The 230,686-nt window shown below is 41.7% G+C and carries 233 protein-coding genes, 1 other RNA gene, 1 pseudogene and 4 riboswitches (1 of these 239 cut by a window edge); of the genes and pseudogenes, 40 read left to right on the top strand and 195 right to left on the bottom strand.

Features of this window, described 5'->3' with window-relative positions; genetic code table 11:
* Positions 1-129 precede the first annotated feature (129 nt).
* The 10 genes from JOD17_RS11965 to JOD17_RS12010 form a co-directional block, all read right to left on the bottom strand.
* Positions 130-543, bottom strand: coding sequence for a CoA-binding protein (locus tag JOD17_RS11965; protein WP_042414088.1), 414 nt, complete (start codon positions 541-543; stop codon positions 130-132).
* A gap of 385 nt (positions 544-928) precedes the next feature.
* Positions 929-2,053, bottom strand: a complete 1,125-nt coding sequence (locus JOD17_RS11970; RefSeq protein WP_204698004.1) for a THUMP domain-containing class I SAM-dependent RNA methyltransferase — start codon at positions 2,051-2,053, stop codon at positions 929-931.
* 102 nt (positions 2,054-2,155) lie between these two features.
* An RNA gene (rnpB, locus tag JOD17_RS11975) (RNase P RNA component class B) lies at positions 2,156-2,525 on the bottom strand.
* Positions 2,526-2,585: 60 nt separating this feature from the next.
* The gene (locus JOD17_RS11980; protein WP_204698006.1) at positions 2,586-2,990 is read right to left on the bottom strand and encodes a reverse transcriptase-like protein; all 405 of its coding nucleotides are present in this window, start codon (positions 2,988-2,990) and stop codon (positions 2,586-2,588) included.
* Positions 2,983-3,336 (bottom strand): cell division regulator GpsB, encoded by a 354-nt coding sequence (gene gpsB, locus JOD17_RS11985; RefSeq protein WP_042360022.1) that lies wholly within the window; start codon positions 3,334-3,336, stop codon positions 2,983-2,985. Before gpsB ends, JOD17_RS11980 begins: the two co-directional genes overlap by 8 nt.
* A 170-nt stretch (positions 3,337-3,506) precedes the next feature.
* On the bottom strand, positions 3,507-3,896 hold the full coding sequence (locus JOD17_RS11990; protein ID WP_239575491.1) for a CotD family spore coat protein: 390 nt from the start codon (positions 3,894-3,896) through the stop codon (positions 3,507-3,509).
* A 162-nt stretch (positions 3,897-4,058) separates the two neighbouring features.
* On the bottom strand, positions 4,059-5,327 hold the full coding sequence (locus JOD17_RS11995) for a ribonuclease H-like domain-containing protein (protein WP_204698008.1): 1,269 nt from the start codon (positions 5,325-5,327) through the stop codon (positions 4,059-4,061).
* The gene (locus JOD17_RS12000) at positions 5,300-7,558 is read right to left on the bottom strand and encodes a DEAD/DEAH box helicase (RefSeq protein ID WP_204698009.1); all 2,259 of its coding nucleotides are present in this window, start codon (positions 7,556-7,558) and stop codon (positions 5,300-5,302) included. Before JOD17_RS12000 ends, JOD17_RS11995 begins: the two co-directional genes overlap by 28 nt.
* 54 nt (positions 7,559-7,612) lie before the next feature.
* Positions 7,613-9,358 (bottom strand): aminodeoxychorismate synthase component I, encoded by a 1,746-nt coding sequence (gene pabB / locus JOD17_RS12005; RefSeq protein WP_204698010.1) that lies wholly within the window; start codon positions 9,356-9,358, stop codon positions 7,613-7,615.
* Between the two features lie 91 nt (positions 9,359-9,449).
* On the bottom strand, positions 9,450-9,620 hold the full coding sequence (locus JOD17_RS12010; protein ID WP_193745426.1) for a hypothetical protein: 171 nt from the start codon (positions 9,618-9,620) through the stop codon (positions 9,450-9,452).
* Positions 9,621-9,945: 325 nt separating this feature from the next.
* On the opposite strand from JOD17_RS12010, the gene kynU reads away from it, so the two are divergent.
* The 4 genes from kynU to JOD17_RS12030 all read left to right on the top strand — a co-directional run bounded on the left by kynU (position 9,946) and on the right by JOD17_RS12030 (position 13,744).
* Entirely contained in the window at positions 9,946-11,220 is a 1,275-nt protein-coding gene (kynU, locus tag JOD17_RS12015; RefSeq protein WP_204698011.1) for a kynureninase, read from the top strand.
* Entirely contained in the window at positions 11,217-11,861 is a 645-nt protein-coding gene (gene kynB, locus JOD17_RS12020) for an arylformamidase (protein WP_204698012.1), read from the top strand. The genes kynU and kynB overlap by 4 nt, the downstream gene beginning before the upstream one ends.
* Positions 11,851-12,699, top strand: a complete 849-nt coding sequence (kynA, locus tag JOD17_RS12025; protein WP_204698013.1) for a tryptophan 2,3-dioxygenase — start codon at positions 11,851-11,853, stop codon at positions 12,697-12,699. Before kynB ends, kynA begins: the two co-directional genes overlap by 11 nt.
* An 82-nt stretch (positions 12,700-12,781) precedes the next feature.
* Positions 12,782-13,744, top strand: a complete 963-nt coding sequence (locus tag JOD17_RS12030; RefSeq protein ID WP_204698014.1) for an MBL fold metallo-hydrolase — start codon at positions 12,782-12,784, stop codon at positions 13,742-13,744.
* Here the strand turns inward: JOD17_RS12030 and recQ are convergent.
* Positions 13,707-15,506: a DNA helicase RecQ gene (gene recQ, locus JOD17_RS12035; protein ID WP_204698016.1), complete on the bottom strand. Its 1,800-nt coding sequence runs from the start codon at positions 15,504-15,506 to the stop codon at positions 13,707-13,709. The two genes, JOD17_RS12030 and recQ, sit on opposite strands and share 38 nt — an antisense overlap.
* Positions 15,507-15,634: 128 nt before the next feature.
* On the opposite strand from recQ, the gene JOD17_RS12040 reads away from it, so the two are divergent.
* Positions 15,635-16,477 (top strand): SDR family oxidoreductase, encoded by an 843-nt coding sequence (locus tag JOD17_RS12040; protein WP_204698018.1) that lies wholly within the window; start codon positions 15,635-15,637, stop codon positions 16,475-16,477.
* A gap of 11 nt (positions 16,478-16,488) precedes the next feature.
* On the opposite strand, the gene JOD17_RS21555 is transcribed toward JOD17_RS12040, so the two are convergent.
* The 7 genes from JOD17_RS21555 to JOD17_RS12070 all read right to left on the bottom strand — a co-directional run bounded on the left by JOD17_RS21555 (position 16,489) and on the right by JOD17_RS12070 (position 18,559).
* The gene (locus JOD17_RS21555; RefSeq protein ID WP_275581801.1) at positions 16,489-16,623 is read right to left on the bottom strand and encodes a hypothetical protein; all 135 of its coding nucleotides are present in this window, start codon (positions 16,621-16,623) and stop codon (positions 16,489-16,491) included.
* 32 nt (positions 16,624-16,655) lie between these two features.
* Positions 16,656-16,937: a hypothetical protein gene (locus JOD17_RS12045; protein ID WP_204698019.1), complete on the bottom strand. Its 282-nt coding sequence runs from the start codon at positions 16,935-16,937 to the stop codon at positions 16,656-16,658.
* Between the two features lie 35 nt (positions 16,938-16,972).
* Positions 16,973-17,362 (bottom strand): hypothetical protein, encoded by a 390-nt coding sequence (locus tag JOD17_RS12050; RefSeq protein WP_204698020.1) that lies wholly within the window; start codon positions 17,360-17,362, stop codon positions 16,973-16,975.
* Between the two features lie 98 nt (positions 17,363-17,460).
* Entirely contained in the window at positions 17,461-17,658 is a 198-nt protein-coding gene (locus JOD17_RS12055; protein WP_204698021.1) for a hypothetical protein, read from the bottom strand.
* A 27-nt stretch (positions 17,659-17,685) separates the two neighbouring features.
* Complete coding sequence (locus tag JOD17_RS12060) at positions 17,686-17,952, bottom strand: DNA-binding protein (RefSeq protein ID WP_204698022.1); 267 nt, start codon at positions 17,950-17,952, stop codon at positions 17,686-17,688.
* 116 nt (positions 17,953-18,068) lie between these two features.
* Complete coding sequence (locus JOD17_RS12065; RefSeq protein ID WP_204698023.1) at positions 18,069-18,224, bottom strand: hypothetical protein; 156 nt, start codon at positions 18,222-18,224, stop codon at positions 18,069-18,071.
* Positions 18,221-18,559: a hypothetical protein gene (locus JOD17_RS12070; protein ID WP_204698024.1), complete on the bottom strand. Its 339-nt coding sequence runs from the start codon at positions 18,557-18,559 to the stop codon at positions 18,221-18,223. The genes JOD17_RS12065 and JOD17_RS12070 overlap by 4 nt, the downstream gene beginning before the upstream one ends.
* 154 nt (positions 18,560-18,713) lie before the next feature.
* Between JOD17_RS12070 and JOD17_RS12075 the strand changes: the two genes are divergently transcribed.
* Together JOD17_RS12075 and JOD17_RS12080 are read left to right on the top strand one after the other, a co-directional pair.
* Positions 18,714-19,235, top strand: coding sequence for a TetR/AcrR family transcriptional regulator (locus JOD17_RS12075; protein WP_204698026.1), 522 nt, complete (start codon positions 18,714-18,716; stop codon positions 19,233-19,235).
* Positions 19,236-19,314: 79 nt separating this feature from the next.
* A complete protein-coding gene (locus JOD17_RS12080; protein ID WP_239575493.1) occupies positions 19,315-20,433 on the top strand; it encodes an MFS transporter in 1,119 nt (372 codons plus the stop codon).
* A 52-nt stretch (positions 20,434-20,485) separates the two neighbouring features.
* On the opposite strand, the gene JOD17_RS12085 is transcribed toward JOD17_RS12080, so the two are convergent.
* Genes JOD17_RS12085 through JOD17_RS12115 form a run of 7 tightly spaced genes read right to left on the bottom strand, consistent with a single transcriptional unit; the run spans position 20,486 to position 27,042 of the window.
* Complete coding sequence (locus JOD17_RS12085) at positions 20,486-21,652, bottom strand: UxaA family hydrolase (protein WP_204698028.1); 1,167 nt, start codon at positions 21,650-21,652, stop codon at positions 20,486-20,488.
* On the bottom strand, positions 21,618-21,935 hold the full coding sequence (locus JOD17_RS12090) for a UxaA family hydrolase (protein ID WP_204698030.1): 318 nt from the start codon (positions 21,933-21,935) through the stop codon (positions 21,618-21,620). Before JOD17_RS12090 ends, JOD17_RS12085 begins: the two co-directional genes overlap by 35 nt.
* Positions 21,936-21,940: 5 nt before the next feature.
* Positions 21,941-23,347: an alpha-ketoglutaric semialdehyde dehydrogenase GucD gene (gucD, locus tag JOD17_RS12095; protein ID WP_239575495.1), complete on the bottom strand. Its 1,407-nt coding sequence runs from the start codon at positions 23,345-23,347 to the stop codon at positions 21,941-21,943.
* Between the two features lies 1 nt (position 23,348).
* Complete coding sequence (locus tag JOD17_RS12100) at positions 23,349-24,233, bottom strand: fumarylacetoacetate hydrolase family protein (protein WP_204698035.1); 885 nt, start codon at positions 24,231-24,233, stop codon at positions 23,349-23,351.
* Positions 24,234-24,255: 22 nt separating this feature from the next.
* A complete protein-coding gene (locus JOD17_RS12105) occupies positions 24,256-25,539 on the bottom strand; it encodes a TRAP transporter large permease (RefSeq protein WP_204698037.1) in 1,284 nt (427 codons plus the stop codon).
* Positions 25,517-26,029: a TRAP transporter small permease gene (locus JOD17_RS12110; protein WP_204698039.1), complete on the bottom strand. Its 513-nt coding sequence runs from the start codon at positions 26,027-26,029 to the stop codon at positions 25,517-25,519. Before JOD17_RS12110 ends, JOD17_RS12105 begins: the two co-directional genes overlap by 23 nt.
* Before the next feature lie 2 nt (positions 26,030-26,031).
* Positions 26,032-27,042: a C4-dicarboxylate TRAP transporter substrate-binding protein gene (locus JOD17_RS12115; RefSeq protein ID WP_204698041.1), complete on the bottom strand. Its 1,011-nt coding sequence runs from the start codon at positions 27,040-27,042 to the stop codon at positions 26,032-26,034.
* Between the two features lie 133 nt (positions 27,043-27,175).
* Here JOD17_RS12115 and JOD17_RS12120 point away from each other — a divergent pair, with 133 nt between their 5' ends.
* The 3 genes from JOD17_RS12120 to JOD17_RS12130 all read left to right on the top strand — a co-directional run bounded on the left by JOD17_RS12120 (position 27,176) and on the right by JOD17_RS12130 (position 29,776).
* On the top strand, positions 27,176-28,018 hold the full coding sequence (locus JOD17_RS12120) for an AraC family transcriptional regulator (RefSeq protein ID WP_169962618.1): 843 nt from the start codon (positions 27,176-27,178) through the stop codon (positions 28,016-28,018).
* 86 nt (positions 28,019-28,104) lie between these two features.
* Positions 28,105-28,866, top strand: coding sequence for an SDR family NAD(P)-dependent oxidoreductase (locus tag JOD17_RS12125; RefSeq protein ID WP_204698043.1), 762 nt, complete (start codon positions 28,105-28,107; stop codon positions 28,864-28,866).
* A 28-nt stretch (positions 28,867-28,894) separates the two neighbouring features.
* Positions 28,895-29,776: a fumarylacetoacetate hydrolase family protein gene (locus JOD17_RS12130; RefSeq protein WP_204698044.1), complete on the top strand. Its 882-nt coding sequence runs from the start codon at positions 28,895-28,897 to the stop codon at positions 29,774-29,776.
* A 90-nt stretch (positions 29,777-29,866) separates the two neighbouring features.
* On the opposite strand, the gene JOD17_RS12135 is transcribed toward JOD17_RS12130, so the two are convergent.
* The 6 genes from JOD17_RS12135 to JOD17_RS21725 form a co-directional block, all read right to left on the bottom strand.
* Positions 29,867-30,718, bottom strand: a complete 852-nt coding sequence (locus tag JOD17_RS12135) for an MFS transporter (protein WP_204698046.1) — start codon at positions 30,716-30,718, stop codon at positions 29,867-29,869.
* Positions 30,708-31,328, bottom strand: a complete 621-nt coding sequence (locus tag JOD17_RS12140; protein WP_204698047.1) for an ArsR/SmtB family transcription factor — start codon at positions 31,326-31,328, stop codon at positions 30,708-30,710. Before JOD17_RS12140 ends, JOD17_RS12135 begins: the two co-directional genes overlap by 11 nt.
* Before the next feature lie 264 nt (positions 31,329-31,592).
* Positions 31,593-31,910 (bottom strand): DMT family transporter, encoded by a 318-nt coding sequence (locus JOD17_RS12145; RefSeq protein WP_204698048.1) that lies wholly within the window; start codon positions 31,908-31,910, stop codon positions 31,593-31,595.
* Positions 31,907-32,233 carry a DMT family transporter gene (locus JOD17_RS12150; RefSeq protein ID WP_169962624.1) on the bottom strand — a complete coding sequence of 109 codons (327 nt, stop codon included), beginning with the start codon at positions 32,231-32,233 and terminating at the stop codon, positions 31,907-31,909. Before JOD17_RS12150 ends, JOD17_RS12145 begins: the two co-directional genes overlap by 4 nt.
* A 79-nt stretch (positions 32,234-32,312) precedes the next feature.
* Positions 32,313-32,412: riboswitch (guanidine-I (ykkC/yxkD leader) on the bottom strand.
* A 67-nt stretch (positions 32,413-32,479) separates the two neighbouring features.
* Positions 32,480-33,028, bottom strand: a complete 549-nt coding sequence (locus JOD17_RS12155; RefSeq protein WP_204698049.1) for a GNAT family N-acetyltransferase — start codon at positions 33,026-33,028, stop codon at positions 32,480-32,482.
* Between the two features lie 51 nt (positions 33,029-33,079).
* The gene (locus tag JOD17_RS21725; RefSeq protein WP_338028790.1) at positions 33,080-33,304 is read right to left on the bottom strand and encodes a GNAT family N-acetyltransferase; all 225 of its coding nucleotides are present in this window, start codon (positions 33,302-33,304) and stop codon (positions 33,080-33,082) included.
* Positions 33,305-33,669: 365 nt separating this feature from the next.
* Here JOD17_RS21725 and JOD17_RS12165 point away from each other — a divergent pair, with 365 nt between their 5' ends.
* Both JOD17_RS12165 and JOD17_RS12170 read left to right on the top strand, forming a co-directional pair.
* On the top strand, positions 33,670-34,416 hold the full coding sequence (locus JOD17_RS12165; protein WP_204698345.1) for a glucose 1-dehydrogenase: 747 nt from the start codon (positions 33,670-33,672) through the stop codon (positions 34,414-34,416).
* An 88-nt stretch (positions 34,417-34,504) separates the two neighbouring features.
* The gene (locus JOD17_RS12170) at positions 34,505-35,092 is read left to right on the top strand and encodes a TetR/AcrR family transcriptional regulator (protein WP_204698050.1); all 588 of its coding nucleotides are present in this window, start codon (positions 34,505-34,507) and stop codon (positions 35,090-35,092) included.
* 129 nt (positions 35,093-35,221) lie between these two features.
* Here the strand turns inward: JOD17_RS12170 and JOD17_RS21560 are convergent, their stop codons facing one another.
* Together JOD17_RS21560 and JOD17_RS12175 are read right to left on the bottom strand one after the other, a co-directional pair.
* On the bottom strand, positions 35,222-35,350 hold the full coding sequence (locus JOD17_RS21560; RefSeq protein ID WP_275581804.1) for a hypothetical protein: 129 nt from the start codon (positions 35,348-35,350) through the stop codon (positions 35,222-35,224).
* Entirely contained in the window at positions 35,350-36,444 is a 1,095-nt protein-coding gene (locus JOD17_RS12175) for a response regulator aspartate phosphatase (protein ID WP_204698051.1), read from the bottom strand. Before JOD17_RS12175 ends, JOD17_RS21560 begins: the two co-directional genes overlap by 1 nt.
* A gap of 401 nt (positions 36,445-36,845) precedes the next feature.
* Between JOD17_RS12175 and JOD17_RS12180 the strand changes: the two genes are divergently transcribed.
* The gene (locus tag JOD17_RS12180) at positions 36,846-38,198 is read left to right on the top strand and encodes an MFS transporter (RefSeq protein ID WP_204698052.1); all 1,353 of its coding nucleotides are present in this window, start codon (positions 36,846-36,848) and stop codon (positions 38,196-38,198) included.
* 150 nt (positions 38,199-38,348) lie between these two features.
* Here JOD17_RS12180 and JOD17_RS12185 read toward each other — a convergent pair whose 3' ends face one another.
* The 13 genes from JOD17_RS12185 to JOD17_RS12245 form a co-directional block, all read right to left on the bottom strand.
* On the bottom strand, positions 38,349-39,089 hold the full coding sequence (locus JOD17_RS12185; protein WP_204698054.1) for an SDR family NAD(P)-dependent oxidoreductase: 741 nt from the start codon (positions 39,087-39,089) through the stop codon (positions 38,349-38,351).
* Between the two features lie 14 nt (positions 39,090-39,103).
* Positions 39,104-40,726: an AMP-binding protein gene (locus JOD17_RS12190; RefSeq protein WP_204698056.1), complete on the bottom strand. Its 1,623-nt coding sequence runs from the start codon at positions 40,724-40,726 to the stop codon at positions 39,104-39,106.
* Between the two features lie 12 nt (positions 40,727-40,738).
* Entirely contained in the window at positions 40,739-41,539 is an 801-nt protein-coding gene (gene menB / locus JOD17_RS12195; RefSeq protein ID WP_204698058.1) for a 1,4-dihydroxy-2-naphthoyl-CoA synthase, read from the bottom strand.
* A gap of 5 nt (positions 41,540-41,544) precedes the next feature.
* Positions 41,545-42,732 carry an acyl-CoA dehydrogenase family protein gene (locus tag JOD17_RS12200; protein WP_204698059.1) on the bottom strand — a complete coding sequence of 396 codons (1,188 nt, stop codon included), beginning with the start codon at positions 42,730-42,732 and terminating at the stop codon, positions 41,545-41,547.
* 192 nt (positions 42,733-42,924) lie between these two features.
* Positions 42,925-43,152, bottom strand: a complete 228-nt coding sequence (locus JOD17_RS12205) for a hypothetical protein (protein WP_204698060.1) — start codon at positions 43,150-43,152, stop codon at positions 42,925-42,927.
* 174 nt (positions 43,153-43,326) lie between these two features.
* Positions 43,327-44,697 (bottom strand): PQQ-dependent sugar dehydrogenase, encoded by a 1,371-nt coding sequence (locus JOD17_RS12210; protein ID WP_204698061.1) that lies wholly within the window; start codon positions 44,695-44,697, stop codon positions 43,327-43,329.
* A gap of 293 nt (positions 44,698-44,990) precedes the next feature.
* Positions 44,991-45,920, bottom strand: a complete 930-nt coding sequence (locus tag JOD17_RS12215) for a class F sortase (RefSeq protein ID WP_204698062.1) — start codon at positions 45,918-45,920, stop codon at positions 44,991-44,993.
* Between the two features lie 63 nt (positions 45,921-45,983).
* Complete coding sequence (locus tag JOD17_RS12220; protein WP_239575501.1) at positions 45,984-47,333, bottom strand: copper amine oxidase; 1,350 nt, start codon at positions 47,331-47,333, stop codon at positions 45,984-45,986.
* Positions 47,334-47,501: 168 nt separating this feature from the next.
* On the bottom strand, positions 47,502-48,290 hold the full coding sequence (locus JOD17_RS12225; RefSeq protein ID WP_204698063.1) for an anti-sigma factor: 789 nt from the start codon (positions 48,288-48,290) through the stop codon (positions 47,502-47,504).
* Positions 48,283-48,849, bottom strand: a complete 567-nt coding sequence (locus tag JOD17_RS12230) for an RNA polymerase sigma factor (protein ID WP_204698065.1) — start codon at positions 48,847-48,849, stop codon at positions 48,283-48,285. Before JOD17_RS12230 ends, JOD17_RS12225 begins: the two co-directional genes overlap by 8 nt.
* Before the next feature lie 224 nt (positions 48,850-49,073).
* Entirely contained in the window at positions 49,074-50,312 is a 1,239-nt protein-coding gene (locus JOD17_RS12235) for a sigma-54 interaction domain-containing protein (protein ID WP_204698067.1), read from the bottom strand.
* A 15-nt stretch (positions 50,313-50,327) separates the two neighbouring features.
* Positions 50,328-50,735, bottom strand: coding sequence for a hotdog family protein (locus JOD17_RS12240; RefSeq protein ID WP_042360046.1), 408 nt, complete (start codon positions 50,733-50,735; stop codon positions 50,328-50,330).
* A 29-nt stretch (positions 50,736-50,764) separates the two neighbouring features.
* Positions 50,765-51,031 carry a hypothetical protein gene (locus JOD17_RS12245; protein WP_204698068.1) on the bottom strand — a complete coding sequence of 89 codons (267 nt, stop codon included), beginning with the start codon at positions 51,029-51,031 and terminating at the stop codon, positions 50,765-50,767.
* Between the two features lie 293 nt (positions 51,032-51,324).
* Between JOD17_RS12245 and JOD17_RS12250 the strand changes: the two genes are divergently transcribed.
* Positions 51,325-52,773: a DEAD/DEAH box helicase gene (locus JOD17_RS12250; RefSeq protein WP_204698072.1), complete on the top strand. Its 1,449-nt coding sequence runs from the start codon at positions 51,325-51,327 to the stop codon at positions 52,771-52,773.
* 304 nt (positions 52,774-53,077) lie between these two features.
* Here the strand turns inward: JOD17_RS12250 and JOD17_RS12255 are convergent, their stop codons facing one another.
* The 13 genes from JOD17_RS12255 to JOD17_RS12315 all read right to left on the bottom strand — a co-directional run bounded on the left by JOD17_RS12255 (position 53,078) and on the right by JOD17_RS12315 (position 75,490).
* Positions 53,078-54,214 carry a M20 family metallopeptidase gene (locus tag JOD17_RS12255; RefSeq protein ID WP_204698073.1) on the bottom strand — a complete coding sequence of 379 codons (1,137 nt, stop codon included), beginning with the start codon at positions 54,212-54,214 and terminating at the stop codon, positions 53,078-53,080.
* A gap of 35 nt (positions 54,215-54,249) precedes the next feature.
* A complete protein-coding gene (locus JOD17_RS12260; protein WP_204698074.1) occupies positions 54,250-55,812 on the bottom strand; it encodes an ABC transporter substrate-binding protein in 1,563 nt (520 codons plus the stop codon).
* Between the two features lie 637 nt (positions 55,813-56,449).
* Positions 56,450-56,767 carry a hypothetical protein gene (locus JOD17_RS12265; RefSeq protein WP_204698075.1) on the bottom strand — a complete coding sequence of 106 codons (318 nt, stop codon included), beginning with the start codon at positions 56,765-56,767 and terminating at the stop codon, positions 56,450-56,452.
* 60 nt (positions 56,768-56,827) lie between these two features.
* Positions 56,828-57,352: a hypothetical protein gene (locus JOD17_RS12270; protein ID WP_204698076.1), complete on the bottom strand. Its 525-nt coding sequence runs from the start codon at positions 57,350-57,352 to the stop codon at positions 56,828-56,830.
* 1,681 nt (positions 57,353-59,033) lie between these two features.
* Positions 59,034-60,230 carry a hypothetical protein gene (locus JOD17_RS12275; protein ID WP_204698077.1) on the bottom strand — a complete coding sequence of 399 codons (1,197 nt, stop codon included), beginning with the start codon at positions 60,228-60,230 and terminating at the stop codon, positions 59,034-59,036.
* Between the two features lie 12 nt (positions 60,231-60,242).
* Complete coding sequence (locus JOD17_RS12280) at positions 60,243-60,701, bottom strand: RNA polymerase sigma factor (protein WP_204698079.1); 459 nt, start codon at positions 60,699-60,701, stop codon at positions 60,243-60,245.
* 137 nt (positions 60,702-60,838) lie between these two features.
* Complete coding sequence (locus JOD17_RS12285) at positions 60,839-64,195, bottom strand: AAA family ATPase (protein WP_204698081.1); 3,357 nt, start codon at positions 64,193-64,195, stop codon at positions 60,839-60,841.
* The gene (locus tag JOD17_RS12290) at positions 64,192-65,388 is read right to left on the bottom strand and encodes a metallophosphoesterase family protein (protein WP_204698083.1); all 1,197 of its coding nucleotides are present in this window, start codon (positions 65,386-65,388) and stop codon (positions 64,192-64,194) included. The genes JOD17_RS12285 and JOD17_RS12290 overlap by 4 nt, the downstream gene beginning before the upstream one ends.
* Before the next feature lie 20 nt (positions 65,389-65,408).
* On the bottom strand, positions 65,409-69,116 hold the full coding sequence (gene addA, locus JOD17_RS12295; RefSeq protein ID WP_204698084.1) for a helicase-exonuclease AddAB subunit AddA: 3,708 nt from the start codon (positions 69,114-69,116) through the stop codon (positions 65,409-65,411).
* Positions 69,113-72,598 (bottom strand): helicase-exonuclease AddAB subunit AddB, encoded by a 3,486-nt coding sequence (gene addB, locus JOD17_RS12300; protein ID WP_204698087.1) that lies wholly within the window; start codon positions 72,596-72,598, stop codon positions 69,113-69,115. The genes addA and addB overlap by 4 nt, the downstream gene beginning before the upstream one ends.
* Before the next feature lie 15 nt (positions 72,599-72,613).
* Complete coding sequence (locus tag JOD17_RS12305; RefSeq protein WP_204698090.1) at positions 72,614-73,537, bottom strand: S1 family peptidase; 924 nt, start codon at positions 73,535-73,537, stop codon at positions 72,614-72,616.
* Positions 73,538-73,883: 346 nt separating this feature from the next.
* The gene (locus JOD17_RS12310; RefSeq protein ID WP_239575503.1) at positions 73,884-74,777 is read right to left on the bottom strand and encodes a sulfurtransferase; all 894 of its coding nucleotides are present in this window, start codon (positions 74,775-74,777) and stop codon (positions 73,884-73,886) included.
* A 158-nt stretch (positions 74,778-74,935) separates the two neighbouring features.
* Positions 74,936-75,490, bottom strand: a complete 555-nt coding sequence (locus tag JOD17_RS12315; protein ID WP_204698092.1) for a DUF6944 family repetitive protein — start codon at positions 75,488-75,490, stop codon at positions 74,936-74,938.
* A 135-nt stretch (positions 75,491-75,625) separates the two neighbouring features.
* Between JOD17_RS12315 and JOD17_RS12320 the strand changes: the two genes are divergently transcribed.
* Positions 75,626-76,486: a R2-like ligand-binding oxidase gene (locus JOD17_RS12320; protein ID WP_204698094.1), complete on the top strand. Its 861-nt coding sequence runs from the start codon at positions 75,626-75,628 to the stop codon at positions 76,484-76,486.
* 151 nt (positions 76,487-76,637) lie between these two features.
* On the opposite strand, the pseudogene JOD17_RS12325 reads toward JOD17_RS12320, so the two are convergent.
* The 7 genes and pseudogenes from JOD17_RS12325 to JOD17_RS12355 all read right to left on the bottom strand — a co-directional run.
* Positions 76,638-76,837, bottom strand: a pseudogene (locus tag JOD17_RS12325) (transposase); the annotation flags it as partial.
* Between the two features lie 412 nt (positions 76,838-77,249).
* The gene (locus JOD17_RS12330; protein ID WP_204698096.1) at positions 77,250-78,422 is read right to left on the bottom strand and encodes an iron-containing alcohol dehydrogenase; all 1,173 of its coding nucleotides are present in this window, start codon (positions 78,420-78,422) and stop codon (positions 77,250-77,252) included.
* Between the two features lie 101 nt (positions 78,423-78,523).
* A complete protein-coding gene (locus JOD17_RS12335) occupies positions 78,524-78,727 on the bottom strand; it encodes a DUF6501 family protein (RefSeq protein ID WP_042360062.1) in 204 nt (67 codons plus the stop codon).
* Positions 78,728-78,745: 18 nt separating this feature from the next.
* Positions 78,746-79,234, bottom strand: a complete 489-nt coding sequence (locus tag JOD17_RS12340; RefSeq protein ID WP_042360063.1) for a hypothetical protein — start codon at positions 79,232-79,234, stop codon at positions 78,746-78,748.
* A 134-nt stretch (positions 79,235-79,368) separates the two neighbouring features.
* The gene (locus tag JOD17_RS12345) at positions 79,369-79,782 is read right to left on the bottom strand and encodes a hypothetical protein (RefSeq protein WP_204698097.1); all 414 of its coding nucleotides are present in this window, start codon (positions 79,780-79,782) and stop codon (positions 79,369-79,371) included.
* 266 nt (positions 79,783-80,048) lie between these two features.
* Positions 80,049-81,302, bottom strand: coding sequence for a 2-oxoglutarate dehydrogenase complex dihydrolipoyllysine-residue succinyltransferase (gene odhB, locus JOD17_RS12350; protein WP_204698098.1), 1,254 nt, complete (start codon positions 81,300-81,302; stop codon positions 80,049-80,051).
* Complete coding sequence (locus JOD17_RS12355; RefSeq protein WP_204698099.1) at positions 81,302-84,127, bottom strand: 2-oxoglutarate dehydrogenase E1 component; 2,826 nt, start codon at positions 84,125-84,127, stop codon at positions 81,302-81,304. The genes odhB and JOD17_RS12355 overlap by 1 nt, the downstream gene beginning before the upstream one ends.
* Before the next feature lie 876 nt (positions 84,128-85,003).
* Between JOD17_RS12355 and JOD17_RS12360 the strand changes: the two genes are divergently transcribed.
* Positions 85,004-85,798: an HAD-IA family hydrolase gene (locus JOD17_RS12360; protein ID WP_204698101.1), complete on the top strand. Its 795-nt coding sequence runs from the start codon at positions 85,004-85,006 to the stop codon at positions 85,796-85,798.
* A 29-nt stretch (positions 85,799-85,827) separates the two neighbouring features.
* On the top strand, positions 85,828-87,180 hold the full coding sequence (locus JOD17_RS12365) for a YjiH family protein (RefSeq protein ID WP_204698103.1): 1,353 nt from the start codon (positions 85,828-85,830) through the stop codon (positions 87,178-87,180).
* A 136-nt stretch (positions 87,181-87,316) separates the two neighbouring features.
* Here JOD17_RS12365 and mqo read toward each other — a convergent pair whose 3' ends face one another.
* From mqo to JOD17_RS12390, 5 genes are all read right to left on the bottom strand, one after another.
* The gene (gene mqo / locus JOD17_RS12370; RefSeq protein ID WP_204698105.1) at positions 87,317-88,828 is read right to left on the bottom strand and encodes a malate dehydrogenase (quinone); all 1,512 of its coding nucleotides are present in this window, start codon (positions 88,826-88,828) and stop codon (positions 87,317-87,319) included.
* 340 nt (positions 88,829-89,168) lie between these two features.
* The gene (locus tag JOD17_RS12375; protein WP_204698107.1) at positions 89,169-89,771 is read right to left on the bottom strand and encodes a hypothetical protein; all 603 of its coding nucleotides are present in this window, start codon (positions 89,769-89,771) and stop codon (positions 89,169-89,171) included.
* 330 nt (positions 89,772-90,101) lie between these two features.
* Positions 90,102-91,343, bottom strand: coding sequence for an alpha/beta hydrolase (locus JOD17_RS12380; protein WP_338028791.1), 1,242 nt, complete (start codon positions 91,341-91,343; stop codon positions 90,102-90,104).
* A gap of 197 nt (positions 91,344-91,540) precedes the next feature.
* Positions 91,541-91,930: a type II toxin-antitoxin system PemK/MazF family toxin gene (locus tag JOD17_RS12385; RefSeq protein ID WP_238554244.1), complete on the bottom strand. Its 390-nt coding sequence runs from the start codon at positions 91,928-91,930 to the stop codon at positions 91,541-91,543.
* 21 nt (positions 91,931-91,951) lie between these two features.
* Positions 91,952-92,218, bottom strand: coding sequence for a hypothetical protein (locus JOD17_RS12390; protein ID WP_042360067.1), 267 nt, complete (start codon positions 92,216-92,218; stop codon positions 91,952-91,954).
* Between the two features lie 193 nt (positions 92,219-92,411).
* On the opposite strand from JOD17_RS12390, the gene JOD17_RS12395 reads away from it, so the two are divergent.
* Positions 92,412-92,945: a hypothetical protein gene (locus tag JOD17_RS12395; RefSeq protein ID WP_204698109.1), complete on the top strand. Its 534-nt coding sequence runs from the start codon at positions 92,412-92,414 to the stop codon at positions 92,943-92,945.
* Positions 92,946-92,964: 19 nt separating this feature from the next.
* Here the strand turns inward: JOD17_RS12395 and JOD17_RS12400 are convergent, their stop codons facing one another.
* Positions 92,965-93,570: a YhcN/YlaJ family sporulation lipoprotein gene (locus JOD17_RS12400; protein WP_204698112.1), complete on the bottom strand. Its 606-nt coding sequence runs from the start codon at positions 93,568-93,570 to the stop codon at positions 92,965-92,967.
* A 155-nt stretch (positions 93,571-93,725) separates the two neighbouring features.
* Positions 93,726-93,905: riboswitch (Lysine riboswitch) on the top strand.
* A 204-nt stretch (positions 93,906-94,109) separates the two neighbouring features.
* Between JOD17_RS12400 and dapA the strand changes: the two genes are divergently transcribed.
* Complete coding sequence (dapA, locus tag JOD17_RS12405) at positions 94,110-94,997, top strand: 4-hydroxy-tetrahydrodipicolinate synthase (RefSeq protein ID WP_204698115.1); 888 nt, start codon at positions 94,110-94,112, stop codon at positions 94,995-94,997.
* Positions 94,998-95,045: 48 nt separating this feature from the next.
* Positions 95,046-95,282 carry a membrane protein insertion efficiency factor YidD gene (yidD, locus tag JOD17_RS12410; RefSeq protein WP_204698118.1) on the top strand — a complete coding sequence of 79 codons (237 nt, stop codon included), beginning with the start codon at positions 95,046-95,048 and terminating at the stop codon, positions 95,280-95,282.
* Between the two features lie 49 nt (positions 95,283-95,331).
* On the opposite strand, the gene JOD17_RS12415 is transcribed toward yidD, so the two are convergent.
* From JOD17_RS12415 to kapB, 5 genes are all read right to left on the bottom strand, one after another.
* Positions 95,332-96,501 carry a M24 family metallopeptidase gene (locus tag JOD17_RS12415; protein ID WP_204698121.1) on the bottom strand — a complete coding sequence of 390 codons (1,170 nt, stop codon included), beginning with the start codon at positions 96,499-96,501 and terminating at the stop codon, positions 95,332-95,334.
* A 36-nt stretch (positions 96,502-96,537) separates the two neighbouring features.
* A complete protein-coding gene (locus tag JOD17_RS12420) occupies positions 96,538-97,983 on the bottom strand; it encodes an aldehyde dehydrogenase family protein (protein ID WP_204698124.1) in 1,446 nt (481 codons plus the stop codon).
* Positions 97,984-97,998: 15 nt separating this feature from the next.
* Positions 97,999-99,039 (bottom strand): homoserine dehydrogenase, encoded by a 1,041-nt coding sequence (locus tag JOD17_RS12425; RefSeq protein WP_204698127.1) that lies wholly within the window; start codon positions 99,037-99,039, stop codon positions 97,999-98,001.
* A gap of 16 nt (positions 99,040-99,055) precedes the next feature.
* On the bottom strand, positions 99,056-100,249 hold the full coding sequence (locus tag JOD17_RS12430) for a cystathionine gamma-synthase family protein (protein ID WP_204698130.1): 1,194 nt from the start codon (positions 100,247-100,249) through the stop codon (positions 99,056-99,058).
* Positions 100,250-100,373: 124 nt separating this feature from the next.
* On the bottom strand, positions 100,374-100,733 hold the full coding sequence (gene kapB / locus JOD17_RS12435; protein WP_204698133.1) for a kinase-associated lipoprotein KapB: 360 nt from the start codon (positions 100,731-100,733) through the stop codon (positions 100,374-100,376).
* A 157-nt stretch (positions 100,734-100,890) separates the two neighbouring features.
* Here kapB and JOD17_RS12440 point away from each other — a divergent pair, with 157 nt between their 5' ends.
* The gene (locus tag JOD17_RS12440) at positions 100,891-101,829 is read left to right on the top strand and encodes an FUSC family protein (RefSeq protein ID WP_204698135.1); all 939 of its coding nucleotides are present in this window, start codon (positions 100,891-100,893) and stop codon (positions 101,827-101,829) included.
* A gap of 28 nt (positions 101,830-101,857) precedes the next feature.
* On the opposite strand, the gene JOD17_RS12445 is transcribed toward JOD17_RS12440, so the two are convergent.
* The gene (locus JOD17_RS12445; protein WP_204698137.1) at positions 101,858-103,345 is read right to left on the bottom strand and encodes a glutamate synthase subunit beta; all 1,488 of its coding nucleotides are present in this window, start codon (positions 103,343-103,345) and stop codon (positions 101,858-101,860) included.
* A 27-nt stretch (positions 103,346-103,372) separates the two neighbouring features.
* Positions 103,373-107,953, bottom strand: coding sequence for a glutamate synthase large subunit (gene gltB, locus JOD17_RS12450; protein ID WP_204698139.1), 4,581 nt, complete (start codon positions 107,951-107,953; stop codon positions 103,373-103,375).
* 424 nt (positions 107,954-108,377) lie between these two features.
* Here gltB and JOD17_RS12455 point away from each other — a divergent pair, with 424 nt between their 5' ends.
* The 4 genes from JOD17_RS12455 to JOD17_RS12470 all read left to right on the top strand — a co-directional run bounded on the left by JOD17_RS12455 (position 108,378) and on the right by JOD17_RS12470 (position 112,335).
* Positions 108,378-109,367, top strand: coding sequence for a toxic anion resistance protein (locus JOD17_RS12455; RefSeq protein ID WP_239575524.1), 990 nt, complete (start codon positions 108,378-108,380; stop codon positions 109,365-109,367).
* Positions 109,368-109,397: 30 nt separating this feature from the next.
* The gene (locus JOD17_RS12460) at positions 109,398-110,315 is read left to right on the top strand and encodes a hypothetical protein (RefSeq protein WP_204698143.1); all 918 of its coding nucleotides are present in this window, start codon (positions 109,398-109,400) and stop codon (positions 110,313-110,315) included.
* 60 nt (positions 110,316-110,375) lie between these two features.
* On the top strand, positions 110,376-111,308 hold the full coding sequence (locus tag JOD17_RS12465; protein ID WP_204698146.1) for an MBL fold metallo-hydrolase: 933 nt from the start codon (positions 110,376-110,378) through the stop codon (positions 111,306-111,308).
* Between the two features lie 61 nt (positions 111,309-111,369).
* Complete coding sequence (locus JOD17_RS12470; RefSeq protein WP_204698148.1) at positions 111,370-112,335, top strand: DUF2777 family protein; 966 nt, start codon at positions 111,370-111,372, stop codon at positions 112,333-112,335.
* A 17-nt stretch (positions 112,336-112,352) separates the two neighbouring features.
* Here the strand turns inward: JOD17_RS12470 and JOD17_RS12475 are convergent, their stop codons facing one another.
* The 8 genes from JOD17_RS12475 to ilvA form a co-directional block, all read right to left on the bottom strand.
* Positions 112,353-113,933 carry a PH domain-containing protein gene (locus tag JOD17_RS12475; protein WP_204698150.1) on the bottom strand — a complete coding sequence of 527 codons (1,581 nt, stop codon included), beginning with the start codon at positions 113,931-113,933 and terminating at the stop codon, positions 112,353-112,355.
* A complete protein-coding gene (locus tag JOD17_RS12480) occupies positions 113,926-114,405 on the bottom strand; it encodes a PH domain-containing protein (RefSeq protein WP_042360083.1) in 480 nt (159 codons plus the stop codon). Before JOD17_RS12480 ends, JOD17_RS12475 begins: the two co-directional genes overlap by 8 nt.
* A 16-nt stretch (positions 114,406-114,421) precedes the next feature.
* A complete protein-coding gene (locus JOD17_RS12485; protein ID WP_204698152.1) occupies positions 114,422-114,631 on the bottom strand; it encodes a hypothetical protein in 210 nt (69 codons plus the stop codon).
* A 13-nt stretch (positions 114,632-114,644) separates the two neighbouring features.
* Complete coding sequence (locus tag JOD17_RS12490; protein ID WP_204698154.1) at positions 114,645-115,769, bottom strand: virulence factor; 1,125 nt, start codon at positions 115,767-115,769, stop codon at positions 114,645-114,647.
* 70 nt (positions 115,770-115,839) lie between these two features.
* Positions 115,840-116,262, bottom strand: a complete 423-nt coding sequence (locus JOD17_RS12495; RefSeq protein ID WP_204698156.1) for a TlpA family protein disulfide reductase — start codon at positions 116,260-116,262, stop codon at positions 115,840-115,842.
* Position 116,263: 1 nt separating this feature from the next.
* The gene (locus tag JOD17_RS12500; protein WP_204698157.1) at positions 116,264-116,572 is read right to left on the bottom strand and encodes a thioredoxin family protein; all 309 of its coding nucleotides are present in this window, start codon (positions 116,570-116,572) and stop codon (positions 116,264-116,266) included.
* 66 nt (positions 116,573-116,638) lie between these two features.
* The gene (locus tag JOD17_RS12505) at positions 116,639-117,340 is read right to left on the bottom strand and encodes a DUF3891 family protein (RefSeq protein ID WP_239575506.1); all 702 of its coding nucleotides are present in this window, start codon (positions 117,338-117,340) and stop codon (positions 116,639-116,641) included.
* Between the two features lie 53 nt (positions 117,341-117,393).
* Positions 117,394-118,662, bottom strand: a complete 1,269-nt coding sequence (gene ilvA / locus JOD17_RS12510; protein ID WP_042360090.1) for a threonine ammonia-lyase IlvA — start codon at positions 118,660-118,662, stop codon at positions 117,394-117,396.
* A gap of 239 nt (positions 118,663-118,901) precedes the next feature.
* On the opposite strand from ilvA, the gene JOD17_RS12515 reads away from it, so the two are divergent.
* The 3 genes from JOD17_RS12515 to JOD17_RS12525 all read left to right on the top strand — a co-directional run bounded on the left by JOD17_RS12515 (position 118,902) and on the right by JOD17_RS12525 (position 121,187).
* Positions 118,902-119,093, top strand: a complete 192-nt coding sequence (locus JOD17_RS12515) for a hypothetical protein (RefSeq protein WP_042360091.1) — start codon at positions 118,902-118,904, stop codon at positions 119,091-119,093.
* A gap of 78 nt (positions 119,094-119,171) precedes the next feature.
* Positions 119,172-119,501, top strand: coding sequence for a phasin family protein (locus JOD17_RS12520; RefSeq protein ID WP_042360092.1), 330 nt, complete (start codon positions 119,172-119,174; stop codon positions 119,499-119,501).
* A 15-nt stretch (positions 119,502-119,516) separates the two neighbouring features.
* Positions 119,517-121,187, top strand: a complete 1,671-nt coding sequence (locus JOD17_RS12525; protein ID WP_204698160.1) for an ABC1 kinase family protein — start codon at positions 119,517-119,519, stop codon at positions 121,185-121,187.
* Positions 121,188-121,470: 283 nt separating this feature from the next.
* Here the strand turns inward: JOD17_RS12525 and JOD17_RS12530 are convergent, their stop codons facing one another.
* From JOD17_RS12530 to JOD17_RS12540, 3 genes are all read right to left on the bottom strand, one after another.
* Positions 121,471-121,836, bottom strand: a complete 366-nt coding sequence (locus JOD17_RS12530; protein WP_204698162.1) for a DUF1798 family protein — start codon at positions 121,834-121,836, stop codon at positions 121,471-121,473.
* A gap of 35 nt (positions 121,837-121,871) precedes the next feature.
* Complete coding sequence (locus JOD17_RS12535; protein ID WP_204698164.1) at positions 121,872-122,390, bottom strand: MerR family transcriptional regulator; 519 nt, start codon at positions 122,388-122,390, stop codon at positions 121,872-121,874.
* A gap of 169 nt (positions 122,391-122,559) precedes the next feature.
* A complete protein-coding gene (locus JOD17_RS12540) occupies positions 122,560-122,802 on the bottom strand; it encodes a DUF370 domain-containing protein (RefSeq protein ID WP_042359220.1) in 243 nt (80 codons plus the stop codon).
* Between the two features lie 132 nt (positions 122,803-122,934).
* Between JOD17_RS12540 and recU the strand changes: the two genes are divergently transcribed.
* Both recU and JOD17_RS12550 read left to right on the top strand, forming a co-directional pair.
* The gene (gene recU / locus JOD17_RS12545; protein WP_204698166.1) at positions 122,935-123,528 is read left to right on the top strand and encodes a Holliday junction resolvase RecU; all 594 of its coding nucleotides are present in this window, start codon (positions 122,935-122,937) and stop codon (positions 123,526-123,528) included.
* 58 nt (positions 123,529-123,586) lie between these two features.
* A complete protein-coding gene (locus JOD17_RS12550) occupies positions 123,587-126,151 on the top strand; it encodes a transglycosylase domain-containing protein (RefSeq protein ID WP_204698168.1) in 2,565 nt (854 codons plus the stop codon).
* A 108-nt stretch (positions 126,152-126,259) separates the two neighbouring features.
* Here JOD17_RS12550 and JOD17_RS12555 read toward each other — a convergent pair whose 3' ends face one another.
* The 15 genes from JOD17_RS12555 to JOD17_RS12625 form a co-directional block, all read right to left on the bottom strand.
* Positions 126,260-129,769, bottom strand: coding sequence for a dynamin family protein (locus JOD17_RS12555; protein WP_204698171.1), 3,510 nt, complete (start codon positions 129,767-129,769; stop codon positions 126,260-126,262).
* Entirely contained in the window at positions 129,766-130,419 is a 654-nt protein-coding gene (nth, locus tag JOD17_RS12560; protein WP_204698174.1) for an endonuclease III, read from the bottom strand. The genes JOD17_RS12555 and nth overlap by 4 nt, the downstream gene beginning before the upstream one ends.
* 23 nt (positions 130,420-130,442) lie before the next feature.
* Positions 130,443-131,141, bottom strand: a complete 699-nt coding sequence (locus JOD17_RS12565) for a DnaD domain-containing protein (protein WP_204698177.1) — start codon at positions 131,139-131,141, stop codon at positions 130,443-130,445.
* Positions 131,142-131,214: 73 nt separating this feature from the next.
* On the bottom strand, positions 131,215-132,504 hold the full coding sequence (gene asnS, locus JOD17_RS12570; RefSeq protein ID WP_042413886.1) for an asparagine--tRNA ligase: 1,290 nt from the start codon (positions 132,502-132,504) through the stop codon (positions 131,215-131,217).
* 91 nt (positions 132,505-132,595) lie between these two features.
* Positions 132,596-133,072 carry a hypothetical protein gene (locus JOD17_RS12575; protein ID WP_204698180.1) on the bottom strand — a complete coding sequence of 159 codons (477 nt, stop codon included), beginning with the start codon at positions 133,070-133,072 and terminating at the stop codon, positions 132,596-132,598.
* Between the two features lie 15 nt (positions 133,073-133,087).
* Entirely contained in the window at positions 133,088-134,404 is a 1,317-nt protein-coding gene (locus JOD17_RS12580) for an amidohydrolase (protein WP_204698182.1), read from the bottom strand.
* A 13-nt stretch (positions 134,405-134,417) separates the two neighbouring features.
* Entirely contained in the window at positions 134,418-137,195 is a 2,778-nt protein-coding gene (dinG, locus tag JOD17_RS12585; RefSeq protein ID WP_204698185.1) for an ATP-dependent DNA helicase DinG, read from the bottom strand.
* A 15-nt stretch (positions 137,196-137,210) separates the two neighbouring features.
* Positions 137,211-138,059 carry a pantoate--beta-alanine ligase gene (gene panC / locus JOD17_RS12590; RefSeq protein ID WP_204698187.1) on the bottom strand — a complete coding sequence of 283 codons (849 nt, stop codon included), beginning with the start codon at positions 138,057-138,059 and terminating at the stop codon, positions 137,211-137,213.
* Complete coding sequence (panB, locus tag JOD17_RS12595; RefSeq protein ID WP_204698189.1) at positions 138,056-138,880, bottom strand: 3-methyl-2-oxobutanoate hydroxymethyltransferase; 825 nt, start codon at positions 138,878-138,880, stop codon at positions 138,056-138,058. The genes panC and panB overlap by 4 nt, the downstream gene beginning before the upstream one ends.
* A gap of 201 nt (positions 138,881-139,081) precedes the next feature.
* Positions 139,082-140,044, bottom strand: a complete 963-nt coding sequence (locus tag JOD17_RS12600; protein ID WP_204698190.1) for a biotin--[acetyl-CoA-carboxylase] ligase — start codon at positions 140,042-140,044, stop codon at positions 139,082-139,084.
* Entirely contained in the window at positions 140,025-141,152 is a 1,128-nt protein-coding gene (locus JOD17_RS12605) for a hypothetical protein (RefSeq protein ID WP_204698192.1), read from the bottom strand. The genes JOD17_RS12600 and JOD17_RS12605 overlap by 20 nt, the downstream gene beginning before the upstream one ends.
* The gene (bshA, locus tag JOD17_RS12610) at positions 141,149-142,282 is read right to left on the bottom strand and encodes an N-acetyl-alpha-D-glucosaminyl L-malate synthase BshA (protein ID WP_204698194.1); all 1,134 of its coding nucleotides are present in this window, start codon (positions 142,280-142,282) and stop codon (positions 141,149-141,151) included. Before bshA ends, JOD17_RS12605 begins: the two co-directional genes overlap by 4 nt.
* Positions 142,282-142,689 (bottom strand): methylglyoxal synthase, encoded by a 408-nt coding sequence (mgsA, locus tag JOD17_RS12615; protein WP_169962782.1) that lies wholly within the window; start codon positions 142,687-142,689, stop codon positions 142,282-142,284. Before mgsA ends, bshA begins: the two co-directional genes overlap by 1 nt.
* A 12-nt stretch (positions 142,690-142,701) precedes the next feature.
* Complete coding sequence (gene dapB, locus JOD17_RS12620; RefSeq protein WP_204698197.1) at positions 142,702-143,484, bottom strand: 4-hydroxy-tetrahydrodipicolinate reductase; 783 nt, start codon at positions 143,482-143,484, stop codon at positions 142,702-142,704.
* Positions 143,484-143,828: a nucleotide pyrophosphohydrolase gene (locus JOD17_RS12625; RefSeq protein ID WP_042413864.1), complete on the bottom strand. Its 345-nt coding sequence runs from the start codon at positions 143,826-143,828 to the stop codon at positions 143,484-143,486. The genes dapB and JOD17_RS12625 overlap by 1 nt, the downstream gene beginning before the upstream one ends.
* 119 nt (positions 143,829-143,947) lie before the next feature.
* Here JOD17_RS12625 and JOD17_RS12630 point away from each other — a divergent pair, with 119 nt between their 5' ends.
* Positions 143,948-144,805: a YitT family protein gene (locus JOD17_RS12630; RefSeq protein ID WP_204698348.1), complete on the top strand. Its 858-nt coding sequence runs from the start codon at positions 143,948-143,950 to the stop codon at positions 144,803-144,805.
* Positions 144,806-144,843: 38 nt separating this feature from the next.
* Here the strand turns inward: JOD17_RS12630 and JOD17_RS12635 are convergent, their stop codons facing one another.
* The 54 genes from JOD17_RS12635 to JOD17_RS12900 all read right to left on the bottom strand — a co-directional run bounded on the left by JOD17_RS12635 (position 144,844) and on the right by JOD17_RS12900 (position 194,550).
* Complete coding sequence (locus JOD17_RS12635; protein WP_204698349.1) at positions 144,844-145,518, bottom strand: zinc metallopeptidase; 675 nt, start codon at positions 145,516-145,518, stop codon at positions 144,844-144,846.
* A 75-nt stretch (positions 145,519-145,593) separates the two neighbouring features.
* The gene (locus tag JOD17_RS12640; RefSeq protein WP_204698199.1) at positions 145,594-146,382 is read right to left on the bottom strand and encodes a sporulation protein YpjB; all 789 of its coding nucleotides are present in this window, start codon (positions 146,380-146,382) and stop codon (positions 145,594-145,596) included.
* A gap of 66 nt (positions 146,383-146,448) precedes the next feature.
* Positions 146,449-147,051, bottom strand: coding sequence for a DUF1405 domain-containing protein (locus JOD17_RS12645; RefSeq protein ID WP_476702225.1), 603 nt, complete (start codon positions 147,049-147,051; stop codon positions 146,449-146,451).
* 77 nt (positions 147,052-147,128) lie between these two features.
* Positions 147,129-147,995: a menaquinol-cytochrome c reductase cytochrome b/c subunit gene (locus JOD17_RS12650; RefSeq protein ID WP_204698203.1), complete on the bottom strand. Its 867-nt coding sequence runs from the start codon at positions 147,993-147,995 to the stop codon at positions 147,129-147,131.
* 46 nt (positions 147,996-148,041) lie between these two features.
* Entirely contained in the window at positions 148,042-148,713 is a 672-nt protein-coding gene (gene qcrB / locus JOD17_RS12655) for a menaquinol-cytochrome c reductase cytochrome b subunit (RefSeq protein WP_042413858.1), read from the bottom strand.
* 14 nt (positions 148,714-148,727) lie between these two features.
* Positions 148,728-149,174, bottom strand: a complete 447-nt coding sequence (locus tag JOD17_RS12660) for a QcrA and Rieske domain-containing protein (protein WP_042414309.1) — start codon at positions 149,172-149,174, stop codon at positions 148,728-148,730.
* A gap of 249 nt (positions 149,175-149,423) precedes the next feature.
* Complete coding sequence (locus tag JOD17_RS12665; RefSeq protein WP_204698206.1) at positions 149,424-149,894, bottom strand: YpiF family protein; 471 nt, start codon at positions 149,892-149,894, stop codon at positions 149,424-149,426.
* A 1-nt stretch (position 149,895) separates the two neighbouring features.
* Positions 149,896-151,164, bottom strand: a complete 1,269-nt coding sequence (locus JOD17_RS12670; protein ID WP_204698209.1) for a tetratricopeptide repeat protein — start codon at positions 151,162-151,164, stop codon at positions 149,896-149,898.
* A 382-nt stretch (positions 151,165-151,546) separates the two neighbouring features.
* Positions 151,547-152,839: a 3-phosphoshikimate 1-carboxyvinyltransferase gene (gene aroA / locus JOD17_RS12675; protein ID WP_204698210.1), complete on the bottom strand. Its 1,293-nt coding sequence runs from the start codon at positions 152,837-152,839 to the stop codon at positions 151,547-151,549.
* Between the two features lie 12 nt (positions 152,840-152,851).
* Positions 152,852-153,961, bottom strand: a complete 1,110-nt coding sequence (locus JOD17_RS12680; protein WP_204698212.1) for a prephenate dehydrogenase — start codon at positions 153,959-153,961, stop codon at positions 152,852-152,854.
* Between the two features lie 51 nt (positions 153,962-154,012).
* On the bottom strand, positions 154,013-155,095 hold the full coding sequence (gene hisC, locus JOD17_RS12685) for a histidinol-phosphate transaminase (RefSeq protein ID WP_204698351.1): 1,083 nt from the start codon (positions 155,093-155,095) through the stop codon (positions 154,013-154,015).
* An 81-nt stretch (positions 155,096-155,176) separates the two neighbouring features.
* Entirely contained in the window at positions 155,177-155,977 is an 801-nt protein-coding gene (gene trpA / locus JOD17_RS12690; RefSeq protein WP_338028792.1) for a tryptophan synthase subunit alpha, read from the bottom strand.
* Positions 155,974-157,170 carry a tryptophan synthase subunit beta gene (gene trpB, locus JOD17_RS12695; protein WP_204698214.1) on the bottom strand — a complete coding sequence of 399 codons (1,197 nt, stop codon included), beginning with the start codon at positions 157,168-157,170 and terminating at the stop codon, positions 155,974-155,976. Before trpB ends, trpA begins: the two co-directional genes overlap by 4 nt.
* Positions 157,145-157,804 carry a phosphoribosylanthranilate isomerase gene (locus JOD17_RS12700; RefSeq protein ID WP_204698215.1) on the bottom strand — a complete coding sequence of 220 codons (660 nt, stop codon included), beginning with the start codon at positions 157,802-157,804 and terminating at the stop codon, positions 157,145-157,147. Before JOD17_RS12700 ends, trpB begins: the two co-directional genes overlap by 26 nt.
* The gene (gene trpC / locus JOD17_RS12705; RefSeq protein ID WP_204698217.1) at positions 157,788-158,570 is read right to left on the bottom strand and encodes an indole-3-glycerol phosphate synthase TrpC; all 783 of its coding nucleotides are present in this window, start codon (positions 158,568-158,570) and stop codon (positions 157,788-157,790) included. Before trpC ends, JOD17_RS12700 begins: the two co-directional genes overlap by 17 nt.
* Positions 158,563-159,582 carry an anthranilate phosphoribosyltransferase gene (gene trpD / locus JOD17_RS12710; protein ID WP_204698219.1) on the bottom strand — a complete coding sequence of 340 codons (1,020 nt, stop codon included), beginning with the start codon at positions 159,580-159,582 and terminating at the stop codon, positions 158,563-158,565. The genes trpC and trpD overlap by 8 nt, the downstream gene beginning before the upstream one ends.
* Positions 159,575-161,071: an anthranilate synthase component I gene (trpE, locus tag JOD17_RS12715; protein ID WP_204698221.1), complete on the bottom strand. Its 1,497-nt coding sequence runs from the start codon at positions 161,069-161,071 to the stop codon at positions 159,575-159,577. Before trpE ends, trpD begins: the two co-directional genes overlap by 8 nt.
* Before the next feature lie 245 nt (positions 161,072-161,316).
* Entirely contained in the window at positions 161,317-161,688 is a 372-nt protein-coding gene (gene aroH / locus JOD17_RS12720; RefSeq protein ID WP_204698354.1) for a chorismate mutase, read from the bottom strand.
* Positions 161,688-162,767: a 3-dehydroquinate synthase gene (aroB, locus tag JOD17_RS12725; protein WP_204698224.1), complete on the bottom strand. Its 1,080-nt coding sequence runs from the start codon at positions 162,765-162,767 to the stop codon at positions 161,688-161,690. The genes aroH and aroB overlap by 1 nt, the downstream gene beginning before the upstream one ends.
* Positions 162,767-163,939, bottom strand: a complete 1,173-nt coding sequence (aroC, locus tag JOD17_RS12730; protein WP_042359181.1) for a chorismate synthase — start codon at positions 163,937-163,939, stop codon at positions 162,767-162,769. Before aroC ends, aroB begins: the two co-directional genes overlap by 1 nt.
* A 71-nt stretch (positions 163,940-164,010) precedes the next feature.
* Positions 164,011-164,799, bottom strand: a complete 789-nt coding sequence (locus JOD17_RS12735) for a CheR family methyltransferase (RefSeq protein WP_204698227.1) — start codon at positions 164,797-164,799, stop codon at positions 164,011-164,013.
* A 53-nt stretch (positions 164,800-164,852) separates the two neighbouring features.
* Positions 164,853-165,254, bottom strand: a complete 402-nt coding sequence (gene ndk, locus JOD17_RS12740; RefSeq protein ID WP_042413831.1) for a nucleoside-diphosphate kinase — start codon at positions 165,252-165,254, stop codon at positions 164,853-164,855.
* A 92-nt stretch (positions 165,255-165,346) separates the two neighbouring features.
* A complete protein-coding gene (gene hepT / locus JOD17_RS12745) occupies positions 165,347-166,318 on the bottom strand; it encodes a heptaprenyl diphosphate synthase component II (RefSeq protein ID WP_204698230.1) in 972 nt (323 codons plus the stop codon).
* Positions 166,319-166,334: 16 nt separating this feature from the next.
* The gene (locus JOD17_RS12750; RefSeq protein WP_204698234.1) at positions 166,335-167,192 is read right to left on the bottom strand and encodes a menaquinone biosynthesis protein; all 858 of its coding nucleotides are present in this window, start codon (positions 167,190-167,192) and stop codon (positions 166,335-166,337) included.
* The gene (locus tag JOD17_RS12755; protein ID WP_204698237.1) at positions 167,189-167,791 is read right to left on the bottom strand and encodes a UbiX family flavin prenyltransferase; all 603 of its coding nucleotides are present in this window, start codon (positions 167,789-167,791) and stop codon (positions 167,189-167,191) included. The genes JOD17_RS12750 and JOD17_RS12755 overlap by 4 nt, the downstream gene beginning before the upstream one ends.
* A complete protein-coding gene (locus tag JOD17_RS12760) occupies positions 167,788-168,651 on the bottom strand; it encodes a UbiA-like polyprenyltransferase (protein WP_204698240.1) in 864 nt (287 codons plus the stop codon). The genes JOD17_RS12755 and JOD17_RS12760 overlap by 4 nt, the downstream gene beginning before the upstream one ends.
* The gene (locus JOD17_RS12765; protein ID WP_204698242.1) at positions 168,648-169,373 is read right to left on the bottom strand and encodes a demethylmenaquinone methyltransferase; all 726 of its coding nucleotides are present in this window, start codon (positions 169,371-169,373) and stop codon (positions 168,648-168,650) included. Before JOD17_RS12765 ends, JOD17_RS12760 begins: the two co-directional genes overlap by 4 nt.
* Positions 169,374-169,402: 29 nt before the next feature.
* Positions 169,403-170,182: a heptaprenyl diphosphate synthase component 1 gene (locus JOD17_RS12770; RefSeq protein WP_204698244.1), complete on the bottom strand. Its 780-nt coding sequence runs from the start codon at positions 170,180-170,182 to the stop codon at positions 169,403-169,405.
* A gap of 109 nt (positions 170,183-170,291) precedes the next feature.
* Positions 170,292-170,513 (bottom strand): trp RNA-binding attenuation protein MtrB, encoded by a 222-nt coding sequence (gene mtrB / locus JOD17_RS12775; RefSeq protein ID WP_042359171.1) that lies wholly within the window; start codon positions 170,511-170,513, stop codon positions 170,292-170,294.
* Between the two features lie 13 nt (positions 170,514-170,526).
* A complete protein-coding gene (folE, locus tag JOD17_RS12780; protein ID WP_204698246.1) occupies positions 170,527-171,093 on the bottom strand; it encodes a GTP cyclohydrolase I FolE in 567 nt (188 codons plus the stop codon).
* Between the two features lie 309 nt (positions 171,094-171,402).
* On the bottom strand, positions 171,403-172,884 hold the full coding sequence (gene spoIVA / locus JOD17_RS12785; RefSeq protein WP_204698247.1) for a stage IV sporulation protein A: 1,482 nt from the start codon (positions 172,882-172,884) through the stop codon (positions 171,403-171,405).
* Positions 172,885-173,067: 183 nt separating this feature from the next.
* A complete protein-coding gene (locus JOD17_RS12790) occupies positions 173,068-173,796 on the bottom strand; it encodes a hypothetical protein (protein ID WP_204698248.1) in 729 nt (242 codons plus the stop codon).
* Between the two features lie 22 nt (positions 173,797-173,818).
* Positions 173,819-174,019, bottom strand: a complete 201-nt coding sequence (locus JOD17_RS12795; RefSeq protein WP_042359168.1) for a DUF2768 domain-containing protein — start codon at positions 174,017-174,019, stop codon at positions 173,819-173,821.
* A gap of 233 nt (positions 174,020-174,252) precedes the next feature.
* The gene (locus JOD17_RS12800; protein ID WP_042359167.1) at positions 174,253-174,510 is read right to left on the bottom strand and encodes a stage VI sporulation protein F; all 258 of its coding nucleotides are present in this window, start codon (positions 174,508-174,510) and stop codon (positions 174,253-174,255) included.
* Positions 174,511-174,574: 64 nt separating this feature from the next.
* On the bottom strand, positions 174,575-175,606 hold the full coding sequence (locus tag JOD17_RS12805; protein ID WP_204698249.1) for an NAD(P)H-dependent glycerol-3-phosphate dehydrogenase: 1,032 nt from the start codon (positions 175,604-175,606) through the stop codon (positions 174,575-174,577).
* A gap of 11 nt (positions 175,607-175,617) precedes the next feature.
* On the bottom strand, positions 175,618-176,262 hold the full coding sequence (plsY, locus tag JOD17_RS12810) for a glycerol-3-phosphate 1-O-acyltransferase PlsY (protein WP_042413811.1): 645 nt from the start codon (positions 176,260-176,262) through the stop codon (positions 175,618-175,620).
* 40 nt (positions 176,263-176,302) lie between these two features.
* Entirely contained in the window at positions 176,303-177,619 is a 1,317-nt protein-coding gene (gene der / locus JOD17_RS12815; RefSeq protein WP_042359164.1) for a ribosome biogenesis GTPase Der, read from the bottom strand.
* A gap of 37 nt (positions 177,620-177,656) precedes the next feature.
* A complete protein-coding gene (locus JOD17_RS12820) occupies positions 177,657-178,325 on the bottom strand; it encodes a YphA family membrane protein (RefSeq protein WP_420827940.1) in 669 nt (222 codons plus the stop codon).
* A 51-nt stretch (positions 178,326-178,376) separates the two neighbouring features.
* The gene (gene rpsA, locus JOD17_RS12825; RefSeq protein ID WP_204698251.1) at positions 178,377-179,531 is read right to left on the bottom strand and encodes a 30S ribosomal protein S1; all 1,155 of its coding nucleotides are present in this window, start codon (positions 179,529-179,531) and stop codon (positions 178,377-178,379) included.
* A gap of 115 nt (positions 179,532-179,646) precedes the next feature.
* Positions 179,647-180,225, bottom strand: coding sequence for a lysophospholipid acyltransferase family protein (locus JOD17_RS12830; RefSeq protein ID WP_204698252.1), 579 nt, complete (start codon positions 180,223-180,225; stop codon positions 179,647-179,649).
* Positions 180,215-180,892, bottom strand: coding sequence for a (d)CMP kinase (gene cmk, locus JOD17_RS12835; protein WP_338028793.1), 678 nt, complete (start codon positions 180,890-180,892; stop codon positions 180,215-180,217). The genes JOD17_RS12830 and cmk overlap by 11 nt, the downstream gene beginning before the upstream one ends.
* A gap of 161 nt (positions 180,893-181,053) precedes the next feature.
* Complete coding sequence (locus tag JOD17_RS12840) at positions 181,054-182,301, bottom strand: YeeE/YedE family protein (RefSeq protein ID WP_204698253.1); 1,248 nt, start codon at positions 182,299-182,301, stop codon at positions 181,054-181,056.
* 130 nt (positions 182,302-182,431) lie between these two features.
* The gene (ypeB, locus tag JOD17_RS12845; RefSeq protein WP_204698255.1) at positions 182,432-183,790 is read right to left on the bottom strand and encodes a germination protein YpeB; all 1,359 of its coding nucleotides are present in this window, start codon (positions 183,788-183,790) and stop codon (positions 182,432-182,434) included.
* Between the two features lie 18 nt (positions 183,791-183,808).
* Complete coding sequence (gene sleB / locus JOD17_RS12850; RefSeq protein WP_204698257.1) at positions 183,809-184,813, bottom strand: spore cortex-lytic enzyme; 1,005 nt, start codon at positions 184,811-184,813, stop codon at positions 183,809-183,811.
* Positions 184,814-184,965: 152 nt separating this feature from the next.
* Positions 184,966-186,798, bottom strand: a complete 1,833-nt coding sequence (locus JOD17_RS12855; protein WP_204698258.1) for a bifunctional homocysteine S-methyltransferase/methylenetetrahydrofolate reductase — start codon at positions 186,796-186,798, stop codon at positions 184,966-184,968.
* A 14-nt stretch (positions 186,799-186,812) separates the two neighbouring features.
* The gene (locus tag JOD17_RS12860) at positions 186,813-187,922 is read right to left on the bottom strand and encodes a methionine biosynthesis PLP-dependent protein (protein WP_204698259.1); all 1,110 of its coding nucleotides are present in this window, start codon (positions 187,920-187,922) and stop codon (positions 186,813-186,815) included.
* A 79-nt stretch (positions 187,923-188,001) separates the two neighbouring features.
* Positions 188,002-188,109: riboswitch (SAM riboswitch) on the bottom strand.
* Positions 188,110-188,170: 61 nt separating this feature from the next.
* Positions 188,171-188,335 carry a hypothetical protein gene (locus JOD17_RS12865; protein ID WP_193745013.1) on the bottom strand — a complete coding sequence of 55 codons (165 nt, stop codon included), beginning with the start codon at positions 188,333-188,335 and terminating at the stop codon, positions 188,171-188,173.
* Between the two features lie 11 nt (positions 188,336-188,346).
* Positions 188,347-189,009 (bottom strand): glutamic-type intramembrane protease PrsW, encoded by a 663-nt coding sequence (prsW, locus tag JOD17_RS12870; protein WP_204698260.1) that lies wholly within the window; start codon positions 189,007-189,009, stop codon positions 188,347-188,349.
* Positions 189,006-189,980, bottom strand: a complete 975-nt coding sequence (locus JOD17_RS12875; RefSeq protein ID WP_204698261.1) for an asparaginase domain-containing protein — start codon at positions 189,978-189,980, stop codon at positions 189,006-189,008. Before JOD17_RS12875 ends, prsW begins: the two co-directional genes overlap by 4 nt.
* Before the next feature lie 2 nt (positions 189,981-189,982).
* Positions 189,983-190,975 (bottom strand): YpdA family putative bacillithiol disulfide reductase, encoded by a 993-nt coding sequence (locus JOD17_RS12880; protein ID WP_204698262.1) that lies wholly within the window; start codon positions 190,973-190,975, stop codon positions 189,983-189,985.
* Positions 190,976-190,987: 12 nt separating this feature from the next.
* The gene (locus tag JOD17_RS12885; RefSeq protein WP_204698263.1) at positions 190,988-192,283 is read right to left on the bottom strand and encodes a Glu/Leu/Phe/Val family dehydrogenase; all 1,296 of its coding nucleotides are present in this window, start codon (positions 192,281-192,283) and stop codon (positions 190,988-190,990) included.
* A 121-nt stretch (positions 192,284-192,404) separates the two neighbouring features.
* Positions 192,405-193,028 carry a genetic competence negative regulator gene (locus JOD17_RS12890; RefSeq protein ID WP_042413784.1) on the bottom strand — a complete coding sequence of 208 codons (624 nt, stop codon included), beginning with the start codon at positions 193,026-193,028 and terminating at the stop codon, positions 192,405-192,407.
* Positions 193,029-193,093: 65 nt separating this feature from the next.
* Positions 193,094-193,855 carry a metallophosphoesterase gene (locus tag JOD17_RS12895; protein ID WP_204698265.1) on the bottom strand — a complete coding sequence of 254 codons (762 nt, stop codon included), beginning with the start codon at positions 193,853-193,855 and terminating at the stop codon, positions 193,094-193,096.
* A 5-nt stretch (positions 193,856-193,860) separates the two neighbouring features.
* The gene (locus JOD17_RS12900; RefSeq protein WP_239575512.1) at positions 193,861-194,550 is read right to left on the bottom strand and encodes an SIR2 family NAD-dependent protein deacylase; all 690 of its coding nucleotides are present in this window, start codon (positions 194,548-194,550) and stop codon (positions 193,861-193,863) included.
* A 108-nt stretch (positions 194,551-194,658) separates the two neighbouring features.
* Between JOD17_RS12900 and JOD17_RS12905 the strand changes: the two genes are divergently transcribed.
* Together JOD17_RS12905 and JOD17_RS12910 are read left to right on the top strand one after the other, a co-directional pair.
* Positions 194,659-194,835, top strand: coding sequence for a hypothetical protein (locus JOD17_RS12905; protein ID WP_193745012.1), 177 nt, complete (start codon positions 194,659-194,661; stop codon positions 194,833-194,835).
* Between the two features lie 119 nt (positions 194,836-194,954).
* Positions 194,955-195,194, top strand: a complete 240-nt coding sequence (locus JOD17_RS12910) for a hypothetical protein (protein WP_042413776.1) — start codon at positions 194,955-194,957, stop codon at positions 195,192-195,194.
* Here JOD17_RS12910 and JOD17_RS12915 read toward each other — a convergent pair.
* Both JOD17_RS12915 and JOD17_RS12920 read right to left on the bottom strand, forming a co-directional pair.
* Positions 195,180-195,605: a DUF2663 family protein gene (locus JOD17_RS12915; protein ID WP_204698267.1), complete on the bottom strand. Its 426-nt coding sequence runs from the start codon at positions 195,603-195,605 to the stop codon at positions 195,180-195,182. The two genes, JOD17_RS12910 and JOD17_RS12915, sit on opposite strands and share 15 nt — an antisense overlap.
* 51 nt (positions 195,606-195,656) lie before the next feature.
* A complete protein-coding gene (locus tag JOD17_RS12920) occupies positions 195,657-195,917 on the bottom strand; it encodes a hypothetical protein (protein ID WP_204698269.1) in 261 nt (86 codons plus the stop codon).
* 184 nt (positions 195,918-196,101) lie between these two features.
* Here JOD17_RS12920 and JOD17_RS12925 point away from each other — a divergent pair, with 184 nt between their 5' ends.
* Both JOD17_RS12925 and serA read left to right on the top strand, forming a co-directional pair.
* Entirely contained in the window at positions 196,102-196,365 is a 264-nt protein-coding gene (locus JOD17_RS12925) for a ferredoxin (protein ID WP_042359150.1), read from the top strand.
* Between the two features lie 89 nt (positions 196,366-196,454).
* On the top strand, positions 196,455-198,038 hold the full coding sequence (gene serA, locus JOD17_RS12930; RefSeq protein ID WP_338028794.1) for a phosphoglycerate dehydrogenase: 1,584 nt from the start codon (positions 196,455-196,457) through the stop codon (positions 198,036-198,038).
* Between the two features lie 49 nt (positions 198,039-198,087).
* Here the strand turns inward: serA and JOD17_RS12935 are convergent, their stop codons facing one another.
* From JOD17_RS12935 to JOD17_RS12980, 10 genes are all read right to left on the bottom strand, one after another.
* Positions 198,088-198,474 (bottom strand): hypothetical protein, encoded by a 387-nt coding sequence (locus JOD17_RS12935; RefSeq protein ID WP_204698271.1) that lies wholly within the window; start codon positions 198,472-198,474, stop codon positions 198,088-198,090.
* A 173-nt stretch (positions 198,475-198,647) separates the two neighbouring features.
* Positions 198,648-199,208, bottom strand: coding sequence for a cob(I)yrinic acid a,c-diamide adenosyltransferase (locus tag JOD17_RS12940; protein ID WP_204698273.1), 561 nt, complete (start codon positions 199,206-199,208; stop codon positions 198,648-198,650).
* A gap of 82 nt (positions 199,209-199,290) precedes the next feature.
* Positions 199,291-201,066 (bottom strand): ATP-binding protein, encoded by a 1,776-nt coding sequence (locus JOD17_RS12945; RefSeq protein WP_204698275.1) that lies wholly within the window; start codon positions 201,064-201,066, stop codon positions 199,291-199,293.
* Positions 201,063-201,803: a response regulator gene (locus JOD17_RS12950; protein ID WP_042359146.1), complete on the bottom strand. Its 741-nt coding sequence runs from the start codon at positions 201,801-201,803 to the stop codon at positions 201,063-201,065. The genes JOD17_RS12945 and JOD17_RS12950 overlap by 4 nt, the downstream gene beginning before the upstream one ends.
* A gap of 110 nt (positions 201,804-201,913) precedes the next feature.
* Entirely contained in the window at positions 201,914-203,119 is a 1,206-nt protein-coding gene (gene ccsB, locus JOD17_RS12955; RefSeq protein WP_204698277.1) for a c-type cytochrome biogenesis protein CcsB, read from the bottom strand.
* Positions 203,120-203,162: 43 nt separating this feature from the next.
* Positions 203,163-204,827 carry a cytochrome c biogenesis protein ResB gene (gene resB / locus JOD17_RS12960; protein WP_204698278.1) on the bottom strand — a complete coding sequence of 555 codons (1,665 nt, stop codon included), beginning with the start codon at positions 204,825-204,827 and terminating at the stop codon, positions 203,163-203,165.
* Between the two features lie 90 nt (positions 204,828-204,917).
* On the bottom strand, positions 204,918-205,637 hold the full coding sequence (locus tag JOD17_RS12965) for a pseudouridine synthase (protein WP_169962912.1): 720 nt from the start codon (positions 205,635-205,637) through the stop codon (positions 204,918-204,920).
* A 125-nt stretch (positions 205,638-205,762) separates the two neighbouring features.
* Positions 205,763-206,299 carry a spore maturation protein gene (locus tag JOD17_RS12970; RefSeq protein WP_042413752.1) on the bottom strand — a complete coding sequence of 179 codons (537 nt, stop codon included), beginning with the start codon at positions 206,297-206,299 and terminating at the stop codon, positions 205,763-205,765.
* On the bottom strand, positions 206,300-206,896 hold the full coding sequence (locus JOD17_RS12975; protein WP_204698279.1) for a nucleoside recognition domain-containing protein: 597 nt from the start codon (positions 206,894-206,896) through the stop codon (positions 206,300-206,302).
* A 4-nt stretch (positions 206,897-206,900) separates the two neighbouring features.
* A complete protein-coding gene (locus tag JOD17_RS12980; RefSeq protein WP_204698280.1) occupies positions 206,901-208,022 on the bottom strand; it encodes a D-alanyl-D-alanine carboxypeptidase family protein in 1,122 nt (373 codons plus the stop codon).
* A 122-nt stretch (positions 208,023-208,144) separates the two neighbouring features.
* Between JOD17_RS12980 and JOD17_RS12985 the strand changes: the two genes are divergently transcribed.
* A complete protein-coding gene (locus JOD17_RS12985) occupies positions 208,145-208,831 on the top strand; it encodes a YetF domain-containing protein (protein WP_204698281.1) in 687 nt (228 codons plus the stop codon).
* Here JOD17_RS12985 and spoVAE read toward each other — a convergent pair.
* The 23 genes from spoVAE to JOD17_RS13100 all read right to left on the bottom strand — a co-directional run bounded on the left by spoVAE (position 208,828) and on the right by JOD17_RS13100 (position 226,994).
* Positions 208,828-209,178 carry a stage V sporulation protein AE gene (spoVAE, locus tag JOD17_RS12990; protein ID WP_042359139.1) on the bottom strand — a complete coding sequence of 117 codons (351 nt, stop codon included), beginning with the start codon at positions 209,176-209,178 and terminating at the stop codon, positions 208,828-208,830. The two genes, JOD17_RS12985 and spoVAE, sit on opposite strands and share 4 nt — an antisense overlap.
* A 3-nt stretch (positions 209,179-209,181) precedes the next feature.
* The gene (spoVAD, locus tag JOD17_RS12995) at positions 209,182-210,189 is read right to left on the bottom strand and encodes a stage V sporulation protein AD (RefSeq protein WP_204698282.1); all 1,008 of its coding nucleotides are present in this window, start codon (positions 210,187-210,189) and stop codon (positions 209,182-209,184) included.
* Complete coding sequence (gene spoVAC, locus JOD17_RS13000) at positions 210,189-210,665, bottom strand: stage V sporulation protein AC (RefSeq protein ID WP_204698283.1); 477 nt, start codon at positions 210,663-210,665, stop codon at positions 210,189-210,191. Before spoVAC ends, spoVAD begins: the two co-directional genes overlap by 1 nt.
* A 10-nt stretch (positions 210,666-210,675) precedes the next feature.
* Positions 210,676-211,176 carry a YhcN/YlaJ family sporulation lipoprotein gene (locus JOD17_RS13005; RefSeq protein ID WP_204698284.1) on the bottom strand — a complete coding sequence of 167 codons (501 nt, stop codon included), beginning with the start codon at positions 211,174-211,176 and terminating at the stop codon, positions 210,676-210,678.
* Positions 211,177-211,432: 256 nt separating this feature from the next.
* Positions 211,433-212,011, bottom strand: a complete 579-nt coding sequence (gene scpB, locus JOD17_RS13010; RefSeq protein WP_204698286.1) for an SMC-Scp complex subunit ScpB — start codon at positions 212,009-212,011, stop codon at positions 211,433-211,435.
* Positions 212,004-212,771 carry a segregation/condensation protein A gene (locus tag JOD17_RS13015; protein WP_204698287.1) on the bottom strand — a complete coding sequence of 256 codons (768 nt, stop codon included), beginning with the start codon at positions 212,769-212,771 and terminating at the stop codon, positions 212,004-212,006. The genes scpB and JOD17_RS13015 overlap by 8 nt, the downstream gene beginning before the upstream one ends.
* A 74-nt stretch (positions 212,772-212,845) precedes the next feature.
* A complete protein-coding gene (locus JOD17_RS13020) occupies positions 212,846-213,211 on the bottom strand; it encodes a GNAT family N-acetyltransferase (RefSeq protein WP_042413731.1) in 366 nt (121 codons plus the stop codon).
* 193 nt (positions 213,212-213,404) lie between these two features.
* Entirely contained in the window at positions 213,405-214,706 is a 1,302-nt protein-coding gene (gene lysA / locus JOD17_RS13025) for a diaminopimelate decarboxylase (RefSeq protein WP_204698288.1), read from the bottom strand.
* Positions 214,707-214,753: 47 nt separating this feature from the next.
* Positions 214,754-216,235 (bottom strand): spore germination protein, encoded by a 1,482-nt coding sequence (locus JOD17_RS13030; protein ID WP_204698289.1) that lies wholly within the window; start codon positions 216,233-216,235, stop codon positions 214,754-214,756.
* Between the two features lies 1 nt (position 216,236).
* Complete coding sequence (gene spoVAEA / locus JOD17_RS13035) at positions 216,237-216,791, bottom strand: stage V sporulation protein SpoVABEA (protein WP_204698290.1); 555 nt, start codon at positions 216,789-216,791, stop codon at positions 216,237-216,239.
* Positions 216,792-216,913: 122 nt separating this feature from the next.
* Positions 216,914-217,300 carry an Hsp20 family protein gene (locus tag JOD17_RS13040; protein ID WP_204698291.1) on the bottom strand — a complete coding sequence of 129 codons (387 nt, stop codon included), beginning with the start codon at positions 217,298-217,300 and terminating at the stop codon, positions 216,914-216,916.
* A 230-nt stretch (positions 217,301-217,530) separates the two neighbouring features.
* A complete protein-coding gene (sigF, locus tag JOD17_RS13045) occupies positions 217,531-218,280 on the bottom strand; it encodes an RNA polymerase sporulation sigma factor SigF (protein ID WP_204698292.1) in 750 nt (249 codons plus the stop codon).
* Between the two features lie 11 nt (positions 218,281-218,291).
* The gene (gene spoIIAB / locus JOD17_RS13050) at positions 218,292-218,732 is read right to left on the bottom strand and encodes an anti-sigma F factor (protein WP_042359124.1); all 441 of its coding nucleotides are present in this window, start codon (positions 218,730-218,732) and stop codon (positions 218,292-218,294) included.
* Complete coding sequence (gene spoIIAA / locus JOD17_RS13055) at positions 218,733-219,086, bottom strand: anti-sigma F factor antagonist (RefSeq protein ID WP_042413718.1); 354 nt, start codon at positions 219,084-219,086, stop codon at positions 218,733-218,735.
* A gap of 98 nt (positions 219,087-219,184) precedes the next feature.
* A complete protein-coding gene (locus JOD17_RS13060) occupies positions 219,185-220,390 on the bottom strand; it encodes a D-alanyl-D-alanine carboxypeptidase family protein (RefSeq protein WP_239575514.1) in 1,206 nt (401 codons plus the stop codon).
* A 134-nt stretch (positions 220,391-220,524) separates the two neighbouring features.
* Complete coding sequence (locus tag JOD17_RS13065; protein ID WP_204698294.1) at positions 220,525-221,829, bottom strand: pyrimidine-nucleoside phosphorylase; 1,305 nt, start codon at positions 221,827-221,829, stop codon at positions 220,525-220,527.
* A gap of 32 nt (positions 221,830-221,861) precedes the next feature.
* Positions 221,862-222,671, bottom strand: coding sequence for a purine-nucleoside phosphorylase (locus tag JOD17_RS13070; protein ID WP_042359120.1), 810 nt, complete (start codon positions 222,669-222,671; stop codon positions 221,862-221,864).
* A gap of 4 nt (positions 222,672-222,675) precedes the next feature.
* Entirely contained in the window at positions 222,676-223,869 is a 1,194-nt protein-coding gene (gene deoB / locus JOD17_RS13075; protein ID WP_204698296.1) for a phosphopentomutase, read from the bottom strand.
* Positions 223,866-224,780: a site-specific tyrosine recombinase XerD gene (gene xerD, locus JOD17_RS13080; protein WP_204698359.1), complete on the bottom strand. Its 915-nt coding sequence runs from the start codon at positions 224,778-224,780 to the stop codon at positions 223,866-223,868. Before xerD ends, deoB begins: the two co-directional genes overlap by 4 nt.
* A gap of 18 nt (positions 224,781-224,798) precedes the next feature.
* Positions 224,799-225,026 (bottom strand): DUF4227 family protein, encoded by a 228-nt coding sequence (locus JOD17_RS13085; protein ID WP_042359116.1) that lies wholly within the window; start codon positions 225,024-225,026, stop codon positions 224,799-224,801.
* Between the two features lie 108 nt (positions 225,027-225,134).
* Positions 225,135-225,629 carry a ferric iron uptake transcriptional regulator gene (gene fur / locus JOD17_RS13090; RefSeq protein WP_239575516.1) on the bottom strand — a complete coding sequence of 165 codons (495 nt, stop codon included), beginning with the start codon at positions 225,627-225,629 and terminating at the stop codon, positions 225,135-225,137.
* 117 nt (positions 225,630-225,746) lie between these two features.
* Positions 225,747-226,394 (bottom strand): stage II sporulation protein M, encoded by a 648-nt coding sequence (gene spoIIM / locus JOD17_RS13095; protein WP_169962962.1) that lies wholly within the window; start codon positions 226,392-226,394, stop codon positions 225,747-225,749.
* A gap of 51 nt (positions 226,395-226,445) precedes the next feature.
* Positions 226,446-226,994 (bottom strand): NUDIX domain-containing protein, encoded by a 549-nt coding sequence (locus tag JOD17_RS13100; RefSeq protein WP_204698298.1) that lies wholly within the window; start codon positions 226,992-226,994, stop codon positions 226,446-226,448.
* A gap of 78 nt (positions 226,995-227,072) precedes the next feature.
* On the opposite strand from JOD17_RS13100, the gene mciZ reads away from it, so the two are divergent.
* The gene (gene mciZ / locus JOD17_RS13105) at positions 227,073-227,210 is read left to right on the top strand and encodes a Z-ring formation inhibitor MciZ (protein ID WP_204698299.1); all 138 of its coding nucleotides are present in this window, start codon (positions 227,073-227,075) and stop codon (positions 227,208-227,210) included.
* On the opposite strand, the gene JOD17_RS13110 is transcribed toward mciZ, so the two are convergent.
* Positions 227,207-227,752: a redoxin domain-containing protein gene (locus tag JOD17_RS13110; RefSeq protein WP_204698300.1), complete on the bottom strand. Its 546-nt coding sequence runs from the start codon at positions 227,750-227,752 to the stop codon at positions 227,207-227,209. The genes mciZ and JOD17_RS13110 overlap by 4 nt on opposite strands.
* Positions 227,753-227,808: 56 nt before the next feature.
* Between JOD17_RS13110 and uppP the strand changes: the two genes are divergently transcribed.
* The 3 genes from uppP to JOD17_RS13125 all read left to right on the top strand — a co-directional run.
* Positions 227,809-228,630 (top strand): undecaprenyl-diphosphatase UppP, encoded by an 822-nt coding sequence (gene uppP / locus JOD17_RS13115; protein WP_204698301.1) that lies wholly within the window; start codon positions 227,809-227,811, stop codon positions 228,628-228,630.
* Between the two features lie 193 nt (positions 228,631-228,823).
* Positions 228,824-228,923: riboswitch (purine riboswitch) on the top strand.
* A 71-nt stretch (positions 228,924-228,994) separates the two neighbouring features.
* On the top strand, positions 228,995-229,570 hold the full coding sequence (locus JOD17_RS13120) for a xanthine phosphoribosyltransferase (RefSeq protein ID WP_204698302.1): 576 nt from the start codon (positions 228,995-228,997) through the stop codon (positions 229,568-229,570).
* Between the two features lie 18 nt (positions 229,571-229,588).
* Positions 229,589-230,686: the 5' portion of an NCS2 family permease gene (locus JOD17_RS13125; protein ID WP_204698303.1), read on the top strand. It continues 399 nt past the right edge of the window; the window shows 1,098 of its 1,497 coding nt (coding positions 1-1,098); the start codon lies at positions 229,589-229,591; the stop codon falls past the right edge of the window.

Raw genomic sequence — 230,686 nt, forward strand, 5'->3', positions numbered from 1 at the left:
TATACTTTTCACCAAAAAAATCGTCATTGGAACCAATTCAAAGACCATAAGAGAAAGCCTTGGTTCACAGAACCAAGGCTTTCTCGACAATCTGACCCCCTTCTTTGAAAGAAGGGGGTTTTTCTATTTCTATGTGGTGATGCTATGCTCTACTTTAATACATCGATCCATAATAACGGTCATACCAGCATCTTCCGCAATTGTTGCACCTTCATCGCTCACAACGTTCAGTTGAGTCCAAAATACTTTAGCATTCGTTTTTGCTGCCTCTTTCGCTAAATCAACAACAAACTCACTGCGTCGGAACACATTGACAATATCAATAGGACCTTCGACTTCAGACAATGAAGAAACAGCTTTAACGCCTAACGCCTCATCAATCATTGGATTTACAGGAATAATTTCGTATCCTGCATCTTGCATCGCTTGAGACACACTATTAGACGTACGGTAAGGATCATCAGACAAGCCGACGACCGCAATGCGTTTTGCTTTCGTTAGAATCTTACCAATCTCTTCTCTTGAAGGGTTTTGGAAACTCACGATTTTACTTCCTCCTTACTTCGTTACGTAATCAATTCATTCCATGTTTAGTAGTTCTCTAAAATCTTATCATACTAAACGTTGACGTGCGGCTCTCTTGCATTCAAAAAAGCCATAAGAAAAACTGCTGAACGTTCAGCAGTTTATACGTCGATAGAAAACGTAGTCATGAGCTCGTTGATATGCGACATGGGCCGCACTCATTGCATTATTTACGTTTGCCTGTTGTTCAGTCGTTAAATTTACATAAGTGAGTGAATCCTTTGTAGAAGTAATTGCCGATTGTATTTGTTTGAGCTCAAGATAATTGTATTCAGTTTTGAACACGTCCATGCCTCCTTAAAAAAACATATCGTTAGTATACGCACTTTTAAGGAGAAATATGCTATTTGCGCTTTGCCCAGAACTGATAATAATCCGTCTTGATGTTCCCGTTATACAATTTACGCTTCTTTGTAGCCTTTTCGCCATAAGCTTCTTCAAATTGTTCATTCGCAGTAATGACATAAACCGACCAGAATGGGAAGTGATCTTGCACGACATCACCGAGTTGCGTATAAATACGCTTGACTGTCTTCTCGTCTTCTAATCTCGTACCATATGGTGGATTTGCAACGAGAATGCCTCGTTCAGCTGGAGCTTTAAGGTCTTGTACAGCATTTCGCTCAAACTGTATCTCTGGTACATGAGCAAGTTTCGCATTCTCTCTTGAAAGCTCAATTAGCTCACGGTCATGATCTGAACCGTAAATTTGAATCTCTCGGTCAACTATTTTTGCTTTTGCTCGTTCACGAGCTTCTGCCCAAAGGTTTTCATCAATCCAAGGCCATTGCTCAGATTCGAAGTTACGATACAAGCCAGGGGCGATATTCTTAGCCATTAAGGCCGCTTCAATTGGAATCGTGCCAGAACCACAGAAGGGATCTAAAAATGGCTCATCGTAGCGCCAGTTCGTTAGTGAAATTAGTGCAGCAGCAAGCGTTTCCTTTAGTGGAGCACGATTGTGTAATCGACGATAGCCACGCTTATGAAGACCGTCGCCTGACGTATCGATTGTAAGCGTTGCTTTGTCCTTTAAAAGGGCAACTTCTAATTGGAATTTCGGCCCATCTTCTTTGAACCATTCTTGATTGTATGTTTCTTTCAATCGTTCAACGACGGCCTTTTTCACGATCCGTTGACAATCTGAAATACTAAATAACGTCGATTTCACCGAACGACCGTCGACTGGGAACTCCCCGTATACAGGAATGAAATCTTCCCATGGAAGAGCTTTCGTTTTCTCAAACAGTTCATCAAAGGTAAATGCATCGAATTCACCAACGACAAGCTTGATGCGGTCAGAAGTACGTACCCATAGGTTTGCCTCGATCATTGATTCAATTGGCCCGTCCCACATAACCTTGCCGTTTTCAACTGTTGTTTTATATCCTAATGCTTTAATTTCTTTTGCGACAATGCTTTCAAGTCCCATCGTTGCGGTTGCAATGAATGTGTACGTCTCACTCATTCATACCCCTACTTTCTTTTATCAGTTCGTCTACGATTATACTGAGTTTCATGCATAAAGTAAAAAAACCCCGAAAACGGGGTCCTCTAGAGGCTGGAAACCTTCTATAAGCCATGTTCTGTATCGACGTGCTAAGGCTATTGACCTCACACGACGACGGCAATCATCTATCTGCGATACATTCGCCTCTTTCGTATGTTTCCACCGAAAAAGTGCCCCTACCATATTTTGGGTTACTCACTCGTGGGGTTTACCTCGTTCCACTCTTCTCGTTTCCGAGAAGCTACGTCACTGTGGCACGTTACGATGGTTCACCATATCCATTGACTTAGGTGTTCCAAGCGCCGTCAACTTACAAGTAAGCTGCCTTGACTTATTGTTTCGTCAAGCACGAACACTACATCCAGTTAAGGTTGTGTGAGCATGGACTTTCCTCACCGATTCTAAAGAAACGGCGCGATTGCCCGAAGAGTTCCAGCATATGCGCAAGCTGTATTATAACGTGGAATAGTCTTTTCTGCAACGTTAAGTGTTAAATTTGTTTATGAATGCCTTGTTTTGCAAGATGGTCTGCTTCTTTATTCTTACTAGAGCTTACCCAACTAACAAAAAACAAATCAAACTCTGCGCTTTCAAGTAAAACGTCATGTAATAACGGGCGATAGGTTGCATTTTGAACCTTGCCTTTATTAACAGATTGGTCTACAAGTTGGGAATCTGTAAAAAAACGCCCCTCGCGATATCCTTTCGCGTGGGCAAATGCGATTCCTTCTTTTAGCGCAATAAATTCGGCTGCGTGAATATGGGTCGAAGTAATTCGTTTTGAAATTCGCTCTACTTCTCCAGATGGATGTTTCAAAAAAACCCCAATGCCACAAGCACCAGGATCCCCAGCACAAGCAGCATCAACATACACGTGTACGACTCTGTTACTCACTTAACTTCTTCCCAAACACTTCTTTTTCAAGGTTTGATAGTCTTTTGAGGATATCGTAATTGGTCGTACCCACTTGAGTAGCTGAATGCGTCTCTACAGATGCTTGTGCACGTTCAGGTTGCTGCGGAGCAGCGCTTCGTTGACGTTGAACTTGCGGCGTTGATTGCATCTTCTTAAGCTGCTCAATCTCCTTCTCAAGCTTCGTCACGTGCTCTTGAAACAATTCATAATCCTGAATAACAAAATCGAGAAACTGGTCAACCTCTTCTTTATTGTAGCCTTTCATGCTCGTCTTAAATTCTTTGTCAAGAATCTTCTTTGCATCTAATTGTGCATTTACTGACATCGGCTTCACCTCACACTCATAATCTCTTCCATCGTATAGCAATATTTTTTCAGATCGTTGTGGAAAAGTCAATTTCAAGCGTGAGAATCACCTCCAACTACCTAAAAAAGTACCGACACTAATGTGTCGGTACTTTCGCCTAAATGGTTGTCCTTACAGACAGCTAGCCATTACCAAGGGCGATGACCGCAGCCTTTTCCGTGCTTCCCATGATGACCACCGTGACCACCGTATCCGCCGAAACCGTTGTTGTTCATCATCTGTCCGCCAAATGCACCGTTTCCAGGTCCACAGTCGAATTGCTCTGTTTCACACTTATAAACGTTATCTGTTGTATGAGGGTGGCTATGAACATGCTTGTATACGTCTTTGTGCACGTGCGTGTGGTGCGATGGGTGTACCTCTGGAATAATATACTCTTGGTCACTAAATGACGTGCTGTTTTTTGATGGGTGAACAACCGCAGGTAACACGATTGGTTGGTTTCCATTTCCATTTCCGTTACAGCCATGATTTTGCATATGGTGGTGATGGCCACACCCTTTGTGATGATGTCTCATGTTAACTCCTCCTTGATTGTAAGTTCACTACTACAATATGTAAAAGAGGAGGCGAGCGATATCGTGCAAGTACCTATTTTATTAGGATTGGGCAAATCCATGTCGAATTTACGTAGCAGACACGTAAGAAAATGGCGGATTTTGCGCTTCCCCGGGAAATAATTAGTCGCCTGCATTTCCTATTTTCCGAATTAAGCGCTCTGATCGATGCAACCACTTTTCTCGCTCACGATCGTTCAGCGCGTTCTTTTGCATCACACGTTCACAAAGAGCAAGCGCTTTGTGATAATTACGTAACTCGTGCTCATAGTAAATCACAACGGCTTCTGCGGCCTCTGTATGCATGTTGCCCTCATTACTTTCGAGCAACTGAAGAAATAAAGAGTGACTCTCTGTAGCGTTTCCAGTTTTCTTTAGAAGTGATGCGAGTTCAAACAGCGATAAACGGTAAAACTCATTCGCCTCATTTGTCATTTCACGAAATCCATGAATGGCATCATCCACATAACCTAAATGCTTCCACCAACGAGCAACTTCATATCGCTCACCGTTTGAAAACCCACCTGACAGCACCCGATCAGATAATTCCACGTAAAGTTGAAATAACGAAACAATGTCTTGCTCGTTGTGTTCGAATACTCCTTTTACATAATCGGGATCATTTTCCGTCATATAATCTTGATAAAGCATTGGAGCGAGGTAACCGGGTGTATCTTCTGTACGTTTTAAATTCAAGATGTCTTGTTCGACTTGCGATAAACGGCAAGACTCTAAATCGTGTTTGAATAACCTTCTTGCGGCATGCAACAAATCAAAGTGACCAAAGTCAGGAAGTTTTGGCAGCTGTTCACGTAATAACGTATGCCTCGTCTTCACTTGTGGCCAATCAAATGCTTTTCCATTGTATGTGACGAGCGCATCAAGGTTGTGAACTTGTTGTAAAAAGTACGTGTAAAACGCAAGCTCATGTTCAGGGCCCGGCAAGAAATATTGATCAACAATCACTTCTTGATCGACAATTCTTCCAGTCCCAATCATGAAAATCATATTCCCAGCCCCGTGGCTAAGCCCCGTCGTTTCCGTATCGAAAAACAATAAATCCGTCGGACGAGTCGTTTCATTAGGAGCGAGCGGATGAGCATCGGCTCCTTTTAAACGCCATTGATCAAATGTTTGTTGTAACGCACCGTGTTCTTTGAATACATCGTTCAATTTGTATCGTCTCGTTCGATGGACAATGATGCCTTCGTCTAAATGAACGACTTTGCTGTCGAAAGCTTCCCATGCTTTTGTTTGCGTAAACTCAGGGCTTGGTTCTTCCGTTTTTACCGGAACATCCATCACCTCACGCGTCTCAAGGTGAGGCTGCATTCGTTTTAGTTTTTTCTTAAAGTCCATCTCGATCACCGACCCAAAAGCGATTGAACCCATCGCATCACGTCTTGTTTTAAACCTTCTTCTGAACCTTCACCAATACAAGATGGGCATCCATCTTCGCATGGACACTGCGCCATCATTTGCTGTGAACGCTCAAGCAGTTCGGCTTTACGACCATACAGCTTTTCGGCAAGCCCAATTCCACCAGGGTAATGATCATATAAGAAGATGGCAGATTTCTCCGAGTGATCGGCTTTTATTTGCACAGCTGTGTGCAAGTCATTGCGATCACTCATCGTCATAACAGCACCGATATGGTGCATTAAATGACTAAGTGAAACGAGCATTTTCTCAAAACGATTACGCCCGTAAAATAACAGGTCCGCCTCTTCAAAATCAAGCCACATTCCAGCCGTATGAAGCTCTTCTTGCGGCAAATGAATTGGACCTGATCCGATGTTTTCATATGTTGACAACTTCATTTTTTTGAAGATTGACGGCATAATTGTGACTGCCACATCCCCAAACGAAGCACTATACTTCTTCTCATCCGCTGTATGATCTGCTTCAATGACGAACAACTTCACGTTTAAGTTCGCGTCGGTAAAATATTCCACGTCGACAGCTTTAACGTAAGCTTTCTTCTCTTCCCAATCCAATTGTTCGACTTGGAACTGTTGCCCTTGATGTAAGTAAATCGCCTCTTCATGAAGTAACGTCATCGCACTAAACCGGTCCATTTCTCCAATTACTCTTGTCTTTGCAGTCTCAGATTGGTCAATAATGACGACGTTTTCTTGCGATGCTGAACGCAGGCTAATGTTGTGAGCAGGAAATGCTTGACTCATCCAATACCATTTGTCTTTTCGTAAATGCACGATCTGCTGATCTGAGAGATACCCCATTATGTCATTAATATCGATGCCACCAAACGTATCCGTCACTTTAAATGGTAATTCATAAGCTGCACATTTCGCGTGATCCATTAGGATCATCACGTTGTTCGGTTCAATTCGAGCTTCTTCTGCTTCACTGCTGAGTACATAATCGGGTTCATTCATCACATATTGATCCATCGGTGCCGAACCAGCGACTAAAATAACGAGCGATTCATCTTGTCTACGCCCTGCTCGTCCAGCTTGTTGCCATAAACTTGAGATGGAACCTGGATAGCCTGTTAATACACACACTTGTAATTGACCAATATCCATTCCTAGCTCAAGCGCATTTGTACTAATGACCCCACGCACCTCTCCGCTTCGCAAGCCTTTTTCGATGGCGCGTCGTTCACTTGGTAAATAGCCGCCTCGATATGCTCGAATTGAAGCTGGACCATACTCCTTGTTCATCATCGACTGCAAATCACTGTAAATGACTTCAACACGCACTCGACTTTTCGCAAAAACGATTAATTGCGCATTCGCTTCAAGCACTTGCCTTGCAATCGTTCGCACTTCTTTGGAAGCACTTTGACGGATGTTTAATGATGGATTTACAACAGGAGGATTATAAAAAGCAAGGTGCTTCTTCCCGCTAGGCGCACCATTGTTATTGATAAGTGAAAAGGACTGTTCAGTTAACTGTTCTGCCAGTTCTTTAGGGTTACGAATTGTTGCTGATGTGCAAATGAACTGTGGTTCACTTCCGTAATACCGAGCCAAGCGGACTAATCGCCGAATCACATTTGCAACATGGCTACCAAACACACCGCGGTACATGTGCAATTCGTCGATCACGATGTATCGTAGCTTTTCAAACAGGGATACCCACTTCGTATGATGAGGCAAAATTGAAGAATGCAACATATCCGGATTTGTCATGACAACGTGTCCTGCTTGTCGAATTTTTTGTCGAATAGCAGGGGCGGTATCCCCATCATACGTGTAGCTATTTACATTTAATCCTGATGATTCAATCCACTCTGCCAGTTCACTTTTTTGGTCTTGGGCCAAAGCCTTTGTTGGAAATAAATAAAGCGCTCTTGCGTCCGGCTCTTGTGCGATCGTTTGTAAGACCGGCAAGTTATAACAGAGCGTTTTACCAGATGCTGTTGGTGTTACCGTAACAATGTTCTCTCCATGAAACACATTGTCGTAAGCGGAACGTTGGTGCGTATAAAGCTGATCAATTCCACGCTTAACAAACACATCACGTAAGCGTCGATCAAGAGATGTGGGCATTGCAGCATAATGCGCTTTTCGTTCCGGGATTGTATGCCAATGAGCAATGTGCTCGTTTTGTCTTAAATCATGAATAAATTGTTGGAGGTTCGGTTTATCAAACATCTGACGACGCCCCCTTTCATGCAAAGTATATCATATAAGAACGTATGTTTGATTTCAATTTATAAATTGAACATGAACCCATTCTCGTACGCTGTTAATTAACCAAACGCGATCTGCACATTGCACATCTTCTTTCGTTAAGATTTTCTCTGTAATTATGCCTTCGCGTAGAAGCTGCTCTCGAAAAACTCCTGGTAAAAGACCTGATTCAACTGGGGGTGTCAGCCAATTCCCATCACGTTCAATGACCAGATTACCGATGGTAAATTCAGTAACCTCATCTCTTTCATTAAACAGAAGTACATCAAACACATTTGGATGTTCGTTTTTATGCTGCTCGTAAAGCCCTCTCGCTGTCGTCTTTATTGTTAAAAATGGGTTGGTAGATTCAACTGGATATGTGGCCATTTGTACCGGTTGTGGTCGTTCCATCGGTTCAATCCGTTGAGACGTAACCGTGATTTTTGAGCCTAACACAACTCGGAGCTTATACAGCGACTCACTTGGCAGCTTTTCGATTTCTTTAGTGACTTGGTAGCGGATGTTGTTTTCATCGAAGGCTATGCCGAGTTTCATTGCTGAATCATGTAGCCTTCGTAAGTGCAGGTCCATATGCTTCGTCCGCCCATTTCGTACACCGATGCTTTCTAAAAGCTCCACATTCGAACGGTGATCAGTAACAATTTTTGCTTTTAGCAACGCTTCTTCATATTCACCAGCTGTCGTTGAGTCCCACGTCACCCCGCCACCAATTCCGTACGTAATGTGGTCATCGTTAACAGTCGCAGTTCGAATCGCTACGTTAAAACATGCATCACCTGTTGGAGAAAAGTAACCGATTGATCCACAATAGATCCCGCGAGTAGATGATTCTAACTGAGAAATAATTTTCATCGTTTCTTTCTTAGGAGCACCAGTAATCGATCCACAAGGAAACAGAGATCGTAACACTTTTGCTGCCGTTGTTTGATCATCGGTTTGTGCGGTAATTGTAGATGTCATTTGCCATACGGTTGGATACGGTTCAACTGTAAAAAGTTCATCAACAGAAACAGAGCCAATCTCTGCGAATTCTCCTAGATCATTTCGCAGCAGATCTACGATCATGACATTTTCTGCTTGATCTTTTTCAGATGTGTGTAGCTGTTGTTTTAATTGCTCATCTTCGTCTTTCGTCACTCCCCGACGAATTGTTCCTTTCATCGGCTTGGTCGTTAGTTTTGTACCTTCTTTTTTGAAGAATAGCTCTGGAGATAACGAGAGGATTTGTCGTTTACCATCATGAACGTACGCACTGTAAGGTGCTCGTTGTTTCGTTTTTAGTACCTCATAATAAGAATATGCTGAACCAAGAAAGGGACTACGTAATCGCATCGTGTAGTTCACTTGATACGTGTTACCTAGAGCAATATGATCTTTCACCTTCGCGATGGCTTGTGTATACACCGCGCGCGAGCTTTCTTGTTCCCACCCCGTGACGTGATACGGTTCGTTTGTTGTTTCAGCCTGTTGGTATAACTTCGGTTTATCATAAATACCAAACCAAATTAATGGATCTGATTCGTCACGCACAAGATCGTTAATAGGCAGTTCCTTACCTAAGTAAGCGCCGGCTTCATAGGTTATATATCCAGCGGCATAATAGCCGTTATTCGTCCAGTTTTCGATTTCTTGTAGGCATGTCAAAACTTCAGTACCTTCTGTTGTTGACACGATCGCTACAGGATTAGTAAATCGCATCGTTTGCTCGTGTTCTTCGGTGAACTCTATTTTCACCATATGGTGCTGATCATTTGTCACAGTACTTCATCCTTACTCCATGAATTCCTTGCTCCATTTTAAGCGATTTATCGTTTTACGTATAGAAAAAGACGCTTCGTGGTTCGAAGCGTCAGGAAGATTGCTTATGTTTTTCAACGATGGTGTAAGGTCGCTGGACATTTAGACGTTCATGAAACAACTTGTGAACCCCTTCGTCATCCATAGTTTCTAGAAATTTCTTTGGAACGCCGCACAAATCAGCCAACAGACAAATCATCTCTGACTTAGAAAACTTTGCCATGGTCTCGTCCCCCTAAAAATATACACCGCCTAATCTAATCATACGCATAAGACAAAAAAACATTCTACAAAGTGTTGAATATTTTCTGAAATCAATTCCGCAATTTAACATGTATTCATTTCGGCACATCACCGAGATAATGCGTTAATGTTATGAACAGAAATCTTTTGCTCGTAATTGTAGTTTGTCTTCACGTTAACTTACAAGGCTTTAGCTTAGGTAAGATACTCTTTACTCCTCAAGTTCTGGTGTTTTTTGCAATGTTCTCTAGCATTCCGTTTAAAATCATACTACGATAATAATATCAAGAAAGGATGAAGTAGCTATGACAGCATTCACGTTACAGGATGCGAAAAATCGCGATCGCCAAGATTCTGTCGGATCAAAACGCGATTTGTTCTATATTGATGATTCTAAAGTATATATGGACGGAAATTCTCTAGGTCTGCTTTCTCGTCCTGCTGAACAAAAAGTATTAGAACTGTTAGAAAGTTGGAAAACCTATGCGATTGATGGGTGGACATCTGGAGATCATCCTTGGTTTTATTTAAGCGAGAAACTCGGTCGCGATACCGCCCCATTAGTTGGCGCAAAACCTGAGGAAGTCATTGTTACCGGTTCAACAACGGTAAATTTACATCAACTTGTTGCGAGTTTCTTTCAACCTAAAAACAATCGTACTAAAATTCTGGCGGATCAGTTAAATTTCCCAAGTGACATTTACGCACTGCAAAGTCAGCTAAAAATAAAAGGACTTGATCCTTCAGGACACCTCGTTCAAGTAAACTCTAAAGACGGTCTGACACTCGCGACAGAAGACTTAATTCAAGCGATGACCGATGAGATTGCGCTAATCGTATTACCTTCTGTTCTCTACCGAAGTGGTCAAGTGCTTGATATGGAAGCATTAACGAAAGCTGCGCATGCACGTGGAATCTTTATTGGATTTGATTTGTGTCATTCGATCGGTGCCACTGTGCATCAGCTTCACGATTGGGGCGTAGATTTTGCTTTTTGGTGTAACTACAAATACGTAAATGCCGGTCCAGGAAGTACTGGTGGATTGTTCGTTCATGAAAAGCATTTTGGAACGAAACCTGGACTTGCGGGCTGGTTTGCATCGGATAAATCGAAGCAGTTTGATATGAATCATGAACCTGTCTTTTCCGAATATGCAGGCGCTTTTCAAATCGGAACACCACACATTTTAAGTACAGCTCCATTGATCGCTAGCCTTGAAATGTTTAATGAAGTAGGCATAGCATCTCTTCGAGAACGATCTTTACGTATGACCGATTACTTTATGGACTTGATTGATCATGAATTGGCGAACGATCACTTCTCGATAAGTAATCCAAGGGATGCAAAGTCCCGAGGCGGCCACCTTTATCTTGAGCACGAAGAAGCCGTACGAATTGCAAAAGCATTAAAAGCTGAAGGAATCATTCCAGATTTACGTCCTCCAAATGGGATCCGTCTTGCTCCGGTGCCGCTTTATAATACGTACGAAGATATTTTTATTACTGTGCAGCGGTTAAAAGAAATTATGAGCGAGTGTAAATATGAGCGATTCAGTTCAACGAGGGAGGTCGTTTCTTGAAAATTATCGACATTAGTCAACCGTTTTCAAATTCCATCGCCCACTGGCCAGGTGACACTGCGTTTCGTTATGAAACGGTCTACACGAAAGCAGAAACCGGCTCCGTTAATATCGGAAAAATCGAAACGAGCCTCCATAGCGGAACGCACGTAGATGCCCCATTTCATGTCGATAATGATGGGAGGACAATCGATCAACTTCCTCTTGAACCTTTCATTGGCAATGCGGTGGTGATTGACGTTTCAAACGAGAAAACGATTCACCCTTCTGCTTTTGAGAACATCGATGCACGTCGAGTGTTACTAAAAACAAATACACCGAACAATCATGAACACTTCCCCACTGCCGTTGCAACGCTAACAATAGAAGCCGTTCAGACGCTCTCAAAGCAAGGAGTCAAGCTAATCGGCGTTGATGTCCCTTCCGTTGATGCATTGGATAGCAAAGATATGGCAATTCATCATGAGATCCATAAGTACAGAATGTTTATTTTAGAAAACATTATGTTGGATCATGTTCAGGCTGGGAACTATTTCCTTTCTGCATTACCATTACACTTGCATGGTGCCGATGGGTCACCTGTGCGAGCAGTTTTAATGCAAGACAATCACGAAATCAAGGAGGAAACGCATGAATTCTAAAAAACATCCAAAGGCATTTGAAAACGAATCGTCCATTCATACAGACTTCAAAGAGAACATGACGTATAGTGATTATTTATCCCTCGATTCAATTTTATCGAGTCAACAACGTCTGTCTAATCACCATGACGAAATGCTGTTTATCGTTATTCATCAAGTCAGTGAATTATGGATGAAGTTGATTATTCATGAACTAAAAGCCGCAACGACAGCTATCTCGAATGGTGAGTTATCTTCCGCATTTAAAATGCTCGCACGAGTTTCAAAGATTCAATCACAAATTATTCAAGGCTGGGACGTGTTAGCGACACTTACACCTTCTGAATACATTGAGTTTCGCGATTCGCTTGGAAAGGCGTCAGGGTTTCAATCGTATCAATACCGTTTAATTGAATTTGCACTCGGGTACAAAACGAAGCACAGTTTAGAGATTTATAAGCAGGACGAAGCGATTTATGAGCAACTGCAAGAGGCATTATTAGCTCCGAGCATTTATGATGCGTCGATTGCAGCGCTTCATAAGGCAGGCTTTTCAATTGACCAAGACGTTCTTGAACGAGATCTCACTAAACCATATGAAACTAATGAAAGTGTGAAACTTGCTTGGAAAAATGTCTATGAGAATGTTGATGAACATTGGGAGTTGTATGAGCTAGCAGAAAAACTCGTGGATATTGAAGACTGGTTTCAACAATGGCGCTTTCGTCATATGAAGACTGTCGAACGCATTATTGGTTTTAAGCAAGGAACGGGTGGATCGTCTGGAGTTAGTTACTTAAAACGAGTAATTGACCATTATTTTTTCCCAGAACTTTGGGCAATCCGCACATTATTGTGAGCAAAAGGGGATTCTTCATTGGATCCCCTTTCCATTCGTCAGTATAATATAGATATAGAGATTAGATAGGGGGACATCGGAGATGGAAACAATCAATACGTTGAAAATTGGATCAATTGAAGTCATACCAGGTGAAAACGGCAGCCGAGTGCCCTTTTCAACGACGGTTGCAGTGATCGATGATCAAAAACGAGCAACGCTCATCGATGCTGGAGCTGGAAAACGAGCATTCCAATACATAAACGAACAGTATGAAGTGGAAGACATTCTACTTACGCACTTTCATATCGACCACACATGGGGTATTCCATACTTTAAAGATGCGAATGTAAAAGTGAACTGGTTGGATCATAAGAAAATGGTATCAATTGAAGAATTAATGAAAACGGGCGGTAATTATGCGATCTACGGGGCTTCCGGAATTGAAGCGATGATTGAAACGCCTGATGTAAAACGGTTTGAAAAGATCATCGACCGGCAAAAGTACGTGTACCCTTACGATGAAACGTTCAACGTATCTGGTACACGAGTAGAAATGATCCACACACCAGGTCACTGTGAGAGCTTTTGCTGTCCTTACTTTCCTGATGAAGGGGTTATTGTTGTTGGGGACTATGACCTTACATCATTTGGTCCTTGGTACAACAATGCCGACTCAAACATCGATGAGATGCTTGAGTCGGCGGAAAAAACGCTTGCAGTCAATGCTGAACACTTTGTTACGCTTCATCATAAAGGGGTCTTTACGAGAAAAGATTACGAAGAGCAGCTCGAAGATTACATGAACATTATTTTCAAACGCGAAAAAAAGCTAAAACAACTCATTGATGACGGCGTACCGACAACAAACATTCATTATCAAGAGCTGTTTTACCGTCGCAAGAATTTGGACCAAGCGCCTTCACTCATTGGATTTGAAAAAATCGGCATTGCAAAGCACCTAGAACGACTGCAAAACCTTTATCCGATCTATAAAGAGTACTATGAACAATTTGTTCAAGAAGAGTTTAAAGCACCGGAGTTTGTTCATTACTCCCACCGTTAGCTTCAGCTCGTAGTACATGCAGGAACGCTTCTCCGTATACGTCGTACTTGTGTTCACCGACACCTTTGACTTGAAGCATTTGTTGCTTCGTTTCAGGCTTTTGAGAACTCATTTCTCGTAACGTTTGGTCTGAGAAAACCATGTATGGTGCAACTTCATGTTCTTTCGCTAATTGCGTGCGGATCTGCCGCAGTTGCTGGAATAACGGATCATCATTTGAAACGGCTCTTTCTGTGAGGACCGTTTCTTTTTTGAGGATCTTTTCTTCACCTCGTAGAACTGCACCCGATAAATCAGTTAATGCAACGACAGGAAACTGTCCATCTCCGCTCGATAAATAACGATGGGCAATTAAAAAATCGATAAATGCGACTACATCTTTTTGCTTCTTGCCTTTCATAATTCCGTAAGTCGTAATTCGATCCAACTTAAAGTCTCGGATTTTCTGATTGGCAGAACCTGTTAACACTTGGGCGACGATCGTTTTCCCGTAGCGTTCTCTCATTCGTCTCACACATGAGAGTACCATTTGTCCGTCGCGTGTCACATCAACGACTTGTCGATCGTCTTTGCAATGTAAGCAGCGACCACAATCTGAGGCCTGTTCATCACCAAAGTAATCAAGAATATAACGCTCGAGACATTGCTCGGTGTGACAGTAATTGACCATCGATCTCAATTTCTGAAACTCTGCTTTTTTACGTTCTTCGCTATATTGCGTTTGTTCAAGAAGGAACTGTTGTACTTGAATGTCTTGAGAGGAGAACAATAAAATGCACTCACTCATCTCGCCATCTCGCCCTGCTCGTCCAGCTTCTTGGTAGTAAGCTTCCATCGTCCTTGGCATTTGTGCATGGATAATGTAACGGACGTTACTTTTGTTAATCCCCATACCAAAGGCATTTGTTGCAACAATCACACTTACTTCATCGTAAACGAAGTCTTCTTGATGACGCGCACGCTCTTCGCTCGACATCCCACCATGATAAATGCCAGCAGAAATGAATTTCTTTTTAAGCATGTTCTGAATGCGTTCAGCTTCCTTACGGGTACTAGTATAAATAATCCCTGACTCTTCTTTGTTCTGTTTTATATAATCAACGATAAATCGATCTGTGTCTTGTCCTTTATGAACAGAAAAAATAAGATTCTCACGAGCAAAGCCCGTTTTTATTAAGCGCTCTGATGGAATGGACAGTAACTCACAAACGTCTTCAGCCACTTCAGGAGTCGCCGTCGCCGTCAAAGCAAGCACAACCGGCCGCTCTTCAAACCGATGAATAAATGTCGGAATGTCTAAGTAACTTGGTCTAAAGTCATGTCCCCATTGAGAAAGACAATGGGCCTCGTCCACTGCAATCACATCTACTTTTGTATATTGAATCACCTGTTGGAATGTTGAACTAAGGAGACGTTCAGGTGCCACATAGAGTAATCGATATTCTCCTGCGTACAATCGTTGTATTCTTGCATTTGTCTCTTCATGAGAAAGTGTACTGTTAATATATGTTGCACGAATTCCATTTTCTTGGAGTTCATCGACTTGGTCTTTCATAAGAGAAATTAATGGAGAAATGACAATTGTAATTCCGTCATTCATCAATGACGGAAGTTGATAGCAAATGGATTTCCCGCCACCTGTAGGCATGATTCCCATAACATCTTGACCTTGTAACACATGAGTAAGAATCTTCTCTTGTCCTGGTCGGAACGTTTCGTACCCGAAGTAACTATGTAATAGTTGTCTTGCTTTTTCTAACATGAAGTTCATGCCTCCCAAAATGCTACTTCTTTCATCATAAGGTAGCCATCACGTAAATCGCAACCGTTGTTTCAAGAATGGACGAATAAGGGAATAGTTCGTTATTGATTACTAAAAGGAGGAGTATAATGCGCAGCCCAACGGTCATTGTTACTGGTGCCAATTCAGGCATCGGCAAAGCTACAGCAAAAGCGTTAGCGTCAAAAGGAGCGAATGTCGTACTTGCGTGTCGAAACGAACGAAAAGGACAAATTGCAAAACAAGAACTACTAGCACAAGTTCCTTATGGTAACTTTACAGTTTTGAAATGCGATCTTAACGATTTAAAACAACTTCATGAATTTGTTGAAGAGTTTAAGAAAAGATTTGATTCACTTGATATTCTTATCAATAATGCTGGTGTTGTTACATTAAAGAATGAAGTAACTGCTCAAGGATTCGAGAAAATGCTTGGCGTCAATCATCTTGGCCACTTTTATTTAACCGAGCAGTTATTGCCACTAATACAACGTAGTAACCGAGGACGGATTATAATCTTATCGTCTGGGGCGTACAAATGGGGAGATTTCGATGAGAGTAATGCGAACTTAACGGAAGAATTCTCGATTGCTAAAGCCTATGGCAGGTCTAAATTAGCTAACCTTTGGTACGTCCACGCACTAAGTGAGCGTCTAAAACATTCCCACATAAACGTCATGGCGGTACACCCTGGTGCAGTTAGTACCTCTCTCGGTGTGGATCGTAGCAACGGATTTGGTGAAGGGATTCACCGGATGTTACGTCCATTTTTCCTGAGCGCAGAAAAGGGTGCAAGGACGAGTGTTTCCCTCGCATTGCGAGATGATGTCGTAAACGGTGGTTATTATTATAAAGGTAAGATCAAAGCGGTTGATGGCATTGCAAAAGACCTTGAGCGAGCAAAGCATTTGGAACGTTGGAGTTACGAGGCGATTGAGCAAGCGTTAAGCTAAACCGGAATGGTTTAGCTTTTCTTCAGCGCTTTTATAAGTAAAACAATGAGCACAATAATTCCTAGAATGAGAGCAATTACGATCAAAAATGCAAACAATGAATATAGTATGGATCCCATTTCCATTCCTTCTGATAAAATCTCCATTCGAACACCCTTTAATACAAGTTATTATACGATCACGCATCTGCTTGATACTTTTGAAAGATGAGTGTGGCAAACAATGAGAGTAAACCGATTGTAAATAGAACAACGCCAACGTTCGCTATGGAACGCACAAAGTTCTCCGTCACAAAGGCATAGTCTGCGCTTGGGGCAGAACCACCCGCTTGAAATCGTAACCAATAATCACCTAAAAACGTGCCAAACCGTCCACTTTGAAAGATGATCACACTTCCGAAAACTACGAGTAAGCTTCCTCTAATAAAAACATACTGACAGAAATCCTTTTTCTTTTTCAAGAGATCACCACGATGTTTGTTTCAAGATAAAATCGTTAAAAACCAATGGCTTGCCGCTTAGAATGAGCAGGAAAATAAATATGCACATCTTGTTCGTTTTGATTTCGTACGACTTCCGAACTGAAATACTTTACCTTTCGGCATTCTTGACTATTCGTCAATTCATTACGCAAAACATAATAACTATCAAAATGTCCGTCTTCAACTTGGGTGATAATATCATCAACGATCTGTTCGAAATAGGTTACTTGATTGACGTGACGATAAACAAAAGCAAATAAATGCTCAAGATCGTGGAAATGGAAGCGGTCTTTACGAAACGTACTCGCTGTACGAAGTGCAAAGCGGATACCGCCCGCCAACTCACGATCTTTAGATAATTCACAATTAACAGTCCCCAATAAATGTAAAGCATTTACGTTCATAGACCCATCCCCTTTTTCGGTCCTCCTAGCACTATAGTTATTTTATCATGTATTTTTGGTTAATTGTAATTTTTTAAATAATTAATTTAATAAGAAGCTTATGCGTCACTAAGCGGTCTTTTTCTATTGCTACGTCGCTCTTTAATCTCCGTGTCTATGAGATGAATAAAGGAAGCCATTACAAATAAGAATCCAAGGTTTACGACTCTATGTAGCCAATAAGCGCCATTAAAAGAATCCATGACGACGTGGATAACAAATGCCATACATACAAAGTACACTAGAATAGACTTCAACGAATCACCTCCATTTTTCATAATCGTTTACTTAGTATTCGTTGCGTACCATTTTTGAAACTTCGTTAATGGATAATACGTTTTACCATTAATGATGACTTTTGGAGCAGTTGGATTATCATTTAATAACTCATTCATGGCAGCTTCATTCAAATGAAAGTACCGATGCAAATGAGCCCGTTCAATTAATTCTTGTTGGTCACTAAAAGATTTCTTACTTTTGAAACTTTTCCACCCGCTCGCTATGAAAAAAGCTAGCAATAATAAACCCACAATAATACCGATAGCATTCATTTTAACGTGCCCCTTCACTTTCTAACCCGAATGATCTAGTTTCACTTTATCACGAAACCCCATGTGGGGACAGTCCCCCATCGCTTTACTGTATGAACGTACAATTCAGTTTTGACTTAGTCATACCCTCCAGTTGCTTCGGGTAAGATTTGGTATTCGCTTCTTGGTTCAATCATTTCCTGGTGAATGGTCTCAACAAGTTCTGCCAGTCGTTCTTCTGATGCCCCACACATTGCATGGATCCATTCTCTTTCAATTACCTCTCCATTCACCGCATCGTTAAATGATTTTCATCGTACGGGTGTACACATGTCGTTGTACTAACGTAGCGCGGTGTGTTCAAGATATCAACGCTTCTCATTTGTTCATAAATCACATTCATTTCCTCGTTCGTTAATGCCAACTCCGTCGTCACGTCACCGCCTTCGGCAAGATCTTTTGTATACGTCCCTTCATACGTATTGATTTCATTCGCACCCGTAATTCCATACCACAACGAAAAATCGAAATCCTCAGGTATTTCTTCTGGTAACGTAGTGATCGTCTCTGAAGTGACTTCAGGTATTTCTTCTTCATTGTTCGCACCACATGCAGTTAATAACAACACTACGATAAAGCCGCACATTAAATGTCGAATCGCTTCTCACCGTCCTTTTATAAAACAAGTCGCTCTAACGCATTAAGGGTTACACATTGTTTGTGTTTAGTGAATAAGTATGTTAAAAATATAATGATCGTTCTATTTATCAGGAGGCGATACGATGAGTAAGAAAAAACAAGATTTAGTCGATCACGCAGAGTCGCTGTTTTACAACCACGGTATTCATGCGATTGGGCTAAAGCGAATCGTTACAGAAGCAAATGTCGCGTTAATGACGATGTACAATCACTTTGAATCAAAAGAAGATCTTGTTCTAGAAGTGTTAAAACAACGGGAAGACCGTTACTTCGATTTATTACGTTCCCACGTAAACACTTCAGACAATCAAGCACTCGCCATTGCACGAGCGCACAGTGAATGGTTACGATCGTCACGTCAGAATGGTTGCATGTTTTTGCGAGCAAAAGAAGAGTATTCCGACCCAACCCATCCAATTAACACGTATGTGGTCGCTCATAAAGAAGCGTTACTTGCTTTTGTCAAAAAAGAGAATTTCAATCATGAAGACGCCATGCGCCTCGTACTATTACTCGAAGGTGCGACTTCTTTAGCAGAAGTCGTAGATGTCGATGAAGTCGCAACCCAACTCCAATCAATGGTCACAACTACAATCGGAGAGTAAGTTAACGACTCTTTACGTTAGCTTACTTTTTTTACAACCCTATAATATAATGATCGTTCTATATAAAGGAGTTCCCATAATGAAAATTATTCTACCTGGTATCGCGATGATTGCCGTCGTTTATGCCTTTGCTCGTTTTAGTTTTGGCTTGTTTTTACCAAACATCACGTCTTCAATCGGAATCACTGAAAGTCAGGCAGGCATTGCAAGTTCAGCAGCTTACTTTTCTTACACTCTTGCACTCCTATTCTCCTCACTTTCACTTAAGGAGTTCGGGCAACTGCACGTCATTCAATTCGCAGGGCTAAGCGCAGTGATCGGCTTAGTAGGTATTGCATTTTCTTATAACTTCTACGTATTACTCATGAGTACATTTATCGCAGGTATAGGCAGTGGTCTTGCTTCACCAGCATTTAGTCAGGTGGCGACCACTGCGTTTACAGGACCAATAAAGGATCGCACGAATACGTGGATTAATAGCGGTACAAGTTTCGGACTCGTTTTGTCTGGTCCAATTGCGCTCTTATTTACAGAACAGTGGCGTTTTGCATTTATCTTGTTTGCTATCCTTGCGTTCGCTGTGCTGCTTTGGAACACATTCAGCATTCCAAAAACAGCGACCACAAGTAAAACTTCAACGCAGTCGTTATTTAAGTGGTCAACACTGACTAAAGCTAAACACTTAATCATCGCATCGATTATTATTGGTTTAGGCACAGCAATTTATTGGACCTTTTCTCGTAGTTTCTTAATTGCCGAGCATCAGATGACGACTAACGAGAGCATACTGTTTTGGATTACAATGGGCGCATTTGGAGTGGTTGGTGGGATTGGAGGCATGTTTATTGATAAACTTGGCCTTGCATTCATCTACCGACTAACGCTTTTAGCATTGTCACTTGCGATCGCTATCTTAGCACTACCCTCAACGATCGCGATCTATAGTTCAGCCATTGGTTTTGGAATTACGTATATTCTAATTACCGGTATTTTAATTGTCTGGTCTACACGGCTTTTTTCAGTAGCTGCTGTTGGTGTGAGCCTTGCGTTTCTATCGCTTGGAATCGGGCAATCCATCGGTTCAGCAGTTGCAGGTGAATTGATTGTTCAATCGTCTTATACTATGAGCTTTCTACTCTTTGCTTTAATCACTTTCACTGGATTACTCGTACCGATTAGACGATCGCTTGCTAGTTAAAATCAATAAAGAAATGAGCATTCCTTTTTAAAGGAGATGCTCATTTTTACGATCAAAAAGTTGGACCAATACGCCAAATTCCAAAATCATGTTGCTTAAAAATTTCCGCTTTCGTACGTTTTCCTGATGCAACGGTTGCAATTTCTTGCATCAGCCTTTCACCCGCTTCTTCTATCGTTTCTTTCCCTTCAATAATGGTTCCTGTATTCACATCCATGTTATCATTCATTGTTTCAAACATTAATGAATTTGTAGAAATTTTAATCACTGGTGCGATTGGCGAGCCAGTTGGTGTTCCTCTACCACTTGTAAATAAAACAAGTTGCGCTCCTCCTGCTGTCATGCCTGTAAGCTGCTCAATATCATGACCTGGAGTATCCATCCAAACTAAGCCTTTTTCAGATGGGCGTTCTGCATAACTTACGAGCTCATTAAGACGAGAGGATCCAGCTTTTGCTGCTGCTCCAAGTGACTTTTCTTCAAGGGTTGTGAGTCCTCCTTTTCGATTTCCAGGACTCGGGTTACCTGTACGAATATCGACACCCATACTGAATGCACGATTTTCCATTGCTTCAATCACTTCATATACTCTTTTTGCAACATGATCATCTTTTGCACGTTCAGCAAGTAAATGCTCGGCACCAATTAACTCCGTTGTTTCTGCTAAGATCGACGTTCCTCCACTTTGTGCAATTCGATCACTCACATATCCAACTGCTGGATTAGCAGAAAGCCCAGAACATGCATCAGAGCCTCCACACTCTGTTCCGACAATTAAATCAGAAAAACGAATAGGCTCTCGCTCAATCATGGATGCATCTTGAACCATTCGGGTGGCGATCTTGGCCGCTTCAGCGGTTGCTTGTAACGTTCCACTATGATCTTGAATCGACACGAGTTCAACCGGTTTGTCTGTTCGTTTTGCAATCTCCTCGGCTACACTTTGCCCTTGATGTGTTTCACAGCCAAGCCCCATCACAACAACACCATACACGTTCGGGTTCAGTCCCATACCTACATACGTTCGAAACGTTTGTTCATAGTCTACCCCTACTTGCGCACACCCATGTTGGTGGACAACAGATACTGTTCCATCTACGAGTTTTGTCACATTCATTGCCGCTTGAGTGGCGCATACAATCGTAGGCAAAATCAATACGTGATTGCGTATTCCAACTGTCCCATCAGTTCTTTTGTATCCGCTTAGTTTGTAATCCATCGTTTACATCTCCCCTTCCACGTTTTCCATCAACGTTATGAACATGCACATGCTCACCTGCTTGGATGTCACATGAAGCGACTCCGATAATTTCTCCGTACTTTATAATATCTGTACCTTGTTTAATTTCGACGATCGCAAACTTATGTCCAAATTCAATACCATCTACAGAAAGAATCGTGACATCATCGAAACCATCAACTAAAACAGTGTCAGAAGCATTTAACGTAGTAATCGCTGTAGCGACGTTATCAATTGGTCTCATTATGACGTGTGTCCGCATCGTCTTCACCCTTTCACGAAAACCGTTTTCACTGATGTAAAAAATTCAATCGCTGCACGACCTTGTTCCCTTGAATGTGAACTAGAGCTTTTCATACCTCCAAACGGAGCTTGTAACTCAACGCCTGCGCTTTCTGCGTTGACACGAATTAACCCCGCTTGCATCTCGGTTGTGAACGTTAACATTTCTTGTATGTTGGTCGTAAAAATGGAAGCACTTAACCCATATTCTGAGTTATTTGCAAGTGCTATCGCTTCTTGTATACTCGATATACGAAAGAGTGCTAAAACAGGTCCGAAAATCTCTTCTTGAGCCAGTGACTTCGAGTGATCAACATTTTCAAAAACGGTCGGCTCAATAAAATAACCATCTAATGAAGAAACACGGTTTCCACCTGCAAGTAGTGTCGCACCTTCTTTTTTTCCTTTATCGATTGCTTCTAACACTTTCTCAAATTGCGCTTTCGTCGCAAGCGGACCCATCCACGTGCTTGCTTCCAATCCATCTCCAATGGTTATCGCTTCTACCGCACGAAGAAGCTTTTCTTTGAATGCATCATACACATCTTCTTCCACAATGACCCGACTTGTCGCTGTACATTTTTGACCGGTTGATTTGAGGCCGCCGCTAATTGTTGCTTCAACGGCAACATCCAAATCTGCATCCTTCGTTACGATTACAGGGTTTTTACCACCCATTTCTAGCTGGTACTTTGCACCACGCTCAAGTGCCGTTCGCCCGATCTGTTTTCCTACTGCATTTGAACCTGTAAATGTAATGGCAGAAACATAAGGGTGTTCGACAAGAGCTTTCCCGATTGCTGTCCCTTGTCCAGTCGCAATATTTACGACACCTTCAGGAAACTGTGCGGAGTGGAAGCAAGCGATCACTTTTCGTGCAGTGACAGAAGCTTCTTCTGCTGGTTTTAAAATCACTGTATTTCCATAAGCAAGTGCCGGAGCGATCTTCCAAATCGGTATAGCAACTGGAAAGTTCCAAGGTGTAATAGCTCCGACCACACCCAATGGACAACGGGTCGTATACATTAATGCATCGCTATCCGCTGATGGGATGACTTGACCGATTTCCCGCATTCCTTCACCGGCAAAGTAGCGTAAAATTGCAACACCACGTGCAGTTTCACCTTTTGCTTCTGCTAACGTTTTACCCATCTCTTTTGTCATCGTTATGGCGATGTCTTCTAATTGAAGTTGAAGTTCATCAGCCGCTCGATGTAAATACATCCCCCGCTCTGGCGCAGGCAACATTGCCCATCCAGAATGTGCACGTTGTGCACGGTTGACAATTTTCTCAAGCATCTCAATGGATAGATCTTCTACATGCCCAACGACCTCAGTCGGTCTAGCAGGATTTACACTTTTGAACGTTGCTGCCGTTTTCATCTGTGTCATCTCAAACCAGCTCCTTTTTCGTTGCATGATTACTATTTACCTTGTTCGATAACGTTCCAATTTTCGTAATTTCAATGTCAATTTGATCATTCTCCTGAAGTGTAAAATCATTATCAGGAACAACACATGTCCCCGTTAAAAGCACTGTGAAATCTTCAATTTCGTTGTCTTGTAATAGATAAGAAATCAGTTCTTCAGGTGATCGTTTTAATTGCTTAAGACTTGCAGAATCATTAAATAGCACATCGCCATTGCGTGTTATTTTGCAATAGATCGTAAAGTCGCTAATATCAGTAACGCTATCTACTAGAAGTAAGGCTGGTCCAATTGCACAAGAACGCTTCCACACTTTCGCTTGAGGAAGATACAGAGGGTTTTCTCCTTCAATATCTCGACAACTCATATCGTTTCCAATCGTATAGCCAATCAGTGAGCCCTCACGATTCATGACCAGACCGAGCTCAGGTTCTGGAATCTGCCACGTACTATCTGTACGTAATGCTACAGCTTCGCCAGGCCCAACGGTTCTTAGTGGTGTCGCTTTAAAAAAGATCTCTGGGCGCTTCGCGTCGTACACCTTATCGTAAAACGTTGTCTGATTCCTCACTTCACCTGTCGCTTCATAGTTACGTGCCTCACGACTACGCTGATACGTAACACCCGCTGCCCAAACTTCTGAAAGCTCAAACGGAACGAGTAAATTTAATTGATCAAGTTCAACATGAACCTCTTCCCAGCTTGGCATTTTATTACGAATCCAAGCAGATGAACCGCCACTAATGTCTAACAACTGACGCACCGTATCATAGGGTGCGATTTTAATCGCTTCACCATCTACAACTGCTACATAGACAATCTGTTTCTCCAAAAAGCGTATGATTCTCATTTTCTTCACTCCTTTTTTTAGTTTAAGAAAGTAATTCTGGCAACCATAGTGAAATGGCTGGAATAAAAATAATGACAAGTGTTAGTACAATAAGCAGTAACCAAAACGGGATGACTTCCTTAATAAACACTTCAATTTTCACTTTCGTGATTGCTGCTGTTGTAAACATAATCGTTCCAATTGGAGGTGTGATCGTACCAATACTCAAACAAAGGATAAAGAATATTCCGAAATGAACAGGATCAATTCCATACGTCTCAAGCATCGGTATAAAAATTGGCGTTAAGATGATGAGCATTACGTTTCCTTCAATGAACATTCCTACTATAAGTAAAAAGACAAAGATAATAAGTAAAAACAAAATCGGGTGATTAATTAAGCTTGTAATACTTGATGTTAGCGCTTGAGGCACTTGTTCTAACGTCAAAATCCAGCCGAATGCAGTCCCTGCAGCGATAATAATCATGACTGTAGCAATGATTAGTATCGATTCTTTTAATGCGAGCCATAAATCTTTGAAGGTCATTTCACGGTAAATAAAAAAGCCTATAATTAATGCGTACACAACAGCTATTGCTCCTGCCTCAGTTGGGCTGAAAGCGCCTAAACGAATACCGCCAATAATTATAATTGGCAAAAGCAAAGCGAGCAGTGCATCTTTTGAAGCAACCAGAACATCTGTAATTTTTGGTCGCTCTTCCTTTACTTGCTCAAACCCACGCTTTTTCGCAGCAAAGTGTACATAAATTAATAGAAAGACTGCAAGTAATAATCCTGGAATAATCCCCGCAATAAACAAATCACCAATTGAGACATTACCAACATATCCATACAGGATTAAAGCAATCCCAGGTGGTAAAATCGGTGTAATTAATGAACTTGTCGCTGTTAATGCTGCAGAAAATCCTGGTGCATAACCCTTTTTCACCATTCCAGGCACGAGAATTTTGGATTGCATAGCAGCGTCAGCAACATTGGATCCAGATAAGCCACCAGTTAATACACTCATAGTGACGTTGACTTTTGCGAGTCCACCAGTAAGATGGCCCGTCACAAGTTTTGCAAAGGTTAACATACGGCGTGTGATGCCTGTATAATTCATAAGTACGCCAGCGGTAATAAAGAACACAATACCTAGCAATGGAAAAGACTCGACGCCACTAATCATCCGTTGGGTTAACGTTTCATTCATAAAACTGTCGTTCGTTAAAAAGTAAAGTAGTGAACCTCCAAGCATCGCATACGCTACCGGTACATTTAGCAAGATCAACAAAAGGATGAGACTAACGATGAGAAGAATCGTCATCTTGTACAGCTCCTTCCTCTTGCATAAACCAAGATTTATCACGTCTAATAGCAACCGTAAGTAAGTGGTACAGTGCAAGTACGCCACCTAATGGAATGGCTACATAAATCAATTTAAAATCAATGCCTAGAACAGGTGTTACCTTCCAGTGAGTATCTATCATTAATAGAAATCCCCAATAAATAAAAACAACGGACGTGACCAGTATAAGAACAAACCATCGGAGCCATTGAATAAAGTGAAACCATTTCTTTGGCAACTTCCGAATAAAATAATCAATGCCTACATGTTCATTACGCTTCATCACTGAACTTATACCAATGAACGTAAGCCACACGAACAACGCAAGTGAAATCTCTTCGCTCCATGTTAACGGTTGAGATAATACAAAACGAAAGAAGACATTGGAAGCAATAATAACGATGATTAAACTTAGAGCAACGGTTGCGATGACATCATCTACCTTTTCAATCATGCTTCGTATCTTCATTTTTAATCCTCCTTAGGTCGCTCTTCCATAAGTTCCAACACATGTTCATATAAACCAGGCGACCAGGCGGGCATTGAATCATAAAAAGGTTCAACTGCTTCTCGGAACAGTTCTTGGTCAACCTCATGGATGGTCATGCCTTCATTTTTAAATGTTTCTAGAGCTTCTTTCTCTTCTCGTTCTGTAATTTCATGCGTGTACCTTGCCGCTTCTTCACTAGTTTCAGTAAGAATCCGTTCTAAATCTTCAGGCAAATCATCCATCATTCCAGTTCCCGTTACCCAAATACTCATCACTTTCATATGACCGGTTAATGTCAGATGATTTGTCACTTCATTGGTTCGAGTTCCTTGCAACACAGGCAAAGGATTCTCTGCTCCATCAATAACACCTTGTTGAAGTGATGCATACAAATCACCAAGTGGTAAAGGAGTTGGTGAGGCTCCAAGCGCATGGAATGCCCGTATATATAGATTATTGTTAGGCACTCGTATTTTCATGCCTTGCAAATCTTCTGGTGTCGTGACCGGTGTTTTCGTCATCAGATGTCGCTCACCATAAATGGTTTCTTTTCCTAGAAGTGCTAGTCCCATGTCATTCATGTCATTTTCTAGGTCTGCATACCAATCTGTTGTAGTTAAATAGAGGAGGTCATCAAACTCTTCCGCCAAATACGGGGCTGCTAAAATTCCTAGGTCCGGAACATAATCCATCAAAAAATCGTAAGCCGTAAACACAATAACATTGTTGCCTCTCATAGCAAGTTCAATCATGTCACTCTCGCCTCCAAGTTGAGAACTTGGATAGACATTTAGTTGCAAACGACCATCACTCTCCTCTTCAGCAAGTTCTGCCCACTTGTGCGCTTGCTGGTCTAGCGGTTCGCCGGGTTGATTTCCGTAAGCGATGTTAATCGTGTGCACATCTTGCTCGACTGCAGCGGATGTGCTTAAGGAACAACCTGATCCGATAAGGAGCATAGCACCTAAGACACTGACAAGCCCTCTTCTCATTTCAATTAATCTCCCTTCAAAAGAAAACGCTTTCAACATGTTTTATTTATGCTATCATGAAATCATTACGCAATGATATTGCGATTTCTAGTGAAAAACTTGCGTATTTTAATCTATTAAGGGAGAAGATTCTATGGATGCGATCGTGAAAGAGTTTGATGAATCCAATGTTGTTCCATTTCACATGACTTTCCACCATACAAAAACAAAGTATGAAGAACTTCCACATCACTTACATGAATGGCACGAAATCTTTTTAGTTCATAAAGGGAAAAGCCGTTTTTTTATTGATGATTTGTTTTATGACCTAGAACCTGGAGATATTGTTATTATTCCAAGCAATGTGATTCATTGTACTCAACCTGCTGATGGCGCTCTTTTCACGAGTTCCGCATTGTTTTTTTGTCCATCAATCCTTACCGGAAACAGTGATGTACTCACTGATTTATTCTCTTCTTCAAAGCTACAAAGAAAACATCGCTATCATCTAAGCGAAGAAAAGCAAAGTGAATTTCTAGAACTCTTAAATAAGCTTAATCGTGAAACCTCCACATCGGATCGCTATACAGGCGAAATGTCGGTCATACTCATCCAATCCATTGTGATCTTCTTAAGTCGACATTGTCATACGACACCAAATGAGACGGCAGGTATGCCAGACTGGATTCATCATAGCCTTCACTATATTAATGATCATTTAGATGAAGAGATTGAACTCACACAACTCGCATCCGCCGCTTGTGTGCATCCAGCGTATTTTAGTAAGCGATTTAAAACGACGATCGGATTAACGTTTAGCGATTTTATTAAATCAAAGCGAATGATTAAAGCGAAAGAATTACTCCGGAACACCTCTTGCAGTGTACAAGACATTGCAGAACAGTGTGGTTATAAGAGCATGCCCCATTTCTTCAGAACGTTTCGCGCAACGACAGGCAAAACGCCTTCGGTATATCGTAAAATGAGCTTAAATTAAGGTATCTTTTCGCTAAAATAAGCAATTCTATTCTCTATTTTGATGTGCTACAGTAAGCACATGATCAATAATGAGGAGGAAATCGTATGCGCTTACGTCAGAAAATTGCCATTATTACAGGCGGTGGTTCAGGTATTGGTCAACGTACAGCTATACGCTTTGCAAATGAAGGAGCAACTGTCGTTATCGCAGACATTGACCCTGAGAATGGCCAACAAACTGCCGATGCTCTTAAAGGAGATCAACGGTTTATTAGGACCGATACGACAGACGCGAGCTCTGTACATGAAATGGTCGAAAAGGTCATAGAGGAATACGGGCGAATCGATGTCTTGTTTAACAACGCTGGAGTTAGTGGTGTTGGTCGATTGCATGAAGTCGATGAACATGACTGGGACCGTGTGATGAATATCAATGTGAAAGGCGTATTCTTGCCGTCGAAATCAGTGATTCCACATATGATAAAAGCAGAGTCTGGAGTTATTGTTAATATGTCTTCTTGTATCGCAGAAATTGGTCTTGGAGAACGTGCATCCTACGCGACATCTAAAGGCGCAGTGCTATCATTAACGAAACAAATGCAAGTAGATTATGCCAAATACAACATTCGTGTTAACGCTCTGCTCCCTGGCACGATCATGACACCCTTTGTAGAAGATTACTTATCTCGAGCAGAAGATCCCGACAAAGCAATTGCAAAGATCAAGACGCGCCAATTGTCAGGTGACCTTGGAAAGCCCGAAGATGTTGCCGATGCTGCACTTTTTCTTGCATCAGATGATTCTCGATTTATGATGGGCTCGCCACTATACGTTGACGGTGGCGTCGTTTTTGGAAAGGACGCTTAAACATAACTAGGACAGGAGATGAAGATTCATGAAACTAGCCAATCTAGAAGTAAACGGCAATTCGCACCTTGGAGTCTGTATCAATGACTCGATCATCGACGTAACGAAAGCATTAGCAAACGAACAACGCACAGATTTGCCAACGTCAATGATGGATTATATTAACGCAGACGACCATACACAACATGCCTTTCAAGATTATGTAACGACACTTTCTAAGACCAACCCAGCTAAAGTAGCCGAATCAGAAGTTACATTTGGTCCAGTAGTACCCCATCCTGAGAAGATTATCTGCGTCGGATTAAATTACCGCAAACATGCAGACGAGACAAATTCTCCTTATCCTGAGGTACCAATTTTATTTAATAAATTTAACAATACCCTCACGGGTCATAACCATAATGTAGTGGTACCGAATGTTACGAAAGAGTTGGATTACGAAGTGGAACTTGCGATTGTAATCGGTCAAACGGCAAGCCAAGTGTCTGAGGACGAGGCACTTAATTATGTGCTCGGTTATGCAACCGCAAATGATCTCTCAGCAAGGGATTTACAACTGCGCACACCACAATGGTTACTTGGAAAGACACTTGATGATTTTAATCCAATTGGACCTTACTTAGTAACAAAAGATGAAGTACCCGACCCACAACAGTTAGCACTAACAACTACAGTGAACGGTAAGACTCGGCAAGATTCCAACACATCAGATATGATTTTTACATGTAAAGAAATCATTCGTTACATCTCACAGCATTTCACCCTAAAACCAGGGGACATCATCTTAACTGGAACGCCCGAAGGAGTCGCCATGGGGATGCCTGAAACAGAACGAGAATACTTAAAGTCAGGTGATACCGTTACAGTAAGCATCGAGAAGCTCGGTTCTTGCACAACGCGATTTATCTAGTAGGGACAGTCCCCCACCACTTTATAGCATTAAAGTGCATTGTAAAAGGAAGACTGCAACACGTTAACATGTTGCAGTCTTCCTTTTTGTTCAATCAGCCAATACAAAGCCTCGCAACTTCCAAAAGCTTATGCATGCCGTACAAATCAATACAATTCCACTCACAAGCAAGATCGTTCCAATTGATATCGAGATCGATAATAACCAAGCGGTAATCATGTATGAGATTGGTGCTAAGCCCCTTGAAGCCGTTCCGAGCATACCTGTTACTCTTCCTAGCATTTGTGGGTCTGTTTTTTCTTGAATTAACGTACGAATCGGTATATCGCCAATACTAATTGCAATTCCAATCAATGCTAAGACGACAATCGCTTGCCACAATGTCGTAGACTGACTTAACAATAACAACGTCATACCGAGCAAGATGAGGCGCGTAACAGATATTATTCCCCGCCTCTTTTTAGGGTTCCACGTTGCAACGTTTAACGCACCGAGAACCATCCCAATCGCAAACGATGCTTCTAGTAAGCTAAGATCAAATGCACTTCCTTCCAGAATATCACTAACAATAATCGGCGATGCCATCGTTCCTGGACCTGTGATAATTAAATTCGTAATAATACTAATCGTCATAGCCCCTATAAGAAACTGCGACTTCAAGGCGTATTGAAAACTATCACGTAGTTCTCTAAAGATCGTCGTTTTTGTACGTTTCTTTTCTGTTTCAAAGCCAAGTAAAGGCAGTATACAAATCGCTCCAACAAGTAACAGTACAACGACAGTTCCAAAGACAAACTCAAAAGAACCTAATGTTTCTGCAAGTAAAAAAATTGAGAATGCAAATCCTGTAAATGTACTTGATAACAAAATTAAAATAAAATTCCGATTCTTTAAAAGTGATGTAAGCGTCACTTCCCCGTTGATCGTTTCCTTATTGTTCATTCGAATCTCGTTTCTTTTGCGTATCAATCTCTTCAAAGAATGGCTCATCTAATTGGAAACCAATCGTAGTCAAATAATAAGGTTTACCTCCTTCTCCATCCATCTCATAAAATTCATCAACCAGTTTTCGGTATTTAGCAATCCATTCAATGAACTGCTCTTCACGAAGTCGCGTCTCGACTTGCATCGCAATCGCAGGTCGTTTCGTAGGGTCTGAGCTTTTTAATTTAAATGCTTGATCCGGTGCTGCTAAAGCGCGAAGTCTTGCCCGTTGTAATACGTTTAAGACCGTACCTCGAAAATAATCCCCGACCTCAGCCGCATGGGGCATCAATTGTTCGCTAGGAAAGTAACTTTTTGCAACGGCTTTATAAAACTTTTGAACAACACTCTTTTTTTCTTCTTTATGTACGACTTTTATAAATTTGTTCCTTTCAAGCTCAAGTAGTGCGTAATGTACTTTAGAACGGGGAACCTCTAGCGTTTTTGCTAGTTGTTGTCCAGTATATGCTTGTTCAACAAGCATCGTTAAAATGTGAGAACGAAACGGATCACTAACTGCTTTTAATTGTTCATGGTTTTCAATCATCATGTACGAGTTTTGTTCCATCGTTGTTCCTCCTTATTAATTTGACCCGAGTTATTTTTTTAACTCGCATTTATATAATCACTTATATCTGCACAATTGTCAAATTATTTTAAATTAACGAACGGTTGGCTTTCCTTTCTCATTAGCAATGAGTTATTATTTATTACTTTTACATTTTATCAAATTAATTACGGTACGTGAAATTATAAAGATTTTCTCTTAAAACAAAGACGTCGCCCTCTTCTATATATAAATCACCACCCCTCAACTCGAGGAGTGGTGTCGTTAACCTGAAACAACTCGTAAACCGATAACAGCCAAGATAATGACTGCCAAACAAGCGATGCGTTTTACATCTTTTGAGTCGTTGTAAAAAATCATCCCGATCACTGCACTTCCTACCGTCCCCATTCCTGTCCAAACTGCATAAGCAACACCTAATGGGATCGTCTCCATCGCAATCGATAGCAACGTAAGACTAATGGCAAATCCAAAAACGATAAACAATATACCGCTTACTTTCTGCCCTTGAATATAACGCTGTATCCCGTTCACCCCGGCGACTTCAAGTAAACCCGCAATGATGAGTATCATCCAACTCATGAGTGCTCTTCCTCCTTTTTACCTGTTACCATTTTTAGACCTAACACTCCACTCAGAAGCATAGCGACGAAGAAAACGACCCCAATATTTAGAGACGTTCCAAAAAAGATGATATCGACCGCCACAGTCCCTACGGTTCCAAGCCCGACAAAAACCGCATAAACCGTACTTGTCGGTAAAGACGATGCAGCACGTATTAACAAGCCAAAACTAATAATGATTGCAATGATTGTTAACGTCCACGTCATTACATCATTTGCATACTTTAATCCCGTTGCCCAGCCAATTTCAAATAACGCGGCAATCACGACTGTAATCCACATACGCTCACCTCTTTTTTATTATTCCCGAGACTTTTTAAAACATGAAAAAGCCCGGGACATACTGCGTAAATTACGCAATATCTCCCGGGCTTTTTTCCCTCCGTGAACAGCACGAATCTTGTGCTGCACTTCCCCTCGGACCAGACCTCTCTTCGAGCGGAACCCTAGAAAGTGTTTATTTATTCTTTTACTAACTACCGTTAGTTACTATTATAGCAAATCTTCGTCATTTAGGCAACGTCATACTTAATCATTAGGATTTAATAAAGAAAATCGTACATGATCTTCCCGCCGGTCATTAACTTTAAGCATTTGCTTTGTCAGTCCTTCTCGTTCAAATCCTAGTTTCTCAACGACCCGAATAGAAGCTTTATTCTTCGGCATAATCGGCGCTTCAATGCGATGGATGTGGTACTCTTCAAACATAACATTAATCGCTAACCGTAATGCTTCAGTAAGATACCCTTTCCCATTTTCGTCCATGTCCATCTTATAGCCAACATAGCACGACTGCATAATACTGCGAATAATGTTCGAGAAATTAATACAACCGATAAGTTTTGTCTCCTCTTCTTTTTTACAGATCCAAAACTTCACAGCTTGTCCGTTCGTGTAATGCACTTGATCTTGTTTTAGTAGCTCAACTTGTGTAGCAACTGTGAAAAACGCTTCACTCTTTTTTGCCTCCCATTTTTCTAAAAACTGCTTGTTCTGTATGTAAAATTGCAAAACTTGCTCCGCATGCGAAGGACCGAGTTGCTTTAATTGAAGTCGGTCTGTTTCAAATTGCTTCATTTTCCTCACCTCTTTTGATCACTGATATCGTAGGCTTACGTACTTTTCGTTCTATGTCGTTGCATAGCCTCTTTGCTTCGTTTGATAAATAAACCCTTTTGCTTTATAAAACGGAATGCCCTTTTCATTATGTTGTTGTACAGAAACCCATTGCTCTGTTGCACCGAGTGTTAGTTGCTGCTTTGTAATTTCAGCAAGTAACTTTGAACCAATCCCCTCATTCCGACGATCGGGGGTCGAGATACAAAACGAACAGCTCTGCGCTTTGTTCAGCAATCATTCCGCCACCACCTGCACCAACTACGCTTCCATTGTCTAGTGCTACAAAATAACCACCCCAATGTCGACTCGTTTCTGTCACTTCTCTACTAACACGGTCCTCATAATAAAACTCATCACAGATCCTTTGCAGATGCTAGCTCTTTATACGTCGACCAGTACCCTCTCGTGCATACTGAAATACCTACTACGTGTTGCTTTTTTAACTTGGATCATCTTCTCACCTCTTCTAACTATTATGACATAAGCAGTCGAGGTACATTGATTAGCTTTTCGTTGGCTTTTTTAGAGTAATATGATATAACAAAGATGTGAACTAATTTACATATTGTAAATTATATAACCGTTGACGGAGGAGATTCATCATGAGATTACAAGATAAAGTTGCTATTATTACCGGTGCTGCAAATGGGATGGGCGCGAAAGAAGCGGAATTGTTTGCTGCTGAAGGAGCGAAAGTCGTCGCAACAGACGTGAATACTGAGCAGTTAGAAAAACTCGTCTCTCGTGTAAAAGCTACAGGTGGAGACATTTTAGGTATCACCCATGACGTGAGTTCTGAAGACCAATGGAAAAGTGTGATTGCAGAGACTCTTGATACGTATGGAAAAGTGGATGTACTCGTCAACAATGCTGGTATTTCAATTAATAAAAGTTTTGCAGAGCTAACGATGGGGCAATGGAACAGCGTCATGGACGTTAACTTAAATGGCTGCCTTCTCGGGATGAAATATGCAATTCCTGAAATGAAAAAAACAGGTGCAGGATCTGTAATTAACATTTCTTCTATTGGTGGCATTGTCGGTATGGCAGGTTCAAGCCCTTACACCGCTGCCAAAGGAGCACTACGGTCCCTCTCCAAATCAGCCGCCGTTGAATACGGAAAAGATAACATTCGCGTAAACTCTGTACACCCTGGCATCATTGTGACACCAATGACTGCTGAATCAATGGAACAAGCGATGCCGTATTATCAAATGCACACGCAATTACCGAACCTCGGGGATCCAGAAGATGTGGCCTATGGTGTACTCTTCTTAGCGAGTGATGAATCAAAATTTATGACAGGATCAGAACTCGTCATTGATGGTGGTTGGACCGCCTTATAATATTGAGCAAAAGAAATCAGGAAACCACCCTGATTTCTTTTGCTTTTCTATGGTAAACTTTGTACGACCAATATAGTAGGTGATCGATATGAAAAGAATTGATCCAAGGCAACATCGTTCTATCGAGAAATTACACAAAGCGTATTTAACGCTAGCGAGAGAAGAGTCCTCACCATTAACCATTCAACTATTGTGCAAAGAAGCAAACGTCACGCGCCCAACATTTTACAAACAATTTAAAGACATTGCGGACCTCAAGTATCATCTTCATGACACGTTGTTGCGTAAATTAAAAAAATCGTTAACGATTGTTAACCCTAAGCCGTTATCAGAACTACAACAAGAAGAACGGTCTCGTTATTTAACCGCTTTATTTGAACATATATACGAGAATCATTCTACATATGAAACACTTCTCGTTGAGCAAGCGGATTCAAGGTTTATAAATCATATGAAGTCTGTTCTACATGACTATATCGACGAAGGGATTACGTACACCGGATATCATCATCAACTTCGTGTTGAACGCCCATTGGTAATTTCTTTTATTTCCGGCGCCTATATAGAAAGCATTACGTGGTGGATTCAACATCATTATCCATACACACCAACTCAAATGGCTGCCCAACTTATCGACTTATCAATTTATGGTCCGTATAACTTACATGATGAGTAGCTGCCTGTTTTCTTAGTGATCAACTCCCAAATTTTTTAAAAAGCACCTTTAAGAAAGCTAAATAAAAAAAGTAATCATCTTTGATTCGTGATGATTACTTAAGTCTGAAACTTTGTTAACTAAACCATATCAAGTTACATCGTTTTTGTCTTTTGGTTCAACAATGGAGCTTTCTGCCATTTGATTGTCTAAAAGCGTTGCGTTAAAGCCGAACGCCATAACAACAATTAAACCGGCTGTTGCTAATTTCTTAAGCATTAATAATCACCTCCTAATATGGGTGCTACATAATTTGTGTAGTCCAAATAATAATAGGCCATTTTATATTCTTCATTGTGCAAATGAAAATTTGATAGCTCCTTCGTAACATCTTTAAGTTCGTATAGTAACTTTTTCTCTTTTAACATAGATAGTCCGATATTAATTTTGTTTGTGTCAGGGCAATCATGTAAGTACAACTCGCGACAAATAATACCTCGCGCTGCAAATTCACTCAAACTTTGATCGTTATTATTTATTTCGTTTTCTACTTGGTTTAACAATTCTTTCCCTTGATCCAGCGCGCCCATCTTTAGCCAAGAATGCGCTAACTTAAATCTATTTTTAATGCCAACGTTTTTTTGATCTTGATTCCCTGTTTTTAGAGCCACCAAATAGAGCTCTGCAGCTTTATGATACCTCCCAAACCGAAATTCATTGTTAGCCTTACTTCGAATGGCCATAGACTTTGTCAAAGGTTCATGTATAGAGAGCAAGACAGCTTTTTCCGAACATTCAATTGATTCTTTATCATACCCCGCTTCAGAAAGTATGCCTGCTTTAATAATAGAAAGATTTGCTTTGAGCCGATCGTGATGTTTTGAGTTCCTAACCAAGTAATAAGAACGATTAAGATAGTTAAGTGCGGTTATATTCTGATCTAACCGATAATAAACATATCCTGTTCTAAAATAGAATTCCGCTTGTTCAAATTTACTCACATAATCCAAACTTTTCTCAGCTACTCTAAGTGATTCAATAGAATTGATGTAATCTTCATTGTTCATCATTATTGTTGCTTGCATGAACTTGTGTAAGTATTTCAATGTTCGATCCGTTGTTTCAATTACATCCTTATCTAATAAATTTGATTGATAAAAATTAGAATGAAGAGAGATTTCATTCGTAATTAATTGATGTTTCAAATTGACTAAATCATAATAGCTTTCTATCTGTTTCGGTAGATGAATCGGAGAAAGCAAGTGGTCTATTTCTTTTTTTAATTTTCTAGCATCTTCTAACTTATATGTGGATAATTGAGTAAACCATTGACCAATTAACTGTAATAATTGATTTTCATACGTCTTTGTCACCTTACAGCACCATCCAAATCTCTTCAAACATCTAAAATATGACTAGAGCGAAGAATAGTTAAAAATCACTTCCCTAATTAACATCAGTTCCTCTTCTTTCAATTCTCGATTTAGTTCATCTTCTATCTCCTGAGTAACTAAAGCGATAATTTTTTCTATGTTTTCCATTATAATCCATTATATAATACAAGCCTTAAATATTCAATTAATTTTTACAATTCTTACTAAATAATTTAAATTAAAACTATGATATGTACTATAATTTCATATTTGTTTACAAAACACGCTAGTTTAATGTAGATCTAAACATCAACATTCCGAAATAAACTATAGATAAAAAATAAGTTGTAGATATTTTTTAACACAAAAAGCACGTATCATTCGCTACTGGAGGAACGTTTATGACGAGTGTACCTACCACCAAGACGACAGAAGTGTTCGCGTTTAATGAACGACTAGTGCTAAGTTTTTGGGCGATTGGCATGTGGCTGATGACGATGAATACAACGATGTTTAATGTTGCTCTTCCGTTTGTCATCCTTGATTTTCAGTTAACCTCATCTGTGGCTACTTGGATCGTATCCGGTTACTCCATTGTCTTTGCCATCTCTGCTTTAACATTTAGTCGCTTGTCAGATTATGTACCGATAAAAAGGCTCATTAGTGTTGGTTTAATCATCTTAGGCTTCTCGTCTTTGCTAGGATTTTTTGCAACGAATTTTACCACACTGCTCATTGCTAGACTTCTTCAAGCCATTGGTGCAAGTACGCTACCATGCCTTGCCATCGTTTTATCGTCAAAATACATTCCGATTACTAGGCGAGGAAATGCAATGGCGATCATTGCAGCAGCGGCAGCACTTGGATTTGGGATGGGACCTCTCGTTGGTGGTTTTTTTACAGAATTTTGGGGATGGAATTATTTATTTTTAGCGCCGTTTGTTATCCTGTTTATTCTACCTGTTTTGCGACGAAATTTACCTGAAGAATCCATTCAACGCGTTCAATTTGATGGACTAGGAGCCATTCTCGTTGGGGTTGCGGTTATTTCTACCCTTTTAGTCATTACGAGCGGTATTTTTGTCGCGATCATCATTGCAATTCCTGCATTTATTTTACTTTGGAAACACGTACACAAGACAGCCATTCCATTTATACAGCCTGAGCTTCTGCATAACCGCCGGTTTTTAACGTTAACCGTCTTTCCATTTACTTCATTCTTTATGAACTTCGCAACGATGTTTTCTATTCCAATTTTGTTATTCGAACTGTTTGATCAAGATCCACTTCAAATTGGATTAATTATGTTTCCAGGTGCGTTACTTGCAGCCATTTTAACGCAATCATCTGGGAAGTTCATTGACCGTAAAGGTCCGCTCGTCGTCATGTTACTCGGTCTTCTATTACTTAGTTTTGCGACGATTTTCTTTGCATTGTTTGCCAGTTTCTCGGCGTATGTATCACTCAGTCTACTTGTCTTTATGATTGCCGGCTCCAACATCTTAATGGCGAGTGCGAACAATGAAATCTCACGCGTACTCCCACAAACACTAATCGGTGCCGGAATGGGTTTCTCACAACTCGTCCAATTTATAGGTGGTGCATTTGGTGTTGGTGTGACTGGATTAATTCTTTCGCTACAGCAACACGGCGAAGCTGCACAAACGTTTCGAAACTTGTATTTACTTCTGTTAATCTGGTTACTAGTTGCGATGTTTGTGTTTTTCGTTTACCGGAAAGCTAGGAAAGAGTGAAAAGTCTCCAGTTGGGTAAAAGAATCACTTCATGCCTCTAGTGATGAAAGGTGCTGGCTTTATATGCTTTACTAGTTGTTTAAATCACACAAAAAGCCATTCCTTAAGATCACGATTGTCTTCTTAAGGAATGACTTTTACATTTTACCCTTATGCCATCGTCAATCCACCGTTCACAGACAACGTTTGCCCGGTAATGTAATCTGCTTCTTTAGAAGCGAGAAATGCAACAGCGTTGGCAATGTCTTCTGCTTCGGCTAGTCTCCGGAATGGAATTGCTTTTTCTAACGCTTTAACGATGCCCTCATTGTACGTACTAATCTCTTGGAGTAATGGCGTGTTGCTCGGTCCAGGGGCAATGCAATTGACGTTGATTTTATGACGAGCCATTTCCCGAGCGAGCGTCTTTGTGAACGAGACGACGCCACCTTTTGCGGCAGAATAAACGGCTTCTCCCGATGAACCGACTCGTGCGGAGTCAGATGCTAAGTTAATGACTTTGCCTCCATGACCTTGTTCAATCATTTGTGGCAAGACGGTTTTACACGTATGAATTTGACCGAGTAGATTAATGGCAATGACTTTTTCCCACGTATGTGGCTCGCTTTCTAAAAACGGTTCAATCTTATCCCAGCCGGCATTATTAATAAGAATATCGATCTGTCCGAACGCTTTCATCGCTTCGTTCGTTGCTCGTGAAACATCATTAAGGCTCGTTACATCACAACGAACGGCAATCGCCTCTGTTTCTAATAGACTGACCGTTTCTTCAGCGGCACTTTGATCAATGTCTGTTACGACGACTTTCACTGCTTTTTTCGCTAATGTTTTCGCAATTTCACGACCGATGCCTCGACCTGCTCCTGTTATAAACGCAATCGTTTCTCCCATACTCGCTCCTCCTACTATGCTTTTGTTTTTAGCATGTCTCGTAATTTGTATTTTTGCACTTTGCCACTCGGAGTACGCGGAAATTCATCAATGACTTCGAGATACTCAGGCCAGTACTGTTTTGCGACCCCTTTATCTTTCAAATAAGATTGCAATTCACTTAACGTTAAATGACTCGCCTGTGACACGATTTCAACGATGGCACATGCCTTCTCTTGGAGACGTTCGTCAGGAACTGCGACGACTTGAGCGCCTTTGATATCGGGATGTTCATATAAAACATTCTCGATATAAGCGACAGGAATGTTCTCGCCACCTCGAATAATAATGTCTTTATCTCTCCCAGTAATTCTCACGTACCCGTCACGATCAATCGTTGCTCGATCACCCGTGATGAACCAATCATCCGTAAATTCAGATGCCGTCAATTCTGGCTGATAAAGATACCCAATGAAAAGTGCAGGACCTTTCACGAGTAAGGAGCCCTCTTCATTTGCTTCACATTCGTTTCCATTTTCGTCCACCGTCTTAATCATCATCTCTGGAAACGGGCAACCGTCTGTTTCTGTTAATTTTTCCGTTGAGTCATCCAACTTTGTAAGTGTGACGAGGCCATTTTCGGTTTGACCCCATCCTGATAAAATCGTAAATGGTACGTTTTCTTTCGCTTCTTTCACGAGCGCCCGCGGAATAGGTGCACCGAGCGAGACAAATGCTCGTAACGTTTTGAGGTTAAATGATTTCACATTTTCAAATTGCACCACATCTTGCAAGAAAGGCGTTGCACTCGCTGTGAATGAAATACGTTCTTTTTCTACCGATTGTAAAAACTGCTCAGGGTTCCATACATCTTGGTACACAGCCGTACCACCAATCGTAGTCGGCAACCGCACCCCATAACCAAAACCCGTCTGATGACCAAATGTTGAAGGCATAAACATGACGTCTTCATCGGTTAATCGTAGTCGCTCAATCCAATAGTTTGTCGACATACAAAGCGTATTGTGTGTATGCATGACACCCTTCGGTAACCCCGTCGTCCCTAATGTAAAAATAATTTCAGTGACGTCATTTGGTTCAAGTGTCGTCTCGAGCGCTTGATGATCTAAAGTATCTTCCCAATTGACTTCTGCCAACTCAGTAAACGCTTTCATTTCATCAGGTACTTCATCACCGATCACAAACACGTGATCTAGTTCTGGCCACTCATCTCTCAGCCGCTCGATCATGTCGGTGTAACAAAACCCTCTAAAATGATCAGGAATGACGATCATTTTAGAGCTTGCAGTCTTCACCATATAACCGATCTCTCGGTCTCGATAAATTGGAATGAGTGGATTTGTAATCGCACCAATCATCGTCGCCGCATAATGCACGATCACAAATTCATTCCAATTCGGTAATTGAACGCTAATCACATCGCCTTTTCGAAGACCGTAGTGATACAGTCCAAGTGCTACGCGCTCCACCTTTTTATAGAGTTCACTGTACGTAAACCGACTGCGACCGTCAATGATCGCCTCTTTGTTCGGTGAATTTTCCACACATTGTTTCAAATAGTCTAAGATCGTCTTGTTTGGCCAAACCTTTTCATACTTCTGTAACGTCTTTGGAGGTACATGATTCGTTTCAGTCACTATGATGCCCCCTTAACTACGGAATTTTTGAAAATCGACCGGACGTTTTTCTAAGAAAGCATTTTTTCCTTCTTCAGATTCCTCACTATTGTAAAACATGGCAAGGCTTCCCATCGCAAGTTGAGAAATTCCTGTAATACTTGCAGAATCAGCATTAAACGAGTATTTAAGCATCTTAATTGCGGTTGGACTCTTTTCAAGAATTTTCCCTGCCCAATTTCTTGCTGCGTCTTGAAGCTCGTCTTGTGGTACGACTTTATTAACAAGCCCCATCTCTTTACATTCCTCTGCACTATATTGCTCACATAAATACCAAATTTCTCGCGCTTTTTTCTCGCCAACAATCCTCGCTAGATACGCTGAACCAAACCCAGCATCGTAACTTCCGACCTTCGGTCCGCTTTGTCCAAATTTTGCTGTATCGGCTGCGATTGTTAAATCACAAATTACATGCAATACGTGACCTCCACCGATTGCAAAGCCATTAACAGCAGCGATCACAGGTTTCGGGATGTTTCGAATCGTTTGGTGAAGATTCTCGACTTCTAAACCGATGCCCATGCCAAGACCGCCTTGATCGTCATAGCCACCTTCACCAGCTTTTTGTTTTTGATCACCACCGACGCAAAATGCTTTTTCTCCTTCACCGGTTAAAATGACCGCTCCAACCGCGTTATCATCCCAAGCATCGCGAAACGCAGCAATCAATTCACGGATCGTTAACCCTCGAAATGCGTTATAAACGTGGGGGCGGTTGATTGTAATTGTTGCAATACCTTCATGTTTCTCATAGTTAATGTCTTCAAAATACATGTTTATCACCCTTTTACTTGTTCAGTTTGATTAGAATGTTGGTACGAGCGATACGCTTTGCCAATTAGTTGCTTAGCAATGACCATTTGATTTGCTTGTGCGGTTCCATCGCCAATTTCTAGGCCAATCACATCACGTAGACGCTGCTCAAGTGGCATCTCTTTCGTGTATGCGTAATGTCCATTTAGCAGCAAACATTCATGGATCGCTTCTTGACTGTATTTAGGACCGAGCCATTTGACGGTTGCTGCTTCCTTTGTATGACTACGCCCTTGATCACGAAGCCATAAACCTCGGTAGGCTTGCCATTTAAGCATCTCGAGTTGTTGATAGTGCGTCACAATTGGAAACGATACTCCTTGATACGTAGCGAGTGGTTGACCAAATGATTGTCTTGTTTTCACGTGTTGAATCGTCTCATCAAGGCTTTGAACTGCTGCACCCACACATTGAAGACCAATTAATAACCGACTAAGATCAAAACCGTTCATCACTTGTTTAAATCCTGCATGTAACTCACCAATCAAATAGTTTTTTGGTACACGAACATCATTAAAATAAACAGAACCTCTACTAATGGCGACGTTGCCCATATCGTCATAACTCGAGCTCTCAACCCCGTCCAATCTTGATGACACAAGAAACGCACTAATTCCGCGATTTCCAAGTGATGGATCGGTTTTTGCAAAAACGACGAATGCGTCCGCCTCTGTAGCAACGCTAATGCCTGACTTTTCACCATTAAGTACATACACATCACCGTCATCCACCGCAGACGTTTTAATTCCTGCAGCATCGGTGCCTGCATCCGGTTCAGTAATCGCAATTCCAAAGATTTGTTCACCGGAAGCAAGCGCTGGCAAGAACTCCTCTTTTAACTCTTCACTCGCATGCGTTGCAATTATTTCTCCAATGAGTGCATTAAGCATGACCGCATACGTTAAGTTAAAGTCCCCTCGACCAATTTCTTCAGCTGCAATTCCTGTCGTGACACAGTCGGCAGCGCTACCTCCAAATTGTTCAGGGACCCGAAGACCTGTAATCCCTACATCACCTAGACGCTTCCATAAGTGTCTTGGCAATTTCTTTTCTTTATCCCATTTTGTATAACTGGGTAACAATTCTTCTGTTGCTAACTTTTTAAGTGTTCGCTTAAAGTCCTCTTGCTCTTCTGTAAATGAAAAATCTAACATGTTCGTTGCCTCCTTTCGCTTACTACTACTCATTGCAAATGCTATGCCAACGTAATATTGCGCATTAGAAGGATAATCGAACCTCGCTTTTCGCAATTGCGAGAATCATTATTATCATTGCGAATACAAAATAAGAATTTCTTTCATAGATCAACAAAAAAACGCCCTCCTCTGAGAACTTTTTTAGTCGATCTACGTTATGTGAGGGTTGTCAGCCCTGTTCTTCTTTTTCATGCTTTTCCTTTCCTTTCCTTTTGCTGATAGAAAAAAACCAATGACAAATCCACCAATAGCAAAGCCAATTACGCCAATCCAGTACGGTTCACCACCAAGTAGCATACCGACGACAAACATGATGAACGCATGCAATAACGAAAATATAATGCCTCTCTTCAACCGTCTAATTATATTAGGTTCCATACAACGGTATACCCGTGTTTTACTTAAATCGAACGTAATCGTAAGAAAACAGGAATAAACATATAAAAAAAGAAGCAGGCATTCATGGGTTTCCATGAACGCCTGCTTCTTTCATATTGTCAAGCGCCTTAAGTTAATGACATTGACATAAGTTTAGGTGCTTTTAGAGATTAATTATTCAGCGTCGTCGTCTTCATCAGTCTCAACATCGTCTTCTTCTGTGTCTTCAACTGTTTCACCTTCACCTGCTGCAGTAACCTTATAAATCATACCGCCATCAGTGATTGCAATAAGCGCGCCATCCTCAGTTACAAGAATATCACGGAAACGTTCGCCTTCTTCAGTTAATAGACGTTCTTCTCCAACGACGAGGTCATCTTCAATAACGACACGTACAATATAGCTCGGCGCTAAACCACCGATGAACAAGTTGTTCTCCCATTCAGGAATTGCATCGTTATCATAGAATGACATACCACTTGGTGCACTTGTTGGATCCCAATAATATACTGGTTCAACAAAGCCTTGCGCATCGTGTTCTGAAATACCGTCGTTGATTAATTCACCACTGTACTCGATACCATAAGAAACAATTGGCCATCCATAGTTATTACCTGGCTCAATAATATTCAGTTCATCCCCAGCTTGTGGACCGAATTCAACAATCCATAAGTCTCCTGTTTCAGGGTGGAAGTCCACACCTTGAATATTACGGTGACCGTAGCTGTAAATACCATCTAGTGCGTCTTCATCTTCGATAAATGGATTCGTATCTACTGCTTCTCCATCTTGTGTAATGTGAATTACTTTACCTAAGTACGCATCTAAGTCTTGTGCACGTTCGCGAATTGGATCATCTGAACGTTCACCAGTTGTTAAGAATAGGTTGTCTTCATCATCAAAGATAATACGTCCACCATAGTGTAAGTCACCATCATAAGCTGGTTCTGCTTGGAAGATTACTTCAAAATCTTCAAGTGAGGCTTCATCTTCTGATAAAACACCTTTACCGACAGCAGTTACAGTACCATCTTCAAGATCTTGAGCAAACGTCATAAATACTAATCTTGATTCGTCAAAATCAGGTGCAATGGTTACATCAAGTAAACCACCTTGACCTTCGTTATTTACTTCTGGTGTACCTTCGATTGGATCTGAAACAGAGCCATCTTCAAGGTTTATAATAAGAAGCTCTGCTGAATCTCTTTGCGTAACAAGTAAGCGGTTTGTATCAAACTCTTCCATACCCCAAGACACGTCAAGACCCTCAGCAACAACTTCCACATCAAGTTCTGCTTCAGTCTCTACTTCAGGTGCTCTTGTTTGTTCTGGAAATGCTGGTTCAAACTCAGTAACTTTTGGTTCAGATTCTGCACTTGTATCTGAACTTTCATCAGCGCCCTCGTCAGCACTTTCTTCTGTTTCAACATCCGAGTCATCCGTTGATTCTTCGTCTGAAGTATCACCATTGCCACATGCTGCCAAAGTCAATACAGAGATCAGCATTGTAAAAGACATTAATCTTGACCACGAAACTTTCGTCATTCTTTTTCCTCCCAATTTCTAAACTATTAAACTGAATATGACACGAAAGTCTTAACCAATTTTTGATACTGAGTTTCAGGTGACTGAACTTTAGTAACAAAATAAAACTCCTTTGAAATAATATCAAAATTATCTTCGGATTGCAAAGGAATGATAGCGTGGCTAGTATTGTAAAAAAAGGAAAATCATACCAAGCAAAAGTTTCTTTGTACAAGTATGGAGTACATAAAAAGCTAACTAAAACATTTCCAACTAAAAGGAATCAAAAACCTTTGGGCTTTAGGAAACGATGGCTATTCTGCCACCGTTACATTCTCAGCATCTGATTCATTTCCGAAGTAATCGATCGTTTTTATGATGTAATTCTCTTGTTCATCTGTCATTTGTATCGCTTTTCTTTCTTTTTGGGAAACGCTTTTTACATACGTTTCTGTTCCTTCAGCATCAACTGAGTAAATGCGATAACCAGCGACATGATCTTCACGAACAGCATGCCAAGTGAGCAATGTTCCTTGTACCGTTAACTCAGTTGGCGATGACGGTTGTAACTCTTCATCTTCCTCATCGTCGATTAGTGACGTGTACACGACAAGGCGCTCATCATGGGTACCGACGTCACGATCAAAGATTCCTGCACATGTAATCAAATTTAATTGCTTCGTATCACTTGAACCGAAGATTTCATCAACCGGAGAATCATCAAAAGGATAGCTTTCTAACCGTTCAACAACATACTCCAGTTCCTCTCCGTCTTCACCCGCAACCAAGATCGAATCGCCCTCTTCTAGCTCGTCTAAATCAAAAAATACCGCAGGTCCAGTACGATCATCAACGTGGCCTGCTAATACTGCATTCCCAATTCCACCTGGCTTCGTACCAGGTTCGTACCAGCCTACATCTGTTCCGTTGTCAGGCACACCCATTTGGCCATTATCTAGCTGACCGACTTCCACAATTGGCGCGTTGATGTCTAAAGTAGGAATTGAAATGCTCGTTGGATTGATTTCACTGCTTTTGCTTCTTTCACGTTCGGCTTGATCAATCATTTCTTGATCAAGGTTAAATTCTTCAGCGATCGTCTGTTCTGTATAAGGCTCTATCGTTTGATCTTTTTCTTGTAATCGAACACCTTCATCGACTAGTGATCCGTCACGATCTTGAGCATCCGTCGTACTACAACCGATAACTAGTAACGACAAGGCAATAGCTACGAATCCTTTCATAAAATCATCACTCCTTATCCAAAACGTAAAAGAAGAGGACTATTCCTCTCCTTTTACTTCGACTTATCCATTCGTGCGGAAGCGACGAACACCAAAGTAGCCAACAAATCCAGCTGTAGCACCAGCTAAAATCCAAGCCAACCATTGTAGCGTCATACCTGAATCACTCGTACCACCCATACCTGTTTGAGGCATTTCTGGAACTGCCGCTTCTTCTTCAAACAATTCAGGGTTTTGTGTTACGATCGCATCGGCTAAACCTGCCCCAATATCAAAGGTAAACGCGTATCCTTCTCTATACTGTTCTAATGAACCATCATAGTCACCTTCGATATAACGATCAAAGGTCGTAAATACTTGTTCTTCATGCATATTCACGAGTTCAGTCGCATCAGCTGCTGGTAAAATCCCGTCAGTTGCCGTTTCTAAAAACATACCAAACTCATCAGCAAATGTTTCTAAGCGGTTTTGTGCTTCTTCTTTTGCCGCTTCATCGTCGTTTTTGACCGCATTCACATAATCACTTTGTGCAAGAATGTGATTTCCTTGCCAAATTTGTTCAAATTGCTCTCCGCCTTCTTCACCGTAAACAGAAGAGATTGTTGCTTTTAAATCCGCTGTATTTTCATCTTCAACCCAACTTACAAAGTCGAAGTCTTCACTTTCTTTAAATTCTTTTGACATCGATAATGTTGCGAGTGCAAAATGTTCAGCGACTAAATTACTTAAGTCCGAGCGAAGATCACCAGCTGCCGTCAATGGTACACTTCCTTCGAACTGATCAGGGTTTTGCTGCACAATCGCATCGGATAATGCTGCACTAATATCAAACATGTGCGATAATCCTTCACGATAAGTCATATAAGCCGTCTCATAGTCACCGTCAACGTATGCATTAAACGCATCTTCAACTTGTTGCTCATGTACGTCTAACACTTCAATGGCCGCATCGCTTGGTAACGTGCCTTCCGTTGCTGTTTCTAAAAACTCCCCGAACTCGACGTAAAACATATCAAGCATAGCAGACGCTTCTTCTTGGGCTTCAGTGTCTCCATCTTTTACAGCTTGCACGTAATCGGCAGTGTAATCGTTATGTGCTGAGAAAATCCGATCGAATTCTTCTGCCCCCTCATCACCATAGAGTGAACCGATGGCTGGTTTCATGTCTGCAGCGTTTTGCTCAAGTGCTTCTTGAGCCGCTTGTGCTCCTTCGTCACCGTCATATTGCTTTTGCATCGACAACACAGCGAGCGCAAAATGTTCAGATAACAAATGATCCAGAGTTCCTCTAAGCTCAATAGCAGGTGTGTTCACTTGCGACATACTTTCTTCGGCATGAATCGTTTGTGCGAACGTCGGAGTTAATAGGGCAACACTCAATACTGGAATAAATGCTTTTTTTATTTTTTTCATGGTGGCACTCCTTTATGTTTTGATTTCACTAGAGCTAACGAAACGAAGAATAATATGGATCACTTTTCTTTAAACTTTTTTAAAAAAGCTTTCTCTAGCAATAAAAATACTCGTCAAGAACACAAAAAAACTCGCCAACACATTGTGTTGACGAGCCTCTTTACCATTTTACAATTCCTCTAATAAAACGATCTCGCCTTCTGGAACTTCGCTCGTTTCATCTGGTTCAATCGTAATCGCAATCGTATCGAATCCCATTTCTGGGTCAATATCAAAGGTGGACATCCCACTGCCATCTTCAGCAGGTGTAAACGTACCCGCTCGGTACGGATCTCCCTCTTTTAACAGCCATACTTGATAGACTTGTGTATCTTCTGTCTGGGTGAGCTGATTAGCTTCAACGATGAGTTGTTGGTATTGGTCTTTATTCACAATTGAAGCTCTCGCTTCAAACGGAATATTTTCTTCTGACGGTTGTAGACTTAGTTGTTGTGCCAGAGAATCAATCGAGATACTTTCTATTGGCGCTGTTTCTTCTGGTTCTACTTCTTCTTGCGTCGATAACTGACTAAAAGCATAGCCGTTTCCAACGAGCGACAACAATAATGCTGCAGCTAAAGACGGTATTACCCATCCTAGTTTTTTTCTATTCTTTGGCACCACTACTGAGTTTTGACTCTCTTGATCGGTCGTAAAGTTGTGAACGTTATCATCTTCTTCATTCACATCATTCGGTGTTCGTTTATTAAATGCCGCTTCTAGCACTTGCTGTTTTAACGCCGATGGAGGTTCAATTGGTTCAGCACTGAATCCTAAATCATCCGTAAGTTCCTGTAGTTCACGCAACTCTTCACGACAATCCCCACATGTCGTTAGATGTTTTTCAAATGAACGCTTTTCTTCATCTGATAACTGGCCATTAAAATAATCAATTAAATGATCACAATGGTTACTCATGAATGATCCCCCCATTCTGCTCAATGTCCTCTATTGTATCTTTTAGATGCCTTAAAGCGAGACGGATCCTTCCTTTAACAGTCCCTAAAGGAATCTCACAAGCGTCCGCAATTTTTTGTTGTGATAACCCCTGATAATAAAACAGCACAATCACTTTTTCTTGTTCTGGTTTTAGACGCTTGAGTGCCTGATTGATTGTTGTTCGCTTTTCTTTCCATTCAATCTGATCTTCAATACTCGGATCAGGATCTTCAGTCATCTCTTTTGTGAACAGTTCAGAAGTTGTTTCTTTTCGTTTACGAAGATGGTCAATGACCGTGTTTCGAGTAATCGTCAACAACCAACTTGAAAACTTTCCCTTCGTTTCATCGTATGAACTTTTCTGTGTCCAAATCTTTATAAAAACCTCTTGCACAATTTCTTCGGCGACTTGTTGATCGTTAATCATCTTAAAGCTAAACGAGTAAAGAAGTTTGCTGTATTGATCATACAGCTGTGCTAATGCTTCTTTGTCGCCAAGCTTTAGTCTGACATAGGTTTTTGCATCTCGTTCAGACATGCGATTCTCCTTTTTAATTCGATCTCGATTTAGAGGTATAAAAAATCGGAATAATTGCTGTGCCTGATTTTACACACATCTCCCTAGAAAAGCTAACCTTAACTTCGCATATTTACACAACAAGTAAACGAACAAATTCATCAAATGGATCATTAAAATTATGAAAATAACTAAATACCATTAGAAAAATTCATGATAAATAGGCGTTCTCTCGTGAGAACACCTCAGATCTGGTGTTTTGATAATTTACGATAAAGACTGGAAAGATGAATGTCTAACAACGCTGCTGCCTTTGTTCGATCACCTTCAACTTCCAAGATCGCTTTTTCAATAATCGCTTTTTCATAGTGATTCATTGCTTGTTCTAACGTGCCGTGGAACGGTTCCTTCTGTGCCGTATGGTCTAAATGAACATTGTCATAACGACCTAAATCTTCTTGAGCCAAATGCGAGCCTTCAACGATATTCATCCCTCGTTCGATACTAGACTTTAACTCGCGCACGTTCCCTGGCCACGTGTAAGACAGCGCCCACGCTTTTAGATCCTCTGACACTTCAGTCACTTGCTTACCGAGACTCTGATTAAATTCATGGATATAATGCTCAATTAAAATTAACACATCACGCTCACGTTCTCGTAGTGGCGGCACATTCAAGTCAAATACGTACAACCGGTAATACAAATCTTCACGAAACTTTCCTTCTGTGACGAGTTGCTTTAAATTCTTGTTCGTAGCTGCAACGACGCGGATGTTCACAGTTTTACTTCTCACACCGCCAAGTCTATCTACTTCGCGTTCTTGCAACACTCGTAGCAACTTCCCTTGTGAAGCGTAACTTAACTCTGAGATTTCATCGAGAAAAAGCGTTCCATTTTGCGCAAGTTCAACTTTTCCAGGTTTGCCGTCTCGTCTTGCTCCACTAAATGCCCCAGCTTCATAGCCGAACATTTCGGACTCAAATAACTCATCTGGTATGGCAACACAATTAACAGCCACAAACGGATGCTTATTTCTCGCACTGTTGTTATGAATGCCCCTTGCAAAGAGTTCTTTTCCAGTCCCACTTTCCCCAGTTAACAACACCGTCGAATCGCTCGTCGCCACTTTCGTTGCCAAATCTTTTATTCGATTCATTGCTCGACTCGTACCAATAATATGATTTAATTCGTCAGATGAATGCTTCTTGTGATTTGTATTAGACGTTAATTTTGCGACACGACTCATCACAGCAAGTATGTAAAATAACTCTTGCCCGTTTGTATCCTTACGTTTAACGAGGTAACGCTCTCCAGAAATGTTAACGAGACAAAGCTCGTCTTCTTCATGATCAACTTCAACACTTTCATTTAAAAAATGATTATATCTATGATCTGAAAACGGTTGGTACATAAAGTCATTCACATCGGTAATTTTACGATTGCGATCTACTATAACGATCGCAAATGTTTCAAGACGTTTCAAACGAATCACGCCCTTTTACGAATTTTCCAGAACGTAGACAACCACTTGTCCTTTAATCACTTCGTTACCGTCTGAATCATAACACGTCACTTTTTCTGTAATCCAATTCCGCTTCTCATGAATATCAATGACGACAAGTTCCGCAGTCACTGCGTCTCCAACATACACGGGTGAATAATAGACAAGGTCTTTTTGCACGAGAATGCACGGCGTTCCAGGAAGCCGTTCACTAATTAATTGTGTAATCAAGCTCTCTGTTAATAAAGCCGGTACGATTGGCTTTGGATACTGGGATGTCCAACGGTTGCCTTCCATCGTGTACACCGGCGAATAATCGTTTGTAAGCTCACTACTTCTCTTTACATCTTCTTTCGTAAATGTTCGGGTCAATGTTGCTTTCTGACCATGAAACGCTGTAATCATCCTTTTCACCACCTAAAACTAAAATACTGTTAAATAAAAATTGCACACATCATTACAACACAAATAAATGTACCATAACTGCTTAAGCGTAGCGGGTGCATTAATTTCAACTCCAACACCGGCTTCAATCTACTCATAATGTAAAAGAAAAGAAGACTGCCTACTATAAAAGCAAGGATACCTAGTATAATTGGAAATGATGAGGCGTTTACTAAGTCAACCGTTGACGTTGCAAACAAGAACCACAAATAACCTAAAAACACGAACGTGACGACAGGAATGAAAAATCTTTTCATCACTAACACCTCTTTAAGGAAGTATTTACGTCCTAAAAAGCTTACTTTAAGTTTACTAAACGGTTAACCTATATTAAAGATAAAATATTAAGAAAAAATTAATTATACGGCATCTTTATGAATGATCGCGTTCACGATGGAAAAATGATTTTGCCTTGAACCTTTGGGACTTGATTTACAATTCTCCGTGGCATAAGTGCCAACAGGTCTTCCTTTCACGTATTGATAAGGTATAATAAAGGTTTCGTGAGAAGAATAATACTACCAATAACTTAAATAAATGAGGCATGTACATGACGAAGCATCGGTTTACAGATTATCAATTAAGTGATGAAATCATTCAAGCGCTCGATCAGTTGAATTATGATACCCCTACAGATGTTCAAAGCAAAGTGATCCCACTCATTCAACAAAAAAAAGACCTGATCGTACGTTCTCAAACAGGGAGTGGCAAGACAGCTGCTTACGGTATTCCAATTAGTGAGTTTGTGGATTGGCAAGAAAATAAACCTCAAGCCATTGTACTAACCCCAACGAGAGAATTAGCCGTACAAGTGAAAGAAGACTTTATTAACATTGGTCGTTATAAACGAATTAAAGCTGCAGCAATTGTAGGAAAACAGCCGTTTTATAAACAGAAAAATGAACTAAAGCAAAAAACACACGTTGTCGTCGGCACACCAGGACGGATGCTTGACCATATTGAAAAAGGCACGATCTCTCTTGAAGAAGTAAAGTACGTCGTCATTGATGAAGCAGATGAAATGCTAAATATGGGCTTTATAGAGCAAGTCGAAGCCATCATTGAGGAGATGCCCACATCAAGAGTAACGATGCTATTCTCCGCGACGCTACCAGAGCGTGTGAAAGATCTTTCGGTTCAGTATATGAACACACCGACTGATGTTGAGATCAAAACGAGCGGTGTAACTACATCATCAATCGACCACACGCTCTATCAAGTCTCTGAAGACGATAAGTATTCATTATTAGAAGATGTGACGATCATTGAGAATCCAGATAGCGCAATTATCTTCTGCCACACACAAGAACGCGTAAACGAACTTTGTGATCAATTAGCAGATCAAGGCTATGACAGCGATAAAATTCACGGTGGAATGGAACAATACGATCGCTTAGATGTGATGGAAGATTTCAGGCGAGGTGAATTCCGCTACCTTATTGCTACCGATGTCTCCGCAAGGGGCATTGATATTGATCAAATTAGCCACGTCATTAATTACGACCTGCCATCAGAAAAAGAAAGCTATGTTCACCGTACAGGAAGAACTGGACGAGCAGGACATACAGGCAAAGCAATTTCATTTGTCACACCGTTTGAAGGCAAATACCTCAAAGAAATCGAAACGTACATCGGCTTTAAAATCTCAAAGTCCATTGTTCCTTCAAAAGAAGCTGTCGTAAAAGCAAAGCCACAATTTCTTGATAAGCTTAACAGCGAGCCGAGCATAAAAGAGGCTAAAAACGATAAGCTGAATGAAAATATAGTAAAACTATACTTTAATGGCGGTAAGAGAAAGAAATTAAGAGCAGTAGACTTTGTCGGAACCATTGCCAAAATCGAAGGTGTAACCGCTGAGGATATTGGCATTATTACGATTGAAGATACGGCAACCTTTGTAGAAATCTTAAATGATAAAGGTCACATTGTACTCGATGAAATGAAACATACAACGGTTAAAGGAAAACAATTAAAAGTCCACATCGCTCGAAATAGGTAAGGTGCTGGACTACTTTAAAAGCTGTCATTGTCCGTCATTCGTGTAGCAACAAGCGTTACTCAAATAGACACTTATTTGTGAGCAGAAACGGTTAATCGTCGCTAAGCTCCTGCCCTTTAAAGTATTCAACGATACAAAGGCTCAAGGAAAACCGAACTACATTCACCAATCTAATAATAGGCTGGTGGTTTAGTTCGGTTTTTTCTATTCGAGTACTTTAAAAGCTGTGATCATCCACCTTTAGTGATGATCATTTCAGTTTCATCCCCGCCTCTTTGTCGTTTTAAGCCTACAGAGTTCATCACTACTTCTTAGCTGCATCAGTTAAACGCAGAAGCAGAGCTTTAAGAAATTCTTTTCTTTCCTCAAGCGATGAAATGTCCACGTATTCATCTTCTTGATGGGCATTGCCACCGACTGGACCAAGTCCATCAATTGTAGGGATGCCAATATAACTCGTTAAGTTCCCGTCGGAACCTCCGCCTGTTTTTTCGGCTTCGATGTCCCACCCCATGTTTTTGCCTACTTCTTGCACGTAACGAAGCAATTGTTCTGAGCCTTCGTCAGGAACGAAAGGTGGGCGAGAAATTCCACTTCTGGACTCGAGCTCATAAGTAATCTCTGAATTGGCTCTTTTTGCAATTTGCGCTCGAATGAGTTTGTCGAACTGCTCCGCTTGTTCAATTGTTTCCATCCGCAAATCGATGCCAGCATAAGCATACGGAGCAATCGTATTGACCGATGTTCCTCCTTCTATTAATCCTACATTGACAGTTACACCTTCATCATAATCGGTAAGTGCATGTAGCTTCGGGATTAATAAAGCCAACTCTTCTACAGCACTTTCACCATGCCGATGGGCCATGCCTGCGTGTGATGCTTTTCCATATAAATGTAAATAGTATTTGCCCCCACCCTTGCGTGCATTGCAGACACGTTGTTTATCACGTGTTGGCTCCAAAATGAGTGCAAATGATTTCTCTTTTGCGTGCTCTTCAATCCAAGCGCGGGAATGAATAGAACCGACTTCTTCGTCACTGTTGAATAAGATTGCCACGTTTTCTAGCAATTCTTCTTGATGTTCATTTTTCAGCTCTACTAATGCTTGATAAAGAACAACGATGCTCGCTTTCATATCAAAAACTCCAGGACCATATGCGTATTGTTCATCTTTAGAAAATGGACGAACATTCACAGTTCCTTCTTTAAAAACGGTGTCCATATGCGCAAGTACAATGATTTTAGCGTCTTTAGCACCTTTATAATAACCAACTAAATTGTTCCCTCGGTCTTGTTGTACATCTTCAGTAATGTCAAAACCTAAATCGGAAAACCATTGCATCAACGTCTTACCGACGCGATCAATACCTTGCTTATTGTACGTACCACTTTCTTGGTTCACGAGAGTTTCTAACCGATGTAGCATCCCATTTGTTGGCATGTTTCTCCCCCACTTTCTCACCGTGTTCAATTGTCTTAATCCTCATCAATACTTACATTCCAAAGAATTGGACCGATTAGATCCGAATAGCCCGATACATCATCAGAAATCGCGAGTAACGCTTGAATGTTACCAATCTTTGCGACAGGCAGGTCGTCCCACACTTCTTGTTGCAAATCATCAATGTAAGGTGTAGCCGATTGCAATGAATCTGCTTCTGTAATGAAGGCTAAGTTCTCATCAATTGTTTCATTGTTCGTCCAACCTGGATAATCAGAAGTCGATGCTAAAAACGGATATTGATGAAACGTGGGCCGAACGGCAAAGCTTACAGCAAATACGTCAAAGTTATTTTCATCTGTTCGTAACTCTTGTACGGTCGGCCAATCATACACGTCCAATGATACGTTAAAGCCTATATCTTGAAGGGCTTGTTGAGCAACGACGGCCATATTGTATTGTTCTGGATAGTCTCTCGTCGTTAAAATTACGACTTCCTCACCGTCATAGCTCGATTGTTCAACGAGCGCTTTAGCTGCTTCAACATCAAATGTGTCATAAATATCTGAGCCTTCCTCAGAATACCAATCACTTTGACTTGGTAATGCTAGCGCCGAATCTAACTCATAGAAACGATTGTCTCCATAGGATGCAATTAATAAATCTTCATAGTCGATCGCCATATTAAACGCTTGTCGTAAATCAAGGTCTGTGAAAATACCTGCTTTATTGTTAAACACAAATGAATAAATGCCCCCATCACTAAAAAACGACTGAACTCCATCTGCTGCATCAATTTGATCAATACTATCTGCGGGAATGCTAAAACCGATGTCATATTCTCCAGTTATCATTCCAGAAACTCTCGTTGATTCATCGGTTATGTAATGAAAATAGACGTCATCAACGAGTGCTTCTTTCCGCCCTGCTAAACCACTCGGTTCTTCGTCACGAGATTGATAGTCATCAAACTTCGTTAAATGTGTGTGTTGGTCCATTCGCCATTCTTCCAATTGAAAAGGTCCGGTACCAATATGCTCATCTACCCCATCAGCACCTGCAGCATCTGCTACTTCTTTCGGCATAATTCCAGGGAACGGAGCAGTATCTGCTAAAATATTCGGCACTAAAATCGAAGGCTCATCGATGGTTAGCGTAACCGTATACGGATCAACTTCTTCAAAACTTGCGTTTTGCAAATTTGCTTGTCCTTGTGTTGAATGGTCTAACCACTTTTGCATGGAAGCGACTACATCACTCGCTACCATCTCTTCACCATTGTGAAACAACACACCTTCTCGTAATTGGAACGTGTATGTAAGTCCATCATCACTCACTTCATAGTCTTCAGCTAGTGAAGGAACAACTTCATAGTCTTCATTCAAAACGAGTAATTGCTCGTAAATTTGTCTGGAAACGTCTCGGGTCGCTTGATTCGTTGTTAAGTGAGGATCAAGTGTTTGTGGATTTGCGCCGTACGCAATATTAATCGTACCCCCTTCTTGCTCACTTTCTGTCGTCGTTGCTTCATCGTTATTGCCGCAAGCAGCAAGCATTAAGGTTGCAAGTAATCCTAAATAGATGTGTCGTTTTCCCATAACGATCCCAGCTTTCGTTTGAATTGTTTAAATATAAATAGTATATAAACAATAAAACAGACAGTCAATATAATTCTTATAAGTTTACTTTGTTTTATAGTTTAGTAAAGGTCTTTAGGCTAAACTATAAAAGAGTTGCTTTATGAACAAGCGATCATCATCGTTTCAATCAAAGAACTAAAGTCGAATAGTCACCTTTTAATGCATCTCTACATTCGAGCTTACGAAATGATATTTCATGCTATTCCTCCATTGATTTATTAAAAGAAAGTCAAAAAAAAGACGTCACCTGTAGCGTACAAACTAACGACTCCTTTTTGTCTTTTTAATTGTCCAATCATAATACCTGCACTCTTTTGTAATGCCTATACTCTGAATCCTCAAAAATGCATGTTCACTATTGATTGGTGCTCATGCTCGATATATTTTACCTTGTTCATTCTCGGACTCTTTCCCTTTCGCGGGCATGGAAAATTCTGTTTAATCATCACTGTATCCAATAGATTAGCAAAGCCGCTCTCACAAGTACAGGAAAATGCTCCTGCGATGAACCTGATCTTGAACCCACTACATCAAAAGAGTCATTTAAACCGTTAAAAGACGTAAAAAAACAGTCTTTCTAGACTCATTTATCTTATTACCTTGATTTTCTTTTGATAGCAAATATGCCACCGATAAGACCACCTACAACCAATAAAACACCAAGCCCCCATGCAAATCCATTAGTACTACTCATTGTAGTATCGTTCGTAGGTGCTGCTTGCACGGATTCTTCAGTCGTCGCAACCGCAGCGTCATCAGAATCTGCATTGCCTGTGGTTGTCGCTGCATCTTCATCAGCGTCATTACCATCATTTACCTCGCTCTTATCCTCACCGCTTTCGGTGTCGTCGCTCGGTACCTCATCTTCGATCAGTGCTGTAACACCTGAGGCAACGATATAAACCTCAATCACATCGCCAGCAGAGGAGTTCGGGAAGTATTGCCTAAAGGTATTGCCAGAGATATGTTCTAGTCAATTACTTTCATTATCGATGATGTCTCCTTCTTGGAACGCAAATACTTGGTCTACATCACCCACAGTTTCAACACCTAATGTAACAATGTCTTCGCCATCTGAAGTCGCATTTTTTCTATAGTCTAACGATGTTTCGTCCTTAATGGCCTTCTTGATGGTTTCGTCGCCGATGTCTGATCCAACAACATCCTTTTCAGGATCTGATGGTTGAACTTCTACAGTTACAGGTGTCTCACGAGGCAAACCACTTCCAGCAAATAAAAACTCTAACGTATCGCCAGCTTCCAATTCAGCATAACTAGGTATAACCATTGAAAACTCACCGTTATCATTCACGTAAGGATCAACTTCCGTGCCGTCAAAAAAAAGTATGAGTGTTAAGTCAGGATTCATCGTTCCATTGTAAATGACTGTATTCTCATGAAGGTCAGGTAAATCCAAGTTCTCATTTACGATGCCGTCAAAATCCGTGGCTTCGTCGTCGTTTGCCAAGGCTAGGGAAGGGGTTGTTAAGATAAGCACTAATGTAGACACCGGAATAAATATTATAGGAGACTTTTAAGAATTCTTTTGTAAGCGATTTGAACCACCTCCTACAAAAAAATACCCTACTTTCAGACTGTATTAAACCTTCACTTCTTGAGATTAGCTTCTAAGCCTGTGTATTTGAGTTTGTCTACGTCGCCTTCCTTTTTCTAGATGCTCTGTACAACTCTGTCTCCAAGGAAGTCTCATCTTCGTCTGCCCTAAAGAACACCCTGACATTAGCACAAACAATAGCCTGCCCCTATAACGCACTCACACAATACACTTATCTTCTTTGTAAGTGAATGAAAAGCATTTCATTATAGCGACAGCATTGGTTTTTTGTATGACTGCAAACAGTTTTTGGCTCCATATAAGAGAGAATTCGTCCGGTTCATTGAGGCGAGGATGTGCTGCTCAACTGCGAATGTGAAACCATACCCGTTGACAATTCTTTAATGGTTTCTACTCTAACTATAAACGACTATACTAGTCATATTAATGGATAAATCTGGAGTGATCATTATTGAAAGTTTAGTATCGACCATCATTACAACGACCTGAGCACTCGTTGCTATTTTAGGTGGATTCCTCGTAAGTACAATTTTGCAGATGACGAGCCACCATGTAGCACTTCGATTTAAGCTAGAAAATATTCAACGCCAAAATGCAAACGATCAGGAAACCAAAACGAAATGCTTTAAGCTTATTCTACCTTCAGCTAACATTATTGATTCTCTGTCTTTATTGCTACATCATTAAGACCAGCATCGTTTCGTAAATCCGCAGATTGATCTTGCAGTGAACGGGTACCAACACATAGAAAAAGGTACGGAATTTCAAATGAGGGGTTGCTACTCAAATGACCGTAAAACAATTATTAAGAACATTATTCATCCTGGCTTCCACATACCTTGTCATAAGATCTATTCTCCTCTTAGGAGCATTCAGAGCCGTACAATCTACGGCATTTGAGATCCTTGTTTTTATTGGGGCAATCGCCCTAGCAATTGTTGTGTATGGGGGTTACTTAGCCATTAAAATTCAAAGACGTAGCAACGACTAGACTAATTGATGAATACACTTTTTCTTTTTTTGTCCTTATGCTTGGAATACCTAGATGTGATTTCTTCCAAGCGCTTTTAAAAATCTATGTTGGAGTAGCTACGCTACTCATCCTGATAAAAAGAAAAACGACTATTAAAAAAGGAGTCCAAATGGACTCCTTAGATTGTCGAAAAAGTGCTGTTCTTATATAAATGAAGTAGAGAGTTAATGAGCTTGTAGATTTTAAAGTATTGAAGTTATACATTTTACTTTTGCTTTTACAAACTCAATATGCTGTATAAAAGCGGCTGTCGTGGCGAAGACGCCTGCGGGAGTAGCGTTAGCCGAAGATCATCGTGCGAAGCACGATAGCTGAGGCAACGCCCGCGGCAAGCGTAGCCACAGAAGCCGCTTACTCATCTACGAGTACACTTTTAGTCCGTTTAAGTTTCTCAACAGCCTGAGAAGCCCAAATGGACTCCTTTTTTATGCTAGACCTGTAACTCAAATGAATGAACTTACGATCGCTTACGCTTCTGTTCACGGTGCCACTGTGCTAAATGGTAATGGCGCTTTTGCTCTTCTTTTGATTGTTTGCGAAAATGGTTGCGTAGTTCTTCATGAAAGTCTTTCATAACTTTAACACCCCCACGTTCCCTGTTCCTTCCTCTTTCTCGGATTGCAGTTTGCCTTCGTTTATTTCAAGTTTTTGCTTAATCGTTAGCTGTATCTCTTTTGGAGCAATGAGTGTCCCAAAATGATAGATCGTATCAATTCGTTCACGTATCATGTCGGCAGTGACATTTTCAGCGAATGTTAACTCTCCTCCATTCACAACAATAACAGCGACTGCTTCTTGCAAATTCAAAAATGCTGTTTCATCCCACAACTCATTTTTCTCAACGACAAGGTAAGGTTCATCTATAGCTAGAATCTCAGTATCGAGCGTATCGACAATTTCATACAGTAAATCTTCACTTTCAGATGAAGTCACGATAAAAGAAGATGAATGGATATTGCTAATGGAACGCTCAATCGTGTCACGTTTTAGTGCATTCATGTAAAGCGGATGTTCTGTATATAACTTCTTTTGTTTCCAGCTTTGCAGTTGTTTTTCTTTCATGCGTAGTGCACGGTCGATGACCGTGTAATCATCTGGAATAACTGTCATTTGGGCTGAAGAAGATTGACTAATCAATGGCGATAGATGCGCAACCATATGCTCTCGTAATTCAATAACCCCTTTCACTTGTAGCTCTTTTACATGAACGAGTTGATCTTCTGTAACACGTTCATCAACTTGTAAGATCCCTTTTACATTAAGTGTTGTTGGTTTTTTTAAGCTTTCAAGAAATGATGGAGTTAGTTTAAAGACACCCTTTTTGTGGATTGGCTTTTCAGCGTCTTGATCATACGTTTTCATTTTACCGCCGCCACTCGTCATGACGCTTTGAACGGCTCCATATAAATGGTGCGGAACGCTCACATCGCCACAATACTCAATATCTTCAATCTTCTCTTTAAGCAGCTCAGCTTCTACATCATAAGCAATGACCACTTCATCAGCGGTTAACGCACGTAATGATGGATCGAGTGTTTCTAAAAATGCTTGATTAATTTCTAACGTTTCTGTATAAAGCTGATAACCTTCTTTTATTTCTATAACCATGCCTAAATTCCCTAAAGGCAATTGATGTAAAAGTGGCAACGTCGACGTTGAAACGATGGCAATACCGACATTTCCTATGCTCTTAATTTGTTGAATTGACTTCTCTGTGCTATTTCGCAAATCCAAAATCCCTACATTTCCAATAATTGATGTTTTCATAATTCCCTCTCCTTACATCGTTTTTTGTAATAACACGAGTGCTTTCTTGATCTTCGATCGAATTGTTGAAGCTGGTATTTCTTGTAATCGTGCAATTTCTAGACTAGACATGCCGAGCCAGTATGTCTTATACACAAGGTCATACAAGTCTTCAGGAAGTGAGGTCATCATCAGTGACACTTCCACTTTGCTATAATCCGAGAACAACTCTTCAGCAGAACTTCCATCGTCTACAGCCCATCCGTTTTGTTCTCGACTATGTTTTCTTCGTTCATCAATAAGCATTCGTTTCATCGTTTTGAAAAACCAGGCGCGTTGTTTCGGTAATTCTAATTCAAAAATGTAAGAGTGCTTCATTGAGCGTAGCCACGCTTCTTGAATTAAATCATTGGCCTCGTGACTGTCTCGTGCGATTTTGTTCGCAAATGGCAACAAGTGAGGATGCAATTGTTCATAATGTTTAGAATCCATGCGCATTTGAAGTCCCTTCAATTTGTTGTCTACACTTATGTAACGGTTGAGCGAATAAAACTGACGAAAAAACTTTTAAAAAAATGAAAAAAGATTTAACTCCCCTAAGAATCCTGTTCTTAAGGGAGCATATCGTACTAATATTCAATGGATGCGGTAGAGCCTTTACCTTCAGCTGTCGCAGGGGTGACAATTAACCTCGTTTGTAACCGTTCTTGTAGTTCAGGTACGTGACTAATGACACCGACTGCTAAGTGATCCGTTTGGAGTTGTTCCAATGCATGAATGACCGTATCAAGAAGTTCTGAATCAAGGGTTCCGAAGCCTTCGTCTAAGAAGAAGAATTCTAATGCTTTTTCTCCAGTTAATTGAATTGAAGCCGATAATGATAAGGCGAGAGCAAGCGACGTCAAGAAGGTTTCTCCTCCAGATAACGACGATGCAGGGCGCTTTTCTCCACCATTAAAGTAGTCAGCAATCATAAATCCACCCGAAGAATCTAATACGAGTGCATACCGACCACGTGTTAACGTGTGCAATCGCTCAGAAGCATGCTTTGTGACTTGCACAAGTTGTTCTTCTGCTAAAAAGTCTACGAATTCCTTACCTCGAAATACCCGTTCAAGCTCTTCAAAATGAGATAATTTCTGTTCATATTCGTTACAAAGCGTTTCAAGCTCTGTATAGCGTTCATGTTTTTCTATTAATTGTTCTAACGCAGTTTGCGCATTCGTTCGCTTCTCTTTTAACTGCTCGAGTCGTTCATTACTTTGTTGTAACTCAGAAACAATCCACTCGTACTGCTCGGTTGAAATCGTATCCTTACCGATTTGCTCGTTTAATCGTTCAAGATGAAGTTCTACCTTCGAAAGTTGTTGATGAAGACGCTCAACGGCTAAATCAATCTGTTCTACTTCTGCTTCTGTCAATCGATATGACTGTAAATTGTCCGCTCGTTCAAATGAGATGAGTGAATCGAGTTTTTGATATGCATTTCCTTTTTTCTGTTCTTCCCAATCTTGTTCTGCTTTTTGTTTTCTTGAAACGGCGTCTTCTCGTTTCGTTTGATTCGTTAACTGTTCATTCTTGACGTTTTCATAGTCTGAAGCTAACTTTTCAACCTCTTTTGCCGTCATTGTTTCATTGTGTTCGAGATTATTTCGTTGTTTCACAACTTCAGCCTGAACGTTCTCTAACGTTTCGTCTCCTACGAGGTCGCGTACTTTTTTCGTAAAGCTCTCGGTTTCTTTCTTTAAAGACTCACGTTGATGGTCGAGCTTTATTTGCTCTGTTTGTAACTCTGACGCTCGTTGTTCAAGCGTTCGCTCATCACGTTGAAGTTGCTCTCGTTCTTTGTGCCACTCCGCTTGTGCTTCCCTTAACGAACGTATTTGCTTTTCTTCGTCCCTGACATTCGTTTTCTCTCGTTCAAGTGAATCCAATGTCAAAGGCGCAAATTGTACGTACCATTGATCACGAAGTTGAATATACTCGTTGCGCTTCGTTTCAATGCGTTGTTGTGCTTCCTCATATTGCTTTTTATAATCATTTACCGTTTGTGTTTGGTTTTTAACGCTTTGATTCAGGTGATTAAACTCTTGAAGTAACGTTTCCGTTTTTGCTTCAATTCGAGCGACCGTTTGTACTTTTTTCTCAAACATTGTGATCCATTGTTGTAACGATTCTAGCATCGTTTCTCGTTGCAATGATACGTGTTCAACATTGTCGCTTTTCACTTGGACATCTTGAACTGTGATCACAGCTCTCACTCGTTCAGATAACGATTCTAGCGTCCGTTGATACGAGGTTGCTTCGTATAATGATTGTAGTTTCTCATATGCAGGTTCTAGATCTTCATGGTTTTCTTTATGTTGATGATGATGTTTGTTAGGGTGGTCAACCGATCCACAAACAGGACATGCAGCACCGTCTTCTAGGTGAGCCGCTAAGCTCGCAATAAGTTGATCTTGCTCAGATGACATAGCTTGTTTGACCGTTTTGATATGCTCTTTTCGGTTACGCTCTAATTCATGTAGCGCGTTGTACCAGTTCACAATATACTCATAGGCCGTTTGCAACCGTTCGGCACGATTGTCCCGCTCTTTGACGACTTCATCATAACGTTGTTGCTCTTCGTCTCGCTTTTTTTCTTTCGCTTTAACATCTTGTTCATATTCTGTAAGCGCGGATCGTTGCTGAATAAGAGGCATAGCAGCTTCACTCGCGTCACGCACGTGTTGATGATGAGATTCTCGCTCAAGTAGTGTCATCAGTTGATCTTCGACCGTTGTCATTTGCGATGAACGGTCGCGTATCGTCCGTTGTATTGCTTCTTTTTGGTTGGTTGTTTCGATCACTTGTTGCGCTTGCTTTTTGATTTCAAGGTCGTATTCGTTTAATTTACGATGAATCTCTTGAAAGGTCTGTTGTTCTTGCAACAGCTGTTCCACTTGTTGTTGTTTCATCATTAATGAAGGTTCATGTTCACTTCGTTCAGTCTTTGCAGTTTCATAGCGCATCGCCGCTTGCCTATGCTGCTCTGAACGTTTCGTAACACGTTCGTCGATGTCTTTTTGTTGCTGTTGAAGTTCATTGAGTGTGTTTGTCGTTTCCTCAAGCGTTTCTAAAAAAGGTTGAACGAGAACGACGAGTTCATGAATTTGCTTCTTTTCAACAGACTCTTGAAGTGATTGTTTCTCCTCAACGAACTTCGTACGCTCTTTTTCCATCTCTTCTTTTTCTCGTTGCAAACTTATTAGTGACTCAGCCTTTTTAAACTGTCGGTCGAGTTCTTCATTGTGTTGACTTTCTTTCTTTACGTCATGACCTGCTTTTTCAGCTTGTTGCCTGACTTCTTCTAGCGCTTGTTTAGATGCATCGCCCATTCCTTGCTGTTCGCGCTCGATCATAAGAATTTCTTGTTTGTGTGTTTGAATGCCTTCTCGAACTTTGTCATTCAATTCATCGCCGTATTTATGCAAGTTGAACAAACGTTGCAACATAACTCTTCGGTCAGTTCCTTTTAACTGTAGAAACTCTGAGAATTTATTTTGGGGCAGCACTACAGCACGGGTAAAATCTGATAACTGAAGGCCAATTAACTCTTGAACATAGTCATTCATATCGCCAACTTTATCAGCGAGTACGACTGGCTCTTCGGTTAAGTCTACAAATCGTGATCGTGATGTTTGCAACTTGTCGTCATTTGAACGTTTTACTTTACGCTCAGCAAGGTACGTTCTTCCACCAATTTGGAACGTATAAGAAACAGACGCTTCCTTTTCAGCTTGGTTAATCATACTTACACCAACCGCACTATTTCGCCCCATTTTCCCGTAAAGCGCAAAGGTCATTGCATCTAAGATCGTCGATTTCCCACTACCTGTAGGTCCAAAAATCCCAAATACCCCTCCTTCACAGAGGGCATTAAAATCAATCGTTACCTTTTCTCTAAAGCTATGAAGCCCTGAAATACTTAAGGAGACTGGTCTCATGATGGTTCCGCCTTTCGATGTTCAGTCGATTCATCATCGAGTAGCGACAGAAATAGTTGCATGACTTCTTGTTCTGGTTCTGCACCGCCGGTTCGCTTAACGTAAAACTGCCGAAACAACTCATCAATCGGTACGTCTTTACGTTCTTCATAATGGTGCATGCTTTCTTCTGGTAATACCGCACGAATTGTAACAATTCCAGGATGAGCACGGCGAATCTTACCGATGTCATCAGGCTTTAATGTATGGTCGCTATGAATGGACAAATCTACCCATTCATCAAGTTTGTTCGCTTCCTCTAACCATTTGTACACTTCTTCTAGACCGTTCTTTGCACGTACTTTTACGAGTGGCTTACCACTAGAGAGCGGCACCTCTTTAATCGTTGCTTCAGTGCTAGGCTTCGCATCAACAATTGTGACCGATTTGGAGACGGCCGTATCATTAAAAGAAAACGCGAGTGGCGAACCCGAATAACGCGTAGGTGTAGGAGCGTGATGCACCCACTGGGGACGGTGTAAGTGACCTAGTGCTGTATACGAAACATTACTCGGCAACGATTGAGGCTTAACGGTGTACGCACCACCAACTTCAATCGGTCGTTCACTGTCCGTTGATGCTCCGCCACTTACGTAAATGTGACTCATCGCAACATTGACGTCGTTTGTTGAAAATGACTTGCTTAGCTTGTTAAACAATTCCCTAATTCGTTGATCGTACGTTTGTTGATAAGCAACATCCTCAGTTACCGATTCCCCAGTTTCTGTGAAACTGATCTTTAACCTTGATTCGGAAGGGTAAGGAAGTGCAGCGATGTTAAGCGTTTCGGAATGCGCAGGAATCCAAATACTCATCGGCGCTTCATCCGGTAAGCCGAGCATATGAATGCGTTCATTTCGAATGAGAGGTCTTGCAGCTGCTAATCGCTCAGGTTGATCGTGATTTCCAGCAATAACAGCAACCGCCCGCTTCCCTCCATCAGAAAGACGACTTAAGCTCTCGTAATATAGTTCTTCAGCGACAGCAGGTGGGTTGGAACTGTCGTATACGTCACCAGCTATGAGCACTGCGTCTACCGCTTCTTCGTCAGCAATGTTAACGAGTTCATCAATGAATGCTACATGCTCACTCGTCCGATCTCTACCTTCTAGCGTGCGACCAAAATGCCAATCTGCCGTATGCAATAAGCGCATCGGTTTTCATCCTTTCTTGATCACAACTTAAGAGCATGTCCTCCATCAAAGAAATAGAGCCAACTCTCGGTAATCTCTTCGTTCCATATTTGTTCTAATGCTTCTTTATACAGTCGCAATTGTTGTTCATAGCGCTTTCGCATGACTGACTCTGCTTCGTCAAAACCATTAGTAAAACGGTTTGTAATCTGGTCAGTCTTATAGTCAATTAAAATATTTTTTCCTGCGTGATCGACAAATACAAGATCGGCCATTCCTTGCACGAGCACAGCATTCTCCGCTTCGGTTTTGCGAATATAAGAGAACGCAATTTCGCGATGAATTTCCGTTGCTTGTTGAATACGAGTACCAAGATCACTTTGAATAAATTTGAGAACCGCTGTTGTATCAACGACTTCTGCTTCTTGTACTGTTAGTAATTCTTTCTCTTTTAAGGTGTTCGTTAATGAACTGATCTCATCTTCGTGAGTCTCTGCAAATGACACGTGCTGCATAACCGTATGCGTCGCCGTGCCAATTTCCGCTCCACTCAATTTTTGTTGCTGCATGAATTTCGGACGCCTTGCATTAGACGTTGTAAAACTATTGTTCTTCATCGTGTGCTGACTATAAGGATCCTCTTCTTGTAGCGTTTGCTTTAACTCTGAAACACTCTGTTTCGCAAATGAATCCGTTGCTTGTTTGTACGGATAGTCAAAACGTAATCGTTCAGATATAAAGTCGTAGTACTCACTTTTCTCACCGATCGGTTTTAATTGTTTCATCTGTTGCAATGTTTCTTCGATCGCTTCTGCTTCTAGTTGTTCATGCTCCCGCTTTTGCTCTTCAATGACGTTAAGTGTAAACGTTGCATCGTGAGGATACCGGGAATAAGCAACATAATCAGGGTGCTCATTCTCCATTTGTGGATGACGCAACAATGCAGGGATAATAAAGTCATAAAAGTGCTTCGCATTCGATCTCACATGAACAGGTAAAAGCACTTGATCACTTTCGGCATAAAGCTTGTACCCTGCCAAACTATTCTCAACACCTTTTGATGATCCGATGAGAAATAACTTTTCTTTCGCTCTCGTTAATGCCACGTACAAGATTCGAAGTTCCTCTGACATTTGTTCACGTTTTTGCGCCTCTTTAATCGCAAGTTCGGGCAACGTCTTCCGTTTAATTCGACGTTTCGTATCAAAGTACGACGAACCAAACCCAAGTGATTGATGAATTTGTATGGACCGTCTGCTGTCAGACAGATTGAAGTTCTTCATCATATCAACGACAAAGACGACCGGAAACTCTAGCCCTTTACTTTTATGGATTGAAAGAATGGTTACGACATCTTCTTTTTCACTTAATGTCCGTGCACTTTCAAGGTCATCCCCTTGTTCTTCCATACGATCTACGAATCGTAAAAAACGGAAGATGCCCCGAAAGGATGTTTTCTCAAATGTTTTCGCTTTATCGTACAACGCTTGAACGTTTGCTTGGCGTTGCTTACCACCACTCAACCCGCCAACATATGCATCATAACCGGTTTCTTCAAACAGCTCCCAAATGAATGTCGCAAGTGACGTATGCCTTGCCCGAACACGCCAGCTTTGTAAATGCACATAAAAAAGATGCAATCGTCGTTTCCAATCTTCATGATGTGCTTTTTCAATGAGAAAACTGCTTTCAGTGCTTGCATCTAATGCTGGTAACGTAGCGATCATTGCCTTAACTGCTTCAAAAAACGGTTGTCCAACTGCTTGCAGTCGAATTTCAGCTAGTTCATGTTCACGTAACCCAACGATTGGTGAGCGCAACACCGAGGCTAATGGAATGTCTTGGTATGGGTTATCAATTACACGGAGTAGCGATAACATGACTTGTACTTCTACACGTCTAAAATAGCCTTCATCTCGATCTGAGTACACTGGAATGCCCGCTCGCTTAAACACGTCGAGATAGGTCGGTGCCGAAGGTAGTGAACGCATTAAAATGGCAAAATCACGATATTCCACAGGCCTCGTTGCTTTCGTTTGTTTATCGAACACTGGATACGCTTCGTGAATCAGTCGCTGAATTTTATTTGCTACAAGTTGAGCTTCTTGTTCAACTTTCGTTAACGTTTCTTCATCATGCGCATCATTAGGTGCCTCAACGACGTATACTTCTGGATCATAATCACTTGCTTGATTATCGTAATGGATATTGCCATATTGCAGCGATTGGCTTTCATCATACGTTACATCGCCTACTTCTTTATCCATCGTCTGCTCAAATAAGTAATTGACCCCATTCAACACCGTATGTCGACTTCTGAAGTTACTCGAAAGGTCAACTTTAACGCCTTCGGTAGATGCGTTCTCTACATCCAAATTATCAATTTTTGCATACGTTTCGTGTTTATGAATAAATAATGCTGGTTCAGCCAGACGAAATCGATAGATACTCTGTTTTACATCACCGACCATAAAGCGGTTACGACCGTTTGATAACAGTTCTAAGATCGCTTCTTGAACCTGGTTTGTATCTTGATATTCATCCGTTAATACTTCCTCGAAGTAACCTTGATAGAAAAGTGCTGCTTCAGATGGCTTTCGAATCGATTCGCTACTTAATATTTCTAAAGCAAAATGTTCAAGGTCATCAAAATCAATGAGTGTTTTCTCCCGCTTCATCGCTCGGTAATGCTCAGAAAACGCTTTAACGATCTCAACAAGCTGAACGATCCTCGGTTTCATCGCCTCAATAACTTCAAGATACGACGTTGGGTCTGGCTTTAACAGTTCAGCGACATCTTCGAGCAACTTTTTACTTTGATCGCGATATGCTTTTGCTCGTTCCAAAGTATCTTCATCAATGTCTTGATTTCTCGGTTTTGCAGGCATTCGTCCCCACGTGAATTGCTCAACTGCATCACGAATGCTATCCCAACGTTCATAATCATCCATCGTTTGTACGGCTTGAAGTTTAGATTGGAAGTAATCGTAGTTATGCTCCAGTGCAAGTTCAAGCGCTTTTGTTAGCGCGTTTTTAGCAGCATGCACTTTCTCTTTAATTGCACGTAACAAATGCGCTCCCCATATCGTTTCTTCTGGGTGAGTATACGCATCGTTATACATCGTCACTAATGACTCAAGCCACACGTTCGGCTCAGGATGCGCTCTTGAACGAGTATACATTTCAAATACGAGAGAGCGAAAACCATCATCACTCCGGTCATTGCTATACGCTTCAACGAGTTCAAAAAAGGATTCTGCGTTTTCTACAGGTTGACTATAATACCGTTCTAATACGTCTTCTAACACTTCTTCTTTTAATAGTTCTCGTTCTGTATCGTTTGCAATTCGAACTTTCGGATCTACGTCAATATCGTAATAATAATTGCGAATTAACTCCTGACAAAATGAATGGAGGGTAGAGATATTCGCACGGTTTAATAACTGCCTTTGACGTTGCAAATAAAGCGACGGGTTCGTCTGCAACTCTTCTTCAATTCGCTCGCCAATTCGTTCTTTCATTTCTGCCGCTGCCGCTTTCGTAAACGTAACGATCAGTAGGCGATCAATTTCTGCAGGGTCGAGTGGGTCCATAATACGCCTTACAATTCGTTCAACGAGCACAGCTGTTTTACCACTTCCAGCTGCTGCAGCGACGAGAATGTTGCCACCCTTTAATGAGATTGCTTGCCACTGCGCGTCTGTCCAATGGACATGTGCAGGTTTAGCGTCTAATGACCATGTGCTCAATTGGTTTCACCTCGATTCTTCTTCACTCTTTCGACCATTAATGAGAGGGCGTCTTTGTCTGAAAGACTCATAACAGGTTTGTATTCATTGTCTGGTAATGTTGGGTCAAACTGACATACAGAATTAAACGGACAATACGTGCAAGCGATCTGTTCTTGGTTTTTATTATACGGATCAATTGCAGTCTTTCCGCTCGTCATCTCATTGCCAATCTCTGTAATCTTATCGTTTAGAAATTCATGCATCGCTTGAAGTTGCTCTTTTTCAATGACTTTTGAATTTGAGTGAAACCCACCGTCTTTTTTTAGTGTTGCAGGTACGACATGTGATTTTCCGTATTCAGGTAATGTTTCATCCATTAAGCTTGCAATCGTTGGGTCTTTTTGAAGCCAACCAGATAATTTATGTTGTTTGAACCGCTCAAGGTGTAACGTTTCATCATCAATACTCTCAGCAATATCAATGACTGGATTGTGAATATGAAAATAAAACATTCCACCCACATCTGCTTCAATACCGAGCCAGCTTTTCGAACCATTTACGACAATATCAAGATATACCGGCATTTGCAGAGAGATCCCGTGTAAGACGTCGGAAAATGATAACGTTTTTTTACTCGATTTGTAGTCAATCACTTGCAAAAATGAGCCCGATTCCGTTTCTGAACGATCGACACGGTCAATTCGTCCACGAAGTAGCATATTCGTACCGTTGCTTAGCGGATAAACCGGTGAAGGCAGGGAGGTTCCTTTACCGAATTGCACTTCTAAATCAATCGTCTCAAAATTGGATAGTTGAGCTTGTTGTCGAAGCGTTTGCGTAACGGTTTGAACAATCGCAAGTAATTTTTGACTAACATAACGAAAATGATTGGTACTTTCTAAAATGTTGCGCTGAATTTTTGGCAATAAGCGCTCTACGCTTTTTTGTGTAATATCCCGACATTCGTCTGCTCGGATTGTTTTCCACGACTGGTTGGTCGCTTTTAGGTAATCAGAGATTTCTTTTAAGGCTGCATGAAACAGTTCACCAATATCAAATGCTTCTAGGCGAAACACTTCTCGGTCTCTTAGTTGCAATCCATATTGGCTAAAATGGCGAAACGCACATTGCTCAAACAGTTCCATGCGGCTCACACTGGCTTCAATTTGTTCCCCGTACAGTTGGTTCGTGAGCGTTTCTGAAATCGGAACGGCTTCATTCTTATACGTCAAACTATCTAATGCGGTACGTAGTTGAGCCTCATAGGCTTTCGCATCGAGTAACCAATGGTACACGTCATACCATGCGATTGAAATCTCTTCACCGTGCTTGTACTTTTGAAATTGCCTCGCTAAGTCTTCAATGACTTGGGTTGGGTGGGCGATATGTTGCAGCTGCGTTTCAAATTCAACACCATTTGCTTCGTGTTCTACCAATTCATGCTTCACATCTGGAAAACGCTCTTTCACTTGGCGAATGAGCGAGGAAGGTAACAAACTAGATCCTTCCTCGTCAGCCAATGCATACGTGAACAACAGCTGCGATTTTGGACTCGCTTCAGCCATGTAAATGTAAAACGGTTCATGCCAAAGTCGGTTTGTTGCAGACGGTCCAAGTGTGACACCCATAGATTCAAATTGTGTACGCTCTGCTTCAGTTAAAAGACCATCATCTTGCGGACGCTTCGGGATCACCCCTTCGTTACACCCGACAATATACGTCACTTCAATATCCGGTAGACGAGAACGTTCCATATCGGCAATCGTGACTTGGTCAAGTGCAGGAGGAACGAGACGAAAGCTCATACTCTCAAGACCTGCATCCATCATGCTTGCAAATTCTTTAACACTCATCTTTTCTGTCCCTGATACATCAACAAACTGTTCGAGCACTTCTATGACGTTCGACCACACTTGGTCATGTTCACTGCTTTGTTCTAAATCCCCACGTTCACTAGCAGATGCACTTAATCGTTCAAGCTTCTGGTCGACGTCTACATCCAAGAGAAATTGGTACAATGCTTTACACATGTCTTCGACGTTTTCACTCTTTTTAAGACGTTTTTCAAGCGTTAATAACGGAGTTGCTACTGTGATTTTCGTATCATTCAGTCGTTCTTCAATTTCACGTTCCTGATCTGTTTGCACTCGACTCTCCAACGCATGTCGTGAGCGAGAATAAGACCAATGTTCATCCACACGCCATTTCTTTCCATATATACCTGTAGCTAAAACGTAGTTTTCTAGCTCATCAATACGTTCACGATATACTTGTGTATGCACGTCTAGCGGATTGAATAAGTCTGTTTTAAACGCTCGAAATATCGGCTCATAGCGGTAGTTTTGAATGATTGATTCGAGTGATGAGCGGATTAGTTCAACGACCGGATGGTGCATCATCGTCCGTGTATCATCGAGGAAGAAGGCGATTTCGTAGCGTTTGAAAATTTGTTTGATCAAGTCTTCGTACGGAGAAATATCACGCAGTAATAGTGCAAAGTCTTTATAACGTAAATCGTTAACGCGAACCTTCTCACGAATTGATCGGGCAACAGCTTCAATCTCAACACGTCGATTGACTGCTTCAACAATTTCAATACTTCCGTCGCTGCTTTCTTTACTGGACTTCTTGCTATAGTCTTGATTTTGTTCGATCAAGGCAACGCCACTTGCTCGATATCGCTTTCCAGGAAGAAATTCAACAGATTCATATGGTACATGTTGTTGCTTTAGTCGCTCAGCGAACTGTATAAATGTTTTAGTTGGCAAATAAAAGCGGTCCAATTCATTCGCTTCCATCGTTGCCGGTTCCTTCGGTAACGTAAGGGCCATCGTCATTTCATCAACTTGATTTAAAAGCTCAAATAAGACATTTTGTTCTTGTTGACTCACATCATGGAACCCATCAATAAAAACGGTTGCCCCTTTAAACAACTCAGATTGTGGGAGATAAACGAGCGCTAACTTCAGCATTTCTTCTTGATTTAAGTACACACCGTCGAATTGGTTTTCAAATTCTTGGAAGATCAAATGCAAATCGTGTTGTTTATCGATAAATGCCGTCCGATTTGCGTCTTCAGTTGGCTTTATTACATCCGCGGTTAACGCTTGGCGCCGCATCTCGGTTAACAGTCGTTCCATTTCTTCAATGAATCCATTCGTACTCGCTGCTTTTTGGAATACACGCAGTTCTGGCTTTGTTTTTTCGATGACTTTTTTTAGTAGCATGTGCATGCCAGGTTTATGTAGCCGATCTCTCGTAAACCCGCCAACTTCTTGTAGCACTCGGTAAGCTAATCTCGAGAAACTAAGCACGTGCGCTCGCGTCATCCCACCTACTTTACGAGCTAACTGATCTTCAATTTGAAACGTCATCTGCTCTGGTACGATAAAAATTAACGGCTTGCCCGATTTCGGACTCGCATCTAGCATTTCGACTGCTTTCTCAACGAGTGCAGTTGATTTTCCACTACCACTTCTTCCTACATAAAAAGTAAACAACGTCGCTTCCCTCCTTTACTTTTGTTCGTTAACATCTTCAATCCACTCATACGATGGAATCATTAAGCCAACTCTGCCGTCATCATGACTTCGTGTCGCATAAATAATACCAATCACTTCACCATCATCATTAATCGCTGGACTCCCAGAATTCCCGCTATACGTTGGTGCGGATATTAACGTTGGTGTGCCCGTCTCAATAATTTCTCCTTCATTCGCAATACCAGTAAATGTCAAAGGGTTGCCGATAATCGTTAGATTCGTTCCTGTATCAAATGATTCATCTGTGGCTATAGGCAACGACTCAACTGGCACATCAGTTTCTAGTTGAACGAGTGCAAAGTCGTGATCCTCAGATTCCATTACGACCTCGCCTCGATACGCAGAGCCATCATGTAAGGTCGCAATCACTTGAAAGGCATTTTCAATAACGTGCCGATTTGTCGCAAGTAACCCGTCTTCATTTACGAAAAAGCCTGTCCCTCTCGAAGATTGCCCTTCACCTTCTACTTGCATCGTTACGACCGACTCTCGCCACTCTTGAACTTCCTCATTTTGAGACAGTTCATAAGACGTAGCTAGGAAATCAATCACTTCCGGCCGTAAATATTGAAATAATGCAGTCGCCCCTTGAATGACGAGTAAGAAAGAGACGAAAATGATTCCAATCTTTTGCCACCGCTTCATTTTTTTCTTCTTTTTCGTAGTTTTCTCGTCGTCAGGTTCATCATTTAGAAAATATTCGAGGGGAGGTTCTTCTGGTGGGATATTTTCGTCTATGTACGATTCTTCCTCATTCGTTCCTTCTTCATTTAGTTCTATATCGTGATCCGTTAGCGTTTCATCAATTGGATGCTCTTTATGTTCGCTAGGGTCATTTCTATTTTTCTCTTCATTGTCTAGATTGATGTTCTTTTTATCATCATCATGCGGTCTCATACGTAAATAAGCCCCTTTTACAATAACTATGTCCATCATATCATTTATGAAATGGTTCGGTCATTTGAAAAGAACATCTGTTCACAAAAAATAAAACGCACCTGTAAAGGTGCGCAATGATCCATTTTCAAAAAACTGGTTTTCTTCACTAGTTTACTATGATCGCTTTCCGAGCAATTAATGGCAAAACTCCATTATAATCGCTCGTGTACGAAAGAATATAAGCGATCGTGCAAAAACAGTTCTAAACATAGCCACAATAAGACATTCATTCATTTAGATGATTGTATTCCAAACGTTATGTTTCTTAGGCAATCTCTTGACCAAGAAACATAACGTCATTTTATTATTTCGTATGCAATGGAAGCGATGAATCGCCTGCCCACTCCGTCATTGAACCATCATACACAGCAACGTCTTTTTTACCGAGAAGATAAAGTACAAAGGCATTCCAAGTGGCTGCGATTCCACCACCACAGTAAGCGATGACTTTCTTACTTGAATCAAGCGCTCCAGTTGGTTCAAAGATGTCACGTAATTGCTGTTCTTCTCTTACTTTAAACGTCTCGTCATCGTTAAGAGATGCAAAAAAGACATTGTGGCTAGTAGGAATGTGTCCTGGGCGGCCGTACGTGTTCTTTTCCCCAGAGAAATCAGCTGGTGACAAGCAGTTTAAGAGGACGGTATTTGAATCAGTCGTTGCTCGTTTAACGTCTTCTTTTGTAGCAAGTAACTCCGTGTTTCGAGCGATCGTCACATTTCCTTTCGGGTATTCGTTTGTACCCGTTTCAACATTTCGTCCTTCATGTTTCCATTTTCTAAATCCACCTTCTAAGATTGAAACGTTCTCGAACCCTTCAAAACGAAGATGCCACCAAAGTCTAGAAGCCCAATCTGATGCACTAATGTTCGTACCAACGACAGCAATTTGATCATATACAACAACATGTGTGTCATCACTTACACCGAGTCGTTCAATTGCTTCTTTAAATTGCTCTTCACTAGGTACTGTAAATGCGCTAGCACTGTTCGAATCTGCAAGCTCTCCTGCAATGTCTCCATAAACAGCACCAGGTATATGTCCTTCTTCGTATGCTTCTTTTCCAGACTTCACGTCATACGGACGCCCTTCTTCCGTTGAAGGCATTAAAAACGTTGTTGCGTCTATAATTCGAACTTTAGGGTCTTCTAGGTGCTCTTGTAACCATTCTGTCGTTACTAACGGTGATTGATTTGTCAATGTCAACACTCCCTTTGTTATTTCACTATTAAGTTACCATTATTCCGATCTATCTACAAGGATTTCGCTTATCATCTCGTATAGACTGTTTCATTACGTTTTTATTTATGCACATTATTACGGTACGTGAAATTTTTTACCGTTTGATCAGTCATTTGTCACCCATTCTCATCCTTTGGGTCGGCTATCTTCACCTTCTGCTCATTTGGATTTAAATAATCATGCGTCTCTTGAAGAGCGGCAATGATCGCACCCGTTGCTTGAATCCATCCGCCTGCAATCGCTAAATCCTCGGAATCGATGTCTTGTTTCTCTTGAATTCCAGCAAGTGCTTGTGCTCCGTTTCCGACCACTTGTAGACCATTTGCATAAACATTGACGAGTTCTTCGTCTTCAATGGCTGTATATATCGACAATGAACCACCTGTTGCTTGAAACAGATCACCCGTAATCGCTAAATCTAAATCATCAAGAAAGACACCGCGAAGAACGATTACATTGCCAATGGCAGGAATGATGTTGCCGTATTGATCAAGCGTATTGTCTGCTTCATCAGCGAGTACGGCCGCCCCTACTGCTTGTAAAGAATTCCCGATGATTGCGTACGGTTGATTCCCATCACCAATAACGAGAATAGGTGTACCACCGATAGCAGAAATTACAGTTCCGATCGCTTGAGCCCATGAACCGAATAGCGCCTGGATACTCCCCATCACCACTCCCCTCCTACACCCACTACTGTATTCAAAGAAATACACCGAGTGAAATGTAAGCGTTAACAAAAAGTGACAAAAATAGACAAAGTTGCTTTGCTACACTTAAGACATACCATTTTAAGGGAGGCTCATATGACGAAAAAAACGCTCATTACTAGCAGTCGTCGCCTAGACGAACAATCTTTACCCTACAAGCTTTACAAAAAAGCCAATCGTTTTGGGACTTGGAACCCTGAAGACATTAATTATTCTCACGACAAAGCTCATTGGCCGCATTTACCTGATGAACAAAAACAAGCGATCCTTCGAGTTATTGCTAAATTCCAAGGCGGAGAAGAAGCCGTCACTCGTGATTTATTACCATTAATCATGGTCATTTCTAATGAAGGAAGAATTGAAGAAGAAATGTTTTTAACGACGTTTCTCCACGAAGAAGCCAAACATACAGAGTTTTTCCAACTCGTCCTCTCGACAATCGATGAAACAGAACCATTATCTAAGCATTACGATCCTGCTTATGAACAATTATTTAATGAAACATTGCCAAATGCAATGGACAGACTGTTAACGGATCAATCTCCAGAAGCCATTGCTGACGCTGCGACGATTTATAACATGTTTGTCGAAGGTGTTCTTGCAGAATCTGGTTATCATACGTTTTACGAACAACTTCAACATACAGGAATGATGCCTGGGCTTCTTGAAGGAGTCGGTTATTTAAAGCGTGATGAATCGAGACATATTGCGTACGGTACCTATTTGTTGCACCGCATTATAAAAGAACACCCGCACATTTATGATCAAGTCATCGAGCGCCTTGATGAATTAAAACCAGTTGCTGTGAACTTCAGTAAAGATGAAAATGGCACGATTAATGAAGATTCATTAGCGTACATGATGAAACAATTAGATACAAGGTTAAACATATTAAAACGAGCGAAGCGTCAAAGTAACGATGATGCTGATCGTGATATTGAAAGCACGGTTCTTTAACTTACAAAAACTCCGCAATGATTTGCAGAGGGCGCTGAAAAACAGCGGTTTGCTTCAAAAAAAACCCAAGTAACTAAAAAACGGATGCCTAATTTCCATAAAAAGGGAATTAGGCATCCGTTTTTTACGATTTCAGTGTCTATGGGGGAGTCTATTTCCCCATTAACTTGAGAATTCGTTTGATGTTCACCGTGAATAATGCCACCGCACCCTGCAACTCCATACTTAAGAGACCCGAGATGAGGCGGTTTCATACCCGTGTCGGTGCTTGAGTTCGCTGTTCTTAGCTTCAATTTTGTAACGCTCACGAGCTCGTGTTTTGAACGATTCCGTTTCTTGAAACGCCATCTGCGCGGTACTGAAAAAGTCTCTACTAAAGAACGGACGCTCGAATTTAATCGAGCGTCCGTTCTTTTTTGATAAACTTAGACTAGAGCCATGATTTCCACTGCAGGCGGATGCTTGCCGCGGAGGAGCGGTCGAGCCTCCTCAGGCAAGCCTTTCGGGGTCTCAACTCGCCCCTTTTTCCGCAGGCGTCACCGCCTTTCGTTCCAATCAAAGGAGTCCGTTAAAAGAAGAATTCGGTGAGGCACAGAGGTCCTAAAAGCCATGACCTATGATTTTGATATCGAGAAATACCAAAGATGCCCGTTCCAAGAAGGTTGCTATAAAGCAGGGGAGAAAAGCAAACCTATTCGGAAACCATTAAATCCGCTGAGCACGCCCTCTGATTTGCATCGCGGAGTTTTTGTTTACATAATTATTATACAGTTAACTTTGATGCTTTTAAATAGAGCTCAAAAAACGTTTCTTCAGTCGTTTCTTTCGGATTCGTAAACGAACTAACATCTGTCGTTGCGTCTTTTGCCATTTGTTTGTAATCACTTTCGGTCATTTCATATTCTGAAAGACTAGGAATACCAATGCGTTCAATGAGTTGTTCAACGAAAACCACTGCATCGCTCGCCTTTTTGCGACCACCTGGTTCAAAGATGTTGGCGATCGTTTCAAACCGATCCGGACAGGCGTCTACATTGTAGGCCATAACGACCGGAAGAAGATTCGCATTTGCAATTCCGTGTGGTACGTTAAATTTTCCACCTAATGGATGAGCCAATGCGTGAGTATTGCCGAGCCCTGCATTTTGGAATGCGATGCCCGCAAGAAGACTTCCTGCCATCATCTCTTCTCTCGCTTCAAGATCTTCACCATTTGTAACTGCGCGCTCTAGGCTTCTAGAAATCATCGCAATCGCTTCTAGCGCAATATGATCAATTAGCGGAGAATTGTTGTTCATCGTATTCTTAGACGTGTACGCTTCGATTGCGTGTGTTAAAGCGTCACTACCTGTAGCTGCTGTTAATACTTTCGGTAACTTTAACGTTAGCACAGGATCTACGAGGGCAATGACAGGGGACATAAATGGATGACCAATCGCTTGCTTACGACCAGTTTCTTCATTTGTAATTACTGCCCATTGAGTCACTTCACTTCCCGTACCTGAAGTGGTTGGAATCGTAATAAGTGGAGGGCCTTGCTTTTCAAATGTACGATTACCAATGATTGCATCGTAATCGTTAATGCTTCCATCGTTTGCTGACATGATGCTGATTGCTTTTGCTGCATCCATTACACTTCCGCCACCAACTGCGACGATGCTATCAAACTGCTGATTTTGAATCAACGTAGCACCTTTCATGACGACTTTACTAGGAGGGTTCGCAGGAATATCATGCATCACTTCATAGTCATACGTGTGCTCATCAAGTTTGTTTGTTACTACGTTTGCAATCCCTGCATCCATAATTCCTTGATCTGTAAGTACGAGCGGACGTTTCTTCCCTAACTTTTGTAACTGATCATGAAGTGTAAGACTTGCATCTCGTTGAAAGACAACTGAAGTTCCTACAAAAAATTGAAATTGGATTGTAGACATCGTATCCTCCTTTAATGTAAGCGTTATCACACAACGTTATTTTACTCTTATTTTTCAAAAGATTCAATCATTAAATCAAAAATAAACTGTCCAAGGACAGTTTATTTCTCTTCAAAGTAATCTTTTAAGAAGCCGCCGACTTTACCGGTATCATCAATGACAAAATAGAATTCATCTGTTTCGTTCTTCACGTCATAATCTTTTCCGGGTGTAAGAACAGAATCTACTTTGTATTTTTTTGCATCGGCGTGAACGCAACGAATGCTTTTGATCGTTTCACTGTTTTGCCATTTGAAGTGTAACATTGCCTATAACTGCCCCTTTTAATCATCATGTAGTACGAGTTCTGGTAGATGATCTAATATAAATTGTGCTTTTGTCGCATCTGCCAATAAATTAAACCGCTTATAATACGTGAGCACTTTATCAAACTGTTGGTCCGTGTTCTTGTTCTCATCAAAAATTCGCTCAAATGCTTCGTCTGCTAACATAAATGCTGCGACAAAATCAGTAAATGGAATGACGTAGTTTTTTGCTTCTGTTTGAATTGAAGAGCAATAAATCATTTCATTAGATTGGTCCCTAAAAAACGAAGCTACTTCTTCCATGTACACTTGATAACTTTCTTGAACGAGCTGAGATTTGTCAGTGTAATACTGTTCAAGATCACGAAAAAACGAGATGAAAAACGGTAAATCTTCTCGCTTTATATTTAAATCAAAACCTATTTCTTTGATCCTCGGCCAATTCATCGGTTCTAACGAGTGGTGTAGTGAGCGACAGTAAAAATAACGCTTGCGACTCAATGTCATGTCGTCCCCTTTCAAATCAGGCTCTAGTTAGTTGAGATTGATTATCAATAGTATATCATGGGACGACGTTTATTGACAATTACAGGAACGAAAAAAGGCAGTCGTCTAATTGTCGACCGCCTCATGTCTATCAATTACAAGCAATTCCACCGTCTTGCTTCACTCAAAAAGTTAATCAATTTCGATTCTGTTGAAAACACCGTATCATTTAAATCATGATTTGTAATATGGATGTGTAGTGTGTCACGATCTGCTTTCTTCTCAAGCCAAATGCCACTTAGTCCAACTTCTTCGTTTGAAATGAGCTCCATCTCAAGTTGCTCACAAATTTCATTAATATTCGCTCGATTCCGCGGCAAGTCAATCGTTATATTCAACTGCTCAGGAGACTCTGCTGAAATAAATCCCCATTTCGTACCTTTCCAGGAGCGACAACCCGTTCGGCTATTCAAAATGATGTCTTCTTGATCGGTTGATAATAACGTCGTGTTTGACCAGCCTCTCATTTGGATCGCCGCACGCAATTCTTGAGCTTTCGTCTGTACCATGAAAATCCCTCCTCAAAAATGTTTGCATGGTCACGTCTTACGTCTCCACACATCTTACGGCCATCAGGCAGAGGCTCGTTACTAATAAAACGTCATCAACCCTCAAACTTATAGGATGAGGGCTGACGATGTATTAATATAGTATCACGAATCACTTAGAAGTAAACCTCTTTTTTCATAATTTTTGATATTTCCATACTATAGACTATTTTTCAACGCTATACGTTTAAAAAAAGACTCCGTAATGAACGGAGTCTTTCTAAGTGTTATCCTTCTAAAAGAAGTTGCTCTGGCTCTTCAAGTAATTTCTTAACTGTAACGAGGAAGCTAACTGCTTCTTTGCCGTCTACAATGCGGTGATCATAAGAAAGTGCAAGGTACATCATTGGGCGGTTTTCCATACGATCTTGATCAATCGCAACCGGACGCCATTGAATCGTATGCATTCCAAGGATACCAACTTGAGGTGCATTTAAGATCGGTGTTGAAAGAAGTGAACCGAATACACCACCGTTTGTAATTGTGAACGTACCACCTTGTAAATCAGAAAGTGCAAGCTTGTTATCGCGAGCTTTTTTACCGAGGTCTGAGATTTCTTTCTCAATGCCCGCAAAGCTTAAGCGTTCTGCATCACGAACCACTGGAACGACTAGACCGTCGTTTGTTGAAACTGCCATACCGATATCATAGAAATCTTTCTTAACAATTTCGTTGCCTTGGATTTCTGCGTTAAGAAGTGGATATTTCTTAAGTGCTCCAACAACTGCTTTCGTAAAGAATGACATAAAGCCAAGACGTGTACCGTCATGCTCTTCTTGGAACGCATCTTTACGACGCTTACGAATGTCCATAACAGCGCTCATATCAACTTCGTTAAACGTTGTAAGCATCGCACTCTCTTGTTGAACATCAACGAGGCGCTTTGCAATCGTCTGACGACGACGGCTCATTTTAATGCGCTCGTGCGGCTTGCCACCGAATTCATCTTTCTTTGGCTCAGCTTGTTTGTTTTCTTTTGCAGGTGCAGCTGGCTTTTGACCGTGTGCTTCAACATCTTCTTTACGAACGCGACCGAGTGGGTCTCTCGCTTGGATCTCGTTTAAGTTGATGCCTTTCTCACGTGCAAGCTTACGTGCTGCCGGTGATGCAATCACGTGTTCTGAGTCATTGCTGTCACTTTCTTCTGCTTTGTTGCTTGCTTCTTCTTTAGGAGCTTCAGCTTTTGGTGCTTCCTCTTTAGCAGGAGCACTGTCTTCAGAAGCTGCAGGTGCAGAACCTTCTTTGGCGTTTTCATCAATCGTTGCAATTGCTTCGCCAATTTCAACTGTGTCGCCAGCTTCACGCAAGTGCTTTTGCAATACACCTGCTTGTTCAGAGTTAATCTCAACGTTTACTTTATCTGTTTCGAGTTCAGCGATCGTTTCGCCTTTCTCGATGTAATCACCAGGTTGTTTTAACCATTCTGCAATTGTTCCTTCAGTAATCGACTCTGCGAGTTCTGGAACTTTAATTTCTGCCATTATTGGTTGCTCCCTTCACGTCCCAATGCCGTGTTGATAATTCGTTGTTGTTCATGTTTGTGTGCGTTCGGGTTCCCTTCAGAAGGGCTCGAACGACGACGACGTCCTACATACTCTAACGGTACATCGTCTGGTAAGCTTTCTCGCAAGTACGGGTCGATGTAGTTCCAAGCACCCATGTTCTTCGGCTCTTCTTGAACCCATACTGCAGACTTAAGGTTTTTATATTTCGCAAGAACGGTCTCGACCGTCTTGTGTGGATACGGATAAAGTTCCTCAAAGCGAACGATGTGAAGCTTCTTCGTATCAACAGTCTCGTCAATGCTTTCATGAAGGTCAATTGCGATTTTACCAGAACAGAACACAATTCGCTCCACTTCATCCTCATTACCGAGAGTTAATGGATCGCCAAGTACACGGTGGAAACGCCCTTCCGTAAAGGCTTCGTACGGATCAGCAAGTGACTTGTTACGAAGTAAACTCTTCGGTGTCATAAGAACGAGCGGACGTACTTCATCCATTTCAAGACTTTTCGCTTGTCTTCTTAAAATGTGGAAGTATTGTGATGTACTTGATAAATACGCAACATTCCAGTTGTTCTCAGCAGCAAGCTGTAAGAAGCGTTCAAGACGAGCGCTTGAATGTTCTGGACCAGAACCTTCATAACCGTGAGGTAGTAAAAGCACCATCCCAGAACGCTGGCCCCACTTGGCACGACCTGCAGATAAGAACTGATCAAATTGAACTTGTGCGGCATTCGAGAAGTCTCCATATTGCGCTTCCCAAAGTACAAGCGTTTCAGGTGCTTGTACGTTATACCCATACTCAAACCCAACGACTGATGCTTCTGAAAGCGGACTGTTATGAAGTGCAAACGACGCGTTCGCTGTTGAGAGCGTATGCATTGGCGAGTGAATCTCACCATTCTCATAATCGTGAAGCACTAAATGACGATGGTTAAACGTTCCACGTTCAGAATCTTGCCCCGTCATTCGAATTGGTGTTCCATCAGAGATAATAGAAGCGAACGCAAGTGCTTCTGCATGTCCCCAATCAATAACACCTTCATTGAATGCTTCTTCACGACGTTGTAAAATTTTCTTCAATTTAGGGAACACCGTAAAGTCTTCAGGGTATTGAAGTAGTTCTTCATTCATTTGTTTGAGCTCATCATAAGCAACTGCAGTATCCATCTTAGGAAGTCCTTTTTCAATGACTTCTGGTGGATTCATGTCAGCAACTTCGTGACTCGCTTCACCGACTTTTTCATACTCACGCATGAGTTTGTCTTGAAGCTCACTACGCATTGTTTCGACTTCTTCTTCTGTTACGACACCGTCTTGAATGAGGGTATTCGCATAAATTGCTCGTGCAGTTTCATGCTTTTTAATCTTCTCATACAATTTCGGTTGAGTAGACATCGGCTCATCAGTCTCGTTATGCCCGTAACGACGATAACCGACTAAATCAATGAGGAAGTCTTTATGGAAGCGACGGCGATACTCAGATGCTAAGTGCGCTGCGGCAATACAAGAATCTGGGTCATCAGCGTTCACGTGGATAATTGGAATTTCGTAACCTTTTGCGAGGTCACTTGCATATGTTGTTGATCTCGAATCATGACTATCCGTCGTAAATCCGAGTAAGTTGTTTGCAATAATATGCATTGTGCCTCCCGTTTGATATCCTTTCAAACGGCTCAAGTTCAATGTCTCAGCAATAATTCCTTGACCTGGGAATGCTGCGTCTCCGTGAATTAAAATCGCACCTGCATTCTTCATTTCTTGATCAGGGAAACCGACTTGAGTACGGTCTTCTTGAGCAGCACGAGCATACCCAACAACGATTGGGTCTACGTATTCTAAGTGACTTGGGTTATTAGCAAGGGAAACTGTCGTATACGTTGACTCTTCACCAATTTGTTTATTCGCACCTAAGTGGTACTTCACATCCCCAGTCCAACCTTCGTTCAAAGACCCTTCTGTTGGTGCTTCATCTTCAAGTGGAGCATGCTTAAATTCGGAGAAAATGAGGTTGTATGGTTTCCCTAGAACGTGAGCAAGCGTGCTCAAACGTCCACGGTGAGCCATTCCAATCATGATATCTTTCGCACCGTCTTGCATGTAGCTTTGTGTCATTTCCTCTAAAATTGGGACCATACTATCTAATCCTTCAATAGAGAAACGTTTTTGTCCGACAAAGTAACGGTGCAAAAACTGTTCAAAGCCTTCGGTAGCTGTTAATTTCTCCAAGACTGATTTGCGTTTATTCGGAGATAAATCTTCATAGATATCACCGGACTCAACCATTTGGTTTAGCCAGTTCTTCTCTTCGAGGTCGTGAACATGATGAAATTCAAAAGCGATTGATTTTGTATACATCTTCTTAAGATGATTAATCGCATCTAGACCGTTTTCAACTGAAGACGGTGCATCTTTACAAAGCATCTCTGCTGGCATTGCCATTAAGTCCTCGTCACTTAGTCCGTGTTCACTCGGCTTTAAAAACGATGACTCTTCTCCAGGTGCTTCCAATGGGTTAATATCTGCAAGTAAGTGTCCGAAAGTGCGAATGTTCTCCGAAAGCTTAATCGCTGCAGCAATCTTGTGCATCGACGATGAATTCACCGTTTCGTCACTTGATTCTGAAACGTTATTCGTTGAACCTACTGATGGTGCACCGTACTCATCGAACCACGCTTTTAAATCTTCTTCAACATCGCTCGGGTTTTCTTTGTATAGTTCATACTGGTCCATCACATACCCTAAGTTCGGGCCGTGAAATGTTTCCCAAGACTTCTCAAGCTTGGAAACCTTTCTGTCCATCTGCTACTACCTCCAACTAACTTGTTTGCAATCTGTAACGTCATGATCGACAAAATTCGTCTTAAAACGGTTCGAATTGAGGCCTAGCAATTGCCGATTTACGATTCGGAATTGATGACCAAGAACTTTTCTCATAAAAAACTAACATCGCCAATTCTCAAGCAATGATGTAACCTCATCATTTAAATGTATCTTATCAATCTGAACGATATTATATCTCCAAAATAAGAAAACGCATTCTAAAAACAATAGATTCCGTGTTTTGGGGATAATAACTACACATAAAGCTCGGCTATAAAGTTTGCCTGAATAATTCAGCGCAGAAAAAATAAACGATTTCAATTCGTAACGCTTTCACATTTTTATTTTAACACGTCAAGTAACAGGATACAAAAGATAGTCGTGATTTTGTTTGTTAAAATGACAAACTTTTTTACTGTTTTCCCTTGTGCCTTTTCTTGTAAACCGTTCGATTTTGACATGATTCGTCAAAAAATCTCTTTACTTACCGAGTTCCATGTTTCAATTATAGGCATTTAAGACTATCTCTTTCCTCTTTGATAACAGTCAATTACTGCTGTACCGCTTTACTTAATAGGAGTCTCAGTAATGTTACTTGCCGTAACGTCTTGCAATTGTTCTTTTTAGTAAATCCGTCTTTGTTTTTACACGATTTTCCACAATCTAACGTTGCATTTTCTGTCTTTATTACTCTATTCCACGCAACCGCTCTCTTTAATCCTATATCTATTATTCATGCAATGGATGAACATCTTTTGTTTAGAATAAATGAAATTTTAGCTTATACTACACGCGCTTTGCCTTTTTATGCTACAATGCGAGTAATTATACAACGAGACGAAAGGTGGGTGTACCGTGATTAATACGTTAATTTTCGACCTAGATGATACGCTCTTATGGGACAAAAAGAGTATTAAAGAAGCTTTGCTCGCAACGTGTAATGACGCATACAGAATAGCTGGAATTGACGCCGATCTTCTATTTAATGCGGTAAAAGAAGTTGCACCTATTGAATACAAGAAACAAGACTTCTATCCTGTCACTGTTGCTTTAGGTATTAATCCGTTTGAAGGATTATGGGGGAATTTCAATGACGTGAATGATTCCAGATTACGGCAAATGGGCGACAGTATCTCCGTATATCAATTCGACGTATGGATGGAGTCGCTTCGTTCAGTTGGCAATGAAGATTTATCACTAGCAAGAAAGCTCGCGAAACGATTTATTACGTATCGTGAAACACTGCCATACGTATACGATGAGACGTTTGATGTTCTATCATCTCTTCAAAAAACGTTTCAACTCGTACTATTAACGAATGGCGCACCAAGTTTACAACAAAAAAAATTACAAATGACACCTGCATTAGTGCCTTTCTTTAATCGTATTTTTATTTCTGGCTCATTTGGTGTCGGAAAGCCTGATACTTCACTATTTAACCACTGTTTATCTCAGCTAAACATCAAGCCAGAAGAAGCGGTCATGATCGGTGACAACCTTCATACGGATATTATCGGTGGAAATGGGGTTAACCTAACGACAGTGTGGATTAATCGAGAAGGTATATCCAATGATACGGACATCATTCCAACGATTGAAATTAAAAACTTACGAGAACTAAACGAAGTTCTTGAACGGATCTCTATTTAGCATTTTATACATCTTAAGGTGGGCACATCATGACGACTAAATCGACTAAGCCAATTCTTTGGTTTATTCTTCCTTCATTACTCGGACTATTTATTTTTATTTTCCCGGTATTTTATACGGTAGATGGAGAACGAGAAATGACGATTCCGATCGCATTTCTTTCGAATCTAGCAGGCGATATTCTTGCACCCGTCATCGCCGAATTAACGATTACGTTGGCTGCAATTTCTGTGATTGGCAGTTTGTTATATATGTTTACGAATGCTGCATGGTTACAAAAGCCAATCTTTCAATCAATCTTTGCCGTTACTCCATTTTGGTTAATCGTTCGAATCATCGGGTTTACACTCGGTCTGTTAATCATCTTTCAAATCGGACCGGAGTGGGTATGGGGACCAGATACTGGCGACTTAATCTTTGAACTTGCCTCGTTACTCATTACTGTGTTTTTATTTGCTGGGATTTTCCTTCCGCTTCTGTTGAACTTCGGTCTACTAGAATTTGCCGGTACATTAATGAACGTAATTATGCGTCCATTGTTCCGTCTTCCAGGCCGTTCATCCATCGACAGCCTTGCTTCTTGGTTTGGAGACGCAACGATTGGGGTTATGATGACGAACCAACAGTATATGGAAGGTCATTATACGAGAAGAGAAGCTGCAGTTCTTGGGACAACCTTTAACATCGTTTCTATTACGTTTACGATCGTTATTTTAGGTTATTTGAGCTTAGAGCATCTGTTTTTCCCTTATTACATGACGATCGTCATAGCTGGTTTTGTGGCAGCCATTATTATGCCACGAATTCCTCCGCTTTCACGATTTAGCGAAGATTATTATGAACACGCAACACCACAAAAAGAAGAACCTAAAGACGGTCGACCACTATTGAAACGCGCTTGGCAAGGTGCTTTAACGAGAGCGAGTCAAGTTCATATCGTAAGCACTGGTAAACAAGGCTTTAAAAATGTCCTTGAATTGTGGATTGGTGTTATACCGATCGTACTTGCCTTCGGTACAGTAACGATCATCATCGCAGAACAGACGCCACTTTTCACTTGGTTAGGTACACCGTTCATACCAATTCTAGAGTTAATGCAAGTTCCTGAAGCGCAAGCAGCATCTGAGACGATACTGATCGGGTTTGCTGATATGCTTTTACCAGCATTAATTGGTGCAGAAATTCAAAGTGAAATGACACGTTTTATTATTGGTTGTTTGTCTGTCACACAGTTGATCTTTATGAGTGAAGTTGGTGGATTGTTACTTGCTTCAAAAATCCCTGTTAACTTCATGCACCTTGTAATGATCTTCTTATTGCGTACGATCATTACGTTACCGATTATCGTTTTATGTGCTCATATCGTATTTATGTTTGTGTAAAGAAAGTGTACGTGGGATTTGTTCAATCCACGTACACTTTTTCTTTTTACGGAATTCAAGCTATTCTCAAGGCACGAATTGTTATACAACTAAAAAGGCATTGAACGAGTTTCCCCTCTCAATGCCTTGATATTGATTAATTCATCGCTAAGTCTGTTTGTTCTGCAGACAACTTAAGCGTTTTTGCTGTAGACGCTTCTAATTGTTTGAACAACTCACGGTTCTCAGCGAGTGACTGTCCATATGATGGAACCATTTCTTTAATCTTTGGCATCCACTCATCCATTTGATCTGGATAACAACGCTTTAACACTTCAAGCATTACGTGAACAGCCGTAGATGCACCTGGAGATGCACCGAGCAATGCAGCTACAGAACCGTCTTCACTCGTAACCACTTCCGTACCGAATTGAAGGGTTCCTTTGCCACCGTCTTCCGTATCTTTAATTACCTGAACACGCTGGCCTGCAACGACCATATCCCAATCTTCGCTTTTGGCATTTGGGACGAATTCACGCAGTTCTTCCATACGCTTCTCTTTTGACAACAACACTTGTTGAATAAGATAACGAGTTAGCGATAACTCTTTTACCCCTGCAGAAAGCATCGTCATCACATTTGACGGGCGAACGGAATTGATTAAATCCATATTCGACCCTTCCTTTAAGAATTTCGGAGAAAAGCCTGCAAACGGTCCGAATAATAATGACTTTTTATTATCAATATAGCGCGTATCTAAGTGAGGAACTGACATTGGCGGTGCACCGACTTTAGCTTTTCCGTACACCTTCGCATGGTGCTTTTCAACGATTTCAGGGTTATGACAAGCCATAAACAATCCACTTACCGGGAATCCACCGACGTTTCGTGACTCAGGAATACCAGTTTTTTGGAGTAATGATAAACTTCCTCCACCTGCACCGATAAATACGAACTTTGTTGTATAGATGTACACTTCACCTATACGCATATCTTCAACTTTTACTTCCCATTTGTTGTCTCGAATCGTCCGCTTTAAGTTCATCACTTTATGTTTGTAGTGGATATGAAAGTTCTCACCTTCAAGTTGATTAAATAAAATACGCGTCAACTCACCAAAATTCACATCAGTACCTGTGTCAATCTTAGTTGCCGCAATTGGATCATTATCAGAGCGATTCTCCATAACGAGTGGTAGCCACTGCTTTAATTGCTCAGGATCCTCTGAGTATTCCATGCCTTCAAATAAAGGAATATCTACAAGTGCATCATAACGCTTTTTAAGAAATTCAACGTTCTTTTTGCCGTGCACAAGACTCATATGAGGAATCGACATAATAAAGCTTTCTGGATTCTTCAATAAACCATGATCAACTAAATACGACCAAAATTGTCTTGAAATTTGAAACTGCTCATTTACGTTAACCGCTTTTTTCGTATCAATTGAACCGTCAGGTTTTTCGGAAGTATAGTTGAGTTCACAAAGTGCCGCATGCCCTGTTCCAGCATTGTTCCACTCATTGGAGCTTTCTTCCCCTGCGCCTCCTAGTTTTTCTAAGACTGTGATTTCCATGTTCGGTGCCAATTCTCTAAGTAACGCTCCAAGTGTGGCACTCATCATACCCGCACCGATTAAAACCACATCGGTTTCTATTTGTCTGCTCGTCATAAAAAACCTTCCCTTTTACTCATTAAATGTTTAGTTACTTTAATAAACCTCATTAAAGTAACAGCAAAAGATGTTTCTCGTCCTTGTCCTATCATACCACAGACTATCCTGTAAGTGGCTAGTGTTTCCGATATAAATGAATAGACATTCACTACAAACAACCTCAATACCTTTCAGGTTGTAAGCGCATACTTCTATTGTTCGACAATTCCTTCTTTTCTCTTTTTATAACGTTGCAAAAGATCGCTTCGTTTATTCGTTCCATTTTACTCAATTACTTGTGCGTACGTTCATTCAGATCATTCATTCGCGACTTTTGTACACAAAGAAAAAGCCCAGTTTATACTGGGCTTACTGAAATCATCTGTTGGCGCTTTTTATAAAGCATTAATTGGTGCTTTAATTTCGCTGATTTGATTGTCACACTCACTAACTTGTGACAGATCATTTGCTTTCGTAAGCTTTCAATCGTTGATGGACTAAACTGTTCATCCCCTTCAACTACTTCAATGTAACGATTAAATACGGTAGCAATTGTATCTCCATTCGTAACGAAGTTACCGTACTTACGATACGTTTCCGACATGTTCCATAGCTGAACCGTCGTTATGAGAAGTTGAACGAACAAAGCTTCATTTCCTTTAAGTTGGAAATCATCTTCTCTTTCTAAATCCTGCACAAACTTTCGCAAATCTTTATTATAAAAGAGAGCTTTCTGACGTGTTGTTTTTGAACGCACACGCCAACTTCGTTGTTTTTCTGGTGATTGCAATGAACGATTTAGCGATTGCAGTTCACTCTCATTTAGTAAAAATACCGGTTTCGTTTTCTTCACGAATTCATCGACCTTCTGTTCAAGAAACTCCACCACATCATTATTGTCTGAATGGTACGTAAGTTGACGACGTTTATCACGTTGTCGCTGCGTAAAATTGGTAAGCATCAGAGAGCCCCCTTTCGACATATTCCTCTATCCAAAAAGTAGTCTACCATACCCCATACTAAAATAAAATAGAGAAAACGAAAGAATTAACGAAATTATTGACTTCTATTCACAACTCATCCAATTAAACAGACGTATTTGCCTAAATATCGCTATATATATCGATAAATCGGATCTATTCACTTATAAACTGTCACGGTTCATTTTTTTACGTACACTCGTGGTCATTATCCATTGATTCAAAATAAAGAAGGTGTTCAAGAACAAGAAAAGAGTAAGGATTGCTAACCCTTACTCTCCTCTCTTCTATTTTTAAAGGTCTATCTAAGCTTATTCAGCTTCATGACTTATCTCTGATTGGAAGAAACCGTCCGCTTGTTCAACAAACGTGTGAAACAGTTGCGTAAATTGAATCGACAACAAATACGCCGCCGCTACATGTGCTTCAACCTCTTCACGCACCCGGGAAAAACCAGAAGGTGCTTCACGATCAATCACTTGAAAGCCGACCATCACCTGCTCTTCTTCTTCCCATTGTGACGATAAAAATGCCAAACTATCATCAATTGCAAGATTCCCTGTCGTCATCACTTCATAAAATGATAAGAACCCGTGCATAACACCTTCGTATCTCAAATTCTCAACGTAAACACCATCTGAGAATAACTTCTCCGCGTACAATTCTCCTTCATCTCTTAACGGATCAAATTCTGCAGTAGCGATGAATGCTGGTGGCAGTCCTGCCGTCGTTTTTGCATCAAGTGGCGAAACGTATGGATTCTCCCACATGTCTTCCCCTGGCGTATACGTCGCTCTAGCCTTTTCCATGACAGAACGAGATAACAAATACTGTCCGCTGCTATATTGCTCTCTCGTTTCTAACGGATAGTCATGAAAAGTCGTAAGCGGATAATACAGCAATTGTGCAGTTATTTCTGGACCATTAAAATCTCTAGCCTTCATCGCTGTGACGGTTGCAATATTTCCTCCTGCACTATCACCTGCAACGGTAATGTTGCCAGGATCCCCTCCCCAAACAGGAGCTTGTTGTTCAATATATAAAAGCGCGTCATACGCATCCTCAACCGCTTTAGGGAAAATGTGCTTTGGCGCAAGTCGGTAACCAACACTAATGACTATTGCCCCTGAACGGCTCGCCAGTGCTCGTACGATGTTGTCATGCGTTTGAATGCTTCCATAACCTTCCATAAACGCGCCACCGTGATAATAAACGATAATCGGCGCATCTTCACTCTGAATTGGCGCGTACATTCTCGCATCCAAAAACTCGCCGTCACTAACTGGAATGGTCAAGTCTTCACGATAAAACGACGGTCTAACATTTGAAGTACCCGTTAGTCTTGTCAGAAATTCCGGTGCCTTTAAATTCTCACTCGGAACAATCAGCTGGTTATTAATGGCGTGCAACACAACACCCGTTTTTGCTGGCAACGTACCTTCTGATGTATTCGACCATACACTTACAAAACTCGAAAGGATCATTCCTAAGCCAATTGTAACTTTTACCATCATCACAATGAAATTCCACGTCTTTGTTGATAGCTTGCTCACGTGTGATCGCTCCCCTTCGAGTCGTATTATGCTTATTTATGTCACTTTACCTTTATTTTCATGTATGTTTTTCATAGTATATCATAGGATCACGAAATTGTTGCGTTATTTTTTTATTTTATCACATCTTTTTACATAATTAGGCGATAAAAAAACCGACTTGGGGGGACAAGTCGGTTTTTACAACTATGTAGCTACTACAAATCGCGTAAGCCGATGCTAATTTCAAGTGCCTCGTTGACTTTTTTCATCATATTGTCATCTAGATGTGTAATTTTATCCGTTAAGCGTTGTTTATCAATCGTACGAATTTGTTCTAAGAGTACGACGCTATCACGGTCAAATTTGTGCTTGTTCGCATCGATTTCTACGTGTGTGGGCAACTTAGCTTTCTTAATCTGTGCAGTGATCGCAGCAACGATAACGGTCGGACTAAACCGATTCCCGATGTCATTTTGGATGACGAGGACCGGCCTTACCCCCCCTTGCTCTGACCCTACAACTGGAGATAAATCTGCAAAGAAAACATCACCTCTTTTGACGCTTTTCTTTGCAGCTGGATGTTGAGATTCTTTTTGGTTGCTCACCTCATCCATTCACCTCCTTGTTTAGTAATGCGAGACCTTTCGAATCGCCTTGATCCGCTCTTGGGCCTCCCATTCACAGTATGCAAAGGTTTCGGATAGACCACGATTAATCACAGCCATTTCCTCATAACCTTGCTTTAATTCCTGAATGAGTTGTTCTTTCTTTTTGCGTTCAACGTATTGTTGAACCATTTTGAAGAACAGTTGATCCTGTTCTTTCTCAGTCAAATGCTTAATCTCACTAAAAAGTTCTTCAGAAAGCGGTATCGCTATTTTCTCTGAATGCATGATCCTTTTAGCCCCCCAGCCATGTATTCCCTAACTATTATAAGTGAAATTAGCAATGGAATAAATGCTTTTACACAAGATTTATAGCTATATAGTGTAAGGGTGACCGAAATCCATTTCCTTCATGCATATTCAAAACAATCGAAAAGCATACTACCTTTCATAAACTTACTTACAAAAAGGACGTGAACTTATGAAAAAGCTGACCAGTTCTTTAATCCTTCTCGTGCTACTTACTGGTTGCAATCAATATGGACAAGATTTACAGCAAGATTTAGAAGCTCAAGATCGTGAGCCTTACAATGAAGACCAGGAACCGAATACGTTGTATGTAAATCATAAAAACAAGAAGCCTAGTGATGACATCTTAATGTATAGCGATGAACACGGCCATTATTTAACACAATTCCACGATCACCTTGAGGCGCTATACAGTGCAATGGACCGCTCCGATTTTCAAGATGCCAAAACCCATACGAGAGCTTTGTATGACCTCACAGAGAAACATGAAGCTGATGCGACTCCTGAAGCATTCGAATTAACGAAAGAACTTATCGCTGGAACGAAAACGGATCTTCGTGGTGTCATGAAAAACATTAAGCGTTGTGAAACGTCCCGAAAAGGATGTGATCGTGCGCAAATTCATACCGAAAATTTAACGACTTGGCTTGAAGTAATGGAAGACACATATGAGGAAAGCTTATATGATTTAGGGATTACAAATTAAGGAGAAGGGCAGTAGATGGTTATTGCAACCATCCATTGCCTCCTTTTTGTATTTCATATTCCATGTCATTTAAGAAATCCATAAAGTCTTCTCGGTATTCCGGATGCTCTGCTTTTTCAGCTGCACGTATTCGATTTACGCTTGCTCGGTCAGTAAACAGTTTATACTTATGATTGCTACTACTGTTTGCGACAATGTCTTTAATGGCTTTATTTAGGTCTCTTTCATTCACCGTGTCACTTACTAATCCGATATACAAAATCCCGCCTAAGTTCACGACGTAAGCTTCATTTACTGGCCGTAGTTGCTCGATCTTTCGCTTTACACTTTCTGTTAACTCCACATGATCAAAAGCTTGACTGTCATTGATTTTTTTTGCTTCGTGTTGAAGGGCATATGGGCTGTCGCCGTGTCCTCTATCTTTGAACTTCCCCGTACTCGATGTACTTAAACGGTTTTTATGCCAACCGTAGTCTCTTTGACTATCTTTTTCCATAGAATTTAACGTCAAATACTCTGGTCGGTCGAGTTCAGGATGATTGTTCATCGCAGCTTCATCGGTGACATCCGTACATCCCGTCAAAAGAATCGTTAACGTAAGCGCACTATAGATAATTCTTCGCATGGACCCTTTGCACCTCCTTACTTGTTATACTTTCTCTTTTTGTATAGGATTATTTCCGGGAAAAAGAGATAAGCAATCCATATACAGGATGTTTATTTTTGGTTGCATACGAGCCAATCCTTTGTTAGTATGTAGGTAGTTCAATACAAACTTCTTCTGGGAGTAGAGGAGCAATAACCATTAGTACGATTACGGAGGTACGTGAGTACCTATGAAGTATTCTGAAAGGGGAAATTGCCGAAGCTAAAGAGAGCTCACGCTTTTGAGGCTGGTTATACACTGAATAAGTGTATGGCTGTCATATAGCACTTGCTATATGGAGGGCTATCTCACGCATGGAGTGCTTTTCTTGATGAGAAAGGTTACCATGCAACAATGAGTCCTCTCATTGTTGTTTTTTTGTTCGTACAAAATGCTTAGGTAACCGCCCGTTATGTGGGTTAATACAGCACGAAACAGTGAAAAGCACATAGTATAGTTGTGTTAAGCCCCTCGTTAAACACGAAATTCTTATAACAAACATTGAGGGTGATGAGAAGATGGATTTTGGAAGAATTGCAACAGCTATGGTAACACCATTTAATGAGAACGGTCAGATTGATTTTCAAGCTGTAACGAAACTAGTGAACCATTTAATTACAAATGGTAGTGAATCTCTTGTCGTCGCCGGTACTACAGGCGAATCACCAACGTTATCAAGCGATGAGAAGTTAGCACTTTTTAGACATGTCATTAAAGTCACAGATGGCCGAGTTCCTATTATTGCTGGAACAGGTAGCAACAATACAAATGCGTCAATTGAATTGACTCAAGCCGCTGAAGAAGCTGGTGTAGACGGCATTATGCTTGTAACACCGTACTATAACAAACCTTCTCAAGAAGGAATATACCAGCATTTCAAAGCAATTACTGAATCAACAGCTCTACCAATCATGCTTTACAACGTACCTGGTCGTACGGTTGTAAGCCTTGCTCCTGAGACAACAATTCGACTGTCTCACTTACCAAATGTCGTTGCTATTAAAGAAGCAAGTGGTGATTTAGATGCTGCTTCTATGATTATTGAGAACTCTCCAGATGGCTTCGAGCTATACGGTGGCGATGATAGCATGACCTTACCGCTTATGAGCATTGGTGCAAAAGGTGTCGTATCTGTTGCTTCACATGTGATCGGCAAGAACATGTTGCAAATGGTACAACAATTCGAGAACGGCAATACGAAAGTTGCCGCTAAGCAACACCGTGAACTTTTACCCGTTATGAACGCTATGTTTATGGCACCAAACCCAGTACCCGTTAAAGCAGCGCTTGAAATGCAAGGAATTATTTCTGGCGATGTTCGTTTACCGATGATTCGATTAACGAATGAAGAAAGCCAAGTGCTCTACTCAATTTTACAACCGAACGCTACATTTCACGTAAGCTAACACAAAAAGGCAACGAGACGTTGCCTTTTTGCGTTGATGGAGGCAACCATGTTAAAAAAAATCGTCATCGCTCCCATTCGTTTTTACCAAAAATACATCTCCCCTGCGACGCCTCCAACGTGTCGATTTCAACCGACATGTTCTCAATACATGTTGGATGCCGTCTTGATTCACGGTGTTTTTAAGGGTGTCTCACTCGGAGTTATTCGAATTCTAAAGTGTCACCCCTTTCATAAGGGCGGATTTGATCCTGTCCCTCCTGAAAAGAAAAAAACGTCTGAGTAACGCTTTTGACCCTGCACTCGTTAAATTTTCGAGTGCAGGGTCAATTTGTTTACATCGTCTTTTCATAAACGTCACGAGGAAAATTCGTTAACGTTTCTACCCCATTATCAGTAATAAGCACAGATTCTGTAATCTCAACTCCAAATTCATCAAACCAAATGCCCGGCATCAAGTGAAACGTCATTCCAGGTTCTAATAATGAGCGGTCACCTTTTCTAAAACTAATCGTATGCTCACCCCAGTCTGGCGGATAACTCAAGCCAATTGAATAACCGAGACGTGACGCTTTAATAAACCCATGTTTTCCAATCGATTCGCGCCAAACTTCCTCAACTTGTTCAGCGGTTACACCTGGTTTCATAAAGTTAAGCGTTTCTTCAATACCTTCTGTGACCACTTTTCCGACATCAATGATTTCTTTAGGAGCTTTTTTGATTGCCATCGTTCTTGCAAGCGGTGCATGATAACGTTGATAACAGCCGGCAATTTCAATCGTCAAAAAGTCGCCTTCTTTGTATCGTTTATCTGTCCACGTCAAATGGGGACTCGCAGTATTTTTCCCTGTTGGTAGCATCGGTACAATCGATGTGTAATCACCGCCAAATTCAGCTGTCCCGCTCACCTGTGCGTGATAAATGGCAGCTGCCACATCATTTTCACGCACCCCAACGTCGACTTTGTCATATGCCGCTTGCATGGCTTTTTCAACAATTTTGGCAGCGCGACGCATAAACGTAATTTCAGCTGGACTTTTTTGCAGACGCACCCAGTTGACGATCGTACTTGTGTTTTTAAATTCTGCTTCTGGTAATCCGTACGTTAAACGTTCATGACACATCGCCGTATAGTAAAACGCGTCCATCTCAACGCCTACTTTTCGCTGACCTTGACCGAGGTCTGTCAAAATATTGGCGACAAAATCCATCGGGTGTTTTATTGTTGATTGGACGAACTCATCTGGATACGGAATAATTCTCGTATGGTCGATCCACGTCGTTGTTTTTGCACTATGGGCATCCATTTCACGTCCGACCCAAATCGGTTCTTCTTCATCAATGAGCACGAGAACGACTTGATGAACGTAGAAACTCCATGCATTATAACCTGTTAAATAGCACAGGTTCGAAGGGTTCGAAAGAATGAGCACTTCAACACCGTACTCTAACATTTTTTGCTTCGTCTTATTCATGCGCAGTTGATATTCTTCCCTTGAAAACATCTACCCACAACCCTTCTTTACGACGTTTAGTCTTTGTTATTGGTCTTGGTCGTTAAAGCAAACCACACGTTGTTCAGTCATTTCTAACATTGCATCGTACACGCCTTCTCTTCCGACACCCGACCCTTTCGTACCGCCAAACGGCATCGCATCAATGCGAAAATCACTACTATCATTAATCATGACACCACCAACATGTAAGTCACGTATTGTGTTGTGCGCCGTTTGCAATGACGTTGTAAAGACGCCCGCTTGCAACCCGTAATTGACTTCATTTGCCAGTGTCATCGCTTCATCGTACGTTGTAAACGATTGAATCATCGCTACAGGACCAAAAATTTCTTCTTGATACAATAACGAATCTCTCGGAACATCTTGCATAATGGTTGGCTCAACATAATTTCCGTATTTCTTTCCACCTATTAAAACTGTAGCGCCAGCATCAACCGCGGCATCAACCCACCCAATCACTCGGTTTGCTTCGCGCTCGTTAATTAATGGACCCACATCATCTTGTTCGTTCTTTTTATTTCCAAATTGAAGAGCAGCTGTTTCTTCCAAACAATACTTCGTAAAATCTTCAACCACTTGCTCGCTCACGAGCATTCGTTGGACGCTAAGACAATTTTGTCCTCCTGCTGCAAACGCCCCAGAAACCGCGGCTTTCGCTGCTTTTTTTACATCTGCATCTGCAAAAACGAGAAACGGCGAGTTCGCACCGAGTTCCATGCTAATCTTTTTAAGACCAGCATCTTTTGCAAGTTTCTCTCCAGTTCGAAGCCCTCCTGTAAAGCTAATTAGCCTCACTTCTGGATGTTCAACGAGTGGAGGGATGACGTCTTGTCCTCGGCCTGTTACAACATTTAAGATGTGCTTTGGCAATCCTGCTTCAATAAACTTTCTCGTTAACCATAACGCGGATAACGGTGTTTCTGTAGCAGGTTTTAATATGACCGCATTGCCTGAAGCGATTGCAGGACCAATCTTATGAGCAACGAGATTTAGCGGGTCGTTGAATGGCGTAATTGCCCCGACAATTCCAATCGGAAAGCGCACCGTATAGCCGTGTCGATGTTCACTTCCTTCCATTTGATCGAAGTTCAACGTCGTTCCACCAATTCTTCTTGCTTCTTCTGCACAAAGGCGTAACGTTTCTGCGGCTCTTCTCGCTTCACGCCTCGCTTCTGAAATTGTCTTCACACCTTCAGAAGAAATGATTTGCGCGATTTCTTCACGTTCATTCAGAATACGCTCAACCACATTTAACAAAATGTCCATGCGTTGTCTCGTTGACATTTTGCTCGCAATTTTCAATCCTTTTTTTGCAGACCGTAACGCTTCTTCCATATCTGCTTTTGTTCCTTTTGGAACCGTGGCAATCAACTCATCAGTTGCTGGGTCGTATACGTTAATCATTTCTTCTTTTTGCTTCCAAATTCCCGCAATAAACATCGCTTGTTCATGCTTTTTCATTTCAATCATTTCAAACACTCCAATCTAACGAGTAGTCTTTGGCAATGACAGAATATCGATCAATACGGCAAAACCTGTTTCAGAAATTCCAGCTCCAGCCCCAATGAGGGTAATCTCCCCGGACAGGTCACACGAATAGGTCACAGCGTTTGTTGCGCCTTCAATTTGTGCAAGTGGGTTGGTTTTATTTAAAAGAACAGGCTTTACTTCCCCTTTTACGATGCCTTGTTCATTTGTAATCGTTCCGAGGAGCTTCCACACTTGTTGCTGTTCAGTTGCTTTTCGAATGTCTTCTTGTTGTATGTTCGTAATCCCAGTCGTTGGTACGTCTTCTCGTGTAAGATTTGCACCGAGCAAAACATTCGCTAATATAACGACCTTTCCTTGAACGTCATACCCTTCGACGTCATTTGTCGGATCTGCCTCAGCATACCCTTTCTCCTTCGCTTCTTCTAAACTTTCTGAATAGCTTCTTCCAGAGGCCATTGCTGTGAGCATATAATTGGTCGTACCGTTAAAAATTCCCGAAATCTTCGTAATATCATTGCCTTTTAGCGTCTCTAATGGCATACGAAGTGCCGGTGTTCCACTCATTACCGTTCCTTCAAAGAGAAGCGAAACACCGTTCTCATCTGCAAGTTGCTTTAACTCGTTGTAAGCTTTTACGATCGGACCTTTATTCGTCATCACAACGTGTTTCTTCGCTTGTAATGCCGCTTTTGTATGTGTAATCGCAGGCTCTCCAGTAACGACATCTGTGAATGTTAATTCAACAATCACGTCTGCATTCGTCTTTTGAATCGTTTCAACTGCACTTAAGCCTACAATTGTTCCTGCTCGTTTTGGATAATGGTGCAACGTACCGTCAATATCTAAGCTCGCTTTAACATCTTGTAGGGAAAGTCCATCATCATGATGGACCGACCCTTTATACAAATCAGCAATTGAAACGATTGTGATTTTGCGGTTGTATTGTTCTTCTAATTGCTTTTTCTTCTGTTCGACGATCGTAAGAAAACCTTGACCGACGCCACCAAAACCGATAATGGCTACTTTTTGTTCCATGTGTTTACACTCCAATTCACTGTTTAACTGTTAATGCTTTTAACGCCATTTCGAGATCTTCTTTCAAATCTTCGAAATCTTCAATACCAGCTGAATAGCGAATGAGTCCATCTGGAATCCCGAGCGCTTTACGTTCTTCTGGTGTTGATTCTACATGACTTGTCGTTCTTGCTGGACCGACGGTTGTTTCTACAGCACCGAGGTTTGCCGCACGATTGGCATATTTTAATTTCGGTAACATCACTTTCACTGCATCCATCCCTCCGACGAGTGAAAAACTAAACATGCCACCAAACCCTCTCATTTGTTGCTTTGCGATGTCATGATTTGGATGATCCTTTAAGCCTGGGTAAAAAACGTTTTCAACCATCGGGTGTTTCTTTAAATATTCCGCTAATTTTGTCGCGTTTTCGGTTTGTTTGTAAACACGTAAATGCAACGTTTTCATACCACGAATGAGTAAATATGCAGCCATCGGGTCTAGTGTAGCACCGTTGATTTCCCGGTAATGATACACTTCTTCTACGAGCGCTTTACTGCCTACAAGCACGCCTCCAAGTGCATCAGCGTGACCACCGAGAAACTTCGTCGCTGAATGAAGGACCAAATCAGCACCAAGTTGCAACGGGTTTTGTAAAATTGGTGTTGCAAACGTGTTGTCTACGATCACGAGTGCATTGTGATTTTTGGCAACGTCAGCAATTCGCTCAATATCTGTAATTTTCACAGTAGGATTCGTCGGTGTTTCTAAATAAACGATGCTACAGCCTTTTTCAATTTCTTCGATCATATGCTCATGATCGCCGGTTTCACAAAGCGTAATATCAATGTTTAACCGTGGCAAAAACTCACTAAAGATTTTATTCGTTCCACCGTACGTATCTTTAATACTTACGACTCGATCCCCTGGTCGTAAAAACGTTAATAACGTGTTGCTAATTGCCGCCATACCCGTTGAAAAGCTCGTTGCTGCTTCAGCGCCTTCCAACTCTTTCACTTTATCCTCGAAACTTGAAACCGTAGGATTTGTATTTCGCCCATAAATGTGACCTTCCGCTTGACCGACTGCCACTTCATACCAATAATCTAAATCGTCATACGTGTAAGCAACGCTATGAACGACTGGCACTTGGCTTGCGCCGTGCACTCTGTACTTCTCTTCGCCTGCCCAAACCGTCTCTGTCGCTAACTTTGGCTGTCTTTCTTTCATAATCCCTCTCCCCTTCGTATGGATGTTACAAAAAATTTAAGTTTTCTGTAAAAAAGAGCGTAAGAAAAGAGGACGACGGAAAACGTCACCTCTTTTTTGGATGCTCATGTATAAAATTATCGCGTTACTTTTCGTATCTTGTTTGCAATTCTTTTAAACTCGAAAGCGCTTTTTCACCAAATTCATCTTCCCGTTTTTCCATTTTGGAAATTTCGGCTTCTACCGCTTCATGCAAACTTTCTTCATAAGAAGGAAGATCATCTGAATAGGCTTTGACGGTAACCGTTGGCACCCATGCCTTTTCTAAATATGCAAGTGCGTTTCTTTGATGAAATAGTGGTACATTTGTTTCAAATCCTTGATGAAGGTCTCCTTGCATCGGATGCTTTTTGACTGCTTTTACTTGAAGAAGTGTTCGTTCGCCACGTTCTTCAACAACTTCTCCGATATAGATCCCTGTTTTGTACTTACCGGTTACGTACACCCCATCACTCCCTTCAAACCAACTATAGGAAAATTCAATTCTATCATACGTGATCTTTTCTATATTGTTCAAGAGCTTCTTTTAAATTCGTGCATAATTATTTTTTTCCGTTGCATACTAACTGTAAAAATTTGAAAAAGATTGAAGGATGAACGGCATGTCACTATTCTTTTTGCGTAGCTCAAAGCGACTGATTAAACTCTTGACGTCCATGACTTTTAGCCTTTTGCTTTGTCATCTTCTCTCAATTCCGCCGTTATTTGCGATCGTAACGACTTGCTTTGCCCTTGAGAATACGAGCTTTGACGCCGTTCGTAACGGAGCTGTTCGCCTCGGGTCTGCTCTTGTTGGTGCCGGCTTTGCCCTCGTCTTCTATTTTATTCTCGGAGCTCATCCGCTCATGTATGCCAGTGTTGTGATCGTCATCATTCTCATCATGAACGTGTTCGTCTATAAACGATTTACGATGATCGCATCCATCACAGCCTTTGCCATTATGCCTTCCATGTTTGATCATCATTTAGAATTTTATAGTGAACGAGTGATGAGTTCTATGATTGGAATTATGGTTTCAACCGTTGTGAACATGTATGTGTTACCGAATAATTTCATGCCTGAACTACGAAATAAATATGAACGATTAATCGAGCAAGCATCAATCATTTCACCGCTCAACTCATCCACGAAGAAATTGATTCAAAAGCGCTTGAATGAGTTCGAACGCATGGCTGCAAAACAAAAAAAACAATGGCGGTTGCGTCCTGGTAACGCAGATGAGACGAGACAATTACGATACTTTGAGCATCAAAAACGTTTCCTAGCTGAACTTTTTCAACAGCAATTTTCATTTAGTGAGCAGACGACTACACCATACATTGTACAATTTATTATGCGTCTTCCTGCTCATTACAGGAAATTAGGACGAGCTGAACGGCGGAAGCTATTGCACTGGCTTGATACGATTGCCCCGAAAATTCCTGCCGATTTCAAAGTGAATTACGAGTATGTTATGCAGCTTTTGTTTGTCTTGGACCGTCCTTCTTATTTACATACGTTCCAACATGACAACCAACAGAAAAAGCACGTAAAAGCGTGAATTCGCTTTTACGTGCATGATTAACTTTTTATACTAGAATCGTAGACCCCATTAAATATCGATCCACTTCACGTGCTGCTTCTCTTCCTTCATGAATCGCCCAAACGACAAGGCTTTGACCGCGACGATTATCACCTGCAGCATAGACACTCGGTACGCTCGTACTGTATTGACCATATTCTGCCTCAACCGTACCTCGATTTGTCGTCTTCACACCCATTTGTTCAAGAAGCTCTCGTTCAGGCCCGGTAAACCCAATCGCTAATAGCACGAGATCCGCATCCCAAACTTTTTCAGATCCAGGTATTGGTTTACGTAGTTTTTGTCCGTTTTCAAACACTGTTTCTGCTTGTACGGCTTCAAGACCGACTAAAACACCATCATCATCAGTCACAAAACGAGTCGTTAACCATTGGTACGCTCTAGGATCTTCTCCGTAAACGGCTTCTGCTTCTTTATGTCCGTCTTCTTTCGCAAACGTTAACGGAAATAATGGCCACGGGTTTCCATCATTACGCGTTTCACCTTTGATTTTGTTAATATCAAATTGTGCAATTGACTTCGCACCGTGACGTACAGATGTTGTAATACAATCCACACCTGTGTCACCGCCTCCGATCACGATGACATTTTTGCCAGCAGCAGAAATGTATTGACCGTCTTCATGCTTTGAATCGAGCAATGACTTCGTGTTTTGCGTTAAGAAGTCCATCGCAAAATGAACACCCTTAGCATCATGCCCCGGCACATCACTAACTCCACGTGGTACCTGTGCTCCAGTACACAAAATCACCGCAGAATAGTCATTGTTCAATTGTTCCCAAGAAATCGCTTCACCGATGTTAACGTTTGTCTTAAACGTAATGCCTTCTTCCTCTAAAATACGAACGCGTCTCATGACAGTTTCGTAAGGAAGTTTGACGTCAGGAATTCCGTACGTTAATAGACCACCAACACGATCTTCTTTTTCATAAACAACGACAGTGTGACCGACTTTATTAAGTTGGGCTGCTGCTGCAAGTCCAGCAGGTCCTGAACCAATAACGGCGACACGCTTTCCTGTTCTCTTGCGAGGTGGCTTCGCTTTAATCCACCCTTCTTTAAACCCATTTTCAACGATTTGCCATTCAATTGATTTAATCGTAACCGCATCGTCATCAATGGCAACTGTACAAGAACCTTCACAAGGTGCTGGACATACTTTACCCGTGAATTCTGGGAAATTATTCGTTTTGTGCAAACGTTCTAACGCATCTTTCCAGCGGCCGTGATAGACGAGATCGTTCCATTCAGGAATTAAGTTGTACACTGGACAACCAATTTCATCTGAACCAGGAACGTTCGTTCCTGCTTGGCAAAAAGGAATCCCGCAATCCATACATCGTGAAGCTTGCTGCTCAATGTCGGACTTTGGTGGTGTTACATGGATGTCTTGCCAATCTTGAACACGATCACGAGGATCACGTTTTTTAGGTACCTGTCGTTCAATTTCCATAAATCCAGTCGCTTTACCCATCGTTTCCCCTCCTGTTCAAAACCGTGATTACTTAACCACTGCTTTCGCTCGCTTGCTTTCATCAAAAGCGGCCATAACCGCTTCCTCTTCAGAAATACCTTCTTTAATCGACGTATCAATCGCTTTTAACATGTTGCGATAATCTGTCGGAATTACTTTAACAAAGTGCGTTTTTTCTTCATCCCAATTCGCTAAAATGCGATTACCGATCGGGCTTTTCGTGTGTTCTACATGTGCTATGATAAGCGTTTTTAGCTCATCTTCGTCATGTTGTTCTAATTGATCAAGCTCGACGAGTTCACGGTTGCAGTGAGCTTCAAACGAGACTTTTGGATTGTACACATAACTCACACCACCAGACATACCAGCAGCATAGTTTTTACCTGTGTCACCTAATACAACGACCGTTCCACCTGTCATGTACTCTAAAGCGTGATCACCGACACCTTCGACGACAACTTTTGCACCACTATTTCGAACACAAAAACGTTCTCCGGCGATTCCAGAAATATACGCTTCACCACTCGTAGCACCGTAAAGCGATGTGTTACCAACGATGATATTTTTTTCAGGTTCAAGTGGCGCATCTTCGTGAGGATGGACGTAAATCTTACCTCCAGATAAACCTTTGCCAATATAGTCGTTGCTATCGCCTACTAGGCGTAGCGTCATTCCTTTAGGAACAAACGCTCCAAAACTTTGTCCAGCAGAACCTGTAAACGTTAAGTCGAGCGTATCTTCTGGCAAACCTTCTGCTCCGTAGCGCTTCGTAATCATACTTCCAATGACCGTTCCAACCGCCCGGTTAATACTCCAAACTGGGAAGGAGCGTTTTAACGGCGTTTTATTTTCAATTGCTGGTAAGCAGCTGTCCATGAGCATTGTCGTATCGAGTGATTCACCGACAAGGTGCTCTTGCTCACTCGTTCCAAAATGTGCCGATTGATTTTCAGGATTCGGACGATATAAAAGCGATCGTAAATCAAGTTGCTTCGCTTTTTTGCCAATAACATCGTCACGTTGCTCGAGTAGATCTGCGCGTCCAATCATGTCATCAATTTTCGTAAAACCGAGCTCTGCCATTAATTCGCGCATTTCTTCAGCGATGAACGTCATAAAGTTTACGACATGTTCAGGATCACCTGCGAACTTCTTACGCAGTTCAGGGTTTTGCGTTGCAATTCCGACAGGACACGTATCAATATGACAAACACGCATCATGACACATCCGAGCACAACGAGCGGTGCTGTCGAAAGTGCATACTCTTCTGCACCGAGAAGTGTTGCGACCACTAAGTCGCGACCTGTCATCATTTTCCCGTCCGTTTCTAACTTAATACGGTTGCGAAGTCCATTCATTACTAACGTTTGATGAGCATCTGCCAAGCCAATCTCCCAAGGTAGACCGGTATGTTTAATGGACGTCTTTGCAGCCGCGCCTGTACCGCCGTCATAACCACTGATGACGATTCCATCCGCACGGCCTTTCGCAACACCTGCAGCAATCGTACCGACTCCCGTACCTGAAACGAGCTTTACGCTTATCCGTGCATCAGGATTCGAATGTTTTAAATCATGGATTAATTGCGCCAAATCTTCAATTGAATAAATATCATGATGTGGTGGTGGTGAAATTAAGCCAACTCCTGCTGTCGTTCCACGCACTTTTGCTACCCAAGGGTACACTTTATTGCCTGGTAATTGTCCACCTTCACCCGGCTTTGCACCTTGCGCTACTTTAATTTGTATTTCATCAGCATTGACTAAATAATGACTCGTCACACCAAATCGTCCAGAAGCTACTTGCTTGATTGCACTTCGCCTTAAATCACCATTGTCATCCACTGTAAAACGATCCGGATCTTCGCCACCTTCACCAGTGTTCGATCTTCCTCCGATTCGGTTCATGGCAATTGCAAGCGCCTCATGTGCTTCTTTAGAGATCGAGCCAAATGACATCGCTCCTGTTTTAAAGCGTTTAAAAATCTCTTCAACAGGTTCAACTTCATGAAGCTGTACACTTGGACGATCTTTCTTTAATTTAAGCAATCCACGTAACGTCGTTTGCTTTTTCTCTTGTTCATTAATTGACTTGCTATATGATTGATAAAGTTTGTGGTCATTCGTTCGACAAGCATGTTGCAACATATGAATCGTGTGCGGATTGTATTGATGTTCTTCTCCATCTCGTCGCCACTGATGATCGTCACCTTCTTCAAGCGTCAATTGATCATGCTCAAGTTTACGGTAAGCGGTCGTGTGACGCGTAATGGCATCATTTGCAATCGTTTGTAAATCAATGCCACCAATTCTTGTAGGCGTCCATGTAAAGTGTTGATCAATCACTTCTTTTGAAATTCCAATCGCTTCAAAAATCTGTGCACCACGATAACTTTGGATCGTACTAATACCCATTTTTGAGAGAACTTTCATCATGCCTTTTGTAGCTGATTTAATGTATTTCGACACGGCTTCAACATAGGAATGCGTTTTAAGATCATCACTTCGAATTAACCCTTCTAACGAATCGAAAATCAAATACGGGTTAATTACTTCTGCACCGTAACCGAGCAACACACAATAATGGTGTACTTCACTTGCTTCGCCTGTTTCAACGAGAATGCTTACTTTCGTGCGATTCCCCGTGCGAATGAGGTAATGGTGCAAACTTGAAACGGCTAGCAACATCGGAATTGGCACAGCAGAACTACTCACGAGTTTATCGCTTAATACTAGCAACGTTATGTCATCATGTAACGCTTGATCAGCTTCTTTATGAATTTGTGAAAGTGCTTGTTCAATACCGCTACCATCACGAGACGGCTCAAACGTCGTTGAAATCGTCACCGCATGTAGACCCGGTTCGTCACAATGAATGAGCTTTGCCATCTCTTCATTTGTGACGAGTGGGGTATCCAAATAGATATGCCTTGCGTTTTCTTTTGTCGGATGTAACAAATTGCCTTCACGACCAATCGTCGTTCCAACTGCTGTTACAACTTCCTCACGAATTACATCAATCGGAGGATTTGTCACTTGCGCAAACTGCTGCTTAAAGTAGTTGTAGAGCAGTTGAGGATTATCGGACAAGACCGCTAACGGATTGTCATACCCCATTGAACCGACTGGATCTGCACCGTCGGTAACGAGCGGCTTAATCATTTTATGGATTTGCTCAAACGTATAACCGTGAACGGCTTGCTTTAAACGTAACTTCGTCTCATCAAACTCCGTTACTTCAACAGCACTCTCACGAATATCGTCTAGCGTCTTTAACTCTTCATTCACCCACTCTTTGTATGGGTTTTCATTAATAATGGACTGTTTAACGTCTTCATCAGGGATAATACGCCCTTCTTCTGGGTCAACAATCAACATTTGCCCTGGCTTTAAGCGGTTTTTTTCAACCACTTTACCTGGCGCTGTCGGTAATACTCCGACTTCTGAACTCATTACAACGATATCGTCTTCAGTCACGATATAGCGCGATGGCCTTAACCCGTTACGATCAAGCGTCGCTCCAACCCGTTTTCCATCTGTAAATACGATTGCAGTTGGACCGTCCCACGGTTCCATTAACGTACTATGATATTGATAAAATGCGCGTTTATCATCACTCATATGTTCAGCATTTTGCCAAGGTTCTGGAATCATTAACATTGCTGAATGGGCAAGCGAGCGACCTGATAACGTGAAAAACTCAAATGCGTTATCAAACATCGATGAATCGCTACCACTTTCATCAATGACTGGACGAACCTTCTCGAGATCTTCTCCAAATAATTTAGATTGGAATACCGCTTCTCTAGCATGCATCCAATTCACATTACCTTTAATCGTATTAATTTCACCGTTATGCATCAGATAACGGTTTGGGTGAGCGCGCTCCCAACTAGGAAATGTATTCGTACTAAATCGTGAATGAACGAGAGCGATTGTACTTTTAAACGTTTTCTTCTTTAGGTCGATAAAGAACGTACCGAGTTGTTCTGTCGTTAACATGCCTTTGTATACGATTGTTCTTGTTGAAAGACTAGCGAAATAAAAAGAATCCCCTTCTTCAAGTAACGATTGAACGGCCTTTTCTGTCCGCTTTCTCACGACGTACAACTTTCTCTCTAACTCATCGTCGATAAGTCCATCAGCAGCAATAAATACTTGCTGAATATAAGGCTTTGCCGCAAGAGCGGAATCACCAATGCCATTTGTATTCACCGGTACATCACGAACACCAATTACGTTTGCACCTTCTTGTTCAGCCATTTGCGCTAATATTTCTAGTGCACGCTTACGTCGCGTGTCATCGGTAGGTAGAAATAGCATCCCGACACCATATTCACCTTTTTCAGGCAATTCGAAGCCTGACTCGACTGCCGCTTCTTTGAAAAAGCCGTGTGGAATTTGAAGTAAAATCCCAGCACCGTCTCCTGAATTAGGTTCTGCCCCTTGTCCACCGCGATGCTCAAGGTTGGCTAGTAGATCAAGCGCACTTCGTACGATCGTATACGAAGGCTGTCCTTTCATATTCGCCAAAAAGCCGATCCCACAATTGTCATGTTCAAATTCGGATCGATAAAGACCCTTTGGATTAGTATTGTCATGAAACAATTTATTCCACCTCTTTCTTAACAAAAAAGATCTCTTCACGAAACTAGTAAAAATGATCTTACCACTTATCTGAACCTTCGGCAAATTGCAAGCGCCGTTTATTTCAGCATGTAAGCGCTTAATATAATGTCACTAAAGGAAAAAAATCTAACAATGATTTTTATGATTTTTACGTTTCTTTTTGAAATTTATACAACTTCTATTCAGTTTTGAAACCTAATACTTTTACGCTCGTATATAGATCAAGACAATCCGAAAGTGAAAATGGTATAATGTAAGCATACATTTGCACGCATACGGTGAACGGAAAGGTGGAAACGACATGCAAGAAGATAAACCAAACGAAACATTAGATGAAACGAACTTTGAAACTGACCTTCCCGCCGAGGAAAAAAGTGAAGCAGCCAAAAATGCTGAGAACTATATGAACAAGTTTAAACAAAACTCGAACACTCAAGAGCTCATTCAACAACTCAGTTTACTCGGTGAAGATGAACAAAAACTAGCAGGCGATTCGTTAGAATCCTTAAAGCGACCTGTTCAAGATATGTTGCACAATAAAAATAGCGAACTGCCTGAGCAACTATTTGAATTACGTCAACATGTCTCTACGTTAGAACCTGAACATCTTAATGAAGGTTTCTTACAAAAAACATGGAACAAAATCACAAGACGAAACCCAATTGAACAGTATGCTAAGAAGTATCAAACGGTCGAAGCACAAGTTGAGAACATCATTGAAGCCCTTCTAAAAGGTAAAGATAAACTTCAAGAGGACAACTTGATGCTCGAGCAATTACGCGATACAGCAACGTCTCGGATTGCTAACCTTGAAAAGCAAATTGAGACAGGTAAACAGCTCAATACGATGCTCGAAGAAGAAATGACAGCCGAAAATTGGAGAGACAATCCTCAAGAATTGCAAAAAGGGCAACAAAAAGTCATCACGAGAATTAAAAACATGACGCAAGCGGTTATGGTTTTGCAACAATCACTTGCATCCGTTGATCTCATTAAAGAAAACAACGATAAGTTAGAAGAAGCGATTTTTAACGCGATTACGATGACAAAAAACGTCATTACGGTTACTGCTTCAATCCAACTTGCACTTGGTAATCAGAAGAAAGTAATTGATGCGGTTCAAAGTGTGAATCAAGCGACTGAAGATATGATATTAAGCAACGCGAAGACGCTTCGTTCCAACACTGAAGAAACGTTAAAGACGTTGGAAGAACCAGCAATTGCAATTGAGTCTTTTAGAAAAGCATACGACGATGTTCAAACAGCCATTGAGCTGACTGAACAATCGAATGAGCGGATTGTTCAATCAGGAAAAGCATTTATTGCTGAACTTGATGAACTGAATAAAAACGTCCAAGCACGTTTACCAGAACGTAGTGACGATCGCTCTTAATGATTAACTTTAGTGAAGGTGCTGATGACAGTGAAAGATTGGTTGACGACTTCTTGGCGAGAACGCTTTATACCGGAAAGAATGCGTACGGTCGATGACCAAATCTTTTCCGACCCTAACGGGCTTTCACTGATTAAAGAAAGTGAAGCAATTCTCGACAAGATCATTGCACACATGTTAAAGAACGGTCCGATACGCGGATCGCAAGTGTACAAGAAAAATGCACGTACATTTAAACTCAGGCTTAAAGTTAGTCAAAAGCACGTGAAGTTATTAACGTTCGATACGCACGTCTCCCCTTCTGCCATAAAAAAGCGATTCGTACTCAGTTATACGCGTAGCGAGCATTCACGCGGGAGCCAAAAGATGCTTAAAGAAGGTTCTGTGTATTATATGAAAAACGGCAAATCTCACGTTAGAAGCATTATGAAGTCGCCTTATTTTCACGGCATTATCCAAAAAATGCAGCACATTGACGGTGCGATGGATGGGCATGCTCCTACTTCATTTATCGAACCTCCGATGCCAGAAGAATCACCCAAAGCATCCAAAGAAGTTCAAACCGAACAAGATCATTACACAACATCGTTAAACTACTTAACGATGCAAAAACATGATTTACCAGAGCCAATTCAAAATCGACTACATCAATTGCTTGAGCGGCTGAACCCGTTTCAACATCAACTCCGCCAGCTTTCAGTTGAAGATCGTTACCAAGTAAAACGCATGGCACAAGAGGACATTCCAAACCTCATTTCAGCCTATAAAGAGCTCGATAACGAAGAACAAGAAGAACAGATGCCTCGTATTTATGAAGCACTCACAAAAATGGAACTGGTCATTTCAAAGCTTGAAGAAAATGATGAACAACTGAAAAATGAGCGCTTTGATTATTTAATTCGACTAAATGAACGTCGTTATACAGGTGGGGATGACGCTGACCAATAATCAGCGTCTCCTATTTGACGTTTTTCGAATAATTAAACTTTTAATTAGAGGTGATTAACAATGATCAAAATTGCTGACAAGACGTATTTAATTGACGGTTTAGATTTAGGACTCGAACAACGTACTGGCATTTACGTTTTAGAGGGAGATGAATTAACGATTATTGAAACGGGACCTAGTTGCTCCTATGAACCGATTGTTAAAGGCTTAAATGAGTTAGGTTACACGCTCGATGACTTGCTACATATTATCGTCACCCACGTCCATCTCGATCACGCAGGCGGTGCGGGTCAACTCATGCAAAAAGCCAAAAACGCGACACTACACGTTCACCCAAAAGGCGCAAAGCATTTAAATGATCCGACAAAATTAATTCAAGGCGCCAAAGTTGTATACAAAGACAAATTCGACGACTTGTTTGCTCCTGTTCTTCCTTGTCCAGTTGAGCACACAGTCAGTCATGAAGATGAAAGTGTATTGCAGATTGCCGCGGACCGTAAGCTCACTTTTTTTCATACACCAGGACATGCCCTGCACCACTTTTCAATTCAAGATGAATTAACCGGAGCAATTTTCACAGGGGACACGCTCGGAATTTATTACGGAAGGCTTTCGCAAAAAATGGGAACTTGCATCGCAATTCCTAGCACATCACCGTCACAATTTGATGAACAAAGCATGCTTAATTCTTGGGAACGTATAAAGTCGCTTAAACCTGCAATCATCGGTTTTGGTCACTTTGGAGTTTCAACCGATCAACAAGAAGTATTTCAATCGCTTCACAGCAGCTATGACGTGTTTAAAACCGTTCTTTCACAAGAGCACGTCGATCCTACACGTCTGTCGCACATATTATTTGAAGCTCTACTTGAACACTTTTCCATTGAAGATCGTGACGATGACGATGTTCAAATGATGAAGATGGATTGCGAGGTTTCTGCTTTAGGACTAATTGATGCCTACCATAAGGGTCGTATCGGACTTGTCAGTTGAAGAAGTAGCAAAAGGTAGATATAATGGATTACGTGATTAGTCCGAAAAAGAGAGGGTTCCTATGAATCGTAAAGAGGCACATTTAACGCAAGGTAAAACCGTCGTGTTCACTGAGCAAAATCCGAAATGTAGCTATTATGGCGTTTTACAACATATTGAAACACCAAAAAATAAAATTTGGACTGGAAAAATTGTCGTACAAGGCGTATATGAAATTCACAATGCCGATGACATTTTCTCTCTTCATTACAGCGGTGGAGAAGAAGTTGACGTGACAGGCGATAAGATTTCCACTTTTTCTGGAAAAGTAGCGCGTTCGTTTCGCTCATCAACACTTATGGCAATTGCCAAGCTTGAGAAGTCAACAAATGCGAACATTCACCAACTTGAGGAAAAGAAACGACAACTTCAAGAAAACCGTCTTCGTTTAAAGAACGGTCATCGAACGTCAGAAGATCCGTATTTGTACTTTAAATTGCAATCGATCGAAGATGAAGTTGTACTCGTTGAGCAATCACAGAGTGAACAAATGATGTTAGACGGCTGCCCTTTCGACTTAGAATGGCTTGATAGTAAAAAGGATGAATGGCAACCCGTCAATTATGATCAAGACTTCAAATTCCGCTTAAAAAGCGGTAAAAAGGTTCGGTTAAAAGAAGGTTCAATTATACGGATTCACAAAGAACAATTTGAACCGTTCCAAATCTTACTCAATGAATTGGAACTACCAGCCAAAGAATCTCTTGCGGTCTTGTTACGTGATTTCGGTTTTAAACGCAAACACCTCGTGAAATGTCACAACACGTTGTTACGACAACTATTACACGCTCAAGAAGAACACCAATTTTCAGGTGTTAACTTTCTTTTCTTCCAAAAAGATGGCAATAGCATCGTCATTCAACACCGTTATGAACGTATCCTTCATCAAGTTGGGGAAGATTACGTATACGACCGGTTTGAATGCACCTCTGACACAAATCAACGTCAAGTCGTCACGTATACGAACATGCAACAACCATCGAAATAAACAAAACGAAGAGGAGTCTAATCGACGATTGACTCCTCTTCGTTTTTGTTTTGCTGTTGTTGTTGTTTTGAAAACCAATCTTTTAAGTCAAAACCATCACTCTCTGAGAGATCTAACACCTCAAAGCTTTTGCCAGAGATGCTTGAGAGAATGGATACAGAAAACGTCGATAGCTTTCGAAACCGTTGAATCGGTGACTGAACGACGTCAGCTGCTTGAATTCTTCGTTTAGGGACAATTACACGGTTTAAGTTAAACAAGCGCCATTGCATGACTAAACGATCATCTGTCACATAGTGGCCTGCATGCCTGTATCGTAAATGTCCGATCCAAAGTGCAGGAATGACGATGAGAAAACTAAGCGCCCCGAACGGTGGAAAGAAATACGTTAACGGCAGAGTTACGAAAAACGTCGGCAAGACTGCACGAATCCAGTAACGAATTCGAGCTCGCTTCGGAAGCTTCGTAAGCGTAATCCCCTCTTCGAATACAAATTCAGGTAAGAAACGACGTAACACTTCGTCAACTTCTTTTCGCTTTACGAGTGGAATGAGCATCGTCGATTGTTGCTCTTCTGCGCTCCCCCCACCTTTACTTTCTACATAGATCGTAGTATAGCCAAAAGGTTGTCGCAAAATCGTACTCACATAGCGAACCGCTGTAATACGATGTACTTTTAACGTGAGTTGCTTCTTCTCTAACAACCCTCGTGAAACGATTAAATCGTTCCCCCTCTTATCAACGGAAAACTGACCGTACTTAACGATCGTAATCCCAATTGATATAAGGTATGCGATGAGCGCAATTAACACGACAAATAGTGCAATCAGCGTCGTCGTTAAGGATAATGCATAACCGACCGTAGACTCATAAAACGTCTCAGGCAACAACACATCAAATTGTGAGACAATCGCAATAACAGCAGACAGTACAAGGCCGACACCGCCTGACGTCATCCCTGCGATAAATAGACGTTTATTCCCGAGGATCCAGCGATCATCTGGCTCTGCTTCTGTCCACTCTTCTTCTACGTCAACAACTTCTGTAGATTCTTCTACGAGTGCGTCTTGATGAACGTCTTCAACTTCTACGTGCTCTTCAATTTCTGAGTGCACGTTAAGCTCCGCTTGTGATTGTTCTGTTTCTTCTGGAACGTCCATCTTTTTCATTAGCTCTCGCTTCAGGCGATTCGCTTCTTGAACAGTTAAAGCATCAATGTCAACGTCTGGTTCACTTCCACCACCCGCTGTCTCAATCTTCACTCGAACTAATCCAAATGGACGTTGTAAAATCCCTGCAGATTTATCAAAGCTTTGCACACGTCGACGTTGAATATAACGATTTTTCTTAATGATAATGCCTTGACGTATATAAAGCTCGTTGTCTTTTACGTAGTACCGATACGTCCACCAGTATAAAAAGCTATACCCGAGTGAAAACAAGATGATGACTGGAATAATAATCAATGTGAAGATCCCGATTCCACCACCGGTACTTCCGATGAAGAAGGCAATAATAAGCGGGATAATAAACCCTTTAATGCCTTGCACGATCATAATTGGCACTGCTGCCCAGTGCATGCGTTTGCCGTCAGTCATCTTCATCAGCCGTTTGGGCCAAAACGGCAATTTGATCCCGAAGATCAGAGGCCACTTCTTCTGTTAAAGCAGGAATTTGATGGATGGTCGCAGCTGTCGAAATGCTTACAGCAGACAACTTATAATGACGATAAATTGGACCTTGCTCCGTGTCTACGTGTTGAACACGGTTCATCGGAACGAGCGTCCTGCGGATAATAAACACACCATACTGAAAATCGATTTCTTCATCATGTACTTCATAGCGCCATCTTCGCCAACGAATGGCTGGTACGACGAGACTTTTCATAATGACGATTAAAATCCAAGCGATTACCATGACGTATAAAATCCAGAATGGCCAATCAAATACGAAAGAAAGCACTCCATACACAATCGGGATAATTAAGTAAAATAAACTTTCAAATAGTCCAGTAATCCGCCAAACCGGAAGCGCCTTTTTTGATAGGCGCTTCGCTGGTGCTTGTCGCATGTGAACGGCTCCTTCCTTACTCTTCGTCACGCACGTAAATGATCTCTACATCCAACGACTTTAAATAATCAATGACCGCATCATTTAATTGTTGGTCTTGCAACAATCCGAGAGACTCGACGAGTTCAAGCTCATCAAACTCGCCATTCTCAGCTTCTTCAATTAAAGTGAGGACCTCCGTTAACTTACGCTCTTCAAGTGTTTCAATTAATTGTTCTCGTTTCATGTTTCACCTCTAATTAGTCTTTCGCTCTTACTGACTCTGTCATCTGTTTCCAAACGGAACCTTTAGCTTCTTCTCCGCCTTCGATTCGTTTTAGTGCCATTTTCATTTGCATATCCACTTCAAATTCAGGATCTGGAATGGCTGCTTTTAATGGTTCAATTGCACGTTCATCACCAACTTCAAACAAGAACATTGCCGCTCTCCAACGTACGAGCTTACTCTTATCATTCAAGCTTTTGATCACTTCATCCATCGCACTTGGATCTCCTAAGTCAGAAAACGTGTCTGCAGCTGTTCGACGAATGGTCGCGGATTTATCTTTCATCGCTTCATATAAATAAGGAAGAATAGCTTTGGTTTCAATCATTCCAATTAACGTTACAGCGAGGCGGCGCACAGAAAGCTTCTCATCTTTCATAGCGATGCTTAAGATTTCTAGATCATCTTCTGTTGGATCCATCTGATCGAGTGCTGCAAAACGCTTCTTCCAATCTGGATCTTCTAGCATTTCTTTCGTCACTGCATATGGCTTTGGACGTTCTACTGAACTGCTATCCGTTGCATAGTGAACGAGGCGATCTAATCGTTCTTGATCGTATGCTGCCTTCACTTCTTCTAACACTTCTTGACCGATTTCTTCAAGGTCGTTCCCGTAACGAACGGCACGTTCTTCCCAAGAACGATCTAATACAATGTTATCGTCCGCATTCGCTGCTTTAAATGCAGCTTGTTCAAACCGCTCAGGCAAACCGACACGCTTTTCCTCATCAGACGTTAAAAGTTTCACCTGCATTGGAATGTTTTTAAACATTTGAAGTTGTACTTGTACTTCACCGTAATGATCAGCAACGACTTGTTCTTCATTCGTGTCTTCTTTTGTATCTTCTCCAAACACTTGTCTTGCCTTCTGCAAAACGGGCTCCCATTTCGCCTTTGGTTCGCGTTCAAGCGCAATAAAATCAGCTACGTGATACACACCTTTGATGCCTTCAATTTTGAAGAGTTCTTGAATTTCTTTTGGTGCATCACTATGATTGTCTTTCGTATAGTTGTTGCTTTTGCCAGATCCTAACGCTTGATCAAGCGTTAGCTTCATCGTATTCGGACTTGGTGTTGGTTCAATGGATCGGATTTGCATCGTTATTCCTCCTAAAACTGCTACGTCTGTCTCGGTTTCTATCATACCAAATCAACCGTTGCTTTTCTATTTAACGAATGTAAGGCACGAGATGTTTCATAATTACTGTAAAATCTTCAGTATCACCGAACGTTTCGACAATCTTACTTTCACCATCGATGATAAATGTCGAGGGAACCCCTTCACATCGATAGGCTCGATACGTATCAAGTTGGTTATCTAATACGTAAGGTACAGGGTTTCCTAATGTATTCATAAGCTTCTCCCCTGCTCCTTCTTCACGTTCACGACCAACAACATTCACAAAAAGCATGTGTAATCCGGTCGTTGTTAATTGTTCATAGAGCCGCGTTTTTTTATCAAGATCAATCTGTGAATCTGGACACCATGATGCCCAAAATGTTAGCAATAACGGGCTCCCTGCATAATCTTCTAACGAATGATACGTGTTTGTTACAGGGTTATACAACGAAAACGAAGGCGCGAGCTTCATATTAATGCTCCTCCTTTCTTGCACCCATCCAATGTACAACATTTAGAACACTTTTCATCGTCACAAGTCTTTCTCGATGTTCACCGTCTTTATACAATAATGTTGGTACAGTCATTATTTGTTCTTTTTCAGCGACGTGCTTCGTTAATTGCAAATTGATTTTGTACACAGAATCCTCGATTCCACACACTTTACTTGCCTCATAAACAAATCGCTCTGCAATCTGACACGTATAACAAAACGGCGAGACGACTAAGACGTACCCTCGTTCGTACTCATTGAATTGTTGTTCAGATAGTTCAGCTATCATAAAATCCTCCTTACACAGGAAGAACCTCAATCCGAAAGATCGAGGTTCTTGAAACGTCATTTCCCATTAAGTGACCGGTTTAAACGTCACCCATAACGTTTGTAGGGAACTAGTTTGAAACGCTTTTAAGAAATCATCTGGACTGTCATTCGTTTTCTTTACCGTTCGATAATTATGAGGAACGGTCACAGTAGTGCGAAAAGGAAAAGGATGGAGCGTTACCGACTGATGATCCTTCCAATTCGCTTCAATCGTCTGATCGTCTAAAAACGAAAACGTTTGTGAAAACCCTCGTTTAAACCACGGCCATTCATCTTCTTTGTTCACACCTGGCTCATTTAGTGCAACATAAAGAGAAATCTCATCTAATAGACGAAGTACGGATAAATCGTATCGAAGATCGTCTTGATTGTCTAGCGATAGCCATAATTCACGCCTTCTTTTTTCTTCTTGTTGTTTGAACTTGGTTGCTAAATCGTCTGTTGGCGCTTCATAAAAGCTAGATAAATGTTGACTGATCAAATATCCTGCACGTTTATTCATTAGAGCCGCTTCTGTAATTCCCTTTTCATACAGAGGAATCTTCAGTGAATCTGGAAAGGATGTAAAATCATACGGCATCGCTTCACTCTCGTTAAAACGAGGAACATGATCTTCCACTTGCCAACCTCGGTCATGTTCAAAACAAGCCGTTACAACAGCCGTAAAGCAGGAGCGTTTTAAGCGAATGTCGTCTCCCCAACACCGAGCCAATTGTCCCGTGAACATCCCGTGCTCATGTTGATTAAAGAGTACCCATTCATCACTTCGACTACGGATAATCATAGTACAAAGTTAAACAGTTTATCTGACGTAGAAATTTCATCAACATCAAATCCTTCGGCTTTCATTCGTTGAATAAGCACAGGGTAATCAGCTGCTGACTTTAATTCGATGCCAACGAGAGCTGGTGCGATGGAGCGATTGTTCTTCTTTACGTAATCGAACCGTGTAATATCATCGTCTGGCCCTAACACGTCATTTAGAAATTCTCGCAATGCACCAGCGCGTTGAGGGAAATTCACGATAAAGTAATGTTGCAATCCTTCATAAATTAACGAGCGCTCACGCATCTCAGCCATACGACCAATATCATTGTTCCCTCCACTAACGACACATACGACAGTTTTGCCTTTTATTTCATCTTTATAGAAATCCAATGCTGAAATTGACATGGCTCCAGCTGGCTCAGCAACGATTGCTTGCTGATTGTAAAGCTCAAGAATAGTTGAACAGACTTTTCCTTCAGGCACGAGAACGATGTCATCAATTAACTGCTCACACATCTTAAACGTTTGCTCACCAACGCGTTGTACCGCAGCACCGTCTACGAACTTATCGATCTCTTCAAGTTCGATGACTTCTTTTCTTAAGAGTGCCTGTTGCATAGACGGGGCACCTTCAGGCTCTACGCCAATTAACTTTGCCTGCGGTTGGATGGACTTTACGTACGTACCGAGCCCAGCCATTAACCCGCCGCCACCAATAGAGGCAAATACGTAATCAATTTGCCCACCGATGTCATTTAAAATTTCCATACCGACCGTTCCTTGGCCAGCAATAATCTTCTCATTATCAAAAGGATGCACAAATGTCATGCCGTGCTTCTCTTCATAACGCTTTGCTTCTTTAAACGCATCGTCAAACGTATCGCCAGTAATGATAACATCGACGAACTCTTTGCCAAATTGCTTCACTTGATCTTGCTTTTGACGAGGCGTCGTAGTTGGCATGAAGATGGCGCCTTTTACTTTCATAATGCGACAAGAGTAGGCAACCCCTTGGGCGTGGTTCCCTGCACTTGCACAGACGACCCCATTTTCCAATTCCTCATCAGATAAGCTCTTCATTAAGTTATACGCGCCGCGAATCTTAAATGATCGAACGACTTGCATATCTTCTCGCTTTAAGTAAATATTCGCACCATAACGCTCAGAGAGCACTTCATCTCGTTGCAATGGCGTATGGGTCACGACATCTTTTAACGTCTGATGGGCAATAATAATGTCTTCTAGCTGTACTTTGTTCATCATTTGTTGATTCTCTGCCATAACTAAACCGCCTTTTTATTTAACAATTAACGCTTTTCTAGATAATGTATCAATTATAGCATGTGTGTTTCAACAATGCGCCACTCTTTCCTAAACCTTTAAGCTTTTCTGCAAAAATTTCACGATCACTTGCATATCAGAAGGATTTCTAGCAAATCTTCGGCGGTCTGCGTTGAAAAACGGACGTTTTACTTCTATAATGAATGAGGTAATACCGTGAATGAAGGAGGTAATTAAACATGAAAGCAAAATTATCAACGGCGTTCTTCTCTTTTCTAGTTCTTTTCTTAATCCCAGTGCAGTCGTTTGCTGCATATGGCGAAGATGATGCAGGAAGTGAAGCAAGTACGTTTCTAATCGTCTCATTAACTGTGTTTTCATTTGCAACGATTATTTACTTGCTCATTTCTACGTTTAAAGACAACAATTAATTTGTAGAAAGAAGAGTAAAACGGTCACAAAACGGGAAAATAAATAGTTAGAACGCTATGATGAGGGAGGCTTTTACGATGAACGAGTGGTTAAAGAATGGTTTTTTTCTAGGTCTAGGTGCTGCTGTTGCAGGCACTGAGAAAGTACAAACGTATTTAGATGACCTCGTATCACGTGGTAGAATTACCCCGAAAGAAGCAGAGCAATTTGCAGATGAATTAATTAAACGGGGTGAAACGAAAGAACAAGAATGGACGGAGTCATCGAAAACGAAGATGAAATCCATGTTCAATGATATGGGTCTTGCTACACGTGATGACTTAGAACGTGTTGAAGAGAAACTTACTCATTTGGAAAGCTTGCTCAAAGAGCGTCAAATGAAGGATCGTAACGACGACAACGAGTAAAAAGGAAGATGACTATTGCTTTCCAACGGTTTAAAACACGCAAACCGCTACCGTAAAATCGTAACCGTTTTAGCAAGACACGGTTTCGGTTATGTCCTTAAAGAAGTTGGTCTATTTCACGTCCTTTCTTTACCGAAACGACTCGCTACCAATCCTAGCGACCCTAACTATCGGCTCATCGGAGAGCGGATTCGAAACGCTCTCGAAGAGCTTGGTCCCACGTTTATTAAGCTTGGTCAGATGATTAGTACGAGAGAAGACCTCTTTCCGAACTATATCGTCGATGAACTAGTTGAGCTTCAAGACAATGTACCGCCGTTTAAATTCAGCGAACTAAAGAACATTGTTGAAGAAGAACTAAACATGCCATTACATAAAGCCTATCAATCGTTTGATGAGACCCCTATTGCAGCCGCATCAATCGGTCAAGTACATCGTGCGACATTATTCGATGGCTCGGTCGTTGCTGTAAAAGTTGCAAGGCCTAACATTAAAGAAACGATTGAGAAGGATTTAGACATTTTACATGACTTAGCAAAGCTTTTTACACAACGTTTTCGCTGGGCAGAGTATTATCGCCTCGAGGAAATCGCTGATGAATTTGCGGAAGCCATTCGAAATGAAGCGGACTATACGATCGAAGTGCGAAATACGGAGAAAATGCGTGCGAACATGGCTGATTTCTCCTTGATCACCATTCCAAGCATTTATGAAAAGTATAGCACTCGCAAAATGATTACGATGGAATTTATTGACGGGGTTAGCTTGCATGATTGGCATCCTGAAAATGAAGAACAAGGGAATCGTTATGCCCGTGAACTTGCTGATGCGTTTTTACATCAAGTGTTGATTGACGGATTGTTCCACAGTGATCCTCATCCAGGTAACTTTAGCATTACGAAAGATGATCAGATTTGTATGTTTGACTTCGGTCAAGTTGGTCGCTTGAATAAGACGATGAGAAATCAGTTCATCAGTTATGTGATCGCGATGACTCGTCGTGACATTCGTGAAGTTACAGACACGATTTATGCGATGGCAGACGTCCCTGATACGGTTGACCATGAGGAGTTTGGCGAAGAAGTCGAATTTCTTCTCGACAAGTACTACGAGCAATCGTTTGAAGACATTAAGATTGGCGAGGCAATTCGAGACATCTTTGCCGCGTCTCATCGTTATAACATTCGCATTTATAAAGAATACACACTGCTTGCCAAAGCAGTCATAACGATTGAAAGCATTTTAATGCGACTTGATCCGAATCTTAGCATCGTAGAAATTGCCGAACCTTACGGTAGGCAGCTTGCCCGCGAACGATTAAATCCGAAAAGCTGGACGAAAGAGCTTTATCGTGATGCTAAAAAACAATCGAAGACGATTCTCGCCCTCCCCGACTCTGTGAAAAGAGCCGTTGATCGGATTGGTGACGATGACTTGTCATTAGAAGTACGCATGCCAAAGATCAATTTGTTCTTTAGAAAGCTTGATCGCATCAGTAACCGGATTTCGTTTAGTATTACACTTTTGGCGTTTAGCATTATTATGGTTGGGCTCATTATTGGCTCTTCATTTGGCGATCAAAACTCATTTTTAGTCCAATTACCTGTGATAGAAATTAGCTTTGTCGTTTCATTTTTTATGTTTTTGCTCATTTTATATTCGATCCTCAAATCAGGAAGATTTTAAAGAGCAACCGGTTGCGGACACATCCGCAACCGGTTTTTTATATGACAAATTTATACGCTCAAATGTAAAAAGTGTAAGGTGAATTTCCAACCAAAGTAATCTACCATTACCAGTGGAAAAAAATAACTGACTACGAAAAAGTTACACGTTGGTTTTTTCTAACCTCATACACTTAGACTGAAAAACCGCCATACAAAAAAACGTTAAGCAGATCTACTTAACGTTCAGTGTGTTTACTTATCTCAGATACAACGTACATATTAAAAACGTCACTCAAACTCGACTAACGTTCGCTTGCTGTTTGAATTTCTTCTTCGACGAGGTCTAGCACGTAAAAGACGGCTTGTATTCGTTCAATAAACCGTTGCTCTCGCATCGTTTTTTGGAATGATTCCGTTGGAATGACATACATATTCTCATAGGTGTGCTCAACTTGTGTAGCGTTTAACGTTTGCATCGGTTCAGCTTGAACGAATTGATGGACAAGCTCTTTCCACTCTTCTGTGCGCTGTTGGACTTCGTTTACGAACGGAACGATCGTTTCCTTAAAATCAAATGATTCTCCGTTCGCTTGACGTTGCTGAAAGTCTTTCGCCTTTTGCATGTCACTTCGTAACGTCGTTTGCAGCTCCTGTATTTCTTTACTCATTAACAACCACCGTGCCTTTTTTAATTGGTGATCATTTAGCTAAATGAAAAGATGTTCTGACGTTTTCTTGGAGTGAGTGATTTAGGTTGTACAGTTTTCTCCTTCTCCGCTTTTTCAATTTGTTGATGTTCAATCACTGTTAATTGGTCTTCGATGCTTTTCACTGATTGTTGAACATCGTCTAATTCCGTGCGGTGCTTTAACAGTTGAAAACTCACAACTTCATCCGCTTTCTGCTCTATCATTCGCTCTAAATGATCTAAACGCTTAATAATATCTTCCATACGCTTTTCTGCTTCTTGAGTTGACGCTTTAAGTAAAGCCTTCTCATCTTCTGATGGTTTGATCGTAGCAAGTTCTTGCAACACAGGCTCTCGGTCCGGTAATTGCCGCTCCTTCACTTGTCTTAGCTTCTCAATTGCCAACACGTCATATAAATAATGACCTCGGTCATTTGTAATTACAGGTACCTCGTGCTTACGAACCCAATTTTGGATCGTCTTTGGTGCCACGTTTAGTTGATCAGCAACGTATTGTGTTTTTGCGAGTTTCATAAGAGAATCAACCCCCTTGAATGTTAGACAAACATCGTCTCGTCTATATGCTTACTCCAAACATTCAAGGTTAAAAACTCATTTCCTTTAAGGCTGACAAAACTGCTTTCTGTTCTACAAAAGTTCTCTTAAAACGCAAAAATGAACGCGCAGTTGTAGAATTGTGCGATTAATCTTCAGTTAACCGCTGCGAAATCGTCTCAGGTTGAACGGCAGACAAGACAATATGTTGACTATCTAATAAGATCATACTTCGAGTCTTTCGTCCGTTCGTTGCGTCAATGACTAACTTTCGCTCTCTAAATTGTTGAATTAAACGCTTTGTTGGTGCCGAATCGGGTTGTATAATAGAGATGATGCGATCACTCGGAACAACATTTCCAAACCCGATGTTCATTAACTTTTCACTCATGTTTTCACCTCAGTCATTCATAGAAATTTTAACATGAAATTGAATGTCTTAAAAACTTTTTCCTTGTAACAGCTTCTATTTATGCTATTATTAATGATTGAATTTTTATTAGACGGAAAGGATTGTTCTCAATTGGCTTTTCGTTACCCAAACGGTAAGTTGTATGAAAAGAAAGTGACCACATCAAAAAAAACCGATGATGGAAATGCAAACCGGGGCATGACACTTGAAGATGACCTTAACGCCTCCATCCATCATTACTTACAAATCGGAAAAGCGGTGATCCATAAAAAACCTACTCCTGTACAAATTGTTTCTGTTGACTACCCGAAACGAACTCGAGCTAAAATTACTGAAGCTTATTTTCGCCAGGCGTCTACGACAGACTACAATGGGATCTATAAAGGCTATCATTTGGATTTTGAAGCAAAAGAAACCCACCAAAAACAATCGTTTCCACTGAAGAATATTCATGACCATCAGATGGAACATTTAAATGCAGTCACTGCACACGGTGGCCTTGCTTTCTTAATTCTACGATTTGCTCATTCTAAAGAAACGTATGTGTTAAAAGCCGAAGATTTTATGAAGCTTAAAACAGAAACCGATCGTAAATCAATAAAAAAAGATGACATTGCAACTCTTGGAATCTTTGTGAACCCAAGCATTTTACCTACTATTGACTTTTTGCCTGCTGTGGAACAATTATTTCGACTGAACGTGTAACATTTTTCGGCGAACAGCGACAAATTCATTGAGGTTTTTGAGAAATGAGGGAAGTACGATGAGTGAATACACGTCGAGAACAGAAAAACGTCGTGCACAACAATCAGGAAACAAAAAGCAACAAAAGAACAAAAAACCGAAGCAAAAAAAATCCATATGGAAAAAAATACTGATTAGCTTATTCGTAATCATGGGCGTTGGTCTAATTGCCGGAGGTGCAACTGCGGCTGCCATTATTAGTGGCGCACCAGAGTTAGATCCTGAAGAGCTGATGCTTGCTGAAGGGGCCACCGTATACGACGTTAACGACAACGAACTCGGCCGATTACACGGTGCCGAAAAACGAAGTTATCGTTCCATTGAAGAAATTCCAGAACATGTGAGCAACGCCTTTGTTGCGGTTGAGGACATGCGCTTTTATGATCACATGGGAATCGATGTACGTCGTCTTGGAGGAGCTGTTGTCGCCAACATTACTGGTGGATTTGGTTCTGAAGGTGCAAGTACAATCACACAACAAGTTGTTCGGAACGCATTTTTAAGCGCGGACAAGACAATCTCTAGAAAGCTTCAAGAACAATGGTTAGCATTTCAATTAGAGCGTCAGTACAGTAAAGATGAGATTCTTGAAATGTATTTAAACATTATTTATTTTAGCTCTGACGCTTACGGAATTGGTGAAGCTTCCATTCGTTGGTTCGGTAAAGAAGATTTAAGTGAGCTAACGGTTGCTGATGCAGCAGTACTTGCTGCAGTACCGAGACGTCCTTCTTTTTATAATCCAATTGACAATCCAGAAAATGTCGAAAGTCGTAGAGATTTAATTGTAGGCATGATGGAAGACCAAGAACTAATTTCAAGTGAAGAAGCGGATGAGGCGCGTAACACGTCCATTCACGATCAAATTAATCATACGCCAGCAGATGATACGATCGGGCATACATCGTTTATGAATCACGTGCGTGATGAAATTGAACAAATTGATGGCCTTTCTATCGGTGATCTTTATGCTGCTGGGTTTGACATTTACACAACGATTGACCCAGAAGCACAAGAATTTGCAGAGCGTGTCGTTCAGACCGATGAGTTTATTAGTTCCTATCCAGACAACGAGTCATTCCAAGTTGGTTTCACATTGTTAGATAATGAAACCGGCGGCATTCGTGCTATGGTTGGCGATCGTCACGGTGAAGAAATTGAAGCAGGATTCAACTATGCGAGTCGTGGTAACGGTCATCCAGGTTCTACGGTGAAGCCGTTTATGGACTTCGGACCTGCGATTGAAGAACATGGTTGGGGTACCGGTCATACACTTGTCGATGAACCCCATGAATATTCTAGTGGTCAATCGATTACGAACGCATCAGGAAACTATAGCGGTGAAGTAACGATGCGTGAAGCTCTCGTGCGATCGTTAAACATCCCAGCGCTCAAAGCACATCAAGAAGCAGGCGTTGACAACTCACACCAGTTTGCAGAAAGTCTAGGCTTTAACTTTGAAAATTATTACGAAGCACATGCACTTGGTGCTTTTGAAACTTCAAGTGAGAAAATCGCAGGTGCATATGCTGCGTTCGGTAATGATGGTGTCTATAACGAACCACACAGTATTCGAAAAATCGTATTTCGTGATGAGCGGGAACTCAACTTAACACCAGAACCGAATCGCGCGATGCACGATTATACAGCGTATATGATGACTGATATGCTTAAAGGTGTACTCACAGATCCACGAGGTACAGGTAATCAAGCAAACGTACAAGGATTACCACTCGCTGGTAAAACGGGTACTTCAAACTTTGATGCTGACACTCGTAACCGTCTCAACATCCCACAAGGCGGTGTGCCAGACATTTGGTTTGCGGGGTACAGCCCTGAATATACCGCGTCGATCTGGACTGGGTACGCCAACAATAACGACGGTTATCTATCAGGAGCTGAGCATGAAATTGCACGACACATCTTCCGGATTGTCATGCAAGAAGTACACCAAGGGATGGATGTTTCTGACTTCTCACGACCTGATTCAGTATGTGAGCAAGGTGGCGAGCTCTACATTTGTGGTAACACACCAGATACACCACCTGAGCCTGAAGTAGAAGCAGCAATCTCAGACTTAACAGCAGGATTTGATGAAGACAACAATCAAATCATCGTAAGCTGGAGCTTCCCTGAAGAAGAAATGGAGGGTGTAACCTTCACAGTACGTCATGGGGTTAACGGTGAAGAAATGAGCGAAGTTCAATCGAGCAGTGACCAACAATTCATTCTCGCAGATCCCGCTCGTGAAAGCACCCATAGCTTCGAAGTCGTCGCGACTCGCAACGGTCAACCGCTCGACACCGCACAAACGAGCGTCGAAATAGCCGAAGCCGTTGAAGAAGAAGAGCCTGAGGAAGAGGAAGAAGAGGAAGAGGAAATCGATGAAGACCTTGTCGATGAAGAAGATTCTACCTCCCCTGAAGATGGCGATTCTGACTCATCAGACGAACCGTCACCACCAACAGACGGCGATGAGTCCGGTGATGGTGATGGTGATGGGAACGATAGTGATGATGACGAAACAGACGATACACCTGAACCACCAGAAGATGATGATTCAGACGATGATAATGACGAATAAAAGTTAAGATCATAAAGCCACTCTCCACAGCAATTCTTTTGGAGAGTGGCTTTTTTATTTCCATGGATGTAAAAAAGCAGCATAGACATCGTCTACGCTGCTTTTCACTTATTTATTTACATGCGTTAGAATGGCACTTCGTTCTTGCTCGATACTTTCTGTTGGTGGTGTATCGAGCAGCCATTTGTGAAGTTGTTGTTCGTTTTCTTGCTTCTTTCTCTTAATTTCGTTCTCTGATGTTTTTACATAACTCGTAACGAGGTCGTTCCATTCGCCACGCACTCGTTCGCTATACGCTTCTAGTGTAGCTTTTAATTGCTTAGAAAGCGCTTCGGTCAGTTGACTTAACCATTGGCTTGATTTCTCGTCCGTTAAGAAGTTCTTTTTCACTTTGACTTCTTTTAAGCGATTGGTTAACTTTAACGTTTTTGCTGCTTGTAACTCGACAGTCGTATTAACAGTTACGCCTTGTAGCTGTGTCACATGCTCATGGAAGAGGGATTGTAGACGTTTGTTCTCTTGTACGATGTTTTCTTGCCAAGACTTTGACACGTCTTCTAGCCACTTCTCAAGCTCCTCACGCAAGTTCTCTTCACGTTCTTGAGCTTGATCGCTTTGAAAGACTGCTGGTGTAAGTCGCTTCTTCAATTCATCCGTCCATTGTAGTACGAGACGTTTGTGACTATAAATGGCGAACGATCGAATGTTCATGTCTTCTGCTTCAAGTGTAGCCTTTACTGCTCGTAATTCCTCTTGCTTTTGTGCAGCAGGATACGTCAATGTCGCTTTCCGCTTTTCACGAACTTCTTTAGGAAGCTCAAAAAATTGCATCCATTTCGTTAAATGATCGGCATGATCTTCAAGAAGTTTGTCAAGCTCTTTTTGAGCTCGGTATTGAAGCTTCGGTTCCATACGCTCATCAAAGTCTTGTAAAAACGAAGCGATGCCTTCTTCATTATTACTCATTCTCGCTCGTTTACTTGAAATTGAGACGACGACTGATTCGTGATGTTCATTCGTTTTAAGCTGCTCAACGACGTGACTTTCAACAGCTTCTCGTTCATCCTCATCATGCGCAAGATCACTTGCATTGATGAGCACATAATCCGGGGACTGGATTTGTTTAATTTTCTCCATGAACTTAGCATCAGCATCTGAGTATGCATGATGATAGTACATCAAATACAAGAACGCATCTGCCTTTGCAATTTCATTCATGGCCAATTGGGTATGTCGTTCGTGAACACTTTGTACTCCTGGAGTATCAATCAGTTCAAAGCCAGCGTCAGTCCATGTTGAATGGTAATACACGTGTGAAAAATCAATAAGACATGCTTCTGATTCATCAACTGCCATTTCTTGCCAATCACTAAGCGATAATTGTAGCGTACTCCCAGGCTCAAGATGGTCTTTTTTCACACCCATCTGTAGCGCTCTTAAATACTCAACCCACTGCTTTTCAGCAAGCGTATCGGTTTTGTGGATGGAGAGACCTTCGGCATTCTTTAACGATTCAAGTGTATGTGTCATTCCACACAAATACGCGACATGCTCGACTTCTTCTTCTAATTCTTTTCGTGATTTCAGTTGTACGGTCACCGTTTCATTCGGCAGCTCTTTTGTTGGCGCTTTAACGACAGTAAGCGATGCGGTCGTTGGGTGCGGTGAACTTGGCATTAAGTCTGCTTCTAGTAAAGCGTTTAAGAACGTTGATTTTCCCGCACTAAAAGCACCTGCGACGACGACTGAGTACGTACGGTCTGAAAAGGCATCTAAACGCTCAATAAGTGCCTTACGATTCTCATGCTCCACTTCTTCGTTACGATGAGCAACTAACGTTTCCTTGATTACTTCGTAATCGCTTTGGTCACGGACCGTATAACGTGGAGCCAAAACGTCAGCTGTCGCTTGTTCTTCTGCCTTGTCTGCTTTCTTCAAAGGAGTAGCTTCAGTAACTTGAATATCCTCACTAACGCCGGCTAACCCTGTTGTTTTTTTGAACAACCATTGCATCTGATCCTCAAAGTCGCTCGTATCTTCAAGCATTGCCGCTTTTTGTTCAACGACTTCTAGCTGCTCTTTGACTTCAAGCTTTCGTTGCTCGAACGTTGTTTCAATCTGTTCAAGCTCTTCATAACTTGCGAGTTCTTTTTCAATCGTTTCAATGGCTCGCTCTTTACGTTCATCAAGCTGATCAAGCAATGCTTCATACACCGCTTCAGTGTCGCGTTTAACCGTCGTTAAAATGCTCTGATTTAACTGTTTTGCCAATTGATACACGTATTGATCATTTTTCTCACCAGAACTGATAAAGCTTTCATACCACGAAGAATCACTCGGCAGTTCCATTCGCTCAAAACGATCAATTGCGATTTTTTCTACATTTTCAGGCAAACGCTCTTTTTTAATGCGTTGTAAGAGGTAGAGGCGAATTTCCGCTTCAAAACGGTCCTTTATGAGTTCGTAGTACGCTGTGAAATGCTCATCTTGAAGTTCTTTCTTTTTCTTCTTTGATCCGAAAAAGCCAACTTTAAATGACGGGTCCATCACGCGTAACCATTCTTTCATTCGTTCGGTTACGTCATGTGGGAACAAGTTCGTTTGTTTATAGAAAACGGTAAAAAATTGTTTTACGTTGTCCAATTCTTTTTGGAGCTTACCTTCAACTTCTGCACGCTCTTTTTGTAAATGGTTGTAGCGTTTTTGATTGTCTTCACTATAGCCCGCTCGTTCCATTTCTTTGGCAATATCATCATCGAGTTCACTACGATCTTGAAACAGTCGATCGCGTAAAGATTCTACAGCGCTCTCTAGCATACGCTTTTGAGATTCGTCAATGAGTGCTTCACTATGAAACAACCACGAACGCGTTTCATTGATAAACGACTCTAGCTCGTTGTACGGGTGGTTTTTTGCTCTAGCACTCGTTGTGAATACTTTAACTGGCTTTATACCGTAACGTTGAAGCATATCGAGCAAACCGTGTTTAAAAATTGAAAACGAAAGCTCATCGTCGTTATGTTTATCGATTTGATTGACAACGATCACAAACGGTTTGTTTTCACGTTGCAACTGCTTCAAAAATTGTAAATTCGTTTGTGATCGAACGTGATTGTAATCGGTCACATAAATGATTGCATCGGTCGTTAACAGCTGATTTGCTGTGTAACGACCGTGCGTTGGATCTGTTGAATCCATTCCTGGAGTATCTGCCAAGGTCACCTTCCGTTTTAAAAACGGTAAAGGTAAGGTGAGAACAATTTCTTTCACACCATCTCCATCAAGAGCCAGTTGCTGAAGTTTTTCCCACGGAATATGACCTTGAAACTGTTCTTCTTGACCGTTGTTTTTAATCGCTCGAATTGTGGTTTCTTCCCCGCCTTGAATCGTCATAATGTTAGCAGTTGTAGGAACTGGACTAGACGGTAAAAGATTTGCGCCGAGCAATTGATTTATGAGCGTTGATTTCCCTGCTGAAAAATGTCCACAAATCGCAACAGAAAAAACATCTTCACCTTTGAGCTTGTTCTCTAGCTGCTGAAGACGCCATGACTCTTGCTCACCAAAAGGCAAAGACTGCTTTAATTCATCGAGCTTGTGTAGTTCGGCTGTCATCATCGTTGTTCCTCCGGCACGCGTTTTTTTCCTTCACGACAAATGTCTAATAGTGGACATGATTCGCATTGAGGGTTTCTTGCTTTACAAAAGTATCGACCAAAAAAGATCAATTGATGGTGAGCTTGTGACCAGCGATCTTCTGGAAGCTTTATCATGAGTGTTTTCTCTACTTCTAATACCGAATCTTTCCAGCGACAAATCCCTAATCGCTTTGACACTCGCTCGACGTGGGTATCAACCGCAATTGCAGGTAAATCAAAGGCAACCGAAGCGACCACATTTGCTGTTTTACGCCCGACTCCTGCAAGTTTCATTAATTCATCGCGGTCTTGTGGAACTTCCCCACCATAATGAACGAGTAACGATTCACTCATCTTCCGTAAGTTTTTCGCTTTGTTACGAAACAGACCGATTCGACGAATGTCTTCTTCCACCTCTTCTTGTGTGGCATTGACATAGTCTTCAGGCTGTCTGTATTTATCGAACAACCCTGGCGTCACTTTATTGACGAGCGCATCGGTGCACTGTGCTGACAAAATGACAGCAACTAACAGTTCAAATGCATTACTATGGGTTAATTCGCATTCTGCTTCTGGATACATATGCGCAATCGTATCGAGCGCATGCGTCGTTAATTTTTTGCTAAGCATGATTGTCTTACCTCTTCTATTGTTTAATCCGATTCAAGCCAGTTGTAGTTCGGATATGGCTCTCGACTTTGTTTGCCAGCACCTGTTAATTCAGGCTTTCGTTGATTTTTACGGAAATTCATACTCTCCTGCAGCGCAGCTTCTGGTGTTGTAATGCCTTTCTTTTGCCATTCAAAGAGAATGCGATCAATGTAACGCAAATTCAACTTTCCAGAAATAACCGCTTCTTTAAGGGCTGCTTTAATTAGTTCATATGAATAATTGTCTTTATCAATCCACAGTCCGAGTGTTTCAATTTCCATCGGTGATAATGGTCTACCGAATTCATTTTCAAAAAGTGAATACAGTTCGCCACCTAACGAGTCATTTTTTTGCTCGTCTTTTTGTTCAGCTTCTAAATAAAGAATAATTTTTTCATAGAAAGGACGTAAACTATATGATTCATAGACAATTCCATGATCTTGTCGTTGCTCAATCGAAAGGACGCCTCGCTGCATTAATCGTTTTAACCCATCTTGACAACTGTCAATTGTTAGTGACATCTTCCGTGCAAGTTGCTCTGGCGTCGGAAAGTGTTGCCCTTTTGAAATCTCACGATGTAAATGCAACAGTAACATCATATCGCGCTCATGAATGCCTAGTGCATCATAATAATCTAGAAATACAACCGGGATGGAGATGTGCCCTTCTTCTAACAAGTCGATGATTCGATTCTTATCCATCCGTTTCACCTCAATCATTGTTTTGCTGTAAAAAACCCATCTCCAACATGACGTGAGGAGATGGGCACACCTCTTATGGATACAAACGATTCAAAAGACGTGGGAATGGAATCGTTTCACGAACGTGTTCAGTTCCTGATAACCAAGCAACCGTACGCTCTAAACCGAGTCCAAATCCTGAATGAGGAACACTTCCATATTCACGAAGCTGCAAATACCAACGATACGCATCATCGGACAAGTCGTGTTCTTTAAATCGTTCTTCCATAAGCGAATAGTCGTCAATTCTCTGGCTTCCCCCGATAATTTCACCATAACCTTCTGGTGCAATTAAATCTGCACAGAGGACAACGTCTTCGTTTTCTGGGTCTGGCTTCATATAAAACGCCTTGATGTCTTTTGGCCAATGCGTAATAAATACAGGTGTATCAAATTGATTGGCAAGTTCAGTTTCATGCGGAGCACCTAAGTCTTCGCCCCACTTTATCTCGTAATCCTTTGCTTGCAAACGTTCAATCGCTTCTTTGTACGTAATTCTTGCAAACGGCGCTTTAATCTTCTCAAGTTGTTCAGTGTCACGTCCGAGCACTTTTAACTCTGCTTTCGCTTCGTTTAACACCGCTTGAGCGAGATAAGACACGTATTCTTCTTGGATTTCTAAGCTTTCTTCATGATCAACAAACGCCATTTCCGGCTCAATCATCCAAAACTCAATCAGGTGACGTCTCGTTTTTGATTTTTCGGCACGGAACGTCGGGCCAAAAGAGTACACACGTTGGAATGCCATTGCTGCAGCTTCCATATACAATTGACCAGATTGCGAAAGAAATGCATCTTCATCAAAGTATTTCGTATGGAAAAGCTCCGTCGTTCCTTCAGCTGAATTCGCTGTTAAAATCGGTGGATCTACTTTCGTAAAGCCACGTTCATGATAGAAGCGGTATGTCGCATTAATGATCACATCACGAATGCGCAGAACAGCATGTTGCTTACTTGAACGGATCCACAAATGACGGTGGTCCATGAGGAATTCTGTTCCGTGTTCCTTCGGTGTAATCGGATAGTCTTCAGCATGTTGAATAACTTCTACGTTCTTTACCGTTAACTCGTAACCAGATGGTGCACGGTCATCCGCTTGCACAACTCCTGTTACGTACAACGAGCTTTCTTGACCTAAGCCTTTAACTTGTTGAAATAACTCTTCTCCTACTTCTGCTTTTACGACGACGCCTTGAATAAAGCCTGTCCCATCGCGTAACTGCATAAAAGCAATCTTACCGCTTGAGCGTTTATTCGCTAGCCAGCAACCGATGGTCACTTCTTCGCCAGCATGGTTTCCAATCGTATGAATGGTCGGTTTCAATTCTAGGTAACTCCCTTCAAACTTCCTGCATATCTTACTTATCTAGTTTACGAAAGTGCCACGTGAACTTCAAGCTCTAAACGAAGATCAATCACGGCAAACGATAAACATACGAGGTTTCACCTGAATAGGCATCAACAACATGATACACGTGCGCACCTGTTTCGTCCTCATAAATCACTTCGAATATCGGTGTCTCAGCTTCAAGACCGAGTGCTACCCGACGAAGTGACGATGCGTCATCCGCCCCCGCCATTGCACTGTTGATCGCTTCCTCTTCAGTAATCACCGAATCAGTTGCAATCACATCAAAACGTGCTAGCTCATCATTAAAAAACCAATATTCCTCTTGTTCATCAACCATAACGGTCGCAACTGTGATTACGTCGTCTCCTCGGTAATGGTACCAATTCCCTACACTTGTTACGCCTTCTTCTCGGAGAATCTGTCCACCAAGTCGCTCTTCAACATCTGAATGCTCAGCATAAGCCGATTGATACAACCAGATGAGAAGACTGGTGATTACAATGCCAATGAAAAAGATCCCAATGGCAATCCACTTCTTCATCAAAGTTCCTCCCAATCACACATGGATTCCTAAAAGCTCCTGTTGGGCACGATTTGCTTCAAACAACAACTTCTCTTCATCTAAAGTTACGATCACTCGGTTTTGCATGACGGCTTGACCGTTCACATACACGTCAGTTACGTCGTTTTTGTTGGCTGCATACACAACGGTCCCAACTCGGTTGCGGTACGGTTGAAGGTGCGGGGCAGATACGTCCAGCAAAATAAAGTCTGCATCGTAACCTTCTTTAATTAAACCGCTCTTATGAAAGCCGATACTTTTGTTACCATTCACAGTCGCCATCTTAAACGCATCATCCGCGGTGATTGCTTCTGCTCGTTTTGACGTACCTTTATGAAGCATTGCTGCTTGTCGCATTTCAGTAAACACATCGAGTGTATTGTTTGACGCTGCACTGTCTGTACCTAAACTAACGACAATGCCCTGATCTACCATTTTTTCAACCGGTGCAATCCCCGAACCGAGCTTTAAGTTACTTTGTGGATTGTGTGAGACGTTTACGCTTGCCTCATGCATTTGTTCAAGTTCATCATCGGTAACATGAACAGAATGAACGAGCAATGAACCTTTGCCGATTATTTCTTCAGCGAGCAAATGCTCCACTGGTCGTTTTCCAAATTGCTGCACGTGTTCCTTAACTTCTTTTTCCGTCTCTGCGATATGAATTTGGACATCTAGTTGCTCTCTCTCAGCAACGTCTCGTACTCGATATAAAAACGACAGAGAATTCGTGTACGTAGCATGTGGAAATAATGCACCCCGCAGTCGCCCTGTTGAATCATCATTCATCGCTTTAGCAAATTCAGACGCTTGCTGTAATTTCTGTTCGTTTTCTTGTTCGTTACTAAAAGCAGTGATCATCCCTCGTGTAAGCTGTGCTTTTAAGCCACTTGCAACCGCTAATTCATGTGCATCTTCTCTTGCTAGATGATACATATCTGAAAAAGCGGTTGTCCCTGAGCGAATGCTTTCGATTAACGACAAGCCAATGCCTGCACGAGCCATCTCTCTCGTCATTTTCCCTTCAAGCGGCCAAATGACTTCTTTTAACCAACGATCGAGTGGCAGGTCATCACTCACGCCTCGCAAAATCGACATTGGCATATGCATGTGCGTATTAACGAGACCCGGCATGAGCAACTTGCCTTCGTAATTATGCACGACGTCCTGTTCTAAATGAGATGAACTCGCTACAAAAGGTGCGTCACTCACTTCAGTGATTGTTCCATTGCTGATTTTAATATGCCCACACGTAATTGTTCGTTCATGATCAAGAATGGCGACGTTATTTATAATAGTTCGTTGTTGCATACGAGCCCTCTCCTTACTCCTCAAAAAAATCACTCGTAATCGACAAAATTTCGTCTGTGGAAGTATACGTATGTGGAATTTCTGGTAATGAACGTATGAAACTATTGCCATACCTTGCTTCTACTAACCGCTTATCGAGTACATAGACGAGTCCGCGATCGTCTTTCGTACGAATTAGTCGACCAAATCCTTGCTTAAAGCGCAAAACGGCCTTAGGGATGGCGAGCTTTTGGAATGAGTTTTCATTTCGCATCGTTAGTTCATTTGCTTTTGCTTGATACACTGGATCATTTGGGGGTGTAAACGGAAGTCGTACGATAATTAATGCACGAACATCTTCTCCCGGTAAGTCAATACCTTCCCAAAACGTACTCGTACCAAACAAAATCGCCCGTTCATACTTGCGGAAGTTTTTCACAAGTCGTGTTCGTTGTTCTCCTTTAACCCCTTGTGCAAGCAACGCATAATTCAAATCTTCAAGTTGCGGTTTCACTCGATTGTACGTTTTCTTCAACATGTCATATGACGTAAATAAGACGAGCATCTTTCCATTCACATGGGATGTTAGCATACTAATGAACTCTGAAAGTGCATCAATGTATTCCTCTTCTTGCTTAATATCAGGGAAATCACTCGGAACGAGCAACTGTGCTTGCTTCGCATAAGAAAATGGTGATTCTACTTTTAATTCATTCACATTTTCTTTTGGTAACCCTAACGTGTTTTTAATAAACGAGAACGAATCTTTCACTGTGAGTGTTGCAGAGGTCATAATGACACTTTTCACTTCATCAAAAAAGTACGATTGCATGCTACTCGCAATGGAAATTGGACGGCGATACAACGTTAATCGATCAAACGCATTCGTTTTACCTGCCTCCATCCAATACACGTGCTCTTCCACTTCATGAACGAGCAATTGCCTTACTGTTTCATTTTCATCGGTAAAGTCATCAATTAACTGACTGACCTTTCGCCATAACGTAGATTCTTCTGGGTGCTGGTCTTCAAGTTGAGCAATGCAATTCAACCACTCTTTTTGCAGCGTATCAATCATATAACTGATTCGTTCAACAACCTCCATGACAAACTTACCTTCATACTGCGATGGTCGGTAATGAATTGTTCCTGACGGTTTTTTGTTGGCGATGTTTTGCAATGTTTGGAACAACTGTAGCCATTCGCTTTGCAAATGATAGAGCTCTTGTTTTCGATTTCTAACCCATTCCACATCATACCGATTTATTGACTTCTCTTTTAGAGAACGTTCGATTTCAAACAACAGACCTTCAGAATCTTGCAGTCCAAAGCGACTAATTAAGCGAACGAGTTGTTGGTAGCTGCTTTCATACCCTAAATACTTCCCGGCGGTGTCTTCCATTTGATGCGCCTCATCAAAGATGACCGTTTCGTATTTCGGTAAAATGCCACTTGAAGAAAATCGATCGGTAAATAAAAGCGAATGGTTCGTAATGATAAGTTGCGCGTGTTTTGCGCGTTCTTTAGCACGATGATAATAACAACGGTTGTAGTAAGAACAGCCCGCATGTGAACACGTATAAGAATCACTCTTAAGCTCTTCCCAAAGCGTATAACCACCACTAGGTAAGTTCAATTCCTCAATGTCACCGTCAATCGTTTCAACGAGCCAGACAAGCAATTGCGCTGCAAATAAATGTTCATCATACGATGATGGCATTCGATCTAGAAAGTGCTCGAACTTCTGCAAACATAAATAATGGCTTCGACCTTTAAGAATTGCGACATTAATGTCTTCATTTAACGCTTCGTTTAACTTAATAATCTCACGGTCTACAATTTGTTGTTGGAGTGCAATCGTTTCAGTCGCAATGACCGTCGGACGATTTGCTTCAAGGCTTTTCATGAGTGCAGGGTACAAATACGCAAGCGTTTTTCCTGTACCAGTTGCCGCTTCACATAGGAGATGTTCCTCATTATTCATTGCCTTCCAAACCGCTGTACTCATTGTGCTTTGTCCAGCACGCTCTTCGTAATTCGTCGTCGTTTTACTGAGCAATCCTTCCTCACCAAAAAAAAGAGCCGCATCAAATGATTGTGCCGATGCTGCCTGAGTCGATTCACTATGTTGTTGACGTTTTCTAATCGCAAAACCTCGGTAAATCTCAACATCGTTTGGTAGTGATCGGTCGGCCTGTTCAAAATTGTACACATCGATTTCATGAATAATTCGGTGCAAGCCATTGCACATCTGTTCTGTATAAGGCTTCATTCGATGAACCGTCTCTCTCGGCAATGCCGAGAGCTTAGTAAACATCTCGATCAGCAACTTTGCCGTAACATAAGCATCGCTTCCTGCACGGTGTGGTTGCTCGTGGCTAAACTCGAAAATATCGGATAGCGTTTGAAGACGATAGCTTTCAAACGTTGGATACAACATTCTAGCCATCTCTACTGTATCTAACAGTTCCCCTTCGAATTGGGCGTAGCCGGCACGATCTAATTCTGCATTAATAAACGATAAGTCAAAGTCAACATGATGTGCGACAAAACAAGCCCCATCAAGTGCTTGTAGTATTCTTGGCGCAATTTCATCAAACGTAGGGGCATTCTCTACATCTTCTTCAGAGATTCCGGTTAGTTGTTCAATAAACAATGGAATGTCTCGATTTGGATTCACAAAAGAAGAAAACGAATCGACAATTTCCAATCCTTCAATGACCGTCATGCCGACTTCTATGACTCGATCACTTGTTGTTGGACGGTTTCCCGTCGTTTCTACGTCTATGACGACATAACGGTCACCTTTCATAACTTCCTCCTGAAACTACGACATTGTAAATATGATGTTATCAATCAATCTCGCACGTTCATATTGAACTGCCGCTGCTAACAAATAACGATTTCCCTCTTCTAATGAATGAACAGTTTCTAAGTTCGGAAACGTTACGAGCTCTACGTATTCAATTGATGCGAGACTATCTTCTAGTTGATCGATGGCTTTTTTTGTAATGAGCTGTGCGTTGGACGTATGCGCGGTTTCATTAACGCCTGACGTTAGCGCCTTATAAAGAATTGGCGCATCGATCCGTTCTCGCTCATTTAAATGAACATTACGCGAAGACAACGCAAGTCCGTCATCGTCTCTTACAGTGTTAACACCAACAATTGTCGTTTGTATATGAAAATCTTGAACCATCTTTTTTATAATTGCGAGCTGTTGAGCATCTTTTTTTCCAAAGTAAGCGGCATCAGGTGCAACGAGTTGAAGAAACTTCATGACGACCGTTGCCATTCCATCAAAATGACCGACACGTTTGCTGCCACAAAGTTGGTCTCCTAGTGGCGATGTGTTCATCGTAATCATTTGCTTTTCTTTGTATAAATCCTGAACGCCTGGTAACCAGACAACGTCTGCTCCCTCTCTTTGCAACAGCTTAAGGTCTTGATCTTCTGTACGTGGATACGAATCAAAATCTTCATTTGCTCCAAATTGTAACGGGTTTATAAAGATCGTCACAACAACTCGTGCGTGGTGCTGCTTCGCTTCTCTGATGAGGGTTAAATGTCCTTCATGAAGCGCTCCCATCGTCGGAACGAGGGCAAACGTTCCGGGTTGGTCTTGAAGCACCTGTTGTTCTTTCTTCCACTCGGACTGCGTACGACATATGATCATACGCTTGTGCTCCGTTCTTTCTTCACATCTTTAAACGTATACCGTTCATCTGGGAACAACTCACGCTTTACATCGTCGCGGTATTGTTCCACGGCCTGCAACATCACGTCGTGGACATTTGCATACGTTTTAGCGAATTTCGGAATGTACCCTGTCGTTAAGCCAACAAGGTCATGAAAGACGAGAACTTGACCGTCTGCTTTGCCAGCACCAATTCCGATGACCGGAATTGCTAAAATGTCTTTAAGCTCTTTCGTTAATGATTCTGGGATGCATTCAACAACGAGGGCAAACGCACCTGAAGCTTCAATGCGTTTCGCATCTTCAATTAACTTTGTTCGCTCTTGTTCTCCACGACCTTGAACTTTAAATCCACCTAACACTGTGCTAGATTGTGGTGTTAATCCGAGATGCCCCATAACCGCAATCCCACCACTCGTTAGTCGCTCAATGCTGTCTAAAATAAGTCCTGTGCAACCTTCGAGCTTAACTGCATGCGCGCCACCGGTTTGGACGAGCGTTGTTGCATTAGTTACCGTATCTTCAATGGAACGATGGTACGTCATAAACGGCAAATCGCCCACGATAAAGGTCTGCTTTGCTCCTCTTGCTACGGCTTTCGTATGAAGTAGCATATCGTCGAGTGTCACCGGCTGTGTCCCTTGATGACCGTGCACGACCATACCGAGAGAATCCCCGACTAAAATCAGATCAATCGCTGCATCTTCTACGATTTTAGCTGTCGGTGCATCATAAGCTGTAACCATCGTAATCATTTCTTGATTCCGTTTCATTTTTAAAAAGTCTACGGTCTGTTTCAAATCATCATCTCCTCCAATAAAATGTGGAGGGACCGCGACTCTGTATATGTGTTTTTATTGTGAGTAACATGTGATCCCTCCGTCCCTGTCTTTTCAGATCAAGGCGAATTAGTACTCAAGCAAAGCGTTCTTCCTTTCGAATACGACTCCATATGGATATCGTCTCTACAGACTTAGTATAGCAAAATTCCATGTATAGCACTAATGTAAATCTCCACTATACACGAGGTGTACGTCACCGTTTTCATCTTGCAACTTTAAGACACCTTCATCGGTAATGCCGACCATCGTACCGACTTGTTCTCGATTAACATTTTTCACGGTTACACGTTTTTGATAAAGATGTGCTCGCTCTTCCCATTCCGTTTTCATTGATGCGAATCCAACAGATAGCCAGCGTTCGTACTCATTCTCAAACGTGATGAGTAATTGTTGCAAAACGTCACGACGGTTGTACGTTCTATTTGTCTCAATAGAAAGTGATGTTGCTTTCTCGCTTAAATCGTTCTCTTCGATGCTCTGTTTAGACTCATTCACATTCATGCCAATTCCAATGACCATCATCTCAACACAGTTCGCTTCTGCTTGTACTTCTGTTAAAATTCCAGCGATCTTTTTACCATTCAAATAAATGTCATTTGGCCATTTAATACTCACTTGTTCGCCTGTAACCGCCTCTACCGTTTTTGCAACAGCGATGCTTGCAACGAGTGTCATTTGCGGAGCAAGCTGCAATGAAATATCCGGTTTAACAAGTGTCGAGAACATAATATTTTGACCCATTTCTGTTTGCCATGGGCGGTTTAAACGTCCTCGTCCGTTTGTTTGCTGTTCACAGACGGCAATCGTTCCGTGCGCGGCTTTGTTACGGTGTAAATCTTTAATGATACGTTGCGTACTATCAACGACTTTCTCATAATGCACAGATTGACCAAATGCTTTTGATGTAAGACCTGAGCGAATTTCAGCTTCATTTAGCGCATCTGGTCTGGAAATTAAGCGATAGCCCTTTCTTGAGACAGCTTCAATGACGTAGCCTTCTTTTCGAAGCTCTTCAATTTGCTTCCAAACTGCCGTGCGACTTACGTGCAACTGTTCACTCATCTGTTGACCCGACACAAAGGTTGTTTCTCCATTTAATACATCAAGTAATTGACGTTTCATCGTATAGCTCCCTTGCTTTATGGAGTAGTAGTTTCTTGTCATTAACGATTTCCTTGTTGATCACGAACACAGCGAGCGTATGTAACAGACGTTGAATCCAAGGACCAGGCTTAACATGTAACTCATCAATCATTTGTGTTGGTGTGATTGCAAGGTCACGTAGCGACTGAATCGGTAACTGATTAAAACGCTTCACCAATTCCTTATGCCTTGACCTACCTTCAGCTGTGATTGCTTGATGGACATTTTCAGCAGAAAGGTGGTTCGCAAGGCCTTCGTAAAATAGCTCAACATCTGTGGGCATTCGTTCTACTCTTCTGTTTACTACTTGAAGCAATTGACTTACTTTTTTGTGATATCCTTTACCGTAACCCCAGGCCTTATATGGAAAAACCACTTCCTCAAAGCCTAGAAGCTGATGTACTACGAGCCAGCGTTCCATTTGAGAAAGTGGGTTGTTAAGATCTACAGTAGCAACCTCTAGCTTAGAACATGAGGCAAATGCAGGTAGAATTTGTTCCTCACATAATTGTTCAAAAATGGTGAGCCAACTGTCGCTCATAATGGCACGCTCTACTTCTTTGCCAATACGTTCGTTTGCCACTTGTTGAACCGATGTCTTCGCACCGTCAATTTCTTGTCTTATTGTTGTTCGTGTTAGATCGTATTCGACAGAAAAACGAATGGCACGCAACACTCTTAACGGATCTTCACGAAGACTCGTCGGTCTGACCGTTTGCAATTGTCCCTTTTCTAAAGCGGCTCTACCGTGAAAAGGATCAATAACAACTCCATTCGCATCAAGAGCACACGCATTCATCGTAAAATCTCGAGCCGACAAGTTATCGTAAAGCCGACTGTTAAGAGCGGATACTTCAAACACACCATACGGTGAGTTAATTGTTACGAGCGGTTGGTTCGTATCAATGTAGGTGGCGTGTTTCACTCGTGCACGAAGCTTATCTAACGGTTCTGTCGTCACAAAGTCAAAATCTGCACTCTCTTTTTGAAGGAACAGATCGCGAACGGCGCCACCAACAAGATACACCTCAACATGCGCGGTTAACAATTGTTCAAAACCATACTGGATGGCACGTGATACGATCATGGCAAATGCAACATCCGTTCATATAACCGCTCATATTCTGGCACGATCGATTGCTTACCAAATCGTTTGAGTGCTCGATGTTGACTTTGTTCTCGGTATTGTTCATGGACCGAAGCATCTAAGAGAATATCAAGCGTCGCCTCAGCAGCTTTTTCATAATCATAAACAGGAACAACGCGACCCGTTACGCCGTCTTCAATGACTTCTTGAATCCCACCAATATTTGACCCGACAACTGGGACGCCAACAGCCATCGCCTCAAGTGCTGCTAGACCGAAACTTTCTTTTTCGGATAATAACATTTTCACATCGCCCATTGATAACAACTGAAACACTTGCATCTGGTTTCCAAGAAAGAAAACGCGTTCCGATAAACCGAGCTGTTGTACAAGCTTCTCCATCGTATTCCGCTCAGGTCCATCCCCGATAAAGTACAAGCGACTTGGAATATGACCTTGGACGATTTGGAATGCACGAATTACATCTTCGACCCGCTTTACGCCTCGAAAATTACTCATATGTACGATTACTTTTTCGTCTTGCTGTATCCCGAACTTCTGACGGATGCTTTGGCGGTCAATGTCTTGAATTTCTTTCTCATCAACGAAGTTATACACCGTTTCAATTTCTTTTGTCACATCGAGCTGTTCTTTCGTTTGTTTGGACAGAAACTTCGAAACTGCCGTCACACAATCTGAACGTTCGATCCCGAGTTGAATGATGTTTGCAAGCGAAGGATCTTCACCGAGAACGGTAATGTCGGTACCATGCAACGTTGTCATCACTTTTATATCGCCTTTTAACATGTCTTTTGCAAGCGCTGCTGACACAGCATGAGGAACGGCATAATGAACGTGCAATAAATCAAGCTCGTGTTTTTTAGCAACTTCAGCCATTTTACTTGCGAGCGTTAAATCATATGGCGGATAACGAAACACTTGGTACTGATTAACGACAACTTCATGAAAAAATATATTCGGATGCACTTCTTGCAGTCGAAAGGGCAAGCTAGATGTAATAAAATGAATTTCATGACCACGCTCAGCAAGTGAGATACCTAGTTCGGTTGCAACAACTCCAGACCCACCTACTGAGGGATAACATGTAATCCCAATTTTTAGCGGCTCCATTACTCTACGTTTCCTTGGCGTACTTCTTTTGAAAGGAGCTTCCCTTTTTGTAAGCCGTACACGAGAATTTCTGCGGTGCCCATGTTCGTTGCAACCGGTACGTGATGAACGTCGCATAATCGGATAAGCGCTGTAATGTCTGGTTCATGTGGTTGTGCGGTGAGTGGATCACGAAAAAACAACACAAGGTCCAATTGATCGGTTGCAACGAGTGCACCGAGTTGTTGGTCGCCACCGAGTGGGCCGGACTGGACACATTGGATTGAAAGACCAGTCGCCTCAATAATGCGGCGACCTGTCGTCCCTGTTGCGTACAACGTGTGGCCATCAAAAACGTCTCGATAAGCGACTGCAAAGTTTACTAGGTCATCTTTTTTCTTGTCGTGAGCAATCAGTGCGATGTTCATCCTATAACCCCTCTAGTCGATGATATTTTCTAAACCGTAAATTAACGTAGATGACTTCATGACTGTCTCTACAGCTAACTTCACTCCAGGCATAAAAGAATCACGGTTCATGGAATCGTGACGAATCGTTAATGTCTCTCCATGCCCACCGAAAATCACTTCTTGGTGGGCAACTGAACCTGGTAGGCGAACGCTATGAATGCGCATGCCTGCAACATCGCCACCCCGAGCTCCTGGCAACGTTTCCGTTTCATTTGGGTGTCCTTGTACTTTCTCATTACGCACATCTGAAATCAGTGTCGCCGTTTTTAGTGCAGTCCCGGACGGTGCATCAAGCTTATTGTCATGGTGGCGTTCAATAATCTCTACGTCACTGTAGAACTTCGCAGCAATTTGCGAGAACTTCATCATCAGTACAGCACCTAATGCGAAATTCGGAACGATCATAGCACCTAATTGTTTATCTTCTGTAAGGTTTCGTAGCTGGTCAATCTCATCATCGGTAAAACCGGTTGTGCCGATGACTGGACGAATGCTATGTTCAATCGCTAGCTTCAAATGTTCTTTCGCTGTTTCCGGTGTTGTTAAGTCAATGAGAACGTCTGCTTGATGCACAGAGAAACATTCCGTTGCATCAGTATAAACCGGAATTCCTTCTTGCAAGCCACTTTCTTCTGCTGATTTGCGATCAAGGTAAGCGATCGTTTCAAACGCCTCAGTCGCTGCAATCATTCTTCGTGCAGCCATTCCCATTTGACCTCTTGGTCCTGCAAGAATCACTTTTACTGTTGCCATTATTCATTCCCACTTTCATCAATTCTCGTCCAGCGATCACGATCTCGTGTTGCAAATTTATTCATGACGGTATCAAAACTCTCGGTTAAGTCAATGTCTAGAGAGTTTGCAAAGCAAATAAGGACAAAGAGTAAATCTCCTAGTTCTTCTTCTACTTTTTTGTCGTCTTCTTCCACTTTTTTAGGTTTTTCACCATAAGAATGATTCACTTCTCTCGCAAGCTCTCCTACTTCCTCTGTCATTCGAGCAAGCATGGCAAGTGGGGAAAAGTAACCTTCTTTAAATTGGCCGATGTATTGATCCACTTCTTGTTGCATCGTTTGCATATCTTTTTTAGTCATCATTACGTCAACTCCTTTGCCTCAATACTTGATGGTATTTGATACCATGTCTAATTTCAACTATAATGTGGAAGTTATCATTATCTAGATCAAAAGGAGGAGTGGGCGTGTCTTATTGGTTAATGCATGCGAAACGCATTTTCTTTATTCTTCTCGGATGTGCGCTCGTTTCCTTCGGACTTGTCTATTTTAACATGGAAAACAGCTTAGCTGATGGCGGTTTTACAGGGATTACGCTAATTCTCTATTTTGTTTGGTCAATTGACCCTGCCATTTCAAACATCGTTTTGAATATCCCTATGTTTATTTTAGGCTACCGCATACTCGGGCGTACCTTGTTCGTCTACACAATTATTGGAACTCTTGGTATTTCATTATTTCTATGGATTTTTCAAGAATTCCCTGTTATTTACTTACCACTACAAGATGACTTAGCACTCGCAGCGCTTTTCTCGGGTGTGTTTATCGGTACTGGACTTGGCATCGTGTTTCGGGTCGGCGGAACGACTGGTGGTGCCGATATTATTGCCAAACTCGGATTTAAATACTTTGGCTTAAGTATGGGACGTACACTGTTTATGGTCGACGCGATCGTAATCGCCAGTTCACTCGTTTACTTAGACTATCGTCAAGCGATGTACACACTCGTTGCCGTGTTTGTTGCTGCAAGAGTGATTGATTTCATTCAACAAGGTGCCTATTCAGGTAAAGCAGCCTTTATTATTTCTGAGAACACAGGCGCAATTGCTGATGCCATTCTTATGGAAATGGACCGAGGGGCAACAATTTTAACTGGACGTGGTTCATTTACAGGTAAAGAAAAAGAAGTGCTTTACTGTGTTATTGCACGAAATGAAACGGTTCGTTTAAAAAATCTCGTTGAAAAAACAGACCCCCACGCATTTATTACAATATCTAACGTGCAAGATGTGATGGGTGAAGGATTTACACTTGATGACAAAAAGCAGCCATTGCCTTAAAAGAAGAGCCCAATCTATTGAGATTGGGCTCTTTCTACTTAATCATTGTTTGCCATCACATACATTAGAATGAAACGAACGAGTTCTAAGACCGCAACGAGTGCACCTGCAACGTACGTTAATGCTGCGGCATTTAAAACTTTCTTCGAGCTTTTCTCCTCATCATTTCGGATGATTCCACTAGCAACCATCTGTCCCATTGCCCGGTTCGATGCATCGAACTCTACTGGCAAAGTGACTAGTTGGAAGACAACTGCTGCCGCCATGAAAATAATCCCGGCTAAGAGCAATTGAGACATCCCTAGAAGCATACCTGCAATGATGAAAATAAACGAGAAATTCGAGCCAAAACTTGCAAACGGTACGAGTCTAGAACGAAGACGCATAAAACTGTAGTCTTGTGCATCTTGAATAACGTGTCCCACTTCGTGTGCCGCTACGGCATTTCCAGCAATCGATGTACCGTAATAGTTGTCTTCAGATAAACGAACCGCTTTCTTTGACGGGTCGTAATGGTCGGTTAACTTGCCTTTAACAGGCTCTACAGTGACATCATAGATCCCGTTATCTTGCATAATTTTCTGTGCGACTTGAGCACCTGTCATGCCCGAGCTGCTCTGTTTTTGAGAGAATTTATTAAACGTTGATTTCACTCGCATTTGCGCATAGATTGGAATGATTAAAATCAAACCAAAATAAATTAAAAATGCCATAGGACTGAACATGTTTGCACCTCCACACTTCCTTATTAACTAGTTTACAAAACCTAGTCGTTGATCGTCAACAAATCAGCCTCGTTCACGATCTTTTTGGCCTTTGTACTTTCTTACGCCAACATACGTAAGAGATGCAACGATTGCTGAACCGACCATAATAATAACACTAATTAATGAAGGGTCATTTTCTTTTTCTTCCATGTTGTACAATCGTGTAATTTCAAAGACGAGCGCCTTGAAAAAAGGCTCCGCTTCATCCCCTTCCACGAGGCGGTGTCTGTGGTCAGTCATAAACTGTAACAATGATCGCAATTCTTCTTGTTCTGAAGGCGTTTTCCTTAGCATCATGGCAGCTTGGACTTTATGAAATTCTAACGTCCATTCATTCCACAAACGTTGAAACAATACCGAATCATCGCGCTCTACCGCTTTTCGCACGTCTTCAAGTTGTCCGAGCAGATCATCTCGTGTTTCTAACCACTTCGGCTCTCCTGGGTGAATGACGGCATCGATTAAGTAAAAGAACCGATGTGCTTCGCGTACCCGTTCTTCATGAGGCAAGCTTGTACTCGTCAATGCTTGGTCCATTCTCTCATAGCTTGTCACTAGAATGCTCAGATCATGTATGTCTAAAGAGACCGCACTATAGTCTGCATCCGTTATCGGCTTTGACATTTCCTTTAAGGTCTTTCGAGCTTGCTCATACTGCTTTTCAGTAACGTCTCGCAAGACGTCTTCGGCTTGGACGTGTAGATGCACCCACTCCTCACGATCATTTTCTGCCGCAATGGTCGCATCTGTTGTCATCGCAAAGCTTAGTAAGAACAACGCACCAAATAGAAACATTATCCTTCTATGCACTGCAAAGCCCCCTCTCTTGTCCCATTACAAAATCCTATGTAGAAAAGGACAAGAGTAGACCTGCATTCATGATCGAGGCAACTTCAAATGATAACGATCACTGCGAATATTAAACCAGTAGACGATAAATACACCGAGTAAACCTAACCAAAATGTGAAATACCCAATCACATCGATGTGTGGCATAAGTACACTATGGACGCCAGGGTGCATACCAAACACGTAATCAATAATATCGTTGTGTACCGTCCATACAGCAGCTACAATTAAATGCCACGGTTTAATCCGATAATACGGTAAAAACAACAGAGCTTGTATCGCCATTCCCGCGTGTGATGCGATGAGCATGTAATTCTGCCACGTAAGTGTTGCGCCCATCGCACCTGCACCCACATTCATAAACACAGCCCAAATTCCGTATTTAAAAAGTGTAACAGCCGCAAGCGCCTCTAATAAGCCTGAGTTTTTACGCAGCAATAACGCCGCTAAAACTGCTGTAAAAAACAGACTAGCAGTCGGGCTATCTGGTACAAACGGTATGAAGATCGTTGGTGTGACGAGCAATTGACTTTCATACCAAACAAAGCCATATAACGTTCCGAGCGCATTAATAATAAACAACGCCCATAATCCGAACGGGTGACCTACGACATGAATTAATGTGCGAATCATATTTACGGCCTCACTTTACTAACATAATGCAGAAAGAGCTGACATACATGTCAGCTCTTTCTTAGTAGATCGGCTTAAGCGTCTGCTTCTTCGTCTTCTTCAGCATCCTCGCCGTTTTCTTCTTCTGCACCTTCTTCAGATTCTTCATCATCTGTTTCAGTGCCTTCTTCTGAACTTCCTTGTTCAAGTACGTACTCTGCAAGAATCAATAATTCTTCTTCAGAACCGTCTTCAAGGTCGTAAATCGGTGGCATTTCACCAATACCTTCAACTGCAATTTGTGCAATACCTTCAGCATCGTAGCCGAGGTCATAAAGGTCTGGTCCCATGGCTGTACCTTCCATGTTATCACCGTGACACGAAATACAGGATTCTTCTACGTACATATCATACCCTTGATGACTCATATCGATCTCTCGTACGTCGTCATCGATTGATGCAGCGCCACCCCATTCGTGTTGGTCGCCTGCTTCCCAAGTTAAGTATGCTACAGACATGAAACCAAGGAGCATCATCCCTGTTGCAATTGGACGCTTAGAAAGACGTCGCTCTGGTCCTTTATCAAGCCAAGGTGCTAATAGTAACGCACCAAACGCAAGACCAGGAATGACAACAGTTCCGAGGATCGTTAAGTTACCAGCTGCTGCAGGATACTTTAAGAGTTGGTATAGAAATAAGAAGAACCAGTCCGGAACAGGAATATAACCAGTCGCATTCGGATCGGCAGGCTGCTCAAGCGGAGCCGGGTGGGCAACCGTTAAGCAGAGAAAGCCGATAAGGAATACAGCACCGACGAGCCATTCTTTCAATAAGTAGTTCGGAAAGAATGCCTCAGTTTTGCCGGGGTACTCCGAATAATCTTTAGGCGTATTATTCATCCGATGTTCGCGAGCAGGAATTCTCGAGTCTCCGACAAACTTCATACCTTTACCGCGTTTCATCTGTTCCCCTCCTTTGATGTTAATTGAGGGGCAATCTCACTAATTCCTATAGTGGACCGGAGATGCCCTGTCTACGAATCATAATAAAGTGAACAGCTATTAATCCAAGTAAAGCCCCTGGCAAGAAGAATACGTGAATCGCAAAGAATCGTGTTAACGTTTGCGCACCGATTACTTCTCCACCGGCAATTAATGTTTCTAGCGTATCCCCGACAACGGGAACGCTGGCGACAATTTCTAGCGTTACTTGAGTTGCGAAATAAGCTTTCATATCCCAAGGCAGTAAGTACCCTGTTAAACCTAATGCTAAAATCACGAAAAAGATAAGTACACCGACAACCCAGTTAATTTCTCTAGGTTTCTTGTATGAGCCGGTAAAGAAAACACGTAAAGTATGCAGGAACATCATGACAATAACGACGCTGGCACCCCAGTGGTGCATCCCGCGAACGATCATACCAAATGCTACTTCACTCTGTAAGTATTCTACCGACGCGTGTGCATTAACAATGTCCGGAACGTAATACATTGTAAGGAACATTCCGGAAAGAATTTGAATAACGACAGTAAAAAACGTCAAGCCACCAAAGCAGTAGACAAACGCCGAGAAATGATGTCCCGGGTTTACATGCTCAGGCACTTCATGATCGGCGATGTCACGCCAAATTGGCGTAATATCGATACGGTCGTCGATCCAATCGTAGATACGTTGTAACATCCTTCGTGCCCCTCCTACTGTTGTGGTTGTGGCCGCCCAACATAAATTACGCCATCACGAATTTCGGTATCATAACGATGCAGCGGCTCTGTTGGCGGCGTGCCTGGCACATTCGTTCCGTCGATCTCAAACCGTCCGAAGTGGCACGGGCAGAAAAATTGATCTGGATTGTTCTCATCGCCACCAAAGTTAACTGTACAACCAAGGTGTGTACAAGTTGGAGACAACGCAACAACTTCATCGCCGCTCAAATATGCCCAAACCGTGTCTTCCATTGTTTGTGTAACCCAGCCATCTTCAACTTCATACGTTAAAGAAAAGGCTTGTGGCTCTTCTGTTAGATCGGAAAGCGCTGTTAACTCATTCATGTCACCGGCAGCATCGGCTTGCAGAATTGGATCTACCGCAAAACGAACCATAGGCATTACCATTGCAGCACCCATGAAACCGCCTACACCCATGAGCGTATACGTTAGAAATTGACGTCTTGATACGTTGTGATTTTTCTCACTCACTTAAGTTCCCCCCCTACGTTGCAAAATCAATGCAAATTTTGCACTGCGCAAGAGCTGATCAAGGGTAGTTGTGAAACCATTCACGCGTAAAACCATGACTCGCTCTCTTTCCATTTACAAGACTAAGACATATACATGATAGCGTAGGCGTTTTGGACATGTCAATCTTTTCACAAAGCTATTTTGATAAATATATTAAAGACTGTCCTCTTTACGCCATTCTGCCATCACATCTGGAAGTAATTGCTGCATTTGGTCACGAATTGTTTTACTACGATAATTCGGGTCCAAGTGCTCAATTGGCAAATGCGGAATCCATAACAATAAGCCTGGAACTTGGTTTTCTAGTTGCTTTAATGCAGGGTCACTCGTCATCCAGATCACATGGTTTTTGCCATCTTTTTTGAAAGCATCCGCCCACACGCCTAAGCGTTCCCCAATCTCTGTTACTGATTCACTAGACAAATACATAAGTGGAGGCAGTTGCATGAGCCTTCCTCTAAATTGCTTTTCCATTTCCATTGTTACGAGAGAAATGTATTCTCCCATGGCAACCTTCTGTCTTAAGTCATCGTCTAATGCTACAGGTAACAACGGCACGAGCATCGTATCAACATAGGCTTTTGACTGTTGATACGTATCGATATCACTCGTTTGAAAACGCATCTTACCACTCCTCTTCTTGCAACGAATGTACGTACATTCTTAGTTGTTGATTATCTTCTTGTAAAGCTAATGCACGTTTAAAAGCAGTCATTGCTTCTTCACGTTTACCATTTTCAAGTAACAAGTACCCGTACTCTTCCATCGCTAGTCCATCAGAAGAAAGGTATTCTTGTACTTGTTCAAACAAAAGCAGCGCACCTTCTACATCATCATCAAGTTGCTTTGCTTTTCCTTCGTAATATAAAAACAGCGGATCTTCTTCTCCACTCGTTTTCAAACGATCAAGCAAAGTCATAATTTCATCGGCATCTTCTTGTTCATAATACAGTTCTAAAAGTTGCGAAGCCGCTTTATGGTTCGCTGGATTTAAATCAAGCACACGTAAAAAGGCACGTGTCGCCTCATCGGTTGCACCTGTTGTTTGGTTTAGATGTCCTTGTTTTAGATACAACTGTTCATTTTCTTCGTCTTGAACGAGACCTGCTCGTGTAAGCTCTAATGCCTTGTCAGCGTTCCCTTCTTGCTCATACGCTTCAATTAACGGAACGTAAAGACTCGTAAAGGCAGGGTCCTTCGCTCGGAGCGCTTCTAACTGTTCAATGGCAGTCTCCGTCATTCCTGCTTGAAGGGCAGTGAAGCCATAGCCGAACAACGCTCTCGGCTCAGCACGTTCATCAACCGCATCTTCGTAGTAATTGAGAGCAGTCTCCCATTCTCCTGTATTGCTGTAACTTTCTGCTAGCAACAAGTTCATGTTCGCTTCCTCAGAGGAAAATCCATGTTCAATCGCTTGCTTCAAATACGGAATTGCCTTCTGGTAGCTCCCTTGTTCAACATAGTAACTTCCGATACCTGCAAGTAGAACCGGCTCTTTTGGAGCAACTTCCATCGCTTTGAACAGCTTTTGTTCAGCTACTTCTTCTAGCCCTTGCAATTGATACAAGTCTGCAAGTAACATTTGTGCTTCTACATAAGCGTGGTCTCTTTGGTCAATGTTCTCTAGACTCGTAATTGCCGTCTCTTCTTCATCAAGATCAATCGCAGCCTCTGCTTTTAACGTAAGTAAGCTTCCTTCATTCGGAAACTTCACGAGTAATTCATCAATGATTGTCATGCTTTTTTCGGCATGTCCAAGTTCTTGATAAATCGCGGCTACTTGAAACTGTGTATCGTCATCTTCATGATTTTCAAGCGCGTTAAGAATCGTTAGTCCTCTCTCAACATCGCCTTCTTCAATGAGTTGTACAGCTTCCATTAGCTGCTCTTGCATACAACCCCTCCATTACCGATCTAAATTCCTTCTTAATTATAGCAAAAACCGACGAACAATGGCTACGTTTGAACGTTACAAGGAAGTGAACAATTGGTCATTGTTCCATATTTTTTGCTATAAGTAAAATGATAATGAGCATCGTAGCAAAACTTGTTCACTAAATCAAAAAAACAACAAAAAAAAAGCCCGAACCATAAAGCGTAAACGCTTACAATTCGGGCCGAGCAAAATAGCGCTCTAGATTATGGATAGGAGTGGAGAGAAACCATACGCTAACTATTAGTATACGCAACTTCTTAAAAAGGTCAAGGGGTTTTCAGAAAAATTATTATTTTATTTTTTAAAGCCTTCCACACATGTTGTGTGAAAGGCTTTTATTCTAGCGTGACAAGTCTTTAAGCATATCAAAAAAGTTCGGGTAAGAAACAGCAACTGCCTCTTTTCGCAAGATTGTCGTTTCTCCTTCTGCAATGAGGTTAGCAATCGCAAACGCCATCCCGATTCGGTGATCACCAAATGAATCCACCGTAGCTGCATAAAGAGGCGTTGGGCCGTTGATGACCATGCCATCATTCGTAGACGTAATATCTGCACCCATTTTCACAAGTTGGTCGACAACCGTATCAATACGGTTCGTTTCTTTGTATTTCAGCTCTTCTGCATCTTTAATAACCGTTTTGCCTTCTGCTTGTGTTGCAAGCACAGCAAGTACAGGAATTTCGTCAATCAAACGCGGGATCAGTTCCCCATCAATTGTCGTAGCGTTTAACTTCTTATATTGTATCGTCAAATCCGCGACAGGTTCGCCGCTCTGTTCACGTTCATTGGATACCGTCAATTGAGCACCCATCTTTTTAAGTACATCAAGAATACCTGCTCGCGTCGGGTTAATTCCCACATTTTGAATCTTCACTTCGCTGTTAGGAACAATTGCTGTCGCAACGAGCGGAAATGCCGCTGAAGAAATGTCTCCTGGGACGTTCACAACTCCGCCCCCTTGAAGTGATTGACCACCCTCAATTGAGACACCTGTCTCTGTTATGAGTAAGTTTACACCAAAGGCTTGTAACATACGTTCAGTATGGTCTCGCGAACGATGGGGCTCAAGCACGGTTGTGACCCCTTTTGCCTGAAGGCCAGCTAACAAAATACTACTTTTCACTTGGGCACTCGCAACCGGTGACGTATGCGTAATGCCTGTTAAGTTTCCTCCTCGTACAGAAAGGGGCGTTAAGTTCGCCTCATCACGTCCATCAATCGTCGCGCCCATCGACCTTAAAGGCTTTGTGACACGCTTCATCGGCCGCTTCGCAATCGATTCATCTCCGATAACAGTTTGGTAAAAGGAAAGGCCTGAGAGAATGCCTAGCATTAAACGAATCGTCGTACCTGAATTTCCTACGTCAAGCACTTCACTTGGCTCTTTTAGCCCATCAATCCCTTTTCCGTGAACGATAATTTCATCACCAACGTGCTCAATCCGAACGCCGAGTTGTCTAAAACAACGAATCGTACTTAAACAATCTTCTCCCATTAAAAAACCACGAATCGTTGTCGTTCCTTTTGCAATACTTCCAAACATCACGGCGCGATGTGAAATCGACTTATCACCAGGAACAGTAATCGTACCGCTTAAGCTTCTCACATCGGTTTGATTTTGTTCTACACTCACTCGTCTCAACTCCTATTCGCCAACGTATGTCGTAAATTTATGACTTTGCAAACACGCTTCTGCACGCGATCGTTCTTCAACCGAGCGAAATGACAATCGTAAAACACCCATAATGTCTTCTCTCGCTTCAATAATTCGGATGTTCGTAATGCTAATCTCACATTCTGCTAAATAACCGGTAACGTCAGAGATGACACCGGGGTGGTCAGGAACGTCAACATATAAGTCATTTAACGTTGGGATCGCGCCCGCCTTCTTCACCGGCAGCCCATCGCGGTGACGCTTTGCATCGGCAAAGAATGCGTGCAGACCATTAGCATCCGCAGCTTTAATCAGCTCGGTTACACGCTCCATATCGTCTCGCCAATCTTCCATCATCGTTTGCAATACGTCCTTGTTGTGTAATAAAATGTCTCGCCACATAATTGGGTTTGCAGAAGCAATACGGGTAATATCTTTAAACCCACCTGCTGCTAAGTTCGTAATCATCGGGTGCTCTTCTTCTAATCCTTTTAATTGGTGCACGAGAGCTGATGCAACGATATGTGGCAAGTGACTAACACTTCCCGCCATCACATCATGACTTTTTGCGTCCATTGTCACAAACTTCGCATTTGAACCTTCTAATAGCTGTTTTAAGTGCTCGGTTGCTTTCTCACTCTCTTGATTTTCAGGTGGAACAAGAACATAAAATGCATTTTCGAACAAATCTGCTCTAGAACCGTGAACACCACTTTTATGAGAACCTGCCATCGGGTGTCCACCGATAAAGACAACCCCTCGCTCAACCAACTTCTCTGCGGCTTTTATAACCGTTAACTTCGTACTACCAACGTCAGTAATAACGACGTTGTCTTTAAGTTCGACATCGAGTAATTGAGTACTGATGATCTCAACGGTTTTTGATACAGGCGTTGCGATGACGATTGTATCTGCAACTTCTGCTGCCTCTTTAATTGATGTCGATTGCTCATCAATGACATCTAGCAACTTCGCATGTTCTAATGTTCGTTCATCCAAATCAACACCGATCACTTTATGCTGTTGATTGCTTTTTTTAATGGCTTGTGCAATGGACCCTCCAATTAGCCCCATCCCAATAACCACGACTGTTTGACTCAAAGTGATTAACTCCTTAATTGCCCTACGTAAACGTAGGGCATCTTGATTGGTTTATACGATAACGTCCTCAAAGGCTGAAATAAACTGATCATTCTCCTCTTTCGTTCCAAGAGAAACACGAATGCACGAAGGAAAACCGAGCGGCACTCCAGAACGAATGATAATCCCTTTTTGCATGAGTGCTTGAAAAACGTCATTGCCGTTCTTTTTCAGGTCCACGAGTAAAAAGTTCGTTTGACTCGGGAACACGTAATACCCTTTGTCTTCAAAAAACGTTCGAAGTCGATCCCGTTCAACTTTGTTCTTCTCAAAACATGATTGAACAAACGCTTGATCAGAAAGCGCACGAATAGCTGCTTCTTGAGCAAATGTTGTCGTATTGAACGGAGGACGAATCGGTTCAACTTGACGAATAAAGTCTGCTTGACCGACAGCAAATCCAAGTCGAAGGTTCGCTAATCCATACATTTTAGAAAACGTACGTAAGAGCAGTAAGTTCGAAAAGCGATCAAGTAGTGGAAGCGTACTTGGATAATCAGACGCTTCTACATACTCTAAATAAGCTTCATCACTTACGACAAGTACATTCTCTGGAACGCGCTCTAAAAAGCTAACGAACTCCTCATCGTTTATGTAGTTTCCTGTCGGGTTATTCGGATTACACACCCACACAATTCGTGTCTCTTCGTTAATTGCAGCGAGCATCCGCTCCAAATCGTGATCGCCTTCTGCTGTTACTGGTACTTCAATCACTTCAGAGCCTTCAACCGTCGCATTGTGTTTATATTGTGAAAATGAAGGCGTTGCCATGACACTATTCGTCCCAGGTCCAAGCATTGCACGGCATAAAAATAAAATGACTTCATCAGATCCTGCACCGAACAGCAGTTGATCCTCATCTACTTGTAAATGCTCAGAAACCGCTTTACGAATCGTCGCTGCATGTCCGTCTGGATAAATTTGCGTCATTTTTGGCGCTGCCAAAAACTCAGAAACTTTCTCTGAAACTCCGTAAGGATTTTCATTGGATGCGAGCTTAATGACTTCAGTTAAACCATATTGCTCTTTTACAGCTTCAATTGGTCTTCCTGGCTCATAAGGCGTCAATTCATTCATTGATTGCTTTAATGTAATCTTCAACGGTTCATCACCTTCCACGTACCTAAGAATTAAAAAGTGAGAAGAAATTCTCCTCACTTTTGTATTTGTTCTATTTTACGATGAAACGAGCGATTGAACAAATGTTTTTATTTGTAAAAGCGCTTTTGATCGTTGATTAGGATCACGTAACATCGTTTCATATTTTTCAATTTCCTTAACTATTCTCGAACCGACAACCGCTCCGTACCCTTGTGTATGCAAGCGAGCGACATGTTCTCGTTTAGAAACACCAAATCCAACTGCAAGGGGCACGCTACTTGACTCGCTTGCGGCTGTAATAAACGTATCTAGCCTATGATCGAACTCTTCTCGTACTCCCGTGACTCCTAAGCTCGAAACACAGTACAAAAAGCCTTGTGCTTCTTTAGCGATCCGTTTGACACGTTCATTCGATGTTGGAGCGACGAGTGAAATCAAGACATTGCCATATTCATTGCACGTTTTCTTCATCTCATCATTTTCTTCATATGGAAGGTCAGGGACGAGCCAACCGTCGACTCCTGCCTCACTCGCGGCTTTCACTGCGTCGTGTAGGCCATACTTTAAAATTGGATTAACGTAACAAAACAATACGATTGGAATTCGGATTCCCGCTGCTCGGATTTGCCGTACTGTATCAATGACTGTCTGCAACGACGTGCCTTCTTGTAAGGAACGATTGGCAGCAGCTTGAATGACAGGACCGTCCGCTAATGGATCTGAATAAGGTACACCTAATTCGAGAATATGGGCACCTGACTCTTCAAGCACTCGGGCGAGATCAATCGTCACTTCTATCGTAGGGTCACCTGCAACGATATAGGGGATAAACAATTGGTTATTGGTGTTCGCTGCTGCCTCAACTCGGTTCATCATGACTCTCCCCCTTTATCATCACTCAATACGCCACGAATCGTATCAACGTCTTTGTCTCCACGACCTGATAAACAAATAAGAACAGATTGATCACTCGTCATCGTACTTGCTGTCTTCAACGCTAACGCAACGGCGTGCGCACTTTCAATAGCTGGTAAGATCCCCTCTGTTTGCGTTAACTTCACTAACGCATCAATCGCTTCAGCATCGGTAATCGCTTCGTAGTGTACCCGCTCTTCATCTTTCAAGTAAGCGTGCTCAGGACCGATGCCTGGATAATCTAAGCCGGCAGAGATGGAATACGGTTCTATAATTTGACCGTGTTCATCTTGAATCAAATACGTTAACGACCCATGGATGACCCCACGATCACCTTTTGATAGTGTTGCCGCATGTTCAGGCGTTTCAATTCCTTTTCCTCCAGCTTCAGCACCATACAACTGAACAGTAGGTTCATCAAGAAAACTTGTAAACATACCAATTGCATTGCTACCTCCACCGACACACGCAACGACGGCATCTGGTAATTGTTCCATTTGTCGTTTCGCTTCGTCACCAATTACCCGTTGAAATTCTCGAACCATGTAAGGATACGGGTGTGGTCCAACGACCGAGCCGATTAAATACATCGTGTCATCAACGTGAGACACCCAATAGCGAATGGCTTCGTTCGTTGCATCTTTTAGCGTCTTTGATCCGCTTGTTGCTGGAACGACTTCTGCTCCTAGCAATTCCATACGAAAGACATTAAGCTTTTGACGCTCCATGTCTTTCTCACCCATAAAAATCTTGCACTCAAGGCCATATTTCGCAGCGACAGTTGCTGTAGCCACACCGTGCTGACCAGCTCCAGTTTCTGCGACGATCTTTGTTTTGCCCATTCGCTTTGCGAGTAGCGCTTGTCCGATGGCATTGTTAATTTTGTGCGCACCAGTGTGGAGCAAATCTTCACGCTTCAAATAAATCTTCGCGCCTCCAACTGTTTCTGAAAGTCGTTTCGCATACGTTAGAGGCGTTTCTCGTCCTGCATATTCTTTTAAAACTTCTTCATATTCTGCTAAAAAAGCGTCATCTACAAGCGCTTCTTTAAGACCTGCTTCTAGTTCTTCAAGAGCTGCCATCACTGTTTCTGGAACGTACTTCCCCCCGAAGGGGCCGTATCTTCCTTTATGATCCGGATAAGACTGTTGCATAATCTCCCACCTGCCTCATGATGCTTTTCATTTTTATATCGTCTTTTTTACCTTCAGTTTCAATACCACTCGACACGTCGATGCCATCTGGTTGCATTTCTAGCAATTGTTGTACGTTGTGTTCATGAACACCACCTGCGATATACAGTGGTACATTTAATTGTTTTGCAAAGTGAATATACGTGGGTGCCTTTTTCCAATCAAACGTTTGCCCAGTACCACCTCGCTCGGTTTTCGTGCCTGCATCTACGATAAAACCATCAACAACAGGCGCATACGCACTCATTAAATCAAGTGTATTCCGATCGTGACGAAGTGCTTTTACGACATGTTTCTCTGTTTTTTTCTGAATGTCTTTAATGAAACTTACAGTTTCTTCACCGTGAAATTGCAAAACATCAAAATCAACCGTTTCAAGTAGCTCATGAACGTCTTCCTCTTTAGGGTTCACAAGCACTGCGAACGTTTCACAAAAGGCGTACGGGCCGTCTTTCATCCATTCAGCAACGTCTATCGCTTGCACTTGACGTTTGCTGTTTGCAAACACAAATCCTAATCCATTCGCACCGGACAAATAAGCATTTTTCACATCTTCACTCGAGCGTAACCCGCAATATTTAACGTAAGTTTGCATGAATGGCACCTTCTTTTAATTGAGGGATTGTCTCTGTTGGTGAACCGTTCGTGACGAGATGCTCACCGACTAACATTGCATCTGCACCTGCTTGCACAACTTGCTCTACATCTTGCTTTTTATGAATACCGCTCTCACTAACAACGAAACATTCTTTCGGAATATGTTTGACTAACTGCTCTGTTACGTCCAGTGATGTTTGAAATGTCTTCAAATCACGGTTGTTAACACCAAGTAAACGAGGACTGCTATAGGCCAACACTTCCTCTAGTTCTTCCAAATTATGAACCTCAACTAAAACGTCAAGTCCGAGGTCAGTTGCAATTTTCGTATACGCTTCAATTTGTTTGCCATCTAAGACCGCTGCAATTAATAAAATCGCATCGGCCCCAATCGAAGCACTTTCAAAGATTTGCCGCTCATCGATGATGAAGTCTTTTCGAAGAACAGGAATGTTCGTGACCGCTTTTACGACTTGTAAGTCTTGATTTGTCCCTTTAAAAAAAGGCGTGTCTGTTAATACCGAAATTGTATCTGCCCCACCTGATTCATACAGCTTTGCTTGAGACAAAATGTCCATTCCTAATGCTAAATCACCTTTGGAAGGAGACGCACGTTTTATTTCAGCAATTAAACCGACACCCGTCTGTTCCTTACCGTCTTTTAACGCTTGATAAAATCCACGTGTCGGTTTTTCTTGCCGTTCAAATTGTGCGGGTAGCGTTTTTATCAGTTCACGTTTCTTTGCGATAATTTGTTCAAGCATGTGCTTTCTCCTCCTCACGTAATTGTTGTAATTGAGCGAGTGCTGATTTACTATTTATCGCTTCATTTGCAATCGATACACCTTCTTGTATGCTTTTCGCTTCACCCGTTACGTAAAGTCCTGCAGCCATATTTAAAACGAGAATGTCGTGTGCTCCGGTTGTTGACGTGCCGTCAAAGATGCTTTGAATGATCTGTGCACTATCATTGATTGTTTTTGCTTCAATCGCTTCTAAAGATGCACGCTTCAACCCGAACATTTCAGGTGTTGCAGTATAAGACGTAATGTTCCCCTCATTTAACTCAGTGACATAGGTAGCACCTGTGATCGTCATTTCATCCATACCGTCTTCACCGGTTACAAACAATGCCCGTTTCGTACCGAGTCGCTTTAGTACGTGAGCCATTTTCTTTCCGTATTCAGCGTCCCATACACCGACAACTTGATAGTTTGCACGTGCTGGATTCGTTAACGGACCTAATACATTAAATACGGTACGAAACCCGAGATTCTTGCGGATCGGCGCAACATGTTTCATTGCCGTATGAAATAAAGGTGCGAACAAAAATACGAGCTGTTGTGTTGCAAGAATTTGTTTTGCTTCGCTGTGATCATTGGCAATTGGGACGTTTAATTTCTCAAGCACATCCGCACTGCCGCTTTTCGATGAAACGAATCGGTTGCCGTGTTTGGCTACTTGAATACCACACGCACTAAGTCCAATCGCAGCCGCGGTTGAAATGTTAAACGTAGAATGGCCGTCTCCACCCGTCCCACACGTATCAAGGACGTTGTGTGTTCCTAAATCTACGTGTTTGCTTAAATCTCTCATCGCTTTCGCAAACCCTGTTAGTTCTTCAACCGTTTCACCACGTAAACGCATCATTGTTAGTAAGCTAGCGACTTGAGTTGGCTCTGCTTCTCCACCCATCACCTCTTGCATCACTGCTTCTGCCTCGAGCTCTGATAACGTTTCGCCTTCAATCATTTTATTTAGCATACGTTTAATCACCGGTGATCGCCCCTTTTTCCAACATCGTCTCCGCAGTTTGAATCGCGCTGAATAAAGCTGATGCTTTGTTGATCGACTCTTCATATTCCTCTTCAGGAACGGAGTCAGCAACAACACCGGCACCCGCTTGGACAGTTGCCACTCCCTCTTCAAAAACAACCGTTCGAATCGCAATGCAAGAATCGATTTCTTCGTTGTAGCTCATGTACAAGATTCCGCCTGCATAGAGCCCTCGGTTCGTTGGCTCTAACTCATTTAAAATTTCCATTGCCCTTACTTTCGGAGCACCAGACAACGTGCCAGCAGGATAGCCTGCAATGAGTGCCTCCATTGGATGAATGTCGTTACGTAACTTCCCTTTAACGATTGAAACTAAGTGCATCACATGAGAGTACACTCCGACTTCCATCATCTTCGGCACGTGGACACTGCCAAATTGAGCGACACGTCCGACATCATTGCGAGCGAGATCAATCAGCATTTGATGTTCGGCACGTTCTTTCTCAGATTTGAGCATTTCTAGTTTCAAAGCATCATCTTGAGCTTCTGTTGCGCCTCTTTTTCTCGTTCCGGCAATCGGATGAATCTCTACTCCTTCTTTGCCTACTCCGACTAACTTCTCTGGGGAGCTACCGACGACGGTTTTAGTACCGAGGCGGATAAAAAATAGATAAGGAGAAGGATTCATCTGACGCAACACACGGTAAACGAGAAATGGTGAAATGTCGGTTTCATATTGGAATCTTTGTGAGATCACCGCTTGGAACACGTCACCTGCAACGATGTAATCTTTCACTTTGTTAACGGATGTTAGAAACTGCTCTTTCTCGAAGTTTGAAGAAATGGTTGACCAATTCGGTTTCACGCGTACGGGAAAATCAGGTTGGAAATCCGCTTCCTTCGGCTCACTCAGCTGTTTAACTAAACGCTCTATATACACATTCGCTTCTTCATAAAGCTCTTCTAATGAATCAGAATTGTCACTATCAACGTAATGAACAATCATTAATTCTGCTGTTTGATGGTCATACGCTAGAAGCGTTTGACAAAATAAAAAGTGAATCGGTTCATTCGCATCTGCTCGTTTTGCTGTTTTCTCAAAGTGGCCAATGCTGTCATACGGCAAGACGCCGACCGCACCGCCTGGAAAAGGTAAGTTGGTTTTTGTTGCTGGTGAAGGGTTTAAATAACGGAAAACATCTTTCCATACAGAAACAAAGTTGTCGCTACTCGAAATGACTTCATCATTACTTTGGAAATAAAACTGCTCTTCTTTTTCGATTAACTCGTAATTGACGTTTAATCCGACAAAGGAGAAGCGTGACCATTTCGATGTTTCTGCATTGCTTTCAAGAAGAAAAACCGCTTCTTCTTGAAATCGTTGAAAGATTTGGATAGGAGTAGTTGTGTCTGCGAACATTCGCTTCACAACAGGGACAAGACGATAACGGTCACATTCTTCTAGAAAATCCGTTAACGTACTATTCATTTGGCTGCACCTCTCTTAGAGAAGTGTCGGAGGGGTTTGAAAAAACAAGAGGGGAAAAAAGAAAAAACTCATCCAATCAAATCGACGGATGAGCAGCATTTAATCATCATCTACCTCTGCTCTACTCAACTAAACTCCGCTCAACTCTTCTCGGCTCTTTGATAAAACATTATGCGTCTCTACGCATTCTCAACTAAAACTCAATCTAAACTTAGTACCTAGCGTATGTGTTTCATACATTTTTGTCAATCTTTTTGTGCTAAATCAGGGCGGAGTTGAATCGCTTCATTATGAAACACGTGAACGATTTCACTCGCAGGAACGTCCGTATTCACAGTCATCATAATGCGAATGCAACGCTTTAACCCGCTTGGCACGGGAATTTCAGTCGCACACATAACCGGGACATATTTCCACTCTTCACTTTCAAGCATACGTGTTGCTTTTGCTGGAAACGCTGCATTGATCTCTTCGGTAACTGTAAACCAAATGTGAGCAACATCGCTTGGCAACACATTATTTTCAGTCACCATTTCTTCTAGACACTTTCTCGTCTCTTCCCAAATGCTCTCTGCATCATTTTCCTTTACGGTCGTAGCTCCGCGAATTCCTCTCATCACGAAAAATGCTCCCCTTTGAATTGATTTAAGTAGGTTTCAAACTCTTCTTTCGCTAACAAAATAACACTCGGTTTTTGAGGTTCTACCAAGATCACGTCGGCAATTTGAGAATCTGTATTTTTCTTATCGGTTAACATCGATTCAATCATGAGCCTAACGTCCATCGTTTTCAGGGGCAAAAATGAGTAACCTAGCTTTTGAAACTGATCCAACTCATCTTCCATATGAATTGGCAGTGATGGATAAAGACGTTTTGACAAGTACAATGAAAAAGCCATACCATTCACGACTGCTTCACCGTGTGTTAATGCGCCATATCCACTCACCTGTTCGAGTGCATGAGCAATGGTGTGACCAAAGTTCAAATGCGCACGGACGCCTTTTTCACGCTCGTCAGCTTCAACAATCTTCGCCTTTACAGCAATGCTTTTACGAAGCACACTTGCAGTGATGTTCGTAACACCTGTGTTTTGCACATGATCAAGTAGTTCTTGATCCCCGATATAACCATGCTTTAATACTTCACCAAAGCCTGATAACCACTCTCGCTTCGGTAACGATTCAAGTAATGACAAATCATAAATAACAGCATCTGGCTGATGGAATGCACCGATCAGATTCTTTCCGAGAGGATGATTGATTCCTGTTTTGCCGCCAACACTGCTGTCGTGTGCTAAAAGCGTCGTAGGCATTTGCACAAATGAAATTCCACGCATATACGTACTCGCAAGAAAACCAGCAAGATCGCCGACTACTCCCCCACCTAGCGCAATGACTACGCTACTCCGTTCTAGTTTTGCTTCAAGCATGGCGGTCATCGCTTGACTATACATCTCGAAACTTTTCGAAGCTTCTCCAGCAGGAATCACAAATGTTCCGACAATCTGATGTACCGTAAGGTTTCTTTTTAATTGATCGAGATATAAGGGAGCGACCGTCGTGTCAGTAATGACAAACAGCCGCTTCTTTTGTGACCCATAAATACGTTCTAAAATCGGTTCAGCTTCTTGTAAAAGCTGTTCACCTAGAAAAATTGGATAGCTTTGGTGCGTCGTCTTTATCGTGAGCATTTCCATTAGAAACGGCTCGCTTCTTCAATGTGTGCATCTATTTGTTCTTTCAAGCGATCAAACCGGTCGGCACTAAACATTTCTAATAGACTGTTTGCTAATTCAAACGCCACGACATTTTCGCAAACGACCGCCGCTGCTGGAACTGCACAACTATCTGAACGCTCAATTGACGCTTCAAACGTTTCTTTAGAGTCGATATCGACACTTTTTAATGGTTTGTAAAGTGTTGGAATTGGTTTCATCACACCGTTAATCACAATCGGCATTCCCGTCGTCATTCCACCTTCAAAACCACCGAGACGATTCGTCGAACGCTTATAGCCTTCATCCTCATTCCAGTAAATCTCATCGTGCACTTGGCTACCTGGTAAGTTGGCCGCTTCAAAGCCAATCCCTACTTCGACTCCTTTAAACGCGTTAATGCTCATTACAGCTCCGGCAATTTTACCATCAAGCTTGCGATCGTAATGTACATGACTACCAACACCTTGTGGCATACCCGTTGCAACGACTTGTACAACGCCGCCGATCGAATCACCATTTTTCTTCGCTTCATCAATCGCTGTCTTCATTTGTTCAGAAGCTTCTTCATCAATACAACGAACTGCTGAAGCTTCTGCACGCTCGATGAGTTCATCAATGGATTGATACGTTCCACTCGCCTTCACACCACCGATGTTTACAACATGAACGCCAACCGTAATGCCAAGCTCTTTAAGAAGCTTTTTAGCAACACTACCAACCGCCACGCGCATCGTCGTTTCACGAGCTGAAGAACGCTCAAGAATGTTTCTCATATCACGATGATTGTATTTAATTGCACCGTTTAGATCCGCATGCCCAGGTCTTGGGCGCGTAATCGTTTTCGTTTGCACACGGTGCTCATCTTCTGCTTTTAAAGGTTCTGCACTCATTACTTGTTCCCAATGGACGTAATCGTCATTGGTGACTGTGAGTGCAATTGGAGCTCCTGTTGTCATGCCGTGACGCACACCGCTTGTGATCGTTACTAAATCCTTTTCGATCTTCATTCTTCTTCCACGACCATGACCGCCTTGACGTCGTTTCAATTCAACGTTAATGTCTTCTTGTGTTAGCGGCAAGTGTGCTGGTACACCTTCAATAATCGTTGTCAATCCAGGTCCGTGTGACTCTCCAGCTGTTAAAAAGCGCATTTTCCTACCCCCGTTACGTTCGCACATTCTTTTTCTTTAATGCTTTTATGTATTAAATTATAGCATAGCGATTATTGCTCGTGAAGTGGTGTTTTCCGATAGATAAATGAACCGTATGTTTCTAAACCATAGCGCTCTGGCGAAAATATCTGCTCTGTACTACCAACGAACAGAAACCCTCCGTCTGTTAACGATGACACAAAACGTTTTAGAATGCGATCTTTTGCCTCTTCAGTGAAATAGATCAAGACATTTCGGCAAGTGATTAAGTGTACGCCCTTCATATACCGATCATTTAGAAGATCGTGCTTTGAAAACGTGACCGACTTACGATAACGGTCTTTGACCGTATAATTGTCACCCTCATTATTAAAATACTCTGTCACTTCATGGGGCAACAGCTCGCGTAGCGATTTAGACGAATAGGTCGCACGTTTTGCTTTTAACAAAACTAACTCATCAATATCTGTTGCTATAATCTTTATATCTCGTTTAGGTTGGTCACTGAAAAGTGTACGTAACGTGTACGCTTCTTCACCAGTAGAACAGGCTGCACTCCAAATGGTTAACGCTTCGTTTTGAGCTACTAATTCAGGCAATACTAGGCGGCGAAGATCCATCCAGCGTTCGCGATTTCGGTAAAATTCAGATACGTTAATGGTTATCCGATCAATGAAACGTTTCTCCATCTCACCGTCCACAGTTAATCCTAACATAAAGAAATCCTCATACGATAAAAACCCATACCGCTCATAAAATGAACGAGTTCTTCTCATCATTTGTTTTTGTTTGTACAAAGACAAATCAATTCCGTACTTATGATGTACACGTTTTACAAAGACGTTGTAATCTTCATGCATGAAGGTCTCCTTATAGTAAAAACCGGCCAACGTTAATTGACCGGTTTACTTCTTTATTTACCGAAGAATAGTGAAATCTCACGCTCAGCGCTCTCAGGAGAGTCAGAACCGTGAATTACGTTTTGACCAAGGTTTGTTGCGAAGTCTCCGCGAATTGTTCCTGGAGCTGCATCTTTCGGGTTTGTTGAACCCATCATCGTACGAGCGTTAGAGATCACGTTCTCGCCTTCCCAGATCATTGCGAATGCAGGACCAGAAGTAATGAAGTCAACAAGCTCACCGAAGAAAGGCTTGTCGCTATGCTCACCGTAATGAGCTTCAGCAGTTTCTTTAGGGATTGTCATTAGTTTTGCTTCTTTAAGCGTGTAACCACGCGCTTCAAAACGGCTTACAATTTCTCCGATTAACTGACGTTTTACGCCGTCAGGTTTTACCATAATAAATGATTGTTCCATGTACAGTGCACTCCTCTATTGTTCGATCTCGTAAAAGTCGGGTAAACTACCCGCATTATAGTATATCATCTCTTTAAAAGAGTTTAAACCTATTAAAAATGTCTTGTCCCGATATACGTCGCAATTTCAGACAATGATTTAACCGCTGGAATTTGTGGCAACGTATCAAGCGTTTCGTAAGCCTTCTTTAAATAGCGTTCACTAAGTGCTTTAGAGTACTCAATCCCGCCACTCTCTTTGATCACTTGAAGAAGTTCAGTGAGTTCTTCTTGATTAGGAAGCTCTCCTTGGAACGCTAATTCAATCTTCGCTTTGATCTCTGGATTATGGTGCATCGCGTACAATGCTGGTAACGTTACGTTCCCTTGCAAAAGATCGCCGCCTGCAGGCTTCCCTAATTCTTCTTCTGTCCCTGTAAAATCAAGAACATCATCAATAATTTGATACGCCATGCCTACTTGATAGCCGTAGCGATAGAGCGCACGTTGTTCTTCGCGACTTGCACCAACTGCCATTGCTCCAAGTTCGCAGCTGCCTGCAATAAGCAATGCCGTTTTCCGTTTAATACGTCTAAAGTACGTTTTAATGTCTTGGTCCCAAACGTATTGATAACGAATTTGTTCAATTTCCCCGATGACCATTTCATGAATAACTTTAGACATCGCTTGATGAATTCGCTCATCATCAAAAAACGTCGCACTTTCAACCGCTTTCGCAAATATGTAGTCTCCTGTATACATCGCTACGCGATTATCGTACTTCGCTTTAACCGTCTCTTGTCCGCGGCGAAGTTCCGCATCATCAATCACATCATCATGCACGAGAGAAGCCATATGAATGAGCTCAAGTGATACTCCGATGTGCTTTAAGCGATGAATATCATAGTCTCCGAACTTCCCAGCTAAAAGAACAAATACGGGTCGAATTCGTTTACCGCCTGCTTGTAAAAGTTGTAACGTTGCATCCTTTAGAACAGGGTGGGCATTGGAAACCGCAGTTGCCATCTCTTGTTCGATTTTATGAATGTCAGCACGTAAATACATATATAGGTCTGCTAGTTTCATGACCATCTAGTCCCCTTCAAGTAATAGAGTGAATGCCGGTTTTAATGTCCCATACATTCAAATGATCGATTTTTTGATCTAAAAAGCCTTCTTCGTGCAGCAATTGGTAAAAGTAAAGCAATCCTCGTTGGTCTTCTTCTAAGAAGTGATAACGTAAGTTTGTAAAATATTGCTGCCAAAAACGTTCTGTTCCACCGTAATCGTTTGTCACCGTTTTTGCAAGCTCAGCATAATGGTCTTTTTCATTCTTATGTCGGCTTTCTTTCCATTCGGTATAGAGTTCATGCATACCATTTGGTTCGTCTAGCAATTTCTCTTTACGCATTGCAAACACTGCAAACGTCATCGGCCAGTCCGTAAATGCTGTCCAACGTTCTGCTAAATCATAAACATAAAACGAATCCCCGTGGTGACGCTTTGCCTCAATTGCATCATCACCAATTAACAGACACGCATCAAAAGAAGCCATCATGTCGCCAAACACGGGTGGTACCGTTTCATATCGAACATTTTCATGCTTATAAAAACGTTTTAATAACAATTTCAAAAGATTAATCGACGTCGCTGAACTATGCGTTAACGCCACATTACACCCGTTTAATTCTTCAATTGGCTTCTTTGAAAATAGAAAAATTGAACGGACTTCGCCTTTTGCAGAAACTGCGAGATTCGGCATTAACACATATTGCTCGTGATTTTTTGCATAACTAAACGATGAAATGGCACCGACGTCAATCTCACCTTTGGCCATTGCATCATTCAACTTCGCTGGGATGCTTGGAATGAAAGACACTTGATGTTCTAGTTTTCCACGATTTAAATGATAGAAAAACGGGTGTACGTTCGTATAGAGAATCTCACCAACTGTAATCATGACATTTCTCCCCATCTTTTAAATAGTTCATGTTCTACATTCAAACGATCAAGAACTTTACCAACGACGAAATTAATCAAATCATCCATCGATTGTGGCTGATGATAAAACCCAGGCATCGCAGGAATAATTGCTGCTCCTAAATCAGAAAGTCGTTTCATATTCTCTAAGTGAATGCTATGAAGCGGTGTTTCTCTTGGTACGATGAGTAGAGGTCTTCCTTCTTTCAACGTGACATCTGCAGAACGCTCCAAGAGAGATCCGGAATTCCCGTGTGCCATTTTTGATAGCGTCCCCATTGAACACGGAACAACGATCATGCCGTCATGCTTGTATGAGCCACTTGCAATCGGTGCAGAAAAATCTTGTTTTCCATGAACTTGTAAATCTCCAGAAGGAAATAGCTTCTTCAAGCAAGCCTCTTTATCTGAAATATCAAGGCCAACTTCTTGGTCGAACACTTGCCAAGCGGCACTCGACATAAGGAAATGAATTCGATGTCCTTCCTCTAACAACGTCTGAACGAGGCGAATTCCATAAATGGCTCCGCTTGCTCCTGTCATTGCGACTGCAAACGTGCGCTGATCTTTGTTCGTCATAACATAAAATCTCCAATCGTAAAGGCGAGCATGAGCATGCTAATAATGCCATTCATCGTAAAGAACGCGACATTCACCTTCGATAAATCGTTATGAGACACTAAACTATGCTCATAAATCATAATTCCAGCACAAATCATTGCGCCGAGGAAGAAGATCCATCCAAGTGGCGATGTTAATGATAAGAGAACGAGTGCGACGATACTAATTACGTGACTCCCTCTTGCAATCATTAATGCTTTTTTGATTCCAAAACGAGCGGGGACAGAATGCAATCCGTTTTTGCGATCATAATCTGCATCTTGTGTCGCATAAATAATATCAAACCCTGCAGTCCAAAACATCACAACTAAGAACAAAAGAATTGCAACCGGACTAATCGTTCCCGTTGCACCGACCCACCCTCCAAGAGGAGCCAGTGCAATTGTCATTCCGAGAATAAAGTGACATGCCCACGTAAACCGCTTCGTATAGGAATACAAGACAAGAAAGAAAACGGCAAGTGGCAGTAAATACACCGCGAGCATATTTAACTGGAACGCTGCGATAAAGAGCATCGCAAACGAAACGACGATAAATATAGTCACTTCAGTATACGAAAGTAATCCTGCCGGTATGGCCCTGTCCTTCGTTCTTGGATTTCGTTTGTCAATGACAGCATCAATCACACGGTTCAAACTCATCGCTGCACTTCTTGCACCGACCATCGCAACTGTAATCCAAATCCATTGCCACAGTGTAGGCCAAGCCCCGTTTTCAACGAAACTTCCTAAAATCGCTCCTAAAAAGGCAAAAGGAAGTGCGAAAACGGTATGTTCAAACTTGATCATCTCAAGAATAACCTTAAGTTTCCTCATCATACAGTTTCCCCTTGTTCTGATGGTTTAAAACCCCAGTGTCCCGCTGCCGCACCACCAGCATAGCTTTTAAAGTTCACATCAATAAACCCTTCGTCTAAAAACCATGTGGAAAGAACATCTTTCTTTGGAAACGTTGTCGTAGAATCATGCAACCACTGATATTCCTCTTTACTCTTTGCGAAAAATTTACCAAGTCGTGGCATCACTTGTTTAAAGTACACCGAATAAAACGGACGGAAGAATGGATTTTCTGGATGCGATGTCTCTAGACAGACGACTTGTCCCCCTGGTTTTAATACACGGTACATCTCTTGAATCGCAACCTGCGGATCAGGTACGTTTCTTAAGCCAAACCCAATCGTCACAACGTGAAAGGAGTTGTCCTCAAACGGTAACTCCATTGCATTCCCATGAACGAGTTCCACGTTCTCTAAACCGTGGGTTTTCACTTTTTCTTTTCCGACCTCTAACATGTTTTTGCTAAAGTCAAGGCCCGTGACTTGTCCTTTGCCTTCCAGTTCCTCTGAAATTGCGATTGTCCAATCGGCTGTTCCACAACAAACGTCCAACACTTTGCCTTCTACCGGAATTGACATTTTTCCCATAATATCTTTACGCCAAGATTTGTGCATGTTTAAACTAATAACACCATTCATCTTGTCGTATTGTGTTGAAATCGACTCAAACACTTCGTGAACGTGTTTTTCTTTCGCATTCACCACGTAGGTTTCCCCTTCCCATTTAAAGCGCTTTACTTATTCACAAGTTCCATAAATCGTTTTTTCAATTGCGTTGAGAGTGCTGCTTCATTGTCTTGATACGAAGCGAGCAGTCGATCTTTCACATTGGCTGCTACGACTTCTAAATTAGATATCATTTCTTGAATGTAGTTCTCACGATCCCGATCTGTCGGCTCAATTGCAAAGAGTGGTGACAAGCGCGCAGAACCAAACGGCTCTTTATCTTGTTCTGCATGTTCTATTAAATCTAGCAATCGACGATAAGTTAAGAAGTGACCTGCAAAATCAGCAATCGAGCGTTGATTAAAATAGATGCCTACGTTTTGAATGAGAGTGGCTTCCATCGTCGTAATGAGTTCTTCTAATTCCTCTAAGTCTTTCCATCCGCGCTCATGTAGACGAATCTTCGCATTATTCGTCTTCTGAATCGACCTTGAGAACACACGAACGAGGCCTACATCACCAAGCTTTGAAAGCTCACTGTAATATAAGCTACTATACCAATCGCCTGCTAGTACGACGAGTTGCTTTTCTTTTTCACGTTGTTCGTTTTCATTATGTAAAGGTACATATTGATGAGTCGTAAGCGCAGCATCTACTAGTAAACCTGCTGTCACACGCTTAACTTCCTCTTCTTCTCGAAGATTGTCATCTTGAATGCTGTTAATTAGCAAATACGTCTTATCTTCATCAATAGAAACTCTCGTAATGTGATCGTGTAGATAACGGTGATCACTTAGCTTTAAAAAACGATCGTGTACGTAATCATATCGCTCATTTTCATTCATCATACGTCTCATCCTCTTCTTCCTTAGATGCAACCTCGCTGCTCAATTCATCGAAAAGCCAGCATGCAATCACGACCTCGACGCATACTGGCTGTTACAAGAACTTCAAAGCTTAGTTTCCTTCTGTGTACATCTCACCATGGCCCGTCTGAATGAAGGCTTTCCCTCTTATCTTAACGGCAGAGGTGTGTTCCGTAAACTGCCCGATCATCACTTCACCTTTATCCAGTTTTTCAGAATGATGAAACCGTGTCGTATTGCCTCTCGTTAAACCGATAACATTCACACCATCTTCTTCAGCACGAACTACAAAAAAATCATTCGATTGCCCCAAAAGTACCGCTCCTTTATCCTTTAATCAACGATAGTACTTCTTGTCTTGACGACTCATCGTTTGCAAAAACGCCACGTACTGCAGATGTTACCGTTGAACTTCCAGGCTTTTGTATTCCACGCATCGTCATACACATATGTTCTGCTTCAACAATTACCATGACACCGTGTGGCTCAAGTGTCTCAAGCATTGCGTCAGCAACCGTCGATGTAATTCTTTCTTGGAGTTGAGGTCTTCTCGTTACCGTTTCAACAACACGTGCTAGCTTACTTAGCCCAGTTACAGTTCCATTTTTAGGAATATAACCGACGTGTACTTTTCCGAAAAACGGCAATAAATGGTGCTCACACATACTATAGAAGGTAATATCTTTCACGAGAACGAGTTCTTCGTGTTCCTCTCCAAACACCGTCTGCAAATGTGTCGTTGGATCTTCATCTATACCACTAAACACTTCCTCGTACATGCGCGCAACGCGAGCAGGTGTATCTTTAATTCCTTCACGATCTGGATTGTCACCGATCGCTTCTAAAATATGACGGACCGCTGTTTCAATTTTATCTTTATCGAACTTTGTCATGTATTGGCCCCTCCTCGTCTTTAATCGCTAGAAATTTTAGCATAGGGCCTACTAGAAAGCAATTCCCTTTAGACTCTATTGTAACATCATCGCGTAAAAGAGCAAAAAAAATACCCCTTAAACATGACTAAAATCACAAATTGCGTAAACTCATCGTTCCCATTGACGTAATGCGATTAGAAAAACCACTTTCTTCCATATTATTACTGTTATAGAGAACATTAAATTATCGAACACAAAAAATAAAGAACCCCGCACTTCGGGATCCTTTATTCATCGGTATAGCAGATTCAGTAAAGTCGGTTGATTTTACAAGATGATGGCAATCAATCCACCAGAGCCTTCATTAATGATACGCTCTAACGTTTCTTTTAGTTTATAGCGTGCATTTTCCGGCATTAATGATAATTTCGCTTGAATTCCTTCGCGAACAATGGAGTTCAACGACCTTCCGAAAATATCTGAATTCCAGATGGAAAGTGGATTTTCTTCGAAATCTTGCATCAAGTAACGGATTAATTCTTCACTTTGTTTCTCTGTGCCGATAATTGGTGCGAATTCACTCTCGACATCGACTTTAATCATATGAATGGACGGTGCAACTGCCCGTAAGCGAACGCCGAACCTTGAACCTTGGCGAATGAGTTCAGGTTCATCTAAACTCATGTCCGTCGTTGCAGGTGCAGCAATACCGTAACCGGTTTGTTTTACCATTTTCAGTGCTTCTGACACTTGATCGTATTCTGATTTTGCATGTGAGAAATCTTGCATTAGTTGTAAGAGATGGTCTTTGCCTCGGATTTCAACACCAACGACTTCTTTTAGAATCTCATCATACAAGTCATCTGGTGCATAAAGATCAATATCCGCAATTCCTTGCCCCATCTCAATCCCAGCAAGCGATGCATTATCAATGAATTCGAAATCATCAGCGAAGTTCCCGACGACTCGATCAACATCACGTAACCGCTTAATGTCTTGAACGGTTTCTTTTACAGAACGCTCATAGTCTTTTCGAAGCCAATGGTCGTCTCTTAAAACCATTACCCAGCTCGGTAAATTTACATTCACTTCATGGACTGGGAATTCAAAAAGAACTTCTCTCAATACGCGATGGATATCATGTTCAGTCATGCTTTCCACACTCATTGATAACACAGGTACGTCATGCAATTGTTCAAGATTTGTTCGAAGTTGTTCCGTCTCAGCAGCATAAGGCCGTACGGAGTTTACAATTACGATAAACGGTTTACCCACTTCTTTTAACTCATCAATCACTCGCTCTTCAGCTTCCAAGTACTCGTGACGAGGCAACTCACCGATGCTTCCATCTGATGTGACGACAACACCGAGTGTTGAATGTTCTTGAATGACTTTTCTCGTTCCAATTTCAGCTGCTTCTTGGAATGGGATCGGTTCTTCATACCAAGGGGTGTTAATCATCCTCGGTCCATGCTCATCTTCATACCCTTTTGCTCCAGCAACTGCATACCCGACACAGTCTACGAGACGGATGTTGACGTCTAAGCCTTCATCCACGTGGAGTTCGACAGCAGTGTTTGGGACGAATTTTGGTTCTGTTGTCATAATCGTTTTACCAGCGGCACTTTGAGGCAATTCATCTTGTGTACGTGCGCGCTCGACTTCACTATCCATGTACGGAAGAACGACAAGTTCCATAAACTTTTTTATAAAGGTTGACTTACCTGTTCGTACGGCTCCGACAACCCCTAAGTAAATATCGCCTCCTGTACGTTCTGCGATATCTTTAAAGATATCCACTTTTTCCACGAGATCCCCTCCGTTCTAAAATTAACTCCACCGTTTCATAAATTCTGTGTCAAAACATTCTATGATGTTGTCCACCTCTTTATGACAGTCTTTGAAAAGGTGGCAGTTTAGTTTTAAAGAATAAACAAAAAACCTCTTCTTCTCTATATATAGATAGAGTGAAGAGGTTTAGAACTACTTTCATCAGTTGACATCGCCAATCATATTCGGTTCCCCATCTTCAATTGAGTAAGGAACAGAGTATACCGGAGCTACAGGAAATTCATCCGTTAATATGGAACGAATATCTTCTTCATCTTCTGGCTCGGCGTCATACTCTTGAAGCAGGCGATTAAGATCAATTGCGTAATCGATAATCGCACGACCTTCACGATCAACATAAATAGGTAAGTTCGTCGCAAAATATGGACTTTGAACCGTAGGTGGCTCATCTAGACCAAGCGCTTCATAATCAAGTTCGAACACACCCGGTGCAACCATCTCTTCGAGCGGCGGATAGCCGTGGGTTCTTGTATACTGATGAACCGTCCGTTCGAATTGATTGGCTTCATGCATGACAAGTACTGGAATGACACGAACTTCAGGCTCTTCTTCAACGTTAATTAACGTATAGTAGAAGTCGCCTCCATTTTCATAGGCACTTGCTGGGGCATCGTTCATAAATCCTGGAATTAACTGTGAAAAGTCGACGCGATACCGTTCATACAGCCCCGTATCGCTCTCGAAATTCTGTATAGGCGGCACACCACGTTGTTCTTGAAATTCGTCGACCGCTGCCTGAACAGACTGCAACTGTTCGTTATGTGGGAACCCGCGGGAACCTGTACCGTCACCTTGAACGTTTGATTGGCATCCAATAAGTAGGCATGCTAAAAAAACAACACTAAGCCACTTGAACTTACGTTGATTCAAAAAACTCACTCCAAAGCACAGACTACAAATCTGCTCTTGAACCTGGTACGACGACGACGAGCACGATCAGTCCGGCAATAATGATACAAATAAATGAAAAACTAAGCACGATAAAACGGAGAAAACCCGACAACTTCTCTTTTCCAAGTAGTGCTGTGACTGCAGATACGAACATCAGCCCTAAACCGATAAACGAAAGCCACATTGACTCTAATGGGGTCATCTTCCACCCTCCTTCAATTACACTTGTCCATTATAGCATAGCTACAAACACCGGCGCACTGCCTACAAACTCAAGTGTTGAAAAATGTTCAAACAAATAAAACCGGAGAACTCGGGTTCTCCGGTTGACTAAATCTCTCTTCCAAAAAGTGGGTTCCTTGTTGGATGTGGTTCACTGTTATCCTATGCGACACGTGCAGACATTGAACTATACGAACGCCCAACAAATGAGAATTAACCTCTAAATAATTGGCTTAACGATTGAAAATCAAGAGGCATCTCATTATTCGTAATTGCATGGACGAGCTGATCTTCTTTTTCTCGTGATACTCGTACGCCTGCCATACGAGCAACATCGTTAATTAACTGCCGTACTGTAGCTTCGTCTTGAAAATTTGCACCGCTCACCGAATTAGCCATGTTATACACATCGTCTTGATTTACTTTTGACTCTTTGTTTAGGCGGTCAAAAATGGAATCAAAGTTGTTCATGACACACACCTTCTTTCTAGTTGATAATGCTTATGATATGTAGCTAGAAAAAAGGTGTGATTTTTTAGTCGGTTACATTTGGGTAAAAATCTTCTTGTTCATTCTTCTTTAGTCGACCCATTAACTGTTCACTTGCACTCTCAGGCTGTTGATGATTAAACACAACATCATACAAAGCTGAAGTAATTGGCACTTCAATCCCTTCACGATCCGCAAGTTGTTGCATCGCTCGCGTCGTTTTTACGCCTTCAACGACCATACCCATTTCATGTAAAACCGTTTCTAACGCTTTGCCACGACCTAATTGGTAACCTGCTCGCCAGTTGCGACTATGCTTACTCGTACATGTTGCAATCAAATCACCAAGACCAGACAGGCCCGAAAATGTAAGCGGCTTTGCACCAAGATGTGTACCTAAACGTGTAATCTCAGCTAAGCCTCTCGTCATAATTGCCGATTTCGCATTGTCACCAAACCCTAATCCTTCAGCAAGTCCAACAGCAAGTGCGATGACGTTCTTTAGTGAACCGCCAAATTCCACACCGACCATATCTTCATTGGTATACACGCGAAAATGTTGGTTGTTAAATAAGTCTTGTGCAGCCTTCGCATCATCATACGTTTCTGAAGAGACGGTTACTGTCGTCGGTTGACGCTTTGCAACTTCCTCTGCATGACTAGGCCCTGATAAACAGACAATTCCGTTCGTAACTTGATCAATCCCTGCATCCAACATCACTTCTGATACTCGCAGTAAGGAGTCTGGTTCAATTCCTTTTGATGCGTGAATGACATATGGAAACGATTTGTTGATGTTCACAAGTGACGCAACAGTCTCTCGCATTGCAGAAGTCGGTACGCTAATTAACAAAGCATCGCCATGCTCAATAGCTTCCTCAAAGCTCGTCGTTGCTTCAAGGTTCTTTGGCAAGGTTACCGAAGGTAAGTACTTGTTATTTGTATGTTTATGATTGATCTCATCCACTTGTTCATTACGTCTTGCCCATAGTTTGACACGATGCCCATTATCTGCAAGTACCATCGCAAGTGCTGTACCCCAACTACCTGCACCTAGAACTGTCACATTCTGACTCATGCAATCTCTCCTTATTTAGACTTTTGACCGAGCTTGCTTTCTGTGCCTGATAACAATCGTTGGATATTCGTCCGATGTCGCCAAATCGACATAATTCCTACAACACATGTTAAAAAGAAATAAGAGATCGGATGATCATAATGATTCATCGTAAGAAAAACGAAAAACGGTGTGAAAAAAGCAAAAATCAGTGAGCCAAGTGACACATACTTTGTCACAACGATCGCTAAAATCGCGACAATTCCAACGTAAATCGCCGGAAAGAAAACGAGTGTTGCGATCACACCAATCGTTGTAGCAACGCCTTTGCCCCCACGAAAACCGTAATAGATTGGATAATTATGACCAAGAATTGCTAACAAGCCGCTTAATGCTGGAGTCCAACCAGAATATTGCTCAAAAAAGGACAGGCCTGTATTAATAAATACCATTTCTGCTAAAAAGCCAATGAAAACCGCGACAGCGCCTTTTAGTGCGTCTAGCAAAAGGACTAAAATTGCAGGACCCTTCCCTAAGACGCGTAGCGTGTTCGTTGCACCGGCATTTCCACTACCAAGTTTACGAATATCTGCTTTTTTTATTTTTTTAACGAAGATATAGCTAAAGCTAATCGACCCGATTAAATACGCGATTATACCAGCAAGAATAATGTCCATCGTTTACCCCTCTCCCCAAAGCTTCAACGATTAATATGGATCACGATTCATTCTTTTTACGAGCTAGAATCCGAATTGGCGTCCCGACAAACGTAAACGCTTCACGAAGTTGATTCTCAAGATATCTGCGATATGAGAAATGAAACAGCTCTGGATCATTTACGAACACGACAAATGTTGGAGGTCCTGTAGCTACTTGTGTAGCATAATTAATTCGCAGTCGTTTCGTACCGGATGTAGGTGCAGGGTTTCTCGCAACAGCATCCATAATGACATCGTTAATCACATGTGTTGGCATCCGCATCTTATGACTATCTACGACTTCATTTACGATTGGCAAAAGCTTTTGCACTCGTTGATTTGTTTTTGCAGAAACGAACTGAATCGGTGCATACGAAAGGTAAGCAAACGTTTCTCGAACTTTATCGGTGTATTCTTTCATTGTGCGATCATCTTTTTCAACCGCATCCCACTTGTTCACAACGATAATAACGGCTCGCCCTGACTCATGAGCGTAACCGGCAATCTTTTTGTCTTGTTCGATAATGCCTTCTTCACCATCAACGACAACGAGAACGACATCCGCTCGTTCAAGAGCACGCATCGCACGAAGAACACTATATTTCTCTGTATTCTCATATACTTTCCCGCGTTTTCGCATCCCAGCTGTATCAATGATTCGGTACTCTTGTCCATCTTGTTCGAAATACGAATCAATCGCATCTCTCGTCGTACCAGCAATATTACTCGTAATCACACGTTCTTCACCGAGAACTGAGTTCACGAGTGTTGATTTCCCTACATTCGGACGACCGATAACTGCAATATCAATCACACCATCATCTTCTTCGTCTTCTTCATTTACTGGGAAGTTTGCAAACACTTCATCTAACATATCTCCAATGCCAATTCCGTGAGAACCGGAAATCGGAAACGGTTGACCGAATCCAAACTGGTAAAAATCATAAATATGCTCTTGCATATCAGGATTATCAACCTTGTTTACACCGATGACGACGGGCTTCTTCGAACGTTGCAAAATGCTCGCCACGTCTTGGTCGCTAGATGTAATTCCGTCACGACCATTCACGATAAAGATAATAATGTCTGCTTCTTCAATGGCGATCTCGGCTTGCATGCGCATTTGATCTTGAAGCGGCTCATCTACGATATCAATTCCACCGGTATCAATGACATGAAACGTGCGGTTCAACCATTCCCCTTGTCCATACAAACGATCTCTCGTTACGCCTGGTTTATCTTCAACGATCGCCATACGCTCACCAACCATACGATTAAATATCGTTGATTTCCCTACATTTGGGCGACCTACAATTGCAACTACTGGCTTTGACATGTACTTACATGCCCCCTGTTCTCTTAAATCTATTCCTTCACATCGTTAATGATGTCTGGTGCTTTGCAGCACCTTTTTGAAGCTTGGAAAACTCATAAATCAATCGTTCAACGACGTGCCACGCAACGAGTAAGATAACCATGGCTGACACATCATTAAAAAAGTGGTTAAAACCTAAATGCAAACCGGACGTTAACGGAGATACAACGACTGCTTGCCAAAAATTCCCGATGCAACATGCGACAATCAACCAAGGAACCCGGTTATGCGGCTTGCTTACGACCAAAAGCGTAACAAAAACCATGATAACTGCGACTAGCCACGTCTCATGAATTAAAAAGATCACTGGACTAAACCAATACGATAGCTGCAAAGCAGCATAAAGAAAGGCTAAGCTTGTCATCGTTATCATCGATAGAAAATGATGCCACTTGATCGTCTGCCCGACCCAAATCATCGCACCGAGAGTTAAGAATATATAGGCTAACGAAATATCGCCTTGTATATCAGGAATCGTTAATGGTTTTACAATCATGACTATGAGAATCCAAACAGCAAGATAAAACCTTGCTCGTGTCTTCTTAAAGAAGAAGGTAACAATTATCCAAAGTATCCACGAAAACCAATAAAATAACAAGTCCTCCAAGAGAAACTCTCCTTTTTTCTTATCCAGTATAGACAAGAATAAAGAAAAGCAATCCGTCACAAAACAATCGGCGAATCCTAAGAGGTATCCGCCGATTTCCGCGATTTACAATTAATTACGATATTTCTTTAGTTGGTCACCAATCATATCACCGAGGGAAAAACCAGAATGTTCTTCTTCAGGTGCTTCATATTCACGTTGAACCTTTTGACTAGACGTTGTGCTCTCTTCGAGTTCACGTATGCTTAATGAGATTCGTTGGTCTGAAGGGCTAATTTCAAGAATCTTCACTTGAACAGCTTGTCCTTCTTCTAACACTTCGCTAGGCGTTCCAATGTGACGGTTCGCAATTTGTGAAATGTGAACGAGTCCTTCAACACCTGGCGCAACTTCAACAAATGCCCCGAAAGATACGAGACGCTTTACGTGTCCGTCAATAACGTCTCCTGGTTGGAACTGACCTTCAATTGTTGTCCAAGGTCCAGGCAACGTATCTTTAATTGAAAGTGACACACGCTCTTTGTCAGCATCGACTGCGAGGATCTTCACTTCAATTTCTTCGCCTTCTTTGACGATCTCGCCTGGAGACTCAACACGGTGGTGAGCCATTTGTGAAATGTGAACAAGTCCGTCAACTCCACCTACATCTACAAATGCACCAAAGTCTGTCAAGCGCTGAACAATTCCTTTAACCGTATCGCCAACCGTTAAGTTATCAAGGATGTCTTTCTTCTTCGCTTCTACTTCGTTGTCGAGCACAGCTCTTCTTGACAAGATTAATTTATTATCACTCGGATCGATTTCAGCGATCTTTAACTCCAATGTTTTCCCTTTGTAATCAGAGAAATCTTCAACGAAATGACGTTCTACGAGTGAAGCTGGAATAAATCCACGAACCCCAACGTCAACGACTAATCCGCCTTTTACAATCTCAGCAACTTCAGCTTCAATCGTTTCATTGTTATTGAACTTCGCTTGCAACTCATCCCATGCTTTGTCAGCACGAGCGCCGCGTACACTTAAAATAAGTTCATCGTCTTCTGCTTTAATGACCTTAAGTTTAAGTTCATCTCCCTCAGAGATGATGTCACTTACTTTTTCTACGTGTAAGCTCGACAGTTCGCTAATAGGGATGATGCCATCCACCTTATATCCCGCATCAACAAATGCTTGCTTTTCTTCTACCTTTGTTACCTTACCGGTTACAATGTCATTGACATTGAAATCCTTCATTTCGTTTAATTCGTTGTTCATTTCTTCAACCATGTCATTTGCCTCCTTACTTCCCTTTAAAAACATCTTTCGTAGTCATCAAGAACTTTATATATACAAAATTCTTCGTTTATATAGAAGAATGTTGCAGACAATCGATTCGTGCTACTTACTCAATGTCATCTCTGAGTTGCCGGATGTGCTCCATGATTCGTTCAGTGGCTTCCCTTGAACTGGCTTTCGATTCACGAAGGTCATCCATAGGAATAGGCTTGCCGTAAGTTAATTGTACACCTTTAAATGGCTTGTACCAGCCTTTCACATATGCAGGTACGACGACCGCTTCTGTTCTAAGTGCAAAAAAACCAGCGCCTGCTAATCCTTCACCAAGTTGATCATCTTTACTTCTGTTCCCTTCTGGGAACAAAAGCATCATCTCACCATTTTTCAAGTGGTTAATACCTGTTTTTAATGACTGACGATCACCAGTACCACGCTTCACTGGAAATGCTCCAAGTCTTCTTAAAAGACCACCGATAAACTTCTTTTCAAACAGTTCTTCTTTCGCCATAAAACGTAGTGGGCGCTTAATGTAAGAACCTAGAAATGGTGGGTCCCAATTGCTTTTATGGTTGGAACATATAATAACTGGTCCATCACTCGGTATATGTTCCTTTCCCTGTATCTTCGCGAAAAAAACCCCTGAAAGTACAATTCGACAAAGAAATTGACCAATTCTATAAATCATTCGTCTCAATCTCCTTCAGCCGGGCGCGAGTAACAATCGTCTGAATTACTTCTGTTATCGTAAGATTTGTAGTATCCAGAGGCTCTGCATCATCTGCTTGCTTTAACGGTGCGTAAGTTCTTGATGTATCATAGCGATCTCGTTCAATAAGATCGTTATATATCTCTTCATAACTTGATTCAATACCTTTTTGGACATTTTCTTGATGTCTACGATTCGCTCGCTCAGTTGCTGTAGCGAATAAGTAGATCTTCAGTTCGGCATCTGGTAAAACGAACGTTCCGATGTCGCGACCATCCAATACGACACCTTTTTCCGTAGCTAACTGCTGTTGTTTCTTAACCATCGCTTCACGAATCAATCGATGTGCTGATACTTCGGACACGTGACTCGTCACTTCCCTTGTCCGAATTTCTTCACCGAGTAGCTCTTCGTTAACAAGCATTTGGTTGCCCTCGTCCGACAGCTTAAAGTCCATACGGTTTAGTAATTGCATTAAGCTTCCTTCTTCAGACGGCTTAATTTCATGAGTTATTGCTTGATACGTAAGCGCCCTGTACATTGCTCCTGTATCAATATATAAATAGCCTAGCTTTTCAGCAACTAGCGACGCTACTGTGCTTTTTCCAGAACCTGCTGGTCCGTCGATTGCAATGTTGATTTTCAAAGTTATTCTCTCCGTATGTAAGGTCATTTTACTCGAATATCAGTGCCTAAATCTTATCATAATAAAGAACTGAAAACAATTCTAGTCAAGAAATCAAATGGAAAGTTTTCCTACAAAAAACAGTGGTTTGCTTCGAGATGTCGTGAAGCAAACCACTGTAATTAGCAGAAACTATCGTTTTGTTTAGGAACACTTAGACCAAATAAAGGCCGTAGGTAGAGTGCAAGGAACGTTCCGCCTAGCGCCATAATTCCCCAAATGTAACCGTGAGCACTAAACGAAGCAATCCCACTGAAATAAGCACCGATGTTACATCCAAATGCTAAACGTGCACCATAGCCCATCATTAAACCACCAATAACAGACGCAAGCGCGTTTCCTTTTGTAATCTTACTAAACTTAAACAAACCACCAGCAGCTGATGCTAAAAATGCACCAAGAATAACGCCAAAGTTAAGCACAGACGTTGTATCCGCAAAAATTGAAGCATTTAATGCTGCAGTATCTCCTTGCCAAAAACCCCAACTCTCAACATCGAAACCTAAAAATTGAGCAGCTTTAGATCCCCACAACGTAAAGGCATACGTAACGCCCCACGGTGTTTCACGAACGAGAAGTGTAATCGCGTTTAATACTGCTAACACGATTGCTGCTGCAAACAGCGGCCAAGACCCTCTAAAAATTCGTTTCCAACCTCGTTCAGAAGGAACGTCCGCAAGCTTCGGTGGGTTTTTCTTCTTTTCGATCAGGACTGTAATTAGTGCAATCACCGCGAAAATGATTAGCGAGACCACCCACGCGCCTCCGTAACCTAGCCCAGTAGATGTGGCTAATGAAAATGGTTCAAACGCAGGCATGTCTTTCATCCAAAAGTTAAAGTGCGCAGCACCAATCGTAGATCCGATAATGAAAAAGAGCAATGTAATGAACATTACAGAACGTCCACCACCAACGGCGTAAAGTGTTCCTGACGCACACCCACCACCAAGTTGCATACCAATTCCAAACATAAATGCCCCGATAATTAAACTAACACCGACTGGTGAAATGTTGCCTGTTGCTTCGCCTCCAAAAAAGGTAAAGCCTGTCGCTAAAATCGGTGCAAAGAATGTGACCGCAACTGCCAACATAAGCATGTGCGCTCGAACGGCTTGACCGTTCCCAACAGACGCTAACCTTCGAAAGGCGCTCGTAAAGCCGAAGCGGGCATGAAATAATGTATAGCCGAGTAAAATACCGATAATGAGTAAAATAGGCTGGACAAAATGTTGCGTAAAGAGTAAATAAATGGCTAATAAAATTGAAGCTATAAGTCCAACGGTTACTAAATTAAGTTGAGGACGCTTGAGTCCTAACGTTTGTTTGACGACCGATTGTTGTTCGGACACGGGTTGAACATAACTAGACAAGGGATCACCTCTAAATCTTATTCGTTTAGTCAGGAATGATAATCTATATCCTATTCTTGTTTTTAGATGTTGTCAAGAGACAATAAAAAGATCGCCAGCAGATGGTTCACACCTGCCGGCGATCTTTTATTTAGATAACATCAACATCGTACACTGGTTCTGCTTCTTGCATTCGTTTGACTTCTTCTTCAAGACCTGTGTCTGCATTTAAATAAATGCGATACGTATCGCCATTCATCGTTGCAAAGATTTCGTACGTTAGCACTTCGTCACCGTTTTGATTTTCAATAACAGCTAAATGCTCTTCTCTAGACTTTAAGTTCGGATGCAATTCATCAAGTGCATCGTCCAGTGTTAACACTGGACTTAAGTCATGGCGTTCGCGATGATTTGCAAAGTAATTGGCACCTTTAAAACCGACAAGATCACCATCATCTAGAGCAATTTCAACGATGAGCGCATCTGGATAAAGACGAACATCGTCTTTTACAGGTACAAACTGGAACGTACCAATCGTATCGTATTGCTTACTATCTACGAGTTGAACGTCAGTAATACCTTTATCCTCTAGAAATTCTTTTGCTCTCTCTGACGCTTCATTCAATCCGATTTTCGGTTCAGTGATATCTCTTGATTGCAATGCCCAAACCGGTAAACCGCCTCGTTCAGTCATATCAATCATATAGTTGCGTTCGCCATCAGAATCTTCAATAACGACTTGGTAGCCTTTGTATGGCATTCCTTCACCTAATTTTTCTGCCTTCGCATCAACAGTAGTAGGAAGATCCAAAAACGCCTTCGCCTTTTTTATAATTTCTTCTTCTGATAACTCCTCTTTATCTTTAACTACTTTCGCTAGTCGTTTATTTACATCTAATGAAAAGCCAGCATCATCGTTCCAATTGTTTTCAGAGAAACCTTTTGCTTTTTGATCAATCGATTTAAATGACGAAACCATCGTCCCTTCGCCAGGGTTTTGCTCACTCATTAATTCTCGTTCTACGTCAGACCAACGGAAATCGTTGTTCAATGCTTGTGCTTGCACCGTGCGAAGATCATGCTTAATTTCTTTTGCTTGACTGTAGAAGTTCTCGAGTTTGTCATATTCTTCATCGGTTAACGGCTCTTCTTCACGATCACGTACAGCTGTCTCATACGAGAATTCCGCAACGTTGGCTAAGTATTGATCCGTTTCTTTCGCAGGAATCATACCGAGTGGCAGTTCTCCCATCTCGTTGTGGGCTAATGAAGATATTCTCCAAACCTCTGCAAGAGAACCTGAAAATTGACTCGCACCGTTCGTTGCTAACGATGCACCTAATTCATCTTCTAATTGATCCATGTGGTAAGACAATTGGTGGAAGGCGCGTTGATAGTTGTTTTCATGACTAATTGCCAAAGCTTCTTTTTCTTGATGCGTTTGATATGCAAAGATTCCAGTACCGAGTAATGCTACTGACAATACTGCAATGGTTATCGCTCGAAACATCGTGGTCCCTCCTTTAACTTAATTTGCAAACACATGCTTACCGATTTGGGTAATCGTCGGTCGTCCGAAAATCCACCCAGACGTTGCCGTTACTGGGTTATAATAATACGTCGCACCATTAGACGGATCTTGACCGTTAATCGCATCAAGCACAGCTTTTCTCGCTGTTTCATCTGGCGTTAAATAGATTTGTCCATCTGCGACCGCTGTAAACGCTCTTGGTTCAAAAATGACACCACTTGCGGTATTCGGAAACTCCGAATCGTTCATCCGATTAATAATTACCGCTGCAACAGCTACTTGACCGACATAAGGTTCTCCACGCGCCTCACCATAAACCGCATTTGACATAATCTGAATATCGTTTTCAGAAAACCCATCAGGTACGTTTGTTGCTTTTTGAATGTTTGCCTCATTGTTTTGTTCTTCAGGCACTTCTCCACCTGTATCTGGTTGTTGTTCAGGTGCTGCTTCTGGTTGACCTTGATCTTGATCTTGACCTTGTCCTTGATCTTGTCCAGATTGTGCTGGCGATTGGCCTTCATTACTTGGCGTTCCACCCCCACCGCTCGCTCCTTCTTGATTTGATGATTGGTCAGATTGCCCACCAGTGGAGCCGCCACCTTTACTTCCTTTTGGTCCTTTTTGTATTTCTAATGGCGTTGTTCCGTAATGAGTGAACTTCCGACCGTTTTCTAACGCTTCATGCACAAACTGTTCATCGTAGTTTGTCGTTTTATTCAATCTCGCTTTCAAATCATCTCCAACGAGACCGTCAACTTCCATCCCGAATGCTTCTTGGTATTCTTGTACACTCCAATACGTTCCCCATCCGAATACACCGTCAATTGTATCGGTGTAATAGCCAATGTATTGAAGTCTAGCTTGAAGTTCTACAACGTCATCTCCAGTTGCTCCTTTTTGGATCACTTGATCACTAAAGGCTTCACTCGTCTGAGGAATTGAGAGCAAAAGCGTTGCAGTTAACGCGGAAATGCTTAGTATTTTTGCAGATTTCAACATCAATGAATTCCTCCTTTTACTTTGAAACTTTTTATATGATGGTGTTAGTTTTCAAATCTATGGAGAATTTTATTCATAAAAAAACAACCGTACAAAAGTACAGTTGTTCATAAGAAGAAACCTATCGATATAATCATGTGCATAAACAGGTGTTACGTCATGACTGACGACGTTTTAATAAGTGATCTTGCATGTTCTACCAGCGCTGTAGACATATGGTATTTAAGAAACGGCGTCACGATATACACCTTACCAAAAAGTTCTATACACGTTTGTTGTAACTCTTCAGCAATTCGAAGGCCTTCTTCTTCTCCTTTTTGGGGATCACCGTGCGTTTTTTGCATACGGGAGCGTACAGTGTCACTAAGGAATATTCCAGGAACTTCATTATGAAGAAACTCCGCATTCCGTTCGTTCACAAGTGGCATAACACCAATGAATATTGGAATCGACAGATGTTTCGTATAGTCTTTTAGCCGTTTAATCTGCTCTTTGTCATACATCGGCTGCGTCATAATAAAATCTGCACCTGCTGTTATTTTCTTCTCTAATCGTTTAATTGCTTTTTCAAGATTCGATACATTCGGATTAAACGCTGCCCCAACCGTAAATGATGTTTTCACACCGAGAGGACGTCCCGAATAGGAGTAGCCTTCATTCATCCCTTTTAACATTGCAATTAAATCAAAGGATGTTAAATCGTAAACAGAACTTGCACCTGGAAAATCGCCAACTTTCGTAGGGTCCCCTGTAATCGCAAGCACTTCTTTTACACCGAGCGTGTGTAATCCGAGCAAATGAGATTGCATACCAATTAAGTTGCGATCGCGACAAGCGATATGAACGAGCGGTGATGCTTGTGTCTTTTGTTGAATCAATGTGGCAGCTGCAACATTGTCTACTCGTGACGTTGCAAGTGAATTATCAGCGAGAGTAATGCTGTCTGCGCCGGCATTCACTAACGCCTCTGCCCCTTTTAAGAAAACTGGCATCTTTGATAGTGATTTAGGAGGATCGAGTTCAACGATGACATTCGCATCGTACACTTGCTGATTTGACTCGTTTGCTTCTACTTGCTCGTCAGTCGTTTCTTCGATGACTACTGTTCGTTTCTCTAAAGGTGCTAGCCCTTTCAAACGCTCCTTTAAGCCACGAATATGTTCTGGCGTCGTCCCACAACACCCACCAATAATATTAATGCCTAACTCGCGAAAAGAGGACGCTTGTGCTTTAAAGTAATTAGGATTTGATTGATAGACGAGCCTACCATCTCGAATCCCGGGCAAACTTGCGTTTGGATACGCAGATAAAAATAAACCTTTTGGAATTTCAGTTTCTTTTAATGATGTAATTGTTTGAGCAGGACCCATTCGGCAATTTACGCCAACTACGTTTGCTCCTTCTTTTTGTAGACGCTTTAGTGCTTCTGTTAACGAGATTCCACCGTGTAATACACCAATGTCCCCTAATGAAACATTGGCGATAATCGGAATCGTATTATGATGCTTTCGGACAATGCGAATTGCACGGATGAGTTCATGTAAATCATAATATGTTTCAAGTAAAACGACATCCGGATTTTCACTTAACAACGCGACAATCTGTTCAGTAACCGTTTCATCAATTTGATCGTCTGTCCAATCACTCGTTCTCCCGTCCTTAATTCCACCGATCGTTGCAGCTACATATACATTCGGTCTGAAAGCTGCTGCTTTTTTTGCAAGTTTCATTCCTTCTTTATTAATCTTCGCCACTTGAAGATCAAGCCCATAGGTGTCTAATTTGATACGGTTAGCAGCGTACGTATTGCTTTGAATAATGTCAGCACCCGCTTGAACATACTCAAGATGAGCTTCATACACGAGTTCTGGAGCGTATAGGTTTGCTTGTTCAATTGATCCTGTTATATCCCGGCTATACAACAATGTTCCCATTGCGCCGTCACCAATTAAGACCGTTTCCTTTAGCCTCTCTAAAAAGCTCATCTAAACTCCTCCAATCATCTCTCTACTTGAAAAGCTTGACGTAAGTCTTCGATTAAATCTTCTGCATTTTCAATGCCACATGACATCCTCATCAAGCAGTCGTCTATACCAATTTGTTGTCGTACTTCTTTGGGAACGTCCGCATGTGTTTGCACTGCAGGATAAGTCATTAAACTCTCTACCCCACCGAGACTCTCTGCGAATGTAATAAGTTGCAACTTACGAAGCACCGGGTCTACGAGCTCACTTGATGTGACTCGAAAAGACAACATCCCTCCTCGCCCGGGGTAAAGAACTTCCTTGATAAGACTGTGCTCTGCTAGGAACTGCGAGACACTTCGTGCATTTTCTTCGTGTTTTTTCATGCGTAGTGCGAGTGTTTTCATCCCACGAACGAGCAGCCAGGAGTCAAAAGCACCGAGCGTCATTCCTATTCCGTTTTGAATGTTAAAAAGCTTTTCAGCAATCGTTTCGTCATTCGTCGCAATGAGTCCTGCAACTAAATCGTTGTGACCGCCTAAATATTTCGTAGCACTATGAATGACAATGTGAGCGCCTTCTTTTAGTGGCTGTTGAATGAGTGGCGTGTAAAATGTATTGTCTACAATAAGCAAAAGATTATGTCGTTTCGCAACATCAGAAAGTTCTAAAATATCCGCCTCTTGCATTTGTGGATTGGTTGGGGTTTCAATAAACAACGCTTTCGTTTGTGGTCTGATTAACGCTTCAAACGTTTCTAGATCACGAGGGTCCCCGTACTGGACACCTACGCCCCACTTTGGCCAATATTCATTAAACAGACGGTACGTACCACCATACAAATCTAACGATGCGACAATCTCATCACCAGACTCAAATAATGACAACACTGCTTGAATTGCCGCCATCCCAGAACTACAGGCAAATCCCCGAATTCCACCTTCAAGGTCTGCAATGCTATCTTCTAAAATCTCACGAGTAGGATTCCCCGTTCTTGCGTAATCATATCCTGTCGTCTCACCAACTCCTGAATGACGATAGGCAGTGCTCATATAAATTGGTGCATTCACGGCACCTGTGCGTTCATCGCTTCGATTACCCGTTTGTACAAGTTTCGTTTCTGTAGTAAATCGTTGTTTCTCCACTGTTGATCCCTCCAAGTCCTTACAAATAAACAAAAGTGCCTTCTTCAGAGATAGAAAAAGACACTTTACGTGTATAGTTCTCTTATCTCTCGGACGATCACGTCCGTAGGATGTAGCACCTGACTCCATTTGGAGCTGGTTGCTGAGACGTCTTCGGTCCGAATCCCTCAGTCTCTCTTGATAAGATATTTTAATGTATAGTTGGTTCTTATACGATAACGCATCATCGTCCATCTTTCAAGTCACAATTATTCAGCAGTTGCTTCAATGACGAGATCGTCTTCGTTCCCGCAAATGCATCGTTTAAATCCTGTTTCATATTCACCTTCGGCTTTTTGTCTTCCACGAAGAATATACTTTTCTCCACATTTCGGGCATCGTATGACTATGCGGTACCTCGTTTCTGTCGTCATGAAGCGACCTCCTATACAAATTTGCTATTTTCATTTGCTTTCTTTACTTTACTTAACCCTAACCACCACAAGAAAATCATAAATAAAATAATAATGCCGACCATCCAGTCTTGTGTATAGGTTAACATAAGGTTAAAGGTTCCATGCAAGAAAATAGGGACGAGCAATGCGTAAACTAACCATATTTTTTTCTTACCATCAATCATATAACGTGCATTACCTAAATAATAACCCATAATCACTCCGAAAAGCGCATGTCCACTTACAGGGAAAAGAGCCCTGCCAAATGCCGTATGTACGCCTTCTGAAAGCAAATAAAAAAAGTTCTCTAGCGTTGCAAACCCTAACGAAAGTGCGACACTGTACACAATACCATCGTATTTAACGCTCCACGTTTTGAAACGATACATCGTAACGAGTAAGAAGAACCATTTAAAAAACTCTTCAATGAACGCCGTCTTAACAAATACGTCAGATAAACGGGATGTGAACACCCCTTCTTCAGTTAGTGCAAATTGAATTGCCATAATCGGAAAAACAATTAACATCCCCGTCACGAACGACCGGATGATATTTTTCCAATTCGCTGAACCGTAATCATTTCGCAAGTAGAAATACGTGAGCAATGCAAAGGCTGGGGCTGAAGCTAGCGAAAGTAAAGCTAGAACATTCATCGCTCAAACGCTTGTTGAAACGAATCTTGTCCTGTTGCGAGTAATACGTACATTTTGATCTTTGCTTTCTTACTGCTATAGTCTTTACCAAGAATAACGTCATGATTCAACAAGTCATATGTACTACCTTCATATTCATAAGAAGGATACACTTCGCCTTCAACCGCACTCGTAGTAACGACAATCGGGATCTTCGCCTCTCGAATGCTCGGCATAAAGTTTTTTGGAACTTGGCCTCGCCCAACTCCTTCAAGTATGACAGCGCTCGTTCGTTCATCTTGTAAAACGAATTCAAGCAGTCGGTTTGTCGCACCAAGATGCACTTTTACAATTTCAATTTCATAAGACTTGCTCGGTTTATAATCGTCATCTAAAACGTAAGCTTCTTTTGTAATTGGCTTTTGAAATAAATGCACTTGATCATTGTCTATAATTCCAAAATAGCCATATCCAAACGCATTAAATCCTTGAATGTTGCTTGCGTGTTCTTTTCTTACATACTTCGCACTAAAGATACGCTCATTAAATATGACGACTGTTCCAAGGTCTTTTACCCGTTCGTCAGCGGCTGCAATCAGAGCATTACGAAGATTCACGAATGCATCACTGCCTACTTGTTCAGGGCCCCTTTGCGAGCCAGTAACTATAACTGGCTTTGACGTTTGGACGGTTAAATCCAAGAAGTAAGCAACTTCTTCAAGCGTATCCGTCCCAGTCGTAACGACCACTCCTGAAATGTCTTTTGCTCGAAGGTTTTCAACGACTTTCTTTCGGATGTCCCATAAATCCTCATACATAATATGAATTGAAGGCTTTGACAATACTGAATCGATTTTAAGGTGAATATCGAATGGTGTGTTTAGGGAATTGACAAGTTCCTCACCACTTAATTCACCCGCAACGAGTCGACCTTCTTTCGTCTGTTTACTAGCAATCGTTCCTCCAGTAGCAAGCAAGCAAATCGTCTGCACGATTAACGACCTCTCTTTTCGCGTTCAATGATAGAATCTACAATGTGTAAACCATGAAATCTACCAGACTCTATAAAGATTTCATTGGCGTGATTGCCTGCAGCGATCACCCCTGCAATAAACAAATTGTCTACATTCGTCTCGAACGTTTCTTTGTTATAAACAGGTCTCCCCGTATCAGATTCAATCGCCACACCACTACTCGTTAGAAACGAATGATCTGGGTGATAACCCGTCATCGCAAAGACGAAGTCAGCGTTTATTGTTTTTTTGACTCCATTTGTAAGGACGTTTACATTTGTATCGTGGATCTCGACAACTTCCGTTTCAAAGTACAAGTCAATTTCTTCTTTATTTACGAGACCTCGGAATTCGGGCAAGATCCATGGTTTAATGCTCGTTGAATAATCGTTCCCTCGGTAAACGACCGTAACGTTGGCACCAACTTTTTGTAACTCCATTGCAGTGTCGACCGCAGAGTTCCTACCCCCAATGACAAGAACGCGTTGCCCATAATAAGGATGGGCTTCTTTAAAATAATGAAAGACGTGGGGCTTTTCTTCGCCTTTAATACCTAAGCGATTAGGATTGTTGTAATAGCCTGTCGCAACAATGACGTAAGCCGCTTCATATTCCTTATATGCCTTGGATCGGTCCACTGTGTGTAACCTAAATTGTCCGTTTTCCTGCTTTTGTATGCGCTCAACTTCCTCATACGTATGAATGCGTAATCCCATTCGTTGAACAACTTCACGATAATAGACTAGCGCTTCATTACGTTTTGGTTTGTGGTTTGTTGAATAAAACGGGACGTCACCAATTTCTAATTTGTTCGCAGCAGAGAAAAACGTCTGGTGCGTAGGATAATGATAAATTGCTGAAACGATGTTCTCTTTTTCGATAATTAACGGGTCTAATCCCGCTTCCTTACAACGAATAGCCGCTGCCAGACCGCATGGTCCAGCACCGACAATAATAATACGTTCTTTGTTCACAATGACACTTCCTTATGATAAACCACGATAATTCAAAGCTTCTGCATGGCGCTTAATTCCGATTCTAGCTGCCGCTTCTCGCATGTTCGTGCTGTGCTGTTTCGCTTCTTCAAACACTTGATCGAACACCCGATACATCGTATCTTTGAACATCGCATTAATTTCAGACTCACTTAATGTAACCCGTTGCTCATGTTGCATCGCTTCAAAATGACTTAACGTCAAATTGCCTAAATTCGTCATAATTTCTGGTACGACCATAGATCCTCTTTGGAACAATTGATCAACTCTTGATTCAGAGAGTGTTTGCTTTGCCGTTTCTACAACGAGTTTCGCTTGAATCGTGTCGGCAACCTGTTCGGTCATCACGTTCTTGTCGAGTGAAGCATCAACTAGAATATCGCATTTCGAACCGAGCAATCGTTCTGTAGAAATTGACTTCTTAAATAAATTCGTAACCATACCAAAGCTGTCTCGACGATCGAGCAAGTAATCAACATCTAACCCATCTTGGTCATAAAGCGCTCCATGCCCATCAGATACCCCGATCACATTCGCTTCTTTATTCTCAAGCTCTCGAGCCAAATACACGCCTGTGTTGCCGAATCCGTGAACGATAATATTCGCATCTTGTACACTCATATTTAAGCGTTCAGCTGCTCTTTCAATCGTGAACTTTGCACCTTTTGCAACCGAATGCTCTCGTCCAGGCACACCGCCAAGAGACTCCGGCAGTCCTGCAACAACTTTATGATGTAGATCTGGACGAATCATCTCAACTTCATCGTGCATCCAAGCCATTAGCTGTAAATTCGCAGGCGTTGGAACATCAGGCGTAATAATGTCTTTGGTTGCATTCATAAGCGGTAATAAAGCCCGAATATAGCCACGACTTAATTGTTCAAGCTCATGAAACGATAAATCAGAAGGATTACAAATGATTGCACCACTAGCACCGCTATACGGAATATTTAACAAACCCGTATGAAGAGAAGTTTTCATTGCTAATGCTTGTACATCTTGTTCATCCAAATTCGGATGCAAAATAACACTGCCAATTGAAGGCTGTGAAGAACGAATATGTTGGGAACGATACCCCTTAAAAATTCGAATGCTGCCATCGTCCATCGTAATTGGAATTTCTACAGTGAACGAGCGGTATGCAGATGTAAGTATATCCGTTGTGTCTTGTGTGTAATCAAGTGCAACTAGCGCGTTCTGAATCGTAGACTTCATTGCTTGTATACGACGATTCTCGTTTCCATCTTGGTCTACGACTATCTGTTCATTCCTCTTCATATTCCCCATTAAAGGGCCACCTCCATATTGTGAGCCGGAGTTCACGCATAATCGAAAACTCCGGACTTTAAAACAGGTTATAGTGGGTCTTTACCCTACTTTACATGAAGTAATTCCTATATTAACTATATTAAAGATCGATCTGTTTTTCCACTTGTTTGTCTGGATTATCTTTATAAAATATTGTCGCCAGCCGATCAACCGCGTTTCGTTTCATGAGCAACTTTCCATGTTCCTCAACGGCTACATGTGAGTAGGGACAAACGTCTGCGTATTCAGAGACAATCGCAATAAAGCTGTCCATATTCACTTTTTTGATCGTAGTATAAGGAAAATACAAATAATAGTAATCATTCATTGAAAGTAGCTTGCCACTTTTTACACCTAGTCGCTTTAAAGTTCGAACGAGCTGTATAACAGCCTCAAAATCTTTAAACTTATAAAATAAATCGTTTCGCTCATCAACGGTTATATCCATTTCAATCATATCATCGTCGTCATACAGCGTATCTTCTTCATTTTTCGAAATATGAATAACCATTCCTTGCGCAGGCACTGAGAACACTTCAACGGATAGCGCCCCATCAACTTTAAATCCAAGTAATTGATCTGCCTCCATCACCAGTTCGCGAAACAGTTGATGTACTCTCGGACGGTCGAGCCACAAATCATCCATCGTTAAACCACGTTCTTCTAAATCATCAAACGTAAGGAAGACTTTTATTTTATTGGCGGCGATTCTTTCAAGACGCATATCGCCCCTCCTTTTCACCACGCAGGCATTTGAATGCTGATATGGTATACGCTATTCAATTACCCTCATCTGCGTTCACGACTTAAAGACGTTGTCGCGCCCTTTTTGAGAAGGATGTGATGTACTTCAGGAGGTGCTCCTAATCGTAAGTGAACCTTACGAGTTCCAAATCCGTTGCTAATTCTCATCTTGGCACTACCTATTTGCAACCATCTTCCCCGCTCGCGAAGACCGAGACCGAACAATCGTATCTGACCACCATGCGTATGCCCCGATAAAATTAAGTCGTACAGACGACTGTTTGGATGTTGTAGTGCAACGATTGGATTGTGACTGACAAGAATGTAGTAATCGCCAAGACCCCGCTTTTGAACAACCGCTTGTTTCGTTGATTCATCTTTTGTTCCGTACACATATATGCAATCAGAAATGTACATTCCTTCGTTTTCTAATACAGTAATGTTTGCTTGATCCAAAATGGTTCTTAGTCGACGTTGGTCCCACCTATAATCATGATTGCCATAAACGACGATGACTTGTGTTGATAATTTCTTTAACATGTTGAGATTGTGTTTGAGCGTTTCAACCGTCGTCGTTCGCTCTACAAAATCCCCTCCTACGATGACACAATCTACTGTATTTATCGTTTTTATGTGACGATCGTTTAGTCTTCGCTTGTGCAAATCACTAATAAATAATAGTGAACAATCTTTATGGTTACCTTCAACTTCAAACGTTTTTTCTTCCACGACGAGCGTGTTTGCTTGAATGCTCATCGCGATGAGCATAATAACTAAAGGCAACAATAAAAACAAAAGTAACGTCATAAGTTCTATCCCCACGCTTTTTTAAGATCAGAGAGACCAGAACTGATCTTCTTGTTGATCCAAAAATCGAACGGATAATCACTCGGCTCATCGTTAATGTAAATGGTCTTCCCTTTCGCGACATATGGCAACTGATTAACTGGACTCACCTGTAAACTCGTTCCGATGACAAGTAAAACATCTGCTTCTTCAATTTTCTTTACGGCCTCATTCCAAACGAGTTCAGGCAACATCTCACCGAATAGTACAACATTTGGTCTTAATACTCCTTGACAATGTTCACAATGAGTACTTCGTAAAAAGGTTTCTTCATTTTGTACGCGTTCGCATTGATGGCATCGAGTAGAACGAATACTACCGTGAAGTTCTAAGACGTTTTTATTACCGGCTGCTTGGTGTAGTCCATCGACATTTTGAGTTGCAACCGCATGTAGTTTGCCTGCTTGCTCCCATTCCGCCAAAATGCGATGACCACGGTGAGGTTCTATCGCTCTAAGTGCTTTCATTCGCTCTCGATAAAATTCTGAGAACAGCTCATAATGATTCTCTAACGAATCTACACTCGCTACTTTCGCAGGATTATAACGACTCCAAAGACCACGTTGTGACCTGAAATCTGGCATACCAGATTCTGTAGACATTCCCGCTCCAGTTAAAACGACGATTTTAGTTGGTTGTAAGTCTTCTATGTTCAAGAGATTGCTCCTTTCATTTTTCAACAAATTGACATGAACACGCTAGTCGTAATGAACCATTTTCTATTATAATTATAAGGGATTCAACGTATGTACACGAGGTGAATCATGGAATATACGACATTTATTATTGGAACAAGCCTGTTCGGCGGAGGATTTTTACTTTTACTTCTTTTTCTGTATTTAAAACGCAAGCTCCTCATTCCTTTTATTTTGATGGGTGTTGGAGTGGTGCTCTGTTTTATCGGGCTCATCCTTGCACAAGACTTTTCTCAAACGCCGTAAAAAAGCAGACGAGCTATTCTTCGTCTGCTTTTTTATACCAATTATTTAGGCGATTATCCACTTCTCATTTCGTGAATTTTCAGTTATTATATCAATAAGATGCAAAGGAGGGCGTTGCCATGTGTAGAACAACACTGAAAGATCATCTGTTGATCTTCGATGAAGACTTGCATTTTAACCAGCGAATTGGAATGCCTGTTCAGGTTTTTTGTCTCACTCAACAAAGAGTTGTTGCTTTCGGTAAAATTCAAAACATTTCGAATAAATGCGTAACTGTTTCTAAAACTGCTTTTTTGAAATCACACTACGCCGTTATTGGGCATTCAAAAGCGACAAAGAAGTCATTACCGGTAGAATAAATTAACACCATGTTCCTTTTCTAGCCAATCATACACGTCATAACGCATGCCTTTTAACTCTTCGTCACCCCAAAACTCATCATAGCGATCAATCACTTGATTTCTAAGGGATTTGTAGTCTTTTTCTGCCTCATCGTATCGCTTTCTATAAATGGTGAGCATGGCTGTTGCACCTAATCCCATGACGATCAACAGTGGACCGAGTTCAGACTCTGTTGTTCGATTTACAATCGATGTATGTTCACTTCCAAAACCGAAGATGATGTACGACAAAGCAATCAACCAACAAGCCGCTGCACACCACCCAAGCGTTATGACCGTTCGCTCTTCTTTCTTTTCTGCTTTTTTTCGTTTAATTAGTTCTCGTAACAATTTTGCAAGTGTTGGCGAGATCGTTCCGTTATTAATCATTTCATTCACCTCAATACACTATATGAGGCGTGACTGCAGATATACAAGTTTTCAAATAGCGGTAGACAAGATAAAGATGACAAGCGCCACGAACACAATCGTTAACACTTGAATCAATATTGGACTTTTCGTTTGACGTTTTCTTTTCTTACTCTCTTTTGTAGGAGCAACAGACTCTTGCTCACCTGCTCGTTGTTCCCGCCTTTTTCTTCCGTACGTTTGAACCCTAGAAGGGGTGGACGCTAAAGTAGCAGCGGACTCATCCTTGTCTTGTCGTTGACTCATTTCTTTACTACGATACTTTGTCCCCATATTCCTTCCCCTTTCCGTACAATTCCGAACTATATACAAGTACAGTACCGCAAGCACTCATTTTTTACAATTCATTTGCGAAGAACTTTGTGAGAACATCGTGACACGTTCGTGAAACGGTTGATAAAATCACTTGAAAGGCATACAATGAAACGTAACTTACATGATCTGGAGGGTTCCACGAATGGCTATTTTTACAATCGTCGATAAAGATACTTGCATTGCTTGTGGCGCTTGTAGCTTAGCTGCTCCTGACCTTTTTGATTATGATGAAGAAGGCTTGTCAGAATATGTTCCTGATGATAATACTGGAATGAGTGCTGTGCCAGAAGAGAAAGAGGATGATTTTCTCGATGCATACGAAGAATGTCCATCTTCTTCAATTAAATATGCGAACGAACCGTTTCATCGTGATCCATTACGATTTGAAACGACATCTTCCTCGTAACGGTCGCTCTTCTCCATAGAGCATTTTTTTGACAGGTTCACTTTCATGCGTTACAGAACTACATACATAGAAAAAGGGAGCTGGGTTTGGTGAGTGTTACTGTATCATATGTGCTTGTCGCTGATTCAATGAGTACCGAAGGATTACGTCCATTGCTTGATGATCCACGAATTGAAGTCGTCCAGAAGAAACCTTCAGAATTAGACTCGTTAGAGGATTTCGTTGCTCTTGTTGTACGAAGTGCAACTCAAGTTGATGAGGCGTTGTTGTTACGCATGCCTAATCTTAAAATCGTCGCTAGAGCAGGAGTTGGTGTCGATAATATTGATTTAGATGCAGCTACGAAACATGGTGTGATCGTCATTAATGCTCCTGATGGAAACACAATTTCAACTGCTGAACACACATTCGCCATGATGATGGCACTTTCTCGTAACATCCCACAAGCGTATGCGTCAGTGAAAGCAAAAGAGTGGAACCGAAAAGCGTTTCAAGGGATGGAACTAAGGGGAAAGACACTCGGCATTATCGGATTCGGCCGCATTGGTTCAGAACTTTCTAAAAGAGCTGCTGCTTTTCAAATGTCAGTCGTCGTCTATGATCCATTTCTGACTCCAGAGCGCGCGAAAAAAGCCGGCGTTACACTCGTAGACCTTGAGGACCTGCTCAATCAAGCAGATGTTATCACTGTACACACGCCATTAACGAAAGAAACAAAAGGATTGCTAAATGAAGAAACATTAAAGAAAACAAAACGTGGTGTGTTAATCCTAAACATTGCCCGCGGTGGGATCATTGATGAATCCGCCCTTCAAAAAGCAATTGAAGATGGTCATGTAGGCGGTGCTGCACTTGACGTATTCGTGAACGAACCGACTGATAATTTCGACTTAATCAGCCTAAAACAAGTCATTGCAACTCCTCATATTGCTGCTTCCACGCATGAAGCACAAGAAAGTGTTGCATCACAAGTGTCTTATGAAATTGCTCAAGTATTAAACGGGGCACCTGCAACACATTCCATTAACTTGCCTGCAATTTCTGAAGAACTTTATGAGCAAATTAAACCGTATTATGATTTAACGAAAGTAATGGGTTATTTCGTATCGCAATGTGTTAAAACCCCAGTTCAACATATTGATGTCTCGTTTGGCGGCGACATTGCAACTGAAGAGACGTCAGTACTGACGAGAAGTTTTATGTCAGGTTTTCTCTCGCCACGAGTTGACGCAGGTGTTAACGAAGTAAACGCAGGGATCATCGCCAAAGAGCGAGGCATTTCCTACAGTGAAGCTCACAGCTCAGAAAGCTACGGGTATGCGAACATCATACAAGCGAACATCAAAGGAACGGCTGGTGAGTTTCTCGTTCGCGGGACGTATATTGATGCTTTTGGACCGAGGATTATTCGTATTAATGAATTTAACGTCGACCTTTTCCCATCGGGTCACTTAATTTATATTAGGCACACAGACCAGCCTGGTGTAATTGGTGAAATGGGTCAGGCGCTAGGGAAGCATGGCGTGAACATCGCGACGATGCAAGTCGGTCGTAAAGAAGAAGGCGGCGATGCAATCATGATGCTTTCAGTCGATAAAGAAATCCCGCAGGATGCGATTGAACAATTAACGTCTGTTCCAGCAATACTCGCAGCTGACGTTATTGAACTTTAAACGATACAAAAGCCCCTTTTAGACGACATTGTCTTAAAAAGGGGCTTTGTTATGAACTTGGAAAAAAGTAGTGAAGGATTTTCGTTAGTTGCTCGGGTTCTCTTTTCTTAAGAAACAATGTTCCTTCATCTGTAATTTTGAGCTCATTATTACTCAAGAGAATCCAGCCTTCTAGAAGTGAAACGTGTTGAAACAATCGATAAAGGTGTACATCTACAGTCTTTTTGTCATGTAGCAATTGATAGTTAAGCATTTGTTCAATATCAAGCCAAGCTTCACGGCGAATCAGTCCATCCTCATCCAGTTCGACCGATCCTTGTTTTTCAATGTACTTTAACATAAAACGAAACAACGCCAGAAGCCACACTTGTTCTCGAGCCTTCGTTTGCTCATTTAACCACTTTATCGTTGAAACAGGAGTATCTCTGGCTTCCATAAGCTCGCTCCTTTGTTAGACTGTAAAGGTTGTAACGACTAGAACATTCATAATAACGAGTAAAACTCCTGCAAACAACAATACCATACCGAATCGTTTTACATAATCCAACATGCTTTTAACTCCTAACCATATATGATTACCAACAATCAGTATATGAGGTAGATCTTCAGTTATTCCTTAAAAACAATTGCACTGCGCTCATACTCAACATCTGACACATTCAGAGAATGATTCACAAAACGCGCAGCGGCAAAAAAGTAATCAGACAATCGATTTACATACTGCAAAACCGGTTCATGAATCGGCTCTTCTTGCTTAAGTTCTACTATTGCACGTTCTGCTCGTCTCGTTTCTGTGCGACATACGTGTAACGAAGCAGCTAGTTCTGAACCCCCAGGTAATATAAACCGTTCAAGTTGTGGTGATTTTTCTGTGTACGCATCAATCCACGCTTCCAATTGCTCAATCATCGCTGGTTGAACTTTTAAAACAGCATCTTCTTTCACCGTAGCAAGATCACTGCCGCAATCAAATAATTCATGTTGAATCGTTAACAATTGCGGCTTTAATACGTCAAGCTCAGACCGTTCACAAATGACTCTCGCTTGGCCAATAAAACTATTGACTTCATCTAGAGCGCCGTATGCATGGATTCGTAAATCGTGTTTAAAACGCCTTCCACCAATCACACTCGTTTTCCCTTGGTCTCCACCTCTTGTATAAATCTTCACTCTCGTCCACCTCCTAATTGTTACTTCTCATCAAAATCGTACAGTGCTCAAAGTTAAAGAGCACTGTACTAAGTTGCTTTTTCTAGTCTTTTCGCTCTAGAGCCTTGTGAAGCGTTATTGTAAATGTCGTCCCCATACCCTCTTTACTCTGAACGACAATTTCTCCTCCGTGACTTTCAATGATGTTCTTAACGATCGCAAGTCCAAGACCCGTTCCTGCATTGCCACGCGTTCTGGCTTTATCAGCTTTGTAGAACCGCTCAAATACGAACGGTAAATCGCTTTCTGGGATTCCAGTTCCCGTATCCGTAATGTGGATCTTTACGGTTTCATTTGTTGAAGTCATGCTACACGTAATACTTCCACCAGATTCTGTGTGACGTACAGCGTTCGAGTACAGATTCGTTAACACTTGCTCAATTCGATCTGGGTCTGCATAAATGATCGCTTCTTCTTCACTAGAGTCAAAGTGCAAATCTAATTCTGCATCTTTCGCCATTTGCTGGAATTTCTGATGCACTTTTTTCGCTAGCTGTACGACTTCAAAATCTTGTTTGATGAGGGTGATATTGCCTGACTCCATCCGAGCGAGATCCAACAACTCATTCACTAACCGGCCCATTCGAAGGGACTCATCGTAAATAATCCTCGTCATTTCTTCTTTCTCTTCTTCGGTTTCAGCGACATGATCAAGCAATGCTTCGCTGTAGCCTTGCAACATCGCTATCGGAGTTCTTAGTTCATGTGAAACATTTGCGATAAAGTCTTTTCGAAGTTTGTCGTGTTGACGTTCTTCGGTCATATCTCGAATAACGAGGACAACTCCTCGAACGTGGTCTTCATCGTACAACGGGGTCATTAAGGACGCATACGTTCTCCCTTGTACCGATAATTCAACCCATTCCTCTTCTTCATGAGTCACGACTTTTTGGAATAGCAATTGCAAACGTTCAGGCAACCCTTGATTCTCGTCATTCTCATAAGCATACGCTTCTAAAAAGCGTTCTGCTGGTGGATTTGTAACGACCATATCTCCGCGACGATTCAATGTAATCACGCCGTCTGCCATTGAACTAAGAATTCTCGTTAGTTGTGCCTTTTCATAATTTAACGCATTAATATTATTGTTCAATTGCCTTCTCATTCGATTAAACGCGATGGCTAACTGCCCAATTTCATCGTGTGTTAGCATCGGAACAGACGTATCGAACTTCCCTTTTGCAACTTCAAGTGTTACTTGTCGCATCTTTCTAAGAGGTGCCGTTACTCGGCTAGAAAGAAAAAAGGCAAAAAACGTCGTTAAAATTAAACCGATCCCTGCAGCAAGCAAAATGATTCGTTTCGTCTCAGCCGTCGTTTCATCCATTAAATCTAATGAATTGTATAGGAATATTGCAAATTGATCGTTTTGTGTGTAAGCAGGTGCACCAACAACAATATATTCAGAAGGTTGTTCATCACCAGGCTGCTCATACGCGATTGGACTAATGACTTGTCGCTCGCCTTCAAAGACTGCTTCAAACGTTTGATGGTTGGCAAAAAATAACGGTGGTATGTAATTACTCTCTTCTACAGCGGGATCTGTCGTCCAATATGGAATGTTTTCACGGAAAATAACAACTTTCATTCCGTGTGCATGCTCCAATTGACGTACGGAGCGGAAGGACTGTGGTTGTCCCTCCCCTTGTTCAATGGTTGCAACGATAAAAGACGCATGATTACTCAACTCATCTTCAACTTGTGATAGATGGAAGTTTTCAAAAAACTGAAAGAGCAGTATTGCTAAAATGCCCAATACTGCTGTAACGAGCATCAAAATCGTAATCCAAAGCTTCCCTACAATGCTCCGCCAAATCATTGTTTTTGCTTCACATTTTCGAACTTATAGCCAATTCCCCAAACCGTCGTAATCATGTCACCTGCGTCTGTTGAAATGCTATTTAATTTCTCACGAAGGCGTTTTACGTGGGTGTCTACAGTACGTAAATCACCAAAGAACTCATACTTCCATACGTCTTTTAGTAACTTCTCTCTTGAAAATACTTTATCTGGAGAACTAGCCAAGTAATAGAGCAACTCATATTCTTTTGGCGTTAGTGCGACCTCTTCACCTTTTACTGTCACACGGTGTGCATCATGGTCTATTGAAATGGCATCAAAAACGAGAATGTTCTTCGCTTGTGTGTCCGTTTGCAAATAACGAGTAGATGACGTTCGGCGAAGTAGCGCTTTTACACGAAGAATAACTTCTCTTGGACTAAATGGCTTAACGATATAGTCATCTGTACCTTCTTCAAATCCTTGGACGCGATTTGCTTCTTCACCTTTTGCAGTTAGAATAGCAACAGGCGTCGCTTTAACCGTACGCAACTCTTGTAACACCTGAATACCGTCCATACCTGGCATCATTAAATCTAGCAAAATTAAGTCATAATCGTCTTCCGTTGCTAATTGAAGTGCCTCTTCACCGTTCTCTGCTTCTACGACCGTATATTTCTCTCGTTCCAAATACATTCGAAGAAGACGACGAATGCGTTCTTCATCATCAACGACGAGAATTTTCACTTCATGTTCGCGTTCAAATTCAGTTTCCATACACACAAACCCTCCACAACAATTATGGTTACGTTCTAGAACAACTAGAACGAAAGAGGCGATCTTTTACAGAGCGCCTCTTTCGTACTTTCTAATAAGCGAATTGCTGATTATGCATAGGAGTGTAATCCGGCAATCACTAAGTTAACAAAAATGAGGTTAAACATAATGATAGCAAATCCGATTACCGCAAGCCAAGCAGATCGCTCACCAATCCAGTTTCTAGATAGTCTTAAGTGTAAATATGCTGCATAGAAGAAGAACGTAATAAGCGCCCATACTTCTTTAGGGTCCCAACCCCAAAATCTCGTCCATGCAATTTGAGCGTAGATCATGGCAAAGGCAAGTCCACCAAGAGCAAACAATGGGAAACCAATCGCAATTGCTCGGTAACTTAATTCATCAACCGTTTGTGGCTTTACCCCTTTTAAGAGTGGTTGTAACATCGCGGAAATTCTGCGATTACGTCCAATTAAACGAATCACCCAATAAAGTAGGAAACCACTACCAAATGACCAAACGACCGTATTTAAATCTTCACTAATAATCCAATCTGGTGCGTAAAAGATCGGAGAAAAACGATCTTCTGTTTCAAGAACCCCTTCATTTGGACCGATAATCGCTGGCAAGTTGTACGTCTTCTCAGCGTCTTCGCCTTGCTCATTTACATACGTAAATTGCGCTTCATAATTTGTAGCTTCAAAAACGTTTGTAAGAATAACAAAGGCAAGACCTGTTAACAACGTATACATAATAAACTCAATACCAAACGTTCGTTTTGTCATTTTCTTACCGGACAAATCGAGCGTTCGGACTAAGTAAACGAGTCCAGCTCCAAAACTAACGGCTAAAATCCCTTGTGCCAATGCCACTGTAATAACGTGAATTGCTAACCAGTTTGATTGCAATGACGGTACGAGTGGTGCAATTTCCGTTGAGAAAACGGATGCGTATGCAATAATAAGCATAATGACTGGAATCGTAAACAAACCGAGTACGTTTGATTTATAAATTCCATTGATAACAACAAATGCGAGACTAAAACAAATTGCTAGAAATGCGGTGTATTCAAACATGTTACTGACTGGTGGGTGTCCGCCTGCTGCCCACCGCGTAAAGAAATACCCAAAAGCAAATACAACACCAATGACTGTTGCAATGTACCCCCAAGTACCCCAACGGTTTTTCTTTACATCTCCTTCTTTATTTCGGAACTGACGACCTGTTACAGATAAGATGTAAAAGACTGTCGCTGCGAAATAGAAGAAGAAGGCGATGTAGAGTAGATTACTACTCAACTCTGCAAGAGAATTCATACGTGTACCTCCTAACCGCTCGTGTTACACGAGCGGTACGCTCTTAAAGATTATCCTTTTCCTTATATTCCTTTTCATACTCTTCATCCGTCTGATCAACGGGCTCACTAAGCTCTGTTTGGTCAGTTACACTACGAATTTCTTTTTTGATGGATTCCCAGTTTTTGTTCGTATGGGCTGCAATGAGGATTTCTCCATCATTTTCACGTTGTAACCAAACTCGACGGTGTGGCCAATACGAACCTTGTAAAAGCCCTAGCAAGAATATTGAACCACCAGCAATGAGGAATGGTAGCGTCAAATCTTTACGAACCTTTAAGCCTGTGACATGATTCGTATCAATGCCTGCAAATGTAAAGGCATACTGATGTGGATCATCTTCGTCGTCTCTAATCTCAAAGTTTCTCTGGATCCGAATAAAAGTAAGTTCTTCCTCACCATCTTCATTCGTCATTTCGAAGATAAATGCCGGGTTATCTGGAACGTTATTCTCTGTTGTCGGTTCACCCGCATCGTTAATGATGAAGTTAGCGAAATAGTCGTAGATGTAGACTTCTTCACCGTTATCAAGCGTATAGTAGTCCTCAGGATTGTTTAAATCAACCGTAAATGAACCAGCAGACTCGCCTGTTTCACGATCTTCCACATCAAAGCTCATCGCACTTAACTCATTTAACTTGTAATCGAGCTGATATACAGAATAGTTATCGAAATAGAGCGGTGAATTTACTTCAATCTCCTGCTCTGAAATCGCTTCTAATTCTCGACCTGCACCGACCGTAGACTCATCTGTAGGCATGTACAAAATCGAGTGTGTCCGAAATGTTTCAATGTGTTCTGCACCAGGAGCGGCTTGCATTGCTCCTTGGAAGCGCTCGTCATCTTCGTCATAAAGTTCAACGTCGAATTGTAAGTTTTCTAAGTAATAGTCTTGGCTTGTACCAGGAACTGGCACAGTTTCTCCTTCACGAACCCACATGTTTGCATCCACATACATACCAGGGAAAAACCGTAGCATAGCACCGACTAAAAAGATAATGAGACCAATATGGTTGACGTACGGACCCCATCTTGCCCATCTCGCTTTTTCAGCGAGCACATTTCCATTTTCTTCGAAAATCTTGTAGCGTTTCTTTCTCAGAAGTGACACGGCTTTGTTCATCGTCTCATCTTGGTCGGATACCGTTGAGCGTCCGAAAATGCGTTGACGGGACATGAATTTCTCGTGACGTGTAACTCGTTGGTTTTTTAATGCTTTGTATAGCGGGAAGAAACGGTCAATACTTGCAATCAGAATTGAAATCCCAAGTGCTGTAATGAGTAACATGTACCACCATGATCCGTATAAATTATGAAAACCGAGCGTATAGTACAGTTCTCCAGCCCAGCCGTGTTCTTCAGCATAATAAGTCGCAGCATCTTGTCCAGGCGGAATAAATAATTCCTGAGGAAAGATTGTTCCGAGTGCCGATGCGATTAATATCACGACAATAATGGTAATTCCTACCTTTACAGATGAAAAGAAATTCCATACTTTATCTATGATCGACTTATTATACGTTTGTGAACGTCGCGCTGCACCTTCATAGCGCATGTTCAATAACTCATTTGAATCGTTTTTGACGAGAGGCTTCCCGCATGAGCCACAAACTTCAGTACCGTATGGGTTCACGTGCCCACATTCACAAATAATTTCTTTCTCTTTCAATACAATCACCTCGTCCTAACTCGTGAGGGCTCTTATTTAACAACAATTATACCGACTATACGCCTAAGATACTCCACGTTTCTATGACGGTTATGTGACAGCTAATTCACGAAGTCGTGACACCTCAATTGGTTTTAACGGACGATAATCACCTGGTTGCATCGTTTCTAGTGTTAATAATCCATATTGTTCTCGCTTTAACTTAAGGACTGGATGACCGACTGCCTCAAGCATTCTCCGTACTTGATGGTTTCTACCTTCTGTAATGACAAGCTCAATAATGGACGTATCGTTTTGTTTATTACCAGATTTAAAGGAAACTTTCGCTGGCAATGTTTTTCCATCTTCTAACTGAACACCTTTGGCTAATTGCTTTAACGTTTCTCTTGAAGGCTTCCCTTTAATTTTAGCTATATACGTTTTCTTAATTTTGCTTTTCGGGTGCATCATTAAATTAGAGAATTCACCGTCGTTCGTTAAAATAATTAAACCAGACGTATCGTAGTCCAAACGACCAACAGGGTAAATTCGTGCTTCTTCTTCATCAATAAAATCCGTTACAACTTTACGATCTTTGTCATCCTTTACAGCTGAAATGACCTTTCTAGGTTTGTAGAGCACATAATAAACCGGTGCTTCCTTCGTAATCGGTACATCATCTACTTCAATTGTTGCGCGCTCACCGACTTTCGTGCCGAGTGTTTTGACAACCTCGCCATTCACTTTCACACGACCGGCGAGAATTAATGATTCAGCTTTTCTTCTTGACGTAATCCCTGCTTGGGCTATTACTTTTTGCAAACGTTCCATGTCTTCACCTCGCATTTTATCATACGCTTAACACTTTGATTGTTCAAGGAGGAGACACGCCTTTTGAACATCGCTAATTTTCTTACAAAATAAAAAGACCATGCTTTTTTTCAGCATGACCTTTTTTACATCGAACCAAACACAAGAACTACGAAAAAGATTGCCGCAAGTAATCCACAAACATCGGCTAATAAACCTACCTTTAACGCATCCCCAATTTTCTTGATGCCAACCGCTCCGAAATAAACTGTAATTACATAAAGCGTTGTGTCTGTACTCCCTTGCATCGTGGAAGCCATTCGGCCGATTAATGAATCCGGACCGTGAACGGCAATCAGGTCACTCATAATGCCGAGTGCACCTGTCCCAGATAACGGTCTCATGATGGCGAGAGGTACGATATCTGGTGGAACACCCACCATAGCAAGCAGAGGAGCGATGCCTGCTAAAATAAAATCTAGCGCACCAGATGCTCTGAAAATTGAAATCGCAACGAGCATCGCAACGAGTGGGGGAATGATGCCAATCGCAAGCTGAAAGCCGTCTTTAGCTCCATCCACAAAGGTTTCATAAGCAGGGACTTTTTTATAAATTGCGGTCGCTAAAATAACAAATAACAATACCGGGATTAAATACATGGAGACTGTTGAAAGAATAACCATTTATCTCACCTTTTTTCGTCTCGTTCGACGCCAATGGAAATAACGATCAATGAGTATTGCACTCGTAGCACCAACAATTGTCGCTGCAATTGTCGTGCCGATAATTTCTCCAGGGTTTTGAGAATCATATGTCATTCGAATCGCTATAACTGTCGTTGGTATTAGCGTAATGCTCGCTGTATTAATCGCTAAAAACGTAATCATTGAGCGACTTGCTTCGTCTTTCCCACCATTTAGCACTTTTAACTGTTCCATCGCTTTGATCCCCATCGGTGTTGCTGCATTTCCAAGACCAAAGAAATTAGCAGTCATATTCGATAAGATATAACCCATTGCTGGATGATCTCTCGGTACTTCTGGAAACAATTTTCCTATGACAGGTGCAAGAAATTTCGACAAAGCCTTTAATAGGCCACCTTCTTGGGCAATCTTCATCATGCCAAGCCAGAACACCAATACGCTAATCAAACCAAAACTTAACGTTACAGCTTGTTCAGCCCCTTCGAAAATCGCAGCATTCACTTCGTCCATCCGATTGTTTATCACTGCAAATATTAATCCGATGATTAGCATGGTCATCCATATCCAATTAATCATCGTTTCACCTCATCCATTGCTCAAATTGTTGCTTTATGCGAGACCAAAATGACGGCTTTTCGTCAACTTCTTCCTCCATTTTGAATACAGGCAATGACGTTAACGTCTGATTATCTAACATAAATTGCAAACTCCCTGCACGCTCATCGTCTTCTTCTGTTAATACGACTTTCGGAACGACTCGCTTTTCTTCATCTTCTTTCAGCGGGTAACGCACACTCTCTTTTACGTACAACCCTGATAAATCTTCTTGTACTTCGCTTCTTGTAAGTTCACCTTCGTTAATGAGGGTCGTCATTTCGTAGTCACTAAACCCATATTCAAACATCCGAACATGGTCGTCCCAATCAGACGGTGCATTGAGCGTGACTGCAATTAATTCCATGCCGTCTTTCTCCGCAGAAGAGACGAGTGTACGCTTAGCTCTTTTCGTAAAGCCTGTCTTTCCGCCTGTACTGTACTCGTATCGCTCTGTGAGCAGTCGGTTTTTGTTTTTCCACACTCGATCCCACGACTCGTTTTCATTCGGTGCTTTATGAATCTTCGTTCCTGAAATGTCACGAAACTTCTCGTACTTCATTGCTTCTTGCATAATCACTGCCATGTCTTTCGCACTTGAGTAATGCTCTTCATGGTCATCAAGTCCGTGTGGATTTGCAAACACCGTTTTTTCTAAACCAAGTTCATGAACTTTTTCATTCATCAAATAAACAAATCCATCAATACTGCCGCCAACGTGTTCAGCAATTGCTACAGCACTGTCATTACCAGAACGAAGCATTAATCCGTAAATCAGGTCCTCAAGCGTTACTTTTTCACCAGCCCGTAAATACAAAGAAGACCCTTCGGTTCCTTCCGCGTTACTTGAAATGGTGACTTTATCATCCAGTTCGCCTTGTTCAATTGCAATGAGTGCCGTCATAATTTTCGTTATACTCGCAATCCGCAAACTTGTATCCGCGTTTTTCTCATACATCACTCGACCACTATCAACCTCAATTAATACTGCCGCTTCTCCTGAAACAGAGAATGGCGCTTCGCTTGCTGGTGTTTCTGCCTGTCCCGTCCATGGATGTATGATAAATAAAAGTGCCAATACTAAACATCCAATCGCTCGCCTTTTCATCCCTTTTCCCTCCTGCCACCACACGTTACCTCAATCTATGTGATCGTTGGACAAAGTATGATTACAGAATGAAACGAGCAATCAGAGGCAAACTGTATAAAAAAAGAAAGGTACATTAATAAATGGAAAACTTACTTGCTGATTTCGCAGTCGTCTCAGGAAGAATTGTGACCATCATCCCATTACTGCTCGTCTGTACGTTGTTTATGGGAAAACGGTCCGTTGGTGAATTGCCTGTATTTGACTACTTAATCATGATTACACTAGCTTCAGTTACCGGTGCCGATATTGCAGATCCGACGGTTCCACATATACATACAGCTTATGCAATCGTTGCAATTGCATTTTTCCAACGGTTTTGGACTTATTTGACGTTACGTTATAAACAATTCGGTAAGCGGGTCACATTCGCCCCAACAATTGTCATGGTGCACGGCAAATTCATTCCAAAAAACATCCGACACATCCATTACACGCTAGACAATATTATCGGAATGTTACGGGAGAAAGACGTATTTCATCACGATTCTATTCACTATGCCATCATCGAAGCAAACGGACGTTTAAGCATCTTAAAAAACGAAAATGGACAACCAGAACGGTTGTCCTATCCTTTAATCGTCGACGGTGAACTTGATCAGAGTACGACGAAAAAATTTCATATTGATGAACTCCAACTGATGACGATGCTAAAAAAACAAAACATCCGCTCATTAAAAGATATCTTCTATGCCGACTTGGACCACTATGGTCGCTTAACGGTCACGAAACAAAACGGTGAGTTAACGTTACATACGTTTGAGCATTAACCTTTCGGCTTAAATACGAGTGCTGCCAGGAATGAGAAGATGATCGCAGCTGAAATACCCGCACTCGTAATTTGAAAGATCCCAGTAATGACTCCAATCAACCCTGTACGGTCTGCTTCTGCAAGTGCTCCGTGCACGAGTTGATTACCAAAGCTTGTGATCGGTACGGTCGCTCCCGCTCCCGCAAAATCGATCAATCGTTCATAAAGTCCAAGTCCATCGAGGACTGCTCCGACTACAACGAGCGTTGCCATCGTATGTGCAGGTGTTAACTTCAAACCGTCCATCATGAGCTGACCGACTACACAAATAAGGCCACCAACAATAAATGCCCATAGAAATATCATCGTTTACGCCCCTTTCCGTTCAATCACAACAGCATGAGCAATGCATGGAATCGACTCTTTTTGTTGATACGTTAACGGTGAAAGAAGTGCTCCTGTTGCACAAACAAGTATTTTTTTATACTTTCCTTGTTGCATTTCTTGTAGGATCTTACTAAAGACGACTGCTGCTGAACAACCGGTCCCACTCGCTCCTGCCATAGCTTCAGGTTCATCATCATAAATCATTAGCCCACAATCTTGGAACTTTCCTTCTGGTAAGGTCACACCTTTTTGTCGAAACCATTCAAGTGCGATCGAGCGTCCAACTTGTCCTAAATCACCGGTCAAAATTAAGTCGTAGTCTTCTTCAGACGTATTAAAATCGTTAAAATGCGTCAGAATCGTATCCACTGCTGCAGGCGCCATCGCCGCTCCCATATTAAACGGATCTTTAATGCCGTTATCAATCACTTTACCGATCGTCGATTTTGTCACATGAATGTTAGATCCAGTCGGTGCTACGAGTGCTGCCCCACCAGCTGTGACCGTTCGTTGGGCGGTTGGTGGTCTTTGGGAACCGTACTCAATTGGATAGCGGAACTGCTTTTCAATTGCCGCATAATGGCTAGCCGTTCCTGCCAAAACGTATGGCGCTCCTTGTTCAACGACCATTGCGGCAAGTGATAAGGCTTCCATTGAAGTAGAGCACGCCCCAAATAGACCGAAAAACGGAATGCCTAACGTCCGTGAAGCAAAACTCGTACCTGTGATTTGATTAATCAGATCGCCACCAAATAGAAAGGTAACCTCTTCTGAGGTAATGTTTGCTTTCGTTAACGTTTCTTTACACGCTTCTTCCATTAACTTTTTTTGAGCTTTTTCAAAGGAATCTTCATTGATCCACAAGTCATCATACATTTTATCGAAATGATCCTTGAGCGGTCCTTTTGCTTCGGTCGGTCCGACAACAACCCCGGATGAGACGATGCATGGCTCACTTTCGTAACGAAAGCTCTGTTTGCTAATGTACATTACATCGCCCCCCATTGACCCGTAGCGACCGTATAAATAATCCCAATAATAAAGGCTGCAACCGTACCGAACACAATTACCGAGCCTGCAAGCTTAAACATGTTACCACCGACTCCAAGCACAAAGCCTTCTGTTTTGTACTCAATGGCGGTTGAAGCCATTGAATTTGCAAAACCTGTAACAGGCACAGCCGTTCCAGCACCAGCAAATTGAGAGAATTTATCATAGACACCAAAGCCTGTGAGTAGTACTGAAATAAATATTAACGTCGCAACCGTTGGTGCTCCTACTGTAGCTTCATTGAAATGAAAAAAGTGCATATAAAACGTGCTAATGCACTGGCCAATTACGCAAATGAACCCTCCTACAAGGAACGCTTTTATACAGTTCATGAACATTGGCCGTTTCGGTTCAATTCGACTCGCTACTTTTTGATAGGCTTCCTTTTCCATTTGATCGTCATTTTGTTGACTCATACGTTTCCTCCTATAATGGTTTCATATACTCTTGAATTTCTAACAAGCGTTCATGTGTTTCAGAGCCGTCAATTTTCTTCTCATCTACATCTTTTTCTAACTTCTTTAGTTCTTGAAACGCTTTTTGGTCGGTAGAGAAATGGAGTTGTGTCGTACTAGGTAGCCGTGCGTCTAACTTCTTTTCAGCACGTTCACCGAACTCTTTTAATTCAAATCGAATGTGATGTTCAACTTGTGGCGCTATAAAAACATGGTTACCTAAAGAAACCGCGTATACATCTGTGACGTGTTCCAACGTTTTTGTAATGCTTTTCGCTTTTTGAGCAAGCGCTTGGTGCTCTTTTGGCTGATCATTTGCATATGGCGAATGTTCCAATTGCACGGCATGTAATTCATCTGTGTGATGCGTGGATAAATCATTCATCAAAAGCTCACGACTTTCCTCTGTACACCCTTGCAACAAGCCAATAAGTAGTAAACTAATGATAAACAAAGATCGAAAGTGTTTCACGAACGTATTCACCTACTTTCTTGATTGATTTTATTGTCTGCCGAAGAACAAGGCTCATACGTGACAATACTTTCCTAAAACATAAAAAAACAGCCATGTCGACTGGAAGAATCGTTTATAAAAGACTTGTGAGTTTTTGCATCTAAATTACTGCATTGTTCCACAATCGCTATGTTTTGTATAAGCTCGTCCCTGGCGTGAACAGTAAAGCATTGCAAAAAAAAGCCCTAGTTCAAAGAACTAGAGCTAACTCGTTTTATTCATCGTTTTGAAGGTCTTTATAATTGCTTAAGAACAAGTCCATTTGTTCTACGTCTTGGTCTTGATCTTCTTCGATCTTCGGTAAATGTTGCAATGATTCAAGTTCAAAAACGTCAAGAAAACGTTCGGTCGTTACGTAAAGAATGGCACGCCCCACTCCTTTGGCCCTGCCAGACTCTTCAACTAATCCTTTGCTGACGAGCGTGCTTAAGGCTCGATCTGCGTTTACGCCGCGAATTTCTTCCACATCACTCCGAGTCACAGGTTGGCGATAAGCGACAATTGCAAGTGACTCTAGAGCTGCTTGTGACAATGTTGAGCGTTCAGGCGGCTTCGCGTATCGTTCGATGTAAGAAGCATACTTCGGTCTCGTCGTTAACGTATAGACACTCCCAAACTTCATCAATTGCAATGTATACCCTTTTTCTTCATATTCCTCTTTTAAACGCTCTAACTCACGGCTCACTTTATCTTCTTCAAGTTCTAATACTGTTGCAAGTCGGGCGACATCTATGCCTTCATCACCACTTACATAAAGAAGCGTTTCGATAATACCGGTTAACTCCTCATGCATGTACACTCATTCCTTTAGCCTGAATCCAAATATCTTCAAAATTCTCCTCTTGCTCACATGAAACATCGCCATCTTTCACGAGTTGCAAGAGCGCAATAAACGTCGTCACTTGTCTGTCCATCTCTCCAATGGCAAACGCTTGTTGAAACGAAACGGGTGCGTTTTGGTCTGCTAACACATCTGTAATGACAGTCATTCGTTCTTCAATTGAATGCCTTTCTTGCTCAATGGTCGTATGCTTTGGCGAACGCATTCGCACACGCTGTTTCATCTTTTGGAAAGCTTGGATTAAATCCGTTACGGTCGCATCGACATCATCATCCACTTCTTGAACTTCAGTATAATCTTTATACTGTTCAAGATCGGTCGGAGATTTGCTATAGCGTTTCGCACGATGATCGCTTTGCTCCTGTAGAAAATTTGCTGCTTCTTTATATTTCCGATACAAATCGAGCTGCATCGCCAATTCTTCACGCGGGTCTTCTTCTTCCCACTCTTCCCATTCTTCGTCTGCATTTACCAACTCAGGTGTAGGCAGTAACATTTTACTTTTAATTGCGAGTAGTGACGATGCCATGACGAGGTATTCACTCGCAACGTCCAACTCGAGTTGCTGCATCGCATGTATGTACGTCATGTATTGTGCAGTAATCTCTGCAACCGGTATGTCATAAAGATCAACCTCAGCTTGTTGTACGAGGTGCAACAACAAGTCAAGCGGTCCTTCAAAGCTTTCCAACTTTACTTGATAACGTTCCAAAATGACTCCTCCACGTTAAAAAATAATGCAAGCGAGAAAAGCTCTTAGCGACCATTCGCTAAGAGCTTAAACGACTACATTTCCATGTTCGCGCGATGCGATTGACAACTGTTTAGGAACGGTTCGGTCTTTTCATTGCCTATGAGACTTTTATCGAGGCGGTCTTCTAATGTGCATACCATTTGCACGCCAACGCCTTCAGAACGATAAGACGGATTCACACAAACGTGTTCAAGCAAAATGGTACCATCTTCACGCTCAATATAACCAACAACTCCTACAAAGTCGTCGTCCTTTTTCCATAAAAACAACTTCCAGTTATCTTCATTTTCATATCGATTAATCGTCTCTGTCAACGTTTTTATATCTTTAAGGTCCGGCATGAAAGATAAAAGACCCATCGCGATTTTTTTAAACGATGATTTATATTTCACTAACATTTGCCTGACTCTCCCCTCTTACATAAAAAGAGATACAACTCGTTCTTGTGACATGAAAAAACAAAAACATGGACGATCCATGCTTTAAAGCCACATTTCCTCACTTTAACATCGTATCTTGTATCATTATACATATGCGAGACCCGATCAGCAAGTTCTCGTTCGAAAAGGGGAGAATTATCCTGCAGCAAACTTAGTCTAAGGATTGTAGCGAAAGGTCATTTTTAACAAGGTCTTCATACGTTTCTCGCTTAACGACCAGCTGATGCTTGCCACCTTCTGCAAACACGACCGCAGGCTTAGCGAGACGATTATAGTTGCTTGCCATTGAATATCCATAAGCTCCTGTCGAATAAACAATTAACAAGTCTCCCGATTTTGCTTTTGGAAGCGTGATTGCATCAATGAGCATATCACCACTTTCACAAGCTTTTCCAGCAATCGCATACGTCACTTGCTCGTTATCAGGCGTTGCCTGGTGGGCAAGCGCCGCGTCATATTTTGCATCATACAAAGCTGGGCGGATATTGTCGCTCATTCCACCGTCCACACTAAGATAATGGCGAACATTCTCAATAACTTTCTCTGAACCAATCGTATAAATTGTACTTCCTGCTTCTCCAACAATTGACCGTCCTGGTTCAATCCAAATTTCTGGTATTGCCATACCTAAACGTTCTGAAGCATCCTTTACTGCTTTGACGATTGTTTTTACGAATACGGACGGATCGAGTGGTTGATCGTCTTCTGTATAGCGAATTCCAAATCCACCACCAGTGTTAACGACTTCCGCTTCATATGACAACGTTTGTTTCCAGTTTTGTAAATGACTGTACAAAACATCAATCGCTTCTATAAATCCGTCGGTCTCAAAGATTTGTGATCCGATATGACAATGAAGGCCAAGTAAATGTAAAGAATCGTCTTCTAACACTTCAACGGCTGCGCGCTTTGCTTGTCCAGCTTGAAGGTCAAAACCAAACTTAGAATCTTCTTGTCCAGTAGAAATATACGCATGCGTATGTGCTTCAACACCTGGTGTAACTCGAAGTAAGACTGGTGCAACTTTTCCTTGTCTCTTACTCTCACTAGAGAGCAATGATAATTCATGAAAATTATCAACAACAAAACAGCCGATTCCAAGCTCAATCGCTTCTTTAATTTCTTTTAAACTTTTGTTGTTGCCGTGGAAATGAACCTTCTCCATTGGAAAACCAGCTTTTTTTGCTGTGTACAATTCTCCACCAGAAACGACATCTAAACTTAAACCTAACTGTTCAGCGAGTTGAACCATTGCAACAGTACTAAAGGCTTTGCTCGCATAAGCAACTTGAAAATTAATTTCTTCTTCTTTAAATGCATCGATAAAGGCATGAGCTTTATTGCGAATCACCGTTGTATCGTAGGCATATAGTGGCGTACCATACGTATTTACTAGTTCTTCGGCGCTCACGCCACCAATCGTGATGCTTCTTTGATGTACATCGTTTGACATGCCCTCACCTCTCACTATTCATGCCAATTATTGTACCATCTCTGTTTTTAATTGTCTCCTTGTTTAACCGGATCTTTCGGATTAACAATTCGAGGTCGAAGTCTCATGCTTGGCACCGTTGTGCGAATAGCAATTTGCCACATTCCTTTCGGATCAAACGGAAGAAATGGCCATAAATACGGTTTATGAAGTGGCTTCATTCCTGCCATGAGAATCAACACGACAGTTAACGCAATGACGAGTCCATAACTCAAAAACAAACCCGTTGCGATGATGAGTACAATTCGAAGCATTTTTAGCGCTGTTCCCATCTCAGCACTAGGGACTGCAAAAATTCCGACCGCCCCAAGAGACATATATAAGATAACTTCAGGCGTTAACAAACCAACACTAATCGCAACGTCACCAATTAATAATGCGGCAACTAAACCGAGTGCCGTCGCTAATGGTGAAGGTGTGTGAATCGCTGCCATCCGTAGTAACTCGATTCCAAACTCAGCGACGAGCACTTGTGCCATGAGTGGAACGTTCGATTCTTCTTCAGGACCGAGATAACTGAGCGCATCTGGAATCATATCTGGTTGTAAAACGAGCAATGACCATAGAGGAACGATAAGAATGGATGAAATGATCCCGATAAACCGTACCCACCGTAAAAACGTCCCAACTGCTGCCGATTGGCGAAACTCTTCAGCATGTTGAACATGATGAAAAAATGTTGCGGGTAGGATAATGACAGACGGTGAAGTATCGACAATTATGGCGACGTGACCTTCCAATAAATGAGTTGAAGCAACATCCGGACGTTCTGTGTAACGAACGAGCGGGAACGGATTCCAACCTTGATTGACGAGATATTCTTCAATCGTTTTATCCGCCATTGAAATGCCATCAATATCAATTTGTTCAAGTTCTTTTTTTATAATTGAAACGAGATCTGGGTCTGCGACACCGTGAATGTACGAGATACAAATATCCGTCTTAGACCTCGAACCAATTTGCATGATTTCATTTCGTAAATTTTCATCACGTATGTGTCGTCTCGTTAGTCCTGTATTTTCAATAATGTTCTCAGTATACCCGTCCCTTGCACCACGAACGACACGTTCTGTATCGGGTTCATCTGGTGAGCGACCTGGATAATTTCGCACATCTACGACAAAGGCTTTCTTTTCATCTTCAAGTAGTATAAATACGAGACCACTTAACATATAAAAAATACAGTCTTCGATCGTTTCTGTGTATTCGACTTGTAGATGGGTTAAATGGTTCTCAATTGTTTCTTGAACGGTGTCTGCTTCTGGGTCTAAATGATCCAAATGCATTAATTCTTTCAACACTTCAATTACATTTTCAATATTTGTTAACCCATTGCAATAATAAATTTGTACTTCTTTTTCTAGTATGTTTAATTTCCGTACACCAACATCAAAACTATCATCCATACCAAGACGTTCTTTAAAAATCTTTTCGTTTTTATGGATATGAGAAGATAGTGGCGTATGTTCTCGCTTCGTTTGCTCTTTCATGCTACTTTGCACTCCGTTCTATAATCAACTTCAGTGCTTTTGTTGTTACTTTCGCACCTTTATGGGGGTCATCCCTTCCAGCCATCTTTCCGAGATCTCCAATTCCTACAACCGTTTTTATATCCAGTTGATCGAGCACATATACAGTGTCGCCATGCACTTTGTGATCTTCTAGATCTGGAATGCCCTCCTTATCAACTCCTTGACTGACGAGTTGTCCGTTGCGATCTATGGACACATCAACCCTCGTCCAATCAGCTGAACGGTCCGCTGATGAAACAGCGAGTGCGCCGATAATTTCTATTTCCTCTTCTTCAGCTAACTGCTTCATTAACGTTTCACCTTTGCCGATTTCGACTTGTCCAGCATCATCAAATAGAACGACTGTAATCAGGTATTCACTCGCTTTTACTTTTTTTAAGAGATCTTCATACGAGCAGCACGTCGGATTGCCTCCTGATAAAATAACGTGACCGATCGATAACGTTTTTGTTGCTCGTATGATTGCCTTACACGCAATGGCGTCTCCATCTGTCACGAAAATCACTTTTTGCACAATCCACACCTCACCCTTTTACCGTTTTATTATGAATCAATGTTCACCTCATTATGTATTGACGGAACGTTTCACTATTAAGGTATGTGAAATTTATAAAAAGAAAAGACGAGTGCTTAAGATCACTCATCTTCATGCAAACAACTCGTAACTGCGCCTCGCTTTGGTATCGTTAAATAAAATAAACCTTGTTCTAAGGAGCCATTCATTTGAGTATCATCAGCATTTGGTAAATAAAACGTCCGAGAACTTTGCTCGTAATAGTGGCCGTTATGCTTTGATGCAGAGATCATTAAATACGGCGCCTCATACTCAATTGTAATGTCATCTTTTGTCATGTTCGGTAACCGACCTTCAATCGTATACCCATTGTCATATTCGATTACGTGCAATTGATTCTCAAGTAACTGTCTTGCAATCGGTACAACATGGTGAATAAAAGCATCTTGAATCACGTTCGCAATGCTTCCTAGAATCCGACTACCTTTCGATGGTGGCAACGTCATCATTTCGTCCCCCATTTTCTTTCGTTTACTATCGTTGTATGCAACCACCATTTGCTTTGTGCCCAGATAAACGTGCAGCAAAAATAAGCACAAAAAAAGCCTTGCATGTGCAAGGCTTGATTGAAAAAAGTAATGGTCCACTACTCAGAAGGTCACCTACAACCATACTTGTGAGGATCATGACGTGGTGAGCAATTCTGTTTACGCCACGGTTAACGAGATATTGTTAACAATCACTCGACCATTTCTTTTCGCATCTTTTCTAAAATTTTCTTTTCGAGTCGAGAAACTTGCACTTGTGAGATCCCTAACCGCTCTGCCACTTCAGACTGTGTTTTATCTTTGTAGTATCGTAAGAAAACGATCAGTCTTTCCCTTTTTTCCAAATGTCTGACGACATCTCTTAGAGCTAGCTCATCAAACCATTTAGATTCATCAGGATCTGATATTTGATCCATTAGCGTAATCGGATCACCCTCGTTCTCATAGACCGTTTCATGAAGTGATGACAACGTACGTGTTGCTTCATTAGCAAACACAACATCTTCTGTAGAGATATCCAGTGATTGCGCAATTTCGTTAATCGTCGGAATTCTCCCGAGTTGTTTCGTTAACTCTTCTTTTTGTTTACGGATTTTATGGTTTAACTCTTTTAAAGAACGGCTTACTTTAACCGTTCCATCATCTCGAATAAATCGTTGGATTTCTCCGATAATCATCGGAACGGCATACGTTGAAAATTTCACTTGATAAGACAAATCAAACTTATCAATCGATTTCATAAGCCCGATACAACCGATTTGAAACAAATCCTCGGCTTCGTAGCCACGATTTATAAACCGCTGAACGACAGACCAGACGAGCCGAGTGTTGTTTTCAATCAATTGGTCTCGAGATTCTTTTATCCCTTTTTGACTTTCTTCAATCCATGTTCGCACTTGCTCATCTGATGGTTTTTTTCCTCGTTTGGTTTTTGTCTCCATAACAACGCCCCTTAATGGTTCACAACTTTGTTTTTGGACAGCTGTTTCTTGACATAGACCGTCGTTCCACGTCCTGCTACAGACGTGACACTCATTTCATCCATAAAGTTTTCCATGATCGTAAATCCCATTCCTGAACGTTCAAGGTCAGGTTTTGACGTGTACAGTGGCTCTTTTGCTTGGTCCACATCATCAATGCCACCACCTTCATCACGCACGCTAATGCCAACCACATCATCGTCGAGATGAACGGTAATTGTGACCGTTCCGGCTGGATTTTCTTCATAGCCATGAATAATCGCATTCGTTACGGCTTCAGACACAACCGTCTTAATTTCTGTTAGCTCGTCCATCGTCGGATCTAGTTGCGCAATGAAAGCTGCAACACTCACACGGGCAAATGACTCATTTTGACTTAGTGCAGAGAATTGGATTTCCATTTCGTTCTTCATTTACACGGCCTCCCCCAAAGCTTGTAGTGCATGAGATTCCTGTTCTTCTAAGGATAATACCTTAAACAGCCCTGCCATTTCAAATAAACGATAAACAGGTGCACTCACTCCACAAACGATCAACCTTCCACCTCGAGGTTGAAGCTTCTTATACCTACCAAGAATGACGCCAATACCAGAGCTATCCATGAACGTTAAGCCTTCTGCATTCAAAACGATATGTTTTGTATTATGCTCTTCTAAATGACGGTCAACAATTGCACGTAATTCACTCGCTGAATGATGGTCTAACTCTCCGTGCAAACGCACACAGAGTATGTTTTGCTTTTGTTCTACTTCCACAGAAAAACTCATAACCGCTCCTCCAGTCTCTCTCACAATTCAAATTAGCTATCTCCCCTAAAAAGTTCAACATCACCACTCAAGTTCCTTTACGTGTGACAAAAGCAGTTTTAATTCATGCTAGTCTCTGAAACTTCGTCACCCGTTGTCGAATCGCCTCGCTCAACACCTAAGATTTTTAAGGCGCTACGCTTGAATAACTCCCACCATGACGCACTTTCGATATCTTCTTTTGCAATAATGTTGGACGTTGAAATCACGTCTTGGTCATTCAACAATTGAAACTCTCCAATCACTTCACCTTTTTGGATCGGTGCTTTTAAATCAGAAACGGTAATCTTTTCTTCAACAGTTTCAGCAGTCTCTCCTTTTTTCAGAAGTAAGCTTATTTGATCTTCTAACTCACCAACAACTGTTGACTTCGTTCCTTTTTCGACTGGAACACTTGTCACAGCAGTACCTTTGTCAAACAATGATTCAACGTGATAATTCGCAAAGCCATGATCCATCAAACTCGTAATCGTATTGTTTCGAATCTGTGGTGTTTCAGCTCCCATAACGACAGCAATCAATCGCATGTCATCTCGTTTTGCAGTTGCAGTAAGACCGTACATCGACTCACGTGTAAATCCTGTCTTTAAACCATCCATTCCATCATAAAACTTGATTAATCGGTTTGTATTTACGAGCCAAAACTCGTCGTCAGTTCCTTGACGTAAATAATCTTCATAGATGCTCGTAAATGACGTAATCTCTTCGTGTTTTAATAATTCTTGTGCCATTTTAGCAAGATCGTGTGCACTCGTTTTATGATTTTCACCTGGCAAACCATTCGTATTGTTAAAGGTCGTATTTGTGAGTCCTAATTCTTTTGCTTTCTCATTCATCATATCAACGAACGCTTCTTCAGAACCTGCAATATGTTCCGCCATAGCAACAGAAGCATCGTTTCCAGAGGCAACCGCAATCGCTTTTAATAGATCGCGAACACTCATTTCTTCACCAGGCTCTAAAAAGATTTGTGACCCACCCATTGAAGCCGCGTATTCACTCGTTGTGACGAGATCTTCAAACGATAGATTCTCAGCTTTAATCTCTTCCATAATGAGTAGCATCGTCATAATCTTCGTCATTGAAGCCGGAGGAAGTGCTTCTTCTGAATTTTTCTCCATCAATACATTCCCTGTATCTGCTTCAATTAATATTGCAGAACCTACATCATCTGTCATCGTCGTCTCCTGAGCTGACACTGTGGACAGCGGAACGGAAAAAACAAGTACAGCCCCAACTAACGCACTTACTAGCCTTTTTATCATCGTCTCTAATCCTCCGTTTTTTTCTACTAGTTTCACCAAAATAATCGCTACATAAACGTGTGAACCTATGAAAAAACAAAGGCACAAAAAAACGACTTGCTTAAAGGTTCCCTTTAAGCAAGTCGTAAAGACAATTATTTTAGCATTTCATCCATAATTAAAGGCAATGGCTCAACGTGTTCTTTTGTGATCGTGTAGCTTTCTTCAATCAATTTCACCACGTCTGCGACATCTTCTTTGTTTGAATGAATATACGTAAGCACATCGCCTGCGTTTACGTAATCGCCACGTTTTTTCTTAACTTGTACACCAACACTATGATCGATTTCCTCGTCTTTCGTCATTCGACCAGCGCCAAGGTGACCTGCTGCTTGGCCAATTTTCGCTGCATGAATTTGCTTGACGTACCCGTCTTCTTTCGCCGTTACCGGAATGATGTGGTTCGCTTTTACAAATGCTTCTGGGTTATCAACGAACGTCGGATCGCCACCTTGGCGTTCCACGAATTGGCGAAACGCTTCAAGCGCTTTTCCGTTTTGGAGTAACTCATTTGCAAGTTGTTCTCCTGCTTCTACAGAGTCAACTTTGTTTGCAAGTACGAGCATATGAGCCGCAAGTCGAACACTTAAGTCGCGAACGTCTTTTGGACCGCCACCTTTAAGAACGTCAATCGCTTCTTTTACTTCAAGGGAGTTTCCGACCATTTCGCCGAGTGGTTGGTCCATGTCTGATAACACAGCAACGGTTTGACGCCCAAGTTCATTCCCGATTTGAACCATCGTTTGTGCGAGCTCTCTTGCTGCATCAAGGTCGCTCATAAATGCGCCACTTCCAACTTTAACATCAAGTACGATGCCATCGGCACCAGCAGCAATCTTCTTACTCATTACTGAACTTGCAATCAAAGGCATTGCGTTAACCGTTGCTGTTACGTCGCGCAATGCGTACAGCTTCTTATCAGCAGGTGTTAAGTTCCCCGTTTGTCCGACAAGAGCAAGCTTATGTTCATTGACAAGATCAATAAAACGATCAACTGTCATTTCTGTTTGAAATCCAGAAAATGCTTCCAGCTTGTCAATCGTACCACCCGTATGACCGAGCCCACGACCTGACATTTTTGCCACTGGAACACCTGCTGCTGCAACGAGTGGGGACAAGATAAATGTCGTTTTATCCCCAACGCCACCTGTTGAATGTTTATCAACTTTAACGCCTTCAATTTGTGACAAATCAAGCTCATCGCCAGACTTTGCCATCGCGTGAGTAAGGGCTGCACTTTCTTCTTTTGTCATTCCTTGAAAGTATACCGCCATTGCCCATGCTGACGCTTGATAATCAGGGATTGATCCGTTTGTGTATTCTGTTACAAATTGTTTAATATGCTCATCATCGTGTACGAGTCCGTCGCGTTTATTTGCGATAAAGTCAACCATTCTCATGTGTTTCACCTTTTCTTTAAAAAGAATATCTACTACATTTTCTCAATAATTGCTGTGACTAACTTCATAAACCTGTCTTTCACATCTTCAGTCGTTTCAATGACTTCTTCATGACTGAGAGGTTGATCTAATATGCCGGCTGCTGCATTCGAAATGCAAGAGATTCCAAGCACTTTAATGTTTTGATGACGTGCTACGATCACTTCTGGAACAGTACTCATTCCAACCGCATCAGCACCGAGCGTACGGAACATCCGAACTTCTGCTGGTGTTTCATAGGTTGGTCCTGTTACTGCAGCGTAAACGCCTTTTCTTAAAGAAAGTTGTTGCGTATCGGCAACTGTAGTAGCTAACGTTTGCAATTCTTGATCATACGCTTGTGATAAATCTGGGAAACGAGGCCCAACCGTTTCATCGTTTGGACCGATGAGCGGATGATTGTGCATAAAGTTAATATGATCTTCTATGAGCATTAAATCACCAGGGTTAAACGACGTGTTCACCCCACCTGCAGCATTACTTACGATTAGCGATTTAATGCCAAGCGCTGCCATCACACGAACGGGCAAAACAACGTCTTCCATCCCATATCCTTCATAGTAGTGAAAGCGTCCTTGCATAGCGATGACTGATTTCCCTGCAAGTGTACCAATTACGAAACGTCCAGCATGTCCTGCTACTGTAGATGTTTTAAACCCTTTCATTTCATCGTATGGAAGAATAACATCCGCTTCAATTTGGTTGCCAAGCTCTCCTAGTCCAGAACCTAATATAAGGGCAATTTCAGGTTGTACGTCTGTTGCATTGCGGATAATCTCCACATTTTCTTGGATTAATGACATCTCTTTATTCTCCCTTCAGTGAATGTAAGAAGCTCGTTCCGTACTTTGGCATCGTTACAGAGAAATTATCTGCAATCGTTGCGCCAACATCTGCGAACGTGTCCCTTGTACCTAGATCATGACCGACATTCATTGACGGAGAATACGCAAGTAAAGGCACTTGTTCACGTGTATGGTCGGTTCCTTTATACGTCGGATCATTTCCGTGATCAGCCGTTATAAGAAGAAGATCATCTTCACGTAATACATCAAACAGCTCTGGTAATCGTGCATCAAACTCTTCAATCGCACGTCCATATCCTTCTGGGTCGCGGCGATGACCAAATAACGCATCAAAGTCAACAAGGTTCAAAAACGATAATCCTGTAAAATCTTTGTTTGCAGAAAGAATGAGCTTGTCCATTCCATCCATATTCGATGATGTTCTCATGCGATCATTCACACCTTCACCATCAAAAATGTCATCGATTTTGCCAATTGCTTGAGACGTAATGCCCGCCTCATCAAGTGCATTCATAACGGTCGGTTCAAATGGCTTTAATGCATAGTCATGGCGATTTGACGTTCGCGCAAACGACCCTACATCTCCGACAAATGGCCTTGCAATAATTCGACCGAGCATATATGGCTCATCAAGCGTCATTGCTCGTGCTTTTAAACAAATATCATAAAGCTCATCAATTGGAACGACCGATTCGTGAGCGGCAATTTGTAAAACCGAATCTGCTGACGTATAGACAATGAGCGCGCCCGTATTCACGTGTTCTTCTCCAAGCTCTTCGATAATCTCTGTTCCAGAAGCAACTTTATTTCCGATTACTTTGCGTCCGGTTTCTTGTTCTAATTGATCGATCAGTTGTTTAGGGAACCCGTCAGGAAAAGTTCGAAACGGCTTATCAATATAAAGCCCCATTAGTTCCCAATGTCCTGTCATTGTATCTTTACTTTTGGAAAGCTCATTCATCTTGCCATAATAAGCTAAAGGTTCTGTTGTAGGTGTAAGTTTAGGTCCTTGTTTTAAGTTGCCTAATCCTAACTTGTTCAGATGAGGAATTTCCAGACCGCCTAGTTTGTTTACAATAGCTCCTAGCGTATCTGAACCTTCATCACCGTACTCCAATGCATCTGGACCATTGCCAATGCCAAGTGAATCCATAACGACTAAAAATATACGATTATAAGGATGGTTAGACGTCATTTATGATCTTCCTTTCCTTTAGCTCTAGGGTGGTAATGACTGTATACATCGCGTAGATGTTTGTTGGAGATGTGCGTGTAGATTTGTGTAGTCGTAATATCAGCATGTCCTAGCATTTCTTGTACGACTCGTAAATCGGCACCGTTTTCAATAAGATGCGTCGCAAAGGAGTGTCTTAGCGTATGAGGGGTTACGTCTTTATAAATGCTAGCTTCAGTGGCATTTTTCTTTAAGATCTTCCAAAATCCTTGCCGACTTAAGCGGTTGCCTTGCCGATTTAAAAACAACGTTTCTTCACTCAACTTTTTCAGGAGAGTCGGACGCAAGTTCTGTAAGTATCGATCAATCGCGTTCATTGCCGGTTGCCCGAGTGGTACAATTCGCTCTTTATTCCCTTTTCCGATGCAACGAACAAAGCCTAAATCAAGGTTTATGTCATCCAATTTAAGATCGCAAAGCTCTGTAACTCTCATTCCCGTACCATACATGAGCTCAAACATTGCGACATCACGGTCTTTGTATTTCGTTTCCGTATTCTCTGCATTATGAATGAGGCGTTCAACTTCAACGATCGACAAAACGACAGGAAGTTTTCTTCCCGATCTTGGCGATTCAATCAAATCCGATGGATCGTGCATCGCAACACGCTCTCGCAGTAAAAATTGATGAAACGAGCGAATCGATGATAACATCCTCGCAAGCGAAGTCGGCGTTCTCCCCTCAGTTCTTAACGTATACAAGTAATCGAGAATATGACTGCGCTTGATGTCTGTCCAACTTGTAAGCTCATGAGTTTCATTAACGTACTGTTTATAACTCATCAAGTCTCGTTCATAAGCCGATAGTGTATTTTGAGAGTGCCCCCGCTCAACGAGGCAATAATGTAAATAATCGTGTATAGGGTCGTCCATTGCCAATGATTGCACCAACTACTCACCTCTTTGCCAAAAGTGCCATAATCGCTCTCGAAACGTAATGTCTTCTTCACTCATATTTTCGAACACTTTAATGGCATTTCCCTCAGGCGTATCATAGCGTTGATCCCCTTGATATTCAGCCATTAAAAACAGGATACCATAGTAAAAGAAAGCTGTGCACGCAACAAAAACAATTAAAATTTTGCAACCATTCCAAATCGCTTCAAATCGAGACAACATGAACGTTCCTCCTCAAATCTCTACTTTGTCCCATCTTATGCCGAGGAAAGGAAGAACTATACGTGTTCACATAGAAAAAAGCTGCATTCATGAATCAATGAATACAGCTTACAGTTGGTCGACCGTTTGTCGTCCGACTTCTTCATTTGTTGAGTCTTTCTCACGTTGACATTTACTACATACCCCGTGGAATGTAAGACGATGATCTTTAATCTTAAATTGCCATTCACGTTCAACTTTCACTTCAACTTCTCCGAGCAAATCTTCTTCAATCTCAGAAACGTCACCGCATTGAATGCAGACGAGATGGTGATGAGAATGGTTTGCACCTTCTTTGCGCAAGTCGTAGCGCGACACGCCATCTCCGAAGTTAATTTTATCGACAATTTCAAGTTCATTTAGTAATTCAAGCGTACGATACACGGTCGCTAAACCAATTTCAGGTGCTTTATCTTTAACGAGTAAGTATACATCCTCTGCACTTAAATGGTCTTCTTCGTTCTCAAGCAACACTTCAACAGTTGCTTCTCTTTGGGGCGTTAACTTATAACTTTGAGAATGCAACTGCTTTTTGATATAGTCCATGCGTTCTTTCACAGCCATAATCTCCCCCCTTGAGGTCTTTCATAATTATATGATTGATCTTATTTCGTGTCAATACTAAACGATAATCATTATCGTTTTCATATAATAATCATTATAAACTAATAATCGATATAATTAAACAACATTTTCAGTTACCCATGAAAGTAATGTAGGTGACAAAAATGCTTCAATTGCACTTGCACTTGCAAGTAAGACGACAGCAACGAGTAAAAACAAGCACATGCGAAAGAAATGCGGAAAAATTGGTTCTTGACGCTGTACTTTCATAAATTGTTGACGAATGAGACGAAACGAAAACGCCACACTCATAACAGCAACGATAATCATGACCGGCACGACGATTAAATTTTGTGGGAGTACACTAACGAGCGATAATGAAAAACCAGGTACACCCATCTGATTAACGAGAAAACCGACGGTAAAACCGATCGCCATTCCTTTTAAAAACAATAACAATAAAATGAGTGGTGAACCAATGACGGATAATCCGAGAATAAACATCAATCCGATGTATTTCACATTATACATTAAACTCTCCCAAAACAAATCGCGATCTGCTGTCACTTGACCATCACCAACTTGTCCGAAAAACTGTTGTAAATAAATGAACAAATCGTCTTTTTGAGACAAGCTTAAACTATTAACAACAACAGCGCCAAAAATAATGCCTGTAAAAAACAACACAGCCAAAAACACATACAATGAACGGTATTCAGCAACGTGCATATATACTTGACGCTCTACAAATTGTCTAAATTTCATATAAAAAACCTCCTCATACCATTACTTGAACGTATGAGAAGGCTCATAGATTTATGACTTGTCTGCTAGATTCTCTCTGGCAAACAATTGCAATAAACTGTATGCGGTTTTTGCGTCATTAAATTTTCCTTGTAGCGCAAACTGGATCGCTTCTTCCTTTGACCACATCTCGATTTCAAGAAACTCATCTTCATCAGTATTCGCTTCACCTTTCGAAACATTTTCGGCTAGATAAATATGAATATACTCATCTGCAAAACCTGGTGACGTATAAAAACCACCGATGTCAATGAGGCGTGATGCACTGTACCCTGTCTCTTCCTTTAATTCACGCTTTGCCGTCTCAAGCGGCTCTTCACCCGCTTCTTTTTTTCCTGCAGGAATTTCTAGCAATGTTTGTTCACTCGCTTTACGATACTGGCGGATGAGAGGAATTGTTCCTTCAGGGGTCACTGCTAACACTGCTACAGCACCTGGATGCTTAATGACTTCTCGTTTTCCACTTGATTCATCCGGAAGCGTCACGTCGTGCAGTTCAAGCGTGATGACTTTACCTTCAAACACCGTTTCTTTCTTTACCGTTTTTTCTGTTAGGTCCATTGGCTCGCCTCCACAATACGTATAATCAATAATTCCTTTGCATATGACTGTACCACAACGGTTGTACAGGAGGTACACATGAAACTATACGTAGATCAAGACCGTGTCATTCTACAAGGAAAAAGCTGGCAAGTTCTTCATATGATTAAACACTATGAAAAACATTTTACTACAGTAAAAGAATGGTCTGATGCGATGCAACAACTCAAACGTTAAGCCGTACGTTGGTCAATAAATGGTGTGATTCTTCGCTCAACCATTTCATCGGTTAATTCACCGACAATAATATCAACAATTACTCCATCTTCATTAATTAAGTACGTCGTCGGTAATGCTTGAAGTGGATACGTCGCTAGAAACTCTCCATCATAATCCATTAAAATTGGCATCTCAACCGGATGTTCATCTAAAAACTCAAACGCATTGTCAATTTGACGTTCGTATGTTGTCATGTTAACCGCTAGTACAACAACACCATCGTCTTTATATGATGTGTGCATGTCACTCAATAACGGTAATTCTTCAATACACGGTTCACACCAAGAAGCCCACAGATTCAAAATAACAAACTGACCTTCTTGATCTTTTAGACTCATTTTTTCGCCTTCTACATCGCCTCGTTCTAACGTAAAGTCAGGTGCTTGCATTCCTTGGTTGACACCGACGGGAGGAGACGATACATTTTCATAGATGATACTTAAACTAACAACTGCGGCAATCGCTACCGCAGCAACCGTTAACCATTTACGTATTTTCAACTTTTTCACCTCGAATTGAATACCTTTTTTCTGTTTTGGAAGGAGAAACCATTATTATGTCTGTTTGGGAAGCGATTATTTTTGGAATTGTACAAGGTCTCACTGAGTTTTTACCGATTTCAAGTACTGCACACCTCGTCATTTTGCAATTTATTTTTGGCACGAACTTCGAAGGTCTTACGTTCGAAATCTTGCTGCACATTGCTTCAATGCTTGCGGTCGTTATCTTTTTCCGTAAAGATATTTTAGCCATTGTGACTGGATCGCTTCGGTTCATCACCGAACGAAAAGCACAAGACAGACCAGCATTTCTATTCGCTCTTTACCTAGTAATCGCAACAGGTATTACTGGTGTGCTCGGTCTCGTGCTAGAAGATTATGCTAACCAATTTCTAAAAACACCATTTGTGTTAGGTAGTGCTTTACTATTAACGGGTATTTTCCTTCTCGTAATCGAAAGAATTAAGTACAAACATACACGTGGAATTAATGAAATGAACTTCATTGACTCCGTTGTCATTGGTCTTGCGCAAACACTAGCCGTTATACCTGGAATTTCTCGTTCAGGATCAACGTTAATTACAGGTCTTGCACTTGGACTTGAAAAGAAAACAGCCGTTCGCTTTTCATTCTTGCTATCCATTCCTGTAATTTTAGGTTCATCGATTCTAGCGATTCGCGATTTAATGTCTGGAGGAATGGAAGGCGCTGGTCCATTGTCACTTATCGTAGCCTTCGTTGTTACGTTTATCTTCTCAATCATCGGTATTAAGTGGCTAATCGGCTGGCTTGAGAAAAGCAAATTATACTACTTTGCGATTTACTGCTTTGCACTTGCGATCTTCGTGTTTATTTTCTTAGATCCAACTCATGTGTAAGTACTTTTACGATAACGACCACTACGTGTCTTGTCAAAGACATACATGTGAATCTTCGATGTGTCATCAATTGTTCACACCTTACACTCTGTAAGGTGTGTTTTTGTTTTCACGCTAATCGAACTTTTATTTTGTGAGTAAACTATCGATTCATCATCTATGCAAATAGTCGAACCTACGTTATAATGCGTTAATACTTGATATACAAACCGCTCGTATAATCGCAAGGATTGGCTTGCAAGTTTCTACCGGAAGACCGTAATCTTCCGACTACGAGTGAATGGTGATGCATACACTTATGCCCCACGTTCACTCGTTGTGAGCGTGGGGTTTTTAGTTGTTATTAGATTAGGGGGAGCATCACATGAGATTACTAGAAGAACGAATCGTCCAAGACGGACTTGTATTAGGATCAGGTGTCTTAAAGGTTGACACTTTTTTAAATCACCAAATAGATCCACAATTAATGGAAGAGATGGCGATTGAATGGAAAAAGCGTCTAGAAGGCGTACCTGTAACAAAAATCGTTACGATTGAATCCTCAGGAATTGCACCTGCACTTATGCTCGCAAAACTATACGGAGTTGAAATGGTTTTCGCACGTAAACAAAAGTCGATTACGATGGACGACTCTGTTTACACAGCAGATGTGTATTCATTTACAAAGCAAGTGTCACGTACGGTTACGATTTCCAAGCAATTTCTCTCAAGCGATGACCATGTTGTTCTCGTTGATGACTTTTTGGCAAACGGTGAAGCTGCCCTTGGCTTATGTGATGTCGTAGAACAAGCGGGTGCTTCGGTAAGTGCCATTGCAATCGTTATTGAAAAGTCTTTTCAACCTGGTCGTAAAAAACTAGACGATCGTAACTACCATGTCGAATCGCTTGCTAGAATTGAAACGCTTGAAATGGATCATATCGAATTTATACACGAGTAAAACGAAGGGGTTGTTTTTTTGAAGTCGGGAACGGTCCACTATCCACTATTTAAACGGCAAGATATCGATGCATTTTTCGCGTTATTTCAAAACAACCTTGCAAACTTCGTTATTATTGCGGCTACGATGCTTACAATTGGATTTCCGGCGGACATCGTTTTTACGAAAGTGATTCCAGGAGCTGCAATTGCTGTTATTGCGGGAAACATTTATTACTCTTATCAAGCCAAGCGTCTTGCAGTGAAAGAAAACCGCTCAGACGTGACGGCTTTAGCGTATGGAATTAGTACGCCTGTTATGTTCGTTTTTCTTTTCGGAGTGCTTGCTCCTGCCTATACACTCACAGGCGGCAATGCTGAACTCGCCTTTCGCATCGGCTTAGCTGCATGTTTTATAAGTGGATTAATTGAAGTACTGATTTCCTTTAGTGGAAATTGGTTAACGAAGCACCTACCACGACCAGCAATGCTCGGAGCTTTAGCAGGTGTTGCCCTCACGTTTATAGCAGGTGAGATGCTTTTTGAAGTGTTCGCTCTACCTGTCGTCGGTTTAGTTGCACTATTTATTATTCTTCTTGGAATTCTTGGAAAAGTAGCGTTACCGTTTAATATTCCGTCTTCTTTATTCGCAATTATCGTCGGAACGATACTAGCATTCTCATTAGGAGAGATTACGTTACAAGATGTGAGCACTGCGCTCGATCAAGTTGGCTTTTATCCATTTATTCCGAGTCTAGAAGTGTTCCACGGTTTCCAAGCTTTGTTTACCGGATTTGTAGGGCTACTTGCTGTTATCTTACCGATCACGCTTTACAATGCCGTTGAAACGATGAACAACACTGCTGCCATGGCAGCTGAAGGCGATCGCTATGACGTTCGTGAATGCCAAGCTGTAGATGGTAGTGGTACGATTTTAGGTACATTTTTCGGTGGTGTTTTCCCAACAACGGTATACATCGCATCCATCGGCTCGAAATGGATGGGCGCTGGACGCGGTTATAGCTTATTAAATGGAATTGTCTTTTTTGTTGCTGCGATTTTCGGTTTAATTGGCGCACTATCTACCATTATCCCGACTGCAGCCGTTGCACCAATCTTAGTTTTTGCAGGTGTGAGT

Source organism: Geomicrobium sediminis, from assembly GCF_016908595.1.
In the GTDB taxonomy this organism is placed as follows: domain Bacteria; phylum Bacillota; class Bacilli; order Bacillales; family Marinococcaceae; genus Geomicrobium_A; species Geomicrobium_A sediminis.

Excerpts from the sequence above, each read along its gene's own strand:
- JOD17_RS12935 (WP_204698271.1), bottom strand. The coding sequence starts at position 198,474 with ATGGAAGCCAGAGATACTCCTGTTTCAACGATAAAGTGGTTAAATGAG.
- plsY (WP_042413811.1), bottom strand. The coding sequence starts at position 176,262 with ATGGACATTATTCTTGCTGGTATAATCGCGTATTTAATCGGGTCGATT.
- ndk (WP_042413831.1), bottom strand. The coding sequence starts at position 165,254 with ATGGAACAATCATTTATTATGGTAAAACCTGACGGCGTAAAACGTCAG.
- JOD17_RS12040 (WP_204698018.1), top strand. The coding sequence starts at position 15,635 with ATGCGCAGCCCAACGGTCATTGTTACTGGTGCCAATTCAGGCATCGGC.
- JOD17_RS12000 (WP_204698009.1), bottom strand. The coding sequence starts at position 7,558 with ATGTTTGATAAACCGAACCTCCAACAATTTATTCATGATTTAAGACAA.
- rpsA (WP_204698251.1), bottom strand. The coding sequence starts at position 179,531 with ATGGTTGAAGAAATGAACAACGAATTAAACGAAATGAAGGATTTCAAT.
- JOD17_RS12145 (WP_204698048.1), bottom strand. The coding sequence starts at position 31,910 with ATGAGTTGGATGATACTCATCATTGCGGGTTTACTTGAAGTCGCCGGG.
- JOD17_RS12305 (WP_204698090.1), bottom strand. The coding sequence starts at position 73,537 with ATGAGACCGCATGATGATGATAAAAAGAACATCAATCTAGACAATGAA.
- JOD17_RS12970 (WP_042413752.1), bottom strand. The coding sequence starts at position 206,299 with ATGGTTATTCTTTCAACAGTCTCCATGTATTTAATCCCGGTATTGTTA.
- JOD17_RS12755 (WP_204698237.1), bottom strand. The coding sequence starts at position 167,791 with ATGACGAACAAAGATCAGCGCACGTTTGCAGTCGCAATGACAGGAGCA.
- JOD17_RS12340 (WP_042360063.1), bottom strand. The coding sequence starts at position 79,234 with ATGACATTGAGTCGCAAGCGTTATTTTTACTGTCGCTCACTACACCAC.
- JOD17_RS12580 (WP_204698182.1), bottom strand. The coding sequence starts at position 134,404 with ATGCAACAACGAACTATTATAAATAACGTCGCCATTCTTGATCATGAA.
- JOD17_RS12120 (WP_169962618.1), top strand. The coding sequence starts at position 27,176 with ATGGATGCGATCGTGAAAGAGTTTGATGAATCCAATGTTGTTCCATTT.
- JOD17_RS12505 (WP_239575506.1), bottom strand. The coding sequence starts at position 117,340 with ATGTTCACGGGACAATTGGCTCGGTGTTGGGGAGACGACATTCGCTTA.
- JOD17_RS12760 (WP_204698240.1), bottom strand. The coding sequence starts at position 168,651 with ATGATGAGGAAACTTAAGGTTATTCTTGAGATGATCAAGTTTGAACAT.
- JOD17_RS12795 (WP_042359168.1), bottom strand. The coding sequence starts at position 174,019 with ATGACCCCATTAGAGTCAATGTGGCTTTCGTTTATCGGTTTAGGGCTG.
- recQ (WP_204698016.1), bottom strand. The coding sequence starts at position 15,506 with ATGTTAGAAAAAGCAAGACAACTATTACATAGTTACTTCGGGTACGAA.
- JOD17_RS12090 (WP_204698030.1), bottom strand. The coding sequence starts at position 21,935 with ATGCGGACACACGTCATAATGAGACCAATTGATAACGTCGCTACAGCG.
- JOD17_RS12830 (WP_204698252.1), bottom strand. The coding sequence starts at position 180,225 with ATGATTTATAGAATTGGTCAATTTCTTTGTCGAATTGTACTTTCAGGG.
- JOD17_RS12215 (WP_204698062.1), bottom strand. The coding sequence starts at position 45,920 with ATGAAAGGATTCGTAGCTATTGCCTTGTCGTTACTAGTTATCGGTTGT.
- JOD17_RS12465 (WP_204698146.1), top strand. The coding sequence starts at position 110,376 with ATGATCAAAATTGCTGACAAGACGTATTTAATTGACGGTTTAGATTTA.
- JOD17_RS12315 (WP_204698092.1), bottom strand. The coding sequence starts at position 75,490 with ATGGGGAGTATCCAGGCGCTATTCGGTTCATGGGCTCAAGCGATCGGA.
- JOD17_RS12320 (WP_204698094.1), top strand. The coding sequence starts at position 75,626 with ATGACGAAAAAAACGCTCATTACTAGCAGTCGTCGCCTAGACGAACAA.
- JOD17_RS12565 (WP_204698177.1), bottom strand. The coding sequence starts at position 131,141 with ATGGATAAGAATCGAATCATCGACTTGTTAGAAGAAGGGCACATCTCC.
- JOD17_RS12390 (WP_042360067.1), bottom strand. The coding sequence starts at position 92,218 with ATGCATTCAGAGAAAATAGCGATACCGCTTTCTGAAGAACTTTTTAGT.
- JOD17_RS12700 (WP_204698215.1), bottom strand. The coding sequence starts at position 157,804 with ATGCAAACTTACGTTAAATATTGCGGGTTACGCTCGAGTGAAGATGTG.
- JOD17_RS12490 (WP_204698154.1), bottom strand. The coding sequence starts at position 115,769 with ATGCAAATCCGATCCATTGAACCAACACCAAGTCCGAATACGATGAAG.
- JOD17_RS12245 (WP_204698068.1), bottom strand. The coding sequence starts at position 51,031 with ATGAAAAGATTTTTCATTCCTGTCGTCACGTTCGTGTTTTTAGGTTAT.
- ccsB (WP_204698277.1), bottom strand. The coding sequence starts at position 203,119 with ATGAATTCTCTTGCAGAGTTGAGTAGTAATCTACTCTACATCGCCTTC.
- JOD17_RS12770 (WP_204698244.1), bottom strand. The coding sequence starts at position 170,182 with ATGATGAATGAAAATGAGCGATATGATTACGTACACGATCGTTTTTTA.
- JOD17_RS12805 (WP_204698249.1), bottom strand. The coding sequence starts at position 175,606 with ATGAGTCAGAATGTGACAGTTCTAGGTGCAGGTAGTTGGGGTACAGCA.
- JOD17_RS13060 (WP_239575514.1), bottom strand. The coding sequence starts at position 220,390 with ATGATAAAAAGGCTAGTAAGTGCGTTAGTTGGGGCTGTACTTGTTTTT.
- JOD17_RS12515 (WP_042360091.1), top strand. The coding sequence starts at position 118,902 with ATGAAAGCAAAATTATCAACGGCGTTCTTCTCTTTTCTAGTTCTTTTC.
- JOD17_RS12670 (WP_204698209.1), bottom strand. The coding sequence starts at position 151,164 with ATGCAAGAGCAGCTAATGGAAGCTGTACAACTCATTGAAGAAGGCGAT.
- aroB (WP_204698224.1), bottom strand. The coding sequence starts at position 162,767 with ATGGAAATGCTCACGATAAAGACGACGCACCAAAGCTATCCAATTTTT.
- deoB (WP_204698296.1), bottom strand. The coding sequence starts at position 223,869 with ATGACGTCTAACCATCCTTATAATCGTATATTTTTAGTCGTTATGGAT.
- aroC (WP_042359181.1), bottom strand. The coding sequence starts at position 163,939 with ATGCGCTTTTTAACAGCTGGAGAGTCACACGGACCTGGATTGACAACG.
- JOD17_RS12575 (WP_204698180.1), bottom strand. The coding sequence starts at position 133,072 with ATGAAGAAGTGGATTGCCATTGGGATCTTTTTCATTGGCATTGTAATC.
- gpsB (WP_042360022.1), bottom strand. The coding sequence starts at position 3,336 with ATGTCAGTAAATGCACAATTAGATGCAAAGAAGATTCTTGACAAAGAA.
- dinG (WP_204698185.1), bottom strand. The coding sequence starts at position 137,195 with ATGAAAGGTGACCGTTATGTCGTCATAGACGTAGAAACGACGGGAAAC.
- JOD17_RS12395 (WP_204698109.1), top strand. The coding sequence starts at position 92,412 with ATGAAAAAGCTGACCAGTTCTTTAATCCTTCTCGTGCTACTTACTGGT.
- JOD17_RS12910 (WP_042413776.1), top strand. The coding sequence starts at position 194,955 with ATGTGTAGAACAACACTGAAAGATCATCTGTTGATCTTCGATGAAGAC.
- lysA (WP_204698288.1), bottom strand. The coding sequence starts at position 214,706 with ATGTCAAACGATGTACATCAAAGAAGCATCACGATTGGTGGCGTGAGC.
- JOD17_RS12290 (WP_204698083.1), bottom strand. The coding sequence starts at position 65,388 with ATGCGCTTATTGCATACGGCAGATTGGCATTTTGGTCGCACGCTAGAA.
- JOD17_RS12430 (WP_204698130.1), bottom strand. The coding sequence starts at position 100,249 with ATGAAAGAAAGACAGCCAAAGTTAGCGACAGAGACGGTTTGGGCAGGC.
- JOD17_RS13020 (WP_042413731.1), bottom strand. The coding sequence starts at position 213,211 with ATGTTAGTGAAATATAAATCATCGTTTAAAAAAATCGCGATGGGTCTT.
- JOD17_RS12420 (WP_204698124.1), bottom strand. The coding sequence starts at position 97,983 with ATGATTGAAATGAAAAAGCATGAACAAGCGATGTTTATTGCGGGAATT.
- JOD17_RS12950 (WP_042359146.1), bottom strand. The coding sequence starts at position 201,803 with ATGGAAACTGAATTTGAACGCGAACATGAAGTGAAAATTCTCGTCGTT.
- dapB (WP_204698197.1), bottom strand. The coding sequence starts at position 143,484 with ATGGCAACAGTAAAAGTGATTCTTGCAGGACCAAGAGGTCAAATGGGA.
- JOD17_RS12650 (WP_204698203.1), bottom strand. The coding sequence starts at position 147,995 with ATGAAACGCGGTAAAGGTATGAAGTTTGTCGGAGACTCGAGAATTCCT.
- JOD17_RS12400 (WP_204698112.1), bottom strand. The coding sequence starts at position 93,570 with ATGCGAAGAATTATCTATAGTGCGCTTACGTTAACGATTCTTTTGACG.
- JOD17_RS12150 (WP_169962624.1), bottom strand. The coding sequence starts at position 32,233 with ATGTGGATTACAGTCGTGATTGCCGCGTTATTTGAAATTGGCTGGGCA.
- JOD17_RS12475 (WP_204698150.1), bottom strand. The coding sequence starts at position 113,933 with ATGACTGACGGCAAACGCATGCACTGGGCAGCAGTGCCAATTATGATC.
- trpC (WP_204698217.1), bottom strand. The coding sequence starts at position 158,570 with ATGCTTGAACAAATTATCGCAAAGAAACGTGAACTGATAAAAACGCTA.
- menB (WP_204698058.1), bottom strand. The coding sequence starts at position 41,539 with ATGTATTTTGAAGACATTAACTATGAGAAACATGAAGGTATTGCAACA.
- JOD17_RS12110 (WP_204698039.1), bottom strand. The coding sequence starts at position 26,029 with ATGAAGATACGAAGCATGATTGAAAAGGTAGATGATGTCATCGCAACC.
- prsW (WP_204698260.1), bottom strand. The coding sequence starts at position 189,009 with ATGAATGTTCTAGCTTTACTTTCGCTAGCTTCAGCCCCAGCCTTTGCA.
- JOD17_RS12240 (WP_042360046.1), bottom strand. The coding sequence starts at position 50,735 with ATGATTACAGCGTTTCATGGTCAGAAAGCAACATTGACCCGAACATTT.
- bshA (WP_204698194.1), bottom strand. The coding sequence starts at position 142,282 with ATGGAGCCGCTAAAAATTGGGATTACATGTTATCCCTCAGTAGGTGGG.
- JOD17_RS13040 (WP_204698291.1), bottom strand. The coding sequence starts at position 217,300 with ATGATGACGTTGCCACCATCGAAAGGTAGTCGGATTCTAGGAAGCATT.
- gucD (WP_239575495.1), bottom strand. The coding sequence starts at position 23,347 with ATGACACAGATGAAAACGGCAGCAACGTTCAAAAGTGTAAATCCTGCT.
- mgsA (WP_169962782.1), bottom strand. The coding sequence starts at position 142,689 with ATGAACATCGCACTGATTGCTCACGACAAGAAAAAAGATGACCTAGTA.
- JOD17_RS12125 (WP_204698043.1), top strand. The coding sequence starts at position 28,105 with ATGCGCTTACGTCAGAAAATTGCCATTATTACAGGCGGTGGTTCAGGT.
- JOD17_RS13065 (WP_204698294.1), bottom strand. The coding sequence starts at position 221,829 with ATGAGAATGGTTGACTTTATCGCAAATAAACGCGACGGACTCGTACAC.
- JOD17_RS12075 (WP_204698026.1), top strand. The coding sequence starts at position 18,714 with ATGAGTAAGAAAAAACAAGATTTAGTCGATCACGCAGAGTCGCTGTTT.
- fur (WP_239575516.1), bottom strand. The coding sequence starts at position 225,629 with ATGGCTGTGAAAGAACGCATGGACTATATCAAAAAGCAGTTGCATTCT.
- JOD17_RS12625 (WP_042413864.1), bottom strand. The coding sequence starts at position 143,828 with ATGATGACTAAAAAAGATATGCAAACGATGCAACAAGAAGTGGATCAA.
- der (WP_042359164.1), bottom strand. The coding sequence starts at position 177,619 with ATGTCAAAGCCAGTAGTTGCAATTGTAGGTCGCCCAAATGTAGGGAAA.
- JOD17_RS12920 (WP_204698269.1), bottom strand. The coding sequence starts at position 195,917 with ATGGGGACAAAGTATCGTAGTAAAGAAATGAGTCAACGACAAGACAAG.
- JOD17_RS12425 (WP_204698127.1), bottom strand. The coding sequence starts at position 99,039 with ATGGAACAAAAAGTAGCCATTATCGGTTTTGGTGGCGTCGGTCAAGGT.
- JOD17_RS12470 (WP_204698148.1), top strand. The coding sequence starts at position 111,370 with ATGAATCGTAAAGAGGCACATTTAACGCAAGGTAAAACCGTCGTGTTC.
- JOD17_RS12200 (WP_204698059.1), bottom strand. The coding sequence starts at position 42,732 with ATGTTAGATTTTTCATTTACAGAAGAGCAAGAGGACTTTAAGCGAACA.
- JOD17_RS12865 (WP_193745013.1), bottom strand. The coding sequence starts at position 188,335 with ATGACGACAGAAACGAGGTACCGCATAGTCATACGATGCCCGAAATGT.
- panC (WP_204698187.1), bottom strand. The coding sequence starts at position 138,059 with ATGATCATATGTCGTACGCAGTCCGAGTGGAAGAAAGAACAACAGGTG.
- JOD17_RS12185 (WP_204698054.1), bottom strand. The coding sequence starts at position 39,089 with ATGGGAGAAACGATTGCGTTTATAACAGGAGCAGGTCGAGGCATCGGT.
- JOD17_RS13100 (WP_204698298.1), bottom strand. The coding sequence starts at position 226,994 with ATGGACCTAACAGAAAAAACGGTAAAGAAAGAAACGGTGTTTGAAGGT.
- trpE (WP_204698221.1), bottom strand. The coding sequence starts at position 161,071 with ATGAATAGTACGTTAACGGATTTTCTAGAAGAATGTGACCGTTATCGT.
- sigF (WP_204698292.1), bottom strand. The coding sequence starts at position 218,280 with ATGGAGACAAAAACCAAACGAGGAAAAAAACCATCAGATGAGCAAGTG.
- JOD17_RS12750 (WP_204698234.1), bottom strand. The coding sequence starts at position 167,192 with ATGATTACAGTTGGTGAGATTCTCTATACGAACGTACACCCGTTTTTC.
- JOD17_RS12535 (WP_204698164.1), bottom strand. The coding sequence starts at position 122,390 with ATGAAACTCGCAAAAACACAATACGTTGCTGATCAACTAAACGTGGCA.
- hepT (WP_204698230.1), bottom strand. The coding sequence starts at position 166,318 with ATGAAACTAGCAGACCTATATATGTATTTACGTGCTGACATTCATAAA.
- JOD17_RS12660 (WP_042414309.1), bottom strand. The coding sequence starts at position 149,174 with ATGGGTGTAGGCGGTTTCATGGGTGCTGCAATGGTAATGCCTATGGTT.
- JOD17_RS12550 (WP_204698168.1), top strand. The coding sequence starts at position 123,587 with ATGAGTGAATACACGTCGAGAACAGAAAAACGTCGTGCACAACAATCA.
- JOD17_RS12375 (WP_204698107.1), bottom strand. The coding sequence starts at position 89,771 with ATGCTTACCAATTTTACGCAGCGACAACGTGATAAACGTCGTCAACTT.
- JOD17_RS12230 (WP_204698065.1), bottom strand. The coding sequence starts at position 48,849 with ATGTCTGAACGAGATGCAAAAACCTATGTCAGACTAAAGCTTGGCGAC.
- mqo (WP_204698105.1), bottom strand. The coding sequence starts at position 88,828 with ATGACGAGCAGACAAATAGAAACCGATGTGGTTTTAATCGGTGCGGGT.
- folE (WP_204698246.1), bottom strand. The coding sequence starts at position 171,093 with ATGACAAAGTTCGATAAAGATAAAATTGAAACAGCGGTCCGTCATATT.
- JOD17_RS12980 (WP_204698280.1), bottom strand. The coding sequence starts at position 208,022 with ATGAAAAGGCGAGCGATTGGATGTTTAGTATTGGCACTTTTATTTATC.
- JOD17_RS12530 (WP_204698162.1), bottom strand. The coding sequence starts at position 121,836 with ATGAGTAAAGAAATACAGGAGCTGCAAACGACGTTACGAAGTGACATG.
- JOD17_RS13030 (WP_204698289.1), bottom strand. The coding sequence starts at position 216,235 with ATGAAAGAGCAAACGAAGCGAGAACATACGCCACTATCTTCTCATATC.
- JOD17_RS12080 (WP_239575493.1), top strand. The coding sequence starts at position 19,315 with ATGAAAATTATTCTACCTGGTATCGCGATGATTGCCGTCGTTTATGCC.
- kynU (WP_204698011.1), top strand. The coding sequence starts at position 9,946 with ATGACAGCATTCACGTTACAGGATGCGAAAAATCGCGATCGCCAAGAT.
- spoVAE (WP_042359139.1), bottom strand. The coding sequence starts at position 209,178 with ATGATATTTCTATGGGCATTTATTGTTGGTGGCCTTATTTGTGTAGTC.
- JOD17_RS12225 (WP_204698063.1), bottom strand. The coding sequence starts at position 48,290 with ATGAGTAACCATTGTGATCATTTAATTGATTATTTTAATGGCCAGTTA.
- JOD17_RS12665 (WP_204698206.1), bottom strand. The coding sequence starts at position 149,894 with ATGCGTTTTCAAACGAGTGATATCGATACGTATCAACAGTCAAAAGCC.
- JOD17_RS12915 (WP_204698267.1), bottom strand. The coding sequence starts at position 195,605 with ATGATTAATAACGGAACGATCTCGCCAACACTTGCAAAATTGTTACGA.
- JOD17_RS12030 (WP_204698014.1), top strand. The coding sequence starts at position 12,782 with ATGGAAACAATCAATACGTTGAAAATTGGATCAATTGAAGTCATACCA.
- JOD17_RS12100 (WP_204698035.1), bottom strand. The coding sequence starts at position 24,233 with ATGAGAATCATACGCTTTTTGGAGAAACAGATTGTCTATGTAGCAGTT.
- JOD17_RS12010 (WP_193745426.1), bottom strand. The coding sequence starts at position 9,620 with ATGGCAAAGTTTTCTAAGTCAGAGATGATTTGTCTGTTGGCTGATTTG.
- JOD17_RS12140 (WP_204698047.1), bottom strand. The coding sequence starts at position 31,328 with ATGGAACAAAACTCGTACATGATGATTGAAAACCATGAACAATTAAAA.
- qcrB (WP_042413858.1), bottom strand. The coding sequence starts at position 148,713 with ATGTTACAACGTATCTACGATTGGATCGACGACCGTATCGATATTACG.
- JOD17_RS12885 (WP_204698263.1), bottom strand. The coding sequence starts at position 192,283 with ATGGGGAATATGAAGAGGAATGAACAGATAGTCGTAGACCAAGATGGA.
- ypeB (WP_204698255.1), bottom strand. The coding sequence starts at position 183,790 with ATGTTTCGAGCGATAACCATTGCAGTATTGTCAGTAGCATTACTCGGT.
- JOD17_RS12155 (WP_204698049.1), bottom strand. The coding sequence starts at position 33,028 with ATGAAGCAATTTGAAACAGACCGACTTCAATTAAAGCAACTCGGTCCT.
- JOD17_RS12890 (WP_042413784.1), bottom strand. The coding sequence starts at position 193,028 with ATGCGTCTTGAAAGAATCGCCGCCAATAAAATAAAAGTCTTCCTTACG.
- xerD (WP_204698359.1), bottom strand. The coding sequence starts at position 224,780 with ATGGACGACCCTATACACGATTATTTACATTATTGCCTCGTTGAGCGG.
- JOD17_RS12735 (WP_204698227.1), bottom strand. The coding sequence starts at position 164,799 with ATGCATGAAGATTACAACGTCTTTGTAAAACGTGTACATCATAAGTAC.
- spoIIM (WP_169962962.1), bottom strand. The coding sequence starts at position 226,394 with ATGAAATTTAGACAATTTGTAGAGCGTCAAGTATATATGCACGTTGCT.
- JOD17_RS12485 (WP_204698152.1), bottom strand. The coding sequence starts at position 114,631 with ATGAAACGAGAACAATTAATTGAAACACTTGAAGAGCGTAAGTTAACG.
- spoIIAB (WP_042359124.1), bottom strand. The coding sequence starts at position 218,732 with ATGAAGAACGAAATGGAAATCCAATTCTCTGCACTAAGTCAAAATGAG.
- JOD17_RS12445 (WP_204698137.1), bottom strand. The coding sequence starts at position 103,345 with ATGGGTAAAGCGACTGGATTTATGGAAATTGAACGACAGGTACCTAAA.
- JOD17_RS12220 (WP_239575501.1), bottom strand. The coding sequence starts at position 47,333 with ATGAAAAAAATAAAAAAAGCATTTATTCCAGTATTGAGTGTTGCCCTA.
- JOD17_RS12925 (WP_042359150.1), top strand. The coding sequence starts at position 196,102 with ATGGCTATTTTTACAATCGTCGATAAAGATACTTGCATTGCTTGTGGC.
- JOD17_RS11990 (WP_239575491.1), bottom strand. The coding sequence starts at position 3,896 with ATGAGACATCATCACAAAGGGTGTGGCCATCACCACCATATGCAAAAT.
- spoIIAA (WP_042413718.1), bottom strand. The coding sequence starts at position 219,086 with ATGAGTTTTTCTGTGGAAGTAGAACAAAAGCAAAACATACTCTGTGTG.
- JOD17_RS12255 (WP_204698073.1), bottom strand. The coding sequence starts at position 54,214 with ATGCCAACAAATGGGATGCTACATCGGTTAGAAACTCTCGTGAACCAA.
- JOD17_RS12855 (WP_204698258.1), bottom strand. The coding sequence starts at position 186,798 with ATGAGCTTTTTAGAGAGGCTAAAGGAAACGGTCTTAATTGGTGACGGC.
- JOD17_RS12050 (WP_204698020.1), bottom strand. The coding sequence starts at position 17,362 with ATGAACGTAAATGCTTTACATTTATTGGGGACTGTTAATTGTGAATTA.
- JOD17_RS12415 (WP_204698121.1), bottom strand. The coding sequence starts at position 96,501 with ATGTTTTCAAGGGAAGAATATCAACTGCGCATGAATAAGACGAAGCAA.
- JOD17_RS12180 (WP_204698052.1), top strand. The coding sequence starts at position 36,846 with ATGACGAGTGTACCTACCACCAAGACGACAGAAGTGTTCGCGTTTAAT.
- JOD17_RS12345 (WP_204698097.1), bottom strand. The coding sequence starts at position 79,782 with ATGGTACAGACGAAAGCTCAAGAATTGCGTGCGGCGATCCAAATGAGA.
- aroH (WP_204698354.1), bottom strand. The coding sequence starts at position 161,688 with ATGAGAGGAATTCGCGGAGCTACGACCGTAAAGGAAAATGATGCAGAG.
- JOD17_RS12335 (WP_042360062.1), bottom strand. The coding sequence starts at position 78,727 with ATGTTACACTTCAAATGGCAAAACAGTGAAACGATCAAAAGCATTCGT.
- JOD17_RS12945 (WP_204698275.1), bottom strand. The coding sequence starts at position 201,066 with ATGATTTGGCGGAGCATTGTAGGGAAGCTTTGGATTACGATTTTGATG.
- JOD17_RS13120 (WP_204698302.1), top strand. The coding sequence starts at position 228,995 with ATGAGATTACTAGAAGAACGAATCGTCCAAGACGGACTTGTATTAGGA.
- uppP (WP_204698301.1), top strand. The coding sequence starts at position 227,809 with ATGTCTGTTTGGGAAGCGATTATTTTTGGAATTGTACAAGGTCTCACT.
- JOD17_RS13085 (WP_042359116.1), bottom strand. The coding sequence starts at position 225,026 with ATGTTGTCTCGATTTGAAGCGATTTGGAATGGTTGCAAAATTTTAATT.
- JOD17_RS12285 (WP_204698081.1), bottom strand. The coding sequence starts at position 64,195 with ATGAGACCAGTCTCCTTAAGTATTTCAGGGCTTCATAGCTTTAGAGAA.
- nth (WP_204698174.1), bottom strand. The coding sequence starts at position 130,419 with ATGCTTAGCAAAAAATTAACGACGCATGCGCTCGATACGATTGCGCAT.
- JOD17_RS12600 (WP_204698190.1), bottom strand. The coding sequence starts at position 140,044 with ATGAAACGTCAATTACTTGATGTATTAAATGGAGAAACAACCTTTGTG.
- JOD17_RS12455 (WP_239575524.1), top strand. The coding sequence starts at position 108,378 with ATGAACAAGTTTAAACAAAACTCGAACACTCAAGAGCTCATTCAACAA.
- kynA (WP_204698013.1), top strand. The coding sequence starts at position 11,851 with ATGAATTCTAAAAAACATCCAAAGGCATTTGAAAACGAATCGTCCATT.
- JOD17_RS12260 (WP_204698074.1), bottom strand. The coding sequence starts at position 55,812 with ATGGGAAAACGACACATCTATTTAGGATTACTTGCAACCTTAATGCTT.
- trpA (WP_338028792.1), bottom strand. The coding sequence starts at position 155,977 with ATGATGAACCGAGTTGAGGCAGCAGCGAACACCAATAACCAATTGTTT.
- JOD17_RS12060 (WP_204698022.1), bottom strand. The coding sequence starts at position 17,952 with ATGAATGCTATCGGTATTATTGTGGGTTTATTATTGCTAGCTTTTTTC.
- JOD17_RS11970 (WP_204698004.1), bottom strand. The coding sequence starts at position 2,053 with ATGAGTGAGACGTACACATTCATTGCAACCGCAACGATGGGACTTGAA.
- JOD17_RS12905 (WP_193745012.1), top strand. The coding sequence starts at position 194,659 with ATGGAATATACGACATTTATTATTGGAACAAGCCTGTTCGGCGGAGGA.
- JOD17_RS12605 (WP_204698192.1), bottom strand. The coding sequence starts at position 141,152 with ATGATCGTATCACGTGCCATCCAGTATGGTTTTGAACAATTGTTAACC.
- sleB (WP_204698257.1), bottom strand. The coding sequence starts at position 184,813 with ATGTTGAAATCTGCAAAAATACTAAGCATTTCCGCGTTAACTGCAACG.
- JOD17_RS12540 (WP_042359220.1), bottom strand. The coding sequence starts at position 122,802 with ATGAGTGAAAAGTTAATGAACATCGGGTTTGGAAATGTTGTTCCGAGT.
- JOD17_RS12115 (WP_204698041.1), bottom strand. The coding sequence starts at position 27,042 with ATGAGAAGAGGGCTTGTCAGTGTCTTAGGTGCTATGCTCCTTATCGGA.
- JOD17_RS12355 (WP_204698099.1), bottom strand. The coding sequence starts at position 84,127 with ATGGACAGAAAGGTTTCCAAGCTTGAGAAGTCTTGGGAAACATTTCAC.
- JOD17_RS12210 (WP_204698061.1), bottom strand. The coding sequence starts at position 44,697 with ATGACGAAAGTTTCGTGGTCAAGATTAATGTCTTTTACAATGCTGATC.
- JOD17_RS12800 (WP_042359167.1), bottom strand. The coding sequence starts at position 174,510 with ATGAACAACTTTGATTCCATTTTTGACCGCCTAAACAAAGAGTCAAAA.
- yidD (WP_204698118.1), top strand. The coding sequence starts at position 95,046 with ATGTTAAAAAAAATCGTCATCGCTCCCATTCGTTTTTACCAAAAATAC.
- JOD17_RS12330 (WP_204698096.1), bottom strand. The coding sequence starts at position 78,422 with ATGTCTACAATCCAATTTCAATTTTTTGTAGGAACTTCAGTTGTCTTT.
- JOD17_RS12520 (WP_042360092.1), top strand. The coding sequence starts at position 119,172 with ATGAACGAGTGGTTAAAGAATGGTTTTTTTCTAGGTCTAGGTGCTGCT.
- JOD17_RS12130 (WP_204698044.1), top strand. The coding sequence starts at position 28,895 with ATGAAACTAGCCAATCTAGAAGTAAACGGCAATTCGCACCTTGGAGTC.
- JOD17_RS12170 (WP_204698050.1), top strand. The coding sequence starts at position 34,505 with ATGAAAAGAATTGATCCAAGGCAACATCGTTCTATCGAGAAATTACAC.
- JOD17_RS12555 (WP_204698171.1), bottom strand. The coding sequence starts at position 129,769 with ATGATGACAGCCGAACTACACAAGCTCGATGAATTAAAGCAGTCTTTG.
- JOD17_RS12205 (WP_204698060.1), bottom strand. The coding sequence starts at position 43,152 with ATGGAACCTAATATAATTAGACGGTTGAAGAGAGGCATTATATTTTCG.
- JOD17_RS12085 (WP_204698028.1), bottom strand. The coding sequence starts at position 21,652 with ATGGATTACAAACTAAGCGGATACAAAAGAACTGATGGGACAGTTGGA.
- JOD17_RS12135 (WP_204698046.1), bottom strand. The coding sequence starts at position 30,718 with ATGAACAATAAGGAAACGATCAACGGGGAAGTGACGCTTACATCACTT.
- JOD17_RS11995 (WP_204698008.1), bottom strand. The coding sequence starts at position 5,327 with ATGGGTTCAATCGCTTTTGGGTCGGTGATCGAGATGGACTTTAAGAAA.
- JOD17_RS13070 (WP_042359120.1), bottom strand. The coding sequence starts at position 222,671 with ATGTCATTAATCCAAGAAAATGTGGAGATTATCCGCAATGCAACAGAC.
- JOD17_RS12895 (WP_204698265.1), bottom strand. The coding sequence starts at position 193,855 with ATGACGTTACTTTTGTTTTTATTGTTGCCTTTAGTTATTATGCTCATC.
- JOD17_RS12365 (WP_204698103.1), top strand. The coding sequence starts at position 85,828 with ATGACGACTAAATCGACTAAGCCAATTCTTTGGTTTATTCTTCCTTCA.
- JOD17_RS12280 (WP_204698079.1), bottom strand. The coding sequence starts at position 60,701 with ATGGATTCTAAACATTATGAACAATTGCATCCTCACTTGTTGCCATTT.
- trpB (WP_204698214.1), bottom strand. The coding sequence starts at position 157,170 with ATGCAACAGTCTTATCCGGATCATAAAGGAAGATACGGCCCCTTCGGG.
- JOD17_RS21555 (WP_275581801.1), bottom strand. The coding sequence starts at position 16,623 with ATGGAGATTTTATCAGAAGGAATGGAAATGGGATCCATACTATATTCA.
- JOD17_RS12440 (WP_204698135.1), top strand. The coding sequence starts at position 100,891 with ATGTCACTATTCTTTTTGCGTAGCTCAAAGCGACTGATTAAACTCTTG.
- JOD17_RS12985 (WP_204698281.1), top strand. The coding sequence starts at position 208,145 with ATGGAAAACTTACTTGCTGATTTCGCAGTCGTCTCAGGAAGAATTGTG.
- scpB (WP_204698286.1), bottom strand. The coding sequence starts at position 212,011 with ATGCATGAGGAGTTAACCGGTATTATCGAAACGCTTCTTTATGTAAGT.
- ilvA (WP_042360090.1), bottom strand. The coding sequence starts at position 118,662 with ATGGCAGAGAATCAACAAATGATGAACAAAGTACAGCTAGAAGACATT.
- JOD17_RS12635 (WP_204698349.1), bottom strand. The coding sequence starts at position 145,518 with ATGGCATTTTTAATTTATTTTGGTTTGATTTTAATCATTCCAATCTAT.
- JOD17_RS12630 (WP_204698348.1), top strand. The coding sequence starts at position 143,948 with ATGCATGCGAAACGCATTTTCTTTATTCTTCTCGGATGTGCGCTCGTT.
- spoVAC (WP_204698283.1), bottom strand. The coding sequence starts at position 210,665 with ATGAGTCAACAAAATGACGATCAAATGGAAAAGGAAGCCTATCAAAAA.
- JOD17_RS12105 (WP_204698037.1), bottom strand. The coding sequence starts at position 25,539 with ATGACGATTCTTCTCATCGTTAGTCTCATCCTTTTGTTGATCTTGCTA.
- odhB (WP_204698098.1), bottom strand. The coding sequence starts at position 81,302 with ATGGCAGAAATTAAAGTTCCAGAACTCGCAGAGTCGATTACTGAAGGA.
- JOD17_RS12480 (WP_042360083.1), bottom strand. The coding sequence starts at position 114,405 with ATGCGACAAGCACCAGCGAAGCGCCTATCAAAAAAGGCGCTTCCGGTT.
- JOD17_RS12495 (WP_204698156.1), bottom strand. The coding sequence starts at position 116,262 with ATGAAGCTCGCGCCTTCGTTTTCGTTGTATAACCCTGTAACAAACACG.
- spoVAD (WP_204698282.1), bottom strand. The coding sequence starts at position 210,189 with ATGTACATTAGCAAACAGAGCTTTCGTTACGAAAGTGAGCCATGCATC.
- JOD17_RS21560 (WP_275581804.1), bottom strand. The coding sequence starts at position 35,350 with ATGCTTAAGAAATTAGCAACAGCCGGTTTAATTGTTGTTATGGCGTTC.
- dapA (WP_204698115.1), top strand. The coding sequence starts at position 94,110 with ATGGATTTTGGAAGAATTGCAACAGCTATGGTAACACCATTTAATGAG.
- JOD17_RS12275 (WP_204698077.1), bottom strand. The coding sequence starts at position 60,230 with ATGAAAACATCAATTATTGGAAATGTAGGGATTTTGGATTTGCGAAAT.
- mciZ (WP_204698299.1), top strand. The coding sequence starts at position 227,073 with ATGAAACTATACGTAGATCAAGACCGTGTCATTCTACAAGGAAAAAGC.
- JOD17_RS12250 (WP_204698072.1), top strand. The coding sequence starts at position 51,325 with ATGACGAAGCATCGGTTTACAGATTATCAATTAAGTGATGAAATCATT.
- JOD17_RS12965 (WP_169962912.1), bottom strand. The coding sequence starts at position 205,637 with ATGGAACGTTTGCAAAAAGTAATAGCCCAAGCAGGGATTACGTCAAGA.
- JOD17_RS12975 (WP_204698279.1), bottom strand. The coding sequence starts at position 206,896 with ATGATTAATTGGATATGGATGACCATGCTAATCATCGGATTAATATTT.
- JOD17_RS12500 (WP_204698157.1), bottom strand. The coding sequence starts at position 116,572 with ATGATAGCTGAACTATCTGAACAACAATTCAATGAGTACGAACGAGGG.